This is a genomic window from Bradyrhizobium sp. AUGA SZCCT0177, assembly GCF_018130125.1.
Classification (GTDB): domain Bacteria; phylum Pseudomonadota; class Alphaproteobacteria; order Rhizobiales; family Xanthobacteraceae; genus Bradyrhizobium.
Window position 1 is genome coordinate 1 of record NZ_JAFCMA010000019.1, and the last position, 166,840, is coordinate 166,840.

Annotated in this window: 166 protein-coding genes, 1 other RNA gene and 1 pseudogene; 90 read left to right on the top strand and 78 right to left on the bottom strand. The window is 62.4% G+C overall.

Features of this window, described 5'->3' with window-relative positions; all coding sequences use genetic code 11:
• Nucleotides 1-266 precede the first annotated feature (266 nt).
• A complete protein-coding gene (locus JQ597_RS21900) occupies nt 267-1,577 on the bottom strand; it encodes an adenylate/guanylate cyclase domain-containing protein (protein WP_212266347.1) in 1,311 nt (436 codons plus the stop codon).
• Between the two features lie 404 nt (nt 1,578-1,981).
• Between JQ597_RS21900 and JQ597_RS21905 the strand changes: the two genes are divergently transcribed.
• Nucleotides 1,982-3,196 (top strand): NAD(P)/FAD-dependent oxidoreductase, encoded by a 1,215-nt coding sequence (locus JQ597_RS21905; protein WP_212266349.1) that lies wholly within the window; start codon nt 1,982-1,984, stop codon nt 3,194-3,196.
• A 31-nt stretch (nt 3,197-3,227) separates the two neighbouring features.
• On the opposite strand, the gene JQ597_RS21910 is transcribed toward JQ597_RS21905, so the two are convergent.
• Entirely contained in the window at nt 3,228-4,892 is a 1,665-nt protein-coding gene (locus JQ597_RS21910) for a thiamine pyrophosphate-binding protein (RefSeq protein ID WP_212266351.1), read from the bottom strand.
• Between the two features lie 203 nt (nt 4,893-5,095).
• On the opposite strand from JQ597_RS21910, the gene JQ597_RS21915 reads away from it, so the two are divergent.
• Nucleotides 5,096-5,353 (top strand): hypothetical protein, encoded by a 258-nt coding sequence (locus JQ597_RS21915; RefSeq protein WP_212266353.1) that lies wholly within the window; start codon nt 5,096-5,098, stop codon nt 5,351-5,353.
• A 798-nt stretch (nt 5,354-6,151) separates the two neighbouring features.
• Here the strand turns inward: JQ597_RS21915 and JQ597_RS21920 are convergent.
• A complete protein-coding gene (locus tag JQ597_RS21920) occupies nt 6,152-6,397 on the bottom strand; it encodes a hypothetical protein (RefSeq protein ID WP_212266355.1) in 246 nt (81 codons plus the stop codon).
• A 195-nt stretch (nt 6,398-6,592) separates the two neighbouring features.
• Here JQ597_RS21920 and JQ597_RS21925 point away from each other — a divergent pair, with 195 nt between their 5' ends.
• Nucleotides 6,593-6,790, top strand: coding sequence for a hypothetical protein (locus JQ597_RS21925; protein ID WP_212266357.1), 198 nt, complete (start codon nt 6,593-6,595; stop codon nt 6,788-6,790).
• A gap of 92 nt (nt 6,791-6,882) precedes the next feature.
• Here JQ597_RS21925 and JQ597_RS21930 read toward each other — a convergent pair whose 3' ends face one another.
• Nucleotides 6,883-7,722, bottom strand: a complete 840-nt coding sequence (locus tag JQ597_RS21930) for a universal stress protein (protein ID WP_212266359.1) — start codon at nt 7,720-7,722, stop codon at nt 6,883-6,885.
• Between the two features lie 247 nt (nt 7,723-7,969).
• On the bottom strand, nt 7,970-8,266 hold the full coding sequence (locus JQ597_RS21935; protein WP_212266629.1) for a c-type cytochrome: 297 nt from the start codon (nt 8,264-8,266) through the stop codon (nt 7,970-7,972).
• 133 nt (nt 8,267-8,399) lie between these two features.
• Here JQ597_RS21935 and JQ597_RS38305 point away from each other — a divergent pair, with 133 nt between their 5' ends.
• A complete protein-coding gene (locus JQ597_RS38305) occupies nt 8,400-8,567 on the top strand; it encodes a hypothetical protein (protein ID WP_212266361.1) in 168 nt (55 codons plus the stop codon).
• Nucleotides 8,568-8,628: 61 nt separating this feature from the next.
• Here the strand turns inward: JQ597_RS38305 and JQ597_RS21945 are convergent, their stop codons facing one another.
• The 11 genes from JQ597_RS21945 to JQ597_RS21995 form a co-directional block, all read right to left on the bottom strand.
• A complete protein-coding gene (locus JQ597_RS21945) occupies nt 8,629-8,847 on the bottom strand; it encodes a DUF6894 family protein (protein ID WP_212266363.1) in 219 nt (72 codons plus the stop codon).
• Between the two features lie 428 nt (nt 8,848-9,275).
• Nucleotides 9,276-9,500 carry a response regulator gene (locus JQ597_RS21950; protein ID WP_249148101.1) on the bottom strand — a complete coding sequence of 75 codons (225 nt, stop codon included), beginning with the start codon at nt 9,498-9,500 and terminating at the stop codon, nt 9,276-9,278.
• 863 nt (nt 9,501-10,363) lie between these two features.
• Complete coding sequence (locus tag JQ597_RS21955; RefSeq protein WP_212266365.1) at nt 10,364-11,044, bottom strand: Crp/Fnr family transcriptional regulator; 681 nt, start codon at nt 11,042-11,044, stop codon at nt 10,364-10,366.
• Between the two features lie 83 nt (nt 11,045-11,127).
• A complete protein-coding gene (locus JQ597_RS21960; protein WP_212266367.1) occupies nt 11,128-11,346 on the bottom strand; it encodes a hypothetical protein in 219 nt (72 codons plus the stop codon).
• A 222-nt stretch (nt 11,347-11,568) separates the two neighbouring features.
• The gene (locus JQ597_RS21965) at nt 11,569-11,940 is read right to left on the bottom strand and encodes a nuclear transport factor 2 family protein (protein ID WP_212266369.1); all 372 of its coding nucleotides are present in this window, start codon (nt 11,938-11,940) and stop codon (nt 11,569-11,571) included.
• Between the two features lie 43 nt (nt 11,941-11,983).
• Nucleotides 11,984-12,541 carry a hypothetical protein gene (locus JQ597_RS21970; protein WP_212266371.1) on the bottom strand — a complete coding sequence of 186 codons (558 nt, stop codon included), beginning with the start codon at nt 12,539-12,541 and terminating at the stop codon, nt 11,984-11,986.
• Between the two features lie 120 nt (nt 12,542-12,661).
• Complete coding sequence (locus tag JQ597_RS21975; RefSeq protein WP_212266373.1) at nt 12,662-14,251, bottom strand: tetratricopeptide repeat protein; 1,590 nt, start codon at nt 14,249-14,251, stop codon at nt 12,662-12,664.
• Between the two features lie 290 nt (nt 14,252-14,541).
• Nucleotides 14,542-15,207 carry a lytic transglycosylase domain-containing protein gene (locus JQ597_RS21980; RefSeq protein ID WP_312011966.1) on the bottom strand — a complete coding sequence of 222 codons (666 nt, stop codon included), beginning with the start codon at nt 15,205-15,207 and terminating at the stop codon, nt 14,542-14,544.
• 752 nt (nt 15,208-15,959) lie between these two features.
• Complete coding sequence (locus tag JQ597_RS21985; protein WP_212266375.1) at nt 15,960-16,442, bottom strand: hypothetical protein; 483 nt, start codon at nt 16,440-16,442, stop codon at nt 15,960-15,962.
• Between the two features lie 455 nt (nt 16,443-16,897).
• Nucleotides 16,898-17,317 carry a hypothetical protein gene (locus JQ597_RS21990; RefSeq protein ID WP_249133168.1) on the bottom strand — a complete coding sequence of 140 codons (420 nt, stop codon included), beginning with the start codon at nt 17,315-17,317 and terminating at the stop codon, nt 16,898-16,900.
• A 6-nt stretch (nt 17,318-17,323) separates the two neighbouring features.
• The gene (locus JQ597_RS21995) at nt 17,324-17,545 is read right to left on the bottom strand and encodes a hypothetical protein (RefSeq protein ID WP_212266377.1); all 222 of its coding nucleotides are present in this window, start codon (nt 17,543-17,545) and stop codon (nt 17,324-17,326) included.
• A 372-nt stretch (nt 17,546-17,917) separates the two neighbouring features.
• On the opposite strand from JQ597_RS21995, the gene JQ597_RS22000 reads away from it, so the two are divergent.
• The gene (locus JQ597_RS22000) at nt 17,918-18,550 is read left to right on the top strand and encodes a LysE family translocator (RefSeq protein WP_212266379.1); all 633 of its coding nucleotides are present in this window, start codon (nt 17,918-17,920) and stop codon (nt 18,548-18,550) included.
• 84 nt (nt 18,551-18,634) lie between these two features.
• Here the strand turns inward: JQ597_RS22000 and JQ597_RS22005 are convergent, their stop codons facing one another.
• From JQ597_RS22005 to JQ597_RS22020, 4 genes are all read right to left on the bottom strand, one after another.
• Nucleotides 18,635-19,111: a VOC family protein gene (locus tag JQ597_RS22005; RefSeq protein WP_212266639.1), complete on the bottom strand. Its 477-nt coding sequence runs from the start codon at nt 19,109-19,111 to the stop codon at nt 18,635-18,637.
• Between the two features lie 206 nt (nt 19,112-19,317).
• Nucleotides 19,318-20,796 (bottom strand): UbiA family prenyltransferase, encoded by a 1,479-nt coding sequence (locus JQ597_RS22010; RefSeq protein ID WP_212266381.1) that lies wholly within the window; start codon nt 20,794-20,796, stop codon nt 19,318-19,320.
• A 10-nt stretch (nt 20,797-20,806) separates the two neighbouring features.
• Complete coding sequence (locus tag JQ597_RS22015) at nt 20,807-22,486, bottom strand: hypothetical protein (RefSeq protein WP_212266383.1); 1,680 nt, start codon at nt 22,484-22,486, stop codon at nt 20,807-20,809.
• Between the two features lie 190 nt (nt 22,487-22,676).
• Nucleotides 22,677-24,434 carry a Spy/CpxP family protein refolding chaperone gene (locus tag JQ597_RS22020; RefSeq protein ID WP_249148102.1) on the bottom strand — a complete coding sequence of 586 codons (1,758 nt, stop codon included), beginning with the start codon at nt 24,432-24,434 and terminating at the stop codon, nt 22,677-22,679.
• A gap of 328 nt (nt 24,435-24,762) precedes the next feature.
• Here JQ597_RS22020 and JQ597_RS22025 point away from each other — a divergent pair, with 328 nt between their 5' ends.
• Together JQ597_RS22025 and JQ597_RS22030 are read left to right on the top strand one after the other, a co-directional pair.
• Nucleotides 24,763-25,518 (top strand): hypothetical protein, encoded by a 756-nt coding sequence (locus JQ597_RS22025; protein WP_212266385.1) that lies wholly within the window; start codon nt 24,763-24,765, stop codon nt 25,516-25,518.
• 93 nt (nt 25,519-25,611) lie between these two features.
• Nucleotides 25,612-25,839 (top strand): cysteine rich repeat-containing protein, encoded by a 228-nt coding sequence (locus tag JQ597_RS22030; RefSeq protein WP_212266387.1) that lies wholly within the window; start codon nt 25,612-25,614, stop codon nt 25,837-25,839.
• A 70-nt stretch (nt 25,840-25,909) separates the two neighbouring features.
• Here the strand turns inward: JQ597_RS22030 and JQ597_RS22035 are convergent, their stop codons facing one another.
• The 9 genes from JQ597_RS22035 to JQ597_RS22075 all read right to left on the bottom strand — a co-directional run bounded on the left by JQ597_RS22035 (nt 25,910) and on the right by JQ597_RS22075 (nt 36,198).
• Nucleotides 25,910-26,329, bottom strand: a complete 420-nt coding sequence (locus JQ597_RS22035; RefSeq protein ID WP_212266389.1) for a hypothetical protein — start codon at nt 26,327-26,329, stop codon at nt 25,910-25,912.
• A 157-nt stretch (nt 26,330-26,486) separates the two neighbouring features.
• Nucleotides 26,487-27,515: an ABC transporter ATP-binding protein gene (locus JQ597_RS22040; RefSeq protein ID WP_212266391.1), complete on the bottom strand. Its 1,029-nt coding sequence runs from the start codon at nt 27,513-27,515 to the stop codon at nt 26,487-26,489.
• On the bottom strand, nt 27,508-28,488 hold the full coding sequence (locus tag JQ597_RS22045) for an ABC transporter ATP-binding protein (RefSeq protein WP_212266393.1): 981 nt from the start codon (nt 28,486-28,488) through the stop codon (nt 27,508-27,510). Before JQ597_RS22045 ends, JQ597_RS22040 begins: the two co-directional genes overlap by 8 nt.
• Nucleotides 28,485-29,306 carry an ABC transporter permease gene (locus JQ597_RS22050; RefSeq protein ID WP_212266395.1) on the bottom strand — a complete coding sequence of 274 codons (822 nt, stop codon included), beginning with the start codon at nt 29,304-29,306 and terminating at the stop codon, nt 28,485-28,487. Before JQ597_RS22050 ends, JQ597_RS22045 begins: the two co-directional genes overlap by 4 nt.
• Before the next feature lie 166 nt (nt 29,307-29,472).
• Nucleotides 29,473-30,408: an ABC transporter permease gene (locus JQ597_RS22055; protein ID WP_212266397.1), complete on the bottom strand. Its 936-nt coding sequence runs from the start codon at nt 30,406-30,408 to the stop codon at nt 29,473-29,475.
• 95 nt (nt 30,409-30,503) lie between these two features.
• The gene (locus JQ597_RS22060) at nt 30,504-32,093 is read right to left on the bottom strand and encodes an ABC transporter substrate-binding protein (RefSeq protein ID WP_212266399.1); all 1,590 of its coding nucleotides are present in this window, start codon (nt 32,091-32,093) and stop codon (nt 30,504-30,506) included.
• Nucleotides 32,094-32,472: 379 nt separating this feature from the next.
• Nucleotides 32,473-32,622, bottom strand: a complete 150-nt coding sequence (locus JQ597_RS37730; protein ID WP_212266644.1) for a type II toxin-antitoxin system HicA family toxin — start codon at nt 32,620-32,622, stop codon at nt 32,473-32,475.
• A complete protein-coding gene (locus tag JQ597_RS22070; protein WP_212266647.1) occupies nt 32,623-33,252 on the bottom strand; it encodes a L,D-transpeptidase in 630 nt (209 codons plus the stop codon).
• 249 nt (nt 33,253-33,501) lie between these two features.
• Nucleotides 33,502-36,198, bottom strand: a complete 2,697-nt coding sequence (locus JQ597_RS22075; protein WP_212266401.1) for an ATP-dependent helicase — start codon at nt 36,196-36,198, stop codon at nt 33,502-33,504.
• Between the two features lie 280 nt (nt 36,199-36,478).
• On the opposite strand from JQ597_RS22075, the gene JQ597_RS22080 reads away from it, so the two are divergent.
• Complete coding sequence (locus tag JQ597_RS22080; protein ID WP_212266403.1) at nt 36,479-36,652, top strand: DUF1328 domain-containing protein; 174 nt, start codon at nt 36,479-36,481, stop codon at nt 36,650-36,652.
• A 22-nt stretch (nt 36,653-36,674) separates the two neighbouring features.
• Here JQ597_RS22080 and JQ597_RS22085 read toward each other — a convergent pair whose 3' ends face one another.
• Entirely contained in the window at nt 36,675-37,160 is a 486-nt protein-coding gene (locus tag JQ597_RS22085) for a thioesterase family protein (RefSeq protein WP_212266650.1), read from the bottom strand.
• Between the two features lie 127 nt (nt 37,161-37,287).
• Here JQ597_RS22085 and JQ597_RS22090 point away from each other — a divergent pair, with 127 nt between their 5' ends.
• Entirely contained in the window at nt 37,288-38,700 is a 1,413-nt protein-coding gene (locus JQ597_RS22090; protein ID WP_249133182.1) for an FAD-binding oxidoreductase, read from the top strand.
• 105 nt (nt 38,701-38,805) lie between these two features.
• Here JQ597_RS22090 and JQ597_RS37735 read toward each other — a convergent pair whose 3' ends face one another.
• Entirely contained in the window at nt 38,806-39,165 is a 360-nt protein-coding gene (locus JQ597_RS37735; protein ID WP_249148103.1) for a hypothetical protein, read from the bottom strand.
• A 3-nt stretch (nt 39,166-39,168) separates the two neighbouring features.
• On the opposite strand from JQ597_RS37735, the gene JQ597_RS22095 reads away from it, so the two are divergent.
• Together JQ597_RS22095 and JQ597_RS22100 are read left to right on the top strand one after the other, a co-directional pair.
• Nucleotides 39,169-40,230: a Spy/CpxP family protein refolding chaperone gene (locus JQ597_RS22095; RefSeq protein WP_249148104.1), complete on the top strand. Its 1,062-nt coding sequence runs from the start codon at nt 39,169-39,171 to the stop codon at nt 40,228-40,230.
• 168 nt (nt 40,231-40,398) lie between these two features.
• On the top strand, nt 40,399-40,791 hold the full coding sequence (locus JQ597_RS22100; protein ID WP_212266409.1) for a hypothetical protein: 393 nt from the start codon (nt 40,399-40,401) through the stop codon (nt 40,789-40,791).
• An 8-nt stretch (nt 40,792-40,799) separates the two neighbouring features.
• Here JQ597_RS22100 and JQ597_RS22105 read toward each other — a convergent pair whose 3' ends face one another.
• The 10 genes from JQ597_RS22105 to JQ597_RS22150 all read right to left on the bottom strand — a co-directional run bounded on the left by JQ597_RS22105 (nt 40,800) and on the right by JQ597_RS22150 (nt 50,442).
• Nucleotides 40,800-41,789 carry a gluzincin family metallopeptidase gene (locus JQ597_RS22105; protein ID WP_249148105.1) on the bottom strand — a complete coding sequence of 330 codons (990 nt, stop codon included), beginning with the start codon at nt 41,787-41,789 and terminating at the stop codon, nt 40,800-40,802.
• Entirely contained in the window at nt 41,786-42,577 is a 792-nt protein-coding gene (locus JQ597_RS22110; RefSeq protein ID WP_212266411.1) for an HvfC/BufC N-terminal domain-containing protein, read from the bottom strand. Before JQ597_RS22110 ends, JQ597_RS22105 begins: the two co-directional genes overlap by 4 nt.
• Complete coding sequence (bufB, locus tag JQ597_RS22115; protein ID WP_212266413.1) at nt 42,574-43,476, bottom strand: MNIO family bufferin maturase; 903 nt, start codon at nt 43,474-43,476, stop codon at nt 42,574-42,576. The genes JQ597_RS22110 and bufB overlap by 4 nt, the downstream gene beginning before the upstream one ends.
• Nucleotides 43,477-43,598: 122 nt before the next feature.
• Nucleotides 43,599-43,856 (bottom strand): BufA2 family periplasmic bufferin-type metallophore, encoded by a 258-nt coding sequence (gene bufA2 / locus JQ597_RS22120; RefSeq protein WP_249133163.1) that lies wholly within the window; start codon nt 43,854-43,856, stop codon nt 43,599-43,601.
• Between the two features lie 219 nt (nt 43,857-44,075).
• Nucleotides 44,076-44,339: a BufA2 family periplasmic bufferin-type metallophore gene (gene bufA2 / locus JQ597_RS22125; RefSeq protein WP_212266415.1), complete on the bottom strand. Its 264-nt coding sequence runs from the start codon at nt 44,337-44,339 to the stop codon at nt 44,076-44,078.
• A 419-nt stretch (nt 44,340-44,758) separates the two neighbouring features.
• Complete coding sequence (locus tag JQ597_RS22130) at nt 44,759-45,637, bottom strand: tetratricopeptide repeat protein (RefSeq protein ID WP_212266417.1); 879 nt, start codon at nt 45,635-45,637, stop codon at nt 44,759-44,761.
• 61 nt (nt 45,638-45,698) lie between these two features.
• Nucleotides 45,699-46,760: a hypothetical protein gene (locus JQ597_RS22135; RefSeq protein WP_212266419.1), complete on the bottom strand. Its 1,062-nt coding sequence runs from the start codon at nt 46,758-46,760 to the stop codon at nt 45,699-45,701.
• A gap of 370 nt (nt 46,761-47,130) precedes the next feature.
• Nucleotides 47,131-48,924, bottom strand: coding sequence for a thioredoxin domain-containing protein (locus JQ597_RS22140; RefSeq protein ID WP_212266421.1), 1,794 nt, complete (start codon nt 48,922-48,924; stop codon nt 47,131-47,133).
• A gap of 175 nt (nt 48,925-49,099) precedes the next feature.
• The gene (locus JQ597_RS22145) at nt 49,100-49,564 is read right to left on the bottom strand and encodes a DoxX family protein (RefSeq protein ID WP_212266423.1); all 465 of its coding nucleotides are present in this window, start codon (nt 49,562-49,564) and stop codon (nt 49,100-49,102) included.
• A 146-nt stretch (nt 49,565-49,710) separates the two neighbouring features.
• Nucleotides 49,711-50,442, bottom strand: a complete 732-nt coding sequence (locus tag JQ597_RS22150; protein WP_212266425.1) for a cytochrome c biogenesis CcdA family protein — start codon at nt 50,440-50,442, stop codon at nt 49,711-49,713.
• A gap of 146 nt (nt 50,443-50,588) precedes the next feature.
• Between JQ597_RS22150 and JQ597_RS22155 the strand changes: the two genes are divergently transcribed.
• The 3 genes from JQ597_RS22155 (at nt 50,589) to JQ597_RS22165 (ending at nt 55,059) form a co-directional block, all read left to right on the top strand.
• Nucleotides 50,589-52,694 (top strand): adenylate/guanylate cyclase domain-containing protein, encoded by a 2,106-nt coding sequence (locus tag JQ597_RS22155; RefSeq protein WP_349628867.1) that lies wholly within the window; start codon nt 50,589-50,591, stop codon nt 52,692-52,694.
• A gap of 21 nt (nt 52,695-52,715) precedes the next feature.
• A complete protein-coding gene (locus JQ597_RS22160; RefSeq protein WP_212266427.1) occupies nt 52,716-53,693 on the top strand; it encodes an NAD(P)-dependent oxidoreductase in 978 nt (325 codons plus the stop codon).
• A gap of 73 nt (nt 53,694-53,766) precedes the next feature.
• The gene (locus tag JQ597_RS22165) at nt 53,767-55,059 is read left to right on the top strand and encodes an MFS transporter (protein ID WP_212266429.1); all 1,293 of its coding nucleotides are present in this window, start codon (nt 53,767-53,769) and stop codon (nt 55,057-55,059) included.
• A 5-nt stretch (nt 55,060-55,064) separates the two neighbouring features.
• Here JQ597_RS22165 and JQ597_RS22170 read toward each other — a convergent pair whose 3' ends face one another.
• Nucleotides 55,065-55,676 (bottom strand): TetR/AcrR family transcriptional regulator, encoded by a 612-nt coding sequence (locus JQ597_RS22170; protein WP_212266431.1) that lies wholly within the window; start codon nt 55,674-55,676, stop codon nt 55,065-55,067.
• Between the two features lie 141 nt (nt 55,677-55,817).
• On the opposite strand from JQ597_RS22170, the gene JQ597_RS22175 reads away from it, so the two are divergent.
• Nucleotides 55,818-57,050, top strand: a complete 1,233-nt coding sequence (locus JQ597_RS22175; RefSeq protein ID WP_212266433.1) for a cytochrome P450 — start codon at nt 55,818-55,820, stop codon at nt 57,048-57,050.
• Between the two features lie 171 nt (nt 57,051-57,221).
• Nucleotides 57,222-60,947, top strand: a complete 3,726-nt coding sequence (locus tag JQ597_RS22180) for an AsmA family protein (RefSeq protein ID WP_212266435.1) — start codon at nt 57,222-57,224, stop codon at nt 60,945-60,947.
• Here JQ597_RS22180 and JQ597_RS22185 read toward each other — a convergent pair.
• Nucleotides 60,944-62,518 carry an ABC-F family ATP-binding cassette domain-containing protein gene (locus tag JQ597_RS22185; RefSeq protein ID WP_212266437.1) on the bottom strand — a complete coding sequence of 525 codons (1,575 nt, stop codon included), beginning with the start codon at nt 62,516-62,518 and terminating at the stop codon, nt 60,944-60,946. The two genes, JQ597_RS22180 and JQ597_RS22185, sit on opposite strands and share 4 nt — an antisense overlap.
• Nucleotides 62,519-62,762: 244 nt before the next feature.
• Between JQ597_RS22185 and JQ597_RS22190 the strand changes: the two genes are divergently transcribed.
• On the top strand, nt 62,763-63,356 hold the full coding sequence (locus tag JQ597_RS22190; protein ID WP_312011046.1) for a tetratricopeptide repeat protein: 594 nt from the start codon (nt 62,763-62,765) through the stop codon (nt 63,354-63,356).
• Nucleotides 63,357-63,452: 96 nt separating this feature from the next.
• Here JQ597_RS22190 and JQ597_RS22195 read toward each other — a convergent pair whose 3' ends face one another.
• The 5 genes from JQ597_RS22195 to ssrA all read right to left on the bottom strand — a co-directional run bounded on the left by JQ597_RS22195 (nt 63,453) and on the right by ssrA (nt 66,756).
• A complete protein-coding gene (locus tag JQ597_RS22195) occupies nt 63,453-63,713 on the bottom strand; it encodes a ribbon-helix-helix domain-containing protein (protein ID WP_212206970.1) in 261 nt (86 codons plus the stop codon).
• On the bottom strand, nt 63,710-63,898 hold the full coding sequence (locus JQ597_RS22200; protein ID WP_212266439.1) for a DUF4169 family protein: 189 nt from the start codon (nt 63,896-63,898) through the stop codon (nt 63,710-63,712). Before JQ597_RS22200 ends, JQ597_RS22195 begins: the two co-directional genes overlap by 4 nt.
• Nucleotides 63,899-64,173: 275 nt before the next feature.
• Nucleotides 64,174-65,592 carry a class II fumarate hydratase gene (fumC, locus tag JQ597_RS22205; protein ID WP_212266441.1) on the bottom strand — a complete coding sequence of 473 codons (1,419 nt, stop codon included), beginning with the start codon at nt 65,590-65,592 and terminating at the stop codon, nt 64,174-64,176.
• 79 nt (nt 65,593-65,671) lie between these two features.
• Nucleotides 65,672-66,199, bottom strand: a complete 528-nt coding sequence (locus JQ597_RS22210; protein WP_212266443.1) for an SspB family protein — start codon at nt 66,197-66,199, stop codon at nt 65,672-65,674.
• Between the two features lie 199 nt (nt 66,200-66,398).
• Nucleotides 66,399-66,756, bottom strand: a transfer-messenger RNA (tmRNA) gene (gene ssrA / locus JQ597_RS22215).
• A gap of 78 nt (nt 66,757-66,834) precedes the next feature.
• Here ssrA and JQ597_RS22220 point away from each other — a divergent pair.
• The 16 genes from JQ597_RS22220 (at nt 66,835) to JQ597_RS22295 (ending at nt 81,461) form a co-directional block, all read left to right on the top strand.
• Nucleotides 66,835-67,464, top strand: coding sequence for a chromate transporter (locus JQ597_RS22220; protein ID WP_212266446.1), 630 nt, complete (start codon nt 66,835-66,837; stop codon nt 67,462-67,464).
• Nucleotides 67,461-67,994, top strand: a complete 534-nt coding sequence (locus JQ597_RS22225) for a chromate transporter (protein ID WP_212266448.1) — start codon at nt 67,461-67,463, stop codon at nt 67,992-67,994. The genes JQ597_RS22220 and JQ597_RS22225 overlap by 4 nt, the downstream gene beginning before the upstream one ends.
• Nucleotides 67,995-68,098: 104 nt before the next feature.
• Nucleotides 68,099-68,599 (top strand): tripartite tricarboxylate transporter TctB family protein, encoded by a 501-nt coding sequence (locus JQ597_RS22230; RefSeq protein ID WP_212266450.1) that lies wholly within the window; start codon nt 68,099-68,101, stop codon nt 68,597-68,599.
• Nucleotides 68,600-68,606: 7 nt separating this feature from the next.
• Nucleotides 68,607-70,172, top strand: coding sequence for a tripartite tricarboxylate transporter permease (locus JQ597_RS22235; protein WP_212266452.1), 1,566 nt, complete (start codon nt 68,607-68,609; stop codon nt 70,170-70,172).
• Nucleotides 70,173-70,287: 115 nt separating this feature from the next.
• Entirely contained in the window at nt 70,288-71,274 is a 987-nt protein-coding gene (locus JQ597_RS22240) for a tripartite tricarboxylate transporter substrate binding protein BugD (RefSeq protein WP_409363315.1), read from the top strand.
• A 269-nt stretch (nt 71,275-71,543) separates the two neighbouring features.
• Complete coding sequence (locus tag JQ597_RS22245; protein WP_212266454.1) at nt 71,544-72,338, top strand: thymidylate synthase; 795 nt, start codon at nt 71,544-71,546, stop codon at nt 72,336-72,338.
• Between the two features lie 20 nt (nt 72,339-72,358).
• Entirely contained in the window at nt 72,359-72,844 is a 486-nt protein-coding gene (locus tag JQ597_RS22250; RefSeq protein WP_212266456.1) for a GNAT family N-acetyltransferase, read from the top strand.
• Nucleotides 72,844-73,371, top strand: a complete 528-nt coding sequence (locus JQ597_RS22255) for a dihydrofolate reductase (RefSeq protein ID WP_212266458.1) — start codon at nt 72,844-72,846, stop codon at nt 73,369-73,371. Before JQ597_RS22250 ends, JQ597_RS22255 begins: the two co-directional genes overlap by 1 nt.
• 169 nt (nt 73,372-73,540) lie before the next feature.
• Nucleotides 73,541-74,689, top strand: coding sequence for an FtsH protease activity modulator HflK (hflK, locus tag JQ597_RS22260; protein ID WP_212266460.1), 1,149 nt, complete (start codon nt 73,541-73,543; stop codon nt 74,687-74,689).
• A complete protein-coding gene (hflC, locus tag JQ597_RS22265) occupies nt 74,686-75,594 on the top strand; it encodes a protease modulator HflC (RefSeq protein ID WP_212266462.1) in 909 nt (302 codons plus the stop codon). Before hflK ends, hflC begins: the two co-directional genes overlap by 4 nt.
• A gap of 91 nt (nt 75,595-75,685) precedes the next feature.
• Nucleotides 75,686-75,886 carry a DUF2065 domain-containing protein gene (locus tag JQ597_RS22270; RefSeq protein WP_192737988.1) on the top strand — a complete coding sequence of 67 codons (201 nt, stop codon included), beginning with the start codon at nt 75,686-75,688 and terminating at the stop codon, nt 75,884-75,886.
• A gap of 162 nt (nt 75,887-76,048) precedes the next feature.
• Complete coding sequence (locus JQ597_RS22275; RefSeq protein WP_212266464.1) at nt 76,049-77,563, top strand: Do family serine endopeptidase; 1,515 nt, start codon at nt 76,049-76,051, stop codon at nt 77,561-77,563.
• A gap of 485 nt (nt 77,564-78,048) precedes the next feature.
• Nucleotides 78,049-79,050, top strand: a complete 1,002-nt coding sequence (locus JQ597_RS22280; RefSeq protein ID WP_212266466.1) for an NrtA/SsuA/CpmA family ABC transporter substrate-binding protein — start codon at nt 78,049-78,051, stop codon at nt 79,048-79,050.
• A 3-nt stretch (nt 79,051-79,053) separates the two neighbouring features.
• Nucleotides 79,054-79,800 carry an ABC transporter permease gene (locus JQ597_RS22285; RefSeq protein ID WP_212266468.1) on the top strand — a complete coding sequence of 249 codons (747 nt, stop codon included), beginning with the start codon at nt 79,054-79,056 and terminating at the stop codon, nt 79,798-79,800.
• Between the two features lie 5 nt (nt 79,801-79,805).
• The gene (locus JQ597_RS22290) at nt 79,806-80,669 is read left to right on the top strand and encodes an ABC transporter ATP-binding protein (protein ID WP_212266670.1); all 864 of its coding nucleotides are present in this window, start codon (nt 79,806-79,808) and stop codon (nt 80,667-80,669) included.
• A 66-nt stretch (nt 80,670-80,735) separates the two neighbouring features.
• The gene (locus tag JQ597_RS22295; RefSeq protein ID WP_212266470.1) at nt 80,736-81,461 is read left to right on the top strand and encodes a Crp/Fnr family transcriptional regulator; all 726 of its coding nucleotides are present in this window, start codon (nt 80,736-80,738) and stop codon (nt 81,459-81,461) included.
• 97 nt (nt 81,462-81,558) lie between these two features.
• Here the strand turns inward: JQ597_RS22295 and atzF are convergent, their stop codons facing one another.
• On the bottom strand, nt 81,559-82,917 hold the full coding sequence (gene atzF, locus JQ597_RS22300; protein WP_212266472.1) for an allophanate hydrolase: 1,359 nt from the start codon (nt 82,915-82,917) through the stop codon (nt 81,559-81,561).
• A gap of 97 nt (nt 82,918-83,014) precedes the next feature.
• Nucleotides 83,015-83,908, bottom strand: coding sequence for a phosphoserine phosphatase SerB (gene serB / locus JQ597_RS22305; RefSeq protein ID WP_212266474.1), 894 nt, complete (start codon nt 83,906-83,908; stop codon nt 83,015-83,017).
• On the opposite strand from serB, the gene miaA reads away from it, so the two are divergent.
• The 7 genes from miaA to ilvC all read left to right on the top strand — a co-directional run bounded on the left by miaA (nt 83,907) and on the right by ilvC (nt 91,171).
• Complete coding sequence (gene miaA / locus JQ597_RS22310) at nt 83,907-84,881, top strand: tRNA (adenosine(37)-N6)-dimethylallyltransferase MiaA (protein ID WP_212266673.1); 975 nt, start codon at nt 83,907-83,909, stop codon at nt 84,879-84,881. The genes serB and miaA overlap by 2 nt on opposite strands.
• 389 nt (nt 84,882-85,270) lie before the next feature.
• Nucleotides 85,271-87,046, top strand: a complete 1,776-nt coding sequence (locus JQ597_RS22315; RefSeq protein ID WP_212266476.1) for an acetolactate synthase 3 large subunit — start codon at nt 85,271-85,273, stop codon at nt 87,044-87,046.
• A gap of 6 nt (nt 87,047-87,052) precedes the next feature.
• Nucleotides 87,053-88,039 carry a threonine dehydratase gene (locus JQ597_RS22320; protein ID WP_212266478.1) on the top strand — a complete coding sequence of 329 codons (987 nt, stop codon included), beginning with the start codon at nt 87,053-87,055 and terminating at the stop codon, nt 88,037-88,039.
• 19 nt (nt 88,040-88,058) lie between these two features.
• The gene (gene ilvN / locus JQ597_RS22325; protein WP_192737977.1) at nt 88,059-88,601 is read left to right on the top strand and encodes an acetolactate synthase small subunit; all 543 of its coding nucleotides are present in this window, start codon (nt 88,059-88,061) and stop codon (nt 88,599-88,601) included.
• 3 nt (nt 88,602-88,604) lie between these two features.
• The gene (locus JQ597_RS22330) at nt 88,605-89,303 is read left to right on the top strand and encodes a class I SAM-dependent methyltransferase (RefSeq protein ID WP_212266480.1); all 699 of its coding nucleotides are present in this window, start codon (nt 88,605-88,607) and stop codon (nt 89,301-89,303) included.
• Between the two features lie 99 nt (nt 89,304-89,402).
• Nucleotides 89,403-90,005: a LysE family translocator gene (locus JQ597_RS22335; protein WP_212034450.1), complete on the top strand. Its 603-nt coding sequence runs from the start codon at nt 89,403-89,405 to the stop codon at nt 90,003-90,005.
• A gap of 146 nt (nt 90,006-90,151) precedes the next feature.
• Nucleotides 90,152-91,171 carry a ketol-acid reductoisomerase gene (gene ilvC, locus JQ597_RS22340; protein ID WP_212034449.1) on the top strand — a complete coding sequence of 340 codons (1,020 nt, stop codon included), beginning with the start codon at nt 90,152-90,154 and terminating at the stop codon, nt 91,169-91,171.
• Between the two features lie 84 nt (nt 91,172-91,255).
• On the opposite strand, the gene JQ597_RS22345 is transcribed toward ilvC, so the two are convergent.
• Both JQ597_RS22345 and JQ597_RS22350 read right to left on the bottom strand, forming a co-directional pair.
• Nucleotides 91,256-92,341 carry a DUF2336 domain-containing protein gene (locus JQ597_RS22345; RefSeq protein ID WP_212266482.1) on the bottom strand — a complete coding sequence of 362 codons (1,086 nt, stop codon included), beginning with the start codon at nt 92,339-92,341 and terminating at the stop codon, nt 91,256-91,258.
• A 234-nt stretch (nt 92,342-92,575) separates the two neighbouring features.
• On the bottom strand, nt 92,576-92,863 hold the full coding sequence (locus tag JQ597_RS22350) for a hypothetical protein (protein ID WP_212266484.1): 288 nt from the start codon (nt 92,861-92,863) through the stop codon (nt 92,576-92,578).
• Between the two features lie 51 nt (nt 92,864-92,914).
• On the opposite strand from JQ597_RS22350, the gene JQ597_RS22355 reads away from it, so the two are divergent.
• Both JQ597_RS22355 and JQ597_RS22360 read left to right on the top strand, forming a co-directional pair.
• The gene (locus JQ597_RS22355) at nt 92,915-93,766 is read left to right on the top strand and encodes an SDR family oxidoreductase (protein WP_212266486.1); all 852 of its coding nucleotides are present in this window, start codon (nt 92,915-92,917) and stop codon (nt 93,764-93,766) included.
• Complete coding sequence (locus JQ597_RS22360; protein ID WP_212266488.1) at nt 93,763-93,999, top strand: hypothetical protein; 237 nt, start codon at nt 93,763-93,765, stop codon at nt 93,997-93,999. Before JQ597_RS22355 ends, JQ597_RS22360 begins: the two co-directional genes overlap by 4 nt.
• Before the next feature lie 33 nt (nt 94,000-94,032).
• Here the strand turns inward: JQ597_RS22360 and JQ597_RS22365 are convergent, their stop codons facing one another.
• Nucleotides 94,033-94,656, bottom strand: a complete 624-nt coding sequence (locus tag JQ597_RS22365) for a hypothetical protein (RefSeq protein ID WP_212266490.1) — start codon at nt 94,654-94,656, stop codon at nt 94,033-94,035.
• Nucleotides 94,657-94,767: 111 nt separating this feature from the next.
• Here JQ597_RS22365 and JQ597_RS22370 point away from each other — a divergent pair, with 111 nt between their 5' ends.
• From JQ597_RS22370 to JQ597_RS22380, 3 genes are all read left to right on the top strand, one after another.
• Complete coding sequence (locus JQ597_RS22370; RefSeq protein ID WP_212266492.1) at nt 94,768-95,478, top strand: TetR/AcrR family transcriptional regulator; 711 nt, start codon at nt 94,768-94,770, stop codon at nt 95,476-95,478.
• Between the two features lie 144 nt (nt 95,479-95,622).
• Nucleotides 95,623-95,805 (top strand): hypothetical protein, encoded by a 183-nt coding sequence (locus tag JQ597_RS22375; protein WP_212000204.1) that lies wholly within the window; start codon nt 95,623-95,625, stop codon nt 95,803-95,805.
• 11 nt (nt 95,806-95,816) lie between these two features.
• The gene (locus JQ597_RS22380; protein ID WP_212266494.1) at nt 95,817-96,059 is read left to right on the top strand and encodes a hypothetical protein; all 243 of its coding nucleotides are present in this window, start codon (nt 95,817-95,819) and stop codon (nt 96,057-96,059) included.
• A gap of 30 nt (nt 96,060-96,089) precedes the next feature.
• On the opposite strand, the gene JQ597_RS22385 is transcribed toward JQ597_RS22380, so the two are convergent.
• Nucleotides 96,090-96,785 carry a Crp/Fnr family transcriptional regulator gene (locus JQ597_RS22385; RefSeq protein WP_212266496.1) on the bottom strand — a complete coding sequence of 232 codons (696 nt, stop codon included), beginning with the start codon at nt 96,783-96,785 and terminating at the stop codon, nt 96,090-96,092.
• Nucleotides 96,786-97,067: 282 nt separating this feature from the next.
• On the opposite strand from JQ597_RS22385, the gene JQ597_RS22390 reads away from it, so the two are divergent.
• Nucleotides 97,068-97,292 carry a response regulator gene (locus JQ597_RS22390; protein ID WP_212266498.1) on the top strand — a complete coding sequence of 75 codons (225 nt, stop codon included), beginning with the start codon at nt 97,068-97,070 and terminating at the stop codon, nt 97,290-97,292.
• Between the two features lie 145 nt (nt 97,293-97,437).
• On the opposite strand, the gene JQ597_RS22395 is transcribed toward JQ597_RS22390, so the two are convergent.
• Entirely contained in the window at nt 97,438-97,632 is a 195-nt protein-coding gene (locus JQ597_RS22395) for a hypothetical protein (RefSeq protein ID WP_212266500.1), read from the bottom strand.
• A gap of 608 nt (nt 97,633-98,240) precedes the next feature.
• On the opposite strand from JQ597_RS22395, the gene JQ597_RS22400 reads away from it, so the two are divergent.
• Complete coding sequence (locus JQ597_RS22400) at nt 98,241-99,953, top strand: sulfatase-like hydrolase/transferase (protein ID WP_212266502.1); 1,713 nt, start codon at nt 98,241-98,243, stop codon at nt 99,951-99,953.
• A gap of 98 nt (nt 99,954-100,051) precedes the next feature.
• Nucleotides 100,052-101,722: a sulfatase-like hydrolase/transferase gene (locus JQ597_RS22405; protein ID WP_349628869.1), complete on the top strand. Its 1,671-nt coding sequence runs from the start codon at nt 100,052-100,054 to the stop codon at nt 101,720-101,722.
• Nucleotides 101,723-101,826: 104 nt separating this feature from the next.
• On the opposite strand, the gene JQ597_RS22410 is transcribed toward JQ597_RS22405, so the two are convergent.
• The 5 genes from JQ597_RS22410 to JQ597_RS22430 all read right to left on the bottom strand — a co-directional run bounded on the left by JQ597_RS22410 (nt 101,827) and on the right by JQ597_RS22430 (nt 107,460).
• Entirely contained in the window at nt 101,827-102,759 is a 933-nt protein-coding gene (locus JQ597_RS22410; RefSeq protein ID WP_212266506.1) for a DUF1932 domain-containing protein, read from the bottom strand.
• A gap of 131 nt (nt 102,760-102,890) precedes the next feature.
• Nucleotides 102,891-103,709 (bottom strand): dienelactone hydrolase family protein, encoded by an 819-nt coding sequence (locus tag JQ597_RS22415; protein WP_212266508.1) that lies wholly within the window; start codon nt 103,707-103,709, stop codon nt 102,891-102,893.
• A gap of 111 nt (nt 103,710-103,820) precedes the next feature.
• Nucleotides 103,821-105,380: an ABC transporter permease/substrate-binding protein gene (locus tag JQ597_RS22420; RefSeq protein ID WP_212266510.1), complete on the bottom strand. Its 1,560-nt coding sequence runs from the start codon at nt 105,378-105,380 to the stop codon at nt 103,821-103,823.
• A complete protein-coding gene (locus JQ597_RS22425) occupies nt 105,377-106,177 on the bottom strand; it encodes an ATP-binding cassette domain-containing protein (RefSeq protein ID WP_212266512.1) in 801 nt (266 codons plus the stop codon). The genes JQ597_RS22420 and JQ597_RS22425 overlap by 4 nt, the downstream gene beginning before the upstream one ends.
• Before the next feature lie 143 nt (nt 106,178-106,320).
• Entirely contained in the window at nt 106,321-107,460 is a 1,140-nt protein-coding gene (locus JQ597_RS22430) for an SGNH/GDSL hydrolase family protein (protein WP_212266514.1), read from the bottom strand.
• A 240-nt stretch (nt 107,461-107,700) separates the two neighbouring features.
• Here JQ597_RS22430 and JQ597_RS22435 point away from each other — a divergent pair, with 240 nt between their 5' ends.
• The 3 genes from JQ597_RS22435 to JQ597_RS22445 all read left to right on the top strand — a co-directional run bounded on the left by JQ597_RS22435 (nt 107,701) and on the right by JQ597_RS22445 (nt 110,690).
• On the top strand, nt 107,701-108,525 hold the full coding sequence (locus JQ597_RS22435; protein ID WP_212266516.1) for an ABC transporter ATP-binding protein: 825 nt from the start codon (nt 107,701-107,703) through the stop codon (nt 108,523-108,525).
• Nucleotides 108,525-109,310 (top strand): ABC transporter permease, encoded by a 786-nt coding sequence (locus tag JQ597_RS22440; RefSeq protein ID WP_192737957.1) that lies wholly within the window; start codon nt 108,525-108,527, stop codon nt 109,308-109,310. Before JQ597_RS22435 ends, JQ597_RS22440 begins: the two co-directional genes overlap by 1 nt.
• Nucleotides 109,311-109,445: 135 nt before the next feature.
• A complete protein-coding gene (locus JQ597_RS22445) occupies nt 109,446-110,690 on the top strand; it encodes an MFS transporter (protein ID WP_212266518.1) in 1,245 nt (414 codons plus the stop codon).
• A 45-nt stretch (nt 110,691-110,735) separates the two neighbouring features.
• Here the strand turns inward: JQ597_RS22445 and JQ597_RS22450 are convergent, their stop codons facing one another.
• On the bottom strand, nt 110,736-111,185 hold the full coding sequence (locus JQ597_RS22450; protein ID WP_212266521.1) for a cupin domain-containing protein: 450 nt from the start codon (nt 111,183-111,185) through the stop codon (nt 110,736-110,738).
• A gap of 208 nt (nt 111,186-111,393) precedes the next feature.
• On the opposite strand from JQ597_RS22450, the gene JQ597_RS22455 reads away from it, so the two are divergent.
• Together JQ597_RS22455 and JQ597_RS22460 are read left to right on the top strand one after the other, a co-directional pair.
• Nucleotides 111,394-112,422 carry an ABC transporter substrate-binding protein gene (locus JQ597_RS22455; protein WP_212266524.1) on the top strand — a complete coding sequence of 343 codons (1,029 nt, stop codon included), beginning with the start codon at nt 111,394-111,396 and terminating at the stop codon, nt 112,420-112,422.
• Nucleotides 112,423-112,465: 43 nt separating this feature from the next.
• Nucleotides 112,466-113,176 carry an NUDIX hydrolase gene (locus JQ597_RS22460; RefSeq protein WP_212266527.1) on the top strand — a complete coding sequence of 237 codons (711 nt, stop codon included), beginning with the start codon at nt 112,466-112,468 and terminating at the stop codon, nt 113,174-113,176.
• Nucleotides 113,177-113,202: 26 nt separating this feature from the next.
• Here the strand turns inward: JQ597_RS22460 and JQ597_RS22465 are convergent, their stop codons facing one another.
• Nucleotides 113,203-114,030: a FadR/GntR family transcriptional regulator gene (locus JQ597_RS22465; protein WP_212266529.1), complete on the bottom strand. Its 828-nt coding sequence runs from the start codon at nt 114,028-114,030 to the stop codon at nt 113,203-113,205.
• Between the two features lie 274 nt (nt 114,031-114,304).
• Here JQ597_RS22465 and JQ597_RS22470 point away from each other — a divergent pair, with 274 nt between their 5' ends.
• The 6 genes from JQ597_RS22470 (at nt 114,305) to JQ597_RS22495 (ending at nt 120,128) form a co-directional block, all read left to right on the top strand.
• Nucleotides 114,305-115,615 (top strand): ABC transporter substrate-binding protein, encoded by a 1,311-nt coding sequence (locus tag JQ597_RS22470; protein ID WP_212266531.1) that lies wholly within the window; start codon nt 114,305-114,307, stop codon nt 115,613-115,615.
• 18 nt (nt 115,616-115,633) lie between these two features.
• The gene (locus JQ597_RS22475) at nt 115,634-116,401 is read left to right on the top strand and encodes an ABC transporter ATP-binding protein (protein WP_212266533.1); all 768 of its coding nucleotides are present in this window, start codon (nt 115,634-115,636) and stop codon (nt 116,399-116,401) included.
• Nucleotides 116,402-116,403: 2 nt separating this feature from the next.
• Nucleotides 116,404-117,108, top strand: a complete 705-nt coding sequence (locus JQ597_RS22480) for an ABC transporter ATP-binding protein (protein ID WP_212034425.1) — start codon at nt 116,404-116,406, stop codon at nt 117,106-117,108.
• Nucleotides 117,109-117,334: 226 nt separating this feature from the next.
• Entirely contained in the window at nt 117,335-118,216 is an 882-nt protein-coding gene (locus JQ597_RS22485) for a branched-chain amino acid ABC transporter permease (protein ID WP_192737948.1), read from the top strand.
• Nucleotides 118,213-119,205, top strand: a complete 993-nt coding sequence (locus JQ597_RS22490; RefSeq protein ID WP_349628870.1) for a branched-chain amino acid ABC transporter permease — start codon at nt 118,213-118,215, stop codon at nt 119,203-119,205. The genes JQ597_RS22485 and JQ597_RS22490 overlap by 4 nt, the downstream gene beginning before the upstream one ends.
• The gene (locus JQ597_RS22495; RefSeq protein WP_212266537.1) at nt 119,202-120,128 is read left to right on the top strand and encodes a polyphosphate kinase 2 family protein; all 927 of its coding nucleotides are present in this window, start codon (nt 119,202-119,204) and stop codon (nt 120,126-120,128) included. Before JQ597_RS22490 ends, JQ597_RS22495 begins: the two co-directional genes overlap by 4 nt.
• 85 nt (nt 120,129-120,213) lie before the next feature.
• Here the strand turns inward: JQ597_RS22495 and JQ597_RS22500 are convergent, their stop codons facing one another.
• Together JQ597_RS22500 and JQ597_RS22505 are read right to left on the bottom strand one after the other, a co-directional pair.
• Nucleotides 120,214-120,471 (bottom strand): hypothetical protein, encoded by a 258-nt coding sequence (locus tag JQ597_RS22500; protein ID WP_192737945.1) that lies wholly within the window; start codon nt 120,469-120,471, stop codon nt 120,214-120,216.
• A 113-nt stretch (nt 120,472-120,584) separates the two neighbouring features.
• The gene (locus tag JQ597_RS22505; RefSeq protein WP_212266539.1) at nt 120,585-121,034 is read right to left on the bottom strand and encodes an MgtC/SapB family protein; all 450 of its coding nucleotides are present in this window, start codon (nt 121,032-121,034) and stop codon (nt 120,585-120,587) included.
• 786 nt (nt 121,035-121,820) lie between these two features.
• Here JQ597_RS22505 and JQ597_RS22510 point away from each other — a divergent pair.
• Nucleotides 121,821-123,383, top strand: coding sequence for a 2-isopropylmalate synthase (locus JQ597_RS22510; RefSeq protein WP_212266541.1), 1,563 nt, complete (start codon nt 121,821-121,823; stop codon nt 123,381-123,383).
• Nucleotides 123,384-123,700: 317 nt separating this feature from the next.
• Nucleotides 123,701-123,904, top strand: a complete 204-nt coding sequence (locus tag JQ597_RS22515; RefSeq protein ID WP_192737942.1) for a hypothetical protein — start codon at nt 123,701-123,703, stop codon at nt 123,902-123,904.
• A gap of 98 nt (nt 123,905-124,002) precedes the next feature.
• Here the strand turns inward: JQ597_RS22515 and JQ597_RS22520 are convergent, their stop codons facing one another.
• The gene (locus JQ597_RS22520; protein WP_212266544.1) at nt 124,003-124,317 is read right to left on the bottom strand and encodes a hypothetical protein; all 315 of its coding nucleotides are present in this window, start codon (nt 124,315-124,317) and stop codon (nt 124,003-124,005) included.
• A 48-nt stretch (nt 124,318-124,365) separates the two neighbouring features.
• Nucleotides 124,366-125,853, bottom strand: coding sequence for a DHA2 family efflux MFS transporter permease subunit (locus JQ597_RS22525; RefSeq protein WP_212266547.1), 1,488 nt, complete (start codon nt 125,851-125,853; stop codon nt 124,366-124,368).
• Nucleotides 125,854-125,969: 116 nt separating this feature from the next.
• Between JQ597_RS22525 and JQ597_RS22530 the strand changes: the two genes are divergently transcribed.
• The 3 genes from JQ597_RS22530 (at nt 125,970) to JQ597_RS22540 (ending at nt 127,915) form a co-directional block, all read left to right on the top strand.
• Nucleotides 125,970-126,491, top strand: coding sequence for a MarR family winged helix-turn-helix transcriptional regulator (locus tag JQ597_RS22530; protein ID WP_212266550.1), 522 nt, complete (start codon nt 125,970-125,972; stop codon nt 126,489-126,491).
• The gene (locus tag JQ597_RS22535) at nt 126,488-127,567 is read left to right on the top strand and encodes an HlyD family secretion protein (protein ID WP_212266553.1); all 1,080 of its coding nucleotides are present in this window, start codon (nt 126,488-126,490) and stop codon (nt 127,565-127,567) included. Before JQ597_RS22530 ends, JQ597_RS22535 begins: the two co-directional genes overlap by 4 nt.
• 147 nt (nt 127,568-127,714) lie before the next feature.
• On the top strand, nt 127,715-127,915 hold the full coding sequence (locus JQ597_RS22540) for a hypothetical protein (RefSeq protein ID WP_212266556.1): 201 nt from the start codon (nt 127,715-127,717) through the stop codon (nt 127,913-127,915).
• Between the two features lie 52 nt (nt 127,916-127,967).
• Here the strand turns inward: JQ597_RS22540 and JQ597_RS22545 are convergent, their stop codons facing one another.
• A complete protein-coding gene (locus JQ597_RS22545; protein WP_212266559.1) occupies nt 127,968-128,954 on the bottom strand; it encodes a DUF808 domain-containing protein in 987 nt (328 codons plus the stop codon).
• 311 nt (nt 128,955-129,265) lie between these two features.
• Here JQ597_RS22545 and JQ597_RS22550 point away from each other — a divergent pair, with 311 nt between their 5' ends.
• The 5 genes and pseudogenes from JQ597_RS22550 to JQ597_RS22570 all read left to right on the top strand — a co-directional run bounded on the left by JQ597_RS22550 (nt 129,266) and on the right by JQ597_RS22570 (nt 135,467).
• Nucleotides 129,266-130,570: a PQQ-dependent sugar dehydrogenase gene (locus tag JQ597_RS22550; RefSeq protein ID WP_212266561.1), complete on the top strand. Its 1,305-nt coding sequence runs from the start codon at nt 129,266-129,268 to the stop codon at nt 130,568-130,570.
• Between the two features lie 162 nt (nt 130,571-130,732).
• On the top strand, nt 130,733-131,473 hold the full coding sequence (locus JQ597_RS22555) for a hypothetical protein (RefSeq protein WP_212266563.1): 741 nt from the start codon (nt 130,733-130,735) through the stop codon (nt 131,471-131,473).
• A gap of 122 nt (nt 131,474-131,595) precedes the next feature.
• Nucleotides 131,596-131,784, top strand: a complete 189-nt coding sequence (locus JQ597_RS22560) for a hypothetical protein (RefSeq protein ID WP_212266565.1) — start codon at nt 131,596-131,598, stop codon at nt 131,782-131,784.
• A gap of 255 nt (nt 131,785-132,039) precedes the next feature.
• The gene (locus tag JQ597_RS22565) at nt 132,040-133,323 is read left to right on the top strand and encodes a cystathionine gamma-synthase family protein (RefSeq protein WP_212266567.1); all 1,284 of its coding nucleotides are present in this window, start codon (nt 132,040-132,042) and stop codon (nt 133,321-133,323) included.
• Nucleotides 133,324-133,555: 232 nt separating this feature from the next.
• Nucleotides 133,556-135,467, top strand: a pseudogene (locus JQ597_RS22570) (diguanylate cyclase).
• Between the two features lie 58 nt (nt 135,468-135,525).
• Here JQ597_RS22570 and JQ597_RS22575 read toward each other — a convergent pair.
• A complete protein-coding gene (locus tag JQ597_RS22575; RefSeq protein ID WP_212266569.1) occupies nt 135,526-136,341 on the bottom strand; it encodes a class I SAM-dependent methyltransferase in 816 nt (271 codons plus the stop codon).
• Between the two features lie 105 nt (nt 136,342-136,446).
• On the opposite strand from JQ597_RS22575, the gene JQ597_RS22580 reads away from it, so the two are divergent.
• Both JQ597_RS22580 and JQ597_RS22585 read left to right on the top strand, forming a co-directional pair.
• The gene (locus tag JQ597_RS22580; protein WP_212266571.1) at nt 136,447-138,114 is read left to right on the top strand and encodes a sulfatase-like hydrolase/transferase; all 1,668 of its coding nucleotides are present in this window, start codon (nt 136,447-136,449) and stop codon (nt 138,112-138,114) included.
• 392 nt (nt 138,115-138,506) lie between these two features.
• Entirely contained in the window at nt 138,507-139,472 is a 966-nt protein-coding gene (locus tag JQ597_RS22585) for an ATP-grasp domain-containing protein (protein ID WP_212266575.1), read from the top strand.
• Nucleotides 139,473-140,007: 535 nt separating this feature from the next.
• Here JQ597_RS22585 and JQ597_RS22590 read toward each other — a convergent pair.
• Nucleotides 140,008-140,286 carry a hypothetical protein gene (locus JQ597_RS22590; protein ID WP_212266578.1) on the bottom strand — a complete coding sequence of 93 codons (279 nt, stop codon included), beginning with the start codon at nt 140,284-140,286 and terminating at the stop codon, nt 140,008-140,010.
• Nucleotides 140,287-140,476: 190 nt separating this feature from the next.
• Here JQ597_RS22590 and JQ597_RS22595 point away from each other — a divergent pair, with 190 nt between their 5' ends.
• Complete coding sequence (locus tag JQ597_RS22595) at nt 140,477-140,779, top strand: hypothetical protein (RefSeq protein ID WP_212266680.1); 303 nt, start codon at nt 140,477-140,479, stop codon at nt 140,777-140,779.
• Nucleotides 140,760-140,969: an NAD-binding protein gene (locus tag JQ597_RS22600; RefSeq protein ID WP_249148116.1), complete on the top strand. Its 210-nt coding sequence runs from the start codon at nt 140,760-140,762 to the stop codon at nt 140,967-140,969. The genes JQ597_RS22595 and JQ597_RS22600 overlap by 20 nt, the downstream gene beginning before the upstream one ends.
• Nucleotides 140,970-141,174: 205 nt before the next feature.
• Here JQ597_RS22600 and JQ597_RS22605 read toward each other — a convergent pair whose 3' ends face one another.
• Nucleotides 141,175-141,318, bottom strand: a complete 144-nt coding sequence (locus JQ597_RS22605) for a hypothetical protein (protein ID WP_212266582.1) — start codon at nt 141,316-141,318, stop codon at nt 141,175-141,177.
• A gap of 167 nt (nt 141,319-141,485) precedes the next feature.
• Between JQ597_RS22605 and JQ597_RS22610 the strand changes: the two genes are divergently transcribed.
• From JQ597_RS22610 to JQ597_RS22640, 7 genes are all read left to right on the top strand, one after another.
• Entirely contained in the window at nt 141,486-142,628 is a 1,143-nt protein-coding gene (locus JQ597_RS22610) for a serine hydrolase domain-containing protein (RefSeq protein WP_212266584.1), read from the top strand.
• A 275-nt stretch (nt 142,629-142,903) separates the two neighbouring features.
• Nucleotides 142,904-144,163: a glucose-1-phosphate adenylyltransferase gene (glgC, locus tag JQ597_RS22615; protein WP_212266586.1), complete on the top strand. Its 1,260-nt coding sequence runs from the start codon at nt 142,904-142,906 to the stop codon at nt 144,161-144,163.
• Nucleotides 144,160-145,611, top strand: a complete 1,452-nt coding sequence (glgA, locus tag JQ597_RS22620; RefSeq protein ID WP_212266588.1) for a glycogen synthase GlgA — start codon at nt 144,160-144,162, stop codon at nt 145,609-145,611. The genes glgC and glgA overlap by 4 nt, the downstream gene beginning before the upstream one ends.
• A gap of 302 nt (nt 145,612-145,913) precedes the next feature.
• Nucleotides 145,914-146,066 carry a hypothetical protein gene (locus JQ597_RS22625; RefSeq protein WP_212266590.1) on the top strand — a complete coding sequence of 51 codons (153 nt, stop codon included), beginning with the start codon at nt 145,914-145,916 and terminating at the stop codon, nt 146,064-146,066.
• A 47-nt stretch (nt 146,067-146,113) separates the two neighbouring features.
• Nucleotides 146,114-146,353 carry a PilZ domain-containing protein gene (locus JQ597_RS22630; RefSeq protein ID WP_212266593.1) on the top strand — a complete coding sequence of 80 codons (240 nt, stop codon included), beginning with the start codon at nt 146,114-146,116 and terminating at the stop codon, nt 146,351-146,353.
• A gap of 382 nt (nt 146,354-146,735) precedes the next feature.
• Nucleotides 146,736-147,725 (top strand): LLM class flavin-dependent oxidoreductase, encoded by a 990-nt coding sequence (locus tag JQ597_RS22635; protein ID WP_212266595.1) that lies wholly within the window; start codon nt 146,736-146,738, stop codon nt 147,723-147,725.
• A gap of 157 nt (nt 147,726-147,882) precedes the next feature.
• On the top strand, nt 147,883-148,872 hold the full coding sequence (locus JQ597_RS22640; protein WP_212266597.1) for an ABC transporter substrate-binding protein: 990 nt from the start codon (nt 147,883-147,885) through the stop codon (nt 148,870-148,872).
• 140 nt (nt 148,873-149,012) lie between these two features.
• Here the strand turns inward: JQ597_RS22640 and JQ597_RS22645 are convergent, their stop codons facing one another.
• Both JQ597_RS22645 and JQ597_RS22650 read right to left on the bottom strand, forming a co-directional pair.
• Nucleotides 149,013-149,516, bottom strand: coding sequence for a hypothetical protein (locus JQ597_RS22645; RefSeq protein ID WP_212266599.1), 504 nt, complete (start codon nt 149,514-149,516; stop codon nt 149,013-149,015).
• Nucleotides 149,517-149,676: 160 nt separating this feature from the next.
• Complete coding sequence (locus tag JQ597_RS22650; protein ID WP_212266601.1) at nt 149,677-149,940, bottom strand: antibiotic biosynthesis monooxygenase; 264 nt, start codon at nt 149,938-149,940, stop codon at nt 149,677-149,679.
• A 324-nt stretch (nt 149,941-150,264) separates the two neighbouring features.
• Here JQ597_RS22650 and JQ597_RS38500 point away from each other — a divergent pair, with 324 nt between their 5' ends.
• The 4 genes from JQ597_RS38500 to JQ597_RS22670 all read left to right on the top strand — a co-directional run bounded on the left by JQ597_RS38500 (nt 150,265) and on the right by JQ597_RS22670 (nt 155,815).
• The gene (locus JQ597_RS38500; protein ID WP_212266603.1) at nt 150,265-151,734 is read left to right on the top strand and encodes a hypothetical protein; all 1,470 of its coding nucleotides are present in this window, start codon (nt 150,265-150,267) and stop codon (nt 151,732-151,734) included.
• A gap of 278 nt (nt 151,735-152,012) precedes the next feature.
• Nucleotides 152,013-152,480, top strand: a complete 468-nt coding sequence (locus tag JQ597_RS22660; RefSeq protein ID WP_192738788.1) for a hypothetical protein — start codon at nt 152,013-152,015, stop codon at nt 152,478-152,480.
• 135 nt (nt 152,481-152,615) lie between these two features.
• Nucleotides 152,616-154,397, top strand: coding sequence for a type I secretion system permease/ATPase (locus JQ597_RS22665; RefSeq protein ID WP_212266605.1), 1,782 nt, complete (start codon nt 152,616-152,618; stop codon nt 154,395-154,397).
• On the top strand, nt 154,394-155,815 hold the full coding sequence (locus tag JQ597_RS22670; protein WP_212266682.1) for an HlyD family type I secretion periplasmic adaptor subunit: 1,422 nt from the start codon (nt 154,394-154,396) through the stop codon (nt 155,813-155,815). The genes JQ597_RS22665 and JQ597_RS22670 overlap by 4 nt, the downstream gene beginning before the upstream one ends.
• Before the next feature lie 116 nt (nt 155,816-155,931).
• Here JQ597_RS22670 and JQ597_RS22675 read toward each other — a convergent pair whose 3' ends face one another.
• Together JQ597_RS22675 and JQ597_RS37740 are read right to left on the bottom strand one after the other, a co-directional pair.
• The gene (locus JQ597_RS22675; RefSeq protein ID WP_349628871.1) at nt 155,932-156,732 is read right to left on the bottom strand and encodes a helix-turn-helix transcriptional regulator; all 801 of its coding nucleotides are present in this window, start codon (nt 156,730-156,732) and stop codon (nt 155,932-155,934) included.
• A 235-nt stretch (nt 156,733-156,967) separates the two neighbouring features.
• Complete coding sequence (locus JQ597_RS37740; RefSeq protein ID WP_249148108.1) at nt 156,968-157,546, bottom strand: hypothetical protein; 579 nt, start codon at nt 157,544-157,546, stop codon at nt 156,968-156,970.
• Between the two features lie 482 nt (nt 157,547-158,028).
• Between JQ597_RS37740 and JQ597_RS22685 the strand changes: the two genes are divergently transcribed.
• Entirely contained in the window at nt 158,029-159,078 is a 1,050-nt protein-coding gene (locus tag JQ597_RS22685) for an alpha/beta fold hydrolase (RefSeq protein WP_212266608.1), read from the top strand.
• 360 nt (nt 159,079-159,438) lie between these two features.
• A complete protein-coding gene (locus tag JQ597_RS22690) occupies nt 159,439-159,906 on the top strand; it encodes a hypothetical protein (protein WP_212266610.1) in 468 nt (155 codons plus the stop codon).
• Between the two features lie 143 nt (nt 159,907-160,049).
• Here the strand turns inward: JQ597_RS22690 and JQ597_RS22695 are convergent, their stop codons facing one another.
• Entirely contained in the window at nt 160,050-160,241 is a 192-nt protein-coding gene (locus tag JQ597_RS22695; protein WP_212266612.1) for a hypothetical protein, read from the bottom strand.
• A 334-nt stretch (nt 160,242-160,575) separates the two neighbouring features.
• Here JQ597_RS22695 and JQ597_RS22700 point away from each other — a divergent pair, with 334 nt between their 5' ends.
• Both JQ597_RS22700 and JQ597_RS22705 read left to right on the top strand, forming a co-directional pair.
• Complete coding sequence (locus tag JQ597_RS22700; RefSeq protein ID WP_212266614.1) at nt 160,576-160,938, top strand: nuclear transport factor 2 family protein; 363 nt, start codon at nt 160,576-160,578, stop codon at nt 160,936-160,938.
• Nucleotides 160,939-161,222: 284 nt separating this feature from the next.
• Nucleotides 161,223-161,912, top strand: a complete 690-nt coding sequence (locus JQ597_RS22705) for a hypothetical protein (RefSeq protein ID WP_212266616.1) — start codon at nt 161,223-161,225, stop codon at nt 161,910-161,912.
• Nucleotides 161,913-161,959: 47 nt separating this feature from the next.
• Here the strand turns inward: JQ597_RS22705 and JQ597_RS22710 are convergent, their stop codons facing one another.
• The 3 genes from JQ597_RS22710 to JQ597_RS22720 all read right to left on the bottom strand — a co-directional run bounded on the left by JQ597_RS22710 (nt 161,960) and on the right by JQ597_RS22720 (nt 164,804).
• On the bottom strand, nt 161,960-162,316 hold the full coding sequence (locus JQ597_RS22710; protein ID WP_212266618.1) for a hypothetical protein: 357 nt from the start codon (nt 162,314-162,316) through the stop codon (nt 161,960-161,962).
• Nucleotides 162,317-162,613: 297 nt separating this feature from the next.
• Nucleotides 162,614-163,018, bottom strand: coding sequence for a host attachment family protein (locus JQ597_RS22715; RefSeq protein ID WP_212266620.1), 405 nt, complete (start codon nt 163,016-163,018; stop codon nt 162,614-162,616).
• A 1,000-nt stretch (nt 163,019-164,018) separates the two neighbouring features.
• A complete protein-coding gene (locus JQ597_RS22720) occupies nt 164,019-164,804 on the bottom strand; it encodes an SDR family NAD(P)-dependent oxidoreductase (protein ID WP_212266623.1) in 786 nt (261 codons plus the stop codon).
• 197 nt (nt 164,805-165,001) lie between these two features.
• Between JQ597_RS22720 and JQ597_RS22725 the strand changes: the two genes are divergently transcribed.
• The gene (locus JQ597_RS22725; protein ID WP_212266626.1) at nt 165,002-165,730 is read left to right on the top strand and encodes a histidine phosphatase family protein; all 729 of its coding nucleotides are present in this window, start codon (nt 165,002-165,004) and stop codon (nt 165,728-165,730) included.
• A gap of 155 nt (nt 165,731-165,885) precedes the next feature.
• Nucleotides 165,886-166,653 carry an SDR family NAD(P)-dependent oxidoreductase gene (locus JQ597_RS22730; protein WP_192733886.1) on the top strand — a complete coding sequence of 256 codons (768 nt, stop codon included), beginning with the start codon at nt 165,886-165,888 and terminating at the stop codon, nt 166,651-166,653.
• Nucleotides 166,654-166,840 lie beyond the last annotated feature (187 nt).

Genomic DNA, 166,840 nt, shown 5'->3' on the forward strand with positions numbered 1-166,840 from the left:
CGGGTTACCAAGGTTGCCGGATTTCTCCGCCCGACCTCGCCATAACTCTATGGCCGTAGTCCACGCTGCCCAGCCGAAATGTCGAAGCGGGAATCTGGTCTGATTGCTCGAAACCAACAGGCCGTAATGGCTAAGGTTCCCGGAACTTCCTCGCGCATGCGGTTGTTGAGCGGCTATTCCGTTGAGGATGGTTGCGGTGCGGTTGGTACGGAATGAATGGCGCGCCCGGGTAAAGTCTTCGATATAGCCGCAACCGCTTTGCACTACTAACGTTCGGCCGCGAACAATCTGACCGTTTCTGTGAGGCCTTTCAGGGAATGACTACCTTCGTCATGAAACCTGATGTTTGATCCTGCGACAAGATCACGGACTGTATTCGACACCAGAACTTGCCCGGGCTTTGCCATCGTCGCGACACGCGATGCAATGTGGACCGCAATTCCGCTCAGATCGTCATCGGCCATTTCGACCTCGCCGGTGTGAAGGCCGGCCCTTACCTGCAGTCCAAGAGCTTCAACGCCTTCATTGATCGCCAGAGCGCACCGGATTGACCGAGCCGGCCCGTCAAAGGTTGCCAGGAAGCCGTCTCCCATTGTTCTCACCTCATGCCCTCGATGTCGCGAAATCTCCCGCCGCACGAGCGCGTTGTGCCGATCGAGCACATCATGCCATGCACGATCTCCGATCGTCTCGGCACGCTTGGTTGAGTTCACAATGTCAGTGAACAGAACCGTCGCGAGCACGCGATCAGATTCGATTGCGGATCGCGAGCCTGTCAGAAACTCTTCAACCTCATCCAATATCCGTTCTGTTGCGCCGGTCCACAACATGTGATCGCTGCCGGGAAGCTCGAGATATTTCGCGTTCGGGATTTGCCGGGCCATGAACCGCCCGGCTTCAACGTTGACGCGAACGTCCCCTTGTCGATGAATAATGAACGTCGGCACCCGGATCGACGGAAGGATTGGACGCACATCGATTTCGCTGTTCATTCGCATAAGCGCGACAACTGCGGAGGGACTTGCACCCAGGCGTTCAAAACGGGCCCATGACAACTTGAACGTCTCATCGGATGCCACACTGGGGGCGAACAAACGGAGGCTCTCGCCGGTGCCCCAATTTTTCTCCAAGCGTTCCAGGGCGGCATCTATCCTGTCCGGGGGTATAACCCACGAGAGGAAGTGGCCATAGGTGCCGTACAGGACCAACGCTCGGGTGCGCTCCGGGTAGGTTGCTGCGAACAAGACTGACATCGCGCCACCTTCGGAGATGCCGAACAGGGCAGCCTGTTGCGAGCCCGCGGCATCCATGACCGCGCGAACATCGTCCATGCGCTCTTCGAGGGTTGGCACACCAACCGTTCTGTCGGAAAGCCCGGTGCCGCGCTTGTCGAACATGATCAGGCGGGCGAAGGCCGCCAAGCGGGTCCAAACCCGCGCCCGATATGGCTCCTCCCAGGCGACGTCGAGGTTCGAAATGAAACCAGGAACGAACACGAGGTCGAACGGCCCTTCGCCGACGACCTGATAGGCGATGCGAACATCACCGCTCTTTGCGTATTGGGTTTTCGGAACCATTGCGCATCACTTCACATAAAGTGGCGTGATCGGCTTCGTCGCATTCCGTGAGCAGGTTCGACCTAAATCTTACCAGTTTGCCGCGGTACGCGGAAGTCAAAACCGCGTAGCCCAGCCTCAGCATGCGGTAATCGGCTGCTGCCTCAATCAGGTATCACTCAAGCCAATTTGGATTTGCAGGTGAAGCTTGCCAGTCTGGGCGGCACGGCTCTTGGCGGATCCCCCGCCGATTCGCCAAACTAATCTCGGACTAGGTCAAGAAATGGAGGAAGGTGGTTTTGGCGGCCAACATCAAACGGGAATGAGTAGCAAGCGGAGTCGCCAAACTGACGGGATTTGGCCCAACACACTTGATTCCGCTTCTCTCACACGATTAGCTCAAGCCGAACGTTCGGGAAAATCAGATGCCGCGCATTGTTGTCCTCGGTGCTGGCTTCGCGGGGCTCTGGGCCACCCTGGGTGCGGCGCGCAAGCGCGACCAGATCGGCGCGCCGGCGGCGGATGTCGAGATACTGGTCGTCGACCGCAACCCCTACCACAACATCAGGGTTCGCAATTACGAAGTCGACATCGGCGAGGCGGCGATACCGCTCGCCGAACTGCTCGACCCGGTCGGCGTCGATCACAGGGTTGCCGAGGTGAGGGCGGTCGATCCCGTCAAGCAGCGCGTGAGCGTCACCACGAATGGCGGCAGCGAGGTCATCGCCTACGATCGGCTGGTGCTGACGCTCGGCAGCCAGCTCGCGCGCCCCGCGATACCGGGGCTGGCGGCCTGTGGCTTCGACGTGGACAGTTATGCGGCGGCCGTCCGGCTCGAGGCGCACCTTGCCGCATTGGGCGGGCAGGCGGATGCCGGAGGCTGCGCCACGGTGGTCATCGTCGGCGCGGGTTTTACCGGCATCGAAGTCGCGACCGAGATGCCGGGCAAGCTTGAAAAGGCAGGCCTCACCGGCGAGCGACGCATTATTCTTGTTGATCCCAACCCCGTTGTTGGCGTGACACTCGGAGAACAAGCGCGCCCGATCGTCGGTGAAGCGCTGGCGGCGCTGGGTGTGGAAACGCGGCTCAACGTTAGAGTCACGGCGATCGATGCGAATACCGTCACGCTGAGCTCCGGCGAAGTCATCCCGACGCGGACGGTGGTGTGGTGCGGCGGGATGCGGGCAAGCCCGGTGGCGCAAACAATTGATGTCGAGCGGGATCGGCTCGGCCGTCTCCACGTGGATCAGTTCATGCGCCTCACCGGTGCGACAAACATCTTTGCCGCCGGCGACGTGGCTTCCTGCGTCGTGGACGGCGAACATGCCACCGTGATGTCCTGCCAGTTCGCGAGGCCGATGGGCCGCTTTGCCGGAAACAACGTTGTCGCCGATTTGCTTGGGCAGCCGATGCTTCCGCTTGACATCGATTGGTATGTCACCGTGCTGGACCTCGGAGCCTGGGGAGCGCTGCACACCGTCGGATGGGATCGCCAGCTGCACGCCTCCGGCGCGGCTGCCAAGGCGACCAAGCAGATTATCAACCGGCAGCGGATCTATCCGCCGCGGACGGGTGTACGCGCGGACATTCTGGCCGCCGCCGCGCCGACGGTGCAGAAGCCGCCGCCAACGGCGCGCTAGCAGAGGGGATAACCCTCAGCGCACTGCCGCATCACCGCTTTCCTTCGATCTCGATCTCGACGAGATAGGGGCGATTTCCCGCAATGGCTCGCTCCATGACCGCGGCAATGTCGCCGGCCTTCTCGACCCGTGTGCCTTCGACGCCCATGCCGGCCGCCAGATGCACAAAATCGAGATCCGGTCCCGTCAGGTCCATCTGCTGATAGGGATGCTGCGTTCCCGCCTCGAAGTTCTGTCGCCAGACGTCCACGTTATGCTTGAGGATGCGATACTCCCGGTTTGAAAGAATGACGAACACGATCGCAAGCTTGTGGTGGGCTGCGGTCCACAGCGCCTGAATGCTGTACATCGCCGAGCCGTCGCCGGAGACGGCGACCACCGGGCGATCCGGCATCGCGACCTTCACCCCGATCGCGCCGGAAAATCCCTGACCGATGCCGCCGCCGCGACCGCCGAAATAATCACCGAAGCCGCGATAATCGAACGATCGCGCCAGGTCGAGGCTGGCGGTGATGCTTTCGTCCACGATGACGACATTGTCAGGCAGCCCCCGCCGAAGCTCGGCCGTCACCCGTGCCATCGAGCTTGGCTCGCGGTTCCAGGCTTTCTCCAGCCGCGCCCGGTACGCCTCCCGATCGCGGGCGCTCGACTCGGCCAGCGCCTGATTGCGGCGCTCTGCGGCGAGCCTGAATGCGGCGCTTTGCCGGCTGCTTATGATGTCAGCCAGTGAGGCGATGCTGGCCGCCATGTTGCCGACGATGCCGCTGTCGAGGCGGTGATTGAACGCCAGACGCTCGGGCGATTCCTCGATCTGGACAACAACGGCGCCGTCGGGGAAATGGCTGCCTTCCGCATACCAGATGTCCTCGAAGAACGGCCCGCCCAGCAGCAAGACGAGATCGGCATCCGATAAGGCTTTACGAACCTGCGCGGCGTCGGCCGGGAGCGATTGGCGATAACTCGGATGGCGGGTCGGAAACGGCGCATGGGCGCGCAACCCTTCGAACCACACCGGCGCGCCGATCGCCTCCGCCAGCGCGACGAGCGCTTGAGAGGCCCCTGATCGGGCGACGTCATCGCCGGCGACGATCGCGGGCCGCTGCGATTTCAGAAGAAGCGAGGCCAATTCCTCGATCCCTGCGGGGTCCGGCTGCGCCGAACGCCACAATTTATCGGATGCGATCGCCCCGACATTGGTTTCCTGCTCCAGCACGTCGATCGGAAGCGAGACGAAGACGGGTCCCCTGGGCGCATCGGTCGCGACCTTGAAAGCGCGCCGCAGCACGGGCGCGATCTCATCCGCACGTTCCACCTGCGCGCTCCATTTGGTGACCGGCGCCGCCATGGCGACGAGGTCGTGGCCCAGCACCGGGTTGGCCAGCCGCATGCGCGTATCCTGCTGGCCGGCGGTCACGACGAGCGGCGAATGGGCTTTGAGCGCGCCGTAGATCGCGCCGATGGCATTGCCGAGCCCCGGCGCGACGTGGAGATTGGCCACAGCCGCGCGGCCGGTGGCCTGCGCATGGAAACTCGCCGCGCCGACCGCCACGCCCTCATGGAGGGTCATGACATATTCGATCTGCGGATAGCTCATCAGACTGTCCAGCAACGGCGTTTCTGTCGTCCCGGGATTGCCGAAGATGTGGCTCACGCCGTTCGACACCAGCGAATCCATCACTACACGCCGTCCGCGCATTAACTTGCTCCCTTTCAGGCTCGTTTTTTTGGACGATAACACGCAGGCAGCGTCCTCAATACCGTTGTTTGTGGCGAGCGGCCGAGCGTGCGCCGTGCAGCGAGCTCCCGGGCGCGCATGTGGGTTCCTCCTGACGCCCTACGATTGTTGGAACAAACCTGGGGCAGGCTGGTTTCGTTTGCTCAATTGGAGAGAATGCACCGATGAAGAAGCTCTTCTTGACGGCGTTCGCTGCTGCGCTTGCAAGCAGCACTTTCGCGCTTGCTGACACCCCCGTGACACCGGCCGAGGCCGAGAAGATCAAGGCTGTCCTGGAAGGCCTTGGCTGCACGGGTGGCAAGATGGAAAAGGAAACCGAGGCCAGCAGCTACTTTGAAGTCGATGACGCCAAATGCAGGGATGGGCAGTACGACATAAAGCTCGACAAGGACTTCAAGCTGATCGCAATGATCCGCGACTAAGCGGGGCGGGACAGAGCTTTGGTGATTTGCCCGTCGGGCTGAAGTGGCCACGAGTTGACGCCGCCTAAATAGCCATCAAAAAGCTGGCGCCTGTGTCGCACCCCGCGCATTCGAACGTGCGCAGTTCGATGTGGGAGCTGCTTGGTTCGATGAGGGTCAGCTTCATCGGCTTGCCGCATGTGGCGCACGGCAGCTCCGTGGTTTGGAAATGGGTACAGCTCGGCGGTGGACGCGCGATTTTCATGGTTGCCTCTGTCGACCTCGCAAGCCTTGTTCAATCCTCCCGGCCGACGCCGCCAGCTCTGTTCAAGACGTCAAGGGCAGGGTTTGAATTATCCAAACCGCGCCCTGGTCAGAGCTTACTCTGCTCGACGACATCGCAGCCCTGCGGTCCGTCAACCTGGCGGAAGACACCGTCATCGATATGATAAACGTGTTCCATCATGTGCCTCGATTGCAAGACTCGATTGCAAGAATAGGCGCAGCTTCGTATTTTCCTGCTTCTCAACGGATTTTGAATCGGCTGGGGACGATGCTGCAGCACCTATTCAGCGTACGGGTTACCAAGGTTGCCGGATTTCTCCGCCCGACCTCGCCATAACTCTATGGCCGTAGTCCACGCTGCCCAGCCGAAGGTCGAAGAGGGAGTCTGGTCGGATTGCTCGAAACCAACAGACCGTTATGGCTAAGGTTCCCGGAATCCCCTGACAAAGGCCGGATTGATTTCTCAGACAGACCGACATTGATCAGGGCGGCCGCCGACATATAGCCGTCCCAAAGCCGGGTCAGTTCGACGACTCAATCGTCGCGGGCGACCAAGCTGCCTTCGCTTGCGATCTGAATGGTGCGGTGGCCGAACATTTCAACCGCATACCGGAGCCCACCGGCCCGATCCTTGAATATCGCAACGACCGTTCCCTCGGCGTGGTTGCTGAATGCTTGATGGACCTTGTCACCGATTACGAATCTGGAAGCCATGGCGAATCCTCCACCCGACAGGCTTTGCCTCCAGTCAGGCTTAGATGCGGCTTCTTTGCGATCCATAAGTTGTCCCCGGCGATGTGAAGTGCCCGGGTTCGGTCCCAGGGGCAGACTCGGACATGGGCGCTTAGAACTTCGCTCTTCAAATGGGGACTGACGGATTCAATTTTTTCGGATTCAATTTTTTCCGACTGAGCTAAATTGACCATGCGGTGTTGCCGAAGCAGGCCATACTCAGACCATGACCTGGAGGCGACAATGCTGACCCATCAAGAATTCGCATCGCTGCTTGCGGTTGGCCATACCGCCGTAAATGACCGTCCGGCGGTCATCCCTGCCGAACACAGCGCCCGACTGATCGCGTTAGGCTACATGGCCGATATCGATGGCAAGTTGCGCCTAACCACACCGGGCAGAAATCGGATTGCTGCCGGAATCGCAGCTTTGGCCTCGTAGCGGCGGTGCGTCCGGGCGCCGCTGTCACGTCGGGTATTCCGATCATCGCTCAATATGGCGGTCAAGCAATGATAGCGCTGACGGGTTCGTCGTTAGTGCGAAAAGAGGATCGGCACGGGTGGCTTCGATAACAGGCTCTTGGTAGCGCCTCCGAGGATGAACTGCCTTAGCCTCGAGTGGCCATAAGCACCCATCACAAGCAAATCCACCCCGTGGGACAGCGAATACGATTCAAGGACGCTGCCAATCGGCTTGCCCTTGGCTTCGATCCTTTCCAGCACAACATCGATTTCGTGCCGAGCCAAGTTCTTTGCAAGTTGCTCGGCAGAATGCTTTGTGTCCATGTCCTTTTCATCGACAATTGTGACCACATGGACCTTTCTCGCTCTTTCAAGAAGCGGAAGAGCGTCCGATATCGCGCGGGCGGCAGCTCGGCTGAAATCCCAAGCCACAGCGATCGTGCCAAGCTCGAACGAACGTGACCGGGGAATTTTCGGCAAGACCAGGGTAGGCTTACCTGATCCAAAAATAACCGCCTCCGCGTACATTTGATCGTCCGAGTCCATAACTGGCATGATGGTCAGATCGTGCAGCCGGGCATAGTCGACAAGCAGGTTCGGGACCTCAGTCGGGGTACATTTCTGAAGGATTGCTTCGTGAGGAACGCCAGCCCTTTCCGCGGCTTTGTCGCATGCCGCGAGCAGGGTCTGGGCATTGTGCCGGCTCTTGGCGCCTTCACCCGCAATGATCTCGGGAAGATTGGCGAACGAGCCCGAAAGGAAATGTCCGGGCACCTGAACGTGCGTTTCGCAGGACAGCGCTGCGAGATGCGCGCCGAGGACCGCAGCGATTGAAACCGCATCGTCGACTACCGATGAAGGAGACGGCTCGGGATAGCTGGTCAATGTCACGAGAATATCTTTGAAAGCCAAGACTTCCTCCTCATAGCAATGCCGCGATCGCCCAAATCCTGGGCGAGGTGCGCGATGATGATGGCGGGAGCGCCGTGGCTCTCAGTCACCGATAGCGGCGAACAACGAACGCGATGATAACTCCTATATGGGCACCAGACTCGGGAAAGCGAGCTGAAGAGTCCATGTCCGAGATGGGTCAAATCGCCACTGGTCGCACGTTCGAGTCCAGACAGCGAGTTCTCGCTAACGCCGATCGTTGTACTGGCTAAGGCTCAAGCGATTTAAGGAAGCTGATGAAATCGCCAACTTGCCCGGGATCCAACCTGAACTCGGGCATATTCGCATGACCGGTGGAAAGCCCTTCGCCAAGCGCTTCTTCGAGCGACTCGACGGGATACCGCAGGTGGAGAGTTCGAAACGGCGGGGCAATGGCTAAGGAACTCAGGGTGAACTTATCGATGGAATGGCAATGCGAACAGTTGGCTTGTGCAAACGCCTTGCCCGCAGCGGCGTTGGGTTCGGCGCTGCATAAGGTTGCATTCACCAACACGCTTAGTGCGATAGCAACAGAGGATACGATACTCACCTTGAGTTGGTGTAAGTAAATCAAATAAGACGCTCCCGGCCAACGTGCCTGTTATGTCCGTCCAGAGGCCCGTGACACCCTCTTATGCTAACTGCGTCGGCGTTGCGGGATGAGCCGTTTTCGGATGGTGGTCGTGCAGGTACGACGCCAGATGTTTTCCGACGATAATGTCCCCGGCCATAGCGGTTTCGAAAAGGTTCTCCTGCACGTCGCGAGGGAGGTCCGGCCACAATGCGAGCGCGGCCTTGCCCAGCAAGCGCTCGAACTCGAGAGTTGAGTTAGCTATCATCATTGGACCACTCTATTTAACGCGGGCGGGGCAATCGGCCCTGCCGCCTTTATTCCGGTTCGCGGTGAACAAACTCGCGATAAATCTCTTTTCCACTTTCGTTGACAACCAATATCTCAAGGTCCTGGTCGTCCCGCAGGCTGTTGTCCCGGAAGTCCTGCGCGATCTCCTTGCAGTGCCTGATCGCTTCGGCATTGGTGTTGAACTCGATGCCGATGCGGTCTCTCATCGGGACGCCGTCTTTCATGTCAAAAAAGAACTTTTGCATGGTCAATGCTCGATTGCAGGGATCGTGGCCAATCAAACGCGCTACTTCGGTATCAGGCGCCCATCATGAACTTCGTGAGTGGCCACGTATTCGCGACGGGCGTCGATGGCGCGTTGATGCCATACGATTGCTTCGTCGATCCAGTAGTCATGACGTGTTGGATCCTCGTGCGCGTTCTCACGACAGGTTGACGCTTTGGCGATGCACTCGTGGCGCCGATACATCAGGCTATCAATCCGCCACGTTCCAACCATGCATCAGTCACCGCGCTTTCGATGATGTGCTGTTGAACCCTCCTGCAATGCGGGCAAGTAAACGTTCGCAGGTCCTGGCCCGTATCGCTCGGTTCGATAGCGGTCAACTTCATGGGAGAACCACAAGCCGTGCATTGTGGACCCTGGCTTTGTCTTTGCAGCATGGACGTTACCTCAGTTCGGTGTTCTGAGTTCTCCCCCGAGCCATCCGACCACCTTCGACTTCAAGGGATCCGACACAATGACGCTTGTCTGCACGCGATCGCATTTAGGGCATTCGAACAGCCGGTGCTCGAAGCCGATCGGCCCCGGCCAAACGCGCTCCAGCAACATCCGCGTTTGGCAGTGGAGGCAGCGCGGGCGCTCGATCGCGATCAGAAATTGTTGGGATGAAGTCATGATGCTTCCCTGAATTGGGCGGGAGCGTTCCAGAACTCTCAGTCACCGGTAGATGCCGAAGCGGGCCGGTGATGGAACCAGCTTGGCACTCCCCCGGTCCCCCCGTCTGTTCCATTTTGCTCACATTCCGAAAGTTAATGAGTTGGAGGCCTTCCAAAATGGCGATGCACAAGCGTCGCGTCGGGGCCGTCCCAATCAGGACCCGGCATATCTGTTTCGCATAGTGGTCAAAATTGAGCAGCGCCAAAGGCAGGGATGTGCTGACATTTGCATAGGACGGGTGCGCCATTCGGCTGCGCCCGGCTCTCAAAGACCGGCCCCAGCAGGAAGCCAGCCCCTGGCTGGGGCCGCTCTCATCGCGGCGCGCCGGCCGATCACATCGCCATTGCGATCACCAGAAATCAACGAGGCCGCATCGCGGCGCGACGTCGTTTCACGTTCACGGTCGAACGTGGTGAACTTGGACAGAATGACCCCGGCGCTTGGGCTTGGGGGCTGGTCCGCGCCGGGGCCACGCTTGGAAACGTCGCCGTTGCGGACAGCGACGTTCGGCTTCAAGCCGATCACATTCGCTGCGGCGGCGCTGTTCTCTTTTGCTCACTTCCAACTATAGGGACCAGAAATCCGGCAACGTTGACCGTTCCGAAAGGTCCTGGAACTTGTGCGAGATGCGGCGGTTGGTCCGCTCACAGGAGAGTTCAATGCATAAGGATGGAAAGCAAATAGTCGAGACAGCGGTGGAGGCCAGAGGTGGTCTCTTGGGCAGACCCGTTCTCCTGGTGCTCATCGTGAGCTGCGTTCTGGCAGTTGCCGCACTTGTCGTGACGTATTCAGGGGCGTGAAGAGGTCCTTTGAAGGGGGCGTCACGGTTCGCGCTTGATCTCGGGTTTGTCGTACAGGACCGCATTCAACAATGAACTATTGACCTCAATTTTTCCGTTGTAGCTGATGAAGCCGAGCTTGCGGAATTTGTTCATGAAGAAGCTCACCCGGGACCGGGTGGTGCCGATCATCTCGGCCAGGGTCTCCTGGCTGATATTTGGGATGATCGGCTGGGGACTGCCTTCCTTGCCGAAATTCGCCAGCAGAAGCAGCAGGCGCGCCAACCGCTTTTCGCTGGAGTTGAAGAGCTGATCGATCAGGTCTTCCTCAATGCGGCTGTTGCGGGTCAACAGATAGGCCATGAACATCTCGGAAAACTTCGGTTGATCGTGAAGGGCCGCGAGCATTGCGGCCTTCGTGATAGTGGTGACCAGGCAGTCTTCCATCGCGGTCGTGGTCGCGATCCGCACCGAATGGCCGTTCATGCAGCCTTCGCCAAAGAACTGGCCGGCTCCAAAAATCCCGACCACCGCCTCTTTGCCTTGCTCAGATATGACAACAACCTTGACCCGTCCGCTCTGAATGTAAAAGACGGTGTCTGCCGCGTCGCCCTGGGCGAAGACGACCTGATCCTTATGAAATTCAAGGATCGTTTTGCCCTCGCCCACGACGGCGAGAAACGCCTTGGGATCAAAGGCAATCTGATTGGTGTTGTTAGCCATGTCCGGTTTGATCCCGCGGCAGGACATCTACCTTAGCCGTTTTGGCCGTAGCGGTCCGGAATTTAACTACGTCCGAGGCGGCCCTACTTATGGCCATCCACGGCATGGGCGGCCAGCCACTTTTTGTCGCAGGCGAGCGAGCGCATCGAAGCCGCAATCTGCCGGTGCTCATTGCGGGCTGGCCCGGGCGGCATGGAGCGCGAGTGCCTGATAAGTAGCCGGCGCAGTTCGTAAAGCTCCGCCATCGTGTAGCGCTTGGTTTCGACGGCGTTATTTTCCACAAGCTCGCGAGCCCATGTCATCTGCCTGATCTTCCGATGTGGGGTGACGATAGCATCATGCCGCGTCGCAACACCGACTCGCTGGTCAAAATTGCTCACATTGCCAAATAACGGGAAGAGGAACCCGCTTCGGGCATCCGCGGCGGCTCACTTCGGAGATTGCAGGTGAACGAGGCGTGAACCGACAAATTCAAAGTGGTCCACGGCGGTTCGCGTTGCTCCGAAAGTGCCCAAACCGTACGCTCAATCCACGATTTTCCAGTACGAGTCCTTGCGGATCACCTTGCCGTCGCGGAACGTATAGAAGTCACAACCCTGGACCTCTTTTCGCGCGCCCTCGCGGGTGGTGCCCGTGAGGGTCCATTTTGAGATGCCGGTGTCGGCAGCCGCGTCCACAAAATGCGCTTCGTTGCCGTAGTGGACATCGGGCAAGCCTTCAAAGCGCGTTGCCAGCGCTTCCCGTACATTCCGTTTGCCCTCGAAACGGGAGCCCCACGGGCTGCTTCCCCTCGGCATCTCCAGCACACAATCCTCAGAAAAACACGCCATGATGCGATCGAGATCGTGCGCGTTGAAGGCTTCACACAGCTCCCTCAGTGCGGCGCGAATGTCCATTTGCCGTCTCCATCCCGTTTGGACAGTCTTGCCTGCACTCACATCAGAGGCCAAGCGTGACCTCGGCCCAGCGCATCACCCTATCGCCGTTGAGGAACTCGATCACGCTTCGCTCGGTCGCCGCCGGCCGGTCGTGGCCGAGCACAGCGGTTGCGGCGATCATGTCGCAGCGTTCGTTGAAGACGACCGATATCGCCGTTTTGCCGGGCGGATTGCGCGCGTTGAGCGTGTAGGCGCGGCTGCGGCCTTTCATCCACGCAATGTTGACCGGACGACCGGCGCCGAGCGGCGCAACGTCGCCGACGAGAACAAGATCTCCCATGCGATCCAGATCTTCATCATCGGCGACGCCGGTCGTGCAATTGCAGAACCCGATCTTGGCACGCAGATAGAGGCTCACCTCGGCGCCGCAGTCAGCCGCCTTGCAGCGGAACGCTTTGCCCTTTCCCCACTGATCGATGGGAAAGGGCCAGGCCACCTCGGTCCATACCGGCGCGGTCGCAGTTGCCGCCGCGTGCCGTGGCAGACCGAACCACGCCAACGCCGCCGCGAGTACGCATCCCAGCGAGGCTGCTGCGACGGCGATAGCTACCCTTTTCATTGCACCACCGTTCTGGTCGCTGGAGCAGGATGACTTTTCTTCGAATCGTCATCCGGCTCTATCTTTTTGTTTGAGCATGATCTTTTCGGAAAACCGGTGCCCACTTTTGCGGATCATGCTCTAGTTGCTGGCGAGATACGTCTTTGCCGCCGCGACCTCGCGCCGCTCCGTGTCGGCGTTCGCCGCGAGCGCCATGAGTTGCTGATAGTTCTGTCGCGCCGCCGCCTTGTCACCGAGCGTGTCGGCGGCCTTGGCTGCACCGGCGTAGCCCTGGAAGCGGTTCGGCTCCTTGGCCTTGGTGGCCTCGAATGCCACAAGCGCCTCCTTGGCCATGCCGCGATCGAGCAGCATGGAGCCGTAGAGCTCGCGCGCCGGCGCCATCGGACCTGGCGTGACCACATGCTTCTCGGTCAGGTCCTCGGCGTCCGCTGCCGCACTCATGGCCTTGAGAGCCTCGTCGTACTTGCCCTCCGAGTGAAGCACCCAGGCAACGGCGACCTGATGCTGGATGTCGACGATCTGCGACCAATAATTATCCTTGGCGTCGCGTAACTTGTCGCGCAATTCCGCGAGCTTCTGGACATCAGCCTTGGCGGCTTCCGGCTTGCCGGAGCGCGCCGCGCCGAGCGCGCGTGCGAAATGCGAGATCGCCATCGCGTAGTTCAGGCCGCTCGGCCTGACGGATAGTTGCGAGGCGGCGTCCCAGTCGCCGCGGTCGATCGCAAAGCGGGCCGGCGAGGCCGCCAGCGCGTAGTCGGCGGCCGCGACCGTCACCTTGAAGTCGGTCTCTTTGATCATGTCGTCTATGACGGCGCGCGCCTGCTGGTCCTGGGCGAGCTGAAGATGGGCATAAACCATGTAATCCTGCGCGTGCAGGTAATTGCCCACCGACTTCTCGGACTTCGCGGCTTTCACGGAGGCGGCGTTGGAGACGATCGATTCCTTCCAATAGCCGACGCGGGTGTAGATGTGCGACGGCATGTGCTGGGCGTGCGGCGCGGCCGGAGCGATCTTGGCGTAGCGGTTGGCGGCGTCGAGGCCTTTTTGCGCAGTCGCCGGATAGTCGTAGAGGTGGATCAGGTAGTGCGTCACGCCCGGATGCTGCGGCAGCCGTACGGACATCGGCTCCAGGATTGCGGCGCCCTTGGTCTGCTGCGCGTAGGTCTTGTCTTTCAAATCCGCCGAGGTGTTGAGCGTGATGGCGTAGGCAATCTGAGCCTCGTCATCGTCTGGATATTTCGCTGCGATGTCGGCCTGTTTGTCGCGCAGCGCGCGCATGCGCTGGGCATGGGGGATCGTTTCGTGGTCTGCATACATCACCATCATCGCATCGATATAGTCGCGTTCGCGCTCGGTCTTGGCTCCGATCTCCCTGGCTTTGGTGATCGCGGCGAGGCCGGGCGCAAGATTCGGCCGCGGAATTGCGGCGTGCGGATTGTCCATCATCGTGAGCGCGATGCCCCAATACGCCATGGCGCATGTCGGATCAGCCTTGATGGCCTCCTCAAAGATCTCCTTGGCATTGATGTACCAGAACGAGTGCTGGTAGCGCATCGCGCGATCGAAGCGACGCTGCGCAACATCGTTGCAAGAGGTTTTGAAGCTCACGTTACCGAGCTGCTGATCCACGTCGTCTTGCGCGGCGACCAGCGGCTGAGACGTAGAAAGCATAAGAGCCGCGACGGCGACACCGAATGGAGACTTCCGCATGGATTTGCTCCCTCTGGCTCATCTGGCAAGAATGGATGCCACTATACGACTTTCGGTCCTTTGCCGGAACCACCCGCATCATGGCAGTGTAATTGACCTTTCGGTCCCTCCGGGCATTCGGCGTAGATGCGTCCCGGCGAGTTGCTTTTGGGCTTCACTCGATCAGCTGGTCCGCGAGCACAAGGATTGTCGGCGGGAATGTGAGCCCGAGAGTCCGCGCAACCCTGACATTGGCGATCAGTTCGGTCGTTCCATAGCGGCGAATGGCCAGATGTCGGCAATTGGGCGATCTAGATGCCACGCATCTTGTGATCGGCCCAATTCTTGAGATCGCGTACCGTTAGGACCTCGAGGAACGGGTTAGCCCTGACAAGTTTCTGGCGGGTGGTTCGACCGGTCGCGTCAGCGGCCGCCATGACGGACGCGGCGTCGGCATGTTCGGCGCCGGACAGCAGAGCGACGGCGCCAGCCGGTCCGGCAAAATAGGCCAGATAAAGCGAACCGGACGTGAGGGGCAGACCTCGCTTATTCAGTGTCCTGGCATATTGCTCAAGCAGCCGCGCAATGATCTCCCGCGTAAGTTCTGCGTCCTGCCGTAGCTCCAGGAGTTCCTTATCGCTGCGGCCCTTGATCAGATCGCGGCGATGCTTTCGGATGGCTTCGAGCCATGTGTCATCGAGAAATTGACCAGCCCCTGTGGCGCTGGAAAGCTTGTTCTTTTTGTTCGCAATTCCCGCCGATTCGACTTTGATGATGCGCTCCACCAGAGCCTTGACGTCGATTGACTCGATTGTCTGCCGGTTTGAATAAGTACTGCGAAAGATGTAGGCGCCTGCGATAACAGCCAACGCAATCGCCGCCGCTAACACGATCGCGACGATTGCCACGTTGAACGGATCTCGCGATCTGTCAGGTGCGCCCCGCTCGTCCGGGCGAGGCGGCCTGATTTCGTCCACACGGGCTCCGCCCCCAGATCTACGAGCGAGGTCGGCCGGTTCGGCGCCGGCCAACGCGACATTGCACGAAGGCCATTGCGCTAGGTCTGGCATCGGGAGGACAAGTTCAATGCTTGAAGAAGACCATCGAAAGCATTCGGACGACACGGCCTGGCCGCGACCGTCGGCTTCGGCCGGGCCATCCTTGCAGCTTTGTTGGGATTTGTGGATTGAGGCTCGGGTTTGTCAGGCTCCGTGTATTTGGATCCAGGTCGTAACTTCCCGGCAACGGGCTTTTTGCCGCCTGTAGCGCTCCCGACAGTGCTCGGCTCCTTTTCTGGAGTTAAAGCCGTTGCATCCGGCGGCGGTGTTGGTTCGACGGATGAGATCGGCTGAACCGGTGCTTCATGCTGCAAACGGTGGACTTCGCGCCGGTCAGCCGTCTCCAGGGTGTCACCTGATACGCTGACGCCGATGGTCAGTTGCTCGAACCGATCTGGCGCAGTTGTCTTGGTGCGTCGCGGTGTCCCCAGCTCCATGATGGTCAGAGCGCTGAGGCCGACAACGAGGAGACCTGCCCTCATCATGATCTGCTCTTCCAGAACGAAGGTGCTTGCCCCGAATAGGGGGAAATAGTCTGCCCAACGTCGCAGAACGATTTCTAGGATCCAATGCGGCGGGTTAGCGGCAGAATTGACTTGCGCGCAGGAGCGACGAAGTAAGTCTGACAACAGGGTTAATGCACGGAGGCGCGAGTGTCTCTGCGCAGGGGCTCAATGAAGGTTGAACAGCTCTCTCACCAGCTGCCCGGAAATGATGTTCGCGAACGACAACCTGGTGGGCGGTGCGACCGGTGCCGGGCTGCTACTCGCGACCACAGGCGTTTTGATTTGCGTATGGGGCGATGACGGGTGTTTGGCTGCAGCCTCCTTCACCAGTCTCTTCGTGGCTTTTGGCTTGCTTTTTTCCACGCCAGTAACCGACGCATGAGAAGTTATCGGCGCGTATGATTGTGCTTGCGCGGGCGGCTCGTCCGGCATGGCATCGGCGGGCGCGGGCGGCGGAACGATCGTCGGAAGGTTGGTGTCGATGACGATCCGCTCCGGCGGCTGCTGCAGAGAAGCGATCCGGATGACCGGCCTGTTAACTTCGTCACCGGCGGGCTCCGCCGAGGGTTGCGGAAAGAACCAGTTGGCCACGAACAGCAACACAAGCAACGATGCGCCGACCCAGGCTATGTATCGTCCGAGAGGCATGACCATCTCCGCCACAGAACCTGACGAGAGCAAACGCCGTAATTCCTGACAGTCCGTAACTGAACGTGGTTACTGCCGGAATTGCTGTTGCCGAGTTCGATCACGAACTTCCGTGAGCTACTCGGTGTAGATTTGATGGGAGTTCGGCAGGTCCGGGAATTGACTGCCTGCTACCGATGAACCGGCATACGCGCATACCGCGATGACGAGCGCCCTGATGATCGTGAACATTTGCTGCCTCTTGCTGTTGGAGGCAGCCTAGAGCGGATTTGTTTCGGACGGCTTAGGGAAGGTGGTTTTCACGTCATTGACCGACTTGGTAAACAGTCTGCTTGTATCCATTTTCCGTAGAGACGCCGTCGGCGCAGCCCGTGCTGCACCGCATCAGGACCGCCAGCGCTTCTCCTGCCCGTGCAGCGCAGCGGACCTCGGCCCCTCAGACGTGCCAGGTCTTTTCAATGCCAAGTCGGCCTGAACGATTTAGCCACCGCCAGCGCAGCCCACTCGTCGGTTTCCAAAGCAATTTTCTGTGCGAGCATGACGTCGCCGGGCACCAGTGGCTGGTTTGGCACAAAACACCAACCGGCTTTCGGGCGCCCATATTGGTCAAGTTCATGAATATTTGTCGCTGTGCCATAACAGATCCGGTATCGCTTGCCGGTCTGGCAGCCCGTGACTTCGAAGTACCCGTATTTGTTGAACTGAACCAGTTGTTCGGGCGATAGCCACGCTTGCAGCAACCTTATGCCGCGCACCTCCCTTTGAGGGCAGCCCAATTCCCGATATTGAGCCCGCAGCAATTGCCAGCGGTTCGCGCTATCCGCCAGCAATTGCCTGATGTTACGGACCGCATTACGTAGCGTTGTCTGCAACATGAGACGCTAACCGCCGACTAGCCTTGGATAAAACAGGGTTTCTTCGGCTTTCGGATCGAACCTGCGGGTTACCGTCGGATCGCCAGAGGAGTTTCTGATTGCCGCTGTGAAGCCGGCGCCTGTGAGCTGTTCGAAGCGCTTTTCCGCTTCAAACAACGCCTTCGCGTCGTTCGCATCAAACTCATGGCGGGTATCGCCAGTGTGGTCCATAACGATGTGGGTTGCCATTGCAAACACTCCTTGGGGTTCGCACCATCAGCAAATCTGCAATGGCAGAAGTTCCGAAAAGTTCCAAAGGCTCGCCAAAATACAATTGCCGCCCGCCGGCGAGCTCAAAAATGGGCGATTCATTTTCGAAATGCGGGCAGGATGCAATTTTCCGCCGCGCTGGTCGAAATTGCTCACATTCCGAACCGGGATAGGGCCGCTCAGGGTAATCCGCGTCGCTTTTGGTACAAGTATGGGCTGGGTGGGCGGCTACCCAACTGCTAATGAAATGGGCCTGCCACCGTCATAGCCATCACCGGCTGGCACACCCGACAGGGTGTCGCTCAACCTCACTCCGCCCGCTTAACCTCACCACGCATATGGATGCGAATAATGACCCTGACGACCTACTTGCTGTACCTGGCCGCCGTAGCCGTGTTGGTGCTGTCACCCGGCCCAACCATGCTCACTTGCATGACGACGGCGCTGAACGAAGGCAAGTCAGGCGCGCTGGCAGCTGCGGTTGGCAGCATCAGCGCGGTCCTCGGAGTCATGGCGCTTTCGGCGCTGGGCCTCGGTGCATTGCTCGCGGCATCGGAGCTTGCCTTCACCGTGGTCAAGGTGATCGGTGCGATCTATCTTATCTGGCTCGGCATCAAGACGTTCGGCAGCACCGCTGAAGCCGTCGATATCAAGAGGGCTCCAGCGGACAGCGGCCGGCGCTTGCGCACGCACTATGTCAGGGGCTTCCTGGTCGGGTCGAGCAATCCCAAGGCCATCCTGTTCTTCACCGCGTTCTTCCCGCAGTTCCTGAACCCGGTCGAGCCGTTCGCGCCGCAATATGCCATCCTCGCCGTTACCTTCATCGCATGCGAATTCAGCGTGCTGGCGATGTGTGCCTTCGGCGTCTCCGCGATCGCCCCCGTCCTGCGCTCCAGCTGGCACATGCGCTGGATCAACAGGGCAACAGGAGGGCTGTTCGCAACGATGGGTGGCCTGTTGTTGTTCAGCCGGCGTCACGCCTGATACTGAAAATTCAGGGAGGCCGGCCCACGTCCGCTTTGCACCCGCGACGACCGAGCCGGAACAGCCACTTCTACCCGGCGAACATCAACCGCGCCGCGCCGCTTCGATCGCGGCTACGTCGATTTTCTTCATGGTCATCATGGCATCGAAGGCGCGCTTTGCTTCAGCGCCACCGGCCGCCATCGCCTCCGTCAGCACGCGCGGCGTGATCTGCCAGGAGACGCCCCATTTGTCCTTGCACCAGCCGCATGCACTCTCCTGGCCTCCATTGCCGACGATGGCGTTCCAGTAGCGGTCGGTCTCTTCCTGGTCGTCGGTGGCGATCTGAAACGAAAACGCTTCGGTTTGCTTGAACATGGGGCCACCGTTGAGGCCGATGCAGGGAATGCCGGCGACCGTGAAGTCGACGGTCAGCACGTCGCCCTTCTTGCCCGAGGGGTAGTCACTCGGTGCGCGGTAGACGGCGTGCACGGCGCTGTCGGGAAAGACTTCGGCGTAAAAACGGGCGGCCGCCTCGGCGTCCTTGTCGTACCATACGCAAATCGTGTTCTTGGCAGTCATCTTGGCCATTTCTCATCCTTTCGCTTCGCTTGGGGCCGCTTGCGGTGTCCAGGCCAGCCCGATCGGCGTGACGAAACGACGAACTGGGTCGGCCGAATCCGACACCGTCCTGCGTTTTTTTTAGGTTGAGTTAAAGGGCGCCAACCTGTGTCTTCCACGTTCGACGACGCGGAACCTCCGCGCGTCGTCGCGCAAGTGGCGGCATATCAACCAAATACGCCCGACCAAGCCAGCCCGAAGCACACCATCAGGGCGCCGCCGAGCGCCAGGCTCGGCCGATCGGTGACGGCAAACGCCACGGGATCGTCGTGCAGCTCGCTGCGGCCGCATTTCAGCCAGATCCGGCACACGAACAGGAACAGGATGGCCGGAAAAGCCCAGAGCCAGGCGGTGTTGCCATAAAAGCTCTGCCGGAAGGCGTCATTGATGATGTAGAGCACCATGATGAGCACGGCGGCGACCCCGGTCGCCATGCCGATTCCCATGATGAGCGGCAGGTCGATGGACTTGTAGCCGCGGCCACGGACTTCGGTTCCGCCGCGCTCGATGACGCGGGCGACCTCGGTGTGGCGCTTTGCGAAGCTGAGCGAGGCGAACAGGAACATCGCGAACACCAGCAGCCAGGGCGACGGCGGCGCGCCCGACGCCACGATGCCCGCGCCGAGGCGCAGCGTGAACAGTCCGGCCAGCACGAAGCCGTCGAGAATGGGGATACGCTTGAGCGCGAACGAATAGAGCAGGGTTATCGCGAGATACAGCAGCACGACGGCAACGGTTGCCGGTCCGGCCAGCGCCGCAACGGCTAGCCCTGCGAACAGCCCGATCGGAACGGCGGCGATCGCCGTTGCAAGCGGCAGGCGTCCACTCGCCAGCGGCCGGTTTCGCTTCGACCAGTGGCTGCGGTCGTCGGTCAGGTCCCAGATATCGTTGACGAGGTAGGTCGATGAGGCGACCAGGCCGAGGGCGAGGAATGCGCAGGTTGTCGCGTAGACGGCGTCAACGTGGGAGACCAAGCCTGCGAGGATGAGCGGCACGAAAACCAGCGCGTTCTTTGCCCATTGGTGCGGGCGCATGCTGCGCACCAATGCACGGATTCGGGACGGTCGCGGGAACACCCTGGCGACGGTCGCAACGCCTGCGGCGGCGTGCTCGACCGAACTTGCCGCTTCGACGACGATGGCATTTTCGGCTACGCGCCAGATCGGAATATCGGCGCGCGCATCGCCGGCGTAGTCGAATCCGTCAGGGAATCGTTCGGCGAGAACCTGTGCCTTTGCTTCGCCTTTCAGGTTGCGCAAGCCGTCGCTGCCGATGACGCCGCGAATGAAGGCGATCCGCCGCACGACCTTTTCCGCGACTTTGGCGTCGGCGGCGGTGGCGACATAGACCGGCCGTCCGCTGGCCGCGATATCGGCCGCGTAGGCGAGCAGTTCTTCATTGAACGGCAGAACGTCCGGCTCGATGTTGGTTTCCTCGGCGAGACGGCGCTTGAGATAGGCGCGGCCACGCAGCATCCACAGCCCGATCTCGAACAACCGCCACGGCGCGGCTCGAAGCAGCGCGAGCACGGTTTCAAGCAGCATGTCGGCGCGCACCAGCGTACCATCGAGATCGAGGATCAGCGGCCGCGGTTGCGGCGCCTCGCGCGGATCGGAGAGTGCAAGCGGCAGGGGTAAGGTGGACATGCGGGCCCTTTCAGCGGGTACGGCTGTAGAAATCCCAGCAGGGATGCAGCTTGTGGCGCGTGAACTCCCGTTCCAGCACGGTTCGGAAGGTCGCTGGATTGGTGTCGGTCGCGCCGGGGAGAACACAGGTACGGAAGAACACACCGTCCGCGTCCGCCAGATAGGCCGACGCTTCGGTCACGGAAAACGCAGGCACCGTGCGCCGGAAATCCATCGCCAGGGTGGTGCCGCGCGCGGGCGTCAGGCCGAGCAGCCGCGGAAAGGATTCGGCGAAATCGATGGTCGTATAGCGCTGCGCCTTGGTCGCGTAGCCGAGCCGCTGAAAGTTCGCTCCGGCCTCGGCAACGCTGACAGCCCACGCCGCGCGCGTCGCCGGGCTCGTGCTGCCGGGATCGCCGTCGAGGTCAAAGCCGTTGTTGGCGGTCTCGTCGAGGAAGGGCAGCCATTCGGATTGCAGGCGCGTCATCAGCCGGGAGCCGGCGAGGGTGGCTGTTGGTACGCGCATGCCCGGAAGGAATGTTGAAAAGCCGTGGTCGGTCGTGCCCTGCTTTTCCCTTACAAAGGTCGAGACGACGCGCTTTTCGACGACGTCGGCCATCGGCAGCACGAGCGTCGCGCCGAGTACCGCTGCGGCGATCAGGCGCCAGCCACGGGTAGTGCGCAGGCTCGGGTGGAAAAGTACGGCCGCGGCGGCAATCAATCCGACGCCGCCGGTGTTCTGACTCTCCGCGGCCAGCGCTACAGCGACCAGCAGCGCTGCGTCCACGACGAAGGCTTCCCGGGCGATGGTCTCGCGCACGAAATTGAGCGGGCGCCTGACCGCCGCGATGAAATCGAGTTCGCGGGCCGCGAGCACGACGATCGTGATCGTGACCACAAGCGGCAGCCAATTGCGCGCCGAGGAGGCGGCGAGCCGGAAAACGGCGCCGCCCCGGTTCAAGGCACTCATCGAGACGATGTCGTGCAGGTAGCCGGAGACGAGCCCTCCGGTCGCCAGTTCGACCAGTCCCGCCAACGCTGCGGTAACGAACAGCATGGCGAACAGCGCGGCGGGTCGCGCGCGTCCGAGCAGCACGGCCGCGACGACGAGGCCGAGCATTGCGATAGCGGCGGTGATCTTGATGAAGATCAGGGCGGTCAGCAGGTAACCCAGCAACACGCCGTCGCCACGGGCCTTCGGCAGTACATACCAGAGTGCTGCCAGGAACAGGATCGCGGTGGCGAAGCGGTTATAGGTGGCAAAATAGCTGATCTCGGAGAGCATGCTGGAGTCGAGCGTGTAGGGCACGAGAACCACCACCGCGAGAACCGCGAAGCTGGCGAAAAATCCCCAGGGCGATTGAATGCGCGACGCGATGACGGCGAACGGCGGCACCACCATGAGCCACGCCAGCGCGTGCAGGCCGATGAACGGCTGTCCGCCGGGAAAAAGCCGTTCGGCAAAATGGGTCAGGTAAAGCGTGAGCGGGCCGATCGGCGAAGCAAAGTCGACGTGCGGAACTTGCCCGACACCGATGCGATAGGCGCCATCGAGGATGAAGACGAAATCCCATACCGCCCGGCCGTAAGGCACGACGTGGACCAATGCCGCAACGGCCACGACCAAAACCGTGAACGCAGCAATCGCAGTGATCCGCCAATTGAAAGATGCTGCCCGGGACCTGATGAGATCGTAACTTGCTTCCGTCATATCGAACCCTCAGCTATCGCGCTTTGGTCGATATGGTCTTTTGGAGCGAGAGCAAACTCGTTTTAAAAGTTACGGTAACTATTTAAGATGAACGTTCATCGCACTGCTTTTCGGGCGTTTCAGAGTGACGCTGTTGGCACAACAGTGTCGATCATTGGCACACAAATTTCGGGCGATCGGTCGCTTGCAATCAGCGGCCCGCAAACCGCCCCAGCGTGTTGAAGCGCGCCTTCTGCTCGCTGGCCAGCGTGGCATAGAAATCATCGAGCGCCGGCTGCACCAGTTTGGCCGACTGCATCATGGCCTCTAACCGCTTCTCCATCGCCTCCAGCCGCCCGACCGGCGTAAGCGGTACGTCCACCGGACAGGCAGCTTGCAGCGTCTGAACGGCCTTCTCTGTGGCCTCGCGCAGGCGGTCGAGCGCTTCCTTCTGTTTGCCCGCCGGACGTATCACCGTTTCGATCCGCTCGATCGGCAGGTTGGTCAGGCTGGGCTTTGGCTCGCCGCAGCTATCCGGCTGCGCGTTCGCTTCCTGCTGCGGCTGCGGTTGCGAACGTTCGCTGATGTCGGGGCCGAGCGCGTTGAAGCGGGCCTGTTGCTCGTCGCTGAGCGAGCTGTAGAATTTCTCCAGGGCCGGCCGCACGATCCGCACGGACTCGAGCGTGGCGCTGAGGCGGTTCATCATCGCCCGCAAGCGGCCGGGCGGTGTCATCGCAAACGAGTCGACGCAAGATTCCTTGAACGCATCGGCGGCCATTGCTGCCGCGTTCTTCAAATCGTCAAGCACTGCGCGCTGTTCGGGCGTCGGCCGCACCGCCTCCTCGATCGAAGCGATCGGCCAGGCGGTGATACCCTTTTCGGGCTCCTTGCACAGTTGCTTGAGAGCCTGTGGACTCATGCCCGCGCTTTCGCGCGGCCGGGAGCCGCCGATTGCGCCGTCGCTCTCCCGGGAATCAGTCGAGCCGAGCCTGGCATAGGCGGAATACGGACTATCCGCGCCCCAGAACACGGTATCGACGAAGTCATCGTAGGCGTAAGCCCAGTATCCGACGTCGTAGCCGGAGGGCCAGAACGTGTATTCGAAAATGTCGGAATAGGCATAGGGCCAGAACACGTGGCCGGCCCACGGCACAAACGCCGCGCGCAGGCCACGCTTCCAGGCGTGGCGGGGAGCCCAGCCGTGCCGCCCGCCCTCGAGCGCCGCCTGGACGCGCGGATCAGGATTGCTGCGGAAGCGCTCGGCAAACCGCCCGCGGGCGGCGGCCTGCACCGCGGCAGCGGCGGTCTCGGCCTGCCTGCCGGAAGGCGGCATTCCCAGTTCCTGCCGGCGCGCCAGGTCGCGTTGCTGCAGGCGCTGCTCATGCTGGAGCTGTCGCTGCTCGGTTTGCAGCAATCGTTGCTGCGCGCGTTGTGCCCGCACGCCATCCGGCTGTCGCGACTGCAGCTCCTGCACGCGCCGCTGCAGTCGATCGATGCGCTGCTCGCGTTGCGCGCTTTCTCGCGTGAGCGTATCGCGCTGCCGTTCCTGCGCGGTTTGCTGGAGCCGCTGCAGACGCTCTTCACGCTGCAGCTGCCGCTGTTCGGTTTGCAGCAACCGTTGCTGCGCGCGTTGCGCGCGCTGGCCTTCCGGCTGTTGGGACTTCAAATCCTGCACGCGCTGCTGCAACCGGTCGATGCGCTCCCGGCGCTGCGCGTTTTGGGGCGAAAGCCCGTCGCGCTGCCGCTCCTGCATCGCCTGCTGCGGCGGCTGAATGCGCTGCTCGCGCTGGCCGATCCGATCCTGCCGGGATGGGCTCGCGACAGCCGGTGCGCTGGGGCGCGACGGTGCTGCTACTCTCGGAGCGACGGGGCGCGGTGGCGCGGCGATCTGTGGCGCCGGACGGGGCGCCATCGCCGGCCGCTGCTGCGGCGCGGCCGGACGGAACGCCGGCGCGGCGGGCCGCGCCATAGCGGGCGGCGGGGCAGGGCGCGCCATCGCGGGAGGTGGGGCAGGGCGCGCCATCGCGGGAGGTGGGGCAGGCCGCGCCATGGCGGGGGGCGGTGCAGGCCGCGCCATGGCGGGGGGCGGTGCAGGCCGCGCCATGGCGGGGGGCGGTGCAGGGCGCGCCATGGCAGGAGGCGGTGCAGGGTGAGCCATGCCGGGCGGCGGTCCCGCAGGCCGGCCCGCGGCCGCAGGCGGTCCATGCCTTTTCTCCTGGGCGGCGGAAAAGCCCACGCTCGCCGCTACCATCGAAACGCCGAGAAGAAATGCTGATAGGCGAAGGCTGGGTGCAAGCATGATCGTCGCTACCTGGCAGCTCGTTAGTCGCCCGTCACTCTCAACGCGCGAGCGCGGCAATCGATCTAAAATTCTCATTGCGGCGTTGCGACGCAGGCTGCCGACGCACAAGCCTGACGAAACTCAAAAACCTGACCAAATTCAAGATCGGCGCAAGACCGTTTTACGGTTGGTGGGTCGATTGCACGTCGAGCCGCTCGGCCTCAGCGGTCGCAACCACCGCCGCTGTCGCAGTCACGGCCAGGGCCACGATTGCAAAGGCAAGTCCGATGAGTCTCAAGCCTCGCCTGTCCGCCATCGCTCAGGTCCTTATCCAAATGCATACCGAAGCGACGTTGCGACGCCGGCCGCCATGAGAGTTGCAATGGCGGCCAGCGTCCAATCCGGTCGCGCGCTTTGTGTGGCGAGTCCGCTCAGGGTCTTTGCAAAGCTTGCCATCATGCCTTCACCAACTCTCGGATCCGAGGCGATCCAGATACGAAAGTCCGGAGCATGTCAGTTCTTCGGGATCGCTTTCACCAGCTTGCCATTTTCCGCTCAGGTACCTCTCAAGCGAGCAACGACGCGGATCGGCCGCGTCAACATCATCGTGCGTGGCCAGGTGCACGGTCCAGGCTCGATCAACGGCAGTCTTCAGCGGAAACTCGTCATCCATTTTGAACTCCCAATCTTTCGCGCTTGCTTTCAATTCGATCGGGCGAAAAAAGTTGCCGCTTTTTCCCGAAAATATGATTCGTCCCGGCGGGCCGGATAAAGGCCCGCCGCTGCCAGGCCCACCGGGTATGTCGATCGAGGAACCGCAGACGGGGAGCAACGTTTTGTTCCCGTCAACACACGGAGAATCGTCATGCGTTCAATCGTCCTCGTTCTAATCATCTTGCTGACCGAGACTTCGCTGTCGTTTGCACAGGGTCAGAAGGGTACACCGCAGGAACAGCAGGCCTGCACACGAGATGCACAGCGCTTTTGCCGGCAGCAATTGGGCGATGACGGGGCGGTTCAAACATGCCTGCAACAGAACAGGGCCAAGCTGAGCACGGGCTGCCAAAAGGTATTTGCCAGCCGCGGCATGTGAGGCGCTGTGTTCTCGCCAAGTCGGGTTTGGACCGTAGCGCACTTGCGGGCGCTATTGTTTGCTCAGCGGATCACCCAGCCGGTCCCGGAATGAAGCAGCGCAACATAGGGATCATACTTCCTCGGGTGTCGAAGCGCGGCCACCACCAAACCATCGCGATGCCGCTGAGGTTCGGCTGGTCGATCACGACGGAGTATGGCACGTCGAACCATTGCCCCGGTTCGGTTGGCCGATGCGGATGCTTCAGCAGGACCCTATAGCCACCTTTGGCCATATCCCACTCGGCCTCCACGTGCTGGCCATCTCCGGAGTCACAACACCCTACGCCCGCCTTGTTCTTGAGACTCTTGAACCACGTGTTGAGTTCTGGCCGCATCGCGTCATGTGGATAGGCTGTGCTGATCCCGAGAAAAGCAGCCGCACTCAATCCTGCCACGCGAGCTGCGATCAACCGATAGAAACGCGTCGGTCGTCCATTGGAGTTGGTCATGGAAACCTCCGTTTCCCCCAAACCCGCTTTTGTAAGTCATCGAGCCTACGCGGCCTTTCAACCGGAGGCGTCGCCACCTGGGGGTACTCCGTATGGCTGACCTGACCGGGAACAAGTGGCAGTTGGGCTGTCGTGCGGGACAACGCTGCTGGGGATCTCAGCTTTCGGTCGAGGCCAGCGCCGCCTGACCGGCAATCTCGTCGGCTCGCCAGCAGCGGACCGCGTGTCCGTCGGGACGCGCTTCAAGCGATGGCCGGGGCTCGCGACGACACACGGCTTCGGCATAACGACAGCGCGGACTGAACGCACAGCCGTCCGGTGGATTGAGCGGATTGGGAAGCTCGCCCGGTGTCGTAGCGAGCGGCGCGCGGCGCAGCGGATCGGGAATGGCTGATATAAGGGTCTGCGTATATGGGTGCGCCGGCCGTTCGAAGATCTCGCGCCAGTGGCCGGTCTCCACAATGCGGCCGAGATACATGACGGCGACCCGGTCGCTCATGTGCTCGACGACGCCGAGGTCGTGGCTGATCATGATGTAGGAGAGGCCGAGCGTTTCCTTCAGTTCCAGCAGCAGGTTGATGATCTGGGCGCGGATCGAGACATCCAGCGCCGATACGGGTTCGTCACAGATGACAATCCTGGGATTGAGGATCAGCGCGCGGGCGATGCCGATGCGCTGACGCTGGCCGCCCGAGAATTCATGCGGGTAGCGGCCGGCTTGCTCGGGCCGCAGGCCGACATGCCTGAGCATCGCCGCAACGCGTGCGTCGATTTCGCTTTTGGCGGTTACGCCGTGCAGGCGCAGCGGGTCTTCCAGCGTGCGGCGAACGGTCTGGCGTGGATTGAGCGAGGCGTAGGGATCCTGAAACACGATTTGCACGATGCGGGCCAATGCCTTTCGATCGCCCGATTGCCGGCCCGTCACGACCTGGCCGTCCAGCACGATGCGGCCCCGCGTCGGCGCCTGCAGGCCCAGTATCGAAAGCGCCACCGTCGACTTGCCGCATCCGGATTCGCCGACCAGACCGAGGCATTCACCGCGCTTCAGTTCGAGATCGACGCCGTCGACCGCACGGAGCAGCCGCCGGCCGCCGCCCAGCAAGCCGCCACCGACGGGAAAATGGACCGCGAGATCCTCCACGCTGAGGATGACATCGTCGCCGGACCTCGCCGCAGGTTCATGCATGGTGATGGCACCTGACTAACCCGCCTGCACCGAGCCAGGTCGTCTCCGGCTCGGTTGTCCGGCAAATGTCGGTCGCCCGCGCGCAACGCGGATTGAACCGGCAGCCGTCCGGGAAATCCGTGATCGCCGGGACGACGCCCGCGATCTCCGTCAGCCGCGTCCGGCCAAGGGCAGCGCGGCTCCCCAGCCGCGGCAGCGAGTCGACCAGGCCTTGCGTATAGGGATGCGCGCTGGCGCGGAAGATGTCGTCCGAGCCGCGCTCCTCGACGATGCGGCCGGCATACATGACGGCGACGCGGCGGCAGACATTGGCGACCAGGCCGAGATCGTGGCTAATCATCAAAATGGCGGTGCCTCGCTCGGCGCATAGATTGCGCATCAGCTCGATTATCTCCGCCTGCACGGTGACGTCGAGCGCGGTTGTCGGCTCGTCGGCGATCAGAAGATCCGGCCCGCATGCGAGTGCGATGGCGATCATCACGCGCTGACGCATGCCGCCTGAAAGCTGGTGCGGGTAATCCTTCACCCGCCGTTCGGGCGCGGGGACGCGGACGCTCGCCAGCGCCTCGACCGCCAGCTGGTTGGCTTCCCGCCAGTCCTTGCCCTGGTGCAGCACGAACATCTCGGCGATCTGCCGGCCCACGGGCGAGACCGGATTGAGCGCCGTCATCGGCTCCTGGAAGATCATGGCGATGCGATTGCCGCGCAGCGCGCGTTGCTCGGCCGCCGAAAGTCTCTGGATCTCCCGGCCGTCAAATCGTATGGCGCCGGCGCCGATCGAAAGCGGCTGGCGCAACAGGCCGATCAAAGCGAGCGCCGTAATACTCTTGCCGCAGCCGGATTCACCGACAAGGCCGAAGGTCTCGCCACGGTCGATGCGGAATGAAACGCCCTCGACCGCCGCGACATGGCTGGATCGATAGTTGAGATCGATACGCAGATTCTCGACCTCGAGCAAAGGAGAGCCCGTCATGTGCGCCGGCTCCGCGACTGTGGATCGAGAATGTCACGCAAGCCATCGCCGAGCAGGTTGAGGCCTAGCACCGTCAGGAAGATGGCGAGGCCGGGGAAGATCGAGAGCCACGGCGCCGTCGTGATCTGGTCGCGGGCCTCCGAAAGCATGCTGCCCCAGCTTGGATAGGGCGGGCGGACCCCGAGGCCAAGGAACGAAAGCGCGGCTTCGGCCAGTATCGCGCCGCCCATGCCGAGCGTGCCGATGACGATGATGGGGCCGACCATGTTCGGCAGCAGCTGCGTGATCATGATGCGCAAATCGCCGTAGCCAAGCACCCGTGCGGCCTGCACATAACCCTGGCTCTTGAGCGACAGCGTCGATGCCCGTGCGATCCGGCAGGTGAAGGACCAGTTGGTCAACCCGAGCGCGATCAGCAGGCTGGTCAGGCCGGGTCCAAGGACCGCCATGATGGCAAGCGCGAAGATCAACGACGGGATCGCGAGCATGAGATTGGTCAGCCCGTTGACGAAATCGTCCCACCAGCCGCCCCAATAGCCCGCGGTCAGGCCCAGTGTCACGCCGATGACGCTGTTGACGAGTTGCGAGACGATGCCGACCGTCAGCGAGATGCGCGCGCCGTGCACGACGCGGGAATAGATGTCGCGGCCCTGCGCGTCGGTGCCGAACCACCAGATCCAGCTCGGCGGCTCCTCGGCATTCAAAAGGTTGGCATCCATGACGGGATCGGTATGCGCCAGCCAGGGCGCGAGCAGGCCGACGAAGATCGCAAGCGCGAACAACGCCCCGCCGATGACGAGATTGGCGCCGAGCTTCATCGCGGCGACCCCGCCGCAGGCGGTACAGTCAATCGTTCGCAGGCGTGCTCGGGCCGGCTAGAGCTTTTTCCGTTCCGATGGAATCGGAACGGAGCTCCAGATTCTTGATTTGACGCGTTTTCTTCACGCGAACCGGCGTCCACTTCGCTGGAAAACGCTCTAGTGCTCATGCGTATCTGATCCTGGGATCGATCACGGCGTAGAGCAGGTCGATCATCGTATTGATGGTCAGGAAGAACAGCACCACGACGAGGATGGAGCCCTGGACGGCAGGAAGGTCGCGCTGCAGGACACTGTCGACGAGCAGCGAGCCGATGCCCGGCCAGGAGAACAGTTTCTCGACGACGACCGCCTGTCCCATCAACGCGCCGAATTGCAGGCCGATCGTGGTGAGGATGAGGACGAGCGCGTTGCGCATCACATGCCACTTCACGACCCGGGTCTCGCTCATGCCCTTCGAGCGCGCGGTGCGGACAAAATCCGCGGTCATGATCTCGAGAACCGCGGCGCGCGTCGTCCGCGCCAGCAGCGCCATCGGCGAGACACCGAGCGTCACGGCAGGCAGGACCAGATATTTTAGCCCCCCGTCGCCGTAGCCGAAACTCGGCAGCCAGCCGAGTTTCAACGCGAACAGGTACATCAGCAGCAGCCCGAGCCAGAATTTGGCCATTGAAAGCCCGGACACCGCCAGGACCATCGAGAGCGTGTCGACGAAGCTGCCCGGCCGCAGCGCTGCGATGAAACCCAGCGGTACCCCGATCACGATCGCAAACGTCATCGACGCGAAAATCAATTGCAGCGTCGGCCACATCCGTTTGGCGAGCATCGTCGTGACCGGCTCACGGGTCCGGAACGACGTCCCGAAATCGCCGGTCGCGAGCTTGGCGACGTAGGAGCTGAAGCGGATATAGACGGGATCGTCGAGGCCGAGCTGTTTCTTCATGCGCTCCACGACCTGCGGGTCCGTCGGACCCCGTCCGTCATCGTTCATGCTCGATATGATGCTGCCCGGCACGACGCTGAACAGCACGAAGATCACCAGCACGACAGCCAGCACGGTCGGAACGGTTTGCAGGATTCGACGGATAGCGAACGAGAGCATCAGACCTGTTCCTCCCTCCCTCTATCGTTTTTTGTGTTTTTGCGATGGAGGGAGGGCGAGAGCGCGTGTCACTTGTAGGTCACTTGTAGGTCAAGTCACTTGGCGGGGGAGGTCTCGTCGACCCAGAGGTCTTCGACGTTCTGATGCGTCAGTTCGGTCGCGTTCAACTGAATCCCCTTCAGCCACGGCTGTACCGCCATGACCGCCTTGTTGTAGTTGAAGAACCAGACCGGCGCTTCGTCATAGAGCAGGGCATTGGCCTTTTGCAGCAGCTGGACGCGCTTGGCGGCGTCGTCGGTCTGCCCGGCTTCATCGAGCAGCTTGTCGAAATCCGCGTTCTTGAAAGCCGTGTAGTTGCAGGCGGATTGCGGCGTCGCCGAGTGGAAGCATTTCAGCGCGGCCTGAGGGTCCGGGCCGGTGGCCTGGGAATAGATGAAGGCCTGGAATTCGCCCTTGCGGGCGACCTCCGCCAGCACGGCGGTCTCGACCTGCTTGACCTTCACCTTGATGCCCACCCTGTCGAGCATCGGGATGATGGCCTCGACGATCGGCAGGCCCCAGCTTTCATTCTGGCTCGCCGTCCATTCGAATTCAAAGCCGGTGGGATAGCCCGCCTCCGCGAGCAACTGTTTTGCTTTCGCGGGATCGAAGGCGTACGGCTTCATGGTCTTGTCGTAGGCGGGTGAGGTCAAAGGCAGCCAGCTGGTGGCGCGATAGGCCTTGTTCTTGACCAGCTTGCTGATGATCAGATCGGCATCGATCGCATGGTTGATGGCCTGCCGCACCCGCTTGTCGGAGAACGGTTTGAATGAAGGATTGATGCCCATGTAGCGCGTGAAGACCTCGGCGACTTCGACGATGGTACCCTTGAGGGCGGGGTCGGCCTGATAGGCGACGTACTGCGCGGGCCCGAGCACCGAGGTGTCGATTTCCTTGTTGCGGAAGGCGACATCGCGCGCCGCGGCTTCGCCCATGATCGACACGATCATTTTGTCGGCGTACGGCTTGCCGGGCTTGTAGAACTTGTCAAACCGCTCCAGCACGACGCGCGATCCCGGCACGTGCTCGACGAACTTGAACGGCCCAAGGCCGATCGGCTTCTGGATGAAGCTGTCCTTGGCACCCTCGTCGGCCGGATAGATCGAAGTCAGCGCGGTGAAGAAGTAGAAACCCGGATCGACCTTCTCGGTCAGCTTCATTTCGAGCGTGAAATCGTCGATTTTCTTCAGGCCGGAGATTTCCTTGGCTTTGCCCTTCTCGACCTCGGAGGCGCCCTCGATCATTCGGACAAAACGCGCGCCGGGATAGGCCTTCGCGCCGTCCATGATGCGGTTGTAGCTCCAGATGACGTCGTCAGCCGTCATCTTGCGACCATGGTGGAAATAAGCGTCGTCGCGCAGCTTGAAGGTATAAACAAGACCGCCGCCCGAGACGATGGCCTCCTTGGCAAGCTCCGGAACCGGCTTACCCTCGGCCGAGTCCCAAATGTAGAGCGACCGATGCAGGCCCTTGGCGACGATCTCGTCCTGGGCGCGTTGCGTCGTATGAATGTCCATGCTGGTGAAACTCGAGCCATAGGGCGCCGTCATCCGAATGGTGCCGCCCTTGCGCGGCGTCTGGGCCTCCGCCGTGACTGATAACGCCAGTCCCAAACCAGCCACGATCGCAATCTTCTTGAACATCATGTTTTTCTCCAACCGTGCAGGAGCATTCCGGTCCGAGAGTTGATCACTCGCGGCATATCGAGCGCAAGGTCCTCGTTTCGTGTTGCTGACGATCTTGCAGCCTCAAGGCGAGAAGGGACGACCGCAGGAAGACAGCACGCGGTGCGCCATCTGGTCCGGGATGTCTTCGCGTTCTCCGGAATCGATTTGACCGCTCCCGCTCCCTGGCGCGCAACTTGCGCGGGCGTGTAAGCGATTGCGATTGAATGGATTTTTGGTTCCGTGCTGGGCCCGTAAAGCCGGGGTTCCGAAAGACGAAATAACCGTCGTAAGCCTTGATGCCGGTTCCTGATGGCGGTCCACCCGGGCCGGCGCCATCACCAAGCCAGAAATCTCAAGACTAACCGCCGCTCATCGCGAACTCCCAATACTTGTCCCAGCCGACCTGCCGGTAGATCGCGCGGACTGTGCCAACTGGCATATCCCGCTTCGGATGAGTGATGATGGTGATCTTGTTCGATACCGGATGACGAAACTTGTGATGTGGAATTTATGCACTCCGGCCCGGTGGGAGGACGACGACGATCGCGCCTGGCTTCACCCGATTCACGAGATCAATGACGTCCTCATTGGTCATGCGGATGCAGCCGGACGAGATGGCATGGCCGATATATTCCGGCTGGTTGGTGCCGTGGATGCGGTACAGCGTGTCCTTGTTGCCTTCGTAAAGGTAGATGGCCCGCGCGCCCAGCGGATTGGCCGGGCCTCCGGCAACGCGCTTGGGATAAGGGCCGAGCCTGGCTTGGATCTCCGCCGTCGGAATCCAGTCCGGCCATTCAGCCATACGGCCAACAGTAGCGACGCCGGACCAGGCCAGCGCTTCCTCGCCCACCGTCACGCCGTAGCGGATAGCCTTGCCTCCCGGCAAAACGTAATACAGAAAGCGTGCGTTGGTATCGACCAGGATCGTGCCCGGCTGCTCTTTTCGCATGTAGTCGACAATATGCCGGCGATAGGTCTCCGGAATACTCGCCTGCGCATAAGGCGCGTCGGCCAGCAACTGCCGGTCCCTCTGGGTCAAGCTGGCATTCGACGACGGAGCGAGCGTCGCTTGCATGCAGCTGCTGAGTAAAAACCCAAGCAACCCTACTAGGATCAACGCCAGTCCGGATCTCGGCACCGCGACCCCCAAAGCGCTAGACCGATCTATTTGCAGCTCAAATAGTGCTAAAATAATGGCGTCGTTGGAAAGCAACCCCGCGATAACGGGGGGCAACCATCGAGTTCCGCGCTCGAATCGTCGACCTGCGTGCACTTGCGGATCGTGAAGCCGAGTCTCAGACTCTCGTCGAACTTTCGAATGCTCCGCTCGAAGATCGGCAATGTCCGATGAGATGGTCAGGGCCTGGACGAACAGAAAGCCCTTGGTTCACACCCGCTCGACAAAACTGTCGACCACCTTCTTCTCGCCGGCCTTCTCGAAGGCGATGGTGAGCTTGTTGCCGTCGATCTTCACGACGTTGCCGTACCCGAATTTCTGGTGGAAGACGCGGTCATCCAGTGAAAACTCCGAAACGGTGCCGGTGGATTTGGCGACCAGTTCGCCCTCGATCACCATCGGTCCGCGCTTGGTGCGGGAGAAGCCGCCGCCGAAGGAGGTATCGCTGCGCGAACCAGAGGTTTCGCCGCGCGAACCTGAGGTATCGCTACGCGAACCCGAAAATGGCGACTGGCTTTCCTCAAAACCGTCGCGGGTCTGGCCGTGACGGCCGCCCTGATTGTTGCGCGCGCGATTGGCCTGCGCGCGCTGCCAGCCCGGCGTGGTGTAGCTGGAGCCGAAGGATTCCATGTTGTCGAAGCGCGAGGCGCCGTAGCCGCCGCTGCCGCCCCAGCCCGAGCCGCCCTTGGATTCCGTGATCTCGACATTCGGCGCGGGCAATTCGTCGAGGAAGCGCGACGGGATCGTGGTCGTCCAGGTGCCGTGAATGCGGCGGTTGGTGGCGAAGTACAATTTGGCGCGGCGGCGGGCGCGGGTCAGCCCGACATGGGCGAGACGACGTTCTTCTTCGAGGCCGGCGCGGCCCTGTTCGTCGAGCGTGCGCTGGCTCGGAAACAGGCCTTCCTCCCAGCCGGGCAGGAATACGTTGTCGAACTCCAGACCCTTGGCCGAGTGCAGCGTCATCAGCGAAACGGCCTCTTCCTCGGCGCCGCCGTCGCGGTCCATCACCAGCGAGATGTGTTCGAGGAAGCCCTGCAGGTTCTCGAACTCCTCCATCGAGCGCACCAGCTCTTTGAGGTTATCGAGCCGACCGGCGGCATCCGCGGAGCGGTCCTTCTGCCACATCTCGGTATAGCCGCTCTCGTCGAGCACGATTTCGGCGAGCTCCGTATGCGCGGTCACCTCGCGCTGGGCGCGCCAGCGGTCGAAATGCAGGATCAGATCGCGCAAGGACCCGCGCGCCTTCGGCTTCAGCTCGTCGGTCTCGACCACGGCGCGGGCGGCCTCGAACAAGGGGATGCGGCGCTTGCGGGCGTGGTCGTGCAGCATCTGCACGGTGGCATCGCCGAGCCCGCGCTTGGGTACGTTGACGATGCGCTCGAAGGCAAGATCGTCGGCCGGCGAATTGATCACGCGCAAATAAGCCAGCGCGTCGCGGATTTCGGCGCGCTCATAAAACCTTGGACCGCCGATCACGCGATAGGGCAGGCCGAGCGTGACAAAACGATCTTCGAACTCGCGCATCTGGAACGAGGCCCGCACCAGGATCGCGACCTCGTTGAGGTTGTCGCCGGCGCGCTGCAGTTCCTCGATCTCCTCGCCGATGGCGCGGGCTTCCTCTTCGGAATCCCAGGAGCCGGTCACGGTGACCTTCTCGCCGTCGACATCCTCGGTGCGCAGCGTCTTGCCGAGCCGGCCTTCATTATGCGCGATCAGATGCGAGGCGGCGGCGAGGATATGACCGGTGGAGCGGTAATTGCGTTCGAGACGAATGACTTTCGCGCCGGGGAAATCGTGCTCGAAGCGCAGGATGTTGTCGACCTCGGCACCGCGCCAGCCATAGATCGACTGGTCGTCGTCGCCGACGCAGCAGATGTTTTTCGGCGCGGTCATCGCGGGAAGGGCGCCTCGCTCGTCATTCCGGGGCGCACCGCCAGGTGCGAACCCGGAATCTCGAGGTGAGTCCTCTTCACTTCTAGATTCCGGGTTCGCGTCTTCGACGCGCCCCGGAATGACGGAGGAGGTCGCCCCCGGAATGACGGGCGTATCGATGGCCCCCGGAATAACGGAAGAAAGCGGCACGCTTGGCTTGCTCGGCGCCTGCGACAGCAGCCGCAGCCACAGATACTGCGCGACGTTGGTGTCCTGATATTCGTCGACCAGGATGAATTTGAACCGGCTCTGGTATTGCCGGAGCACATCCGGGTGCTCGCGGAACAGGCGGATGTTCTCGAGCAACAGATCGCCGAAATCGGCTGCGTTGAGGATCTTCAGCCGCTCCTGATAGCTGGCGTACAGCTTGCCGCCCTTGCCGTTGCCAAACACGGCGGCTTCGCCCGCCGGCACCTGCGGCGGCGTCAGGCCGCGGTTCTTCCAGCCGTCGATCAGCCCGGCCAGCATCCGCGCCGGCCAGCGCTTGTCGTCGATGTTCTCGGCCTGCAGCAATTGCTTCAGCAGGCGGACCTGGTCGTCGACGTCGAGCACGGTGAAATTGGATTTCAGCTGCACCAGTTCGGCGTGGTAGCGCAGGATGCGTCCGCCGATCGAGTGGAAGGTGCCGAGCCACGGCATGCCCTCGACGGCCTGGCCGAGCATCTGGCCGAGCCGCAGCTTCATTTCGCGTGCGGCCTTGTTGGTGAAGGTCACGGAGAGGATTTCATGCGGGCGCGCCCGGCCCTGGCTCAGGATATGGGCGATGCGGGTGGTGAGCACGCGCGTCTTGCCGGTGCCGGCGCCGGCCAATACCAGCACCGGGCCGTCCAGCGTCACGACGGCGTCGCGCTGCTCCGGATTTAGCCCGTTGAGATATTGCGGGGCCGCCGTGGCGCGCGCACGCGCGGCGATGCCGCCAGCTGCGGGCTGGTGCTCGGGAACGCCGTGATGGGGCAGCTTGCTCGGCTCTGTCATGCGAATCGTCTTGTCCCCACGATGGCACCGTGAGGCGGTGAAGGGGAGCCTTCTTAGCAGGGATTAAGCGCCATATAGGGCCTGTCCGGCCGTTTTGACAGGTTTAATCCGGCGTTATCCCGGGACCGTTTTTCGCAGGCCTCCGCGATTTTGTTCCGCCTTATTGACAAATATTCCCGGTTTCGCACCCAGGAACCATCGCTGCCGGGACGGATTGTTTTGGCATGAGCTGGCGCGATCCTCTTAACCGCGCCGATCGCAACCAAACAGAGGTCGTGTCATGCTAAGCTGGGTCGTTACGTTTCTGGTCGTCGCATTGATCGCAGGTATTTTGGGCTTCGGTGGTATCGCCGGCGCCTCCATCGAAATCGCCAAGGCGATCTTCTTCATCGCCATCATCCTGTTCCTGGTCTCGGCGGTGGTCGGTCTGGTGCGTGGACGCACGCGGGTTTAGCCGCCAGCGTTACTTCCAGGCGCTATTTCGAGGGCATCGCCACTTTCCGGCCGGTGCCCTCGGGACGTGGAACGGCCGCATGGCTATCCACCACAGCCTGGATGCGGGCGCGGATATCGGGCGGAAACGGCGCGGCCTTGCGCGCGTTCATGTCGATGTGAATGGTCATGTTCTCCGAAGTCGCGGAGATCCAGCCCTCGGTGGCGTGGCGCAGCTCTTCAAACGTATGAATGCGCTTCTCGTCGGCCGCGAGCAGATAGACCGTGACCTGCACGGGATCGCCGAGGTGAATCTCGCGCAAATACCGCACATGGCATTCGGCGGTGAAGGTCGAGCCGTGGCGCTCCTTCATGTACGCAGGGCCGATCCCGAGATGCAGCCACATTTCATCGATCGCGCGGTCCATCATCACGTTGTAATAGGCCATGTTGAGATGGCCGTTGTAATCGATCCATTGCGGCTCGATCTGCATCACCGACGACAGGAATGGCGCAGAAGGCAGGGGCATATCGGATAGCTTGTCTTTGGCGGCTGAAGCTGAAGTCATCATCCATCCCTGTTTGGCCGATCTCTCTTGACCCCTCATATATCCTTTGCCACGGTCCGCTCAAAGCCGGGAGGAATTTTGCGTGGCGATGACGATATCGGGCAATGAGAAGCGGCCGGAACCGCAGGCGCTGGCAAGCGCGCTTGAGGCGCTGGCGGCGCGGTTCGGCAACCGGCTGATCACCTCGCAGGCGGTGCGTGAACAGCATGCCCATACCACCACATGGCTGCCGACCCAGCCGCCCGACGCTGTCGTGATGGCGCAGGAAACCGCCGATATCCAGGATGTGGTGCGGATCTGCGCCAAGCATACCGTTCCCGTGATTGCGTTCGGCACCGGCACCTCGCTGGAGGGGCAGGTCAATGCGCCGGCCGGCGGCATCTGCATCGATCTGCACGACATGAGCAAGGTGCTGGAGGTCCATGCCGACGACCTCGACTGCGTGATCCAACCCGGCGTGACCCGCAAGGCGCTGAACGAACATTTGCGCGACCAGGGCGTGTTCTTCCCGATCGACCCCGGCGCCGACGCCTCGCTCGGCGGCATGGCCTCGACCCGCGCCTCCGGTACCAATGCGGTGCGCTACGGCACCATGCGCGACAACGTGCTGGCGCTGAAAGTCGTGCGCGGCGACGGCGAAATCATCACCACGGGCACGCGGGCCAAGAAATCCTCCGCCGGTTACGATCTGACGCATCTGTTCGTCGGCGCCGAGGGAACGCTCGGCATCATCTCCGAGCTCACCATCAAGCTGCGCGGCATTCCCGAGACGATTGCGGCCGCCGCCTGCTCGTTCGAGACGGTGCGCGGCGCCTGCCAGGCGACGATCCTTGCAATTCAAACCGGCATTCCCGTCGCGCGCATCGAACTGCTCAACGCCGAGCAGGTGCGCGCCTGCAATTCCTATTCGAAACTGACGCTGCCGGAGACGCCGTTGTTGCTGCTGGAATTCCACGGCAGCGCCAATGAGGTCGCGGAGCAGTCGAAGAACTTCAAGGAAATCGCCGGCGAATGCGGCGGCGGTGATTTCACCTGGACCACCAAGCCGGAGGACCGCACCAAACTCTGGCAGGCGCGGCACGACGCCTACTGGTCGGTGAAGGCGCTGCGTCCCGGCGCCGGCGTGGTGGCGACCGACGTCTGCGTGCCGATCTCGCGGCTGGCCGATTGCGTCACCGAGACCGAGGAGGATCTGAAGCGGCTCAACCTGCTGTCGCCGATCGTCGGTCACGTAGGCGACGGCAATTTCCACTGCTCGCTGGTCTGCGACGTCGACAACGCCGACGAGATGGCCCGCGGCGAGGATTTCATGCACCGCCTGGTCGAACGCGCGCAGGCGATGGGCGGCACCTGCACCGGCGAACACGGCATCGGGCAGGGCAAGCAGAAATACCTGAAGGCCGAACTCGGTGATGAGGCGATCGACGCCATGCGCGCGCTGAAGAAGGCGCTCGATCCGCAAAACATCTTCAATCCCGGGAAGATCGTGCCGGCGGTTTAGGGCCGGGCGCAAATTCTCCCGCGAATTCCCTGAAGGCTCGTCCACTTGCCGCCTCGCAAGTGGAACTTTTGCTCCCCGTCGGCGTCAGTCTGTTGCCGCAAAACGTCAGCGAGTGGCGCAAGGGAGCGTGCCATGCCCAAACCGGCAATCGGAATTGTGGTCTTTGTTCTGGCGGCCCTGCTTTCGAGCGTGGCGATCGGCAAAGGTGGAGGTCACGGTGGAGGTCACGGTGGGGGCCACGGCGGTGGTCATGGCCACGGGCATGGCGGGGGTCACCATGGCCGGGCCCACGGTGGCGGGCACGGGCATTTCGGCGGGCATCACCGTCATTTTCGTGGTCACCACGGCGGCGGCAAGTTCGCCATATCCCGTTCGTATTCGCGGGGCAGTTTTCGCGGCCATCGCTTCGCCCCGAATCTCAGCCAGATCCGCAACGCTTCGGTACGATCCGGAAACTTCCGCCATGCGATGAATTCGCTGTCGCGCGCCAGCGGGTTGCGTGGCGGGCGTCTGCTCAGCAATCCCGCGGCGCGGGCACAGATCGCCGCCGGTCTCGCCGTCGCGGGCTGGCATCAGGGCCGCGGCGGAGGCGGGTGGTGGCAACACGGTAATGGCGGCTACGGGTGGGTTGGTCCGCTGTTCTGGCCGTTCGCCTATCACGACATCTACGATTACACGATCTGGGGAGACCGCAGCGGCTTCTGGGACTACGGCTACACCGATATTTACGCCGGAATATTCGCGCCCTACGGCTACGATGCGTTGACCGGCTATCTGGCACAGCGACCGTCCGGCCGCAGACATCGCGGGCCCGCCCCGCTGGCGCAAATGTGCGGTGACGACAGGCGCGCCATCGCCGGGCTACCCATCGATCAAATCCAGCTCACCGTTCTGCCGACCGAAACGCAATTTGCCGCGCTCGACGAACTCGGCAACGCATCGATCGCGGCTGCGCAGAACATTCGAGCGGCATGCCCGTCGCAAATCGTATTGACGGCGCCGGGCCGGCTCAGCGCCATGCAGCAGCGGATCGAGGCGATGATTTCGGCGGTCGCCACGGTGCGGCCACCGCTGGAGAAATTCTATGGAATGCTGGACGACGAGCAGAAGGCCCGCTTCAACGCGCTCGCGCAGGACCAGCGCAGGATATCCGTGGCCAACAATGCGAGGAACCAATCTGTCCAGGTGCCTGCGCAAGGGACTGCACAGGGCTGTGGCGTGGCGCAGTCTGCCGCCATGGCATGGCCAGCCAGCGAGATCGAAACCAGGTTGCGTCCGAACGAGACCCAGCGCTCCACCCTGCAAGTGCTTCAGGATACCAGCGCCGAGGCCGCCGAGATATTGAAGGCGGCCTGTCAGCCGGGCGATGTGATGACGCCGCCGGCGCGGTTCGCCGCCATCGCCAAGCGGCTCGATACCATGCTGCAAGCCGTCAAGCAGGTGCGCGCTGCGCTGGAGGATTTTTACGCCACGCTGGACGATGAACAGAAGGCGCAGTTCGAGGCGATCGGACCAAGGCGACCATCGTAGACGGTCGCCCGAGATCATGGAGGCCGGCTGCACGCCACGAGCAACGAACCGGATTTGCAAACCTCTGTTGCCGGAATGTCACCACCGATTGATTTTCCCGGATGAGAATGCGGCCGCTGATCGCACGATCGCATTGTTTGTCCTGCAAACGCGCTGGCTGTTGATACCATGCAATGGTTCAAAAACGACGCACCCAAGGAGAAGGAGATCTGGGACGAGCCCATCGAGGGGCCGATCGGCGATATCCAGGCTGCGCACAAGATACGGGAAATCTGCCGTTCTGCGGCCAGCAGTGCGGAAAAGATCAGCGGTGCTGCCGACCGTTCGCACGCGAAAATCAAGTCCGAAGTCGAACGTTATGAGCGCGCGGCGAAAGTCGCTATGGAAATCGCCATGAAGATTTCCGATGGTCTGTTGCGTGACACCGCAGTGCGCCAGATCCTCGAACTGTGCCTTCAGGCCAATCACACCACGACCGCGCGAACGCTGTTTCGCGCCATCCAGTCCAAATCGATCAGTGACGACGTGCTGAAGCAGCATCCTATTCTGAGCATGGCGTAGCAGCACCGCTATTTCGCGCGCGGCGAAGTGATGGCTTTGCGGATCGCCGCCAGCGGCGCAGCGTCGTCGAATTCGAGGCTTTCGCCCTGCGGCTTCAGGCCGAGGTCGCGCCACAGGCCCGCGAGATCGGGCGTCACGGGCTTTGAACCCATCTCGCCATGAAGCGTAGTCAGAACGTCGACGCCGACGGCCTTGTCGGCGGTGGAGAGAATGCGATCGAGCGGCCAATCCTTTTCATGATTGCCGCCCGCGGCGAGGACGCCGCGCATGGCGTCCTGCAGGCCGAGGCGATTATTCGTTCGCTTGCGGATTTCGATGTCCGCCAGCAGGCAGAACAGCGCGCCGCCCCAATATCTCCGGCCCCAGGTGTCGGTATTGTCGAGGCCCTGATCGCCGGCCTGCGGCAGGCCCTTCGGCATGTCGCGCATCATCGCCTGCCAGATCTCCGCAGCCGTGAGGTCGCCGGCCTGCACCCGTGCCACCGGCTCGATATAGACGGCAAGACCTTCCGACAGCCACGTGTGGCGATGGTTCAGATCGGGCAGGGCGGTGTGCACCATCTCGTGCACCATCACCCAGTCGCGCCGCAAAACCTCTTCGGTGGAATCGCGGCCGAGCGGAATGCGGATCGCGGCGCCGCGATAGCCCCATGTCGTGCCGCCGCGAATGCGGGCGCCGTCGACCGGCACCAGCAGCAGCCGCAGTTGTTCGACGGGAAACCGTCCATAATACGTGGCGACTGCCTTCGCCGACATCCGGACCCAACCCAGCACCTTTTCTCGCGGCAGCGTCATCTCGCCGGGCGCGAAGCCGACATGGATGGTGCTGCCTTCGATTTCGATATCGGTCTTGGGCATCCGGTCGAACGCGTCATACGGCATCCGGTCGCCGCGCATATAGTCCGACTGCGCATCGGCGCGGCACGAAATCAGGCTTGCCGGCAGGGCGGTGAGGACGGCGGTCAACACGATCCAGCTGATGCCGCCGAGCGTTTTCATCGCAACACTGAGGTGGAAACCGCCGTCAAGGTTGCTGATGTGATCCAGCCGTGCAGATATCCGGCGCCGCGCGCCGCCGCACCATCGGGATCGTCATAGGTCGCGAGCATCTCGCAGAGCACGCCGAACGGAATGCCGTTCGCGGCCTCGTCCCACATCATCGCCTCTTCAGCGGGGAGTTCGCGGAACATCGGCGTGGTGTCCTGGCGCCAGACCAGGATGCGCGCCGGTTCTTCCAGCGTGGCCGCGTCCGGTGGCGTCTCGTTGTTCTTGAGCGCCATCCAGACCGCGGATGCGTTGGTCGACAAATCGAGCCTGGCCGCGCTCGGATGCGGCCGGAATGTGAGGTCGTTCCATTGCTCCGGCGCAAACGCGGCCATGGCGGTGAGGTCAAGCAGCTCACCTTCCGCGGCGTCGAAGGCGTCGTTGAGCGCTTTCTCCAGCGCTGCGAGATCAGCGAGAACAGGATGGTTGCAATAGGGTTCTGCCGATCTCAAAAACTCCGGCAGGCCTTGCGAGAACCAGCGCAGGTTCGGATGTTCTGAGGGGCGCGCCTTGACATAGGCATGACCCATCTCGTCGAACGTCTCATCGCCGAGATACGAATGCAGCAGCTCATGGTCGTTACGAAGCGCCTCCACCAGCCGCGAGCCATAGGCATAGCGATAGACGCCGTACAGCGTCTCGCGTTTCTCGCGGGGGCTGTCGAGGATTTCGGCGAGCACTGTGTCGTCGCCGGTCAGGATGCCGCGCTGGAAATCAGCCTGCTGCCGCGCAAAGTCGCTCATCCCGCCTGCTTGCCCAAGGGCGGCAAGACCTTCTTCGCGATCTCGCGAGTGCGGTTTACTTCCAGAACAAGCTCGTCGAGCGGCGGGATGTTGTCGTCGCGCTCGATCATGGTCGAGACCCGGCCGAAGCGCTTGATGGCCGCGACATAGAGATCCCAGACGTCTTCGCAGACGGGATGATCGTGGGTGTCGATGATGTGGGTGCCCATGTGGCTGTGGCCGGCCATGTGGAATTGCACGACGCGGTCCGCAGGAATCCCGTTAAGGAAGGTCATGGGGTCATAGCCGTGGTTGAAGGCGCTGACATAGACGTTGTTGATGTCGAACAGCAGCCAGCACCCGGAGCGGCGCGACAATTCCGCAAGGAATTCCCATTCCGTCATTTCGGAATTGTTGAACTGGACATAGGTCGAGACGTTTTCGAGCACGATGGCGCGGCCGAGGAAATCCTGCACCAGCTGCACGCGGCTGACCACGTGGTCGAGCGCCTCTGATGTATAGGGGATCGGCAAGAGATCGTGCAGGTTCTTGCCGTGGACGCCGGTCCAGCACAAATGGTCGGAAATCCATTTTGGTTCGACGCGCCTGGCGAGATCTTTCAGGCCCTGCAGATATTCGAAATTCGGCGGCGCGGTCGATGCGATCGAGAGCGACACGCCATGCATCACGACGGGATAGCGTTCGCAAATCCGGTCAAGTACGCGCAGCGGCTGGCCGCCGGGCAGCATGTAGTTTTCGCTGATGACTTCGAACCAGTCGATCGGCGGGTTTCCGCCGAGGATCTCGTCGTAGTGTTGCGCGCGCAGGCCGAGCCCGAAGCCAAGGAAGGGTGGCTTATCCGACAGCAACGGACGCTCAAGCGCCGCCGGGGAGTTGGGCAATCTGCTTGCGACGTTCATGTCGTCTCCGCTTCGCGCATCGCGATCAGGCGATGGGTATTGCCTCAAATTACCATGGAAAGGGGACCCGGCATACACCGGGCCCCGTTCCCGGAACGGAGCCCCGTTCCGGATTACCTCGATCAGGCGGGCGAATACTTGCCCTTGGCGGCGTCGCACTTCTCCTTGGTCATGGCGGAGAAGCCCTGGCCCTTGCAGGCGTTCTGCCCCTTGCAGGCGCTCGCGCCGCCCTTGCAGGCGCTCTGGCCCTTGCAGGCGTTGGCGCCGACGCATTTGCCTTCGCCGGCGGCGTAGGTGACGGTCGACATCGTCGCGCCAGCCAGGAACAGAGTGGCTGCAGCGGCGGCAATCGTGGCGCCGGATTTGGAAGTCATCTTCATGGACGTCTCCTCGAGAAAGAAGTGTGAAGGTGCACCACCCGCAAGCCACTGACATCAGGACCGACAGATGGTACCCGGGGATAAATACGCGGCGGGTTTGGCCAGGTTACACGGCGAGCGAAATTTATTTCAATGATCGGCGGGCTTAAGTGAAACATTCCTGGGCTGGACTTGAAGGCGCGGCATGAAGCCGGGCCTTTTCGCGTCAATTCGGGACGGTCAGCCCTTGACGAACTTTGCGCCCATGGCGGCGCAGGCCTTTTCAGAGGCCTGCGAGAAGCCGGTGCCCTTGCAGGCGTTCTGACCCTTGCAGGCATTGGACCCGCCCTTGCAGGCGCTCTGGCCCTTGCAGGCGTTGCCGGCCATGCACTTGCCGGCCGCGGCGTTTGCAGAGGTCGACCCGGTCGACACAACCGCGCCGGCGAGGAACAAAGTGGCAGCGGCGGCTGCGAGCGTCGCACCGGATTTTGTACTCAACTTCATGACGTTCTCCTCGATGATTGTTGACGACAATAGGACGCCGTGAGCGTTCGATGACCTTGATATCATCGACCCGCACAAGCTAAGGACACAATGGATGCCAATCAGATCGCGGTGGCTCGCGAAGGCCGTTAGCCTCCGTGATTTGAGTGCTCATCCGGACACAGCTACGGGGCATCGGGCGATTTGGTTACAGAGTTTCGAAAGAAATTTTTCTTTTCTTGGATTTGGATGACCCGTCCATGTCCAACCCCCGATGCATGGGAGTGTTTCGTTGCGCGGCAGAATGGCGACAGCCGCCCGCGCGGGAACATCGGACAGCTTCAGTGACCGGTGGCGGCAAATCTCTTGCGTTGCACAACGGAATTGTTGGCTGGTGCGCGAGCATGTGCTCCATAAGAGGCCGGCGCGCGGCCGCGACCTCAGACGGCGGCGCCGAGCTGAGCGAGCAACTCTCCGATCAGCTTGCGCCCGTCGGCGTCCTGCGTCATCGCCAACGCATTGCGATAGTCCGCGATCGCAAGGTCGAACCGCCGCATCATCCGGTAGGTCAGCGCGCGGTTGCGCAGAAAGGCGGGATTTGCGGGATTGATCTCGATCGCCTGCGTGAAGTCGGCGATGGCAAGGTCGTATTTGCGCAAGGTATGATGGAGCTGGCCGCGGTTGCTGAGGGCGCCGGCGTGTCGCGGCGCGATCTGCAGCACCTTGCCGTATTCCGCGATGGCCAGCTCTTCGAAGCGGCCCTCGTTGACGAAGGCGTCGAAATCGGAGCCGGCCTTCTGCTGCAACGCCGCTGCCCGGCCGAAGTAAGCATTGACCCACTTTGGATTGATCACGATCGCGGCGTCGTAGTCCTGCAGCGCGCGGTCGGTGCGGCCTTTGTCCCGGTAGGCGTCGCCGCGGTTGGTGAAGGCAAGGGGATCGTTGGGATTGAGCCGGATCGCCTGATCGAATTCCGTGATGGCGCGATCGAGCTGCTTCTGGCGCAGGAACGCGACACCGCGGCTGTTGAACGGGCCATGGGCGGTCGGGTGGGCTTTCGTCGCCGCGTCGAAATCCGCCAGCGCCCGGTCGTAGACGCCGAGGGCCAGATTGGCATTGCCGCGGATGAGGTAGACACGGGCAAGCTCCCTGGCCTCGGCGGGCGGCGCATTCGTGATGACGAATGAGCAGGCCGCAGCCCTCGGGGCGGGCGGGGTGGCATTGTCCAGGCACATGCGCTGCTGCGCTTCGGCCTGCGCGCCTGCCGGCGCCAGGATGATTGTGAGGGCGGCGAGAAGCACACTGGCAAGGACCCGCATTGCGCGCTCCGTGTTTCCTGACTGTCCCGTTGCTGATCCGGGCCGCTGCGTCGCTTTCATGTCACGAGCGTCCCGGCTGGCGCGCGATCGTGTCGGAAGCCGTCTGGGGCGGGGACTTGGCACGCGCTTCGTCTTGCAGACGCCGGTTGGTCTCGGCGTTGCGGCGCATGAGCGTGCCGATCGCCCGCGCGATTTCATCGTCGTGCCGGCCGAGCACGCAGCCGCCCATCGCGATCGCGCCATAGTCGAGCACCGCGTGACGCTTCGGGTCGGTGGCTTCGACGAGGAGGTGGGGGACCACGTGGCCGGCCTGTCTCAGGGTCTGCACCATCGGGGTCTGCTGAACGGCGGTCGGCACTTGCTGGTCGTTCGGGTCGCTGATGACCATCATGCGCAAGGCGCGGTTCTGCGCGAGCCATTGCACCTTGCCCGTGATGTCGAAATAGGTCCTTGCGGGATCGCCGGGCCTTGCGGGACCCCGGGTCACGATCTGTCCCGAGCCGGAAATCAGGCAGGCGACGTCGCGCCGCATCTGGGCCAGGCCGAACACAAGCCGGCCTCCGCCGGACTCCCCGAACAGATGGAAGCCTTCGAACTGGTAGCGTTGCCGGAGCGCCTCAAGCGCCATGTCCATCAGGTTCAGCTCGACGAGGGTCTTGCGTGACAGATGGGTGCCGGAGGTGCCTTCGACACCGATCCGTCCAAGATAGATCGCCGTGGTCTTCGCCATTTTCGAAAAATGGTCGGCGATAGCGGCGAGTTTGTCGGTGTTGACGTCACTGGCCTTGGACGGATCTGCCCAGGTCCAACGGGTCGGATCAACCGGACCGTTGTGATCGCCGTTCAGAATGATGACCGGGCGCGAGCCCTGACCTCCGGCGGTGGAAAGATAATAGCGGACGCAGAAATCCTGGCTGTAGACGTTGAGCCAGAAGGTCTGCGGTTTCGCGCCGCACTCTTCGCGCGTCATCGTGATCCCGCGCAGCGAGTCTTCCTTCCTGATAATCTCCGCGCCGGCAGGGTCGGCTGCAAACACCGAAATGGCCAGCAGCATCGCTGCGAGCGAGCCGCGCGCCACATTCGACCAGCAATCATATTTCGAGCAAGCCATGACGACCAACACCGGTTCATTCCAGTTGGCCGTTTGTCGCTTGAAGCGGGTGGAGGCGCTGTGATGCCGGTCACACAGAATGGAGGTGGAGGCGAGTGGGATAGGTCAGATAGCAACCGCGAAGGAAGCGCGCCCCCTCTCCCGCTTGCGGGGGAGGCGTAGGCGGCCTACGGCCGCCGTCCTAGGCTTAAGAACGCCGATGCGCAGCATCGGCTATGCGTGGGGGCTCTCTCCGCGAGTCGTCGAGTGGATAGAGCCCCCACCCGGATCACATCTGCGATGTGATCCGACCTAAGAGCGAGCTTCGCTCGTCTCGACCCCGCAAGCGGGAGAGGTGCAGCGAGGTCGCCGCTCGGCCGATTTAACTTACCTTCATCGCGCCCTAGTTCATCGCGGCGCGCGAAGGTTTGAGCTTTGCCATCTGCTTCACCGTGGCCTGCAGTTCCTCGGCATTGAACGAGGGGAACGAGCAGATGCGGTTGCTGCAGGCGAACGCCGCGGGCTCGCCGAGATCGGGATATTCGACGTCGGGATTGGGCAGCTTGCCCTCGCGCAGGTCGAGCCACTCCAGGCGCTTGTAGCGGGCCGGCAGCGCCCGTGCGAGGGTATGCAGGGATTGCGCGCGGGGCGCATCCTTGTGGCCGACGATCGTCATATGGGTCGGCTCGATCGCGAGTTCTTCGTCGGCGAGCAGCACGCCGGGCAGCGGTCGCATCATCTGGGCCGAGGCGCTGCTCGCATAGCGCATCGCATGTGAGGCGTGCTCGCGATAGGTTTCGTCGCCGTAGTAGCGGTTGAGCAGGTTCATGAGGCGCGCGACCTGCACCTGGTCATCCAGCAGTTTTGCCGGCTTTGCCAGCACGCCGGTTTTACCTTCCGCCGTCCTCGACGTTACGAAGCCACCGGCCTCGTCGCGAAAAGCAGCGACGAAATCGCCGGCCTTGGCTGCGGAGGTGAGCCAGTCGCGGTTGCCGGTGGCGGCGTAGAGATCGAGGAAGGCCTGGCCCATCGCCAGCGTGTCGCCGAGGAAGGGTCCGCCGCGATCTTTTTCGCCATGGCGGAATCCACCGCCCGGCAGTGCGCGGTTGGCGTTGACCCATTTCGCCGCGCGTTCGGCAATCGTCAGCGCTTTTGCGTCGTTGGTGACGTTGTAATAGGCGGCGAGAGCCGAGATCGCCCAGCCGTTCTCGCGCGCATACAGATTCTTGTCGATGCGCGGCAGCCCGAGCTTGCGGCGCCCGGCATCATCAAGCGCATAATATTTGTGCCCGTCGGTGTCGTGATCGAGATCGGCATCCTGGCTGACATAGAAGGCTCCCTCGGGACCTGAGAGAAAGGCGGCGAGATAGCGCTCGATATCGCGGGCCGCCTTGAGATATTGCGGGTCCTTCCACAGCGCATAGGCCTGGCTGTACTGCCGCAGATACTGCGCCTGGAACGACATGATCTTTTCGAAATGCTGTTTGCTCCAGGAGCCGGCTTCGGAATATTGATACACGCCGCCCCACACCGGATCGATCAGTGCGATTGCGGCGTCCAGCGTCTGCCGCGCGCGTTTGATCGCAATGGCATCGCCGGCCTCGGCGCGGGTGATCGCAAGATCCAGGCTGTCGGTGTCGATGAATTTCTGGTTCTCGCCCCAGCCGCCGAGCTTTTCGTCGTAGGACTCGTCGAAATTTTTCGTCAGGTCCGCGCGCTGCTGCTTGCTGAGGAAGGCCGAGGCTGAAGGTTTGACTTCAAAGGCCTCGCCGACCGAAGGCCCGGGTGAGGGATCGTCGATGATGGCCTTGAGCAGCGCCTGCATCCGTTCCGGCTCGATATAGCCCCGGAGCTTAGCGATCTCGGTTCCATCGGGTCCGAACACGATCGTCGCCGGCCAGCCCCAATCGCCATAGCGGCTCGACAGGTCCGGATTGGCGTCCTGGTCGACACGAACCGGCAGATATTTCGAAGCCAGCAGATCCTTGACCTGCGGATCGGCATAGGTGGTCTTTTCCATGACGTGGCACCAGTGGCACCACACCGCCTCGAGATCGAGGATCACGAAGCGCTTTTCGGCGGCGGCGCGGGTGAACAGATCGTCGCTCCATTCGCTCCATTTGACGCCATCGGAGGCGTGGGCCGAACCTGCCGCGAGCGCGGCAACGGCGAAGGCGGCGAGGCGGACGAGTTTCATGGCGGCTTTCCGGAAGCGCTGGTGTCTCGACAGCTACGCGCGCGCCAAAATCCGGGCTCAGACTTATCCGCGATGTCACGGCATTGTGAGGCTGCGGGGGAAGCGGGCTTTTCGTCATGGGCATGACGAGGGTGGACATAACGCGCTACATCATGGGCTTGTTTGAGTCAGGCTCTCAGGTCGATGCGTCGGCGTGCCCGGCCGCATTGACCAGCAGCCGGTCGAGGGAGGCGGCACCAGGGCCTGCGATCGCGAGCCACGTGAAGGCGGCGAAGTAGGTCATTTCCTCGAAGCCGAGCAGCGTTTGCAGCGAATCGACGTCGCCCCATTTGGCCGACTTGATCGCGACGAGCATGGTCACCGCCAGCATCGCGGCCGGGATCCGGGTGAACAGGCCGAGGATCAGCATTGCGCCGCCAAAGCACTCGACGCCTGATACGAAAGGGGTGAGGATTTTCGGAAACGGAATACCCCAGCCGATAAAATTCTCGGTGACCTGCGGCAAATTGGTGAGCTTGCCCCAGCCGGCCAGCGTGAAGGTGTAACCGACGACCAGCCGCATGATCAGCGGGCCGGCCCAGGAGAAATATGAGGCGATCTGCGCCGGCAACAGGATCAGAAGATTGACGATGAAATTCATGCGGGCCCCCTCCAATTATTATCGTGACGCGAGGCCGCACCGGCGGCCTCTCAAATCAAGTGCGCGCGAAAAACGCTGCGGCCGCGCAGGGCGGCAATCTGGTCATGGCAGGAGTTTCGCAACGGATAGCCCGCTTGTTACGGGCGTTAGCCGAAATTTTGCAGTGCGGGGAGCGTTTCCAGCAGCCAGATGCTGATGCTGGTGACGGCGCCGGTCAAGAAACCGATGCCGGTAATGACCATCAATACACCCATGGCGCGCTCGACGCTGGTGAGATGCCGCTTCATCCGCGCGAATAGCTCGGAGAATTGTTCGATCATGAAGGCGGCCAGCAGGAACGGAATTCCAAGCCCGAGGGAATAGACCGCGAGCAGGCCCGCGCCCTTGGTCACCGTGGCTTCGGCGGCGGCGATCGACAGGATCGCTGCGAGTATCGGCCCGATGCAAGGGGTCCAGCCGAACGCAAACGCAAGTCCCATGACATAAGCGCCCCACAGCCCGACTGGCTTCGGCGCGGTCAGCCGTCCCTCGCGCATCAACAGCCCGATGCGGGTCAGCCCCAGGAAATGCAGGCCCATGATGATGATGACGATGCCGGCGAGAATCGAGAGTTCTGCCGACCAGGCGCGGATCAGGCCGCCGATGATGGAAGCGCTGGCACCGAGCGCCACGAACACGGTGCTAAAGCCGAGCACGAACATCAGCGCCGCGGCCATCACCGCGCGTTTCGAGGCCTTCGTCGCCCCGTCATTGTTGACCTGCTCGATGGTCGCGCCGGTCAGGTAGATCAGATACGGAGGCACCAGCGGCAGCACGCAGGGCGACAGGAAGCTGACAAGTCCGGCAATCAGGGCCGCCGGGATGGAAACATCGTGCATTGCATGACCTTCGAGAACCGCCGCAAGGCATAGCGCCGTCTTGGCTTGTACGGAACAGGCAATCGGTAAGTTTCGTCGGCTTCCGGCTCAACTCTGGTCACAGAGCCGTGTCCAAGGCATATGAACACGCCGGGATAGCCTCGCCGGTGAAACAGACGCTAGTATCGTTCCGTATTGCGGTAACCGACCCCGCGAACCAGGACCCCGCAATGCGCATCGGCATTCGCAACGCCATCTCGGCCCTCGTGCTGACGTCGATCGTCGTCAGCGCCGTCGGCGTGCATTTGCTGTGGTGGCGGACCGCCCAGCAGGTCAGCCAGACCCTTGCCGACACCATCAACGACCAGATCGTCTCCGCAGTCGGCGACGAACTGCAATCGATCACCTCGGAAGCGCGATCGTCCATGTCGGCGGTGCGCACCTTGTTGCTCGGAAAAGTGTTCGAGGCGCGCGACGCCGAGATGCGCGAGGTGGTCATCCGATCGCAGTTGCGGTCGCAACCGACCATTTCCTGGGTGGCGTTCGGATGGCCGGACGGGACGTTCTTTGCCGGGCACAAGCTTGGCAATGGCGTCATCGAAATGATCGAGATCGCGGGTGACCGAAAGGCGAAGATCAACCGTTATGAGTTCGGAGGTGGCGACACGCTGCTCAAGTCCAGCCGCGTCGAGGACACCAATTACTCCGTCACCGATCAGGAATGGTTCCGCGAGGTGGCCGGCTCCAACGACGAAAACTGGTCGACGCTGACGAAGCATCCCAACGGTGAACGTCTGGCGGCCGCCTTCGCGGCGCCGATCCAGATCGATCAGAAACCCGCCGGCGTCATCGCCATCATCATCGAACTGACGCGGGTCTCGAACTTCCTGTCGCAGCTGACGGTCGGAAAATCGGCCGGCGCATTCATCCTCGATCGCGAGGGCGGCGTGGTCGCGGCGCCCGATCCGGATGCCAGCGAAGTGACGCCGCTGAAAACCGATCATCCGCTGTTTGCGGTCGCGGTGGATGCGATGAAGAATGCCGGCACCGCCTACAATCCCGGCGAAGGCGAGCCGCTGAAGCGCCAGGTGACGCGGGACGGCAAGGTCTATCAGGCGGTGCTGACGCCGATCTCGTTTCCGGGCTGGTCGCTGGTCACAGTGGTGCCGGAGTCGGAATTTCTGGGCCCCGTACAAATGACGATCCGGAACCTGCTGATCGGGCTTGCGGTCCTGATCGTGATTGCCGGGCTGCTGTCGGCATGGCTTGCCCAGCGCCTGATCGCCGCGCCCCTGATCAAGGTGGTGGGCGAGATCAGGCATGTCGAGCGCTTCGATCTGGACAAGGTCGAGCGGCATCCGTCGCGGCTGACCGAGATCGAGAACCTGTCAGGCGCCATCGGCGACATGGCGCAGGGGCTGGCCGCGTTCCGCAAATACATCCCCGCTGATCTGGTGAAGCGGCTGATCAGCGACGGCAATGGCGCGCGCCTCGGCGGTGCGGTGCGGCCGATGAGCGTGATGTTCATCGATCTCGCCGGCTTCACCGGCATCTCGGAGCGGCTCGGCGACCGCATCATCCCGCTGCTGTCGCGTTATTTCGATTCCGTCTCGGCGCAGATCCAGGCGCAGGGCGGCACCATCGACAAATTCATCGGCGATGCCGTGATGGCGTTCTGGGGGGCGCCGACACCGAACCCCGAACACGCCGTCGATTGCTGCCGCGCCGCTCTGGCCTGCCAGCGTGCTATGGCAGAGGTCGGTCTGGTCGACGACCATGGCCAGCCGGTCAAGATCCGCATCGGCATCAATTCCGGCGACATGCTGGTCGGCAATATCGGGTCTGAGGTGCGGCTGAACTACACGGTGATCGGCGACGCCGTGAACATCGCGAGCCGGCTGGAAGGCACCAACAAGGTCTACGGCTCCACCATCATCATCGGCCCCGAAACGCGGCGTCTCGCCGGCGACCGCATCGTGGTGCGCGAACTCGATCGCCTGGCGGTCTACGGCCGCGCCGGAGGCTTGCAAATCTACGAATTGCTTGCCATGGCGGACGAGGGCGGCGGTGCGATCGACTGGGTGAAGGCCTATGAAGCCGGACTCGCATGCTGGCGGGCGCGCGAATTCACGGCCGCGATCAGGGCGTTCGAACAGGTGATGAAGATCAAGGATGATGCGGCGGCATCGGTCATGATCGCGCGCTGCAGGGAGCAGCTCGAGAATCCGAGCGACCAGGAATGGGACGGCACGACCGTCGCCAAATCCAAGTAGGAAATAGGCGGAGATGTTGATTTGAAAGTCCTGCTCACCCATACGCCGCAAGCGAGGGCGCAATATTACGGCGAGCGCAGCCTGAGCGGATTGCAGGCGATCGCGCAGGTGGAGTTGCATGAGCGCGACGACGCGCTGGATGCGTTCGGCCTGATCAACGCCGCACGTGATGTCGAAACCATCGTCGCCGACCGGCTCACCGCTGGACCCGGCGAGATTTTTGCGCGGCTGCCAAAACTGCGCGCCTTCGTTCGCTGCGCGGTCGACATTCGCAACATCGACGTCGAGCAGGCTTCGCGCGCGGGCGTGCTGGTCACCCAGGCCGGACCCGGCTTCGTCCAGTCGGTGGCCGAACTCGCCGTGGGTTTCATGGTCGACCTGTCGCGCGGCGTCTCGCGTGCCAGCGCCGACTATCACGCCGGGCGGAAGCCCAAAGTGATCATGGGCCGGCAATTGGCCGGCAGCCGCATCGGCATTATCGGCTACGGCAGCATCGGCCGCTACCTTGCCGGGATCGCCAGGGTGCTGGGCATGGAGATTCTGGTCGCCGATCCCTTCGCGAGCATAAGCGAGCCGGACATCCAGCATGTGCCGCTCGACGATCTGCTCACGCGTTCCGACTTTGTCGTCTGCCTCGCGGTCGCCAATGAGGCGACGGAAAATCTGATCGGGCAGGCGGCGCTGGCGCGGATGCAGAAGCATGCGTTCTTCATCAATCTGTCGCGCGGCAATCTCGTCGACGAGGCGGCGCTGAGCGCGGCGTTACGCGACAATCGCATCGCGGGAGCCGCGATGGATGTCGGGCGTGCGTTGGACCAGATGCCGACACCGGAACTGGCGCAACTGCCTGATGTGATCGCAACGCCGCATATCGGCGGGTTGACGTCGCCCGCGATCGAAAGCCAGTCGCTGGAGACGGTGCGGCAGGTCGAGAAGATCATCGCCGGTGAGATTCCCGTCGGCGCCGTCAATGCCATCAGCTGGACGCGACGTCCTTGATGCTCTGCACCATTCATGGCTGACCAGACGCCTCGACGCTTGAACAGTTACGAATGAAACGATACGCAGGCTGATGCGTCTTCCCTTCTTTTACGGCTGGTTGATCGTCGCGGTGACGTTCGTCACCATGGCGATCGGCGTCAATGCGCGGACCGCGTTCTCGTTGTTCTTTCCGCCGATCGTCTCCGAATTCGGCTGGGAGCGCGGTGTCACCGCGGGCGCGTTCTCGTTCGGCTTTATCGTATCCGGCGGCGTCAGCCCGCTGATCGGCCGCTTGATGGACCGTTACGGCCCGCGCGCGGTGATGGAACTCGGCGTCGCGCTGATGGGCTCAGGCCTGCTGCTGGCGCCGCTGACGACGCAGCCATGGCACCTTTATCTCACCATCGGCGTGCTGGTCGGCGCGGGCAGTGTGTGCCTGGGCTATTCCGGCCAATCGCTGTTCGTGCCGAACTGGTTCATCCGCCGCCGCGGCCTGGCGATGGGACTGGCGTTTGCCGGCGTCGGCATCGGTTCGGTGACCTTGCTGCCCTGGGTGCAGTTGATGATCGACCAGACCGGCTGGCGCACCGCCTGCACCGCAATGGGCATCGTGGTGCTCGTGGTGCTGGCGCCGATCAATCTGTTGCTGCGGATGCGGCCCGAGGATATCGGGCTGCTGCCGGATGGCGACGCCGCACCGACGGCGACTTCAGCAAAGCCAATATCGAACATCGTCGATCCCGTCTGGGCCGCTACCGACTGGACGCTAGGTCGCGCGCTGCGCACCGCGCGGTTCTGGTGGATATGCCTCAGTTATTTCTGCGGACTGTACATCTGGTACGCGGTGCAGGTGCACCAGACCAAATTCCTGCTCGATATCGGCTTCTCCGCCAATGTCGCGGTCTGGGCGCTCGGCGTGGTCAGCCTGCTCGGCATTCCCGGCCAGATCTGGCTCGGGCATCTCTCCGACCGGATCGGGCGCGAATGGATCTGGGCGATCAGCTGCCTGGGCTTTGCGATCTGCTTTGCGGCGCTGATCGCGCTGAAATTCGCGCCTGTCTTGCCGTTGGTCTATCTGATGATCGTGACCCAGGGCGTGCTCGGCTACGGCCTGACCTCGGTGCTGGGCGCGGTGGTGCTCGAAATCTTCCAGGGCAAGCACTACGGCAGCATTTTCGGCACCATCATGCTGGCGGCGCTGGCCGGCGGCGCAGCCGGCCCGTGGGCGACGGGGTTTCTGTTCGACCGTTACGGCAGCTACACGCTGGCCTTTGCGATCGGCATCGCCGTCAGCGCCTTGTCGGCGTTCGCGATCTGGCGGGCCTCGCCGCGCAAGGTGAGGGCGGTCGCGGGGCAGCTGCATAAGATGCAAGGCGGCGGTTAGAATAGTTATGCCGACGCCGCGCCGATCGCGCGTCGCAGATCGCCGATCGCGCGCAGAAAACTGTCGGCCGGCGTGGTCTCGGGATCGATCAGGCGGTGCAGGCGGAAGCCGTCCTCCATCGCAAGAACGATAGCTCCCCACCAGGCCGGATCGAGCACCGGATCCTTGCCGCTGTTCTTGGCCGTGGTCTCGATGATGTCGGCAATCAGTTTGCGCCGGGCGCGCAGCCGCTTGGCAAGTTCGGGCCGGCGCTTTTCGGCGCGCGCCACAAACAGGATCATCTCTATGTGCAGCAAAGGCGAGCGGCCGAGCGGATCCTGCTGGCTGCGGTCCATGGTCTTCAGCGCATCGATGAAATCCGGCAAGCTCTTGTGCTTCGCGAGCAGATCGTGAAGGCGCAGAATCGATAGCTCGACGTGATTCTCGAGCATGGCGATGATCAACTCATCCTTGCTCGTGAAATTCGAATAGAATGCGCCGCGCGAGAAGCCGGCCGCGGCGGCAATGGTTTCGATGCTGGCGCCGCCGATGCCCTGTTCCTCGAACACGCACGCAGCCGCCTCGAACAGCTTCTCGCGGGTATCGTCCCGGGTAGGTCTGGTTCGCAACCTTGACATCGGCCCATTTTAGGTCAGAATGCAACTCAATACAACAGTGTATCGAGTTGCGTTGGCCGGATCACGAAGTCCGGCAACTGAAAATGCGATACGCTGACAAAGCCAATAAAAACTGCGGTGTGGAAACCAATCGAGGTCATCATGAACGAGCACGTTCAGGCTGCGACGAGCGAACCGCTTTTCAATCCATTGTCGCCCGAGTTCATCCGCAATCCCTATCCGCATTACGAGCGAATGCGCAACACCGATCCCGTGCACCTGACGCCGCTCGGCCTCTATGTCGCCAGCCGGCACGCCGAGTGCAGTCTGGTGATCCGCGACAAGCGCTTTGGCAAGCAGCATGTCGAGCGCACGATCCGGCGCTATGGGCCCAACATCATGGAGGAACCGGCCTTTCGCAGCCTGGGCCTCATGATGCTGCAGCAGGATCCACCCGACCATACTCGTCTGCGCGGACTGGTGGTGAAGGCATTCACCGCGCGCCGGGTCGAGGACATGCGCCCGCGCATCCAGCAAATCGTCGACGAGACGCTCGACCGGATCATCCCGCAGGGGAAGATGGACCTGATCGAGGATTTCGCCTTCCGCCTGCCGGTGACCGTCATCTGCGACATGCTCGGCATCCCCGAAGAGCATCGCGAGGCGTTCTACACCAGGGCGCGCGGGGGTGGCCGCATTCTCGATCCGGTGCCGTTGTCGCCGGAGGAGATCAAGCAGGCCAACGAAGGCACAATGATTTCCGAGATGTATTTCCAGCAACTGTTCGAGTTGCGGCGAAAAAACCCCGGCGACGATCTCACCACGCAGCTGGTGCAGGCGGAGGAAGACGGTCACAAGCTCTCCAACGAGGAACTGACGGCCAACATCATCCTGCTGTTCGGCGCCGGCCATGAGACGACCGTCAACCTGATCGGCAATGGCCTGCTGGCGCTGCATCGCAATCCGGACCAATTTGCGCTGCTCAAGGCCAGGCCCGAGCTCATGACCAATGCTGTCGAAGAGTTCCTGCGCTACGATTCCTCCGTGCAGCTGACCGGCCGGGTGGCGCTGGAAGACATCGACGACCTCGGCGGCAAGCGGATTCCAAAAGGCGAGACCGTGCTGTGCCTGCTGGGTTCGGCCAACCACGATCCGGCGGTCTACCCTGATCACCCCGAGCGTCTCGATATTACCCGGCCCAATGTGAAACCGCTGTCCTTTGGCGGGGGCATCCACTTCTGTCTCGGCGCCCAGCTGGCGCGCATCGAGGCGGAGATCGCGCTTTCCACCCTGCTGCGCCGGATTCCCGACCTGCGGCTGGATGACGCGGTGAACCCGGAATGGCGGCCGACCTTCGTGCTCCGGGGCCTGAAGCATCTGCCGGCAAGCTGGTAACCATATCGCCTCGACATCGACGAGCCCTCAGGTTCTGAATAAATCGGAACCGGCGGGACTATGGCGCTGATGCCGCTGTGACTTCGCCATACTTCTCTCTATATATTGAGCTGCTCCGGCCCTGAGTTCGCGTGGCGCGGTCTGTGCCGGAGCGGTTCATGGGGAGACACCGTGCAGACGACGCTGCTCGGCCTGGCAATCGCCTTTATCATTGCGCTGGTGGCCGCGCTTGTCGGGCCGTATTTCATCGACTGGAATCAATTCCGGCCGCAGTTCGAGGCCGAAGCGAGCCGGATTATCGGCGCGCCGGTGCGCGTCGGCGGCAAGCTCGACGCGCGGCTGTTGCCGGCGCCGTCGTTGCAGTTGCGCGGGGTGACGGTCGGCGGCGCCAACGACCTTGGCAAGGTGCGCGCCGACAAACTCGACGTCGAATTCAGCCTGGGTTCGCTGATGCGCGGCGAAGTGCGTGCCACCGAGCTTTCCATCAACGGCATGTCGCTCGATCTCGGGCTCGATCCAAAGGGCCGGATCGACTGGCCGGCCTCGACCGGAACGCTCAATCCGGGCTCGCTGGCGATCGATCGGCTCAATCTCACCGGCCGGATCGCGCTGCACGACGCTGCCAGCCGCAGCGCCCTCGAACTGAACGACATCGCCTTTTCCGGCGATGTGCGTTCGCTGGCGGGCTCGATCCGTGGCGACGGCAATTTCGTGCTGTCGGGCACGCGCTATCCGTTTCGGGTTTCTTCCGGCCAGACCGCCGACGGCAACGGCACCCGTGTCCATCTGAACATCGATCCCGGCCCGAACACGCTCTCGGCCGATCTCGACGGCATATTGTCTTTCGAGACGAGGGCGCCGCGTTTCGACGGCACGATGGTATTGGCGAGTCCGCCCCGCCCAAAGGCCGGCGACTTCGATACGTCGCCGCCATCCTGGCGTGTCAGTTCCCGCGTCAAGGCCGATTACTCAACCGCACGGCTTGATGCGCTCGAAGTGACGTATGGCGTGGACGAACGCGCGCTGAAACTGGCGGGCAATGGCGACGTGCGCTTCGGCACCTCGCCGCTGCTGCGGGCTTCGCTCGCCGCGCGCCAGCTTGATGCCGACCGATTCTTCGCCAAGGACAGCAAGGACGTTGTCGCCACCGAACCGGTCCGTGTGCTGCCGGCGGTGCGCGCGCTGATGTCGGGCCTTCCGCAAGTCCCGATCGCGGCGCAGATCGGATTTGCCTCCGAGCAGGTGATGCTGGGCGGCCGTCCGTTGCAGGACATCGCTGCCGAACTCCATGGCGATGCGAAATCCTGGAGCGTACGCAAGCTGGAGTTTCGCGCGCCGGGCACGACGCGGGTCTCGCTGAGCGAGGCGATCGCAAAAGGCGCGTCGCCGGATCAGTTCAAGGCCGCGCTCAACGTCGACTCGTCAGATCCCGACGCGTTGATGACCTGGCTGCAGGGCCGCGGCGACATCGGCTATCGCAGCCAGAAGCCGTTGCGGCTGCGCGGCGACGTCACCATTGCGCCTGATGGATTTGCCATCGATGCGATGAAGGCCGAGATCGATGGCGGCGCCGTTGAAGGCCGTATCGCGGTGTCACACCGGCAAGCGGGCAGCGGCTCGAAGATCACGGCGGAGTTGAAGGCCGAGCGCCTCGACCTCGATGCGGCCACGGCGCTGGCGCGTTCGCTGGCCGGCCCGCAGGCCGAATGGCCGGACGAAGGGCGGCTGTCACTGGATATCGGCCGAGCCATTTCCGCCGGCCAGGAGTTGCGGCCGCTGGTGGCCAGGCTTGGTTATGGACCGAAGGCGTTTTCGCTCGACCAGTTGAATATTGGTCAGCCTGACAAGGTCGCGTTGGAAGGCATCGGCCGTTTCGATCGCTTCGCTTCGATAGGGAAGCTGGAGTTTCATTCGACGGCGTCGTCGTTTGGCCAGATCACCGCGCTGGTGGCGCCGTTTGCGCCGTCTCTGGCCGCGCGGCTTAATGCGATGGGGGCGAGCCCGGGGCCTGCGCGCGTCAAACTCGCGCTCGAACTCAACAAGAGCGCCGGGCAGGCCGATCTTGCCAACGCGCGCGCGGTGGTCGACATCGAGGCGCCGCAGCTCAAGGGTATCACCACGATCACCGCAAAGCCGGCACTGACGGCGATCCAGGGCATCGATCTGCAGGCGCTGCAGCGCAGCGAAATCGGGATTGATTCGAAGATGTCGTCGGGGCAGGGCCGTGCCTTGCTGGCGCTGCTGGGGCTGGATCGCGCGATGACCGCCGGCGACGGCCCGGCGCAATTCGAAGGCTCGGCGACGGGGGCATGGGGTGGATCGCTGCGGCTCAAGGCGAAGATCTCCGGAAAGGGTCTGGACGCCGATGCCGACGGTACGGCGGAGCCATGGGAGGCCAAGGGCAGTTTCTCCCTGAAAGTTCGCAGCGCCGATTTCGGGCCGTTGCTCGACCTCAAGCCGACGGACACGCTGGCACAGAATATCGGCCTGTCCTCGCGCGTGTCGCTCGCAGGCAACAAGCTCACGTTCGACGATCTCGACAGCAGCATTGCCGGTTCACGGCTGCGCGGACACGTCGCGGTTACCTTGGGCGATGAAAAAAATATCGAGGGTGAAATCGGCCTCGACCAAATCGCGCTGGCGCCGGCCTTTGCGTTGGCGATGGGGGCTGCCGGACACGATGCGGCGGAGCCGCTCACCGCGGGGCTGGTCAGGGGCTGGCGCGGAAAGGTCGCGTTCCAGGCATTGCGTGGCTTGCTGCCGGGCGGCAGCGAATTGCAGCCGGTGAGCGGGATTGTGAAGAGCGACGGCCAGTCGCTGACCTTCGATTCCATCAAGGGTAAGATCGGCGGCGGCGAGGCCACGGCCACGATCGACGCCAGGCAGGGCCCAAATGGCATTGCGCTGAACGCGAGCGTGCAGCTCAGTAGCGTCGATGGCACGGCGCTGCGCTATCGCAATCTCGCGATGCCCGGCGGCCGCGCGTCGCTGCAGATGGCGTTGGCAAGCCAGGGCCGCAGCGCGGCGGCGCTCACGGGCGCACTGTCCGGCAGCGGAACCGTGACACTGGAATCCGCGAGGATTGCCGGGCTCGATCCGCGCGCCTTTGAGGTAGCGGTTCGCGCCAGCGATGGCGGGCAGGCCAAGGACGATGCGAGGCTGAAGCAAATCGTCGAACCGGCGCTGCTGGCCGGCGCATTGTCGGTCGGCTCGGCGCAAATCCCGTTCAACATCAGGGATGGCCGGCTGCGCGTCGGCGCCACCACGCTCGACGCCAATGGCGTGCGGGCCACCGTCTCCGGCGGCTATGACATTCCGGCCGATCAGGCCGACATCCGCGCCGCGCTGGCGCTGACGATGGTGGGGCCCGCGACCGGCCGCCCCGAAATTCAATTGTTTGCCGTGGGCACGCCCGATGCGCTCAATCGCAGCGTCGATGTGACGGCGTTGTCTTCCTGGCTGGCGGTACGGACGATCGATCACGAAACACGAAGGCTGGATGCGATCGAGCGTGGCGAACCGCCGCCGCCGATGCCGGCGCCGATATCGTTGCCGCCGGATGCGGTGGTGCCATTAGCGCCGGAAGCGGCGTCGCCGAGCGAGGCGCTGTCGCCAGTGCCGGTGCCCGGCCGCGATCCGCGCCGGCCGCCGGCAGCGAAGCCAAAGGCCGCCACACCGCCGCGCCCGCCGGCGCCGGTTGCCACCGCGCCTGCGCCCGCGCCAAATCCGCCCGCGCCGCTGGCGAGCCAGCCGCAGGTTGCGCCGCTGCCTCCGCCGATCGAAGTCAGGCCGGCGCCCGGTGCTGCGCCGGTAGCCAAGCCGAGGCCGAAGCCGCCGCTGTCGCTGACGCCGCAGGTCGCCAATCCACCGCCGCGGCCGGCGCTGCAGAATAATTAGAGCACGATCTCGCGCTGGATTCCGATCGCCTGCAGAAATGCCTGGTCATGGCTGATCACGATCAACGCGCCGTCAAAGCCACGCAGCGCAGTTTCCAGTTCCTCGATCGAGGAGAGATCGAGATGGTTGGTCGGCTCATCCAGTAGCAGCATGAAGGGCGGTTGAGGTCTTGCGAACACGCAGGCCATTCCCGCGCGCAGCCGCTCGCCGCCGGACAGCGTGCCGGCGATTTGCAGCGCCGCACGGTTGCGGAAGGCAAAGCGGGCGAGGGCGGCGTGCGCCTCGTTGCCGGTCAGCTCCGGATTGAGGCGGCGCAGATTGTCGAGGATCGATGTAGCCGGATCAAGCAGCCCGACATGCTGGTCGAGCACGGCGATGCGATCGATCAGGCGGGTTATGTCGCCGCTCACGGCGCTCAGTTCGCCCGTGATCAGTCGGAACAGCGTGGTCTTGCCGGAGCCGTTGGCGCCGTGGATCGCGATCCGCTCGGGCCCGCGCACCTCGAATGACAGCGGGCCGAACAAAGCGCGACTTTCAAAAGACATCATCACGTCCTTGAAGGCGATGAGTTCATGCCCGCGGGGCAGGTTGGTCTCGGGTAAGTCGATCGCGAGCGGCGTCAGGACTTCCACTTTGGCGCGCGCCTCTTCGAGCGCGTCGGTGCGGTCGCCGAGCAGGCGATCGGCAAGACGACCCTCGCGGGCGCTGCTCGCTTCCGCGATCTGCTTTTGGGCACCCAACATTATCCTTGCCTGGCTGCCCGAGCGTGCGTAGTCGCGACCGACGCTGTCGCGGCGTGCCTTCTTCTCGCGCGCCTTCTGTATAGAGCGTTCGGTGTCGCGCAGCGCGTCCGACGCGCGCTCGAGCTCGGCTCCCGCGCGTGCCCGGGCGGCATCGCGCGCCTCGGCGAAGGTGGACCACGCGCCGCCAAACACGGTAATGCCGACCGGCGTCAGTTCGACGATGCGGTCGACGCGCTCCAGCAGCGCGCGGTCGTGGCTGGCGACGAGCGCGCCGCCCTGCCAGCGTTCGAGCAGTTGCGCCACCGCTTGCCGTCCATCGGCGTCGAGATTGTTGGTGGGCTCATCGAGCAACAGCAGGTCCGGCGCCTCGATCACGAGGCGCGCCAGCGCGACGCGCGTTCGTTCGCCGCCGCTCAGCGAGGTGACCCCGCGATCGAGCGGCATCGCGGGCAGGCCGGTTTCGACCAGCGCGGTCTGCAATCTCGCTTCCAGCGTCCAGTCGGCATCCGCGGCATCGTCGAGCGAGCCCTCACCGCGTTCGAGACGGCGCAGGCGGGCGAGGTCGCCGGCAACACCGAGCGCTTGCGCGACCGTCTGGCGGTCATCCGCCAGCTGCGCGAGCATGCCGATCGAGCCGATGCGTTGCACGGATCCGCCGGCAGGTTCGCTCTCGCCCGCGATCAGGCGCAGCAGGGTGGATTTGCCGGAGCCGTTGCGTCCGACGAGCCCCGTTCGCTCGCGCCCAAGCGCAAGCGTCAGTCCGTCGAACAGTGGCCGGCCGTCAGGTGTATTGAGGGAAATCGAATCCAGAATGAGAAAGGCGGGCATGAAGAGCTTCCGAAATGGACAGGGATCGCGGCGCGGTGTGCATTGCGATGTCCATTGCTCTCTCCATGTGTCCGTGTGGCTGGATCGGCATTTCCTAGAAACTTGCCGGCCCCAAGGCAACGGCGTCCTCGCCGGTCTCTCCGATTTGTGAGGACGCCCCGACCAAGTCGGGGAATGTACGGTGCGAAGCGGGGTTGATGGATACGGCTGGAGGAATTCCTACCCTCGAGAGCAGGAGGCGCGCGTGGTCAAATCCGTGATCAGGTTAGTAACACTGGCAATGTCCTTGATGGCGCTGGCCGTTGCGGCACCGCCGGTTCCAGCCTTTGCCGCCGGAGGTGGCGGCGGCGCCGATTCACCGATGGCGACGACCCCACCGCCGGAAACCAGGTCGGCGCCGCGGCCCGCCAGAAGCAGCACCCAAAAGGCCAAGAAGAAAGCCAAGGAAACCAGCCTCGGCGACCCCGCCTTTATCCAGGGGTATCGTGCAGCCTATGCGACGATCTATGACCGCAACGAGTATGCCGGCGCCATCGAGCAGTTGAAGGCGCTCGGCCACGACGATCATCCCAACGTGGCCAATCTGATCGGCTACTCCTATCGCAAGCTCGGTGACTACAAACTGTCGCAAGCCTGGTACGAGCGCGCGCTCAAGGCGGATCCGAACCACGTGCTGACCTGGCAGTACTACGGCCTATGGCAGATCGAGCAGGGCAACCGTGATTCTGCGCAATATCATTTGAGCCGGATCGCTGCGATCTGCGGCACCGAATGCACGGAGTATCGTTCGCTCGCGGCCGCGCTTGAGAAGCCGCCCGGTTCGAGCCTCGTCTATTGAAGTGTGCGAGACAATCGCCGCGGGCATATTCCCTTGCGAGAAGCGCCTGCGGCTAGTTTGGGCTGGCGATCAGCTTACAGCCCGACGAAATGCGTTCTAGCTTTGCGGTCTGGCCTCAGGAGCAGCTGCGGCCGCCGGCATCGCGCGGGTGCGGAAATAGTCCAGCACGAACAGACGTATCGCCGAGGACAAATTGCCCTGCTGGCGGTTGCTGTCGATCTCGCCGACCAGTTCGGACAGCGTCATGTTCCGCAGGCCCGAGATTTCCTTCATGCCGTTCCAGAACGCCTCTTCGAGGCTGACGCTGGTCTTGTGGCCGGCGACCACGATCGAGCGCTTGACGACCGGCGACTTCATGATGCGTCTCCGCCGTCGATGCGATGTTGATCCAGCAAGTTCCCGGCGCGTTCCTTGGCCTGCTCGTCGAGCGCGCGTTCGGATTTGGTACGGCCGAACCGCGCGCGGTTGGCGTCGGCCTGCTTGACCGAGGCTTCGCGCTCGTTGCGCTTCTTGAAGCGCTTCAGGTTGACCACGTCCCCCATGCTCGCCTCCATCATCCGGCGACTTGAAGGTGTGAAAATCCATTACGTATGCAAACGTGATCACGCCGCGCGCGTGCAAAATCGATAGTCATCAGAATCCCCGTGTAGCGCTCTCTGATAGCATCAAAAAATAAGCTTCGCTCTGCGAAAACCAAATATTTTGTGCTCGTACCTTGTGTCCGCGAGATGGCGATCGATGAGCAAACTCAATCTTTGGGAGTTATGATCAATAATCACGTCACGCACGTCCGTAGTTTACCGGGGTCGCGCGACCGTTAGCCCGGGTGTGTCATCTTGTCGGGCTGGACCAGGCGATCGAACTCGGCCGCAGTAACGAACCCAAGCCGCACAGCCTCTTCTTTCAACGTGGTTCCGCGCGCATGCGCCGATTTGGCGACCTTGGCGGCGTTGTCATAACCGATCTTGGGCGCGAGCGCCGTCACCAGCATCAGTGAACGCTCCATCAAATCGCGGATGCGCTTTTCGTCGGCGCGTATTCCCACCACGCAATGCTCGGTGAAGGAGCGAACCACGTCCGACAACAATTGGATGGAATTCAACATACAATATGCCAGCACGGGCTTGTACACGTTCAGCTCGAAATGGCCCTGGCTGCCGGCGACGGTCACGGCGGTCTGGTTGCCGAACACCTGGCAGCAAACCATCGTCAGCGCTTCGCATTGGGTCGGGTTGACCTTGCCCGGCATGATCGACGAACCCGGTTCGTTTTCGGGCAAGATCAATTCGCCGAGGCCGGAGCGCGGGCCCGATCCCAAGAGGCGAATATCGTTGGCGATCTTGAACAGGCCGGTTGCCACCGAGTTGATCGCGCCATGCACCAGCACATAGGCGTCGTTGGAAGCCAGCGCCTCGAACTTGTTGGCGGCACTCGTGAACGGCAGTTTTGTAATCTTGGCGACGTGCCTTGCGAATGTCCTCGCGAATTTCGGCTTCGAGTTGAGGCCGGTGCCCACAGCGGTGCCACCTTGCGCCAGCGGGAATAGATCCTTCACCGCCACGCGCAGCCGTGCGATGCCGCTTTCCACCTGTGCGGCGTAGCCCGAAAATTCCTGGCCCAGCGTCAGCGGCGTCGCATCCTGGGTATGGGTGCGGCCGATCTTGACGATCCTGGCGAACGCCTTTTCCTTCTTGCGCAGTTCGCGATGCAATTCGCTCAGGGCCGGGATCAGATCGTCAATAATGCGTCCGGCGGCGGCGATATGCATCGCGGTCGGGAATGAATCATTCGACGACTGGCTCATATTAACGTGATCGTTGGGATGAACCGGCTTCTTGGCACCGAGGTCGCCGCCGAGCATCTGGTTGGCGCGGTTGCCGATCACCTCGTTGAGATTCATGTTGGTCTGGGTGCCCGAACCGGTTTGCCAGACCACCAGCGGAAAATGATCGTCGAGCTTGCCCTCGATCACCTCGCGCGCGGCGCGGGTGATGGCGGTGGCGCGGCGCGCGTCGAGCAGGCCGAGATCGCGGTTGGTCTGCGCGGCGGCGAGCTTGACGATGCCGAGCGCATGGACGAGCGCGGTCGGCATGCGGTCATGGCCGATGCGGAAATTCTGCCGCGAGCGCTCGGTCTGCGCGCCCCAATAGCGATCGGCGGGGACATCAATGGGCCCGAAACTGTCGGTTTCGCTGCGGGTGGATTTGGATCGCTTGGGTGTCGCTCGTCGGGCCATCAATGAATTCCGTTACGCGTGGATGCGGAACGGTCATTGTAGCGCGCCGCGGATTTTCCCGCGCGTAGATTGTCTCCAGTTATTTCTTGCGGAAACGATCGAGCCGCACCACTTCCGCGCCCTCGCTCGGCTTGGCCGGCTCGTCCTTGCTCTCGTCCTTGCTTTCGGCGGCTGTAGCCGGTGCAGGAACGGGCAGGCTAGGGGCTGCGGGAACGGCGGTCAGGTTGGCGGTGGGCGTTTCGGCGGCCTCGTCGGATGGCTCGAATTGCAGCCCGAACTTCACCGAAGGATCGAGGAAGCTCTTGATCGCCGCGAACGGAACCACCAGCCGCTCGGGGATGCCGCCGAACGACAGGCCGACCTCGAAGCGATCCTCGCTCACCACCAGATCCCAGAACTGGTGCTGCAGGATGATGGTCATCTCTTCCGGATATTGCGCCAGCAGCCGCGGCGACAGTTTGACGCCGTCGGCGGTGGACAGGAAGGTGATGAAGAAATGATGCTCGCCGGGCAGCCCGTGTTCGGCGGCGTCGGTCAGCACGCGGCGCAGCACCCCGCGCAGCGCGTCGCGCGCCAGCACGTCATAACGGATGTGGTCGGTCGCCATGGTGGTCCTGTCACGTTGAGATGGTGGCTGCCGGTCGCCCGACTCGCCATTTTGACCCATGCTACCCCGGCGGGGGCCGCAGGTCAGCAGGCGTCATGAGTGGAATTTCCGGCAGAAGCGTTCCGCCGGGCGGCAAATCGCAAGAAAACCGGCAAGAAAATTCACAAGAAAATCTCGCAGGAAAAGCAGGCGCAAACAAAGTGGAGGCTTCTGTTGCCAGGTGCCTCCCAACCCCGCCTAGCGGAGCTTAACCCACCAGGACTTTAGACTTGGTTTTTCAAACTGCGTTACGCAGCCTGAGCAACCGGAGCATAGTTGTCGTTTGCAACTATTGCATAGCCCGATAACGGCGGAACCATACCGAGAAAAAACACGCCCTTTACGCCCTCGTCGATCCTGTTTCGCCCCCGCCGAAACCCGCCGTCAGGGGGTGGGCTTGGGTGGAGGCGCCGGGTACTGCCCCCGGGTCCGAATGGTTTATTGCGACGGCAATTTATTTCCATAGCCGGCGAACCGGCGCCCCTAATATAGGGGGCAAAGGCTGAGAAAAATAGTGCCGGGGTGGGCGTGGAAAGCGCGGGAACCGGCCGAATTGGGATTGGCCCTGGCGGTGCCGCCGTTCTAGATTTTGGGCCATGCCTTCGAAAAAATCCCCGGCTTCGGAATCCCCGCCGGCCGCCGTCCCGGCGCCGGATCTTCCTGCATCGCACCCGCCAAACCAGCCTGGCCTGCTTGAGCTGTTCGTGGCGTTCGCGAAAATGTCGCTGGCTGGCTTCGGCGGGGTGCTGGTCTGGGCCCGGCGCGGCATCGTCGACCAGCACCGCTGGATGACGGCGGAAGAATTCAACGAAACCTTCGCGCTGTGCCATTTTCTGCCAGGGCCCAATATCGTCAACCTGTCGGTCGTGTTCGGCTCGCGCTTTCGTGGCATTGCCGGCGGCATCGCAGCCTTTGCCGGGCTGGTCGGCCCGCCCATGGTGATCGCCACGATCCTCGCGGCGCTGTATGCGCGCTACGGCGAGATCGACGCGCTGCGGCGGATCCTGGCCGGCGTTTCCTGCGCGGCGGTCGGGCTTCTGATGGCGGTCGTCTTCAAGATGATGATGCCGCTGATCAAAAAGCGCGACCTGGTCGGGCTCGTGATCCTGCTCGCGGTGTTCATAGCGATCGGCCTGCTGCGGCTGCCGCTGCAGACGGTGCTGCTGGTGGCGGTCCCGCTCAGCCTCGGCGTTACCTATTTTCTGCGCCAGCGGGTGGCCGCATGAATTCGGACGGCAATCCGATTTCGACGCTCGTTTGGACTTTCGGTTTGATGTCGCTGTTTGCGGTTGGCGGCGCGAATTCGGCCATACCCGAGATGCACCGGATCGCGGTCGACGTTCACCACTGGATGAATGACAAGCAATTCGCCGACATCTTCGCCATCTCCCAGCTCTCGCCGGGGCCGAACGTGCTGATCGTGACCCTGATCGGCTATTCCGTCGCTGGGGTGGCCGGCGCGCTGGCGGCGACCCTGGCGATGTGCGGCCCGACCGCCATCCTTGCCTATTATGTGAGCCGCCTGCTGCAGCGGTCGAGCCAATCCCGCTGGCCCGCCATTATCCAGGCGGCCCTTGTTCCGCTTTCGATCGGCCTGATGGGCGCCAGTGGCCTGATTTTGGCGCTGACTTCGGACCTTAGCTGGGTGGCCGGCCTGATTACGGCGGCCGCCGCGGTTCTGGCCTTTGCGACGCGGCTCAATCCGGTCTGGATATTGCTGGCCGGAGGTGCTTTGGGTTTTGCTGGCGTTGTCTGAGGAAAATCGCTAGGCAAGACCTTGGGACTGTGCACAAACGCCATCCAATCAGAAACGCCATCCAATCAGAACGGGCGGGAAGCCCTGTCGGGGGGGAGATATCGATGAGTGATACGCCGAGCCACGCGCCGGTCAAATCTATCATGCCGAAATGGGTTCGCGGTCCGCAGGACTTCGTCGGCGGGGTCGCGCTGATAGCGATCGCGCTGTTCGCCCTGTGGGCGTCGAGCGATTTGCAGGGCATGCGGGGATTCTCGTTCGGAGCCGGAACCGCACCGCGCATGTTCGCCTTTCTGTTGCTCGGATTGGGCGTTGCGGTGATGGTCGTCGGCCTCCTCACCGAGGGCGCGCACCTGGCGAAATACCATTGGCGCGGTCCGCTGTTCGTATCCCTGGCGATTCTCTCCTTTGCGCTCATGATCCGCCCGATGGGCCTGATCGTCACGGCGTTCTCGAGCTTCCTGATTGCGGCATTGGGCACGCCGGAAACGAAATGGACGGAAACCATCATCGTCGCCGTGTGCCTGACGGTGTTCTGCAGCCTGTTGTTTCCTTACGCGCTGGGTCTGCCCTTGCAGATGCTGCCCAAATTTATGATCCGGTGAGGGTGTGATGGGTGACGTTTTTTCAAACCTTAGCCTCGGCTTCGGCGTCGTATTCCAGCTGGTGCAGTGGACCCCCGCTTTTCTTGGCGGCGTGTCCATTCCTATTCCCGTCAACATTCTGCTCTGCCTGATTGGTGCGCTGGTCGGAACGCTGGTCGGCGTGCTGCCGGGCATCGGCACCATCGCCACGGTCGCCATGCTGCTGCCGATCACCTTCGGCCTGCCGCCGGTCGGCGCACTGATCATGCTCGCCGGCATCTACTACGGTGCGCAATATGGCGGTTCGACCACCTCGATCCTGGTCAACATTCCAGGCGAGGCGGGCTCCGTGGTGACCGCGCTCGACGGTTTTCAGATGGCCAAGAAGGGACGCGCAGGTCCGGCCCTGGCGATCGCGGCGATCGGCTCGTTCTTTGCGGGCTGCGTCGCGACCGTCCTGATCGCCGTGCTGGGTGCGCCACTCACAAAACTCGCGCTGGCGTTCGGGCCCGCCGAATATTTCTCGCTGATGGTGCTCGGCCTGATCTTCGCGGTGGTGCTTGCCAAGGGCTCGGTGCTTAAGGCGATCGCGATGATCGTGTTCGGCCTGCTGTTGTCGATGGTCGGGTCCGACATCGAGACCGGCGCATCGCGGATGGCTTTCAACATCCCCGAACTCGCGGACGGCCTCGGCTTTGCCACCGTTGCGATGGGTCTGTTCGGCTTCGCCGAGATCATCCGCAATCTCGATGCGGGCGGCGAAACCGACCGCCAGCTGGTGCAGCAGAAGGTCACCGGCCTGATGCCGACCAAAAAAGACCTGTTGGATTCCACGCCGGCGATCCTGCGTGGCACGGTGCTGGGATCGATCCTCGGCATTCTGCCGGGCGGCGGCGCGGTCATCGCATCCTTCGCCGCCTATACGCTGGAAAAGAAGGTATCGAAGCATCCGGAGAAATTCGGCCACGGCGTGATCGAGGGTGTCGCGGCGCCTGAAAGCGCCAACAACGCGGCGGCCCAGACCTCGTTCATTCCGCTATTGACGCTCGGCATCCCGCCGAACGCTGTGATGGCGCTGATGGTCGGCGCGATGACCATTCACGGCATCGTGCCGGGACCGCAGGTGATGCAGAAGCAGCCCGAACTCGTCTGGGGCATGATCGCTTCGATGTGGGTCGGCAATTTGATGCTGCTGATCATCAACCTGCCGCTGGTCGGGATCTGGGTGCGGCTGTTGCGCGTGCCCTATCGGCTGATGTTCCCCTCGATCGTGGTGTTCTGCGCGATCGGCATCTATTCGGTGAACAATGCGCCGACGGACGTGGTGCTCGCCGGCGTGTTCGGGCTGGTCGGATACTGGCTGATCAAGCATGATTTCGAGCCGGCGCCGCTGCTGCTCGGAATGGTGCTCGGACCGCTGATGGAAGAGAACTTGCGCCGGGCGCTGCTGATCTCGCGCGGTGACTGGTCAGTGTTCCTGACGCGTCCGCTATCGGCGGTTTTGATGGCCATCGCTGCAGGTCTGCTGGTGCTGGCGGTACTGCCATCGCTCCGCAAGAAGCGCGATCAGGTGTTCGTGGAATCCGAGAACTGACCTGCGTCGGCTCGCCACAGTCCGAAGTCGAATCGACTTCGTTCGTTCTTTCGTGAAATGGAAATGCCGGCCGATCGGGCCGGCATTTGCTTCAATGCTTAGCTGGGAGAATTAGATGAAACTGTATGGTCGTCGCTCTATGGCGGGTGGTTGCCTGGCCATCCTTGCCGGGCTGGTCGCGCTTGCCGCGCCGGCGCACGCGCAAAACTACCCGACGCGTAGCATCACCATGATCGTGCCGTTTGCGGCGGGCGGTCCGACCGACGTGATCGCGCGCATCGTCACCGGCCATATGGCGCAAACGCTCGGCCAGGCCATCATCATCGAGAACGTGGTCGGCGCCGGCGGTACCACCGCCACGACCCGCGCGTCGAAGGCCGCCAATGACGGCTATACGCTGATCACCGGGCATATGGGCACGCATGCGGCCTCGGTGCCGCTCTATCCCAAACTCGCCTATCATCCCGAAAAGGATTTCGAGCCGGTCGGGCTGCTCGCCGGCACGCCGATCCTGATCCTGGCGCGCAAGGATCTCGCGCCCAAGGACCTCAAGGAATTCATCACCTACGTCAAGGCGAACGAAACCAAGGTCAACGCGGCGCATGCCGGCGTTGGGTCGGTTTCGAACGTGTCGTGCGAGTTGCTGAACTCGGTGCTGGGGGTCAAGCCGGTCGGCGTGCCCTTCAACGGCACCGGACCTGCGATGAACGCGCTGGTGGCCGGACAAGTCGATTACATGTGCGACCAGATCGTCAACGCCGTGCCGCAGATCAATGGCGGCACCATCAAGGCCTATGCGATTGCGACCGCCGAGCGCAATCCGTCGCTGCCCGATGTTCCGACCACCACGGAGGCCGGCTTGCCGGCCTTCCAGGCCCAGGCGTGGAATGCGATTTTCGCGCCCAAGGGAACGCCCGCCCCGATCATCGCCAAGCTGAACGAGGCGATCGTCAAGGCACTCGACGACGAGAACGTCAAAAAGCGCCTGCTCGAACTCGGCAGCGTGATCCCGGGTCCCAAGGATCGCACGCCGGAAGCGCTGGCCGCACTGGTGAAGAGCGAGATCGCGAAGTGGACGCCGGTCCTTAAGCCGGCAGGTTAATCAATCTGATCAGGTAGATAGGTGAGGGGCGGGACGCAGGTTCCGCCCCTTGTCGTTTTTCGTAGCGTTTTCAAGCGAAGTGGATACCGGTTCGCGTGAAGAAAACGCGTCAAAAACAAGAGGCTTTAGTCCGGAAACATCACTTTTCCGGGTATAATCAGGGCGTAGCCGAATCGGTGCTGTCGATTGCCGCGTCCGGCCGCTAAATTCGCCTTCCCGAAAGGCTTGCGAAACCGACGCCAAGAAGGCTCCTTGATCAAGAAGACTCCATGAATCAGTACCACGACCTGCTCGAACGGATCCTCGCTGACGGCGCGGAGAAGCACGACCGCACCGGCACCGGCACGCTGTCGATCTTCGGTCACCAGATGCGCTTCAGCTTAAGCGCCGGGTTTCCGATGCTGACCACCAAGCGGCTGCCGCTGAAGGCGATCGTGCACGAATTGCTGTGGTTTCTGGCCGGCGACACCAACATCAAATATCTCAAGGACAACGGCGTTTCGATCTGGGACGAATGGGCCGACGCCAATGGCGATCTCGGCCCTGTCTATGGCTCGCAATGGCGATCCTGGCCGGCGCCTGACGGCCGCCGCATCGACCAGATTTCCAATCTCATCGACATGATCAGGCGCAACCCGGATTCGCGGCGCCTGATCGTGAGCGCGTGGAATCCGGCCGATGTCGACAAGATGGCGCTGCCGCCCTGTCACTGCCTGTTCCAGTTCTATGTCGCCAATGGCAAGCTGTCGTGCCAGCTCTATCAGCGCTCCGCCGACGTGTTCCTCGGCGTGCCCTTCAACATCGCGTCCTACGCGTTGCTGACAATGATGGTGGCGCAGGTGACGGGATTGAAGGCGGGCGATTTCGTGCACTCGCTCGGCGACGCGCATCTCTATTCCAACCATCTCGAACAGGCGCGGCTGCAACTGACGCGGCCGACGCGGCCGCTGCCGGTCATGAAGATCAATCCGGAGGTCAAGGACATCTTCGCTTTCCGTTACGAGGACTTCGTGCTCGAAGGCTACGATCCGCACCCGCATATCAAGGCTGCGGTGGCTGTATGAGATGCAGTGTGAGCGATTGAATGGCTCTTGCGATCCGCCGCGCGCGTCCCGATGAAGCCGGGCTTGTCTTGTCCCTGGTTCGCGAACTCGCCGAGTACGAAAAGCTGCTTCACGAGGTCGAGGCCACCGAAGCTGACATCGACGCCGCGCTGTTCGGCAGCCATCCGCGGCTGTTTTGCGAGATTGCGGAGTGGGAGGGCGAGCCGGCCGGCTTCGCGGTCTGGTTCGTCAATTTCTCAACGTTCAGCGGCCGGTCCGGTATCTATCTTGAGGATCTGTTCGTCCGGCCGGCGCAGCGCGGCAAAGGCATCGGCAAGGCGCTGCTGGCGCAGCTTGCGAAACAATGTGTGGCCAACGGCTGGTCGCGCTTGCAATGGTCGGTGCTGGACTGGAATACGCCGTCGATCGACTTTTACAAATCGCTGGGCGCGGTCCTGATGGACGAGTGGACGGTGTGCCGGGTAAGCGGTCCGACGTTGACAGCGCTGGCGCAAGGGACGCGTTGATGGAAATTGTTCTCATTGTCGCGGTCGCCGAAAACGGCGTGATCGGCGCCGGCGGCGCCATCCCGTGGCGGCTGAAATCCGACATGCAGCGGTTGAAGGCGATGACGATGGGAAAGCCGATCGTGATGGGCCGCAAGACCTTCGAGTCGATTCCGCGCCGGCCGCTGCCCGGGCGGACCAATATCGTGGTGACGCGCGATGCCACCTATCGTGCCGCCGGCGCCGTGGTCACGACTTCCTTCGCGGACGCCAGGGCAATTGCCACCGGCGACGCGCTGCGACGTTTCGCCACTGAGATCGCGATCATCGGCGGCGCGGAAATCTATGCGCAATGGATCGATCGTGCCGATCGGCTGGAAATCACCGAGGTGCATGCCCGGCCCGACGGCGATACGCGTTTCGCCGCAATTGCGGCTTCGGACTGGGTAGAGGTCGCGCGCGTGCGGAATCCGGCCGGACCCGACGACAGCGCCGACTTCTCCTATGTGACATTTCGTCGGCGCGGCACGCGTCAATTGTCGCATTAACCTCGCTAGGCAATGTTTGCATTGACAATTTTGGCCCCAATCATAGCTGCTTAAGACCATAAGCTTGCGTTGTAAGGGCCCGGGCGGTCCCCTATAAAGCCGGTCGGACATGCGAGGCCGGGCATTTTGCCCAATCAGGCGGACCCGGGCCCGCGGAGGAGACTTTTATATGCCGTGGAAGAATCAAGGCGGGGGCCCGTGGGGCTCGGGTCCGAAGGGACCGTGGGGCAACGGACCTCAATCGGTTGGGCCGCGCCCGCCCGATCTTGAGGACCTTCTGCGTCGCGGCCAGGACAAGCTGCAGAATCTTCTGCCCGGCGGCCATTTCAGCGGCATGGGCATCGCACTGGTTCTGATCGGCGCGCTGGCGATCTGGTTCCTGTCGGGCTTCTTCCGCGTTCAGTCGGAAGAGCTCGGCGTGATCCTGCGCTTCGGCAAGCACATCAAGACCGTGCAGCCCGGCCTGAACTACCATCTGCCGTATCCGATCGAGACCGTGCTGCTGCCGAAGGCGCTGCGCGTTTCCACCATCTCGATCGGCATGACGCTGATCAGCGATCCGAGCGGGCGCGGCCGCACCATGCGCGACGTGCCGGAAGAAAGCCTGATGCTGACCGGCGACGAGAACATCGTCGACGTCGATTTCACGGTGCTGTGGCGGATCAAGCCCGATGGCGTCGGCAATTACCTGTTCAACATCCAGAACCCCGAGGGCACCGTGAAGGCGGTGGCCGAAAGCGCCATGCGCGAGGTGATCGGCCGCTCCAACATCCAGCCGATCCTGACCGGCGCCCGCACCACCACGGAAGCCGGTGTGCAGGAACTGATGCAGAAGACGCTCGACAATTATGGTTCGGGCGTTCAGATCACGCAGGTACAGATGCAGAAGGTCGATCCGCCCGCGCAGGTGATCGACGCGTTCCGCGACGTGCAGGCCGCCCGCGCCGACCTCGAGCGTCTGCAGAACGAAGCCCAGACATACGCCAACCGCGTCGTTCCCGACGCACGCGGCCGCGCCGCGCAGATCCTGCAGGTCGCCGAAGGTTACAAGGAACAGGCGGTCGCCGAGGCCAAGGGTCAGAGCGCGCGCTTCCTGAAAGTCTATGACGAATACAACAAGGCGAAAGACGTGACGCGGCAGCGGATTTATCTCGAGACGATGGAACGTATCCTCGCCAATGCCGAGAAGCTCGTCTATGACGGCGGCCCGTCGGCGCAGAACATGGTGCCGTATCTGCCGCTCAACGAGTTGTCGCCGCGGCGAACGCCGGCGCCGCCCGCCACCGGTCAGCAGCAGCAGCAGGGAGGCAACCGATGAGGTCTCCCGTCACAGGCATTGTCCTTCTGATCACGCTGTTCGTCGTCGTCATCCTCGGCTACAGCTCCGTCTTCACCGTCGACCAGACCCAGCAAGTGCTGGTGGTGCGGCTCGGTGAACCCATCCGCGTCGTCACCGAACCGGGCCTGAACTTCAAGGCGCCGTTCATCGACACCGTCATCTCGATCGACAAGCGCATCCTCGATCTGGAAAATCCGTCGCAGGAAGTGATCGCTTCGGACCAGAAGCGGCTGGTGGTCGACGCCTTCGCCCGCTACCGCATCAAGAACGCGCTGCGCTTCTATCAGAGCATCGGTTCGATCCAGGCGGCCAACATTCAGCTCACCACGTTGTTGAATGCGTCGCTGCGCCGCGTGCTGGGCGAGGTCTCCTTCATCACGGTGGTGCGCGATGAGCGCGAAGCGCTGATGCTGCGTATTCGCGAACAGCTCGACAAGGAGGCCGACGGTTACGGCATCCAGGTCGTCGACGTGCGAATCCGCCGCGCCGATCTGCCGGAGCAGAACAGCCAGGCGGTCTATCAGCGCATGCAGACCGAGCGGGCGCGTGAAGCCGCCGAGTTCCGCGCCCAAGGCGGACAGAAGGCGCAGGAGATCAGGTCGAAGGCCGATCGTGAGGCGACCGTCATCATCGCGGAAGCCAATTCGACGTCCGAACAGACGCGCGGTGCCGGCGATGCCGAGCGCAACCGCCTGTTCGCCGAGGCCTATGGCAAGGATCCCGACTTCTTTGCGTTCTATCGCTCGATGTCGGCCTATGAAACCGGGCTTCGCAGCAACGACACCCGCTTCCTGCTGCGGCCGGATTCGGAGTTCTTCCGCTTCTTCGCCAATTCGGCCGGTCACCCGCCGGCCGCCGCCGCGCCAGCCGCGCCGAAGCAATAGCTCTCGGCCGACCACACCATATCAGGCGAAGCGGACCCCGCTTCGCCTGCGATAAAAGCAAGAACTGCGTTCAGCGGGAGGTTGCCATCCGATGAGGTCCATAGCGTTTGCCGACTTCCTCATCGGCCTGGGAATCCTGTTTGTGCTGGAAGGCCTGATGTTCGCGGCGAGCCCGGCCTGGATGCGCCGGGCGATGAAGAGCGCGATGACGACGCCGGACAACATTCTGCGCGCGGTGGGTATCGGGTCGGCGGTCGTGGGCCTGCTCCTGATCTGGCTGGTTCGCCGCTAGCGCGCCAGCCGAGCCGACCTTGGCAAATCGCCTGCGGAATCAACGAAATCGTGAGCCGCCGATGGCCGGTTTTTCGCCGAAATGCCCGGTTCAAATGCTTGCGCCTCAGACCCGTTCGGGCGCACTGTGGACCCCAAATCGACCCGTTGGAGAGAAGCTGACATGACCGGAGCCAGACCCGCTTTGAGCCGTCGCCTGCGCATGATGGGGGCTGCGATTTCACTCGGCGCTGTCGGCGCTCTGGCTTCAGCGCCGGCTTTCGCGCGGGGCCCGGACGGCATCGCCGACATCGCCGAAAAGGTGATCGACGCCGTCGTCAATATCTCGACCTCGCAGAACGTCGAGGCCAAGGGTGGTGGTGGCGGCGACCGGCAGGCCACGCCGCAATTGCCGCCGGGTTCGCCGTTCGAGGAATTCTTCGACGACTTCTTCAAGAACCGGCGCGGCGGCGCTCCCAAGGGAGGCGAGCGAAGCGAGATGCAGCCGCGCAAGACCAATTCGCTCGGCTCCGGTTTCATCATCGATACCGCTGGCGTCGTCGTCACCAATAATCACGTCATCGCCGATGCCGACGAGATCAACATCATCATGAACGACGGCACCAAGATCAAGGCCGAACTGGTCGGTGTCGACAAGAAGACCGATATCGCGGTGTTGAAATTCAAGCCGGTGAAGCCGCTGGTCGCGGTCAAGTTCGGCGAGTCCGACAAGCTGCGTCTCGGCGAATGGGTGATTGCGATCGGCAATCCCTTCAGCCTCGGCGGCTCGGTGACGGCCGGTATCGTCTCGGCGCGCAACCGCGATATCAGCCAGGGGCCCTACGACAGCTACATCCAGACAGACGCCTCCATCAACCGCGGCAATTCCGGCGGTCCGCTGTTCAACCTCGAGGGTGAAGTGGTCGGCGTCAACACGCTGATCATCTCGCCGACCGGCGGTTCGATCGGCCTCGGCTTTGCGGTGCCTTCGAAGACCGTGATCGGCGTAGTCAATCAGCTCCGGGAGTTCGGCGAGCTGCGCCGCGGCTGGCTCGGCGTCCGCATCCAGCAGGTCACCGACGAGATCGCCGAAAGCCTCAACATCAAGCCGGCGCGCGGCGCGCTTGTCGCCGGCATCGACGACAAGGGTCCGGCCAAGCCCGCCGGGATCGAGCCCGGCGACGTCGTGGTCAAGTTCGACGGCAAGGACGTCAAGGATCCGAAGGACCTGTCGCGCGTGGTCGCCGACACCGCGGTCGGCAAGGAAGTCGAAGTCGTCGTCATCCGCAAGGGCGCGGAGGAAACCAAGAAGGTGACGCTCGGCCGGCTCGAGGATAACGAGAAGGTGCAGCAGGCCGCCGCCAAGTCGAAGGACGAGCCCGCCGCCGAGAAGCCGGTGACGCAAAAGGTGCTCGGTCTGGATCTGGCCGCCCTGAGCAAGGATCTGCGCGGAAAATACAAGATCAAGGACAGCGTCAAGGGCGTGGTCATCACCGGCGTCGACAATGCCTCCGATGCCGCCGAGAAGCGGCTGTCCGCCGGCGACGTCATCGTCGAGGTGGCGCAGGAGGCGGTGACGAACACCGCCGATGTCAAGAAGCGGGTCGATCAGATCAAGAAGGACGGGCGCAAGTCGGTCCTGCTGATGGTTGCCAACGGCGAAGGCGAGTTGCGCTTCGTGCCGCTGCTCGTGCAGTGATATGTCGTCCCGGCCTAGTGCGCAATTGCGCACGGGGCCGGGACCCATACACTGCGGCCGTGCTGATTGAGGCAGTGGCTGATACCTTCCAGGCAACCGCCACCGGTGGTTATGGGTCCCGGCCTTCGCCGGGACGACGCCGAAATCCCACCTCCACAAATTCATCTCGACGATACCGCCGCGCATGCGCGCCTGATCGTAACCCAATCCAGCACGACCCGACCTCGTGACCGGGGTGCGCAAGCACCCCTGCGTCACGTCGCGCCTGCCCGCGTCCAATGTCGATTAATTGCTTCCTTGGACGGGGGCCATAACCGACGATCGGCATCTCGGAAAACAGCGGGATCACCTCAACGGTCCCAACAGGCTGGCCGGGAGGTCCAAAGGGAGGACGCGGGGCTTGCGGGTGGGACCGGTCAGGGGCCGGCGCCATCATTGTCACCAAGCATGCCGTCAGAGCCCCTGGCGGCCCATGGAGATCACTCATGCCGCGCGCCAGATCCATCCCCGCCGCCGCGTTTGCGGCATGTGCCGTGCTCTGCTGGTCGATCGTCGGGCCCACGATGGCGGCGGCGCAGGATCTTGTGAAAGCGCGGCTGGCGCAGAATCTCGGTCCGATATCGGGCCTCGTCATCGTCGCCAAGGCGAAGGGAATGTTCGAAAAGCAGGGGCTCGACATTACCGTCGCCAACTTCACCTCGGGCAAGCAATGCCTGGATACCGTGCTGGGCGGCGGCGCCGATTTTGCGACCACGGCCGAAGCGCCCGTGACCGCGGCGGCGATGGCAAACCAGCCGATCGCGTTCGTCGCCGGCATGGAATACTCCGATCTCAAGACCATGACGGCGGCAAAGGCCGGGATCAGGACCAAGGCCGATCTGCGCGGCAAGAAGATCGGCTTCACAGCGGGCACCGGCAGCGAAGTCTACACCGCGACGCTGCTGAAGGCCGCGGGCCTGACGCCGGGCGACGTGACGCTGGTCAACCTGCGGCCGCAGGAAATGCTGCCGGCGATGGCGGCCGGCAGCATCGACGCGTTCGATACCTGGGAGCCGCATATCGCCAACGCCAGGAAGGCGCTTGGCGAGAACGCGGTGCTGCTCGACACCAAGGGCCTGTATTCCGAGACCTTCAACATCGTGGTGACGCGGCCCTATCTCGACGCCAACGGCCCGCTGGTGCAGAAATTCTTACGGGCCTTGCTGGACGCCGAGGCCTGGCTGAAGGCGAACCCGGACGAGGCGATCACGACCATCGCCGATATCGTCGGCATGAAGCGCGACGAACTCGCTGCGATCTGGCAGGACTACGTCTACCGCGTCCGTATCGACGATCAGTTGCTCGGCATTCTCAAGCTGCATGCGGCGTGGCGGCTGGAGAGCGGCAACCACCCGCCGGGCGCGACGATGCCTGACTTCGCCAAGGTGCTGGCGCTCGAGCCGCTGCGCGGCATCGATGCCAGCCGCGTTACCGTCTCGGCCAAATAGCAGATGAAGCGGATCAATATCCTGGTCGGCGCGCTCTCGATCCCGCTCTTTGTCGTGGCATGGGAAGTGATCGCACGGTCGGGAATCGTCAACGCCGTGCTGTTTCCGCCGCCGTCGGTCGTCGCGGTCGCCGTGGTCGAATGGGTGCGAAGCGGGCAGTTCTTCCTCGATCTCGGGGCGAGCCTCTATCGCGTCGTGACCGGGTTCGTGGTGGGGGCGGCGCTTGGCATAGCGCTCGGCGTTCTGACCGGGCAGTTTGCGCTGGTATCAAGCCTGCTGTCGCCGCTGTTTCATATCCTGCGGCCGATACCGCCGATCGCGTTCGTTCCGATCGTGATCCTCTGGTTCGGCCTGTCTGAAACCGGCAAGCTGTTCCTGGTGGTCTGGGGCGTCTTCTTTACGGTGTGGCTGTCGACGCATATCGGCGTGCAGAAGGTCGACCGCGGCCTGATCCGGGCGGCGCAGATGCTCGGGACGCCGCGGCGCCAGATGCTGCAGGAGATCGTGCTGCTCGGCGCCTTGCCCTACATCGTGGTCGGGCTTCGAACCGCGATCAGCATTTCATTCTACACGCTGGTGGCGGCCGAACTGGCGGGCGCTTTTGCCGGCATCGTCTACCGGATCGAGATCGCGCAGCAGAATCTGCAGACCGGCCAGGTGATGGGCGGGTTGGCAGCGCTCGGATTGATGTCCTTTGTCGCCGACCGACTGTTCGCGGCGGTCGCGGAACGCACGGTGTGGTGGCGATGAAGCAGATGGTACATCGGTCCGAGCCGGCGTTGGCGCTTGCACATCCACAGCCGTCACCTGCAGGAGACCGCGCGGTGGCCCGCACCATCATCAGCGTCGTCGATCTCAGCATCGTGTTCGACACGCCGCAGGGGCAGGTGATTGCCGTCGATCGGGTGACATTCAGCGTGGCTCATGGCGAGTTTGTCTGCATCGTGGGTCCATCCGGATGTGGCAAGTCGACGGTGCTCAACACCATCGCAGGCCTGGAGACGCCGTACAGCGGCGCGGTGATCGTGGACGGCAAGCCGATGCAGCGGCCGCGGCCCGATGTCGGCATGGTGTTCCAGCAGCCGCATCTGTTTCCCTGGAAATCCGTCCGCAAGAACATCGTCCATGGTCCGCGCATGCTGGGTAAGTCGCGGAGCGAGGCCAGGGCGATTGCCGATGGGCTGATCGAGATGATCGGTCTCAATCGTTTCGCCGACGCCTATCCGCACACGCTGTCCGGTGGTATGCAGCAGCGCGTTGCGATTGCACGCGCGCTCGCCAACCAGCCGCGCGTGCTTCTGATGGACGAGCCGTTCGGCGCGCTCGACGCCCAGACCCGCAGCGTGATGCAGGACAGTCTGCTCGAATTGCGCGAGCGCATCGATGCCACGGTCGTGTTCGTCACCCACGACATCGACGAGGCCATTCTGCTGGCGGACCGGGTCCTGATCATGAGCGCGGGCCCCGGACGCATCCTGCGCGATCTCAGCGTCGATCTGCCGCGGCCGCGTTCCAACGCCATCATGCTCGATCCTGCCTACCTTGCGCTGAAGAAGGATTGTCTCGACCTGATCCGGTCCGAAGGCCGTCGCGCCTTCGATCAGTCGAGCGCCGGCTGACGGTGCTAAATTGCGGCTTTGTTGGCACGAGTCTTGAATTGACTAGCTCAATTCAAGGAGGCGACCATGACAGCAGCACATGCGAGAGCCGCGGCCGGAATCATGCTGGCGGAATCGGACAGCCTCGTGCGCCCGCTGCCGGGTCTGCTGGATGAACTGTGCGAGGCGGATCGGCAGCGCCTGCGCGGTATAGGCCGCGACAAGCCTCTCGAAACCGGCCAGTTCGTCTGGCAGCAGGGCGATGGTCAGACCGGAATCTATTTGATCCGATCCGGCCGCATTCGCAGCTACTACGTCGCGCCGTCAGGGCGCGAGGTGACGCTGGCCTACTGGTTTCCGGGCAACTTCGTCGGCGGCCCGGATTTGTTCGGCACCGGACCGCATATGTGGACATCGGTGGCGGTCGAGGCGAGCGAGCTGACATTTCTGCCGGGGCCGGCGCTGAAGAAAGTCGCGCTGGAGTCCGCCCCACTGGCGGTCGCGCTGCTGGACGCGCTCGCCTTCAAGGCGCGGTGCTATTCGGCGATGGCGCAGATGCTGGGGACGCGCTCGGTCACCGAGCGGCTGCATCGCCTGCTGATTTTCCTGTCGCGGATACACGGCATCCGCAACGGCCGCGAAACCACCATCGCGGTGCCGTTTACGCATGGCGACCTCGCCAACCTGATCGGCTCAACCCGGCAATGGGTCACCGTTCAGCTCGCGCGCATGCAGCAGCGCGGCATCATCCAATATCATCGGGGGTTGATCTCGATCCTGAACATGCCGGCGCTGGATCTTGAAGTGGTCTAGCGCGGGATGAGATGAGGTTGGGCCGTGACGATGGACCATCTTTCTCGCACCCGGGACACAACATATCGTGGGGTGCTCGCGAGCCGAGGCACATTCCCTACTGTGCATGGGGTTGTTTTCGCGATTTTGTGTCGAGCCGCCGCGCCAGCGCGATCAGCGCCCGGTCGGACCAGGCCGGCGCCAGCAGCGTCACCCCCATGGGGATGCCGTTCGGCAACACGCCGTTCGGGATCGCTACCGCGCAGAGATCCAGCAGATTGGCGAAGTAGGAGTAGTGGCCGAGGCGGTTGTTCAGCGTGATCGGATCGCTGTGCATCTCGTCCAGCAGGAACGGTCGCGGCGCCGTGGGCACCACCAGCGCATCGACACCGGCGAGAAGGCCTTGTGATTGCCGGCGCAGCCGCAACAACCGGTGCATCGCGGTGAAAGTGTCGATCGCCGAATAGCTGGTGGCCGTCCGAAGCACGGTTTTTGTAACATCGAGCAGGCGATCGGTATCGACCTCCATCAGCGCTGATATCGAGGCACGTCTTTCCGCGACCCAGGGTCCGGCGAACATCATCGCGCCGGCCTCGGCGAACGGCGCAAAATCGATCTCGACCGCGGTACCGCCGAGGCTGGAAAACCTGTCGCAGGCCTGCTCGTAGAGCGCGCCGCATTCGGGCATGCCGAAGAATTCGAGATCGTTGGCCATGAGGCGGCCGAACCTGAACTTGCCGGCGGCGCGGGCGCTGACGGACGCCGGCGCGGGCCGGCTGTACGGATCCTCGGGATCGAAGCCTTCCATGACGTCCAGGATCGCGGCGCCGTCCTGTACCGAATTGCAGAAGATCGAGACGCAATCCAGCGTCGGGCAATTCGGCACCAGGCCACGCGACGACACCAGTCCGACCGTCGGCTTGATGCCGACGATGTCGTTGAACCCGGCGGGAATGCGGCCCGAGCCGCCGGTATCGGTGCCAAGCGCGAACGTGACGTGGCCGGCGGCGACCGCGACCGCCGAGCCCGAACTGGAGCCGCCCGAGACATAGCGCGGGTCTGCGACGGCAGCGCAGGATCCGTAGGGCGAGCGCGCGCCGGAGAGGCCGGTGGCGAGTTGATCGAGATTGGTCTTGCCGATGCAGATCGCGCCGGCCGCAATCAAGCGTTCGACGCTTTCGGCGGAACGCGCCGGCATGTAGCTGAATGCCGGGACGGCGGCCGTCGTCGGCATGCCCGCAACGTCGATATTGTCTTTGACGCCGAACAGGACACCGAGCAGGGGGAGGGTTTCGCCGGAATCGGCGCGTGTCATCAGCGTGCGGCAATGATCCCGCGTCTCCGCGATCGGGCGGACATGGATCCAGCAGTTCCGGTCACGCTCGGTCTCGATCCGCCGATAGGCTGTCTCGATGGCCTGCAGCGGGTCGCTCCCGGCAGGGGAGGACGTTGCGAATCGTAGATTGATTTGGTTCACCTGAAAGAACTCCACCCGCGCTGCTCTCTGCAAAACTGGGCGAGCGGGTCGTCACGAACAAGCAATTAAATGCTTCGTGTTCAGGTGCAGCGGTGATTCACGCCGTCACAAATTCATCGCGCCGATAGCCCTGCGCATAGAGCAATGCGGTGAGATCGCCGTGGTCGATCCGGGCGGCGGCGGCCGCCGCCACGGCCGGCTTGGCGTGATAGGCGACGCCGAGGCCGGCGGCCTCGATCATGCCGAGATCGTTGGCGCCGTCACCGGTCACCAGCGTGTCGATGTCGTCGAGATCAAATGACTCGGTGAGTTCGACCAGCGTCGCGAGTTTGGTGGCGCGGCCCAGGATCGGCTCGGTGACTTCGCCCGTGAGCTTGCCGCCCGACACCTTCAACTCGTTGGCGCGGTTTTCCTGGAACCCGATCATCGCGGCGACCGCGTTGGTGAACAGCGTAAAACCGCCCGAGATCAGGCAGGTGTAGGCGCCGTTGGCGCGCATGGTCATGACCAGTTCGCGGCCGCCCGGGGTCGCCGTGATGCGCTTTTTCAGCACCTCATCGACCACGCCGACCGGCATGTCCTTGAGCAGCGCGACGCGCTCGCGCAGCGCCGGCTCGAACTCGATTTCGCCGCGCATCGCGCGTTCGGTGATGGCGGCGACGTGCGCCTTCAGTCCGGCAAAATCGGCCAGTTCGTCGATGCATTCCTGGCCGATCATGGTGGAATCCATGTCGGCGAGAAAAAGCTTCTTGCGCCGGAAGGCGGCAGGCTGCACCACAATGTCGATCGGCAGGTCGCCCCGCGCCTGGCGCAGGCGGGCCTCGATCGCCTTGATATCCTCGCTGCCGGTGAAGGGGATATCGACCGCAACTTCGTCGAACAGCCATTGGGCCGTGCCGGGCGAGGGCAGGACGGCCAGCGCGCCGTCGACGATGGTGGAGTCGAGCGCGGGGTTGACGGGATTGCAGATGAGCGTGGCGACGAGGGACATGCAGGCGAATTCGCGTTTGGGGAATAAGGCCGTGCTTATCGCAGGGCCGACCGCCAGCGGCAAGTCGGCGCTGGCCCTTGAGCTGGCGCAAAAGACCGGCGGCGTCGTCATCAATACCGATTCCATGCAGGTCTATCGCGATCTCCGCATCATCACGGCCCGCCCGACGCCTGCCGAAGAGGCGCAGGCGCCGCATTGGCTCTATGGCCATGTCGATGCCGCCGTGAATTTTTCCGCCGGCGCGTGGGTCGCGGACGCCGCCAAAATGCTGTCGGAAGCACAAGCCGCAAAACGCCTGCCAATCTTCGTCGGCGGTTCCGGCCTCTATTTCAAGGCGCTGACGCGCGGCCTGTCGGCGGTGCCGCCGATCCCGGCCGAAGTGCGTGACAGCGTGCGCGCGCGGCTGGAGCTCGATGGCGTCGAAGCGTTGCATGCGGAGCTCGCAAAGCGCGACCCGGCAACGGCGGAACGCCTGAAGCCGCGCGACCGCGCCCGCATCGCACGGGCGCTCGAAGTGGTCGAGGCCACCGGCCGCGCGCTGACCGACTGGCACCGTGAAGGCCTGCCGCCGCTGCTGCCGCAAGGCGAGTTTCACGCGCTATTTCTGGCACCCGAGCGCGACCATCTCTATGCCCGGATCGATGCGCGGTTCGATGCGATGCTGGCAGCAGGCGCATTGGAGGAGGTGGCCGGACTGGCCGCCCGACACCTCGCCCCTCTGCTGCCGGCGATGAAGGCCCATGGCGTGCCGGCGCTGATCCGGCATTTGAAGGGCGAGATCAGCCAAGCGGAGGCCGCCGAGATCGGCCGCGCCGACACCCGCCACTATGCCAAGCGGCAGTTCACCTGGTTCCGGCACCAATTGCCGGAGTTTGAGTGGGTGGCGCCGGAGGCGGCGCGGGGGTGGGTGGCCACCGTCATGCCGGGGCGCGAAGCGAACCCGGAATCTCGAGATTCCCCGGGGGCGCAATAGCGCCCCTGAGGTCTGGTCCTTCGGACCATCCTGGAATGACGGAGGCGTCGTAGGGCCCCGCGCATGGCAGGGAACAGCAAATTCGCACTCGCCGAACGGCCGGAACCCCGTTACACTGCCTTAATCGGGCTGAAAGCGTCCTTCCCTTGACTTCCGGGGTCCGATCGCTATAACGCGCGTAATCTTCGGGAAGTCTGGACCGTCCTATGCGTAATATTATTACCAAGCTCCTTATCGTAGTCGTACCCTGGCGCACCGCCCGGGATGGCTGAGGCCATCCAATTGCAGGCGGTGTGCATAGGGCCTCTGGGGCCCTTTTTTATTTCCCAAATCCAAACCGACGAAGCCGCGCAGACACAGCGCATCCGGAGCAAGCCAAGGAAAACGTCATGACCGACAAGAGCCACGATCCGAACCAGATGACCGGTGCCGCGATGATCGTGCGCGCGCTCATCGATCATGGCGTCCAGCATTTGTTCGGCTATCCCGGCGGTGCGGTGCTTCCGATCTATGACGAGATCTTCCAGCAGAGCGAGGTCGAGCACATCCTGGTGCGGCACGAGCAGGGCGCCGGCCACGCCGCCGAAGGCTATGCGCGCTCGACCGGCAAGCCGGGCGTCGTGCTGGTGACTTCCGGCCCCGGCGCCACCAACATGGTGACGCCGCTGACGGACGCGCTGATGGATTCGATTCCGCTGGTCTGCATCACCGGGCAGGTGCCGACGCATTTGATCGGCAATGACGCGTTCCAGGAATGCGACACCGTCGGCATCACGCGACCCTGCACCAAGCACAATTGGCTGGTGCGCGACGTCAACGATCTCGCGAAAGTGTTGCACGAGGCGTTTTACGTCGCCACGACCGGCCGTCCCGGACCCGTCGTGGTCGACGTGCCAAAGGACGTGCAGTTCGCGACCGGCACCTATCATCCGCCGCGCAAGTCCGACGTGCATGTTTCCTACACGCCGCGGGTCAAGGGCGACGCGTCGCAGATCCGCAAAGCCGTGGCGCTGCTCGCCGGCGCAAAGCGCCCGGTGATCTACAGTGGCGGCGGCGTCATCAATTCCGGACGCGAAGCCTCGAAACTGCTGCGCGAACTGGTCGAAGTCACCGGCTTTCCGATCACTTCGACCCTGATGGGCCTCGGCGCCTATCCCGCGACCGGCAAGAACTGGCTCGGCATGCTCGGCATGCACGGCACGTATGAATCCAACATGGCGATGCATGATTGCGACGTCATGCTGTGCGTCGGCGCCCGTTTCGACGACCGCATCACCGGCCGCACCGACGCGTTCTCGCCGGGCTCGAAGAAGATCCACATCGACATCGATCCGTCCTCGATCAACAAGAATATCCACGTCGACGTGCCGATCATCGGCGACTGCGGCAACGTGCTCGGCGACCTGTTGCAGGTGTTCAAGGCGGAAGCGAAAAAGCCGGACATCAAGGCGTGGTGGCAGGAGATCGCCGTATGGCGGGCGCGCAATTCGCTCGCCTACCGGAAGAACAGCGAAGTGATCCTGCCGCAATACGCCATCGAGCGCCTGTTCGAGGCGACGCGCGGGCACGACACCTACATCACGACCGAAGTCGGTCAGCACCAGATGTGGGCAGCGCAGTTCTTCGGTTTCGAGGAGCCGCACCGCTGGATGACCTCGGGCGGGCTCGGCACCATGGGCTACGGGCTGCCGGCCGCGCTCGGCGTCCAGGTCGCGCACCGGGACAGCCTCGTGATCGATATCGCGGGCGACGCCTCGGTGCAGATGACGATGCAGGAGATGTCGACGGCGGTACAGTTTGAACTGCCGATCAAGATCTTCATCCTGAACAACCAGTATATGGGCATGGTGCGGCAGTGGCAGCAGCTGCTGCACGGCAACCGGCTGTCGCATTCCTATTCGGAGGCGCTGCCGGATTTCGTCAAGCTGGCGGACGCGTTCGGCTGTGTCGGCCTGCAGGCGATCAAGCCCGGCGATCTCGACGGCGCGCTCAAGGAAATGATCTCGATCAAGCGCCCGGTGCTGTTCGATTGCCGCGTCGCGGCGCTGGAAAATTGCTTCCCGATGATTCCGTCCGGCAAGGCGCACAATGAAATGCTGTTGCCGGCGGAAGCGACCGACGAGGCGACCGCGGCGGCCTTTGCCGGCGGCAAGGCGCTGGTGTGAGGTCAGATGTTTGATCTGGGGCAACTCGAGCACGCGCACAGGATCGTCGGGGCCGCGATGCCGTCGACGCCGGCGCATGCGTGGCCGCTGCTCGCGCAGCGGCTCGGCGCCGACGTGGTCGTCAAGCACGAGAACCACACGCCGATCGGTGCCTTCAAGGTGCGGGGCGGGCTGGTCTATGTCGAGCGGCTGCAACGCGAGCGGGCGCAGACCTCAGGAATTATCTCGGCGACCCGCGGCAATCACGGCCAGAGTCTCGCTTTCGCCGCACGCCGTTTCGGCGTACCGGCGACGATCTATGTGCCGCATGGCAATTCGGTCGAGAAAAACCAGTCGATGCGCGCCTTGGGCGCCAACCTCATCGAGCATGGCGAGGATTTTCAGTCCGCCCGCGAGGAATGCGAGCGTCACGCCGAACGCGAGGGCCTCGAACTGGTGCCCTCGTTCCACCGCGACCTCGTGATGGGCGTTGCCACCTACGCGCTGGAATTGCTGCGTGCTGCGGGCGATATCGATGTGCTCTATGTGCCGATCGGGCAGGGCTCCGGCATCTGCGGCTGCATCCTGGCGCGTGATCTGCTCGGGCTAAAGACGGAAATCGTCGGCGTGCAGTCGACGGAAGCGCCGTCCTATGCGCTGTCGTTCGCTGCCGGCACCGTGGTGAAGACCAACAGCAGCAACACGCTGGCCGACGGCATGGCGACGCGCGTCCCCGACGCCGAAGCGCTGGCGATCATTCGCAAGGGCGCCTCGCACATCGTCCAGGTGACCGACGACGAAATCGCCGATGCGGTGCGCGCCTACTGGACTGATACCCACAATCTCGCTGAAGGCGCCGGCGCCGCCGCGCTTGCTGCTGCCCTGCAGGAGAAGTCGAAGCTCCGCGGCAAGCGGGTTGGGCTGATCCTGTCCGGCGGCAATATCGATTTCGATCTGTTCTGGAAATGGATCGCCCGCAACGAAAATGTCACCGCCGCCAAGGCACTGGCGTAGCCAAGATTTGGGAACGACAATGAATCAGCCTGCATCCGCCTATTTCCTCGAAGAGCGCCACGATCCGACCGAGTCGCACACGCTCTCGGTGCTCGTGCAGAACGAGCCGGGCGTGCTCGCGCGCGTGATCGGGCTGTTCTCCGGCCGCGGCTACAACATCGAAAGCCTCACCGTCTCCGAGACCGAGAGCCAGAAACATCTCTCCCGCATCACCATCGTCACGACCGGCACGCCGATGGTGATCGAGCAGATCAAGCACCAGCTCGACCGCATGGTTCCGGTCTATCGCGTCGTCGACATGACGCTGACCGGCCGCTCGATCGAACGCGAGCTCGCCATGGTGAAGGTGCGCGGCGGCGGCGACAACCGCGTCGAGGCGCTGCGGCTGGCGGACGCGTTCCGCGCCCGCGTGATCGATGCCACCACCGAAAGCTTCGTGTTCGAGATCACCGGCAATTCGGCCAAGGTCAGTCAATTCATCGACCTGATGCGACCGATCGGCCTTGTCGAGGTGTCGCGCACCGGCGTTGCCGCGATCGGACGCGGGCCTGAGGGGATGTGAACCATGCTGGCGCGCGACTGGTATTACAATCAACGGCGGCAACTCGGGCTCGATTCCGCCGTCGCCTCGATCTACGACCGGCATGACGACAGCGACATCCGCGCCCGCGCGGCGCTGACCATGCTCGGCGTCGAGCGCGGCTGGCGGATGGCCGATATCGGCTGCGGCAACGGCGTATTGGCGGTCGAGGCGGCGCTGATGGGCGCCGAGGTCGACGCCATCGACATCTCGCCGGCGATGCTGGCGCTCGCCAACATCCAGGCGCGCGACCGCAAGGTCGCGGTCCGCACCCAGCCGGCGGGCATGCTGAGCTTCGCCTATCAGCCGAATTCCTACGACCTGATCGTCAGCGAGTTCACGCTGCATCATCTGCCGGATTTCTGGAAGGCGGTGGCGCTGGCGCGGATTTTTGCGGCGCTGAAGCCCGGCGCGAATTTCTACCTGCGCGACATCGTCTTCGTCAGCATGCCCGACGGCGTCGATCGCGACGTCGAGGCGTGGGCCGATTTCTCGATCAAGAACCACGATTTCGAGCGCGAGAGCGTGGTCACCCATATGCGCGACGAGTACTCGACCTTCGGCTGGGTGATCGAACGCATGCTGACCGATGTCGGCTTCACGCTGGAATCGGTCGACTACCACGCGCCGCTGCACGGCACTTATCTTTTGCGCAAACCGAAGCCGGACCACCAACAAAGCTAAAAAATGCAACCGGCCGATGTCGGCTTCGCCATCATGCTGCTGGCGAAGCGCTTGCAGGCCTCATCAGAACAGTTCTGCCAAAGATCGCGTGAGGCCACCATGTCACATTCGCTCCTGATCGCCTTCGTGCTGTTCGCCACCGTGATGTTCTTCACGCCGGGGCCGAACAACATCATGCTGCTGTCCTCGGGGCTGACTTACGGGTTCCGCCCGACCATCCCGCACATCGCCGGGATCACTGTCGGCTTTGCCTTCATGGTCGGCGCGGTCGGGCTTGGCCTTGGCACCATCTTCATCGCCTATCCGGTGCTGCAGACGGTCCTGAAATATGCCGGCGTCGTTTACCTGATCTATCTTGCCGCCGCGATCGCGATGTCCGGGCCGGTTTCGGCCGACCAGGACAACCGCCGCGGGCCGATGACCTTCTGGGGCGCGGCCATGTTCCAATGGGTCAACGCCAAGGGCTGGGTCATGGTGATCGGCACCATCACGGCCTATGCGGCGATCGCGGCCTATCCCTGGAACATCGCGATCCAGGTCGTCCTGAGCCTGTTGCTGGGGGTGCTTTCCTGCACCGCCTGGGCCTTGTTCGGCAGCGCGCTGCGGCCGGTGCTGACCTCGCCGAGGGCGGTGCGGGCCTTCAATATCGTGATGGCGGTGCTGCTGCTGGCCTCGCTCTACCCGGTCTTCATGGACGCATGATGCCGCACCGCGCCATGCAGAAACGGGTTTCCTTTGACGCGAAAAATGCTCTAGACAACGCCGGAAATTCGCGGGCGACCGGCGCTCCATCTTAACCCAAATGCCTGATTAACCGGCCTGATTTGGCCACCGATGAGGAAACGACTATGCGAGTTTATTACGATCGTGATGCCGACCTGAACCTGATCAAGGGCAAGAAAGTCGTCATCGTCGGCTACGGCAGCCAGGGCCACGCCCATGCGCTGAACCTGAAGGATTCCGGCGTCAAGGAAGTGGCCATTGCGCTGCGCAAGGGCTCGGCTTCGGCCAAGAAGGCGGAGGCCGCCGGCTTCAAGGTGATGGAAGTCGCCGAAGCCGCCAAATGGGCCGATCTCGTCATGATGCTCACCCCCGACGAACTGCAGGGCGACATCTACCGCGAGCATCTGCACGACAACATGAAGAAGGGAGCGGCGCTTGTGTTCGCGCACGGCCTCAACGTGCATTTCAACCTGCTCGACCCGCGCGCCGATCTCGACGTGCTGATGATCGCGCCGAAGGGCCCCGGCCACACCGTGCGCTCGGAATATCAGCGCGGCGGCGGCGTGCCCTGCCTGATCGCGATCGCCAAGGACGTGTCCGGCAACGCCCACGACCTCGGCCTGTCCTATGCCTCGGCCGTTGGTGGCGGCCGCGCCGGCATCATCGAGACCACGTTCAAGGAAGAGTGCGAGACCGATTTGTTCGGCGAGCAGGTGGTGCTCTGCGGCGGCCTGGTCGAATTGATCAAGGGCGGCTACGAGACGCTGGTGGAAGCCGGCTACGCGCCGGAGATGGCCTATTTCGAGTGCCTGCACGAAGTGAAGCTGATCGTCGACCTGATCTATGAAGGCGGCATCGCCAACATGAACTACTCGATCTCCAACACCGCCGAATACGGCGAATACGTCACCGGCCCGCGCATCGTGACCGCCGAGACCAAGGCCGAGATGAAGCGCGTTCTCGCCGACATCCAGAGCGGCAAGTTCGCCCGCGACTGGATGCTGGAGAACAAGGTCAACCAGACCTCGTTCAAGGCCACCCGCGCCAAGCTCGCCGAACATCCGATCGAGGAAGTCGGCGCCAAGCTCCGCGACATGATGCCGTGGATCAAGAAGGGCGCGCTGGTCGATAAGACCAAGAACTAAGCGGCTTTAGGTCAAAATGGAAGTCGGGGCCGCGCATTGCGCGGCCCTTTTCATTTCTTCGCGCTAGGTGCGATCAGCGCCCGCCTACCGCTCGATCCTGTTGTGAAGTTGCCAGAAGCGCACGGTGCGCTGGGCGGTCTCCATCGACAGTCGCTTGTAGTCCCGCTGGGCGACGGCCAGAGTCTGGTCGTCGATGCGGCGCTTCACCGGGCGGTTGCGCAGGATGCTCTCGACCGTCGGCCAGTTCAGCCGGGCCGACCGGCAGGGAATCAGGATGAGGTCGGAGCGGGGCCCTTCGATCAGGCGGGCCATCATTTCGGCCGGCACGTCGTTGAGGACCGCGAGCGAGACCATGACCTCGTCGAACTTTTTGCTCTCGGCGAAACCATAGACCGCTGCGTCGTCCAGCTCTTTCAATTCCATCATCAGCCTGACCAGTTCTTCGGCCACGCGGAAGTCGCGTCCGGACGGAGGTCCCTCGCGCACGATGTCTTCGATCACCCGCCGGATCTCTTCCTGGAGTGCGGGCGGCGCAAGGGCCAACAGCCGGGTGCGAACGGCGTCCTTGGCGCGGCGCAGCAGGTCGCGCAGGAACTTGATCGGAAGATCGAGGCGCAGGCCGAGGATCTCGACCAGTTCGTCGTCAGCTTCGGAATGGGCCACCATGCCGGAATAGCCGGCTTCGGAGAACCGCGCGGTTGCGTTCTTCGCGAGCCTGCGAATGACCTTGGTTTGGCCGCGATCGACGATCACGTCGGTGACGGCCTCCGGCAAGTTGTCGCGCGCCGAAATTGCGAGCAGATGGTCCTGGCCCTTGCTGCTGGCGATCTCGACCAGCGCTTCGACGCTGATGCGGCTGGAATGGGTGAGCACCTCGCCGGCGACCGCGATTTCATCGTCCCATGCGAGGTATTGAATGACTTCGAACGGCGCATAGTCGAGCGGCGCCAGCCGCTTGCTGAGCTCGGTTCTTGCCCGTGTCTCGACGCGTGCGATCAAGAGGCAGAGCACGTCGTCAAACACCTTGACCTGGTCTTCGCTGAGGCGTTCGCCGTCATTGAGGAAAAGATCAGTGACCTGACGGAGGGTTTCGACGCGCCGGGCTGGCGATCCACCCCTTACGGCATCTTCGAGTTCGGCGATAATCGAGTGAGCCGGCTGTTGCGCCATTGTGGCGGCCTGTTTGTTGTTTCAACTTCAGCACGCACAATGGCGAACGCGGTCTTTCGCGAGCGTTAAGGCGAAAGCCCGTAGAAATGCGGAACGGCAGCACTGAAAACAGGCAATTGCGAAATTCGCAACCATTGTCGCGAATTCGCCGCAGAACATTGTCCGCTTTGCATTCCCGATTGCTTTACCACGCACGCGACGCTGCATGCCGTTATATTGCGCCGTGATCAGCGCCTAACCGCCGGCATTCGCATAATTTGCGCCGTTTCCGGTATTTTGACCGGCAGCTATCCTCTCCAAACCGTTGCGAAAAAAACTCGAAGGCGAAGCGCTTCGACAACAGGCCATCAAGCCCGGTCCGCTGCCGAGGAGGCGGTCCATGATGCGCGGCGCTAAGGATTTTTTCACGATGAATTCTGTTAAGGCTGCCGGAATGCGTTCTTCAACCTCCCGCGCAAGAACGGGGGCGTGCGCGCGCACCGTCGTGACGGGAGTTTTGGCCGCCGCCGCCGCGCATTGCACTTCTCTCGATCCGGATTACATCAGCCCCGCTTCACAGAGGGGGAGACAATCATGAGATCCGTCGTCATCACCGGTGCATCCACCGGCATCGGCTGGGCTGCCGCGAAACTGCTGCTCGATCGTGGCTTTCGCGTGTTCGGCAGCGTGCGCAAGCAGGCCGACGCGGACCGCCTCAGGGTTGAGTTCGGCGCCAATTTCACGCCGCTGCGGTTCGACGTCACCGACGAGGCCGCGGTGCTGGCCGCGGCGCGCGAGGTGCGCAGCCAATTGAACGGCGAAACGCTCGCGGGCCTCGTCAACAATGCCGGCATCGCGGTGGCAGGTCCCGTGCTTGAACTCGCGGCCGACGAATTCCGCCGCCAGATGGAGGTCAATGTGATCGGGCCGGTTATCGCGACGCAGGCGTTCGGCCCGCTGCTCGGCGCCGATCCGTCATTGAAGGGACCAAAGGGGCGCGTCGTCATGATCTCGTCGGTCTCGGGGAAAAATGGCGTCCCGATGACGTCGGCCTATGCGGCCTCCAAGCACGCGATCGAGGGGCTGTCGGAGAGCCTGCGCCGCGAATTGATGCTGTTCGGGATCGACGTCATCATCATCGCGCCCGGCGCGGTAAAAACGCCGATCTGGAGCAAGGCCGAGGACGTCGACATATCCGGCTACAAGAACTCGCCGTTCTTTCCGGCGCTGCAAAAGGTCCGCGCCTACATGCTGCAACTTGGTTCGATCGGATTGCCCGCGGAGAAAATCGCCGCGAAGATCTTCGACGCGCTGACGCTGCCAAATCCCAGGGTTCGCTATTCGATCGTGCCCGATCCGCTTCAGGTGTTGGCGGCGGCGCTGCTGCCCAAGCGCACCATCGACAAGATCATCGCCAGACGCCTCGGCCTGACGCCGCAGGCATGACGACGATTGGCAAGACCAGCGCGGAACTGACCGAACTCGTCAACGAGGCGCTTGGCGATCAACCGGGATGCGAAACGGCGCGCATCACCGGTCTTCAACCGGTGCCGGGCGTCCGCGGCGGCCGCAACTGGGAAATTCCGAGCGTCGCGCTCGGCGACAGCCTGATCAGCGACGTCGATCGCGCCGTGATCACGATTCATCGCCGATTGGGCCGCACGTTTCATCTGATCTGATATGACCGTACGAGCGCGCAGGCGTTATGGCCGTCATCCCGCCTGCACCGTGTGCGGCGTTCGCGCCGCGGCCATGCTGATCATCCGCAAAGCGAACACCGCCAGCAGCGGGATCAGGAACACCGCGTATAGCGGCATGTCGGGAATTCGCTTGCCGAACGAGACCATGAATTGAAACAGCAGATAATAGCCGCCGATCAGATGCAACCTGCGCCAGGCGCTCGCGCCGAGGGCTTTGGCTGACCGGTCGAATGACGTTGCCGTCATCGCGATGATGACGGCATAGCCGATGCCGCCGAAAATGTAGGAGGCGAGCGAGGTCGCGGCCGCATAACCCGCGGGATCCATCATTGCGAAGGCGGCGATCGCAATCGCATGAATGCCGTGCGAGGCTGCGAAGGTCACGCCGAGGTAACGGCGGTTGCGGCGCTGCCATCGCGTCCAGGCGTTGGGCCAGAGCCGCGCCAGCGCAGCGGCGCTGAAGGCGAGACAAAAGAACAGCAGCGAGGTCCGCGCCGTGAAGCGGATCACCATGCGCACGCCATCGACCTCGAATTGCCGCATGCCGGCGATCCAGACGCTAAGCGCGAGCAGGGTCAGCGCCAGCACGGCAAACAGCCGCCAGCCTTCGAACCAGTTTCGACGGCTTTCCGACATCGCGCGCTCCCCCTGCAATAAATGTAATCATCAGTTACATATGCGCGTCACGCATCGTCAACCCGTGTAATCGTTGCTTACATTCACAAGAGGGTGATGTTAGGAGGGACGATGCGTTCCTCGGCCAAGCCTCCGTCCGCCAAACTGCCGGCCAAGCCGCGCCGCCGCACGGCGCGCGCGCCGGCGGCAAAGCCCTATCATCATGGCGATCTCCGCCGGGTTCTGATCGACGCCGCGCTGCAACTGGTCGGCGAGGGCGGTCCTGACGCGGTCAGTGTCCGCGAGGCTGCCCGCCGTGCCGGGGTGTCGCCGGGGGCGCCGTTCCGGCATTTTCCCAGCCGCGACGCCCTGATGAACGCGGTTGCCGAGGAGGCGCAGCGCAGGTTCCGGGCCGAGATCGAAGCGGCGCTGGCCGAGGCACCGGCCAGCAATCCGGCCAACAAGCCCTTGGGCCGGTTTCGCTGCCTGGGGCTCGCTTATCTGCGCTGGGCGATGAGGAACCCGACCCATTTCGAGATCATTTCCAGCCGCCGTTTTTTTGATCACGACGAGGCGGCCGGCGTCTCGCACGACAATGCCGAACTGATCGACCTTACCGAGCGCACGCTGGCGGAGGCGTTTGCGCAGGGGCAATTGCGCTCGGCGGACCTGAAACAGGTGCAGATCGCCGGCCGGGCGCTGGTCTATGGCTTCGCCCGGATGAATATCGACGGTCATTTTCCGCGCTGGGGCGTCGCCGGCGCGGACGCCGAGCGAACCGCGGAAGCGATCCTCGATCTCTTCATCGAAGGTATCGCCAAAGTTCCCAGCAAATCCGCTTGATGCGTTTGAGGAGCTTTCCGCCGCGCGTAACGCACGAAGCCGGAACCGGCAATCTCGCCGCGCGTTGACAAGCGCGGCAAGGCGTTCCGCCACCGTTCGCTGCTGCACAATTCAAAGACTGCATCCTGAACCGGGAGGACGCCCGTGGTCAGAGAAGGTCCTGCGCAACCCGCACCACCGCCAAAAGAACCCTATCCCGCCGACAAGGCGCGGGGCGCCGAGGTGATCCTCAATACGCCGCTCAGAAAATGGATCTTCTTTGGCGGGCTTATCGGCGCGATCCTGCTGGTGCTCGTCCTGAGCCTTGTTCGCCTCGGAAGCGGGTAACGGAGACTGCCATGAAACGAAGCCTGTTCTGCGCGATCTTCGTGCTGACCCTGAACGGTGCCGGTCTCGCCCAGCCTCCGGGAAACGTTCCCGCATTCTACATCGTGCTGAACTCGCTGACGAAGACCTGCACGGTGGTCGACAAGTCCCCTCGCACCGATACACCTAACATCACTGTGGCCAGCGATACGATCTATAAAACGCGAGCCGAGGCGGAAACCGCGGTCAAGGCGCTGAAGCCATGCAACCAATAGCGCGGCATCCGCAACGCATCAGCCTGACGGTTACTTCTTGAGAGGCCCGATCAGCCTTTCGTAATGCGTCTTGACCGAACCGTAGCATTCGCAGGCACTCGCCTGCAGCGCTTCTGCATCCACGATCTGGATCTTGCCGCGGGCATATTTGATCAGACCCGTCTCCTGCAATGTCCTGGCCACCGCGGTCACACTCGTTCGTCTGACACCCAGCATCTCACCGAGATATTCCTGCGTGAACGGCAGGTAATCACTATCGGACAAATCTCTCGCGCGCAGCAACCAGCGGCAGAACCGCGCTTCCACCTGGTGCGTGGCAAAACATGCAGCGGATTGCTGGGCCTGGGCGTAGACCGTTTGTTCGTGCCGCATGAGCAGGGCAAGCAGTTTCGGGCTTTGTATTGCGACCGATTTCAGGGCTTCGATGTCGCATACCACAATCTCACCGCTAAGCTGAATGATGCCGCGGCTCACCGCTATCTTCCCGTCAAGCGCTGCGGAAGCACCCACCACACCGTCTTTGCCGATCATGGCCGCTTCGACCATTTCGCCGGTCGAAAGCGTGATCACGAGCGACACCACGGCGCTGGTCGGAAAGTAGACGTGGCGGATTCGCTGGTCCGCCTCGAACAACACCCGGTGCTGGTCGAATTGTGCGGCCTTCAAATGCGGACCGAGAAGTTTCATGTCGGACGGCGGGAAAAGGCTGAGCAATTGATTGTTCATGAAATGCGCTCCTGCTGACAGGCGGGAGCGCGAACTACTCTCAGCTATCGGTGCTTTCGCGGGATACCCGATAATTGCCGGACGGTACGTCAACTACCGGACATAGCAAGAAAATAATCCCACTATGTCGGGTATCGGACAGACGCCGGAACTCATTTGGCGAACGATCCGACAGGCTTACAACGGGCTCGGGAACCTCCATTTTGCAGGATGCCGTTTGGCGCGCCGCGACGAGCAGGGCCCGATCAAACCAGCCGGCGAGATGTGCATGAAGGAAGGATCATGTCCAAAATGGCGGACGTTCCCCTTTCCTCGATCGAACGGCCGCGCTGCGGCAGGTGCCTCACCCGGATGATGCTGGTCCGACTAGCGCCTTTGTCTGACGGGTCGGAGGAGCGGACTTTCGAATGCCCGAAATGCAACGCGATCGAGAGCAGGACGGTTGCCGACCCGCTGAAATCGGAAGCCGTCGTGCGGCTGACGACCAATGTCCGGCCGCCGGTTTGACGAAAACCTGAGCTTGACGGAGATCGCGATGCGGGTCGCAGGCGCCTCTGCGTGGACCGTCGTGATCGCCGTCTCGATATTCTTCGCGATCCTATTTTTCCTCGGGGCGGGCTGACGTTTTCCGTGGCTGACGGTCTGGCTTGGCTCAGGTCTTCGGTGGCCGGCCTCGTTTCGCAAACAGCATGCCCTGCATGTCCACGGCGTTTTGCAGAATGCCGGCGCGTTTCATCGCTTCGGTGCGCTCCGGGCCGGGGGCCATGGTGTGGGCTGCTTCAAGCGCGGCCAGCGCTTCGGTTTCGAGATCGAGCCTGGGGCGGGGATTCTTGATCGGTCTGGCCATGGATCTAACGCTTCGGCTGGGTTTTGGTCGGATTATCGATGACCGGGCCTGGCGCGGCTTCCTGAGGGGGCAACCGTCCCGGCTCGAGACCTGTCCGATCCACGGCCGTCGTATCCAGCGGGTCGATTGCCTCGATCCTGGTTTCGGCATGGGCGCACTTCGGGCATTGATAATTCCGATGCTCGAAACCTTCCGGTCCCGCCGACACGGCAACCGTCAGCATCCGCGTTTTGCAGTCAGGGCAGCGCGGACGGTGGATGGGCAACAGCTCTGGATCAGCTCTGGTCCCGGGCATGCCAAAAAATACCGCCGTCCGAAAACGGTTGTCTGTCTGATACCTGACCAAGAAAGTCACTAAAATCAGGTTCCGCCCGCGACGGTCCTTCGCCTTTGGTAGGCAGCGCGAGGGGCTGGCCGGAAGTAAGCGGCGTGGGCCAGCTCCCCGCCGGATTCACTAAAGCTTTGCGTTGCAACGGCAAATTCATTGCCTGTTCATGACGTTTACACTACGTTTTCATGACACGACCAGGTTCCGGCTGCGTCGTGCGTCTCCTGGCCGTCGCCAGCCAAGGCATTTGCATTGCGCCGGGTAGTGTTGCGTCCCGCCCATGGCGCCCGCGCCAAACCCAGGTCCCTCTGCCACCGCTGCGGTTACCGCCGGCATTGCCGCGATCGGCATATGGCGGCTGTTGGCCGTCGCAGCGCCGCATATGGCCGCGCTGGCGATCATGCTGCAGACCGAGGCCGATTTCGGCTCGCGCCTGTGCTTCGCACTGTCGTGGGGCATCCTGAACTTGCTGTTCATCGCGCTGCTGCGCCGGCCCGCGCTGTCGGGCGCGCTGTCGCTGACGCTGGTGGTGGCGCTAGTTCTGCTGTCGCAGTTCAAGCACGGCGTCGTGCAGATGACCGCGAACTTCGTCGATCTGATGGTGATCGATCGCGACAGTGCGGCTTTCCTATTTACGATCTTTCCGAACCTGCGCTGGTCGGTAATCTCGGCGGGCCTTGTGACGATCCCGCTGATGTATGCGCTGTGGTGGCTCGATCCGTTCCGGATCCGCCGGTTGCCGGCGCTGGCGGGGATGCTCGCCTGCCTTGCCGCGCTCACCGGATACGCCTTTGCCTGGCCGGACGAGGCCTGGCGCGGCTACTATCCCGACGGATATCTGTCCAAATTCGCCCGTTCCGGCGTCACCGCGGTCTCGGATTTCGTCAACTACGGCTTCATGGAGTCCGACGCCGTCTCCGCCGGTCGCCTCAAGCTGCCGCTGGTGGATTCATGCGCCCCGGCGGGGCGGCGGCCGCACATCATCATGGTCCATGATGAGTCGAGCTTCGACATTCGCCAGGCGCAGGGCGTCAAGGTCCCGGCGGGCTACGGCAGTCATTTCGACTCCTTCGACGGCAAGGCGCGCAAGTTCGTGGCCGAAAGCAGCGGCGGCGCGAGCTGGTTCACCGAATACAACGTGCTGGCCGGGCTTTCGTCGCGCTCGTTCGGCCGGTTTTCCTACTTCGTGACCCGTATCGCAGCGGGCCGCGTCGAGCGCGGCTTGCCGCTCGCGCTGCGCCGCTGCGGTTACAGCACGACCTCGCTCTATCCCGCTCACGGCGCGTTCATGAGCGCACGCGGCTTCCACACCACCACCGGCATCCAGAAATTCTACGATGCACGCGATCTCGGCGCCAAGGGCATCGAGCCCGACAGCTTCTTCTATGACAAGGCCCTGAACCTGTTATCGCAGAACGCAGCATTGAACCCGCAATTCATTTTCGTCTATCTCGCCGCCAATCACTTCCCGTGGGAGACGCCGTTTCGTGCGGACCTGACGCCATCCTGGTCGAAGCCCGGCAACGCGCCCGTGGTCGATGAGTATGTGCGCCGGCAGACCATGAGCGCCAACGACTACGCGGCGTTCGTCGCGGGGTTGAAAAAGAAGTTCCCGGCGCAGCCGTTCCTGATCGTGCGCTATGGCGACCATCAGCCGGAATTCTCGTCGCATGTTCTCGATCCCGGGATTGACGAGACCGCCGCCGGCAAGAAATTCGAGAGTTACGATCCACGCTATTTCACGACCTATTATGCGATCGACGCCATCAATTTCGAACCGGTCAAGAGCCCTGCGGTGATGGAAACCGTCGACGCGGCCTATCTGCCGCTGGTGGTACAGGAGGCCGCCGGCATCCCGCTCGATCCCTCCTTTTCGGAGCAGAAGAGCATCATGCTGCGATGCAAGGGCGTGTTCTATGCTTGCAAGGGCGGTGCGGAAGCCCGACGCTTCAACCGGCTCCTGATCGACGCCGGTTACGTGAAAAACCTCTAGCAACAAGGGAGGGCAGCATTCCAGCCTCCGCCAAACCTGCAGCAAGCCGGACCGGCGATACAGCATCGCGCGGGGTCTGGTTCTATGCCGGCGTCGGCGTGGTCGCCGCATTGCATCTTGCGGCCCTGGCTGTCCTGCTCAGCACGGAATACGGATTCGTTGGGATCACGCTCGCGCTGCTGGCGTGGGTTTTTGTGAATTGCCTGTTGCTGCTGGTGCTGCGGCGGCCCGGCGTCGCCGCGGCGCTGGCGCTTGTTCTGGTGGTGCTGCTAATCGTGCTGTCGCGCTTCAAGTTCGACATTTTGCAGCTATCTCTGACGTTCCTCGATTTCCTGATCATCGATCGCGATACGTTTTCGTTCCTGCTCTCGGTGTTCCCACAGTTGCGGACGCAGCTGATCGTGGCGGCGGTGATTGCCGTTCCGCTGCTGTGGGCGATCTGGCGCGCCGATCCGCTTCGCGCAGCTCGCGGGCCTGTGCTGGCGCTTCTTGTCGCAACGACCGTGTCGATGTCGGCGATGTCGGTCGCTGCGCCCGAGCAGCCTTGGGAGCCGTTCCAGGGCATCAATCATATTTCCAACCTCGCGCGCTCGGGCGTGGTCGCGGTGTCGCGGCTGGCCTCGACCGGATGGATCGAGGCCGATCCGCCGGCGAGCGGCTCGCTTGGCCTGGCCCCGGGTGCGCACGCCACGGCCCGGCCGGCGCTGCCGCCAGACGAAAAATGCGATACCACTGCCAAGCGCCCGCACATCATCATGCTGCTCGACGAGTCGAGTTTCGACATCACCGCAGCACCCGGCGTCAAGGTGCCGCCAGGCTATTCCGACTACTTCAAATCCACCGACGGCAAGCGACGGACCATGATCGCGGAGGCGACAGGCGGCCCGACCTGGTACACCGAGTTCAATGTCCTGACCGGCATGTCGGCGCGCTCGTTCGGCGATCTGAAGTTCTACGTCACGAGGATCACCGCGAACCGCATCGAGCGTGGCCTGCCGCAAGCGCTGCAGCGCTGCGGCTACAAGACCGTCTCGCTCTATCCGACCTATGGCGACTTCCTCAGCGCGCGGGCGTTCCAGAAGGGTGTCGGCGTCAACAGGTTCATCGACATGGCCGACATGGGCGTCAATGAGGACATGCAGCCCGACAAGTTCTACTTCGATCAGGCCTTGAAGGCGTTTGCAGACGAGCAAGCGTCACAGTCGCCGGTCTTCATGTTCGTGTATCTCACGGCCAATCATTTTCCCTGGACCAGTGTCTACCGGCCCGATCTGACGCCGGACTGGAAACCGCCGGGAAATACGCCGGAGATCGACGAGTATATTCGCCGCCAGAGCATGACGGCGAACGACTACCGCGATTTCACCGCACGGCTGACGCGCGACTATCCGGACCAGTCGTTCCTGGTGCTGCGCTTCGGCGATCATCAACCGGCAATCTCGCAGAAACTGCTCGAGCCCGGCATCGACCGCAAATTGCTGGGGCAACGTTTGATGAGTGCGGATCCGCGTTACTTCTCGACCTACTATGCGCTGGATGAAATCAACTTCCAGTCGCCCGATTTGTCGTCGGCCCTCGCAACCCTCGACGCCGCCTACATTCCGCTAGTCATCCAGGACGCCGCCGGCGTTCCGCTCGATCCCTCGTTCAAGGAGCAGAAGAGCATCATGCTGCGATGCAAGGGCGTGTTCTATGCCTGCAAGGACGGCGCAGAAGCCAGGCGCTTCAACCGCCTCCTGATCGACGCCGGCCTGGTGCGGGGACTGTAGTGGCGTAGGGTGGCAAAGCGCTAGCGTGCCCACCATTTAATTCGAAGAGCAATGGTGGGCACGGCGCTAAGTGCGCCTTTGCCCACCCTACGTTTCGGCATCACTTATTTCTTCTTCACGGCGGCAAGGATGCGGTCGGCTTCCACGCGCCAGTCGGGGCTGCGGGCAAACGCGTCGGTGCCCTTCGCACCGAACAGGCCTTCGTCGGCGAGATCAGCGATAAAGGCCTGGCGTTCGGCGGTGCCTTCCGCCGACCATGGTGCGAGGCCGGCCTCGCGCACGGTTTCAGCCACTTCGCGAACCTCCTCGCTGCGGCGGCGGCCATGCTCGATCACGCGCTGGAAGAAATAGGTGCCCTGTTTTTCCCAGTCGATGCCGGGAAAGGTTTCCGTGAGCGACGCCAGCACCGCGTCCTCGACGCCATAGGCGCGCGCGGTGGTAAAACTCTCGATCACCATCGCTTCCAGGCCCTTGATCATCACGCTGCGACACATCTTGACCGCCGAAGCGACGCCCAATTCCCGGCTTGCCACCTTGGCGTCAAAGCCGAGTTCCACCAGCAGCGGCGCGAGCGCCTCGGCACCGGCGCCGCCAAGCAGCAAGGGCACCTTGATGCGGTACGGCGGGATCGAGGTCATCACTGCGCCTTCGACGTAGCGGCCGCCCTTGCCGTCGATCAGGCCGGCGGCGCGCTGCTTGGCGCCCGGCGATGCCGAATTGAAATCGAGGAACCAGGCATCCTGCCTCACGGCCGGCGCGCAAGCCTGCGCGACCGGGACAGCCTGGCTTGCGGTGACGGCGGAAACGATGAAATCGGCTCTCGCGGCGAGATCGGCATGGGACGCCGCAAGCGCGACACCATGTGCGAAAGCATGGTCGCGCAGGGCGGAACCCGTCTGATCGCTGCGCAGCTTGATATCGTAGGCAGCGACCTTCACGTCCTGTTTGCGCAGGTCCTCGGCGAGAATGCGACCCACTTCGCCATAGCCGACGAGACCTACATTCCAGTGGCGGGGATTGGTCGAGGGTGCGTTCATCAAGACATTCTCCAGATCGGTGGCCCGGTGAAGGGCAACGCGGCTACCGGTGTTGAATTCCGGCTTTCTCGATCGCTTCTTGCCAGTCTTTGATGCCGGATTTCAAGCAGGCTCCCGTCCCGCACAAAAGCCTACGGCTTCAGCACGCTTGCAAAGAACGCAATCGCGCGTGCGATTGCGTCGCGGGTCGCGGACGCATTGGCGACGTCGCTCTGGCGCGAGGGACTGGGATCGTCGAAACCATGCGCCGCATCGGGGTAGAGCTGGAACTGGATGTCGCCACCGATCGCGCGGCTCTTGGCGACGAAGTCGGCGCAGCGCCGCGGCGAGACTTCCTCGTCGGCCGATCCATGCAACACGCGCACCGGCGCGTAAGGCTTGATCCCATCGGCGAATTGGCCTTTCAGGCCGCAGCCAGGGTAGAACGCCAATCCGGCCCGGAAGCCGGTTGCGGGCGTCGGCGCTGACAAGCCGGGCGCAGTCACCGACATCGTGGCGAGCGTGGCGCTGCCGCCGTTGGACCAGCCCTGCAACGCGACCCGATCGGCGATCACGTCGTTGCGTGTCCGCAGGTAAGCCAGCGCGCCATAGGCGTCGAGCGGGCGAATGGTGATTTCATTCAATTCATCGGGACGGGAATCGTAGCTGAAACGGGGAAAACCAGTTGGATAGCCGCGAGGACCAAAACCATCGACCAGGATGGCGAGATAACCTTGCCGGGCCCAGATGTGTCCCCATTGCTGATTGCGTTTCGAAAGCGTCGAGGCGTCATATTTGCCATTGGCGGCCGAGGCATAAACGCCGGCGCGGCCATGCATCATCACCACCGCAGGCGTGCGCGATGCATGCGGCACCTCCGGCAAAAAAACATAGCCGACCAGTGTCGTCCGCCCATCGGCACTCGCAAAGGTGACGCGCGCGGGCAGGGATGCGGCTGTGGCATCGGCCATTCCGAACATCAGTAACGACATCGCAGCGATACAAGCGGCAGGCGGTAAGAAAGAGTGCGAAAAATTCACGGCGCGGTTCCATGTGAGCCGGGACAGCTTAGCGCAGGTCACCTACTTCGTCCCGATCTGCTCCCACAGCCACCTCGCCACCGCATCGGGCGAGGAAGTAGCGTCGTTGCCGGCCGCGCGCAAGTTCGCCTCGCGCATCACGGCGATATCGATCTTGCCAAGCAGCGGCTGCAGCGCCGCCCGCAACGCCGCATCGCCGGCGCGCCTGGGGGCGAGCAGCACCACCGCATCGTAGGGCGGGATCGCGTGCCTGGGATCGGTGAGCACCACCAGATCGTATTTCGCGATCAGTCCGTCGCTGGTGTAGCCCGCGATCACGTCGACTTCGCCGGAAGCTGCCGCGGCATACATGAAGTCCGGCTGCATCTGCCGTTGCGCGCGGAACGACAGCCCGTAGGCCTTTTTCAGCCCGGCCCATTCCGGCCGTGAAAAGAACTCGTAGTCCGCGGCCATCGACATTCCTGCCGCGTGCGGCGCCAGATCGGTGATGCTGCGGATGCCGAGCTGCTCCGCCCGTTTGCGCGGCATCACCAGGGCATAGGCGTTTTCGAAGCCGAGTTCGCCGAGCAGCGTGATGTTCTGTTTGGCGAGCGTGGTCTTCAACTCGTCGAGCACCTCCTGGCGAGGCCTGATGTCGCTGCGCTGGAACTGATTGGCCCACAGCGTGCCGGAATAATCGACGTAGAAATCGATATCGTTGGCGGCCAGCGCCCCGAAGATCACGTTCGAGCCGAGGCCTTCGCGCGAACTGGCAGAGAGGCCGGCGGCTCTCAGCCGCTGCGCCATCAGCGCCGACAGCACATATTGCTCGGCAAAGGTCTTGGCGCCGATGACATAGCTGGTTTGCGAGCGCGTCATGGCGGGCACCAGCGTCGCGGCGACCAGCATCGCGATGCCGGCGCCGCCAAGCACGGCGCGCACGCGGCTGCGGTTGCGCAAGCCGTTCTCGATCAGCGCCAGCAATTGATCGACGGTTAGCGCCAGCACCGCGGCCGACAGGCAGCCGAACAGCACGAACACCCAGTTCTGGGTCTGCAATCCAGCAAAGATGTAGTTGCCGAGGCTGGTCTGGCCGATCGGCGTCGACAGCGTCGCGGTGCCGATCACCCAGACCGCCGCGGTGCGGATGCCCGCCATCATGACCGGCAATGCCAGCGGCAGTTCCACCGTGAACAGCGACTGCCGCGGCGTCATGCCGACACCCTGTGCGGCTTCCAGGATCGCGGCATCGACGCCCTGCAGGCCGGTGATGGTGTTGCGCAGCACCGGCAGCATCGAATAGAGCGCCAGCGCCAGCACGGCGGGGAGGAAACCGAAGGCGGAAAATCCAAATCCGAACCACGACAGCGACACCGCCGCGAGCGCCAGCAGCAGCGGATAGAACAGCGCCAGCAGCGCCAGGCCCGGAACGGTCTGCACGATGCTGGCAAGCCCGAGCAGCGCGCCGCGCAGTGCTCGACGATTGCGTGCCGCAATCGCGAGGGGCAGGCTGACCGCGAGCCCCAGCGCCAGTGCGGTGACGCTGACGCGGACATGGTTGCCGAGATAGTCAGGCAGATGCCCGAGCGCTTCGCTCCAGCGTGGATCGGCGAACAGGTTCATGCCGCGCCATCCCGCGGCAGCAGCGCGCCGAGCCGTTCTGCCTGCCGCCGCGGCGTGCGCAGCAACTCGCCGACGTAAGCGTCGCTGCTATCAGAGAGTTCAGCGGGCGTGCCTTGGGCCAGAAGCCGTCCGCCGCGCATGATAGCGATGCGGTCGGCGAGCAGAATGGCCTCGGTCATGTCATGGGTGATCATGACCGTGGTCAGCCCGAGCCGGCGGTGCAATTCGCGATAATCGTCGCCAAGCGCGTCGCGGGTGAGGGGATCGAGCGCGCCGAACGGCTCGTCCATCAGCACGATGCGCGGTTTCGCGGCAAGCGCCCGCGCCACGCCGACGCGCTGGCGCTGGCCGCCGGACAATTCATGCGGCAGCCGGTCGCGATGCTGCGCGCGGTCGAGCCGCACCAGATCGACCAATTCATCGACCCGCGCCACAATTTCGTCCGCAGGCCAGCCGAGCAGCTTTGGCGTGATGCCGATATTGCCGGCGACGGAAAGATGCGGAAACAGCCCGCCGCTCTGGAACACGTAGCCGATCCGCCTGCGCAGACCGATCGGGTCGACATTGCGGACGTCCTCGCCTTCCACCGTGACGTGGCCCTCGTCGGCGTCGATCAGCCGGTTGGCCAGCCGCAGCAGCGTGGTCTTGCCTGACCCCGAGCCGCCGACAATGGCCAGGAACTCACCCTCGGCGACATCGAGCGAGACGTCGTCGACCGCCACCACGCGGTTCGCGCCTCGGCCACCGTCGAAGGTCTTGCCGACATGCGCGTAGGAGATGAGAGACGAGGCGGGCATTCGGCGTGGATTCTCTGCAAGGGAAATAGCGATAGCCGAACAATCGGCTAATCGTGAGCCGGGTGCCAACCTTTTTCTGCCGCCGGCACGCGGTAACGCCATTCGATGGCCTCGTCGGCCGGCAGGCCATTGAGGTGACGCGGTCAGTCCTTCGGGATCATCGCCGAGGCCATAAACGCTGCGACGGCAGCGGAATATTCCGCCAGTCCCTCATGACTAAGATGCATATCGTTACCTCCCCAATAGAAGCGCTCGGGGCGCGATCCGGACCGCTTCTTCAGTGCCTCGGTGGCATTGAAGAAAAGAAAGCTGTTGGCGACGCAAATCTTTTGCACCGAAGAGCTGACGAGATTGTTCCACAGGCGGCCCTTGGCGTCGGGTTTGAGGTGCTGGAGATGTGGATGAGAGATGAACAGCACGCGGCTGCCGTCCCTGGTGTAATCCTTCAGCACCTCTGCCAGCTCCTGCAGATTGTTCCTGAAACTCAGGAGCGGCTCTGCATATTTCCGTTCGAGATCGGCGCCCTGGTCCTGCGAATAGGAAAAGAGGGTGAAGTCCGTTCGGTTCTTCTCAACCACCGCTGGCATATGGACAAAGGAGTGCCAAAGCTTTGCCGCAAATCGCATCAGGTACAGGGGATGCTTGCGAGCTTCCATCAGGCCGAGGCTGCATTCGCGTCCAATGGGTGAAGCCTTGACGCCGACATTTTGTCCGCGTTCGTTGCGGACAATCAGCCCGCGGTATCGGGCGAAGTCGTCGTACAGATCGGTTTCGTCCACGTCGACCACGATATAGTCGGGACGCAGTACCGGCAGCAGCTTCTTGGCCTGCGGCACGAAGATGGCCGGGGAATACGAGGTATATCCCGCATTGTAGGTCTTCAGGCAGGAACCGCGCTCTGTCTTGAAGTATTTTGCAACGTGATACGGCAGCGTGTTCTTGTCGTCGTAGCCTTCCATAAAGGAATCGCCGAGGAACAGGACCGAAACCGGGTTTTCGCACTCGGCCTGCTGTGCCGTATCGTCGGTGATCCTGATGCCGTTCGCGTCAAACGATCGCTTGTAGCTGAAGCCGGTCGAATCGCCGTAGATGCACAGATTCTGGTCTTGCGGTGTCGGCTGATGGTTCACCACGTCGGATTGCCAGTTCAAATTGACACCAGCCATTTCGAGATCGTACAGCGGACCGAAATACTGCTGCAGCCGAAACCCAATCTCAAAGATCACGGCCCACGTGATGACCAGCAGTACCGCCGATCCGACGAGGTGAAACCCCCGCTTCATTGAACGTCTCCGGCATGAATTCCGAACAGATCAGTAGATACCCAAATTCGTTGCATGGCGATGGGTCTGTCGATTGGCGATCACCAAAGCAGACCGGTCGAGCTGGCAAAAAGAAGCGGTGACCGGGGTGGCGGCCCGGCCTCCAGCAATGGCAATAAGATCAATTACCACGTCGCGGTGCCGCGTTGAACTTATCGTTCGTAACCGCTAAGGCATGACCCAAATTGGGGAGGGGACGCAGTGGATACGGTACAGCCTACGGCGGTCGCGCTTGATGAGGCGACGGTGGCATTCCGCTTGGCCGACGCACGGGTCTATACGGCGGTGGAAAAGGCCCGGCTTTCGGTTGCGCATGGCGAGTTCGTCGCCATCGTGGGTCCCACCGGATGCGGGAAATCGACGCTGCTGAACGTCGCCGCCGGCTTGTTGAAGCCGGCCGCGGGCGCGGTGCGGATTTTCGACCAGCCGCTCACCGGGCTCAATCGGGACGCCGGCTATCTGTTTCAGGCCGATGCGCTGTTTCCCTGGAAGACCGCGATCGACAATGTCGCCATTGGCCTCGAGATCAAGGGCGCGCCGCGGGCGATGGCGCTGGAGCGCGCGCAGGGCTGGTTGACGTCGGTCGGGCTCGGCGCGTTCGGCAATCGCTATCCGCATATGCTGTCCGGCGGGCAGCGCAAGCGCGTTGGGCTCGCGCAGGTGCTGATCCGCGATCCCAAGATCCTGCTGATGGATGAGCCGTTCGGGCCGCTCGACGCCCAAACCCGCCAGATCATGGGCAATCTCTTGCTGCAACTATGGACCGCCGACCGCAAGGCGGTGCTGTTCGTGACCCACGATCTCGAAGAGGCGATCGCGCTGGCCGACCGCGTGGTGATCATGTCGGCGGGACCCGGCGCGCGCATCATCGGCGACTGGAAGGTGGCCTTGCCGCGCCCGCGCGACATCTCGGAAGTGCGGATGGAAAAGCAGTTCCACGAGCTGCACCGGGAAATCTGGAGCGTTCTGAAGGATGAAGTGATGAAGGGTTACGCGCAGTCTTCGCAAGCGGCGGAGGCCTCCTGATGTCCCGCCTGACGCTGCTGTTCTGGCAATTGATGGTCGCCGTGGTCGCGCTCTCGCTGTGGCAGTTCTTTGCCACCGTGCCGGTGTTCGGTCGCATGTTGCTGCCGCCGTTCTTCTTCTCCACCCCGGTCGATGTCGCCAGCCAGATCTACAAATGGTTCGCGACCGGCGTGATCTGGAAGCATCTGATGATCACGCTGTGGGAGTCGGTCTTGGCCTTCGTGATCGGTTCGGTCGGCGGCGTGCTGGTCGGCTTCTGGTTCGCGCGCCAGCCCCGCGTCGCCGCAGTGTTCGATCCCTATGTCAAGATGATGAACGCGTTGCCGCGCGTGGTGTTGGCGCCGATCTTCGCGCTGTGGCTCGGGCTCGGCATCTGGTCCAAGGTCGCGCTCGGCGTGACGCTGGTGTTCTTCATCGTGTTCTTCAACGTCTATCAGGGCGTCAAGGAGGTCAGCACCACCGTGCTCGATAATGGCCGCATGCTCGGCATGAGCGAACGGCAGTTGACGCGGCATGTGTACTGGCCCTCGGCGCTGTCGTGGATGTTTTCCTCGCTGCATACCGCGGTCGGTTTCGCCGTGGTCGGCGCCGTCGTCGGCGAATATCTGGGATCGGCGGCCGGCCTCGGCTACCTGATCCAGCAGGCCGAGGGCGTGTTCGACGTCGGCGCTGTCTTCGCCGGCATGTTCGTGCTGTCGGCCTTCGTGATCCTGATCGATTTCGGCGTGACGCTGGTCGAGCGGCGGCTCTTGGTGTGGCGGCCGGCGCCCGTGGCGCGGGATTGATCGACGCCGTCGGAGGCCGCGGCCTTGTTACAGACGTCTGCTTAATTGTTACTCGCCTTCGGCGAGCGAACTGACGCATGATCAAGCCGGGCCGACCCATGCGCGGCTTCGATCGGCGCGACCGCCCGAAAGCAAATGATCCCCGCACAGGACGCAGGCCAATCCGATGAGACCTTGCTGCGCTACGCCGGCTGGCGCGTCGTGCTCGCCTGTTTCCTCATGGCGCTGTTTCTGTTCGGCTTCGGCCTTTACGGTCATGGCGTCTACCTGGCCGAACTGCAGCGTCTGAACGGCTGGCCGGCCGCGCTCATTTCGGGCGCGAGCACGGTGTCGCTCCTGCTTGCCAACATTTTCGCGACGTTTACCAACGAACTCATGACCCGGCTGGGTCCGCGGCGGCTCGTCTTGTTCGGAATTGCGGCACTGACGGCGTCGATGACGCTGCTCGCGTTCGCGGCCACCCCCTGGCAGCTCTACATCGCGTTTGCCCTGATGTCGCTCGGATGGATCGGGATGGGGACGATCGTGAGCGCGACCATCGTGAGCCTCTGGTTCGTCCGCCGCCGCGGTCTCGCCATCAGCCTGGCCTTCACCGGCGCCAGTTTTAGCGGCGTCATCGTGACGCCCTCGCTGGTGTATCTGGTCGAACGGTTCGGCTTTGCCGCCGCGATGATGACCGGAACAGCGGTCATGGTCGCCGTTCTCGTACCTGTCACGGTCGCCTGGATCGGCCCGCCATCGGCCGGAGGTCCGGCTGATCCGCTGCATGCCGAAACGCCTTCTGTCCCGAGCGATACTTCGCGCGCAAAGCTCATCCGCTGCGTCGCGTTCTGGACCATCTCAATCCCGTTTGCATTGGCGCTCGTGGCCCAGATCGGTTTTATCGTGCACCAGATCGCCATGCTCGAGCCGAAGATCGGCCGCGCCAATGCGGGTCTGGCGGTTTCGTTGATGACATTGATGGCGATCGCCGGCCGCTTCGGCCTCGGCATGGTCGTCGACCGATTCGATCCGCGGCGCGTCACCGCTATCTCGATCGTCAGTCAGGCGGCAGCACTCCTGAGCATCCTGCATTTCGATGCGATTCCGATTGTACTGGCTGCCTGCGCGGTATTCGGCTTTTCGGTCGGCAATCTCATCACACTGCCGCCGCTCATCATGCATCGCGAGTTCAGCGCCGCGAGCTTTGTCGTCGTCATGGGGCTGTCGAATGCGATCAGCGGAACCATTGGCTCATTGGGGCCCGCCTTTCTCGGTGTCGTTCAGAGCTGGACCGGCGGGTACGAGACGCCCATTGCGCTCTGCATCGCGCTACAGCTGATCGCGGCGGTAATCGTGGTCCAGCGCGGGCGGCCGGCCGCGGCGGAGGGGCGGGGGTAGGGTCTCTCGTCGTCCCGGCCTTGAGCCGGGACGACGGTGATACCCTCAGTTCAAGATCTTCGTGTCATCCGGCGCCTGCGGCGGGGTCTTGATCGCGATCGCCTTGATGGTGCGGCCGACAGGCTTGGTACCGCCATGCGGGGTGCCTTTGGGGATGACGACGAGGTCGCCCGGCTTCACCGTCACTTCCTTGTCGCCAAGCCAGATCGTTCCGGTGCCTTCGAGGATGTACTGAATCTCGTTGGCGTTGGCATGCAGATGCTTCGGCGGGCTGCCATCCTGGATCGCGATGGTCACGCCATCCGCGGAGACCAGCATTTTGTTGCGCATGCCGCCGGCGTTGAGAGGAGACAGCTTGTCCCCTTCGAGATCGCCGGTCGAGATGACCTGCGCGGTGATGTTTTCGGCGGCAAGGGCCGGGCGCAGCAGATGCGTGACGCCGCAGCCGGCGGCAAAGGCGGTGGCAATTGACAAGGTGATGGCGATACGATTCATGGATAGTCCTCCCAGGGAAACTTTTGCGGCGGAATGCTACGCCGCGAAGCCGCACTTCGCCAGCGCGACGAAAGACCACGCATCCGCGATGGAATAAACCGCAGCGAGCGGACCAGCGTTGCAATAATGGCCCTCGCATTGTCGGCAAAGTCGCCTTCTCAAGGCCTGTGCACTGCATTATCCTGTCGGCAACCCATCGGAGGAAACCATGAAGAAAATTGTTGGCCGGCTGGCCGGGGCGCTGCTGGCGCTGGTCCTGACGTCAGGCTTTGCCGCAGCGCAAAGCAAGGTCACCATCGCGATCGGGGGCGGGTCCTGCCTGTGCTATCTGCCGACGGTGCTGGCCAGGCAGCTCGGCGAATACGAAAAAGCCGGCCTTGCCGTCGAGCTGGTCGATCTCAAGGGCGGCTCGGATGCACTGAAGGCCGTGCTGGGCGGCAGCGCCGACGTGGTTTCCGGCTATTTCGACCATTGCGTCAATCTGGCGGCCAAGAAGCAGGAGCTGGTGTCGTTCGTGGTCTATGACCGCTATCCCGGGCTGGTGCTTGTCGTGTCGCCCTCGCACAACAAGGAAATCAACTCGATCAAGGATCTCGCCGGCAAGAAGGTCGGCGTCAGCGCGCCGGGATCCTCGACCGACTTCTTCCTGAAGTATCTGCTCAAGAAAAACGGCCTTGATCCGACCAGCGCCTCGGTGATCGGCGTCGGCCTTGGCGCCACCGCTGTCGCGGCGATGCAGCAGGGTCAGATCGACGCGGCCGTGATGCTGGATCCATCGGTCACGGTGCTGCAGGGCAGCTATCCCGACCTCAAGATCCTCAGCGACACCCGCACGCAAAAGGATACGCTCGAAGTGTTCGGCGGCGAATATCCGGGCGGCTCGCTCTACACCACGGCGGCATGGATCAAATCCCACGAGAAGGAAGTGCAGGCTTTGACCACGGCGATCGTCAACACGCTGACCTGGATTCACTCCCATTCGCCGGAAGAGATCATGGCGAAAATGCCGGAAGAGATCGTCGGCAAGAACAAGGAGCTGTATCTGGCGGCGCTGAAGAACACGATCCCGATGTATTCGCTGAACGGCAAGATGGACCCGAAGGGCGCGGATGCGGTGCTGGCGGTGTTCAGCGAAAGCTCACCCGAGGTGGCAAAAGCCAACATCGACGTCACCAAGACCTACACCAACAAATATGTCGATCAGGTCAAGAAGACGACCGGCTCGAGCGCCAAATAACACGTGAAGTCGTGCGTGACGCAATGTCGGAAGTGATGCGGCGATGAATGGCACGACACCACCGGTCATTCATCGCGTTACCTCGCTCGATCTGCCGGTCGAATCCTGGTCCTGGCCGTTCGCCGCCGCGCGGCGGGCGGAGATCGATGCGCATTTCGCGCAGGCGCAGCGCGACAATCCGCAACTGTGGAACGGACGCGTGCTGCTCGGACGCCATCCTGTGTTTGCCGTCAGTCACCTCACGGCCGGCTATTTCGAGACTGATTTCGCGAGCTTCCTGGCCTGGCGTGACTGGGGCTTTCCGGACCGGGACGTGTTCAACGGTTTTGGGATGGGCGCGCTGCGCTGCGCTGACGGCGCATTCGTGCTCGGCGAGATGGGCCAGCACACCTCCAACGCCGGACGAATCTATTTTCCGTCAGGCACGCCCGATCTCGACGACGTCAGGGATGGCGCGCTCGACATATCCGGCAGTGTGGCGCGCGAACTCGAGGAGGAAACCGGTCTCGTGCCGGGGGAGTACCGGAGCGATCCGGATTGGCATTGCGTCTACACCGGCCCGGCGCTGGCAATGATCCGGCTGTTGCACGTCGATATATCGGGCGAGGCATTGCGCAGCCGGATCGAGGCCAATCTCGCTTTGCAGCAATCGCCCGAATTATCGGCCATTCATCTGGTGCGCGGAACGCGCGATCTCACCTCAGCGATGCCACGCTTCGTGACGGCGTTCATTGAGGCGCAGTTTGCGGCGTAGCGAGGACATGGGTCGAGCGTTTCATACTACGACACGTGGCGCTTTCGCTTTTTGTTGGCGCTCGCCTTCTTGACGATTGCTCTTTTCGTTGGCGTGCTTGCGACCGTGCCGGCCGACCGTCGCTCGGCGGCGGTCGCCGTCTTGCGGTTCGACAGTTTGAATTTGGTGTAGCCAAGCACCCGCTCCATCGCGATCCGCGCCTTCTCGGCGTCGCCGCTCTCGATCGCGCGTGCGGCGGCGGCATGGTTGGGCAAATTGTCCCGGAACCAGCCGGCGCTGCCCACCGCGACAATGAAGACCGTGCTCAGGATGGTGTCGATGGCGCCACGGAAGCCTTGCAGCACCGGGTTGTGCGTGGCGTCGAGGATCGCGAGATGAAACGCCTTGTCCGCGGCGATGGTGCTCGCCTGGTCCTGCGCGGTTTCCATCGCGGCCAAAGCCGCATTGATCCGCCAGCGGTCGTTCTTGGTGGCGCGCTCGGCGGCGAGCGCTGCGGCCGCCGGCTCGATGATCGAGCGGACTTCCTGGATTGCCAGCAGAAGATCGCGGCCCGGCTCGTCCTTGCCGACCAGCCAGCTCAGAACGTCGCGGTCGAGCAGGCTCCATTCACTGCGCGGCAGCACGTGCGTGCCATGCCGGGGGCGGACGCTGACCAGTCCTTTTGCGGCGAGCGTCTTGATGGCCTCCCGCACCACGCCGCGTCCGACGCCGAAGCGGGTTTCGAGATCCGGCTCCGGTGGCAGGGCCGCTCCGACCGGAATGAGATCCTGCGCAATTTCGCGGCCGAGTGTCGTCAACACGTTGCGAATGCGCCCCGGCTTGACACGCTTGTCGGCGCTCTTCGGCTTGGCCACCTCCTTCTCCTCTTGACGTTGTTGAGATTTGGCTGAGATTTGCGATTTGCTAGCATGGGTGATGTATGCTAGCAATCATCCGATGTTTAACATCCGATGATTGAGCGGCTGCGCGCATCGGTTGTGCTGCGACTGATATTTTTTTGGATGCCGAGGTGCCGCGACAGTGTAACCTTGGTTATTGCCTTGACATCGCACGGCGCTACCCGTGTGATGTCGAAAAAAGATACGACAAAAACAAAAAGGTGCATCGCACCATATACGGGAGGATTTGATGCCGGGGCACAAGGTTGCGCGCCTGTTTGTCGGGCTGTCCGCCGCGGTGGCGGTGCTGGGGATGGCGGTTGCCGCCGAAGCTCAGGAAAAGAAAATCAAGATCGGCGTGATCTACGACCTGACCGGCCCGCTCGCCGGCGGCGGTTCCGAGCTGCAATACACCGGCGCCAAGATCATGCTCGACCATTTCAGCAAGACCGGCGTCGAAGGCTACAAGATCGAGGCGGTTTACGCCGACGCGCAGAGCAAGCCCGATGTCGCCATCAACGAGGCGATCCGCCTCGTCGAGCAGGAAAAGGTCGACATGCTGCTCGGCTTCTTCTCGTCGGCGCAATGCGTGCCGGTGGCCGCCCGCGTCGAGCAGCTGAAGAAGTTCATGTGGATCACCACCTGCATTTCCTCGGCGGTGCTCGCCGACAAGAATTTCAAATATATCTTCCGCCCGCAGGCCAGTGGCGATCAATTCGGCCTGATGACGATGGATTTCATCGCCCAGAACTCCAAGGAAAAGTTCGGCAAGGAGCCGAAGGACCTGCGGGTTGCGATCATCCATGAAGACGGCGCCTATGGCGTCGACGTGTCGAAGGGCAACGAGGCGGGCGCCAAGAAGGCCGGCTTCAACGTCGTCCTGAAGGAGGGCTATTCCGCCACCGCGCCGGATCTTTCCGCGCTCGTCACCAAGCTGAAGCGCGGCCGGCCCGACGTGGTCTTCCACACCGGCTACAACCCGGACATCACGCTGCTGCTGCGCCAGGCGCGCGAGCAGGGCTTGAAATTCGGCGCGCTGGTCGGCCATGGTGCGGGCTACGGCGTCTACGAGAAGCTGAAGGAAGGCCTCGGCGCCGACGTCAACTACGTCTTCAACGCCGACCCGATCTCGATCTGGCTTGCCAACCAGAAGTCGATGGATCCGAAGCTGCCGCCGATGATCAAGATGGTGGGTGAGGAGTTCGACAAGGCCAAACCCGGCGTCGCCATCCGTTCCGCCCATGTCGGCATGGCCGCGTCCAACACCTACGTATTCATGACCGAGGTGCTGCCGCGCGCGATCAAGAAGTATGGCGGCGTCGATCCCGAGGCGTTGCGCAAGGCCTCGCTCGAAGTCGATTTGCCGGAAGGCGGCACCATGCTCGGCTTCGGCGTCAAGTTCTACGGCGAAGGCCAGCAGATGGCCGGCCAGAACGAACGCTCGTTCCCGGTGGTGATCCAGTATGTCGACGACAAGTCGTATGTGGTGTGGCCGAAGAGCCAGGCGCAACGCGAGGCCGTGTTGCCCCTGCCGAAGGGCACCACCTTCAGCAGCCAGTAGGTTAGCGGAGTATCTGGGGTGCTGACGGTGAACGGGTTGGTGAAGCGCTTCGGCGGCTTCACCGCGGTCAACAACGTATCGTTCCGGGTCGAACAGGGCGAGATTCTCGGCCTGATCGGGCCGAACGGCTCCGGCAAGAGCACGATCTTCAACATGCTGTCGGGCACGCTGGTCCCGACCGCCGGCTCGATTCTGTTCGACGGCGCGGAGATCGCGGGCGTCGCGCCGCATCGCATCATCAACCGCGGCATCGGCCGCACCTTCCAGATCCCGCGGCCGTTTCACCGGCTCAGCATCTTCGAAAACGTGGCGCTGGCCGGTTACTACGGCCAGGGCAGCCACAGCCGCGCCAAGGCCGATGAGGCCGCCGAAAAGGCGCTTCATATGGTCGGCCTGACCACCGATCGCCATGCCACCGTCGACGGCCTCGGGGCCGCCGGCCTGAAGAAGCTCGAACTTGCAAAAGCGCTTGCGACCGGGCCGAAACTTCTGCTCGCCGACGAAAGCCTCGGCGGCCTCGACGAGAAAGAGATGGATGCTGCGGCGGACATGCTGCGCAGGATCCGCGACGAACTCGGCATCACCATCATCTGGGTCGAGCACATCATGGGCGTGCTGATGCGCGTGGTCGATCGCGTCATGGTGCTCGACCACGGCGAAAAGATTTCCGAAGGCTTGCCGAGTGCGGTGTCGAGCGATCCCCGCGTGATCGAGGTCTATCTCGGCACCGATGCGGATTCGACTCTAGCCGCGGCCGGGGAAGCGCGCCGGCGGGCAGGGGACTAGGCATGCTCGAATTGAAATCGGTCGATGCGGGTTACGGCACTTTCCAGGCGTTGTTCGGCGTTAGCCTCGACGTCAAGGCGGGCGAGGCGGTCGGCGTGATCGGCCCCAACGGCGCCGGCAAGACCACGCTGATGCGGGTGATCTCCGGCCTGATCCGGCCCACCAGAGGCTCGATCTCGATGGAAGGCACCGACGTGCTGGCGACCCCGGCGCATCGCATCGTCAGCCTCGGCATCGCGCATGTGCCGGAAAACCGCCGGCTGTTTCCGCGGCTCACGGTTGACGACAATCTGAAGATGGGCGCCTACATGGAAGGCGCCCGCGCCAAATATGCCGAGCGGCTGGAATTCGTGTTCGACCTGTTTCCGCGCATGAAGGAACGCCGCAGCCAGATGGCGGGCACCATGTCGGGCGGCGAACAGCAGATGTGCGCGATCGGCCGCGCGCTGATGTCGAACCCGAAACTGCTGCTGCTCGACGAGCCGTCGGCGGGTCTGGCGCCGGTCGTGGTTCAGCAGGTGTTCGAGCTGGTGAAGCGGATCCGCGCCAGCGGGCTGACGGTGCTGATCGTCGAGCAGAACGTGCAGCAGGTGCTGCGCGTGGTCGATCGCGCCTACCTGCTCGAGGCCGGCAGCATCCGCGCGTCCGGTACCTCGGCGGAGATGATGAGCAACGATACGATCAAGCAGGCGTATCTCGGGGTTTAGCATGATGACGTTTGGCGCGTTCAGACAGTCTCTCGTCATCCCCGGGATGAACGCAATTGCGTTCACCCGTAGGTGGGCGCTCTTGCGCGCCTCGAAGGATGAGTACCCGTGGCCCATCCTTCGAGGCTCGCTGCGCTCGCTCCTCCCGAGTGAGCGCGAATGCGCTCATCCGGGGATGACGGCTGCGCCAACTCAACCAAATGTCGTCACGGTCTAGGGCAAAGCGATGCAGGGATTTCTTGATATCTTCGACATCTATCTGCTGGAAGCCGTGGTCAACGGCATCCTGCTCGGCGGGGTGCTGGCGCTATTGGCGCTCGGGCTCAATTTGATCTTCGGCGTCATCGACGTGACCTGGATCTGCTATGCCGAGCTGGTCATGATCGGCATGTACGGCATGTACTATCTGGTCCAGTTTTACGGCCTGCCGTACTGGGCGGCGGCGCCGCTGACCATTTTGCTGGTGGCGCTGCTGGGGGCAGCATTGCACTACATCGTGATCGCGCCGCTGCTCACCGCGCCGCCGATCAACCAGCTGCTCGCCACCGGCGGCGTGCTGTTCATCCTGCAGAGCTTTGCCACTGTCGCCTTCGGCATCGACTTCCGCAATCTCGGCATCCGCCTGCCGGTACTGGCGCTCGGCGAGATGCACTTCAGCTATTCGCGGCTGTTGTCCTTTGCCGCAGCCCTGATCGGCATGGTCAGCGTCTATTTCTTCATGACACGCACCTATACCGGCACCGCGATCCGCGCCATCTCGCAGGACCGCCAGATCATGTCGCTGATGGGCGTCGACACCAAGCGCATCTACCTCGTCACCTCGGCGCTGGGCGGTGCGCTGGCGGGGCTGGCTGCCTGTCTCCTCGTGCTGCAATACGACGTGCATCCTTTTGTCGGCCTGTCGTTCGGGCCGATCACCTTCCTGATCTGCGTGCTCGGCGGGCTCGGCAACTTTGTGGGCGGCTTCATCGCGGCGTTCGTGTTCGCCGAGATCATTTCGCTCGGCGGCCTGTTCTCCGACCTCGAATGGGGCTACGTGCTCGCCTTCGCCTTCTTCATCGTCATGATGTTCATCCGGCCCGCGGGCCTATTCGCGAGGCGCTCGTGAACGCGCGAACCATTGCCTGGGTCGTCGGAATAGCGGCGCTGATCGCGCTGCCCTTCGTCTATCGTCAGCCCTATCATCTGCACATCCTGGTGCTGATCCTGATCTGGTCGTTCGCCTATACGTCGTGGTCGATCATGGGCCGCTTCGGCCTGGTGTCGCTCGGCCATGGCGGCTTCATGGGCGTCGGCGCCTATGTCACGGCGTTGCTCTGGAACCATCTCGGCGTCTCGCCGTGGATCGGCATTCCGCTCAGCATGGTGTGCGCGGGGTTGCTCGCGGTCATCGTCGCCTATCCCTGCTTCCGCTACCGCATCACCGGGCACTATTTCGTGCTGGTGACGCTGGCGCTGTCCGGCATCGTGCTGCAGGTCATCACCGCGACGCGCGACTACACCGGCGGCTCGCTCGGCTACACGCCGAACCGCACCAAGGGCAGCCAGTTGCTGGCGCTGCAGTTCGACGACAAGACGACGTGGTATCTGATCGCGCTGTTCGTCTGGGTGGTCGGACTTCTGATCTGGCAATGGGTCGACCGCAGCATGAGCCGCTACGCCATGGAGGCGATCTCGGACGACGAGGACGCGGCGGCCGCCGCCGGCGTCAACGTGACCTTCGAAAAGCTCAAGATCACCATCATCAGTGCGCTGATGACGGCGCTCGCAGGCGCGCTGTACTGCCAGTACCAGATGTTCATCTCGCCCGACACGGTCAGCGGCATTGCGGTGTCGCTGCAGATGGTGTTCGCCGTCATCGTCGGCGGCGTCTACGTGTCGTTCGGGCCGACGGTCGGCGCCATCATCACGATCCTGCTTGCCGAATTTCTGCGCATCTGGTTCGGGACCAAGGCGGTGGGCTGGGACAATCTGGTCTACGGCGTGCTGCTGGTGCTGTTCATCATATTCCTTCCCAAGGGCATTCTTGGTAGCGTCATGGATCGGTTCAAGACGCAACCCAAGAAGTCTGGCGAGCAGAAGCCCGTAGCCTCATGAGCAAGAAATCACAGCAACCGCTTGGCGATACGCTAAAACCCTTTGTCGCCCCGTTTCGCGTTGACGGAACAGGAGAGTTTCACCTGAAATCGCACAAGACCAGCGAGAAGGGTGGTCTCGACAAGGACAAGGGCGAGAAGATCATCGAGGCCAACCGCAAGCGGCTGAGCGATTATCAGGAGAAGCTTTACGCGCAGGACAATTGGTCGATGCTTCTGGTGTTTCAGGGCATGGACGCCGCCGGCAAGGACTCGGCAATCAAGAGCGTGTTCGACGGCATCAACCCGCAGGGCTGCGAGGTCACGTCGTTCAAGCAGCCATCGACCAGGGAGCTCGACCACGATTTTCTCTGGCGCAGCATGATCGCGCTGCCCGAGCGTGGCCGAATCGGTATCTTCAACCGCTCCTATTACGAGGAATGCCTTGTCGTGCGCGTGCACACCGAGATTCTCGGAAAGCAGAAGATTCCGAAAAAGCTGGTGACTAGGAATATCTGGCGCGAACGGTTCGAGGATATCTCGGCCATGGAGCGTTACCTCGCGCGCAACGGCACCGTGATCCTGAAATTCTTCCTCAACATCTCCGAGGAAGAGCAGCGCGAGCGCTTTCTCGCCCGGCTGGACGAGCCCGCCAAGAACTGGAAGTTCTCGCTGGCCGATATTGCCGAGCGCAAGCTGTGGGCTAAATACCAGGCCGCCTACCAGGACATGATCCGTCACACGTCGGCGCGCCACGCGCCATGGCATGTGGTGCCGGCCGACCACAAATGGTTCGCCCGCGTCGTGATCGGCTCGACCATCGTCAGCGCGCTCGACCGGCTGGATTTGCGTTTCCCCGAGGTCGACAAGGCCGACCGCAGCGAGTTCAAGCAGGTGCGTGAGGCGCTGCTGGCGGAGGAGAAGGGCGAGGTTGCGAAGAAGTAGGATGGGTAGAGCGCAGCGAAACCCATCGAGGCTTCCGCGGGTGAGATGATGGGTTTCGCTGCGCTCTACCCATCCTACTGACCCCTCAGTCCCGACCGCCCTCCAGGCCATACTCCCGGTAGATCGTCTCCGGATCGGTTTGCGGAAACAGCCGGCACTTCGCCTGGGCCAGATGCAGACCCTCGCTACCGGGGGCGCAGCCGGCAATCAGGAGTTTTCGGAGATCCTCCATATGGGGTCGCGGCTGAATCTTCTCCGGAAGCTGTTCGAGCGCGACCAGGGCCGTGGCGAGTGCCTGGGTCACCACCCACTCGTCATGGCCCGTAACCCCCTTCTTTGGCATGAGACAGCCTCCTGTCGGATCGGTACCCGGCAGCTTACGTCCATAAACCGGCTTTACGCAAAGGTTGAGGCAGGGGCCTCGCGCAGCAAAGCGCCTTTACGCTGTGCGCCCCGTCAGGTCCGATCGGGTTTGCCGCCTTCGCCTTCATCGCTCTCGTCCTTGACGAGCGTCAGGAGGCGCAACGTCAGGAAGGTAAACACGGCGACCGTGACGGCGACGTCATAACTTCCGAGCCCAACGGAAACGCCGATCGCGCCGGTCGCCCACAGGCTTGCCGCGGTCGCGGTGCCGTGAACAGAGGTGCCCTGTTTGAGAATGGCGCCGCCGCCGATGAAGCCGATGCCGGTAATCAGCCCTTCGATGACTTTCGCCATGCCGTCGGGGGAGTGCACGAGCAGGTTTTCGCTGGCTTGCACGAAGCCGCAACTGGCCAGGGCGACGAGCGGAAACGTCCTTAAGCCGGCGCTTCGTGCGCGCTTCTCGCGATCCCAGCCGATCGGCACCGCGAGCGCGAAGGCGGCGGCCAGCGCAATGATGTGACTACCGATCTGAAACCTGTCCAAACGCGTGCCCCGTCCATGAACCGATCATCGGTCATACAGTCGGCATCCGCGTATCACCATGCGGCTTTAAGCGCTCAGGGATGGTGGAACAAATGTGGCATCCGCGTAAGGCGTATCCGCGGCGCTCAACCCCGGTGCAGCGGTTGTGTGATCGCGGACGTTTGGATGTGCAACTGCCGGACCGTTGTGAGCGTTGCAAACAGAACTGCAAGGCCAAAGGCCGCCAGCAAGGTCAGCAGGAGAAACCGAGGGCTCATGCGCCGCTCCATTTTACAAATCTCCACCCTGGCTAGAGATGGTTCTCGCGGCCTGGCTTTCAACCCGGCGCAACGACGGGGAAGGGGAGGCTGACCCCTCACGGCTGCGTGTCCGGGGGATGCTGAGGGCAGGACGCCGTTTACCCTGCGGCGCTTTTGCCCCGTTAGGTCATCCATCCTGACCATCTTTTGGCATTGCGGCCGGCCATATTTCTCGTCTAGAACGGCCATGGAACGTGGTCCCGGCAACGAACTGTCAATGGTTTTGGCTAAGGATTTCGTCTCCTCAAGGGTCTGGCAATGCTGATTCGCAGCGAAAATGTTGGAGTTCAGGGTGGATCGGCCTCGGCCGTTCGTACCTGCGCGATTCCGGCTGCGTCCTTGCCCACCCTCCTTATTGGCGGGCTTCTGCTTCTTATCGGCCCCTGAGGGCCGTCTGGGCGGTTGCGCCTGGGCACTCAGGGGTTGCGTGAGATCAAGGAACCCTTCAGCGCCCAAAAAACGGCGCACCACCCAAAGGAAGTTGCAGATGACCACAGCCAATAAGTCCGAGAAGGACCGCGTAATCGTATTCGACACCACCTTGCGCGACGGCGAGCAGTGCCCCGGCGCCACCATGACGTTCGAGGAAAAGGTCGAGATCGCCGAGATGCTCGACGACATGGGCGTCGACGTCATCGAGGCCGGCTTCCCGATCACCTCCGAAGGCGACTTCCAGGCGGTCAGCGAGATCGCCCGCCGCTCCAAGAACTCTGTCATCGCAGGTCTGTCGCGCGCCAATCCGAAGGACATCGACCGCTGCGCCGAGGCGGTGAAATTCGCCAGGCGCGGCCGCGTCCATACCGTGATCGCGACCTCGCCGCTGCACATGCGCGTCAAGCTGAACATGACGCCCGAGCAGGTGATGGAGCTCTCGATCGCCAACGTCACCCGCGCCCGCAACCAGATCGACGACGTCGAATGGTCGGCCGAGGATGCCACCCGCAGCGAGATGGATTATCTCTGCCGCATCGTCGAGGCCGTGATCAAGGCCGGCGCCACCACGGTCAACATTCCGGACACCGTCGGCTACACCACGCCCGAGGAATACACCCGCTTCATGCGCACGCTGATCGAGCGGGTGCCGAATTCCGACAAGGCGGTCTTCTCCGTGCACTGCCACAACGACCTCGGCATGGCCGTGGCGAATTCGCTGGCCGGCATCGCCGGCGGCGCGCGCCAGATCGAATGCACCGTCAACGGCATCGGCGAGCGGGCCGGCAACGCCGCGCTGGAAGAAGTCGTGATGGCGATGAACGTCCGCAACGACGTGTTTCCGTGGTGGAACAAGATCGACACCACAATGCTGACGCGGGCCTCGAAACTGGTGTCGGCGGCGACCTCGTTCCCGGTGCAGTACAACAAGGCGATCGTCGGCCGTAACGCGTTTGCCCATGAAAGCGGCATCCATCAGGACGGCGTGCTGAAGGACGCCTCGACCTACGAGATCATGCGCCCCGAGATGATCGGCCTGAAGAAGTCGTCGCTGGTGCTCGGCAAGCATTCCGGACGTCATGCCTTCGTGCACAAGCTGGAGGAGATGGGCTACAAGCTCGGCGCCAACCAGCTGGAAGACGCCTTCGTGCGGATGAAGGCGCTGGCCGACCGCAAGAAGGACATCTACGACGAGGACATCGAGGCGCTGGTCGATCAGGAAATCGCCAACTCGCATGACCGCATCAAGCTGACGTCGCTGACGGTCATCGCGGGCACCCATGGGCCGCAGCGCGCCACCATGAAGCTCGACATTGGCGGCCAGACCAAGATCGAGGAGGCCGAAGGCAATGGCCCGGTCGATGCGGTGTTCAACTGCATCAAGGCGCTGGTGCCGCACGAGGCCAAGCTCGAGCTGTACCAGGTCCACGCGGTCACGGAAGGCACCGACGCGCAAGCCGAGGTCTCGGTGCGGCTCGCCCATGAAGGCCGCTCGATGACCTCCAAGGCATCAGATCCGGATACGCTGGTCGCTTCGGCAAAAGCCTATCTCGGCGCGCTCAACAAGATCGTCATGAAGCGCGAGCGCGACATGCCGTCGTCGGCGGTGGCGAGCTGACGGCGCTAGTTGCGCCGTCATTCCGGGGCGCGAAGCGAACCCGGAATCTCGAGATTCCCCGGTGCGCAATTGCGCGCCTGAGGTTCGTCCTTCGGACGCCCCGGAATGACGGCGAATGAAATGGGAGAAAACGAAACGCGGTGCCCTCGGCGCCGCGTTTTTGCTTTGCCCTCGAGTCGAGCGCACTCGCTCGATGACACCGTGATTCCGGTCACAGCACAAACATCCGGTTTTGGTCAGCCTCGATGCCGACCCTCGACGATCTCGATCCCTTGGATGGGCGTTGAGGGATGGACGGCCTATTGAAGGAGACAATGATGGCCAACACGCAAGCAACTCTGAACGCCGACGGCCTTGCGCCGTTGTCGGATGCCAAGCTGGACCAGGTCAGCGGCGGCTGGTTTCCCTTCATCGCCTTGGGCGTTGCATTGGGAATCGGCTACTGCATCGTGGATGGAACGCTCGACCCGAAGCCGGGCCCGAAGGGCGATTTCCCGATCGGCCCCAAGAACGTCGGTTGATCGGTCAGCCAAGGTTGCCGCGAAGCGACGCCGCGCCGGGCAGGTGCGGCGTCGTGCGTTTGAACGTCGCGAGACGTCGCGACTGGCGCAAGCGCGCTCTACTTCCGGTCGGCGGCAGGCAGCTGGACCGGGACGTGCGGCGAGGTGCTGATCACCCGGGTGCTGCCGTCCGAATAGGTCGGGCTTCGCTCGGCCTCACTCCGGAGGGTCTCCAACAGCAGAAAGAATTTTTCTGAAAGCACGGCGTGTTCCACTTCGTTGAGGATGCCACCGCTGGTCTGGTGAAATTGCTTGTTCAGTAACGCCTCAGTATGCCTGACAATGGTTTCAGGAAGTGTTCGCCAGATCACTAAAATGGCTTCGTTGGTGGACAGAATTGTTTCATCAAAGCCGTTCCGCGAAAAACTTATCACGGAAACGCGACGGCCGACGCCCGTAAGAACCCGGTGATCTAGCTCGCATCAAGCCGCCGTCCTGCGGCCCCGCACCATCAGGACGAAGATGACGGCGAGGCCCGACGTCACCGTGTACATCGTGAACGCATTCAGATAGCCGATCATCATCGACTGGCGGGCGATCTCTTTTGCCACCTTGGCAAGGCCCGGCACGGTGTCGAAATTCCACCCGCCGGTAAGGCCCGGCGTCGTCAGCGCGCGGTTATAGGGTGAGATCATCTCGGTCATCCGGCTGTAATTGGCGCCCGAGGTACGCACGATTTCGGCGATCGACAGCGAGATGAAGAAGCTCGAACCGATATTGCGCAGCAAATGGAAGATCGCGGATGCTTCCGCATAATGCTTGGCGTCCAGCGTTCCGAACGCCACCGCCGTGATCGGCACCCAGACGACGCCGACGGCAAATCCCTGGATCATGCTGTTGATGACCAGGATCTCCATCGTGACGTTGAGGTCGAAGGTCAGCATCCACAGCCCCGCCACGGTCTGCAGGCCAAAGCCGAAGGCCATGGTGAGGCGCGGATCGAGCCGGTTCATCAAGCCGGCGATCATGAAGCCGACCAGCATTCCGAGACCGCGCGATCCGATCACCTGTCCGACCAACGCGTCGGGATAACCGGCCTGCTGCTGCAGCAGCGGCGGCAGCAACACCATCGGCGTGAAGTTCAGCATGCCGTAGATCGTCACCAGCGCCAGCCCGATCGCATAATTGCGGTCGGTCAGGAGTTTCAGGTTCACGAACGGATTGCGGGCGTCGAGACTGTGGATGAGAAAAACATAGAACGCGATGCCCGCAATCAGGCATTCGACCACGATCTCGGTCGAGTCGAACCAGTCCAGCCGTGCGCCGCGGGCGAGCACCAGCTGAATGGCCGCCAGCGCGGTCGCCAGCGCGAGGAAGCCGGTCCAGTCGAAGCGGACCTTGGTCAACTGGTTGTCGGAGGGCAGCGTCCAGGCCATGCCGATCGTGGCCGCAATCCCGATCGGCACCAGCATGTAGAACGACCAGCGCCAGCTATGCGCCTCGGCGAGATAGCCGCCATACACCGGGCCGAACACCGGCGCGACCGCGACCGCCATGCCGAAGATCGACATCACCATCGAGTGCTGGCGGCGCGGGAAGGTCGCGAACAGGATCGACTGCGACAGCGGTACCAGCGGCGCCCCGGCGCCGCCCTGCAGGATGCGCCACAGCACCAGCCCCTCGAGCGATTGCGCCATGCCGCACAGCAGCGTCGCCAGCGTGAACCATCCGACCGACCACACCATCACGCGCCTGCTGCCGAAGCGGGACACCAGCCAGCCGGTCATCGGCGTCACGACCGCGGTCGCCAGGATGTTGAAGGTCATCACCCAGGCGACCTCGTCCTGGGTCGCCGACAGCGCGCCCTGCATCTGCGGCAGGATGGTCGACGTCGTCAGCAGCGCCGTGCCGTACAGCGAAGAGCCGAGCACGACCGTCATCAGCGTCAAATATCGCTGCGCCGTGGACATGGTCCCGGCAGGGTCCTCGGCCTCCATGCTGGTGGAACTCAGGGTGATGTCCCTTGCGGCAGCTGATGTCAGATACTAACCTAGCTTACTAATTTCAGGGCTGCCACAACAGCGCCATGCCGAATACCGACGAATATATTGGGGTTGTGATTTCGGACGTTGCCCGCCTGTTGCGGACCGAGTTCGATCGCCGCGTGCGCCGCCTCGGCATCACGCGGGCACAATGGCTGGTGTTGACCCGCCTGCACCGCCGTCCCGGCGCCTCGCATTCCGAACTGGCCGAGATGATGGAGGTCGAGAAGGCCACCGCCGGCCGCATGATCGACCGCCTGGTGGCCAATGGCTGGGTCGAACGCCGCACGCAAGCGGACGACCGCCGCGTCAAGCGCGTCTATCTGACCAAGGAGGCCGAGCGGGTCCACAAGCGCATCTGGCGCGTCGCCGAGGACACGGTCGATGCCGGGCTTGCCGATCTCGCAGGATCCGAGCGCAAACAGCTGATGGCCCTGTTGCAGCGCATCAAGAAAACCCTGGTGTCGGCGGATGACGGCGAGGCCGCGCGGGGCGAGTTGGCGACGGCTCCGCGAAAGCGAGTTCCATTGGCGACAGGCCGGCTCAACGGCAGGGCCGCGCCATGACCAAGCGGATGAAGCGATTGGCCCTGGTCGGCGTGCCTCTGTTGGTCCTGGTGGGCGCGCTGGCCTTCTGGCTGCAGGGCGGCCGCCACATCTCGACCGAGAACGCGTTCGTCAAGGCGGACATCGCCCAGATCGCCAGCGAGGTTCAGGGCCGTATCACCGAGTTGCGGATCCGCGATCATTCGGCCGTCGCCGCCGGCGACGTGCTGCTTCGCCTCGATCCGACGCAATACCAATTGGCGCTCGCCAAGGCCGAAGCGGAAATTGATTCCGCGCGCGCCGCCGTCGAGCAGCTCAAGGCCAGCCTGCGCGAGATCCGGGCCGAGACAAAGGAGGCGGAGAACAAGCTGGCGTATCTCCAGTCCCTGGCCAGGCGCCAGCGTGAGCTGTCCGGACGCGGCGTCGCCTCGACCGCGAAGGTCGAGCAGACCAACAGCGAGGAGCAGGAAGGCGAAGATCGCGTCGCCGTGCTGCACCAGCGCATCGCCCGCGTCGAAGCAGCCCTCGGCGGCAAGCCCGACCGGCCGACGGATCAGTTCGCGGCGGTGCGCGAAAAACTGGCGGTGCGCGATCGTGCCGCGCTCGACCTTGCCTATACCGAGATCAAGGCGCCGAAGGCGGGCGTGGTGGTCAATTTCAAGCTGCAGCTCGGCGAGCAGGTCAAGGCGCAGACGCCGCTGTTCGCGCTGGTCACCGACCGCAGGCCCTGGCTGGAGGCCAACTTCAAGGAGACCGACCTGACCTATGTGACGGTAGGGCAGAAGGCCAAGGTCGTGCTGGATATGCATCCCGACGTTACCTGGGACGCCGTGGTGGAGAGCATCAGCCCGGCGACCGGCGCGGAGTTTGCGATCCTGCCGGCGCAAAACGCCTCAGGCAATTGGGTCAAGGTCGTGCAGCGCCTGCCGGTGCGGCTGCAGCTGGTTGAACGATCAGGCGAGCCGCCGCTGCGCGCCGGCATGACCGCCTATGTCAGCATCGACACAAGGCGCGCCCGCAGCCTCGCAAGGCTGCTCGGCGGCGGACCTGCGGTTGCGGCGAATCCTGCAACGCAAGAGACCAGCAAGTCGGAATAACGCGGATCAACGCGCGCTGCCCTGGCCCGTCCGGCAGGAACGGCGCGCCGGGCATTCGTGATATTCGTCACGGCAGCAATCCTTGCAGCACCCTAACGTTGCAGTCGTTGGAGGTCGGGAATTCCCCCGCCGCTATGGGAGCGCGACATGAGCAAGGAAATCAACGAACTGACCATGGACGAACTCGATGCCGTGAACGGTGGCGCGGTCACCGTCGTCGTCGACAAGGGCTACGTCGGAATCGAAATTACGGTTGGAGGCTACGGGTTTGGGGTCTGGGTTACCGGTGGTTCGCTCTGCGGCGCCCTGTTTACGCCGGGGCACCGTGGCGGGACCTGCATCCCATAATCGCAGTATGCGTGACGCCGTGGGCTGGTCTGCTGGGCCGATCTTTTTGTGGTCAGCCCGGCAGAAGCCGCTTCACGCGTTTCCAGGCGGGCGCAACGGCATATCCGATGACCGGGATTGACGCCGCGCCGACCACCAGTCCGATCACGCCTGAGATGGCCGCCTCGACGATCCATTTGAGCAAACCGCCGACCGCCGGCAGGGCGTGGGCCGCAGCGTCGGTCGCGGCGTGGACGGCATGACCGATCGAAGGCGGGCCGTACGCCTCGATGCCGTGCAGGATGATGCCGCCGCCAACCCAGATCATGGCGGCGGTGCCGACCGCGCTGAGAAAGACCAGGAAGACGGGCATGCCCCGGACAAGGGCGTGTCCCAATCCGCGGCCGATACTGGCGATGACCGAAACATTGTCGTTTCGCGCCAGCGCCACGCCGGCGTCGTCGGCCTTCACGATCAGGGCCACCAGGCCATACACCGCGACGGTGATTCCGATTGCGACCACCGCCAGCACGATGGCCTGCTTCAGGATGCTGCCGGCGGGCAGGGCCGCCAGTGTGATCGCCATGATCTCCGCCGACAGGATGAAGTCGGTCTTGATCGCGCTCGCGACCTTCTGGTCCTCGAGCGTCTGTGCCTGCAACGCCACCGTGCCGAGCTCGGCCTCATGCTGGTGCGCATGATGGGGCATGACGGCTTCGTACAGTTTTTCAACGCCTTCGTAGCAGAGATAGGCCCCGCCGAACATCAGCAGCGGCGTGATCGCCGAGGGCAGGAAGTAGCTGAGCGCCAGCGCAGCGGGAAGCAGGATCAGGAGCTTGTTGCGAAGCGACCCCGCCGCGATCTTGCCCACGATCGGCAGTTCGCGCTTGGCCGCGAATCCGATCACGTAACCTGGCGTCACCGCGGTATCGTCGATGACGACGCCCGCCGCCTTTACTCCCGCCTTGGCGGCCTGGCTGACCACATCGTCAAGGGAAGCCGCTGCCACCTTTGCGATCGCCGCGATATCGTCGAGAAGGGCGATCAATCCGACGCTCATCGATAAATCCCGTTCATGATTCGCGGGTTCCTCGCCGAGCGTGACCCTCCGCAGATTGAGCTTTGACAGCGGATCGGCTTTTACAGCATTGGGGGACGTTTCACGATCTGCTTTTTCGACGCAATCCAGACCTGCAGTTCGGCGCGCTAGGTTTCAACGCACAGAGACGTCGGCTATAGCGTTTTCGAGCGAAGTGGATACCGGTTCGCGTCAAGAAAACGCGTCAAGAACAGGGATCTAGGGCAAGATCGGTTCTGATTTGATCAGGACCGATCTTGCTCTAGTGTGCGCGCGATCCAATGGGGAATGTCATGAACTTTTCTGCAATTTTTGCGCGCATCGTCGCGCTGATCGGCGGGGCTGCCTTGTTTTGGCGCAAATTGCAGGGCGACGCGCCGGCGCCTGCCTGGGGCAGCGCGCCCGTGGTGCCGGAGGCGAAGCCACAGGGCGCCATTCCGACGCTGAAGATGCCGTCGGCGAGGGGCTGGGACAAGGGGCAGAAGCCGACCGCCGCACCGGGGCTCAAGGTCAATGCATTTGCGACCGGCCTGAAACATCCGCGCTGGATCAACGTGCTGCCCAATGGCGACGTCCTGATTGCGGAGTCGAACCAGGTCGCAGGTCCGGTCAGAAACGTGTTCGGCTATGCGATGCAGGCGACGATGCGGCGGGCCGCGGCGCTTGGCGAAAGCGCGAACCGCATCACGCTGCTCCGCGATGCGGATGGCGACGGCGTCGCCGAGAAGCGCGGGGTTTTCATGGAGGGGCTGAACCAGCCGTTCGGCATGGCGCTGGTGGGCGACAATTTCTATGTCGGCAACACCGACGGCGTCGTGGCGTTCCCCTATGTGGCGAACGCCGATCGCATCACGGCAACAGGTCGCAAACTCGTCACCTTCAAGCCGGGCGGACATTGGACGCGGAGCCTGCTGCCGAGCCCGGATGGCAAGAAGCTCTACGCCGGTGTCGGCTCGCTCACCAACATTGCCGACAACGGCATGGAAGTGGAAGAGGGCCGTGCCGCGATCCATGAGCTCGATCTTGCCGGCGGCGCCAGCCGCATCTTTGCCGGCGGCCTGCGCAATGCGGTCGGCATGGCCTGGGAGCCACAGACCGGCGTGCTCTGGACCGTGGTCAACGAGCGCGACGGCCTCGGCGACGAGACCCCTCCGGATTATCTGACCTCGGTGCGCGAGGGCGGCTTTTACGGCTGGCCCTATTGCTATTGGGGCCGGACGGTGGACGATCGGGTGCCGCAGGATCCGGCCATGGTCGCCAAGGCGATCACGCCGGACTATGCGCTCGGCGGGCACACTGCGTCGCTCGGTCTTTGCTGGGTGCCCGCAGGCACGCTGCCGGGTTTTCCCGACGGCATGGCGATCGGCCAGCACGGCTCCTGGAACCGCAGCACGCTGAGCGGTTACAAGCTCGTTTTTGTGCCGTTCGAGAACGGGCGTCCGTCAGGGCCGGCGCGGGATATTCTTTCCGGCTTCCTCGCACCCGACGAGAAGGAATCCTATGGACGACCGGTCGGGGTGGTGGTCGGTCCCGACGGCCGGTCGCTCCTGATGGCGGACGATGTCGGCGACGTCATCTGGCGCGTCACCGGCGCGTAGCAGAACTGAGCGTGCCCGCGACGGCTGGATCGGCGAACGAATGCGCCGGCCGGCCGTCACCGGATGAGGCGGTAATCTTGTGTTGCGCAGCTTGCCGGAAGCGTTGAGAATTAGCGCTCATGTCTAGCAATTGAATTTGGCCCTAGTCGCAGAGAAGGCCTGTTGGTGCGCGTTGCCGGGTGGATATTGCTGATTGCCGGGGCTCTGCTTTGCGTCACGCTGGTATGGGCGACGGTTGGGTTCCTGCTGATGGGCGTCGGCCTGCTGTCACTCCTGGTGGCAGAGAACAGGCGACGGCGCGTGAGTGTCACAACGCTCGGCCGCGCGCCGGCCGATGAGCGCATGGCGCAGCCCCCGGTTCCCGAACCGGTCGTCTCTCACGAACCCCCGAAGCCGATAAGTCCACCGGCGGTTTCCTATGACAGGCAGGCATGGCGTCAGCTTGTTGAAAGCGATGTCGATCTCGCGCGGATAACCTCCGTGTTGGCCGACTACGGCCAGCAATATGTCGACGAGTTAGCCTGCGAATACATGGCCGACGTCGACAAGCAGCGCCTTCCCGCCATCGTTGAGGGTATCATCGGAAGAGCAAGCGAGAGTGTTGCGCCGCGTGGCAATGGCAGGCTGGTTGACGACGCCAGGCCGCCCAATCCGGTTGGCGGCGCGACGGCGGCCCGTCGGAGGCCTTTGCCGGAGTCGACATTAAAGCTTTCCGAAAAATCGCTCGATTCCGCGTCCTCGCCGGTCGAACCGGCCAAACAGGAAGCTGTTGGCGCACACGCCGCGCCGCCAACTGCAGCGGGCGAGGAAGACCGCAACGAGACGATCATCAGCGCCGATGAGGAACTCACCGCCATGCTCGGCAAATTGTCTGCGGACGCCGCCACGCCAAACAAGAGCTGAGCGCTGCCGCGGTTCAGCCATCACATTGCCGCGATAGGCCAGCCTATCTTGCATTAGCCATACTTCGACCACGAGCCGCTGGCTTGATTTGCGCACACCCGAAAACAAAACGGGAGATCGCAATGAAGCGAGACATCGGGGTGATCAGCGGCGCGACGCTCGCAATTGGCGTGGTCATGTGGGCGTTTGTGGGCAATCCGGCCGGCACGAAGCGAACCAATATAGCGCAGCACGTGACCCAGACGATGGACGTTGCGCCCGAACTCAAGCATGTGACCGAGCGCAGCCCGTATATGCGGTCCGAGCGCTGACCGGGCTGCGACAAATCGACGATATTTCCTAACCTCGTGCCGGTATTGCCGGCCCGGCTGCGACAGCATCTCGCACGGGCGACGTGGTCGCCTTGCCTGCGAACGCAGTGAATTCACCCCCGGATGTTGCTAGGCTGCTCCAGAGATCGGTGACCCGAGTCGTTGGACGCCGTCATGTCCCAACGCGATCGGCGCATCGTCTTTGTCGACCCCCACAAAGGGGAACGTTTCTGAATGTAGCCAGCGAGGCAGGCCATGGTGAAACCGTTTCCGTCCAAGACCCACATCGGCAACCACATGCTGCATCCGGAAACCTTGATGCTGAACTACGGCTACGATCCGCAATTGTCGGAAGGCGCCGTCAAGCCGCCGGTGTTCCTGACTTCGACCTTTGTGTTTCGGACCGCCGAAGACGGTCAGGATTTCTTCGATTTCGTCTCGGGCCGGCGCGAGCCGCCCGAGGGGATGGGTGCAGGCCTGGTCTATTCGCGGTTCAATCATCCCAACAGCGAGATCGTCGAGGACAGGCTTGCGATCTATGAGCGCACCGAGAAATGCGCGCTGTTCTCGTCCGGCATGTCGGCGATATCGACGGCGATCCTCGCCTTCGTCCGCCCCGGTGATGTCATTTTGCACTCACAACCGCTCTATGGCGGCACGGAGACCCTGTTCACGAAAACGCTTGCGGGCCTCTCGATCGGCTCGGTGGGTTTTGCCGACGGCATCGACGAAGCCGCGGTGCAGCTGGCGGCGGAAGACGCCATGCGCAAAGGCCGGGTCTCGATGATCTTCATCGAGACCCCGGCCAATCCCACCAACGGCCTGGTCGACATCGAGATGATCCGCCGTGTCGCCGACAATATCGGCGAGGCGCAGGACCACGTGCCGATCGTCGCGTGCGACAATACGCTGCTCGGGCCGGTGTTTCAGCGGCCGATCGAGCACGGCGCCGATCTGTCGCTGTATTCACTGACCAAGTATATCGGCGGCCATTCCGACCTGATCGCGGGCGCAGCGCTTGGTTCAAAAACCCTGATGAAGGATATCAAGGCGCTACGCGGCGCGATCGGCACCCAGCTCGACCCGCATTCCTGCTGGATGCTTTCCAGGTCGCTCGAGACCCTGAGCATCCGCATGGAGAAGGCCGACGCCAACGCACGGCTGGTGGCGGATTTCCTGCGTGACCACGCCAAGGTGGCCAAGGTGCATTACCTGGCGCACCACGAAGCCAACTCGCCGGCCGGACGCCTGTTCGCACACCAATGCAGCGGCGCCGGCTCGACGTTTTCGTTCGACATTGTCGGCGGCCAGGCCGCCGCCTTCAAGTTCCTCAACGCGCTGCAGATATTCAAGCTGGCGGTCAGTCTCGGCGGCACCGAGTCGCTGGCCAGCCTGCCGGCGAGCATGACGCATTCCGGCGTTGCAGCCGACATCCGCCAGAAAATCGGCGTGCTCGACTCCACGATCCGGCTGTCGATCGGCATCGAGCACCCGTCCGATCTGATCGCCGATATCGCGCAGGCCTTGAACGCGGCGTAGCTGTGTGCCTCGCCTGATGCCCGCTCATACCGGGGGGACGAGGTTCCCTCCGGGGCAGCTTTGCCGCGGGCCGTGCCCACGCAACCTCCATGGTTAATGAAGTACGATCGCATTACGTAACATCCGATCCGGCGCGAGGGTAAAGCGCTCACCCACTCCGCCATAGCTGTTGTAGGGGCAACGCGGCGTTAAGCCCTCCATGGAAGTTTGCTCGGATCGGAGCAGCCTCAAGATGATCACCAGCCGCCGGGAAATTGGCAAAGCGCATATCCCGTTGTGGGCGGCGGGATTCGTGGCGTTGGCTTGCGTTGCAATTCTTGCGCTGAGCGGCTGGCGCGAATGGGAGTCCCGGCAGGTCGACCTGAAGAACGCGGAAGTGGACATGGCCAATCTTGCCCGTTCGCTGACGCAGCATGCCGACGATACGTTTGACCTGGCGGACACTATTCTAACCGGAATGGTTGACCGCATGGAGACCGGCGGAATCAGCCCCGTAGCGGTCGAAAAGATCCAGACGTTTCTTCAATCGCGCAAGTTCAACCGGCTGCGTATCCGCGGCATCTTCGTCTATGATGAAACCGGTCGCTGGCTCGCAACGACTGAAGACATCAATCTCACCGGTCTCAACAACGGCGATCGCGACTACTTCCAGCGCCATCGCGATTCCACCGATCGCGGGACGCTGATCGGCCGGCCGGTCAAGAGTCGCTCGGGAGGTCAGTGGATCATCACCCTGTCCCGTCGCTTCAATCATCCCGATGGCAGCTTTGCCGGCGTGGTGTTGACCAGCATCGACGTGGCCTATTTCAAGGAATTCTACCGGCGATTTGACATCGGGCCGAACGGCTCGGTGGCGCTATTGAATGCCGATGGCATCCTGCTGGCGCGCAGCCGCGACGAAGACGGCAGCAATGTCGGACGCGATATGTCCAAGTCGCCATTGTTCCGGACCCTGAAAGACCGCCCCAGCGCCAGCGTCTATTACTTCAAATCGCCGCTGGACGGACTTGAGCGGTTGAGCTTCTACCAGTTGAGCAGCCGATATCCCATCCTGGTTCTGGCGACCAAGGCGCAGGACGATGTGCTGGAGCCATGGCGCCAGCAATCGTTCACACGGCTGGCTGTCGTCGCAGGCCTCTTGCTGGTGATCGCGCTGACCGGCTTTGCCTTCGTGCGTTACCTGCTGCAGCGCCAGCGCATGGCGGCAGCCCTTGTGGCCAAGGAGGCGGACTTTCGCCTGCTGGCCGAACAGTGCAGCGACGTGGTGATGCGTATCGGGCTGGACGAGCGGATTCTCTACGTTTCGCCGTCATGCGCCCGCGTTTTCGGCCACGACCCCGCCAAGTTGCTGGGAGCGCCGGCCCTTGCGGCGATCAACGCCGAGGACCGGCCGCGGGTTGAGCAAGCCATCGCGGCATTGAAAAACGGCGAGGCCGAAGAGGCGCGGCTCATCTACCGCGTCCGTCACCGCGAAAAGAATGAAATCTGGGTCGAGACCGCTCTGCGCGTGACGCGCTCGGCGGAGACCAACAAGATCGACGGCGTGGTCGCAATCTCGCGACATGACAGAGCAACAGGATTTGCAGAACAAGCTGGCCGCGCTTGCCACGTCCGACGGATTGACGGGATTGGCCAACCGCCGGCATTTCGACGAGCGCGTGTCGGAGGAATGGGCGCGCGCCAGGCGCGATGGCACGCCGCTATCGCTGTTGTTGATCGACGTCGACTATTTCAAGAAGTTCAATGATCATTATGGTCACCAGGCCGGAGATGCCTGCCTGCGTGCGCTGGCGCGGATCCTGGACGCGCAAATTCGCAGGCCGGCAGATCTGGCAGCCCGCTACGGCGGCGAAGAGTTCGTGCTGCTCCTGCCCAACACCGATTCGGAAGGCTGCATGCAGGTCGGCGAGAAGGTGCGTGAAGCGCTTCTTGAACTCGGCATGCTGCACGCGCTCAACCCGCCTTCCAAACTCATTACCGTCAGTCTCGGCGGTGCAACGAATGTCCCGGCCCAGAGCATGACCGACCACGCGGCTCTGATTGCCGCAGCGGACCGGGCGCTCTATTCGGCCAAGAATGAAGGACGCGATCGGCTGGTCATGTCAGGACAAGTCGTCGCCTGGCCTGACGCCAGAAGCGCTTGATTACAACAGCGCCTGAAGCCAGGAGCGTCTGAAGCTGGATGCCGCGCGGCGCCGATTTTCACGAACCCTTTTTGGCCCTGACCGAATACGACAACGGCATGCGCGGCACGCCATCGGCAAGCCGCCACAGCCTTTCCGATGCCGGCACCAGGCTTGGCAGGCCGCGCCAGGGCAACACTTCGTGCTCCCTGAACATCGTAATCGTCAGTCCGGCATCGATCAGGCCGCCGAGCACGGCCGAGAGCGAGTGGATCCACTCGCGGGTCGATCGATGCGACATGATCGTGGGATCGCCGGTATAGGTGGTCTCGTTTGCGAACTGCAGCGGCCGGTCGGCAGGCGTTTGAAAATCGTAGGTGGGAACAAGCCTGCCGTCGAATTCTTCCATCACCGTGAAGGCGGGATGCGCATCCGCGAAATAGAGTTCGCCACCCGGCGCCAGCACGGACGCAATGGTCTCTGCCCATTTCTTCATATCAGGCAGCCAGCAAATGGTGCCCCAGGTGGTGAAGACGAGATCGAACGGGCCCGGCGTCAGGGCAGGGGCCTGATCGACGGTCCCCTCGACGAAGTCGGCCTTCAGCCCGGTCTCATTGGAGAGGCGGCGCGCCACATCGAGCGCGGCCGGAGAAAAATCCAGCCCGGTAACCGTCGCGCCGCGCCGCACCAGGCACAACGTGTCGCGGCCGATATGGCACTGCAGATGCAGGACGCGCTTTCCCCTGATATCGCCGAGTTCCGCCACTTCAATCGCACTCAGCGCATCTTCGCCCGCCCGAAACCGGTCGAGCATGTAATCGCCGTTGCTATCGCGCGCATGAATGGCGGTGCGCTCGTCCCAGTTCCGGCGATTGATGTCGAAGGGGTCGATCATGTCTGCTCCGTCTTGACCCCTAGCAGATTTCAATGTGCTTCGCGAATGCACGCTTTCGCCATCGTGGACGCCAAATCATTCCTCTGGCATCCTATCGAGATGTCGTTGGCCCTGATCATCCTGATCGCTCTCGCCGTGCTTTGGTTGGCGGAACGCAGCCTTGAGCATCTTACTTTGGCTGCGGCCGCGCTGTGTTTGTGCACCGCAATGCTGCTGTTTGTCGTTAGCGATCTGGAACGCGCGATCCTGTTGTCATCCATCGTGGCGGCCGCAGTTTTCGGAGCGTCGAGGGTCAAGTATAATCACAGCGGGATCAAACTCATTGCAACCGATTTGCCGCTGGCTTTTGCCGGAACAGTTCCATTTTTATTGGTGCAGTATCCGCTCGCACTGACGGCTGCTCTGGCGGGAAGCATCACGCTCATGCTGGCCGCGGTCGCGACCCTGATTTATGTGCGTGGACCGCCAGTACCGTTTGAACTCCAGATCCTGTTTTTCGGCGTGTCTTGTATTGGCCTGGTGGCAGCCTACAAAGCGAGTGGCGGGCCGCTGCCTTTCCAGCGCAATGCGGCGCTCCGCCGCTGTTTTCTTTCCAGCTTCATCGCTTCGCTGCTCAACCCGCTTTCCTGGCGGCCGTCCGGCGGGCTCGCCCTGAGCGACATCGCCAAAGATCCGCTGCCGCTGATGGCGGCGGTGCCGGCGCGCAGCCTCGACTATCCCGACATCATCGTGATCCAGCACGAGTCGATCTTCGATCCGCGCCTGTTTGGTCTCCCGGTTGAGCCGATTGTCGAATCGTTTCTGTCGCCGAAGGACGGACTCCATGGCAGCCTCAACGTGGATATTTTCGGCGGAGGATCGTGGCAATCGGAATTCAGCCTGCTGACGGGCCTTTCAAGCGCGAGCTTCGGTTCGAACGCCTATTTTCTCTTCAAGCGCGGGGCCGGCCGCTTCCACAGCAGTCTTCCAGGGACGCTCTCGGCGCTCGGATACAGGACAATGCTGACTTCGAGCTGCCGTCGCAGCTTTCTCAGCTATGACAGGTTTTACCGTTCGATAGGCATCAACGAGCGCCTCTTCACGGACGATTTTGAGCCGCCCTTCGACGTCGCTCGTTTCGAAACCACACATTCCGATGCGTTGTTTCTGGACGCCGCGCTCAATGCGCATATGAAAGGGATGGCCGACGATGCTGCACCTCGCTTTCTCTATGCGCTGACCAACTTCAATCACGGCCCGCACAACCGAAGCCTGGTTGCCCCCGGGCGCTTTGAAGGCGAGCGGGCGTTTGCTGCCGCGAGCCTTCCCGATGCACATTATGCCGAGTATTACGCGCGGCTGGTCGAGACCGCCGTGACCTGGAATAAACTCAAGTCCGAGCTTTCCTCCCGTTTTCCCAAGCGTCCGACACTCATTGTGCACTATGGCGATCATCAACCCGTCATGACGCGGCGGATCGAGAAAAAACTCAAGCTCGGCTCGGACGCGAGGCGGCAGTTTCGCACGTTCTACGCCATCGAAACCTTGAATGATTTCCCCGATCGAATTCCGCGTGGACGCGGCCCGGACCTGGATATCGCCTTTCTCGGCACCGTGGCCTTGCAGCATGCCGGTCTGCCGCTGGACGAGATCTTCGCGACGCGCGCGAGCCTGCTTGAACAATGCGGCGGCGCCTACTTCGCATCATCGTCGGAACGAAAACGCCGGTTTCACCGTACCCTGGTCGATCTGGGCGTGATCGACGTGGCACCGGCTGTGCGATACCAGCGCTAAACCTTCTCCGGGGCCCACGTCGCCCGCTTGCCGAACGTCCGCCGCTGCGCCAGAGCTTCGTCCCGTTGCTAGCTTCGCGAATGCTTGTCGCTGTGGGGTACGGCCCATGCCCGGTTGCTTCAACAGGATTTGTTGCCTACCCTCGCGAGGTTCATCGTTACTTCCTTTCAGGCGAGATCATAGATTAAGCGATACGGGAGAAGTTGGTGGCTGCGCGATTGCTGTTTACGAGCGCGGGTAACGGTTCGAGTAACAATTTGGTCCGCAGCATCCGGGCCGGCGCCGGCTCTTCCTTCATCGTTGGCTGCAACGACGACCAGTTCGCCCTGAAGAAATCCGACGCCGACAGAAACTACCTCGTCCCATCAGCCGATCATCCGGAATGGAGCGAGGTGCTGCGCTGGATCATGAAGACCGAACGCCTGCTCATTATTCCGACCGTTGATTCCGATGTTGAGAGCCTGTCGCGCGCACGGAAGACTCTCGGCGAATATCTGTTCCTGCCAGGCGAAGCCGTGCTGAGTGTTTCCCGCGACAAGTACCGTCTCGTTTCACTGTTGCGCCGCAACGGCATCGACGCTCCCGAAACCTATCCGGTGGAGGACCTGAAGAACGTCACCAAAATCTTCCAGCAGCTCAAAGGCGGCAGACCATTATGGTGCCGCGTCCGGAGCGGGGCCGGCGCGCTCGGCGCGCTGCCGGTCCAGACCGCCGAGCAGGCACGGAGCTGGATCAGGTACTGGAAGGAGATGCGCGGCGTGCCGGTTACGGCTTTTTTGCTGTCGGAGTTTTTGCCGGGCCGGGATTTCGGCTGCCAAAGCGTCTGGAGGGACGGCGAGCTGGTGCTCATCAAGACCTACGAACGGCTCTCCTATCTTGGCATGGGCAGCCAACCATCGCGGGTCTCCTCGGTGGCGGGGCTGGCAAAGACGGTCTTCGAACCGAAAGTCGTGGACACCTGCGTGCGGGCTATCAAGCTGCTTGATGCAAGGGCGTCCGGAGTTTTCAGCGTGGATCTCAAGGAGGATGTGCGCGGCATTCCCTGCATCACGGAAATCGGCGTCGGCCGGTTTACGTCTTCGACCAACATTTTCGATATGGTCGGAAAGCATAACATGGCCAGGACCTTCGTTCAGCTGGCGCGAGGCCTGAAGGTCAAGATCGAAGACAGTTACGAGGCCACGCCGGACTGGTACATGATGCGAGACCTCGACGGCGCGCCGCGCATCTTCCACGCCTCCCAATTCGCTGATAACATTCGAAGTACTTGGCAAGGGGCAGCCTCGGGTCGGGGCCGGCTGAAAACAACGGGAAGGGGCGAAAGCGGATGGCGTACATTCAAGTCAACAAGAAGATAAGCACCACAGGCCGTACCTATATTCGGGTGGCGGTCACGCCGAAGAGCGCCGAAGGGAAGGCGATGCTTCGTCAGTTCGTGGCGTGAGTGAAGGATTTTGAGAAAAAGTGGAAAGCGACCGCGGCCGCAAAAAAGGACCGCCTTGCAAGGGAAGCAAGAGCCAAGAAGAGAGCTGCCAAGAAAAAGAAAGCCGCCAAGAAGTAAGTCTCTCGAGATCCGGGATCCGGTCGTCACCGCACTCGCAATCGATGGAGGCCTCGATAGCCATGAGCTCGAGGCCCTTCAACTCGAACTGCGAGCGCTCGCCAGCGCTTGCGGACTGGAGGTCACCGCCCTGGAAGTTGCAGCCCCGGAAGCCAAGGCTGCGAAGCAGCCCCGGAAGCCAAGGCTGCGAAGCGCCGCTAGGACATGATGCGTTTAGGTCGGAGCGACGGATCCTTACGATGCGGCGCACGTCAAAAGCAGTTTGAATGATCTCAAGGAATTGAAAGAGGAAAAGGATAACTGACACGAAAACGCCCCCGCCAGGGGCGCCTTTAAGCCACCAGTGCTTGAAGCTCTACCGCCTGTTCCCGGTTATGCACGGCAATAGCGGTGTGACTATAGAGGGCATTCGACTGAAGGGTAGCGAGGCGGTCAAGCAAACTGCTGCCCTTGACGACGTGCAGGCCCATTCCCTCTTCCGAGGGGAAGATACCCAAAACAACATCATAGGCCGCGACCACATCCCTCAATGCGGCGGCCGGGTTTTTTGAACTTTCAATGAATGTGCGAACGTCCGCTGCGAGATCGCGCAGCTCGTCAAAATTTTCCAAAGCGGTACTCCAACGCAACTAACTGCCCGAATCTTGAATGCAGAAGATTACCGAACCATCAACAAATCCCTCGCAAGGGGGTTTGCGCTGGATATGGCGTCTTCCTTTTCCGGCACTTCTCTTCGACCTTGGACTAGGACAATGAAGCAAGCTGCGACTGCGTCTGCTCCAGCCAGAATTGCATGCCAAGTTGCTGGAACAGGGCTGCGGCCGCATTGAGATGCTGCTCGGCGCTTCCGCTCTGGCCGGCCGATCTGTAGCGTTTTCCGAGCCCGAGGTGACATTGAGCCGCCAGGGGGCGCAGATCGAACGCCTCGGCCTTTCGGAGGGCTTCGTGAAAATTGGTTTCGCTCTCGTCGAGGGGGGAGGGGTCACTCAGTCCAAGCTCGGCAAGGAGCCGGAGCGCGTAGGCTTCATAGATGATCGTTCCCGGCGCGGGCGGTTCGCGGATGTTTCAGATGCGGGCCCCGATGATGGCAAGCCGCCTCTATGAACCTGCAACGATGCGGATATCGACCTGGAAAAAGGACATGGCCATTATCGCGGAGTTCGCCAGCGAGGTCGGCTGTGAAACGCCGCTCTTTGCAATGACGCAACCGGTTTACACACAGGCCATGGCGATGGGATTGGGCGATCAGGATACGGCCGCGGTGTTCGAAGTGTTGAAGGCCAACGGCCCGTAACGGGTCATCGCCTGCTTGGCGCCCGGAGCGGTTATTCCAGAACCAGCGGCGAGGTGACCCCCACCGGAAATGACGATGTCAGCCGGTCGCACGATATGCGCCCTAAACCAAGGGATAGCCCGCTCCATCCCAATTGCGTAGGGGGAGGCTACCTCGGGACGGCCGAACCATACCCGCGTGCAATGGTGTCCGCCGACGCGTCGCGCTACCAATCCAGCACGACGAAATGCAAAGCAACGGAACCGGACCCCCGAGCCGGCAGTTGCAAGACAAGGTCGGCGGCGTAATGCCCGCCGGCCTTTTTCTTTTTATCGCGCCGCGCGCCGAACTTCTCGCCATTGCGATTCATGATGCGTTCTTGATGGCTTGCAACGAATGCCCGCTGGGCGCGCCAGCAGCAGACGTTCCCTCTGGTCCTTCTTGACCCTAAACACTTCACGCCGTTCTGGGACCAGGTGCAAAATACAAAAAAACAATCTACGCTAGGGATATCGCTCTCAGTTGAGAAAGGCCGCGATGTCCATTTCACGCAGACAGTTGCTTCAGACTTCGTTACTTTGTGCTGCAGGAATGGTCCACGGATCGTCCCCGGCTCTTCCTCAGGAGCCCGCCTCGGCACCGACGCCGGATGAGCGCAAGAGATTGGCTCGGTTGGCCGCCGCTTTCATGGAAACCTATGAGGTTCCGGGTCTCTCGATTGCGATCGCAATCAAGGGAAAGCCTGCCTACGTTGAGGCGTTCGGCGTTGCAGATCGTGACACTGGCGAAGCATTAACGCCGCAACATCGATTTCGCGTAGCGAGCATATCGAAGCCGATTACGTCCACCGGAATTTTCACACTCATCGAAGCAGGAAAATTGCAGCTGGATCAGCGCATTTTTGGACCAAATTCCATTTTTGGTGATGATTACCCGTGGTCGGCCGATGGATCTGAAACACGAATTACAATTGAGCATCTGTTAACTCACACCACCGGTGGTTGGAAAAACGATGCTCGCGATCCAATGTTCTTGAACAAGCAACTGAACCATCGGGAACTAATTACCTGGACATTGAAGCAAATGCCTCTTGCCGTCCCTCCAGGGACATCCTTTGCCTATTCCAATTTCGGCTACTGCATACTTGGGCGCGTGATTGAAAAACTTACTGGTCAGACCTACGAACAATTCATCAAGGAAAACATTCTAAAGCGCTGTGGAATAAACGATATGCAGATTGCCGGAAATACGTTGACGGACCGAGCGATCAACGAGGTAAAATACTATAGTCCGGCTGGGGGCGATCCTTACGGGATGAACGTCGCCCGAATGGATTCTGACGGTGGTTGGATTGCGACACCGAGCGAGATGACAACGTTCTTCGTTCATATCGATGGGTTCAAGACTACGAAACAACTGCTGACCGACGACACGCTCCGCACAATGAGCACCCCTACCGCCGCAAATCCCCGTTATGCCAAAGGCCTGTTCGTTAATTCGGCCAATAATTGGTGGCATGGCGGTTCGTTGCCTGGAACAGAAACCCTTTCTGTACGAACAAATAGCGATTTTTGCTGGTCCGCGTTTACCAACACGCGGCCCAAATTCCGGGACATGACCGCCGCTCTTGATATGTTGGGATGGCATATGGTGCGTTCGGTGGCTGACTGGCATCCATGAGAAATGGGCCCAGACCGTAATACGCTCCGGTCGCTGATGCCTTCATTTCAGTGTGCGCATGTCCGTTCATGGCAGCCAGCCGCAGCCATTCGGCCCGGTGGAACGCCGAACCTCCGACTGCCGTGGAAGGAACAAACTTCAGAACTCGGCCGTTTTACATACCACTTTCCGATCAACCAATCGTCCCGCTACTATCGGTTCCGTGGCCCTCGACCCTGCCTTCCGGACAAGAGAAGGTGTCGGGGCATGCGTTGTGGTTCCCAGGGAGGACAAAAATGGCCATCGTCAATGAACCGCTTTCACGCCATGCGCTCGCCTTCGTTCTTGCGGGCGGTCGTGGAAGCCGGCTCCTGGAGCTGACCGACAGGCGCGCCAAGCCGGCGGTCTATTTCGGCGGAAAATCGCGCATCATCGATTTTGCCCTCTCCAACGCGGTGAACTCCGGAATTCGCCGGATCGCGGTTGCAACCCAATACAAGGCCCACAGCCTGATCAGGCACCTGCAAATGGGCTGGAACTTCTTTCGACCGGAGCGCAACGAGAGCTTCGATATCCTGCCGGCGAGCCAGCGCGTCTCGGAGACGAACTGGTACCTCGGAACGGCGGACGCGGTTTATCAGAACATCGACATCATCGAGTCGCACGACGCCAAATTCATCGTGCTGCTCGCCGGAGATCACATCTACAAGATGGACTACGAGCGCATGCTGAAGCAGCATGTCGAGCAACGCGCGGACGTCACCATCGGCTGCCTGGAAATGCCGCGTGCGGAATCCAGCGGCTTCGGGATCATGGACGTGGACGACAATGGCATCGTGAAATCCTTTCTCGAGAAGCCGGCCGATCCGCCGCCGATGCCCGGCAAGCCCGACAAATCATTGGCCAGCATGGGGATCTATGTATTCGATTCGAAATTCCTGTTCGACGAGTTGCGGCGCGACGCGAACGACCCGAATTCGAGCCATGATTTCGGCAAGGACCTGATTCCCTACCTCGTCAAGAACGGCCGGGCGGTGGCGCACCAATTCTCGACCTCCTGCGTCAGGTCCGACGGCGATCCACGGAGCTATTGGCGGGACGTCGGAACAGTCGATGCCTACTGGGCCGCCAACATCGACCTCACCGACGTTTTACCCGAACTCGATATTTACGACCGTGCATGGCCGATCTGGACCCATGCCGAGATCACGCCGCCCGCCAAGTTTGTTCACGATGAGGAGGACCGGCGCGGACAGGCGGTGACTTCGCTGGTCTCCGGAGGATGCATCATATCCGGCGCCGCATTGCGCCGCTCCCTGCTGTTCACCGGGGTGCACGTCAATTCCTATGCAAACATGGAAAATGCCGTCGTCATGCCTTATGTGAATGTGGGCCGGCATGCGCGGTTGAAGAATGTCGTGATCGATCGCGGCGTTCGAATCCCGGAAGGTCTCGTGGTCGGCGAAGATCCCGAATTCGATGCGAAACGGTTTCGAACCACGGCGCAGGGTATCACGCTGATCACGCAGCCGATGATCGACAGGCTTGATGCATGAGCGAGCTTCGCGTCCTTGCGGTCGCCTCTGAAATCTATCCGATCGTCAAGACAGGAGGTCTTGCCGACGTCGTCGGCGCGCTCCCGACCGCGCTACAGGCGTATGGCATCGAAACGCGGACCCTGGTGCCGGGATATCCCGATGTCATCAAGGGGCTTGCGGTCGCGGAGGAGTTCCTTCATGTGCCGGAGTTTTTTGGCGGACCGGCCCGACTGCTCGGTCGCGTGCATGGCAACCTCAACTTGCTCGTGCTCGACGCGCCGCATCTCTTTGCGCGGCCCGGCAACCCCTACGTCACCCCTGATGGCAAGGACTGGCCTGATAACGGCGTGCGCTTTGCCGCGCTTTCGAAGATGGCGTCCGAAATCGGCCAGGGCGCCATTCCGTCGTTCGTGCCTGATGTGGTGCATGCCCATGACTGGCAGGCTGGCCTCGCGCCTGCCTATTTGCACCTTACCCATCAGCGCCGGCCCGCCACCGTGATGACGGTCCACAATCTGGCCTACCAGGGCAAGTTTCCGCATCACATGCTCAGTGTGTTCGGCTTGCCGCCCGAGTCTTTCTCGATTCACGGCGTCGAATATTATGGTGAGATCAGCTTCCTGAAAGCGGGCCTGCAATTCTCCGATCGCATCACGACGGTTTCGCCGACCTATGCGCGCGAGATTCAGACAGATGAGGGAGGTATGGGGCTGGGTGGGTTGCTGCGCGAACGGTCGCAGGTCCTGAGCGGCATCCTCAACGGCATCGATATGTCGGTCTGGAACCCGGAGACCGACCCCGACATCGCCGCGCGTTTCAGCGCGAACGAGCTGGATCCCCGTGCGGCAAATAAACTGGCCCTGCAGCGCCGGTTTGGTCTTGATCCATCCCCAAACGCACTGCTGCTCGGCGTGGTGAGCCGGCTGTCCTGGCAAAAGGGACTGGATATCCTCCTCGAGAACCTGCCGACCATCCTCGGGGAGGGGATGCAACTCGTCTTGCTCGGGAGCGGAGAGGCGGATCTCCAGCATGCTTATCAGGCCGCCGCAAAAGCGCACCCGGGCCGGATAGCGGTTCTGATCGGCTACGACGAAGCGCTCGCCCATCTCATTCAAGCCGGCGCCGACGCCCTCGTCGTGCCGTCGCGCTTCGAACCATGCGGCCTGACCCAGCTTTGCGCCTTGCGATATGGCGCTGTTCCGATCGTATCGCAGGTCGGCGGCCTTTCGGATACCGTCATTGACGTAGGTGAGGCAGGTGGCGCAGCAACCGGCTTGAAGTTTGGGCCCGTCACGGCCGACGCCCTCGCTGGCGCCCTGCAAAGAGCCAATATCCTGTGGCACGACCAGCAAGGCTGGCGAAGGTTGCAGTACAATGGCTTGTCGACGGATGTATCATGGCGCAGTCGGGCGAACCGCTACGCCGCCCTGTATCGCGATGTCGTCGCGGCCCGCCGGAATCAATAGCACCGCATTTGCTGAGCGGCCGCTTTGCGCCAGAAGCGGTCGTACAGATGACGCCCGTTTTGATGCCAAGCGGCACTGCGAACCTGTGGATGAGCGTTCGCGACGAACGATGCCGCCGCCGCCGGCGAGTTCTTTCACGGGCGTCGCTTAAGGAACCCGCAATACTTCAAGGTTATGTTTAGAATCCTTGGACGGAATGCCGTAGTGGGCGGATCTTCGTCTAGTTCGCCTTCTGGGGCGGCTCTCGCTGATCTCGTCGCGGGACGCGATCAATGCTTCCATTAGTGAGAATTTCGGGCCTGTTGAAGGTTTCCGCAGAAAGTACTGAAGCGCAAAACACGACTGCCGCCGGCACCGCATCTGCCGAAGCGGTCAACATGATTAGAGAACTGCGCGATGCGGCGCGCGAGATCCCGACGAGCCAGGAATATCCGAATTCAAAGATCAGTTTCTAAACTAACTCATTTTCCGACTTGTGTTCTTTCAACCGGGGAGACCGGTTATGGTCGAAACTCGTATTGCGCCCCGCTATCGTGTTACGAAGGCCGCGAAGATAGAACACGGTGGCGATAAGATCGGTTGCGTAATTCGCGACATCTCGGCAACTGGGGCAGCGATCGAGATATCTGATCTGGTTCGAGTGCCCAGAGAATTCACATTAATAATTCCTGAAGACAGGCTGAAGCTGCGGTGCCGCGTTGTTTGGCGCAAAGAATACCGGATTGGCGTTGCATTCGATTAGTGCAATCCGGCCGTGATAGCTGGAAGCCCGGGCTCCGCATTCCTGTGGCCCATATACGACAGGCGTGATGCACGATGTCTACGAATGCAGAAATTGCCTGAGCACGCAAAGCGTTGTCACTGCCGTCTTACGGAAAGGTTCGCACTTAGCGAACATCGCCGGTTTGCCAAATGACCGCTTCGCGCGGCCGATAGCGGTCGGCGCAGCGACGCGCCCGGCGCTGTCGGTTGGTCGCCATTCGATTTCAGCAGATTGACCCCCGCGGTGACAATATCCATATGGGGGCAGAAGAATCGGATGAAGCCTGCCGTTTCGGACTAGCAAGCATGCGGCCTTGTAGCTTGGGCGGCGTCATTTCAAGTGGTTTCGTTCGGGAGTTTTCATGACTGCACTGTCTATCCTCGATCTCGTCCGCGTCACCGAAGAAACCGATGCGCGCGGCGCGCTCTATAACGCCCGCGATGTCGCGGTTCATGCCGAGGCCTGGGGATATCGCCGCATCTGGGTGGCGGAGCATCACAACATGGCCGGCATCGCGAGTGCCGCGACGTCGGTCGTGATCGGTCATATCGCCGCGGGAACAAAGACCATCCGGGTCGGCGCGGGCGGGATCATGCTCCCGAACCATGCGCCCTACGTCATCGCCGAGCAGTTCGGCACGCTGGCGCGGCTGTTTCCCGGCCGCATCGACCTTGGGCTCGGCCGCGCCCCCGGCACCGACCAGCTCACGCTGCGCGCCTTGCGCCGCACGCCTGAAGCCGCCGAAAATTTTCCGCAGGACGTTCTGGAGGTGCAGGCCTTCCTGGCGCCGGCCGGTCCCAACCAGCGCATCCAGGCGGTGCCGGCGGCTGGAACGGAAGTGCCGCTATGGATTCTGGGATCGAGCAATTTTGGCGCGATGCTGGCGGGCGAACTCGGGCTTCCCTATGCCTTCGCCTCGCACTTTGCACCCGAGCTTCTCATACCGGCGCTGCAGATCTACCGCAGCCGCTTCAAGCCGTCCGAGCAGCTCGATCGTCCCTACGCGATGGTCGGCGTCAACATCATCGCTGCCGGCAGCGATGCCGAAGCGCGCCGGCTGGCGACGACGCAGCAGATGTCCTTTACCAACATCTTCCGCGGCGCGCGCGGCCTCAGCCAGCCTCCGATCGACGACATCGAGAGCTATTGGTCGCCGGCGGAAAAGAGGCAGGCGATGGGCATGCTCGCGCGCTCCATCATCGGCTCGCCCGATACGGTTCGCGCCGGCATCGATGCGCTCGTTGCGGAAACCGGCGCCGACGAACTCATGATCGTGTCCGATGTCTACGATCACGCCAAGCGGCTGCGCTCCTTCGAACTGATCGCCGGCGCCGTGGGGATCGCCGGCTGAATGATACATTGTTGCCGGTTTTTCCGGGCACGGTTTGATTCTTGATCCAACTCGGAAGCCCGCCGGAATCTCATATTGCAGCAATGAGTCGGATTTCATCCTATCAAAGCACTCGTCTCAACCGCTAACATGCCGTCTCCAGCATCTGGGGAGCGACATGCGGCGCCGTGATTTCATGACACTGCTGGTCGGAGCTTCGGGTGTGGCTTGGCCGTTTGCTGCGGACGCCCAGCAGCCGGCCAGGATTGCGCGAATAGGTTACCTTGCGACCAATCTAATCAATCAGGGTCTGCTCGAAGCTTTCCGTCAGGGACTGCGTGACCTGGGTTACGTCGAAGGCCGTAACGTCGTGATCGAATACCGGGATGCCCAGGGAAAGCTCGAGCCGCTCCCGGCCCTTGCGGCCGAACTGGTCGCGCTCAAGGTGGATGTCATTGTGGCCTCAAGCACGGCGGCCGCTCAGGCCGCCAAGCAAGCGACCGCGGTTATTCCCATCGTCTTCGCGACGGTTCCCGATCCGGTTGCGACCGGGTTGGTCACCAGCCTTGCGCGACCGGGCGGCAATGTCACGGGGTTGTCTAACCTCAATGCGGACCTCGTCGGCAAGTGTCTGGAATATCTCACGCAGGCCGTCCCGCGGGTCAGTCGCGTCGCGGTGCTCTGGCAGCCAGGCGCCTTCGGCGAACGCACGGAAAAGGAGATGCTGCAGGCAGCGGCAGCCGCCGCGCGGGCGCTCGGGATCCAGCTTCAATTCGTGGAGGCGCGAGATCCCGCCGATATCGACAAAGCCTTTTCGGAAATCACCGGCGCGCGGGCGGATGCGCTAACTGTACTGGTGAGCGGCATGCTGCTTGGTGAGCGAAGACGCCTCGTGGACCTCGCTGGCAGGAACCGTCTGCCGGTCATCTACACATTCAGAGAGCTGGTGGATGCCGGCGGCCTTATGTCCTACGGACCGAGCCTGGATGGTTTGTTTCGGCGCGCCGCCAGCTACGTGGATAAGATACTCAAGGGGACCAAGCCTGCCGACCTGCCCGTTGAGCAGCCAACCAAACTCGAGCTGGTCATTAACCTGAAGACCGCGCATGCGCTCGGTCTCACCGTGCCGCCGACACTGGTTGCTCGCGCCGACCAGGTGATCGAATAGACTTGCATGCAGCGGTGGTTGGCGGTGGCAAGACCGCGTCACCCGTACACCTGCGTGGGCGATCAAGCGGCCACTCAAGCCATTCCCGCCGCGCGACAAGAAGCAGGCGACCACGGGGCCGGGGATCGCGGCTCGCTGAACTAGATTTCGCAGCCGGCTGTATTCAAGGCTTTGCGCAAACCACCAAACGCGCTCAGCCGGCAGTGCAGGGGCTCGCTGGCGGCGGCTTTTGAACGCTCGGCACTGGTAGCTCGCCTGATATCGGCAGTTCGCCTGATATTGGTGGCCTTTGGCTTCGGCTTGGGAAGGGCAGCGGTAGTGACCTTCTTTGATTTGGGATCGTGCCGGTGGCGGTTGATCCTCGGGGCCTCCGAAGGCCATATGAAGGTGGCTTCCGGAGGCGGCGAGGGAGGAATGCGTTCGTTGACGAGAGCAGGCTGCGCTGGCGTCTCGGTTTTCGCATAGTTAACTTCAAGCTTATCAGCCTTCGCCAACGCACCCTGTGAATCGGAAATGCCGACGGTTGTTTCGGCGGGGGGCTGAACGACCGCTATTGCAGTACGCGGTGGAGTTCTGAGTTCCATCGCCGCAAGCGCTCCTATGCCCAGTGGGATGAGGAGGCCCAACAACACCATTCTCAACATGATGCTTCTCCGGCCATGATAGTGCCGGTGCAAATTCTCCGATCTAATGAGGCTACTTGGCGGCGGTCCGCGCAGGAACCTCACCCACGTGCAGGATGTTTGCCGACAGGGTTAACCGCCCGCCGATGTCGCCTTACCGAGACTATCAGCCTATCAAGTATCAGCCGATCAGATGAATGGTGGGCGCGCCCATCACACCGGCCTTTTGCATCGCAGCCTTCAAATCATCACTCGCCGTCCAGGCGCGCGCCTTGGCCAGGTCTGACACGTTGGCTACGATCACAAGGTCATTAGGGTCTTCCGCGTTGCGGTAGACGCGGCAGTTCGTGACTCCAGCCGCGGTCCGGCTCGATTCGTGGGCGTCATAGCCCGGACGCCATGCTGCGTAGTCGCGGACTCTGTGATGGATAATCATCGAAGCCATCGGTCCCTCCCGCATGTTGTTTTCCAGCGAACGGCTGCACCGGTCGCCGGTCAAGATCGTAAGCGTTTTTGTACCTGGCGTCTAATGGATGGCCTGCTGCACCGCAATTGCGGGTCGATATGGCGCTTCGATCAGCAACGACGCGCGCCGCGATTGGAGCGGGCCCTCCGCCCGAAAGAGTGTAGCCGTTATGACGTCTATCACCCGAAGCGCTGCAATCCGAATTGGCGACTCGGCTTTTGACTGGCGCAGGGCGACATTCCTTCCTTGGGTCGGGAGAGTCCCGTCGAGTTGTGCAGTGCGATTGCGACGAGGGAGGCGACCATGAATTTTTGGCAGATGTCCGACGGAATCCGGCTGCATCATCAGCAGCCCCCTCATCATGACGGGTACGACGGCCACGACGTTCGAGACGTGGCATGGCTGGATCCTTCACTGAATTTCGCGATCGGCACCCGTTACAATGGCGCTGGCGACGGCGGCTATGGCTCCTTCTTCGGTGCGGAGATGCACCCGCCTGTCGCGCGTTCTGATTGGCTTGATGCAGAACACGGAGGTATTCAAAGCAAGGCCGATGCCCAGTCCAATGCGGTGCACGCCGATCAACACGCCGGCCAGACGGGCCGCAACGATGGAGGCGGCAGCGCGACGACTGGCGCAGAGGTATCAGCCCTCAATTCTGGTTCTGGCCCAGGCTATGGCTGGCTTGATTCCACCACGATCCAGAGCGGGGCCAATCAGGCGGGCAACGGCGGAGATGGATATTTTTATGGAGGCACCATCCACGCCTCCTTGCTCATTTATCAGCCGATCAACATCGCGGTCGCGATTGGATATGGCTCCAGCGCCCACGCTGAACAAACCAACAATGTGAGTATCGATCAATCAGCCGTTCAAATCGCCGGCGTCGGGGGAAACGGCGGCAATGGCAACGCCGCATCGGGAGGAGACGTCGGCAGTTCTTCCTCTGGCACCGACCTGATCGCGACCGGCGGCAATGGCGCCGGCAATGGCGGCGACGGCTACTTCTTCGGGAGCCTGGTGAACGCTCCTGTCGTTATCTACCATCCCGTAAATATTGCCATCGCCGGTGCTGGAGGCACGGCCGAGGCTACTCAGTCCAATACGGTTGTGATCGATCAATCCGCCGTCCAGATCGCAGGTGTCGGTGGCAATGGCGGTAACGGAAATGCGGCAGGCGGCGGCAACGTATCGATGCTCGGACACACTTCCGGATCGGGCAGCGGCGGGACTGACTGGCTGATACATACTGGCGACAACCATGCGGGCAATGGCGGCGACGGTTACTTCTATGGAGGCCTCGTCCACGCATCCTTCGCGATATATAACCCGGTCAACATTGCGGTGGCCGGGTATAATTCCAGCGCGCATGCCTTCCAGGCGAACAACGTGCAGCTGGATCAATTCTCCTTTCAGATGGCCGGCCTCGGAGGAAATGGGGGCAACGGCAATGCCGCAGCGGGCGGAAACGTCTTCTCCGGCTTCGGAGGTGGCTCCAATGCCATCGCAACCGGGGACAACACTGCCGGCAACGGTGGCAGCGGCCATTTCACGGGCAGCATGATCGATGTCAGCATCGCGATTTATGCGCCGATCAACATTGCGATCGCTGGCCCCAATTCGACGGCCCAAGCCGACCAGATCAACAATGTGATGCTCGACCAGAGCGCGGTCCAGATCGCAGGAATCGGCGGGTACGGCGGCCACGGCAATCTTGCGCTGGGTGGTGATGTCGCCACGCATCTTCTGTCTGAACTTCATTTGATAGGATAGGGCGAGAATTCGCTGCCGCTCCGATGGTGAGGCCGAAGCCGCTCGCGTCCCGCTGATCGACCAGGAGCGCTCGCGCTTCGCCATGCTGCGTCGCCATCGAGAGGCGCCAAGGCATGTAAAAGGCATGTAATCCTTTCGTGTGTAACGCCTACCGAACAGGATGGCACTCCATTTGCCATCTATCCGGCTCATGCAAGTGGGGATCAGACTTGTTGACACATCCGCTATCCTGATCCGGACGGATGGTGCGTGAAATTAAACACAGGACGGAGGCTGACATGATGGCCAAGGCAAAGGGACTGATCAACGTTTCCGACTCCATCGAGTTCAAATCGATCAACACCGGGGGCAACAACGCCGGAAATGGCGGCGACGGCAGCTTCTCGGGAAAAATCGTCAACCAACCGAGCATCAGCTTCGATCCATACAACAAGGCGAGCGGTGCCAGCGTGGACGTGAAAACCGGCGATCACGTCAATCAGAAGGCGGAATGGGATGCCGGCGGCGCAAACGGAAAGGCTTCGTGGTTTGCGAAGGCCGAGGGAGGAAAGGCCACGTCGAACGGAAACCAGGACTCCGACAGCGGACATAATACCTCCAAGGTATACGCCAACACGACGGCGCAGCAGTCAAACTCGCTGAAGGCGGACATGCATCAGGAAGTGGTGGCTGGTATCGGCGGCGACGGTGGAAACGGCAACATCGCGCTGGGTGGAGACGTCCACTTTGAATTCGATACCTTCTGATCGGCAGCTTGTCCGACTGGCAAGACCGGCGGCAGCGGCCGCCGGTCCACGACTCGCCGCCGATCAATGCGGCGCCACGCCGGACTGACGGTGGAACGAGAAGGTCGAATCCTCAGGGCTCTGGCGGTGACGACAATGCTGATGCCGCCCCTCCGATTACACCTCGCAGCACAGCCACAGACAAGGCTGCAGGCGGCGCTCTGGGCCTGCGCCGGCACGCTTGGCATCGTGTTCGCATACAGTTGCAGCTACAATCTGCTGCTCTTCGCTCCGTCCATCTACCTGCTTCAGATCTATGATCGGGTTTTGTCGAGCCGGAGCGGCCACACGCTTCTGATGCTCACCCTGATCGTTGCGCTCACCGTTGTGGTTGGTGGCGTACTTGACGCGCTGCGCCGCGCCGTGTTGGGGCGGCTCGGGGCATGGCTCGAAGATCGCCTTCGTCCCCCCGTGCTCTCGGCCAGCCTCGAATGCGCCAACCGCGGCAACCCGGCGCAGGCATCGCAGGCGTATCGGGATCTCACTGTTCTGCGTCAGTTCGTCGAATCCAATGCATGCCCGATACTGTTCGACGCGCTCTGGGTACCTTTGTTTCTAAGTGTGCTTTTTCTCGTACATCCTTTGCTGGGAGTGATAGGAGCCTGCAGCGTGCTCTTCCTGTTCGGCCTCGCTCTGGTCGGCGATGTCCTCACCGAGGATGCGCAGGCCAGGTCCGGAACTGCCTGGGCCAGAAGCCATAGCCGGTTCGCGACGGCTGTCGATAATGTTCAATTGATCCAGGCCATGGGGATGCGCGACCGCGCCGCGCGCCTGATCTGCCAGGCCGCGCAGGACGCGCGAAGCGAGCACGACGAGGCCCAGCGGCGATACGAGATCATCATGCTTGTCGCAAAGCCGGCACGCGCATTGTCGCAGGTCCTGATCATGGGAGCCGCCGCGTGGCTGGTGCTCGACTACAACAGAAGCCCCGCCATTATCTTTGCCTCGACACTGCTGTTCAGCCGCGCGCTCGCACCCGTCGAGGGTGCCATTGCTGGCTGGAAAGCTTTCGCGACGGCCTTGAGCGCCTATCGGCGGCTCACGGACGTCCTTGTCGTCATCCCCGCTGTCCCGGAGAGCGCGGGCATTGCGTCGAACCGGTGCCGTCTCGTCGTCGACAATGTCGGCGTGGCACTGCCAGGCTCCGGCGTATTCCTGCTGAGAGAAGTCTCGTTCAGCCTCGCGCCTGGTGAATGCCTTGGCATTATCGGTCCGTCCGGCTCCGGCAAATCAATGCTCGGCCAGGTCATTGCCGGAATCTCGACGCCAACTCAGGGGCGCGTCCTGCTCGACAACGTCGACGTATCGGTCTTGCGTGAGGGAGGGGGCGATCGTCACCTCGGATATCTGCCGCAGGACATCAACCTGTTTGGGGAGACGATAACGGATGCCATCGCAGGGCTGGATGATAGCGATCCGCAGAAGGTCATCGCAGCCGCGAAGCTCGCCGGAATCCATGACACCATCGTTGGGCTGCCACAGGGGTATGACACCGTCATTCCCGGCGGCGGCTGTGCTTTTTCGCGCGGGTATCGCCAGCGTCTCGGCCTTGCGCGGGCATTCTTCGATGACCCGCGCCTTGTCGTGCTCGACGAGCCGAACGCCAGCCTCGATTACGTGGGCGAGCGCGTGCTGTTCGATGCCATCGAGCAGCTGAAGAAAGCCAACATCACGGTGATCATCATCACCCATCGAATGGGTATTCTCGCGGCCACGAACAGAATTGCCATCATGCAGGGCGGCGCGGTCACGGCATGTGGCGAAAGCGAGGAGATTTTCGAGAGGTATTTGAGCCGACCGCAAGTCACATCACAGGTCACGTTGCCCGAGAGTACGCCCGCAGCCGCCAACGTGTCACCTCAGCGAGTTGTCCCGTGACCGACGTTCCAGACAAGCCGCCGCACTCGTCTTCCCTCGTCCCGGAGCGGCGAACCAAGGTCGTGATTACCGCGATCGACGATATCGAGCCTCTGGAGTTTGCATGGTGGACGGCCCCGACGCCAGCTTCACCTCGCGCCGCACTCCGCGGCTTCACCTGGGCAGGCAATCTGCTGGTCGTCTGCTTTGTGCTGGGCCTGGGAATCTGGTCGGGCTTTGCGCCACTCGAGAGTGCCGCGATCGCTTCCGGCGTCGTGGAAACGGAATCGAGCCGGAAGACGATTCAGCACCTTGAGGGCGGCATCGTCAGGGAAATTCTGGTTGCCGACGGCGACGCAGTGCGCGCCGGGCAGGTGCTGATCTGGCTGGACGACACCAGGGCCCGCGCCGAGGTGCAGAGCCTTCAGGGCCAATTGTGGGACGCAACGGCACGTGAAGCAAGGCTCCAGGCCGAGATGCAAGGGCAAGAGCATGTGTCGTTTCCGGCCAGGATGGCGACTGCGGGGAAAGAGAATTCATCGGCCGCAGATGTCCTCACCGCGCAGCGAAACATCTTTGAAACGCGCCGGCAGGTCTTCCGGTCTCAGCTCGCCGTCGTCCGGGAGAAAAGCCTCCAGGTCGACAAGGAAATCCTGGGCCTCAAGGCGCAGGAAACCGCCGTCGCGCAGCGGGCCGCAATCGCCCGCGAGGAACTGGACATGGTGGCCACCCTCGTCAGCAAGGGGCTCGAACGGCGGCCGCGCCTTCTGAACCTCGAACGGGAAGTGGCTGAAATACAGGGGCGGCGGGGCGAGATCGCCGCGCATATTTCGCGCGCCGAGCAGGTCATTAGCGAATCGCAGGCGACGCTGCTCAAGCTCGAGAGCGACCGGCAAAACGAAATCGCGCAGTCGCTGCGCGAGGCACAAAATCAGATGTTTCAGCTACGCGAGCGATTGCGGGCGGCCGAGGACCAGCTGTCGCGAACCGAGGTCAAGGCTCCCGAGGACGGCGTGGTAACCGACCTGCGGATTCATACCCCCGGCGGCGTGATCGGGGCTGGTGCCCCGCTTATGGATATGGTGCCCCGGCAGGATCGCCTCATCGTGACCGCGCGCATCAGGCCCGAGGACATCGATGTGGTTCATCCAGGACTGAATGCCGACGTGCATCTGCTGCCCTACAATCAGCGCCGCGCACCGCGTCTCAGTGGGACAGTGACGCACGTATCCGCCGACCGCCTCGTCGACAAGCGTACCGAGCAGCCCTACTACGCAACCAAAATTCGCGTGCAGGATGCGCGGATCGCCGAGCAAGACATCCGGATCATCCCCGGAATGCCGGCACAGGTGTTCATCACAACCGGGCGCAGCACCGTGGCACTCTACGCCCTGAGGCCCCTGCTCGACAGCTTCAACGGCGCGTTCAAGGAGGATTGAGCGATTAGAGCGTTTTCCAGCGAAGTGGACACCGGTTCGCGTCAAGAAAACGCGTCAAATCAAAGAATCCAGAGCCCCGTTCCGATTCCATCGGAACGGAAAAGGCTCGAGCTGCCTCAAGATGCGCCTGGGCTGGTATCGCGTTCATGGCCCGACAGCCGGCCGCTCCAGCGGAGCACCGCCTCAGTGCGGTTGCGAGCGGCACACTTCCGCATGATATGATGAATATGCATTTTAACGGTGTTTTCCGAAAGATTCAGTTTAGCCGCAATCAGCTTGTTCGGAAGACCGAGTTCCAGTTCCGCAAGCACGTGTTGCTCGCGAGGCGTGAAATCGATCAGGTGTTTTTCTGGCGCGTCTTTCGCAGCGTCAGCGGCCAAGTATCCCGACGGCAACTCGGCAGCAGAGAGCAATTCCGGCGCTGTCGTCCCATTTTGCGCGATGATCGGAAGTGGTCTGTAGACGCCGCCGGCGAGAACAAGACGCAGGCCGGCAACCGCGACCTCGACCGGGATCGAGGTCGGGAAGAAGCCTCGTACTCCCCTGTGCATTGCGGCCAATGCCGTGGCCTCGTCATCACGGTTCGACAAGAGCGCGATGGAGGCATTGGGGCAGTAGTCCACGAGGAGAGCGAGATCGTCCTCGACAGATGGATCGGTGATGGACTTGTCCCCGGTACTCAGCGCCACCAGGCAAACATCTCGTCCCGACACGAAATCCAGACCGTCCGTGGTCGCCATTTCGACGATTTCGAACCCCGGTAATTCCCGCCGGAGAATGCTTAGAATGCAGGTACGCGTTAAAGTGAGAGGCTCGATGATCACCAGGGCCGGCATTTGCGGCGATCCATTGAGCCGTTCTGCGTGGTTGACGACTTGGTCCATAATAACCCCGAATTCAAAAAGCTGTTGGGCCACCCCACTGATTCCAAATTTCCACCGATCATAATTGCCTGGCGCCAGTCCATGAGAGGTGCCCGATTCAGCAATCGTTGCTCAAGGGTCTCAGGGATATCCATGACGCTGCAGTTGCAGGAGGAAATTCTTTCCACACAATTTCACTGCCGGGCACGATGCGATTTCATCGCACCGCGCTCATTCTGGCTTCTGATTGAGCATGATAGAACCGGTATCCGCAATCCCGGATCATGCCTTAGTTGCAGATGTTACGATACGCGATCGCCGCCGCTGAATCTGCCTTGCCAGAGACGACGTATGCATCATCCTCCTTCACGAGATATAGAAACGGCCTGTCTCCGGTATCTGAACCGGACGCATTCTTCCCTCTGACGTGACCGCAGATGGTGTCCACCGGACGCCCCCACATATTCAGTCTGATGGCCCGCTTCATGTCGCCGAACTCGGCGGACGCCGGATCGTCCATCTTTGCTGCGACTGAGATCTTTGCCTTGTTCAGGACGGGATCCGGGCTTTCGGCGGATCGATAGGTTGGCGAGGCGGGGGTCCTCGACGGCGCGTGCGCGGTTTTGACGATTTGAGCCCGTCCGCGGGACCCGGCCGATGATGGTTTCCTGGGCTTGACCGCAGCGGACTTCGCTCCAGCTGTTGCAGGATATGGCCTGAGTGCCTTTGACTTCTGCGCCATCGGCGGGCCGGTCGGGGCTCGGTCGAGGCAGCCTTGTGGCGCGCACTCCTGGAGGCTTGCCTGCGACGGGCCAAGCCCATAGCCGATCAGGAGTCCAGCCAGCACGCCAATGAAAAGCAGTCCCATGCAATTCCCCTCCTCGAGGGCGGAATTCCCATTGCACTCTTGCCGCAACTTCTTGATTTTACTGCTGAGGAGTTATCTGTTGCGCAAAAGCGTTAAGCGCTCATTAAGCGTGCATCCCGTGCGAAATCACGCTCCCGCATGGTTAACGTTGACGCACCGCCGAGCAGTCGATTGCCTGACGGATCTGTCCGCTCAATTCAAATCTGACCGGCTGCCCGGTTTACTTTGTTGGACCGTTGCGCGATCGGCCGTGTAGCCGCTCGCAGGTGGCGGTTGCTTCGTCAGCCTTTTCGGTGAATGTCCTGCTGTCCCGCTCTGCGCCAGGAGCAGCCATGGCCAATAGCTGAGCCCGGTTGCGCCATTTCCCGGCTCGATGCCCAGCGAAAAGTGCTAGGCTATCGCGTGGGGGCGCACCGGACATCAATCAAATGGATCGGTATCCAGGCGATCAATTCCCTTATGCGGCGTTCTTCTGGCCTGCGATGGTCGCTGCATCGGCCGCTGAAACCGCCTCGTCCGTCGCCGCGCAGCTTCTTGGATTCTCAGCCGACGCTGGTGGCGCCAGTCCTGCGCAGGAGCCGGAAGGAGCCACGCCAAGCACGATCGCGCTGAAGCTGCATGCCGTCCGGCTTCGTGACTTTACTGTCGGCGGAAGCGGCGTTCCCACCCTGCTGTGCCCACCGCTCGCGCTGCATGGAGCCGCTATCGCCGACCTTGCAGCCGGCCACAGTCTCGTTGCTGCCCTCCATGGCGCTGGAATTGAACGGCTGTTCATGGCCGATTGGCGCTCTGCCAGCGCTGACATGCGATTTCTCGGAATCGACGAATATCTTGCCGATCTCAATGTCCTTGTCGATCATCTCGGCGGCCTGGTCGATCTCGTGGGGCTTTGCCAGGGCGGCTGGTTATCCCTGGTCTATGCGGGACGCTTCCCGGCCAAGGTACGCAAGCTTGTGATGGCCGGCGCGCCGGTTGATATTGCCGCGCGGCAATCCGGTTTGTCTGTTATCGCCGAGGCGACCCCACGGTTCGTGTTTGAGAACCTGGTCAAGTCAGGTGATGGTCTCGTTATCGGCCGCAACGTCGCGCCGTTCTGGGGGAACGAGACTGATCCGAACGATATCCGCAACTCTCTGCAGACCGTGCAGCCGATCGGCTCGCCGGAATTCACCCGACTCGAAGCCATCTTCAAGAACTGGAATTCCTGGACGATCGACGTTCCCGGAAAATACTATCTCGAAGTTGTCGAGAAACTGTACAAATGCAACGCGCTCGCCAGCGGAAATTTCGTCGCCCTGGGAAAAGAGATCGACCTCTCGCGGCTGCTGCTTCCGATGTATCTTCTGGCCGGGAGCGCCGACGAAGTGGTCGCCCCGGAACAATTGCTTGCAGTGGAACGGCTCGTGGGAACGCCGGCGGAATCTCTGCGCCACGCGGTCGCCCCGTGCGGCCATCTAAGTCTGTTCATGGGGAGGCGCACGCTTGAGGAGTATTGGCCCGGGATTGTGCGCTGGATGAAGCAAGCTGAATGAGCCCGGGGGTCATCCCGTGCAAATGCTTGAGTGCGCTCGGCTTGAAGCTGGTCGTGGGGTCATGGAAGTCCGATACCGTCACTGCAATTGCAAACTGATCAGTTTTTTGCTGCGATGCGTTCGTCTGCATCTGGCTCTTGGCGAACATGTTCAGTGTATGGAATGTCCGCCTTGCGCCAGGTACGGACCTCCCTGGGAGGTCAGGTTTTTTCACCCATCCCAGGTCTCGGTCAGCCGCCACGCTGCTGCTGCGAAGCTGAGTTCAACCCCTATCGACGTCCCCGGTTGAGCAGTACGATGCGGATTGAATGAAGCGGCGGAAGACTGCTCGGTGGCGGCAACGAGACAAAGGGGGCGGCAATGGTGCGGCTGGAACATGCGGTGCTGGCGGCGGCAATGATGGCGGCGATGGGCACGCCCGTCGCGGCGGAAGTGCTCGACGCCACCTATCGCGGCACCATGGTATGCGACAAGCTGCCGTTTACCAGCGACAAGATGCGCGAGGCCATCGAGGTTACGATCAGCGGCAGCACCGCGCGCTACACGCATGTGGTGCGGCTGCGCAACGCCGCCGTCGAGGCCACCGCCGAGCAGGGCACCGGAAAAATAGACGGCCAGAAGATCGATCTTCAGGGCACCTGGAAGAGCGGCAGCCGCGAGTACCAGGCGAAATACAGCGGCAGCTTCGTGCGGCGCAGCGCCGGGCTGAAGGGCACGCAGACCTGGAGCGACGGCGGCAAGACCGTAACCCGTGCCTGCGCGGGCGCGATCAAGCGACCGCTCAAGCCATTCCTGCCGCGCGACAAGAACCAGGCTGCCGCGAAGTGAGGAGCGGGTGCGGTCGCGGCAGCCAACTTCTCGATGGGCTTGTAGGCGCCCCGCAACCCCCCGTCATCTGTGGGCAAGGAAAGATCTCGCCTCCTTGGCCAGGGGAGGCGAGATCAGGCAATTCAGCTCTCGGCTTGCTGAAATCAGCTGCGGGGGATCGGGGGGCTGAAGCCGCCGTTGAACGAAAGCAGCTTTGCGATCTGCTGCGGCGTCAGCAGGTCGTGATTCCGGGGAATGTGCGGATGCGCAATGGTGCTGGTGCCGATCAGGGAAGTGACGCCACCTGAAGCGATCGCAAGCTCGGTGTCGTTCAGAAGTCCGGTATGGCTGGTCATCGGTTTGCTCCTTCGTGTCCGACCGGGGCGATCATCGCTCCGTTTCATCGGTGAGCCGCACAATGCCCCCGTCTGCCGCGCCGCGCTGTTCCCTGGGGAACAAGCCTTGCGTTGGGCGCAGTCTGCTTTTGGCAAGAGCGGCATCAGCCAGTCATCGCTTCTCCTGCGTGCGCGCACGCACAAACACGACTCACCTTCGCGGCACAGTGAAGACTTCGCATGAGGAGAGGCACCGTGTTTTTACGGGGTGCGAGGCTTGGGCCGTTCAAGGTGCATTCATCATCGACTGCCTATTCAGCGCCTGGGGCGGCAGACTGCTTGTGATGGGACCGTTATGTCGCTTGCCCCTGATGACTTCGATCCGCTGGCCGTTGTTATTGACTGGCTCGACGCATGTCGATCAGGCGACCTCGACGCGTTGCTCGATCTCTACGACGAGCGCGCCACTCTTGAATGCGATTGTGAGGGTGCGCGCCTGACCGGGCGAGAGCCGTTGTCGGCTTACTGGACCGGCAAACTTCAAAATCTGCTCCCGACTGCCTTTACCCTCGACGATCTCACGGTGACGGAAGACGGCATTTGGGTCGATTATCGGAACAACAAAGCCAGTCTGGTGCGGGCGCATTTTCGTTTCAGCCCGTCAGGCAAGATTGAGCGCACCCACTGCGGGCCGGTGGACCGACGTCTGTCGGCATAACCGACGTTCGCGAACCGTCGATGATCGCTATCAGGTTCAAAGCGGACGGCGATTAAGCGACATACTTTCCAGAGAGTATCCTGCCGGGAACAAGTGGCAATCCGGGACGTTAGTGCCGACGCTAATACGCTCGCAGACCCTCGATGGGCCACCAAGTCCCCTCTTGCCGTCCGTCGACTTCTCTGCGTGATCCCTGCCGAGCACCCGCTCGGCAGGGCTTTTTATAATGCTCGGCAGCGCTGCTCATCATCGCGACGACAAGCTTTTTCGGACACTGCATCAGCATGCTCGAACGAGGCGCAAACCTCAAGCACGCCTTCTCCGCTATTGAAGTAGAGGATTGGTATACAGCGAGAGTCATTGATCTCAACATGGGAAGCCACGTTCTGAATTGCGCCGCGAGTCGTGCACAGGAGGCAAAGGAAACGCCGGTTACCTATTTTTCCCGGCTCGGAACCTATCTCGAGATCACGGTGTTGACGTGCATTCTTGGAGACACGGTCATGGCATCTAGCGCGCGCATTTTTTTCGCAGGGGTGGGAACTACTTTTGTCATCCTGGGAGTTGGCTTTGGCAGCGGACTCCTGATGGCTAACTCGGCGCTCAAGGAACGCTCCGGCTACCAGGCACGTACGACCGCGGAACTGCCGTCCGCCGTCAGGGTCATCCTGCCTACCACGGCCGAGGCGGCCCAGCCGCCGCAGCCGCCCCAACAGACATCGCAACAGGCTGCGGTGGTGGACTCGGCACCCGAGCCGGTGCAGGCAACGCAGCCGGAAAAACGCATTGAGAAGCCAGACGCGAAGAAGGCTGAAGCCGAAGTGCGTGAACGCCGCAAACGCTACGCCGAACGCAAATCCAGGCGCGAGGCTGCCCGGGCGAAACAGCGACTGGAACCACGAGAGCACGAAGAAGCCCCGGTCATGGCTTTTGGTAGTGACGCCACTTCGCGCCTGGTGATGTTCGGCAACTAGACGCCGCGAACGCTTGAACGCGTGGGCGGCTCCTCAAGCTCGTCCGCCTATTTGTCCGTAAAAAACGTCAGTAAGACTTTGCCCTTTTCGCCGATCAGGCAGAGAAAGGTTCGGCGCGTGTCCTGCTTGCCTTTTTCGAGATAGGCATCGCCAATAACAATGGTTTTGATGGGCGTGTCCTCGACCTTCGTATTGGCCTTTGCAACCGTCATTCCGTCAACGTCGAGAGTCACGTCCTTGATGCCGGGATTGCGCTCTCTCAGTGCAATTAAACCCGTCGACCGGCACGCCTCCAGTTCGGGGTTCGCAACTTGAGCTGATACATTTTCGACGGAAATGCCGATTTCGACGGAAATGCCGATAAACAATGTCGCGAGAGAGATTGCAATTTTTCCAACGCGCATTTTGGTCTCCAACATGAAGTTTCAATACGAACAAGTGCCGGGATGTCGCCGCTGCTGGCCAGGGGGAAAGTTGCGCCGTCACCGCGGATTCGTGTCAGAGACCCGTGAGCGGCACCGTGGATGCCCACCGCTGTCGCGTTTTCGAGCGAAGCATGTCCTCGGACTTGATCCGGGGTGGATACCGCTTCGCAGAGCAATCAAGTTTACGCAGATTGCTTAAACTTATCTGCGGTAGAAAACGCGTCCAAGACAACAGTCTGGAGCTTCGGTTCTCATTCAATCAGAACCGATAAGACTCTAGGCCGCAGCGATCGTCTTTTCGATATCGTGCACCGCATGACCGGTAAGGTCCTTCGAGATCTCGCCGCGAAGAACCTCCGACAGCTTTTTATGATAGCTCTTGCGAAGTTCGCCGAGGGTGCGCGGGGCGGCGATGATTATGAGATCCGAAATTTCGCCATCCAGAACCCGTTTGTTGAGTAAACCCGCTATTCCGCCGGCGAAGCCGTCTTCCGCGGCTTGGCTTTCGTCAGGATTGGCGGAACTGCTCTGATGGCCCGCGCCGGACCCCTTGTTTACGTTTTCGATCTCCGATTCAGGCATCGCCGTCAGCGCTGGGCTGGCCTCATCGCCGGTATTGCTAAAGAGGTTGAACTTTTCTCCGTCGGCGACGGCCACGATTGTTCCCTTGGGAAGCAACATGAAATCTCCAGAGTGTGAGGAATGCACTGAGATGCAGGCTGCACGTCAATCGATCAGGGCGCGCTTGGTTCCGGCCCGGTAATGGCACGGTTCGCACGAACGAACTATTTGCGGGGTGTCCGGTCGCTTTTCGACTGTATCTGCTGGCGGCAAAGTACTGCGCAACTTCCGTTTAACGATCACCTTCCCGGTGGTGGGGGCAGTAAGCGTGACATGCTCCAATGCGATCCGTCTATGGCTTCCGGGCGTGACTGCGCAGCCCCGGAAGACCGACGGGGAGGAAGGTCGCGATGCGACAAATTGGCCCGACGGGCAAATCAGTTCCGATTATCGGAATTCGTGTCAAGTCCTGAAATAAAAAATATTTCTGTTTACCAGAAGTAAAATCAGAGGTATGTGTTTGGCCATCCCGTCCTACTCAGAAGGGCGTCGGCCGTCGTCACGGACGTTGGGCGGGTTGCGGTGGACGCTGGTTTACGCCTCGACGACGGCGTGGATAAGCGTACGGCAAAACCGTGTGGTCCTGGCGCCCGTTGCTGGTGTCAAGCCGTCGGCTAAGCGTGAGCTGAACCGACGGTGACGGAGTCAACCAAGAACTCGTCTCCGGGGAGATCACGGCATAAGCCGTAAAGCCATTGCGCAGGGAAGGCCGGGTGTTCTCCGCTGCCCTGTATGCTCGTGTGCAGCCTACTTAGTGCTAACCGCACACGGGACCGCGGGTGCAGCGCGCACCCGGTCTTCCCTGCGCCCTCTATTTGAAGAGGGCAGGAAGTTTCTGGCAAAGCTCGGGCGCAATGCGCCGCGAGATCGCGAAACTATTTCCACGTCGTCCCGGCGAACGCCGGGACCCATAACCACAGGAAGAAGTTTTGCGAGAAGAAGTTTTGCGAACGGTCTCTGTTACCGAGCCTCTATCGAGAGATCACGCGGTATGGGTCCCGGCCCCCCGTGCGCAATTGCGCACTAGGCCGGGACGGTGATGGAGTTGGGGACGCAGCAATCAAACCGGCTTGCCCGTGTACGGCATCGACGCCGTCAAACCGCCGTCGACCGGGATCGCCTGGCCGTTGACGTAGGACGCGTCGTCGCTGGCAAGGAACAGTCCCATCGCTGCGAGTTCATGCGGCTGGCCGGCGCGCTTCAGCGGATTGAGCTGGCCGATCTTGCCCTCGGTGCCGCGCTGTTTGGCGTTGTCGAAGATCGGCTTGGTCATGCCGGTTTCGATCAGGCCAGGGCACACTGCATTGATGCGCACGCCGGTGCCGGACAGCGAATAGGCGGTCGTTTGCACCAAACTGATCACGCCGGCCTTGCTCGCGCCATAGGGATGTCCGCTGGCGCCGGCCTTGAGACCTGCGACGGAAGCGGTGCAGACGATCGAGCCCGACTTCTGCCTGATCATGTGCGGCATCGAATGCTTGATCGCGAGGAACGGTCCGATCAGGTTGATGCGCAGCACTTCCTGCCAGTGCTCCACCGTCTGTTCAGGAATCGGAACCAGCCCGCCGCTGACGCCGGCATTGGCCCAGATCGCATCGAGCTTGCCGTATTTCGAGACCGCCTTGTCGATGAAGGCCTTCACGTCGGCTTCCGATCCCGCATCCGCCATCACGGCTTCGACAATGCCGCCGGCGTCACTGACGAGTTTTGCGGTTTCCTTCACCGCTTCGCTGCGATCGACCGCAATCAGTTTTGCGCCTTCCCTGGTGAACAGCAAGGAGGCCGCGCGTCCGATCCCGCTGCCTGCGCCGGTGATGATGACGGATTTGCCTTCGAGGCGGCCCATGAGTTTCTCCCTGGTGTGGATGTGGTTATAGCGTTTTCAAGCGAAGTGGCTACCGGTTCGCGTGCAGAAAACGCGTCAGACATAGATACGCTTGCCGCCTTGCGGAATTTCAAACAAGATTTCAAACGCTGAAGTCACTTGAGACGTTGCGTGCTCTGACGTACAGCGACAGTGAACACTATTGAAGGGTGCCAGCGATGTCCAATACCGACAAATCAGTAGCTGCTCCGAAGACCGGAGTGGTTACCACGCGCTGGTGGTGGGTACGGCATGCGCCGGTCCGCGAGGATGGCGGCTGCATCTACGGGCAAAAGGATCTGGGCTGCGACACCAGCGATCGCGTGGTGTTCGACGCGGTCGGAAAAATCCTGCCGCGGGGCGCGGTCTGGTATTCAAGCAACCTGAAGCGCACGCATCAGACCGCGGACGCGATCTGGGCCGCCGGATTTCCGAGGCCCGCCGACATGCCGCACATCAAGGACTTTGCCGAACAGCATCTCGGCGAATGGCAGGGCATGAATCGCGCGGCGTTTCTGGCCAGCCGTCCCGCCGGCAGCCATTGGTTCGCGGCGATCGACGAACCGGCTCCCGGCGGCGAAAGTTTCATGGATCTCTACAACCGTGTCTGCGGCGCGATCGAGCGTATCACCAGGGAGCATGCCGGCAAGGACGTGATTGCCGTGACCCATGGCGGAACGATCAAGGCGGCGGTCGGTCTTGCGCTCGGCGGCTTGCCGGAGAAGGGCCTCGCCTTCGACATCGATAACTGTTCGGTCACGCGGCTCGATCACGTCGCTAGCGAGAACCATTCGATCTGGCGGCTGCCGATGGTCAACCAGCAGCCGTGGATTGCGGACGTCTCGCACAATGCGATGCATCAGCCGGCCGGACCGGAGATCGTGCCGCCTGCGACGAAGCTTGCCTGAGCCGTCATTCCGGGGCACGCGAAGCGTGAACCTCAGATGCGCAATTGCGCATCGGGGAATCGAGATTCCGGGTTCGATGCTTCGCATCGCCCCGGAACGACGTTAAGTTTTAACGAGAACCGGCGGACCGCCGGACCAACATCTGGGAGAGAGACATGAGCTTGTTCGACATGAAGGGCAAAGTCGCCGTCATCACCGGCTCCACGCGCGGCATCGGCCTTGCCATCGCCGAACGCATGGCCGAGCACGGCGCCAAGGTCGTGATCTCCTCGCGCAAGCAGGACGTCTGCGATTCCGTCACCAAATCGATCAACGAGAAATTCGGCAAGGGCACGGCGGTCTCGATCGCGGCGAACATTTCCAGCAAGGAAAACCTGCAGAACCTCGTCGATGAATCCAACCGCGCCTTCGGCAAGATCGACGTGCTGGTCTGCAACGCGGCGTCCAATCCTTACTATGGTCCGCTCGGCGGCATCTCCGACGATCAGTTCCGTAAGATCCTGGACAACAACATCGTCGCCAACAACTGGCTGATCAACATGGTCGTGCCGCAGATGATCGAGCGCAAGGACGGCTCGATCATCATCGTGTCTTCGATCGGCGGTCTGAAGGGCTCGACCGTGCTCGGCGCCTATGCGATCTCGAAGGCCGCCGACATGCAGCTCGCGCGCAACCTCGCCTGCGAATACGGCAAGCACAACATCCGCGTGAACTGCATCGCCCCCGGCCTGATCAAGACCGATTTTGCCAAGGCGCTGTGGGACAATCCCGATACCCTGAAAGCCTCGACCGCGCGCTCGCCGCTGCTCCGCATCGGCACTCCCGACGAGATCGCGGGCGCCGCCGTGTTCATGGGATCGGCGGCCGGCGACTTCATGACTGGCCAGACGATTGTGATCGACGGTGGGGCGACGATTAGTTGATCTCGAAAAAACTATCTCGTCGTCCCGGCGAACGCCGGGACCCATACTCCGCAGCGGTCGTTGTTGCGGGAAGTATCTGATGCCGGCGATCTTACCGATGGGCCGCGGCGTATGGGTCGTAAGTCTCGGTGCCTCGATTAAGATGGGGCGATCGAGGCGGGCGTTGCGGGGTTTATGGGAGGTCGTT

Coding starts and splice junctions, on each gene's coding strand:
- JQ597_RS21900 (WP_212266347.1), bottom strand. CDS start 1,577: ATGGTTCCGAAAACCCAATACGCAAAGAGCGGTGATGTTCGCATCGCC.
- JQ597_RS21905 (WP_212266349.1), top strand. CDS start 1,982: ATGCCGCGCATTGTTGTCCTCGGTGCTGGCTTCGCGGGGCTCTGGGCC.
- JQ597_RS21910 (WP_212266351.1), bottom strand. CDS start 4,892: ATGCGCGGACGGCGTGTAGTGATGGATTCGCTGGTGTCGAACGGCGTG.
- JQ597_RS21915 (WP_212266353.1), top strand. CDS start 5,096: ATGAAGAAGCTCTTCTTGACGGCGTTCGCTGCTGCGCTTGCAAGCAGC.
- JQ597_RS21920 (WP_212266355.1), bottom strand. CDS start 6,397: ATGGATCGCAAAGAAGCCGCATCTAAGCCTGACTGGAGGCAAAGCCTG.
- JQ597_RS21925 (WP_212266357.1), top strand. CDS start 6,593: ATGCTGACCCATCAAGAATTCGCATCGCTGCTTGCGGTTGGCCATACC.
- JQ597_RS38305 (WP_212266361.1), top strand. CDS start 8,400: ATGAGCCGTTTTCGGATGGTGGTCGTGCAGGTACGACGCCAGATGTTT.
- JQ597_RS21945 (WP_212266363.1), bottom strand. CDS start 8,847: ATGCAAAAGTTCTTTTTTGACATGAAAGACGGCGTCCCGATGAGAGAC.
- JQ597_RS21950 (WP_249148101.1), bottom strand. CDS start 9,500: ATGACTTCATCCCAACAATTTCTGATCGCGATCGAGCGCCCGCGCTGC.
- JQ597_RS21955 (WP_212266365.1), bottom strand. CDS start 11,044: ATGGCTAACAACACCAATCAGATTGCCTTTGATCCCAAGGCGTTTCTC.
- JQ597_RS21960 (WP_212266367.1), bottom strand. CDS start 11,346: ATGACATGGGCTCGCGAGCTTGTGGAAAATAACGCCGTCGAAACCAAG.
- JQ597_RS21965 (WP_212266369.1), bottom strand. CDS start 11,940: ATGGACATTCGCGCCGCACTGAGGGAGCTGTGTGAAGCCTTCAACGCG.
- JQ597_RS21970 (WP_212266371.1), bottom strand. CDS start 12,541: ATGAAAAGGGTAGCTATCGCCGTCGCAGCAGCCTCGCTGGGATGCGTA.
- JQ597_RS21975 (WP_212266373.1), bottom strand. CDS start 14,251: ATGCGGAAGTCTCCATTCGGTGTCGCCGTCGCGGCTCTTATGCTTTCT.
- JQ597_RS21985 (WP_212266375.1), bottom strand. CDS start 16,442: ATGCCTCTCGGACGATACATAGCCTGGGTCGGCGCATCGTTGCTTGTG.
- JQ597_RS21990 (WP_249133168.1), bottom strand. CDS start 17,317: ATGTTGCAGACAACGCTACGTAATGCGGTCCGTAACATCAGGCAATTG.
- JQ597_RS21995 (WP_212266377.1), bottom strand. CDS start 17,545: ATGGCAACCCACATCGTTATGGACCACACTGGCGATACCCGCCATGAG.
- JQ597_RS22000 (WP_212266379.1), top strand. CDS start 17,918: ATGACCCTGACGACCTACTTGCTGTACCTGGCCGCCGTAGCCGTGTTG.
- JQ597_RS22005 (WP_212266639.1), bottom strand. CDS start 19,111: ATGACTGCCAAGAACACGATTTGCGTATGGTACGACAAGGACGCCGAG.
- JQ597_RS22010 (WP_212266381.1), bottom strand. CDS start 20,796: ATGTCCACCTTACCCCTGCCGCTTGCACTCTCCGATCCGCGCGAGGCG.
- JQ597_RS22015 (WP_212266383.1), bottom strand. CDS start 22,486: ATGACGGAAGCAAGTTACGATCTCATCAGGTCCCGGGCAGCATCTTTC.
- JQ597_RS22020 (WP_249148102.1), bottom strand. CDS start 24,434: ATGGCGCGGCCCGCCGCGCCGGCGTTCCGTCCGGCCGCGCCGCAGCAG.
- JQ597_RS22025 (WP_212266385.1), top strand. CDS start 24,763: ATGATCGTCGCTACCTGGCAGCTCGTTAGTCGCCCGTCACTCTCAACG.
- JQ597_RS22030 (WP_212266387.1), top strand. CDS start 25,612: ATGCGTTCAATCGTCCTCGTTCTAATCATCTTGCTGACCGAGACTTCG.
- JQ597_RS22035 (WP_212266389.1), bottom strand. CDS start 26,329: ATGACCAACTCCAATGGACGACCGACGCGTTTCTATCGGTTGATCGCA.
- JQ597_RS22040 (WP_212266391.1), bottom strand. CDS start 27,515: ATGCATGAACCTGCGGCGAGGTCCGGCGACGATGTCATCCTCAGCGTG.
- JQ597_RS22045 (WP_212266393.1), bottom strand. CDS start 28,488: ATGACGGGCTCTCCTTTGCTCGAGGTCGAGAATCTGCGTATCGATCTC.
- JQ597_RS22050 (WP_212266395.1), bottom strand. CDS start 29,306: ATGAAGCTCGGCGCCAATCTCGTCATCGGCGGGGCGTTGTTCGCGCTT.
- JQ597_RS22055 (WP_212266397.1), bottom strand. CDS start 30,408: ATGCTCTCGTTCGCTATCCGTCGAATCCTGCAAACCGTTCCGACCGTG.
- JQ597_RS22060 (WP_212266399.1), bottom strand. CDS start 32,093: ATGATGTTCAAGAAGATTGCGATCGTGGCTGGTTTGGGACTGGCGTTA.
- JQ597_RS22075 (WP_212266401.1), bottom strand. CDS start 36,198: ATGACAGAGCCGAGCAAGCTGCCCCATCACGGCGTTCCCGAGCACCAG.
- JQ597_RS22080 (WP_212266403.1), top strand. CDS start 36,479: ATGCTAAGCTGGGTCGTTACGTTTCTGGTCGTCGCATTGATCGCAGGT.
- JQ597_RS22085 (WP_212266650.1), bottom strand. CDS start 37,160: ATGCCCCTGCCTTCTGCGCCATTCCTGTCGTCGGTGATGCAGATCGAG.
- JQ597_RS22090 (WP_249133182.1), top strand. CDS start 37,288: ATGACGATATCGGGCAATGAGAAGCGGCCGGAACCGCAGGCGCTGGCA.
- JQ597_RS37735 (WP_249148103.1), bottom strand. CDS start 39,165: ATGGCGGAAGTTTCCGGATCGTACCGAAGCGTTGCGGATCTGGCTGAG.
- JQ597_RS22095 (WP_249148104.1), top strand. CDS start 39,169: ATGAATTCGCTGTCGCGCGCCAGCGGGTTGCGTGGCGGGCGTCTGCTC.
- JQ597_RS22100 (WP_212266409.1), top strand. CDS start 40,399: ATGCAATGGTTCAAAAACGACGCACCCAAGGAGAAGGAGATCTGGGAC.
- JQ597_RS22105 (WP_249148105.1), bottom strand. CDS start 41,789: ATGAAAACGCTCGGCGGCATCAGCTGGATCGTGTTGACCGCCGTCCTC.
- JQ597_RS22110 (WP_212266411.1), bottom strand. CDS start 42,577: ATGAGCGACTTTGCGCGGCAGCAGGCTGATTTCCAGCGCGGCATCCTG.
- bufB (WP_212266413.1), bottom strand. CDS start 43,476: ATGAACGTCGCAAGCAGATTGCCCAACTCCCCGGCGGCGCTTGAGCGT.
- bufA2 (WP_249133163.1), bottom strand. CDS start 43,856: ATGAAGATGACTTCCAAATCCGGCGCCACGATTGCCGCCGCTGCAGCC.
- bufA2 (WP_212266415.1), bottom strand. CDS start 44,339: ATGAAGTTGAGTACAAAATCCGGTGCGACGCTCGCAGCCGCCGCTGCC.
- JQ597_RS22130 (WP_212266417.1), bottom strand. CDS start 45,637: ATGCGGGTCCTTGCCAGTGTGCTTCTCGCCGCCCTCACAATCATCCTG.
- JQ597_RS22140 (WP_212266421.1), bottom strand. CDS start 48,924: ATGAAACTCGTCCGCCTCGCCGCCTTCGCCGTTGCCGCGCTCGCGGCA.
- JQ597_RS22145 (WP_212266423.1), bottom strand. CDS start 49,564: ATGAATTTCATCGTCAATCTTCTGATCCTGTTGCCGGCGCAGATCGCC.
- JQ597_RS22150 (WP_212266425.1), bottom strand. CDS start 50,442: ATGCACGATGTTTCCATCCCGGCGGCCCTGATTGCCGGACTTGTCAGC.
- JQ597_RS22165 (WP_212266429.1), top strand. CDS start 53,767: ATGCGTCTTCCCTTCTTTTACGGCTGGTTGATCGTCGCGGTGACGTTC.
- JQ597_RS22170 (WP_212266431.1), bottom strand. CDS start 55,676: ATGTCAAGGTTGCGAACCAGACCTACCCGGGACGATACCCGCGAGAAG.
- JQ597_RS22175 (WP_212266433.1), top strand. CDS start 55,818: ATGAACGAGCACGTTCAGGCTGCGACGAGCGAACCGCTTTTCAATCCA.
- JQ597_RS22185 (WP_212266437.1), bottom strand. CDS start 62,518: ATGCCCGCCTTTCTCATTCTGGATTCGATTTCCCTCAATACACCTGAC.
- JQ597_RS22195 (WP_212206970.1), bottom strand. CDS start 63,713: ATGAAGTCGCCGGTCGTCAAGCGCTCGATCGTGGTCGCCGGCCACAAG.
- JQ597_RS22200 (WP_212266439.1), bottom strand. CDS start 63,898: ATGGGGGACGTGGTCAACCTGAAGCGCTTCAAGAAGCGCAACGAGCGC.
- fumC (WP_212266441.1), bottom strand. CDS start 65,592: ATGGCCCGACGAGCGACACCCAAGCGATCCAAATCCACCCGCAGCGAA.
- JQ597_RS22210 (WP_212266443.1), bottom strand. CDS start 66,199: ATGGCGACCGACCACATCCGTTATGACGTGCTGGCGCGCGACGCGCTG.
- JQ597_RS22220 (WP_212266446.1), top strand. CDS start 66,835: ATGCCTTCGAAAAAATCCCCGGCTTCGGAATCCCCGCCGGCCGCCGTC.
- JQ597_RS22225 (WP_212266448.1), top strand. CDS start 67,461: ATGAATTCGGACGGCAATCCGATTTCGACGCTCGTTTGGACTTTCGGT.
- JQ597_RS22230 (WP_212266450.1), top strand. CDS start 68,099: ATGAGTGATACGCCGAGCCACGCGCCGGTCAAATCTATCATGCCGAAA.
- JQ597_RS22235 (WP_212266452.1), top strand. CDS start 68,607: ATGGGTGACGTTTTTTCAAACCTTAGCCTCGGCTTCGGCGTCGTATTC.
- JQ597_RS22240 (WP_409363315.1), top strand. CDS start 70,288: ATGAAACTGTATGGTCGTCGCTCTATGGCGGGTGGTTGCCTGGCCATC.
- JQ597_RS22245 (WP_212266454.1), top strand. CDS start 71,544: ATGAATCAGTACCACGACCTGCTCGAACGGATCCTCGCTGACGGCGCG.
- JQ597_RS22250 (WP_212266456.1), top strand. CDS start 72,359: ATGGCTCTTGCGATCCGCCGCGCGCGTCCCGATGAAGCCGGGCTTGTC.
- JQ597_RS22255 (WP_212266458.1), top strand. CDS start 72,844: ATGGAAATTGTTCTCATTGTCGCGGTCGCCGAAAACGGCGTGATCGGC.
- hflK (WP_212266460.1), top strand. CDS start 73,541: ATGCCGTGGAAGAATCAAGGCGGGGGCCCGTGGGGCTCGGGTCCGAAG.
- hflC (WP_212266462.1), top strand. CDS start 74,686: ATGAGGTCTCCCGTCACAGGCATTGTCCTTCTGATCACGCTGTTCGTC.
- JQ597_RS22270 (WP_192737988.1), top strand. CDS start 75,686: ATGAGGTCCATAGCGTTTGCCGACTTCCTCATCGGCCTGGGAATCCTG.
- JQ597_RS22275 (WP_212266464.1), top strand. CDS start 76,049: ATGACCGGAGCCAGACCCGCTTTGAGCCGTCGCCTGCGCATGATGGGG.
- JQ597_RS22280 (WP_212266466.1), top strand. CDS start 78,049: ATGCCGCGCGCCAGATCCATCCCCGCCGCCGCGTTTGCGGCATGTGCC.
- JQ597_RS22285 (WP_212266468.1), top strand. CDS start 79,054: ATGAAGCGGATCAATATCCTGGTCGGCGCGCTCTCGATCCCGCTCTTT.
- JQ597_RS22290 (WP_212266670.1), top strand. CDS start 79,806: ATGGTACATCGGTCCGAGCCGGCGTTGGCGCTTGCACATCCACAGCCG.
- JQ597_RS22295 (WP_212266470.1), top strand. CDS start 80,736: ATGACAGCAGCACATGCGAGAGCCGCGGCCGGAATCATGCTGGCGGAA.
- miaA (WP_212266673.1), top strand. CDS start 83,907: ATGCAGGCGAATTCGCGTTTGGGGAATAAGGCCGTGCTTATCGCAGGG.
- serB (WP_212266474.1), bottom strand. CDS start 83,908: ATGTCCCTCGTCGCCACGCTCATCTGCAATCCCGTCAACCCCGCGCTC.
- JQ597_RS22315 (WP_212266476.1), top strand. CDS start 85,271: ATGACCGACAAGAGCCACGATCCGAACCAGATGACCGGTGCCGCGATG.
- JQ597_RS22320 (WP_212266478.1), top strand. CDS start 87,053: ATGTTTGATCTGGGGCAACTCGAGCACGCGCACAGGATCGTCGGGGCC.
- ilvN (WP_192737977.1), top strand. CDS start 88,059: ATGAATCAGCCTGCATCCGCCTATTTCCTCGAAGAGCGCCACGATCCG.
- JQ597_RS22330 (WP_212266480.1), top strand. CDS start 88,605: ATGCTGGCGCGCGACTGGTATTACAATCAACGGCGGCAACTCGGGCTC.
- JQ597_RS22335 (WP_212034450.1), top strand. CDS start 89,403: ATGTCACATTCGCTCCTGATCGCCTTCGTGCTGTTCGCCACCGTGATG.
- ilvC (WP_212034449.1), top strand. CDS start 90,152: ATGCGAGTTTATTACGATCGTGATGCCGACCTGAACCTGATCAAGGGC.
- JQ597_RS22345 (WP_212266482.1), bottom strand. CDS start 92,341: ATGGCGCAACAGCCGGCTCACTCGATTATCGCCGAACTCGAAGATGCC.
- JQ597_RS22355 (WP_212266486.1), top strand. CDS start 92,915: ATGAGATCCGTCGTCATCACCGGTGCATCCACCGGCATCGGCTGGGCT.
- JQ597_RS22360 (WP_212266488.1), top strand. CDS start 93,763: ATGACGACGATTGGCAAGACCAGCGCGGAACTGACCGAACTCGTCAAC.
- JQ597_RS22365 (WP_212266490.1), bottom strand. CDS start 94,656: ATGTCGGAAAGCCGTCGAAACTGGTTCGAAGGCTGGCGGCTGTTTGCC.
- JQ597_RS22370 (WP_212266492.1), top strand. CDS start 94,768: ATGCGTTCCTCGGCCAAGCCTCCGTCCGCCAAACTGCCGGCCAAGCCG.
- JQ597_RS22380 (WP_212266494.1), top strand. CDS start 95,817: ATGAAACGAAGCCTGTTCTGCGCGATCTTCGTGCTGACCCTGAACGGT.
- JQ597_RS22385 (WP_212266496.1), bottom strand. CDS start 96,785: ATGAACAATCAATTGCTCAGCCTTTTCCCGCCGTCCGACATGAAACTT.
- JQ597_RS22390 (WP_212266498.1), top strand. CDS start 97,068: ATGTCCAAAATGGCGGACGTTCCCCTTTCCTCGATCGAACGGCCGCGC.
- JQ597_RS22395 (WP_212266500.1), bottom strand. CDS start 97,632: ATGGCCAGACCGATCAAGAATCCCCGCCCCAGGCTCGATCTCGAAACC.
- JQ597_RS22400 (WP_212266502.1), top strand. CDS start 98,241: ATGGCGCCCGCGCCAAACCCAGGTCCCTCTGCCACCGCTGCGGTTACC.
- JQ597_RS22410 (WP_212266506.1), bottom strand. CDS start 102,759: ATGAACGCACCCTCGACCAATCCCCGCCACTGGAATGTAGGTCTCGTC.
- JQ597_RS22415 (WP_212266508.1), bottom strand. CDS start 103,709: ATGGCCGATGCCACAGCCGCATCCCTGCCCGCGCGCGTCACCTTTGCG.
- JQ597_RS22420 (WP_212266510.1), bottom strand. CDS start 105,380: ATGAACCTGTTCGCCGATCCACGCTGGAGCGAAGCGCTCGGGCATCTG.
- JQ597_RS22425 (WP_212266512.1), bottom strand. CDS start 106,177: ATGCCCGCCTCGTCTCTCATCTCCTACGCGCATGTCGGCAAGACCTTC.
- JQ597_RS22430 (WP_212266514.1), bottom strand. CDS start 107,460: ATGAAGCGGGGGTTTCACCTCGTCGGATCGGCGGTACTGCTGGTCATC.
- JQ597_RS22440 (WP_192737957.1), top strand. CDS start 108,525: ATGTCCCGCCTGACGCTGCTGTTCTGGCAATTGATGGTCGCCGTGGTC.
- JQ597_RS22445 (WP_212266518.1), top strand. CDS start 109,446: ATGATCCCCGCACAGGACGCAGGCCAATCCGATGAGACCTTGCTGCGC.
- JQ597_RS22450 (WP_212266521.1), bottom strand. CDS start 111,185: ATGAATCGTATCGCCATCACCTTGTCAATTGCCACCGCCTTTGCCGCC.
- JQ597_RS22455 (WP_212266524.1), top strand. CDS start 111,394: ATGAAGAAAATTGTTGGCCGGCTGGCCGGGGCGCTGCTGGCGCTGGTC.
- JQ597_RS22460 (WP_212266527.1), top strand. CDS start 112,466: ATGAATGGCACGACACCACCGGTCATTCATCGCGTTACCTCGCTCGAT.
- JQ597_RS22470 (WP_212266531.1), top strand. CDS start 114,305: ATGCCGGGGCACAAGGTTGCGCGCCTGTTTGTCGGGCTGTCCGCCGCG.
- JQ597_RS22480 (WP_212034425.1), top strand. CDS start 116,404: ATGCTCGAATTGAAATCGGTCGATGCGGGTTACGGCACTTTCCAGGCG.
- JQ597_RS22485 (WP_192737948.1), top strand. CDS start 117,335: ATGCAGGGATTTCTTGATATCTTCGACATCTATCTGCTGGAAGCCGTG.
- JQ597_RS22495 (WP_212266537.1), top strand. CDS start 119,202: ATGAGCAAGAAATCACAGCAACCGCTTGGCGATACGCTAAAACCCTTT.
- JQ597_RS22500 (WP_192737945.1), bottom strand. CDS start 120,471: ATGCCAAAGAAGGGGGTTACGGGCCATGACGAGTGGGTGGTGACCCAG.
- JQ597_RS22510 (WP_212266541.1), top strand. CDS start 121,821: ATGACCACAGCCAATAAGTCCGAGAAGGACCGCGTAATCGTATTCGAC.
- JQ597_RS22515 (WP_192737942.1), top strand. CDS start 123,701: ATGGCCAACACGCAAGCAACTCTGAACGCCGACGGCCTTGCGCCGTTG.
- JQ597_RS22525 (WP_212266547.1), bottom strand. CDS start 125,853: ATGTCCACGGCGCAGCGATATTTGACGCTGATGACGGTCGTGCTCGGC.
- JQ597_RS22530 (WP_212266550.1), top strand. CDS start 125,970: ATGCCGAATACCGACGAATATATTGGGGTTGTGATTTCGGACGTTGCC.
- JQ597_RS22535 (WP_212266553.1), top strand. CDS start 126,488: ATGACCAAGCGGATGAAGCGATTGGCCCTGGTCGGCGTGCCTCTGTTG.
- JQ597_RS22540 (WP_212266556.1), top strand. CDS start 127,715: ATGAGCAAGGAAATCAACGAACTGACCATGGACGAACTCGATGCCGTG.
- JQ597_RS22545 (WP_212266559.1), bottom strand. CDS start 128,954: ATGAGCGTCGGATTGATCGCCCTTCTCGACGATATCGCGGCGATCGCA.
- JQ597_RS22550 (WP_212266561.1), top strand. CDS start 129,266: ATGAACTTTTCTGCAATTTTTGCGCGCATCGTCGCGCTGATCGGCGGG.
- JQ597_RS22560 (WP_212266565.1), top strand. CDS start 131,596: ATGAAGCGAGACATCGGGGTGATCAGCGGCGCGACGCTCGCAATTGGC.
- JQ597_RS22565 (WP_212266567.1), top strand. CDS start 132,040: ATGGTGAAACCGTTTCCGTCCAAGACCCACATCGGCAACCACATGCTG.
- JQ597_RS22575 (WP_212266569.1), bottom strand. CDS start 136,341: ATGATCGACCCCTTCGACATCAATCGCCGGAACTGGGACGAGCGCACC.
- JQ597_RS22600 (WP_249148116.1), top strand. CDS start 140,760: ATGGCAAGCCGCCTCTATGAACCTGCAACGATGCGGATATCGACCTGG.
- JQ597_RS22605 (WP_212266582.1), bottom strand. CDS start 141,318: ATGAATCGCAATGGCGAGAAGTTCGGCGCGCGGCGCGATAAAAAGAAA.
- JQ597_RS22610 (WP_212266584.1), top strand. CDS start 141,486: ATGTCCATTTCACGCAGACAGTTGCTTCAGACTTCGTTACTTTGTGCT.
- glgC (WP_212266586.1), top strand. CDS start 142,904: ATGGCCATCGTCAATGAACCGCTTTCACGCCATGCGCTCGCCTTCGTT.
- glgA (WP_212266588.1), top strand. CDS start 144,160: ATGAGCGAGCTTCGCGTCCTTGCGGTCGCCTCTGAAATCTATCCGATC.
- JQ597_RS22630 (WP_212266593.1), top strand. CDS start 146,114: ATGGTCGAAACTCGTATTGCGCCCCGCTATCGTGTTACGAAGGCCGCG.
- JQ597_RS22635 (WP_212266595.1), top strand. CDS start 146,736: ATGACTGCACTGTCTATCCTCGATCTCGTCCGCGTCACCGAAGAAACC.
- JQ597_RS22640 (WP_212266597.1), top strand. CDS start 147,883: ATGCGGCGCCGTGATTTCATGACACTGCTGGTCGGAGCTTCGGGTGTG.
- JQ597_RS22645 (WP_212266599.1), bottom strand. CDS start 149,516: ATGTTGAGAATGGTGTTGTTGGGCCTCCTCATCCCACTGGGCATAGGA.
- JQ597_RS22650 (WP_212266601.1), bottom strand. CDS start 149,940: ATGGCTTCGATGATTATCCATCACAGAGTCCGCGACTACGCAGCATGG.
- JQ597_RS38500 (WP_212266603.1), top strand. CDS start 150,265: ATGAATTTTTGGCAGATGTCCGACGGAATCCGGCTGCATCATCAGCAG.
- JQ597_RS22660 (WP_192738788.1), top strand. CDS start 152,013: ATGATGGCCAAGGCAAAGGGACTGATCAACGTTTCCGACTCCATCGAG.
- JQ597_RS22665 (WP_212266605.1), top strand. CDS start 152,616: ATGCTGATGCCGCCCCTCCGATTACACCTCGCAGCACAGCCACAGACA.
- JQ597_RS37740 (WP_249148108.1), bottom strand. CDS start 157,546: ATGGGACTGCTTTTCATTGGCGTGCTGGCTGGACTCCTGATCGGCTAT.
- JQ597_RS22685 (WP_212266608.1), top strand. CDS start 158,029: ATGGTCGCTGCATCGGCCGCTGAAACCGCCTCGTCCGTCGCCGCGCAG.
- JQ597_RS22690 (WP_212266610.1), top strand. CDS start 159,439: ATGGTGCGGCTGGAACATGCGGTGCTGGCGGCGGCAATGATGGCGGCG.
- JQ597_RS22695 (WP_212266612.1), bottom strand. CDS start 160,241: ATGACCAGCCATACCGGACTTCTGAACGACACCGAGCTTGCGATCGCT.
- JQ597_RS22700 (WP_212266614.1), top strand. CDS start 160,576: ATGTCGCTTGCCCCTGATGACTTCGATCCGCTGGCCGTTGTTATTGAC.
- JQ597_RS22705 (WP_212266616.1), top strand. CDS start 161,223: ATGCTCGAACGAGGCGCAAACCTCAAGCACGCCTTCTCCGCTATTGAA.
- JQ597_RS22710 (WP_212266618.1), bottom strand. CDS start 162,316: ATGCGCGTTGGAAAAATTGCAATCTCTCTCGCGACATTGTTTATCGGC.
- JQ597_RS22715 (WP_212266620.1), bottom strand. CDS start 163,018: ATGTTGCTTCCCAAGGGAACAATCGTGGCCGTCGCCGACGGAGAAAAG.
- JQ597_RS22720 (WP_212266623.1), bottom strand. CDS start 164,804: ATGGGCCGCCTCGAAGGCAAATCCGTCATCATCACCGGCGCAGGCAGC.
- JQ597_RS22725 (WP_212266626.1), top strand. CDS start 165,002: ATGTCCAATACCGACAAATCAGTAGCTGCTCCGAAGACCGGAGTGGTT.
- JQ597_RS22730 (WP_192733886.1), top strand. CDS start 165,886: ATGAGCTTGTTCGACATGAAGGGCAAAGTCGCCGTCATCACCGGCTCC.